Genomic DNA, 196931 nt, shown 5'->3' on the forward strand with positions numbered 1-196931 from the left:
TGTAATTTATGACTTCACTAGCTACATCATTTATACCAACGGTTCGTACTCTCATGGGGCCTGGACCTTCAGATGTTGACCCAAGAATACTGACGGCGCTATCTAGACCGACTATTGGGCATTTAGATCCGCAATTTATTGATCTAATGGATGAGATTAAATCTCTCCTACAATATGCATTTCAAACAAAGAATCAATTAACTATGCCAGTTTCAGCGCCAGGTTCTGCTGGTATGGAAGCCTGCTTTGCTAATTTAGTTGAGCCAGGTGACAAAGTGATCGTCTGCCAAAATGGGGTTTTTGGTGGGCGTATGAAAGAAAACGTGATTCGTTGTGGTGGTATCGCCGTAATGGTTGAAGACGAATGGGGTAAACCAACGGACATAAAAAAACTAGAACAAGCATTGGAAGAAAATAAAGACACTAAAATTGTCGCATTTGTACATGCTGAGACCTCAACAGGGGTTAAGAATGATGCCCAAGCGTTGTGTAAACTTGCGAAACAGTATAATTGTTTAACCTTAGTGGATGCCGTTACTTCCCTAGGTGGCTGTGAACTTAGAGTGGATGATTGGCAAATCGATGCGATTTATTCAGGTACACAAAAATGCTTGTCATGCGTGCCAGGCTTGTCTCCCGTTTCGTTCAGTCAGCTAGCGATCGACGCCATTAAAGCTAGAAAAACGCCGATTCAAAGCTGGTTCCTCGACATGGAGTTGGTTATGGGGTATTGGGGTAAAGGTGCTAAACGGGCCTACCACCATACTGCACCGGTAAACAGTTTATATGCATTGCATGAAGCGCTTTTGATATTGCAACAAGAGGGGCTAGAAGCCGCTTGGAAGCGTCATCAAGAAATGCACATTAAACTAAGAGATGGACTGCAAGCGTTAGGCTTAAAGTTCATTGTTGAAGAAAAGTATCGTTTACCGCAACTCAATACCGTGAGTATTCCCGATGGTGTTGATGACGCCAAAGTAAGAGAAACCTTACTTAACGAATACAACTTAGAAATTGGTGCAGGATTAGGCTCATTGGCTGGAAAAGTTTGGCGAATTGGTCTGATGGGATATGGTTCAAATATACAAAACGTGAACTATTGCATCGATAGTTTAAGAGCAGTTCTTAATGCTAGCGATTAATCGCTAAAAGACGCAACTCTCAGTCCCAAACTCAATAAAAAGTCCTGTTTATTAAAAACTAATAAACAGGATTTGCTCACAGCCTATTGATTCTATGGTAATTTACTTGGTATTACTAAATACGATACTTACTTATGTTACATAGAATTTGGCTAGCGTTCATTTTGTCAGCATTCATCGCCACACTCTGGCAAGTTATTTTTAATGATCACATTGGCAGTTTTAAAGACGTGATGGACGCCGTTTATTCGATGGCGAAATTGAGCGTTGATATTTCCATTGGGTTAATAGGTGTACTTGCTTTCTGGTTAGGGATTTTTCAAGTAGCCGAACGCTCTGGTTTAGTCACTAAGTTGTCGGTAGTGTTGGAGCCCTTGCTGTGCCGCTTAATGCCCGAAATCCCTAAAGGGCATCCTGCCATCGGCAGTATTACTATGAACATATCCGCTAACGTTTTGGGATTAGATAACGCTGCGACGCCTTTTGGTATAAAAGCAATGCAAGATATGCAAAGCCTTAATACTCAGCAATCACGTCTGACCAACGCGCAAATAATATTTTTAGTGATGAACACCTCTTCGGTGACGTTGTTTCCAATCGCTGTGTTTCTATACCGAGCAGAACAAGGAGCGCTTAACCCTACGGATGTATTTATCCCTATTTTATTGGCTACTTTTGCTTCCACATTGGTTGGCTTATTGGTCACATCTTGGGTACAAAAAATTAATTTATTTAACCGTGTAATCTTCTTTTATGGCGCTGCTATTATTTCCGTAATTGCGGCCGTAATTCTGTACTTCTCCTCTTTAGGTGCTCAGCAAATGGCTGCGCAATCTTCTATAGTTGCAAATGGATTGCTATTAACTTTTATTGTCATAGTACTAAGTGTTGGTGCGCATAAAAAGCTCAATTGCTATGAGTTGTTTGTCGAGGGGGCTAAAAAAGGATTTGAATTAGCTATTTCACTAATTCCTTATTTAATCGCTATGTTATTTGCGATAGGAATGCTCAGAGCGAGCGGCTTGTTAGACATCTTGATGGGAATAATTGCCAATGGTGTAAACTTCATCGGTATCGATAATCGTTTTGTTGATGCAATACCTAATGCATTGATGAAACCTTTAAGCGGTTCTGGTGCCAGAGCTTTAATGATTGAAACAATGCAACACCATGGAGCTGACTCTTTTGCGGGGCGACTTGCTTCGGTGTTGCAAGGTTCAACAGAAACCACGTTTTATATTCTAGCCGTGTATTTAGGGGCTGTAGGCATTAAGCATAGTCGCTATGCCGTTGCTTGCTGCCTTGCTGCTGATTTTGCAGGTATTGTTACTGCAATTTTGGTGGCCTATTGGTTTTTTGGTTAAACTAACGGTTAGGTATTAGACATTTTTATAGAAGGTAAAGGTATGTTACGTAAACTAATCATGTTTTCAATTGTCTGTGTTTTTTTGGCGGGTTGCTCAAAAGTCACATATGCAAATTACGATAGAGTTGAAATGGGCATGATAAAATCGGATGTAGAAATGATTTTAGGAAAAGCCGATAACTGTGAGGCTGTTATTGGCACACACTCATGTATATGGGGAAATGAAGAGGACAAATATATCAAGGTCAGCTTCATTATGGATAGAGCCGCTGTGATTACACAAAAAGGATTAAAATAAAATGCGTATATTTGTTGTTTGTTTTTTATTATTAACTAGTTTTGCCATATCCGCCCATGAGTCACGCAGTGACATTATTACAGTTAGAGGGCAGGGCAGCATATTTCAAGCTCCAGACATTCTAAAATTTACGATTGCGGTAGAGGAGAAAGGTGATAATTCTGCGGCTTTAAATGATTTAGTCAGTTCAAAAACGCAAAAGATATTGTCGGTGTTAACTAAACACAAAATTGCTGAACAAGATATCCAAGCAATGTCTTTGAGTCTATACCCTTGGTATGAGCGTGAGAGACAATCAAACATTCAAAAAGGCTATGTGTTCAATCGTAATATTAATGTTACGTTGCGAAATTTTAAAAACTACCCCGCAATTTTAGATGATCTATTTGCCTTGAAAGTTAGCAGAATTGATGGCTTTCGTTATGAAGTAGAAGATCAACAACAAGCTTATCTGAATGCGTTAGAAGCGGCGATCGCTGACGGTCACGAGCGCGCCAAACATTTAGCTAAGAATTTGCAGATCAGATTGGGCTCAGTGGTGAATGTTGAGGAAACATCGAGTTATCAACCTGCGCCACAACCATCTGCTCGTTCACTGTCAGTTTTTAATGAGGCGGCGCAATATTTACCAGGATTAAATGAAATAAATGCGAGTGTGACACTGTCATTTAGTATTGCCAAATAGCCTCCTTATCCCCACGTCATTTTAACTTACATTTATCGCCGCGCTTGTTGAGAGATTAAGCAAATTTATCTCTCAACAAGCCGCTATCTATGGTTTATAAATCACAAAGCTTAAAAAAATCGCTGAAATTCTGGTGATTGAAGGTTAAAATCCCTTTAAATAACGACTCGTTGTAAAAATAAGCCGATAGCCTGAAGGTAAAGATGTCAAAAGATATAGAAAAAACTGATTTTTATCAAAGCCTTGCAAAGCAAGCACAAGCCTTGATAGGTGATGAGCGTAACTTAATTGCAAATTTAGCAAATTTAAGTGCGCTATTATTTATGAGTTTAGAAGACATTAATTGGGCAGGATTCTATCTTTTTGAAGACGATGAATTAGTGTTAGGACCGTTTCAGGGCAAACCTGCTTGTATACGAATTCCTATGGGAGTCGGTGTCTGCGGAACGGCAGCTATGAATAGAACCACGCAAATCATTACCGATGTGCATCAGTTTGAAGGGCATATTGCCTGTGATGCAGCGAGTAATTCTGAAATAGTCATACCTATTTTATCAGGAAGGCGCTTAGTTGGTGTGTTAGATATAGATAGTCCCTCATTAGCTCGTTTCGATTCTGTAGATGGGCTAGGTTTACAACAGATCGTTGATATTTTACAAGAGACTATCATTTGAAAAGTCTTGTAGATGTTCATGTTGTGTTGGCTACGCCAGCGGATCTCGAAAACTGGGATGAAGACGCTGAAGAAGCAGCGGAACGATTAAATACGATTTTGCATTTGGCTTATGATCTTGCTGATGAAGACATAGACACGAGTCGCTTGGAAAAAATACTACATCATATATGGGTAAACTGGCACGAAGACAGTTATCTCTTGGAAATCGACGACGCGGATTTGCACGACTGGGTTGACCAACTGTTGGCAACTTGGGATGATGCAGAACACGATGAAGATTATGAACAAAATTATTAATTAGTAGATTGAATGGAAAACCAACAAAAATTTTCAAACAGCAAAGAAGTCATTACTTTTTTGGCACAAACTTTCCCAAAATGTTTTTCCTTAGAAGGTGAAGCGAAACCTTTAAAAATAGGTATTTTTCAAGAGCTTTCCGAGCGTTTGAAAGACGATGAAAGGGTTAGTAAAACATTATTACGCGCATCACTTAGACATTACACAAATAGCTGGCGTTATTTGCACAGTGTCAAAGAGGGGAGCTTTCGAATTGACTTAGATGGCAATCAAGGCGATGCAATTGAAAAAGAGCATGCTGATCATGCGATAAAACAATTAGCTGAAAGTAAGGCCAAGGTAGCGGAAAAACGCAAACTAAATAATCCGTCTAAGACTGCCGCTGATAAGAAAAATCACAAAGAAAAGCGTGAAAAATCAAATCAAACGCAATTTAAGGGAACTAAAGTTCCAAAAAATAAACCAATAAAGCAACCACCACCGGAAAAATTGACTGAATCAAATTTAGTGGTAGGGACCGAAGTTACCGTTAAGGTTGGAAAGAGTCCACTTCCTGCGACCATTACCGATATTTCAAAAGATGAAGTTCACGTCCAACTGCAAACAGGTATGATAGTGAAAGTGCAAGCAGATAATTTGCGCCTAGCTCGACCAAAGAGGTAGTAATATGAATAAATTTGTACGCGTTTCTGTATGTAGCGCATTGTTTTGTTTGAGTGCTGGTGCAATCGCGGTTAATTCTTCGAGTGAAGCGATCAATATTCCTAGTCTAGAGCAGGAATCTCAGCACTCAGCTTCAGCTAAACGAATAAGCTCCCACTTGTTACGCTCGCATTATAAGCCAATTAAAATTGATGATAGCTTGTCAGCGAAAACCTTTGATCGATACATCAGAACATTAGACTTCAATCGTAATTTCTTTTTGAAGTCGGATATTGAAGAGATGGAAAAGTATCGTTTAAATTTCGATGAAGCTATCGCCCAAGGCAATTTAAATGACGCGTACAAAGTATATTCGATAAATTTAAACCGCCGCTTAGAGCGTTTTAAATATGCGATCACGCTACTTGATAAGCCTTTCGACTTTGAGAAAAAGGGCGATTCATTAGAGTTCGATCGTGAAGACGCGCCTTGGGCTGCATCTACCGCAGAATTGAATGAGTTATGGCGTCAAAGAGTTAAATATGATGCTTTAAACTTAAAATTAGCAGGTAAAACAGCTGAAGAGATTAAAGATCTTTTAACCAAACGTTATGAACGTGCAATTAAACGTTTATCACAAACTAAAAGCGAAGATGTATTCCAAACTGTAATGCATTCTTTTGCTCGTAGTGTCGATGCACATACAAGTTATTTATCTCCGCAAAGTACAGATCGTTTTGATATGGAAATGAATCTATCTTTTGAAGGGATAGGTGCCGTGCTGCAAAGCGAAGACGATTACACTGTTATTCGCAGTGTTGTTCCTGGTGGTCCAGCTGAATTATCCAAAAAAATAAAGCCAGAAGATAAAATTGTCGGTGTAGCCCAAGACGAAGATGATTTTGTTGACATTATTGGCTGGCGTTTAGATGAAGTCGTGGAATTAATCAAAGGTCCAAAAGGAAGTGTGGTTAAGCTGCAAGTGTTAAAAGGTGCTTCTGAGTCTAATGTGCCAGAAGTGGTTAGTTTGACCCGTGATAAAATTAAGCTAGAAGATAGAGCTGCTAAATCAGAGGTTTATGTACCAGAAACAGGTAATCACGCTGGTGAAAAACTTGGCGTCATTACCATACCTTCGTTCTACAACAATCTGCATACCGACGTTAAGAAAGAGTTGGCAGATTTAAAAGAAAAAGGGGTACGAGGAATTGTTGTCGATTTACGCGGTAATGGTGGCGGTTCGTTAACTGAGGCAACCTTACTTTCTGGATTGTTTTTTGATCAAGGTCCAGTAGTTCAGATACATGATGCTTCAGGGCGCACAAGAACTGAGAAAGATACCGATGGGATTACCTATTATGAAGGTCCTTTAACCGTACTTGTCGATCGCTACAGTGCATCGGCTTCAGAAATATTTGCTGCAGCTATGCAAGATTACGGTCGTGCAGTCGTACTAGGCGAACAGACCTTTGGTAAAGGAACGGTGCAACGTCATCGTCCACTTGGTCGTATTTACGATTTGTACAGCAATCCATTGGGGAGTATTCAATACACAATTGCGAAGTTTTATCGGATAAACGGTGGCAGTACTCAAAACATGGGTGTTGTTCCAGATATCAAATTTCCGTCAGCAATTAATCCTGAAGATTGGGGCGAAAGCCAAGAAGAAAATGCGCTTCCTTGGGATAGTATTGAGCGGGTGAATTATTCCACCTTCGGTGACACTTCTAATGTACTCACGGTGATGGAACAGAATCATTTGAAGCGTATTCAAAATGATCCTGAATTTGCTTATATATTTGAAGACATTCAACGATATCAAAAAGAAAAAGATAAAAAGACGATTTCTTTGGTTGAATCTGAACGGATAAAAGAAAAAGACGAACAAGAAGCTATGCGTCTTAAAAGAGCGAATGAACGCTTGGTCAGAGCAGGCAAAGAAAAAGTTGAAAAACTTGATGATTTACCAGAAGACATGGATGAAATTGATCCATTCCTAGATGAAGCAGCTAATATCACATTCGATTTAGTATCATCTGGGATGTACGCTTCTCATTCAGCAAAAAAGTAATTTTTAGTTACTATTAAAGGGCTATTTTTAATAGCCCTTTTTTTATAACATCAATAAATTATTTTTCGATACGAAAAAATATTAGACCTTGCAAGCTGAACTTAAATTTATGCAAATCGTCACTCACGACATTTAATGCTATTTTTAAGTAGGATAATCAATTGCAAAATATGGGTATTTTGAGGTCATAGCGGTATAGTATAGTATTCCCAAAATGGCTAAAAAAGTTAGCTAAACACAATAATAATAAAAGGGTACGGAATGAACGCACGTGGAGAGTTTTCTTCTCGACTTGGATTTATACTCGCTGCAGCTGGTTCAGCTGTTGGATTAGGTAATATTTGGGGGTTTCCTACCCAAGTAGCCAGTAATGGGGGAGCCGCTTTTGTATTGGTTTACATAGTCTTAGCTTTCCTTTTGGCTTATCCGGTTTTAATGGCTGAATTAATCATCGGTCGTGCTACCAGAGCTAATATGGTAGATGCCCTTGGGCAAATATCTGGTAGTAAACTAGGTCGAGCTACTGGCGTCTGGGGGTTTATAACGGTTTCATTAATTCTGGCATTCTACGCCATTGTGGCCGGTTGGATGTTGGCTTTTTTCCTAGAAACAGTCACCCATTTCTTCGCTCTAGATACGTTATCGAATTGGTTGACGAGCCAATCCATTTTCCGAAATTTAGTCTTTTCTGGTGCATTTCTTATTCTCACCGCTGCTATTGTAACCGGAGGTGTTAGCAAAGGAATTGAACGTTGGTCAGTGAGACTTATGCCAACGCTAATGATTATTATTGTATTACTCATTGGTTACGTTTCATTGCAAGATGGTGCGATTGAGGGCTGGAAGGCTTATTTAGTTCCTGATTTCAGCCGAATTATGGATCCAGGGTTACTTATTAATGCGATGGGACAGGCGTTTTTCTCTATGTCTCTTGGTGTTGGTACTATGCTAGTTTACGGTTCATATGTGAGTAAAAATGAACGTTTACCGTCACTTGGCGCCTCAGTTGCGTTAGTCGACATTGGCGTGGCAGTACTTGCTGGGATGCTAATTATCCCTTCTATGTATGTCGCCTTGCATAACGGTGTACAAATATTTTCTGAAAACGGTGCGTTAATTGAAGGTGATAGCCTCATCTTTACCGTGTTGCCTGCACTATTTGATACTATGGGATCAGTGGGCATTTTTGTGGCTTTCGCATTTTTTGCATTGATGGTAATTGCCGCCTTAACCTCATCCATTTCAATGCTTGAAGTGCCCGTCGCCTATGTCGTGGAGAGTAAAGGCGTTAAGCGCACCAAAGCGGTTTGGTTGTTAGCGATATGCGTTTTTGTCGCAAGTTCGATTATCATCTTTAATTTTTCAAGTTTGTTTGGTCTGGTGATCAGCTTAACAACTAAATATAGCCAACCTCTATTAGGTCTCGCTTTATGTATATTTGCAGGTTGGGTATGGCGTCGGGATCATATATTAACTGAGCTTCGCAAAGGGGATGAAGAGGTCGAACATTCGTTATTTTGGAAAATTTGGCCTTGGTATGTGAAATTTATATGTCCTGTGGTCATTTTCATCATGTTTTATCGTTCAGTGACAGGATAAGGAAATCAATCCAATGGACAACAATAATAATAAAAAAGTCATAAAAGAAGCGACAATTCTCGATGCATTAATACCGATCGTAATCTTAATTTGTTTGTTATTTTCGTCGGTTTATTGGTACGGCAGTGATTCTTCTTTCGGTCCCAATCAAATCGCTTTGATATTCGCGATGTTCATTGCTTCCATGATAGGGATTAAAAATGGCTATACCTGGAAGGAAATAGAAAAGGGTATTGTCAGTGGAATTTCATTATCCCTTGGTGCGATCTTAATCTTATTGGCCGTGGGTGCTTTAATTGGTTCATGGATGTTATCTGGTACAGTTCCAACCTTAATCTACTATGGATTAGAACTACTCAACCCATCACTGTTCTATGCAGCAACATGTTTAATTTGTTCTGTTGTAGCCATGAGTATTGGCAGTAGTTGGACAACTGCCGCTACTGTTGGTGTTGCCTTGATGGGAGTCGCCAATGGCATGGGGATGTCGGAAGCTGTTACTGCTGGTGCTGTGGTATCTGGCGCTTATTTTGGCGATAAAATTTCTCCTTTGTCGGAAACCACTAACTTAGCGCCAGCAATTGCCGGGACAAATTTATTTGAACACATTCAATATATGCTGTGGACAGTTGTTCCAAGCATAATAATCACTTTAATAATATTTACGGTTTTAGGCTTTAACTCAAGTCAAGAGGCATCAGCACAAGGTATTGTGGATATGCAAAATCTGCTGGAGTCTGAATTTAACTTGGGATTACATTTACTTATCCCGTTAGCCGTGCTGCTTGTTTTAGCACTGAAAAAAGTGCCAGCTTTCCCTGCGGTATCTATTGGCGCCATTTTAGGGGGGATTTGGGCTGCTGCCTTTCAACCGGAAGTCGTTCAAAGCTTTGCTACAGATGAACGCGAAGGAATCGTTGCCAGTATCACTGTTGTTTGGACAGCGCTTTATGCAGGGGTTAATTTTAGTACCGATAGTGATGTGTTGAATGACTTGTTAAGTCGTGGCGGAATGTCTAGCATGCTCAATACTATATGGCTAATTATGTGCGCACTTACCTTTGGTGCTGTACTGGAGAAAGTCGGGCTATTAAAACGAATTGTCAGCGCTATCTTAAAAGGTGCTACATCGGCTGGTGACATGATCTCCAGAACTATATTGACCTGCTTTGCTACTAACGTGATTACGGCGGATCAGTATATGGCTATAGTGATGCCTGGGCGCATGTATAAGAATGAGTATGAAAAGCGTGGTTTGCATCAATTAAACCTATCTCGTAGTTTAGAAGATGGCGGAACCTTAACCTCGCCTCTAATACCTTGGAATACGTGTGGTGCCTACATGGGCGGTGTTTTAGGGGTCGGTGCGCTAGATTACGCTATTTATGCCTTTTTTAATCTGATTAATCCTATTTTAGCTATCGTGTATGCCTATTTAGGGATTAAAATTCTCAGAGTACCAATTCCTGCATACGCAGAGCCGGTTGCCAGTAAAAGTTAGCTTTTGCTGAGCGCAATTCGGTATTTTTATATTTTCAATTAGGTCAAAGTATGTCCGACAATAGTGTTATCAAAGCAAAACGCCGTTTAGATTATCAAGCTCCCCATTTTTTCATTAGCACGGTAGATTTATCGGTAAAACTTGAAGAGCCAAAAACTCAAGTTAAGAGTCAGTTGCGTATTAAGCGTAACGGTGAACATCAACATCCACTTGTTTTGGATGGTGAAGAGTTAGAACTGATCGATGTTAAATTAAATGGTAAAAGCGTTGAAAAGTATCAGCAAACATCAACGTCGTTAATAATTGAAAATGTCCCTGAAGACTTCTATTTAGAAATATTTACAGAACTTAATCCGGCTGCAAATAGTTCGTTAGAAGGGTTGTACAAAACTGCTAACGCCTATTGCACTCAGTGTGAAGCTGAAGGTTTCCGCAAAATAACCTATTTTATCGATAGACCTGACGTTTTGGCTGAATATACAGTTACTATCTATGCTGATCAGAAGAATTATCCATTCTTATTATCTAACGGTAATAAAGTTGACAGCGGTAAGCTTGAAGATGGCCGTCATTGGGTTAAATGGCATGACCCATTCAAGAAACCTTGCTATTTATTTGCTTTGGTTGCTGGAGACTTTGACCTCCTCGAGGATCACTATAAAACGGCTTCTGGTAGAAAAATTTTATTACAGCTTTTTGTTGATAAAGGTAAATCGAGTCGTGGTCATCATGCATTGGCTTCCCTTAAGAAAGCGATGGCATGGGATGAACAAGTTTTTGATTTAGAATACGATCTTGATATCTATATGATCGTTGCCGTGGACTTTTTCAACATGGGAGCGATGGAAAATAAAGGCTTAAATGTATTCAATAGTAAATATGTTTTAGCCGATAGTGCCTCGGCAACAGATGAAGATTTTTTCAATATTGAGTCTGTGATAGCCCACGAATACTTCCATAATTGGACAGGTAATCGTGTGACCTGTAGAGATTGGTTCCAACTCAGTTTAAAAGAAGGGTTAACGGTTTTTCGCGATCAACAGTTTAGTGCAGACATGAGTTCTCCAGTGGTGAATCGGATAAAAAATGTCAAAGTGATGAGAGAACATCAATTTGCCGAAGATGCCAGCGCCATGTCTCATCCTATTCGACCTGACGAAGTTATTGAAATGAATAATTTCTATACTGTCACTGTCTACGACAAAGGTGCTGAAGTAATCCGCATGATGCACACTTTGTTGGGTCAGGAAGGGTTTAAAAATGGCATTGACTTGTATTTTAAACGACATGATGGACAAGCTGTTACTTGCGATGATTTTGTGAGCGCAATGCAAGACGCTAATCAAGTTGATTTGTCACAATTCAAACGTTGGTACGGACAGTCAGGCACGCCTATTGTGAATGTTACTGAGAGTTTTGATGCTGAAAAAGGAGAGTATGCTCTTGAGTTCAAACAAATCAATAATCCAACCGCCGATCAAAAAGACAAACAAGATTTACACATACCTATCCGTTTAGAATTGATTACTAAAGGCGGGGAAACAACGGTTGAACTGTTCAATCTTAAACTCAATCAACAGTCACTAGTTAAGTCTGGGTTTGAACAAAAACCGACAGTTGCATTATTAGCTGATTTCTCCGCCCCAGTTAAACTCGAATTTAACTATTCAGTCGACGCTTTATTGCAAATCGCCTTATCTAGCCAAGATGGGTTTTCTCGTTGGGATGCTGCTCAAACCCTTTTTAGTGAATATTTACACGGCAAAACGCCAGCAAGTTCTAAATTGAGTGTTAATTATAAGGCCATCGATAAACTCGTCGATGGATTGCTGAAGGACATAAAAGCATCCTCTGACTTAGCGTTGATCGCTGAAATGTTAACCCTACCGAGTATCGAAACGTTAGCCCAGCAAGTCCCACGTTATTATGTGGTGGAGTTAAATCAGGCTAGAAAAGAACTGGAAATTTATATCGCCAAAACGTTTTCAGAGTATTTTGCAACTGTTTATCAAACGACCCAACAATCTGGTTATGACTATGAATCTGAACAAGTTAATAAGCGTAAGTTACGCAATTTGTGTTTATATTATTTAGCCAAAACTGAGCAAGGTAATAGCCTAGTAACTAAACAGTTTGAATCATCAGACAATATGACTGACACACTAGGCGCACTTAAAGCCGCTCAATCTGCAGTGCTTCCTTGTTTTGAAATTCTAATGGGTAAATTTGAACAAAAATGGTCTGATGACCCCTTAGTTCTGGATAAGTGGTTTGCGTTGCACGCAAGTTGTGAGGTTCCAGATATTTTAGCGCGTCTAGATTTATTATTGAGTCACAAACAGTTTAATCATGATAATCCAAACCGAGTTCGATCAGTTATCGGTACTTTTGCGTTCTACAACGCTACTGGTTTTCACGCGATTGACGGTTCAGGCTATAAATATATAACCGATTATTTACTTAAGTTAGATGCAAGAAATCCGCAGGTAGCCGCTAGAATTGTTACGCCTTTAACCCAATGGCGTAAAATGGATGATATACGGGCTGATTTAATGAAGTACCAATTAACGCGATTAATGGCGCTTCCCAATTTAAGTAAAGACGTATTTGAAAAAGTGAGCAAAAGCCTTAGCTATCAATGACACTATGCGAACATATTATTTTAATTTAAAAGCTTCTTACGAAATGTGTGAGAAGCTTTATCTATCATCTAATAATGCCGTTATTCTTTATTCTGAGAACGGCGAGAGTGTTCAACTTCCCACCTTTAATTTACGACCATTTGTAACCCGACTCGGGTTAAATGGGCGTTTTCGTCTTATAATTACTCCTGAAAATAAAGTCTTTTCATTTGAAAAAGTGAGCTAATTTACCCTTGTTAACGATTGATTGATTTTTAACCTATTGAAAATGGTAGATTTTTACAAATTGTTAACTGGTACGATTTCTTCTTGCTATCAGGTCGAAATGATGTAATGATTTTGTGAATAATTTGCTACTAAATAAACGTCGTCTGTATTTTCTGACGACTAGGGAGAACTAAAATATGAAGTGTGGACCTTTGAAGTTTAAAAAGTCACCGCTTGCACTTAGCATAGCCGCCGTTTCTGTTATGACTTCCGCAAATCTTTACGCCGCGTCATGGGAGAGTGGAGATTGGTCAGTAAACTTTGACTCAAACTTTTCGCTAGGAACGAGCATTCGAGTTGAAGAGCGGGACTTTTCTTTGATTGGTAACAGCAATCACCCTAATTTTGATTGGACAGGTTATAATGCGGCTACCAATGTTATTTATCCATCATCTGATGTGTGGGCAAGCGCTGATGGCTCTTATTCAACAAATGGTGACTTAGGAAATTTAAATTTTGATAAAGGTGAAGCCTTTTCGACGGTTTTCAAAGGCACCCATGAATTAGATATCCGTTATGACAATATGGGATTTTTTGCTCGCGGACTCTATTTTTACGATTTTGCTTTAAACGACAGCTCTAGAGATTGGGCGAATCCGATTACCGGTCAAACCCAAGATCCATGTGCTGCATCTCAAGCATCAGAAGAATTATGTTCAGATGTAAGATTGTTAGACGCATTTTTCTATGCGGACTTCGATATTGGTGACGTACCTGTCACCTTGCGTATTGGTAACCAGGTAGTTAGTTGGGGGGAAAGTACTTTCATCCAACACGGTATAAACACCACTAACCCTGTGGATGTGACTCGTGCACAAGCTCCAGGTGCAGAGCTAAAAGAAGTTTTCATTCCTGTCGGCATGGTTTTCGCCTCCTTCGGTTTAACCGAAAACTTAAGTATGTCGATGTATTATCAGTATGAGTGGGAGCGCAGTAGATTACCGCAAGCAGGTAGTTACTTTGCGACTAATGATTTTGCAGGTGAGGGCGGGCAGGCTCAAAATATTCAATTGGGCTTCAGCGGTAACCCAGATATTAATTTAGATTTCTTATTAGAGAGCCTAAATGGATTACGTTCGGCATTATTGGCCGGTGCTGATTCGACTCAAATTGCAGCTGCTTATTTGGCTTATCCTACTAAAGTAGCGGTAAGAGGATATAGTGACGCAGCTCATACCGACGCCGATGACCAAGGTCAATACGGTTTTAAAATGTCTTACTATTCTGCTGATTTAAATGATACGGAATTCAGTATTTATCATATAAATTACCATAGTCAGCGTCCGCTAATTTCCGGTACAACATCCGATTTTACTGCCGAAGGTATTGCACAAGATATTGCTTACTTAGCCGCTAATGAAATCACACGTGACAACATTACCTCGTTAGACGCCTTCACAGAAAGCCAATTTATGTATCCTGAAGATATTAAGTTGTATGGTTTCAGTTTTAACACCAACGTTGGTGAAACTGCTGTTGCTGGTGAAATCGCTTATCGTGTTGATGAACCATTACAAATTGATGATGTAGAACTACTTTACACCGCGATGCCTGAGCAGTTGGCAAATGCAGGTATACGCCCAGATTTTGCGGGTATCTCGCAGATGGGTAATATCGGTCGCTCGGTTGGTCCTGGCGAAACAGCAGAAGGTTTTGTGTTATCTGATACTATTCAGATGCAATTAACTACAACCCATGTATTTGGGCCAGCCTTTGGAACCGATAATTTAATATTACTTGGTGAAGTAGGCTATGTGAGCATTGAAGATATGCCTGATCCAAGCATTATACGATTAAATGGACCTGGCACATCAAGAACACCTTCGTTAGAGCCTTTACGGGATGAAAGTGGTAATATTATTTCCACCCGAGAAGGTCTACACATTGGATTGTCAAATGGTCCTGAAACAAATCCATTTCCAACGGATTATGCTTGGGGATATCGGATCTTAGCGGTAGCCGACTTCAATAACGTGTTTTCCGGAGTAAACCTCAGAACACGGGCGACATTCTCTCATGACGTAGAGGGTACAACACCTGATCCATTGTTCCTGTTCACCGAAGATGTGAAATCAGCTAATTTAACTTTCGAGTTTGATTATTTGAGTAAATTCTCAGCTGCGGTAGGGTACAGCAGTTTCTGGGGTGGAATCGGTAATTCGAACGCACTTTCAGATCGCGACTTTGTTTCAGTCAACTTTAAATACTCGATTTAAGAGAAAAACGAAATGATTAAGAATTTAGTAGTAACAACCTCTGCTTTGGCATTGGCACTAAGTGTTTCGTTTGCTCATGCGAAAGTATCTCAAGAGCAAGCAGCGAAACTTGGCACTGAACTCACGCCACTTGGCGGAGAAAAAGCGGGTAATGCTGATGGCAGCATTCCAGCTTGGGATGGTGGAATTACAACACCTCCTGCAGGTTATACACCGGGAGACTTTCATCCTGACCCTTTTCCAGGAGATAAGGTTTTATTTACCATTACAGGTAAAAATTACAAAGAATATGCTGACTTTTTGAGTGCTGGGCAAATCAAACTTTTTGAAACTTACCCAGAAACATACGAAATGCCCGTATATCAAACTCGTCGTACTGCCTCTAACCCTCAATATGTTTACGATGCTGCTAAAGCGAACGCATCACGGGCGGAGCTAGTGCAAGGCGGAAACGGAATAAAGAATGCCGCTATTGGTGTACCTTTTCCAATTCCACAAACGGGTGTAGAAGCAATTTGGAACCATATTTTACGTTTTCGTGGCGAAGGCATTGAACGAAATGGTGGGCAAGCAGCACCGACAGCTTCTGGTGATTACACGGTAATAGGATTCGATGAAATACTATTAGTTGAATATGCAAAACGTGATGCAACACCTGAAGCACTGTTAGAAAACAACATGTTAATGAAGTTCAAACAGTCGATTACTTCACCAGCTCGTTTAGCCGGAACAGCATTGTTAGTGCATGAAACCATGGATCAGGTGCGTGAGCCACGTCAAGCTTGGACGTACAATACAGGGCAACGTCGTGTTAGACGGGCACCTAATATTGCTTATGATGCGCCAGGAACTGCGTCAGATGGATTGCGTACAACCGACGATTTCGATATGTTTAACGGTGCACCTGACCGCTATAACTGGGAATTAAAAGGTAAAAAAGAAATGTACGTCGCGTATAATAGCTATGCGCTGCATAGTGATAAAGTGAAGTACGAAGAAATTTTAACACCTGGACATATCAATCCTGATTTAACTCGTTATGAAAAACACCGTGTATGGGTTGTTGAAGCTACTTTAAAAGAAGGTTTCCGTCACGTATATTCTAAACGAGTATTTTTCATTGACGAAGATAGTTGGCAAGTACAAGTCGTGGATATGTATGACAACCGTGGCGATTTGTACAAGGTAGCAGTTGCTCATGGATTAAATTACTACGATGTTCCCACACATTGGTCTACGCTAGATGTATATCATGATCTTAATTCAAGACGTTATTTGGCATTAGGACTTGATAATGAAGATAAAGTCTACGATTTCTCTGTTAGACCTAGTGAGAAAGAGTTTACCGCCCAAGCCCTTAGGCGAGAAGGGATACGCTAACTAGCAAAAAAAAACGGTTGGCTCTGCCAGCCGTTTTTGTAACTGAAGATGAAAAGAAGAAAATGAATCGAAGTAAAATTTTAACAATTTTGTTTGTGAGTTCTTTAAGTGCATTCTCAGCGTCTTCTGAAGAGTCTTATATGGCTCCTTTAGCAAAAGAATCGCTATTATTAGATGTCACTAAAACCGCGCAACGCATTGTCGCTGTTGGCGAGCGTGGCCATGTTCTGATTTCAGAGGATGGTGAAAAATGGCAACAGCAAGCAATTCCAACCTTATCTACTCTTACCGCGGTGACTGCCATTGAGAATAAATTATGGGCAGTGGGACATGATGCGGTCATTTTACATCAGTCGGAAAAAGGCCAACCTTGGGAAATTCAAATGTTTGCCCCGGAGTTGGAGAAACCACTTTTAGATGTAACATTTTTAGATGTTAAAGAAGGTTTAGCCATCGGTGCATACGGCACTTTCATGCGCACCGTTGATGGCGGAGTTACTTGGAAAAAAGAAGTTCACCAGGGTTTCCTCCATCCAGATGATATTGACTATTTAGAAGAAATTCGCTTAGAAGATGAAGAGTTTTATCAATCTGAATTGGTCTCTATTTTACCTCACCTAAATAAAATATTAGTGGTTGATGATGTCATTTATATTGCTGGGGAGTCTGGGTTATTGGCTAAAAGCGAAGACAAAGGACACACTTGGCAGCGTATGGACGTAAACTATTATGGTTCGTTCTTCGATATACAGCAGTTGAATAATGGCGATATTGTTGCAGTTGGTTTGCGTGGCAACATTTTCAGAATGACTGCTAATGATGGAAACTGGATGACCATCCACTCAGGGATAACTTCCTCATTAAATGTGATTATGCCTATTTCTCAATCCCAGTTTGTGGCGATGGGTAATAGCGGTAACGTTGTGTGTGTTGATGATACAAATGTTTCAAATGCACATTTTGATGATGGCAAAGCGATAAATGCTGCTGTTTCTTTTCAAAACCATATTCTTTTGGCCACAGCTGAAGGAATTAAAAGTGTTTTGTATAACGAAGGCGAGTCAGTTTGCGAAGGAATTAGTAAAGACCTATGACTAAATTGATAGATTTTTGTGTAAACACAATTTTTCGAAATCGGATTATTGTAATAATACTGTTTGCGTTAACCACTGCGTTTTTAGGTTACCAATCTTCGCAACTTAAATTAGACGCAGGCTTCACTAAAAATATACCGTTGAATCATGAATACATGGTCAACTATATGAAGCATGCTAAAGATTTTGGCGGTGCTAACAGTATATTGGTATCAGTATGTGATAAAGATAGTGATATTTTTAACACCGAATTCTTCGATACGCTGAAAAACGTACATGACCAGTTGTTTTTCATTAACGGCGTTGAACGTTCTTTAGTTAAATCATTATTTTCGTCCTCCACTCGTTTTACTGAAATTGTTGAAGGTGGGTTTTCTGGTGGTCCAGTGATCCCTGCAGACTTTGATTCAACAAACCCAGACGCGTTAGCCTTAGTTTCTCAAAACATCGATAAGGCCGGCATAGTTGGGCAATTGGTCTCAGATGATTTCAAATGTGCCATGGTTTCTGCGCAGTTGCTTAATATTGACCCAGCAACGGGCGAAAAATTAGATACCCTAGTACTGGCTGATCAATTAGAAGAGCAATTACGGGGTAAATTCGAAAACGAAAATACCACTATTCATATAATTGGTTTTGCCAAAATGATTGGCGATGTTGCCAATGGTGCCAAAGACGTACTGTTGTTTTTTGCCATTGCATTAGCAATTACTGCCGTAATGGTTTATTTCTTTTCCAAATCAATCATGCTCACCATATTGCCTTTACTGTGTTCAGTGATAGCCGTTGTCTGGCAATTAGGTTTGCTAACCATTCTAGGGTTTGGCTTAGATCCTATGTCGATTTTAGTACCATTCTTAGTCTTTGCCATAGGCGTAAGCCACGGTGTGCAAATGATTAATGCAGTAGGCAAACGTGTTGTTGAAGGCGGAACTGCGCTATTTGCAGCTGAAAGTGCGTTTAGAACTTTACTGATTCCTGGTGGTATTGCGTTGCTATCTGATACCGTCGGTTTTATGACCCTGTTAGTGATCGATATTGGTATCATCAGAGAGTTAGCAATAACCGCTAGTTTGGGTGTTGCAGTCATTATATTGACCAACCTGATCCTATTGCCGGTGCTGATGTCTTATGTAAAATTTAGTGATTCATATAAAAACAAATTTAAGAACAAAGAAAATCGTTCCGATAAATTTTGGAATACGATTGCTCATTGTTCGACTCCTAAAGTGGCATATTTAATCTTAATCGTGACCGCCGTTTTGTTTGTATTTGGTTGGCTTCAATCGTCAAAAATGAAAATTGGTGACTTGCATGCAGGTGCGCCTGCGCTGCACGAAAGTAGTCGCTACAATCAAGATACATTTTTGATAACCGATAAGTACGCCATCAGTGTCGATTACATCTCCATTTTAGTAGAAACAACGCCTGAGGCATGTACTTCCTATGAAGTAATGAATGCGATTGATGAATTGCAGTGGAAAATGGGCAACATTGAAGGAGTACAATCAACTGTTAGCCTCCCATCGGTGGCGAAATTAGTCAACGCAGGTTACAACGAAGGTAATCCTAAATGGCGTGTTATTCCGCGTAATCAGCAAACCTTGGTGCAGGCAATTGCACAAATCCCAACGTCTTCTGGTTTGCTCAATACTAATTGTTCAGTTATGCCGATCATCTTGTTTATGGAAGATCACAAAGCAGAAACCATTAAACGCGTGGTTGATGCGGTTAAAGTCTTCAGACAGGATTACGAAACAGATGAGCTTAAATTTAGTTTGGCATCTGGCCCTGTTGGCGTAATGGCGGCTAAAAACGAAGCTGTCGATGATGCTCAGAATCCAATGATGATGTATGTGTTTGGTGCAGTGATTATTTTATGTCTACTGAGCTTCCGTTCTTTACGGGCTACAATGTCAGTGGTTATTCCTCTGTATGTTGTTTCAGTATTAGCCCAGGCATTGATGACATTTTTAGAAATTGGACTTACTGTGTCTACATTACCGGTCATTGCTTTAGGTGTAGGTATTGGTGTGGATTACGGTATTTACATATTATCGACCATGAACATTAAGCTCAAATCAGGCATGCCGGTTAGACAGGCTTATTTTGAAGCATTGAAAGAAAGAGGTAGTGCCGTTCTCTTTACTGGTATTACGCTTGCGGTAGGTGTGAGTACTTGGGTATTCTCTTCTCTCAAGTTCCAAATGGATATGGGTATACTATTAACCTTCATGTTTGTCGTAAATATGTTGGGTGCTATCGTAGTTTTACCGGCTTTAGCCGCTGTTTTCTGGCGAAAACAAAAATAATTTTTGCATAATTATTTGCTTAAACTTCAATGAAAGGGCCATTCGGCCCTTTTTAATTAGATTCCTTGCATATTTATATTTATTGTAAATTTATAGTTAATTTAATCCTTTTAAAGGCTTCAATTTTTAGCGAAAATAGAGCAACTAAATTATCAAAAACTGTATATATCTCAGCATTTTGACTAATCTAAAAAGAACCTATTTATTGTGTTAAGAAAAATTAGCACTTTTATCATTACAAGGTAATAAAATGACGGTTGCCAATAGCCAACATTCAGTACTGCTAGAAAACGTATTTAAACTGATTAATAAAAAAATCGATAAATCCAATGCCGAATTAGTGGAGCAATTTTCTCGTTTACTATTTAAGAATATTTCGATAGACGACTTAGAAAATCGCAATGACAGCGATTTATATGGTGCGACATTAAGTCTGTGGAATGAGTTTGTTAAATATGACGGTCAACAGCCAAAAATTCGTGTGTTTAATCCAGAAATATCTAAACACGGTTGGCAATCCTCTCACACTATCGTTGAGATCATTGTTAGGGACATGCCGTTTTTAGTTGATTCTGTCAGGATGACTCTAAATCGCCTGAATATAACCTCACATTTATTGTTACATAGTCCTATTAGTCTAAAGCGAAATGATAAAGGTGAAGTAGATACATTTTTATCTAGCAAAAGCCGAGTTAAGCAAAAAATACGTGAAACTGTTTTTTTAATTGAAGTTGATAGGCAAGTCACTAGAGAAGCGCTGAATAAACTAACCAGTGAACTACTGTCTGTGGTCGGTGAAGTATCATTAGCGGTTTCAGATTGGGAGTCAATGCGCGACAAATTAAACAGCATAATTGATGAATTTCCTTCATCAAATTGCCCCGTCAGCAAAGACGAACAAACTCAGGCCATGGAGTTTTTAACTTGGTTAAATGATCATAACTTTACGTTAATGGGCTATCGCTACTATGACGTAAACGCTATCGAAGGTGATCATCGTTGGACGCCTAAAAACGAAACCAGTCTCGGTTTGATGAAAAATTCAATAAGCGACCGCGATAGAATTTTATCTAATATGCCACAATCGGCGCAAAAAGAAGCATTAAGTAAAAACCCGCTTATTTTAACTAAAACCAACAGCAGGGCGCGAGTAAGTCGTCCCGCGTATATGGACTATGTAGGTATTAAATGTTTCGACAAGGCCGGTAATGTAATTGGCGAACACCGCTTCTTAGGATTGTATGCAGCTTCATTCTACAATAGCAGCGCTACACAGTTGCCTGTTTTACAACGCAAAATTGAACGCATTTGTGGACATTCCGGTTTTGATAAAAACTCACACGCGTACAAAGCATTCGTCAATATTATCGAAACTTATCCTCGTGACGAGTTGCTACAAGGTGATGATGAAGAGTTAGGCAAGATAATATTGGGCATTTTTCAAATGCAGGAACGTGGAATATCTAAATTATTCGTACGTAAAGATGCATTTGGTCGTTTTATTAGTTGTATGGTTTATGTTCCGCGGGAACGCTACAACACGCAGTTACGTAAAGAGACCCAAGAATTATTACAAAAGTCTTTTAATAGTACAGAACAAGTAGAGTTTACTACTTATTTTTCTGAGTCTGTTTATGCGCGTACTCACTACATTGCACGAGTGAAAGATAACAATGCGGAATTTAATGTGAAGGAAATTGAAAAGAATATTATCGAGCTAACCAAAAGTTGGAATGACAGGTTGGCAGCTTCTATTAGCGCAACCTATGGTGAAGCAGCTGGTAAAGCCATAGAACAAATGTACGGTAATGCATTTTCTCGCAGTTATACAGAACAAAACTTACCAAGCGTTGCATTAGTCGATATCAGTAAGCTTGAACAACTTACCGAATCTCATACCCTGGATATGTTGTTTTATCGACCTCAAGAAGAAGGTCACGACTCTAAAGCGGTTAAACTAAAACTGTTTCACCGTAAGGAACCCATTCATTTGTCTGCTGTATTGCCAATGCTTGAACACTTTGGTTTGCGGGTAATTGATGAAAGTCCCTATAAAATAAAATGCCAAAATGGCGATGTGCATTGGATTATGGACTTTTCAATGCTGCACAGTAATAGTCAAAACTTAGACATGGAAGCAGCGCAAGCATTGTTTCAAGATGCGTTTGCCAAAGTATGGCACAACACCTTAGAAGACGACCCATTTAATAGGTTGGTTTTAGGTGCCGGTTTAACCGGACGGAACGTCACTATATTGCGGGCCTACGCAAAATATATGCGTCAAACCGGAAGTTCGTTTAGTTTGACTTACATGGCAAACACACTGGCTAATTACCCAAGTATTGCAAAAAAACTAATTGAATTATTTGCCAATAGATTCAATCCAAATAAAAAACGCAGTGAAAAGAAAAACGACAGTATTTTAAGTGATATTAAAGAGCGCCTAGACCAAGTATCTAATCTAGATGATGATCGAATTATTCGCCGTTATTTAGACATGATTTTGGCCACTTTGCGAACCAACTTCTATCAACCTGATGAAGATGGCAACGAAAAACCTTATATGTCATTTAAGTTGCTGCCTGAATTAATTCCAGACATGCCTCTTCCTTTGCCAAAATATGAAATATTTGTGTATTCCCCTCGAATTGAAGGTGTGCATTTACGCGGTGGCAAAGTAGCACGAGGCGGTTTGCGCTGGTCTGACAGAAGAGAAGACTTTAGAACCGAAGTACTTGGATTGGTTAAAGCCCAACAAGTTAAGAATACGGTAATAGTACCCGTGGGCGCTAAAGGTGGATTTGTTTGTAAAAACTTACCCATGGATCAAGGTAGAGACGCGATTCAAAAAGAAGGGCAGGCTTGCTATCGCATATTTATCCGCAGCCTATTAGATATCACTGACAACATTATTGATGGTGAAGTCGTACCGCCTAAAAATGTGGTTAGACTTGATGAAGATGACCCTTATTTGGTTGTGGCGGCAGATAAAGGAACGGCGACCTTCTCTGACATTGCGAACAGCATTTCCGATGAATACAATTTTTGGCTTGGTGACGCCTTTGCTTCAGGTGGCAGTATCGGTTACGACCACAAGAAGATGGGTATTACCGCTAGAGGTGCATGGGAATCAGTAAAACGTCACTTCCGTGAAATTGATATTGATTGTCAAACCACTGATTTTACCTGTGTTGCCATCGGCGATATGGCAGGTGACGTGTTTGGTAACGGAATGTTGTTATCAAAACACACACGTTTAATCTGTGCGTTTAACCACTTACACATATTCTTTGATCCTGATCCAAACACCGCAAACAGTTATGCAGAACGAAAACGTTTGTTTGAAAATCCATCTCTGACCTGGGATGACTACGATAAATCGCTAATCTCTAAAGGCGGCGGTATCTTTAGTCGCGCCTCGAAGTCGATCAAATTAACCAATGAAATGAAAAAATGGTTAGGTACGACTCAGGCAGCTATGACTCCTAATGAACTTATTCACAATGCATTAAAAATGCAGGTTGATTTGATTTGGAACGGCGGGATTGGAACATACGTCAAAGGTAGCAAAGAAACCCACAGTGAAGTTGGGGACCGCGCCAATGATGATACTCGCGTAAATGGTAAAGATGTCCGCGCCAAAATTATTGGTGAAGGGGGTAACTTAGGGTTAACCCAAATGGGCCGAATCGAATATGCATCTCAAGGCGGTAGGGTAAATACCGACTTTATCGATAACGTAGGTGGGGTTGATTGTTCAGATAACGAAGTGAACATAAAAATCTTACTGAATGCTTTGGTTCGCGCCGGTGATTTAACCAGTAAACAACGCAATGAGTTACTTTACTCTATGACCGATGATGTTGCCGAGTTAGTGATACAAGATTGCTATCGTCAAACTCAATCAATATCCATTACTGAATATGGCGGTCCTACGCTACTTAAAGAGCAACTGCGATTCATACATGGTTTAGAACGAGAAGGGGCGTTAAATCGAGAACTCGAATTTATTCCATCTGACGATGAATTATCGGATAGACAAGCTTTGGGTAAAGGCTTAACACGACCAGAACTATCGGTATTGATAGCTTACGGCAAAATGGTTTTAAAACAGAAGTTAAATATCGAACAGATCACTAACAATCCTTTCCATGAGCAATTACTGGTTAGTGCCTTCCCGCAGAAACTGCAAGACAGGTTTGTACCGCAGATGGAATTCCATCCGCTGCGAGCTGAGATTATCGCCACTAAATTAACCAACAATATGGTTAATGATATGGGGCTTAATTTTGTGTTTAGGATGCAAGAAGAAACCGGTGCTGCAGTGGAAGAAGTGGCGACGGCATACTCGGTTGTTAAAGCTGTATTTGGTATCGATGCATTGTGGCAAGAAATAGAAAGTTTAGACAACAAGGTTTCAGCAAAAACCCAATTGGGAATGCTCGATCTAATGCGTAGAACAATGCGCAGAGCATCACGTTGGTTCTTGCGCCACGGTGAAAAAAATCTGTCTATCACCGAGTCAGTTAACTTGTACGTTTCTACTTTTAGCGCGTTAAGTGAAAACTTAGAAAACTACTTAGTTGATACAGAATATAGCCAATTGGAAAAATCCACTTCAGATTATGTGGCGCAAGGTGTTCCTAAAAATATTGCCTACAAAGTCGCTAGTTTGAGCAATATGTTCTGCAGTTTAGATTTGGCCCAAATGACCCAATCAGAAAACCGAAAATTGGATGTGGCAGCAAGCTTATACTTCAATTTAGGTTCAAAATTGCAGTTACATTGGTTCCTTGATCAAATTAACAACCAAACAGTAAGCAACCATTGGCAAGCACTCGCCAGAGCCTCTTATCGTGAAGAGTTAGATTGGCAGCAACGATCGCTTACTACTGTATTGTTATCAGGTGCACCAGATAACAATGATCCTGAAGAAATTTTGAATAAATGGATGGAGAACAATACCATATTGTTGGAACGCTGGTATCATATGATGTCAGAATTCAAAACCAGTAATTCTCATGAATTTGCTAAATTCTCTGTGGCACTAAGAGAATTGATGTTGCTTAGCATAAACGCGAGCAGTTAATGGGGTATTGGTAAACTAATATCCAGTTGTTTTTAATAATAAAGCCCTGCTAATCAGGGCTTTTTGTTGAGGTCTTTTTATGTATCCACTTGTGCAAAAAGCACTATTTCAATGTGACCCAGAATGGAGTCATGACTTCACGTTAAACTATTTGAAACGTTCTCAACATAATTTATTAAAGCTAACCTATCAGCAGACGGTAGAAGACCATCCAGTTAAATGTTTAGGATTAACCTTCAAAAATCCATTAGGCCTTGCCGCAGGCTTAGATAAGAATGGCGAATGTATTGATGCATTTTCTGCCATGGGATTTGGCTTTATCGAAGTTGGCACCGTAACCCCTCTAGCACAGCCTGGTAACGAAAAACCACGCATGTTCAGATTGCCTGATGCGAAAGCTATCATTAATCGCATGGGATTTAACAATAAAGGTGTTGATTATCTAGTTGAGCAGGTGAAACAGTCCCAATATGATGGGGTTTTAGGTATTAATATTGGTAAAAATAAACAGACAGAAGAAAAGAACGCCCTAGATGATTATTTAATCTGTTTGAAAAAAGTTTACGCCTATGCAGATTATGTCACAGTTAATATTTCTTCTCCCAATACGCCAGGGTTAAGATCGTTGCAATATGGTGAAGCATTAGATCACTTACTGTTGGGCCTAAAAAATGAACAACAGCAATTATCCCAATTTCACGGTAAATATGTGCCACTTGTGGTCAAAATAGCGCCTGATTTAACCGATGAGGAAGTGCAGGGCATTGCTGCATCTTTAGTTAAAACCGGAATTGATGGGGTCATAGCCACCAATACCACGCTAGATCGTTCTGCTGTAGAAGGCTTGCGCTATGCAAAAGAAGCTGGCGGGTTAAGTGGAGAAGTGCTAACTGATAAGAGCCTGCATATAACTAAGAAACTAGCGCAATACTTAGATGGTGCAATGCCTATCATTGGCGTAGGTGGGATTCATTCTAGTGCTACTGCAAATGAGAGACTAAGTGCGGGAGCCAGTTTAGTGCAAATATATTCCAGCTTTATTTATCAGGGACCTCCACTGATAAAACAAATAGTGAAAGGATTAGTATAAGGCTGTAATTGTGATAAATTCACACTAGATAAAATAGCCTTTACTGAAGTTTATATTCTATGTTGTTGCCATCAGGTCATTGGAAATGGTTTATAGATAAACAGTCACATTTTTTGATGATTGAGTTAAATGCTGGATTATCGTTTCAAACTGCTTATTTGGATTCTCAGTTAAAGCTGATTCCAGAGAATTTGTACTTTGAAATTCAGCATTCTCAATGTTTCATTGAATCACTTGAAGCGGTAAATAACTCCAATGTACCCTTCGAAGATAGTGTGAAGACTCAAATTGCATTAAACGCAACTGCTGCGAAGTGCTTTCATAAACCGGTTTTAAACAAAAGCTGGTTATACCAAAAAAATAGTTGTTGTTTGCATAGTGAGGAGCAGCAACTGGCTTGGTTAAGCTGCAATGGTGAAAGTTACCTGATGCTTACTCTGCAACAACAGGGTAGTTCAGTATTGTGTTTAAATTTATCTGAAGAGTTTACAACCTCCGATAATAAAGTACATAGTCAGTTTTCGTTAATAAATGTGCTGTCCGATAGATTGTTGAGCTTAGAGCAACTTGAAGATGACAGCGACGAACAATCAGACAATTTTTCTTATTTTTAATCTTCATTTTTTATACAAATATAATCCGCTATTCAATAATAACCCTTATACCCTCTGCCTTTATCCCGTATAATCGCCGAGATTTTATTTTCTGGTACATACATGTTTGAAATTCTAGTTACAACCTCAAGGGGACTCGATGGGCTATTGCTTGACGAGTTAACGACTTTATTACCGAATAGCAGTTTAAAAATGCGACCTGGTCAGGTGTATTTTAGTGGTGAGCTAAAAGATGTATACCAAGTTTGTCTGTGGTCTCGGTTAGCGAATCGTGTTCTTGTGCAATTGGCCGAAGGCAAAATAGATACTGCCGAAGAGCTGTATGATATTGTTGCAACTGTGCCGTGGCAGGATCACTTTAGCGTTTCAAATACCTTTGTGGTTGATTTTGTGGGTACCAATAGAACGATTAATAACACCCAGTTTGGTGCTTTAAAGGTTAAAGACGCAATTGTTGATACCTTTAGCCATCATTTTGGCGAAAGACCGTCGATCAGTAAAGTTCAGCCAGATATAAGAATTCATGCTCGAGTACGCAGAGAAAATTTTGCGGTATACGTGGATATTTCGGGCCGCAGCTTACACCAACGTCACTATCGTCAGCAAACGGGACAAGCTCCTTTAAAAGAACATTTAGCCTGTGCGATGTTATTACGTAGTGGATGGAATAATGATCGCTCTAAGCCATTATTTGATCCAATGTGTGGTTCAGGAACCATTGCCATCGAAGCGGCATTGATGGCATGTAATATTGCTCCTGGCTTAGGTAGACAGCACTGGGGCTTCAGCAATTGGAAATTACATCAAGCTGAACTTTGGCAAGTATTAGTTGATGAGGCACTGGATGCTCAAGTACAGCCTGAGGCAAAAATATATGCTAATGATCTGGATAGAAGAGTTTTAAACACTGCAAAACAAAATGCCGATTCAGCCCGAATGCTTGAGCACATTACTTTTTTCAATTCTGATGCGACTAAATTACAAGTTGATTGCGAAGCCGGTTACATAGTGTCTAACCCACCTTACGGGGAAAGATTAAATGAGCTGACTGAACTATTACCAGTGTTCCAATCATGGGGCGAACATTTAAAACAACACTTTCAAGGTTGGCGAGTAAGTTTACTCACTGCTAATAGAGACCTGTTTAAACAGCTGAAATTGGTTGCCAATAAAGATTACAAATTAATGAACGGGGCTATTGAGTGTCAGTTGGTTAATTACGTTTTAGATGAAAAGAATGTCATTGTTAAAGAGTCGGTGAAGCCGCAATCAGATTTTGCCAACCGCTTAGCTAAAAATATTAAGTCCCTATCTCGTTGGCTCAACAAACAAAATACTAACTGTTATCGTTTGTATGATGCCGATTTGCCCGAATACAACGTAGCAATAGATCGTTACGCTGATTGGTTAGTTGTGCAAGAGTACGCTGCGCCAAAAGATATTCCAGAGCAAAAGACCCGTAAACGCTTGCATGACGTACTCTTGGCATTGCCCGAAGTGACTGGGGTGAATTCAACGCAAATTGTAGTGAAAACACGCCAAAAGCAAAAAGGCAGTGAACAGTATCAAAAGGTAGCTGAAAAGAAAGTTACTTTAGAGGTTTACGAAAATGGGGCTAAGTTTTTAGTTAACCTGTCTGATTACCTTGATACGGGACTGTTCTTAGATCATCGAATTACCCGCCAAATTGTGCAACAACGATCAAGCAATAAAGATGTGTTGAATCTTTTTGCCTATACCGGAAGTGTCTCTGTGCACGCTGGATTAGGTGGTGCAAAATCAGTGACCACAGTTGATATGTCGAAAACCTATATTAGCTGGGCGAAACAAAACGTTCAGTTGAACAACATCAATTGCGCAAATCAATTTATTCAAGCGGATTGTATTAATTGGCTAACCGACCATCAGCAAACTTATGACTTAATATTTATCGATCCTCCGTCATTTTCTAATTCTAAAAGAATGGATTCAACTTGGGATGTTCAGCGTGATTATATGCAACTGCTTGAACATGCCTACCAGCGCTTAAATCCAAAGGGTGAGATTATTTTTTCTAATAATCTACGCAGTTTTAAATTGGATGAAAGTGCCGTTAAGTCACTGGGGCTATCGGTGGAAAATATAAGTCAAAAAACATTGCCTGAAGACTTCAAACGTAATCCTAAAATTCACCACTGCTGGATATTTACCAAGCAAGACTAGATAAACGAGATAATTGATACATGCAGTTAAAATTCTATTCTGGAAAACAGTGCCATTTGTGTGACTTAGCTCATGCTTTGTTAGCAGAAGTAGCGACAAGTTATGACTTGGAAGTTACCACTGTTGACGTGAAATCAGACCATCAGTTATACCATTTATATGGCGCACGAATTCCGGTTATCCAACGCCAAGACAACCAGAAAGAATTAGGCTGGCCATTTGATTTAATGCAACTGAAGGAGTTTTTAGCTTGAGCTTATTACAATTAAAAAATGCTCAACTGTCGTTTGGACATCCTGCCATTTTAAACAAAGGCGAATTAGTGGTTCACCCTGGCGAACGTATTTGTTTAGTAGGCCGTAATGGTTGTGGTAAGTCCACGTTACTAAAAGTCTTAGAAGGTGACCAGCCATTAGATGATGGCCAACGAATTATTTCACCTAACGTTAAAATATCTCGTCTTCCGCAAGATCCGCCGGAAAGTGTTGAGTCAACACTATTTGATTATGTCGCTGAAGGTATGGCTGAAACAGGTGAGTTATTAAAGGCCTATTTCCACCAAATAAATTTAGTGACTACCGATCCATCTGATAAAAATCTACAAGTTTTAGAGCAGCTTCAACATAAGTTAGAGCATCAAGATGCTTGGCAATTTGAGCAACAAATTAGTCAGGTACTGACTTTATTGGATTTGGATGGTAATCAGCAATTATCTTCTTTATCTGGTGGTTGGCGTCGAAAAGCCGCGCTAGCTAGAGCCTTGGTGGGGAACCCAGACATATTATTGCTAGATGAGCCAACTAACCATTTAGACATTCACATGATTAAGTGGCTTGAAGGAATTGTTAAGGAATACAAAGGCGCGGTAGTTTTTGTCAGTCACGACCGAGCATTTATCCGCGCTGTGGCATCCAGAATTATCGATTTAGACCGCGGTAATCTCACCAGTTATCCTGGTAACTATCAAACCTATTTAGATAAAAAAGCCGAAGATCTTAAAAACGAAGAAAATGCTAACGCTGAGTTTGATAAAAAATTATCCCAAGAAGAGCAATGGATTAGACAAGGAATAAAAGCACGTCGTACTCGTAATGAAGGTCGGGTAAGAGCGCTTAAAGCACTGCGCCAAGAGCATTCGCAAAGGAATAAATTGCAAGGCAGAGCGAAAGCTACCGTTAGTGCCAGTAACTCTTCCGGCAAGATTGTGTTTGAAGCCGTCGACTTGCACTATGAAATTGACAATAAAGTTATTGTTAATAATTTAGAATTAAATGTATTTAGAGGCGATAAACTTGCCTTAATCGGCCCCAACGGCTGTGGTAAAAGTACCCTGATACGTTTGTTATTAGGTAGTTTGCAACCCCAGTCGGGTTCTGTAAAACAAGGAGCTAATCTAGAAGTTGCCTATTTTGACCAACACCGATTAGCCTTAGATTTAGATAAAAGTGTTATTGATGTAGTGGGTGACGGAAAGCGTGATTTGTTGGTTAATGGCCAATACAAGCATGTTATGAGTTATTTACAGGACTATTTGTTTACGCCAGATAGAGTTAACGCACCGGTTAGGTCACTTTCTGGCGGAGAAAAAAATAGATTATTGTTGGCTAAGCTATTGTTAAAGCCCTCAAATATACTAATTCTAGATGAACCAACAAATGATTTAGATGTGGAAACTTTGGAGTTACTTGAAGATTTAATTTCCGGTTACCAAGGTACTGTTATTTTAGTAAGTCATGATAGAGAATTTGTTGATAATGTCGTAACATCTAGCCTGTTTTTTGAGGGCAATGGTAAGCTTAAAGAGTTTGTTGGTGGTTATACTGATATCGAAACTTGGTATCAAACAGAAAAAAAACCCACAGAAGACGAAACTTCTGTAAAATCAGCGAGTCCTAAGTCTCAACCGGTAATAAAAAAGACAAAAAAGTTGTCTTATAAACATCAATTAGAGCTAGATTCTTTACCACTAGAAATAGAAAAGCTGGAAAATGAAGTCCAAGCTTTACAAAGTAAAATAAATGATCCGGAATTTTTTAAGCAGTCCCAAGATGAATTTAATACCGCAATCAATGAACTAGCAGATTGTGAAAGTTCGCTGGAAAAAGCGTATGCACGATGGGATGAGCTAGAAGGTATGTAGATACCCAAATGTATTTGCTATATCAAAATACCGAAATTAGCTAATTAAGTAGTAATTTACAGGATACGTAATGAAAATGAATCGGCTGGCCTCTGGGCTAACCCTTTGTGCGCTAACCATTTGTTCAGCGCAAGCAGCAAAATATACAGTTGTGGAATTACCTTTAAGAGATAAAGGGATTAACAGCTATGCTAGAGCAATTAATGATCGAGGTGAAGTCGCTGCATCAATTGCTAACCCTTTTAATCCGCCAATAGATGTTGATTTAATTAACTTTGAAAGCGAAGCATTAATTAATACGTTAACAGATGCAGATGGCGCATCTGTGGGCAATATTAATGATGATGACTTACTGATTTTATATAGTTTCATCACTTCCGACGCTACAACGACTAACATCTTTTACCCACAAAGTAATGATTCAACCAATCCCTTTCTACAACAAATTGCAACTGTGCAAAGTTATGTATTGGAAAATACTGAAGTAGAAGAAAAAATTGGCTTCGATGTCATCGAACAAGATCTTCAAGGTTTAACAAAAAGTGCTGATACTTTGGCCACCGGAATTAATAACTTTTCTGCTATCGTAGGTTTTGGAGAAGCTCCATTCCAAAAAATCAACTACCGAAATGAAAACGGCTTGAACCTAAAATACCACGTTCAAGATTTCCTCGTTCGTGGTTTTATGGATATCAACGGTGTCACAATCGAAGTTCCTCCCATTGAAGATCTGTTGGGAGGGATAAGTGTTGCAAATGATATCAATGATAGTTTTGAAGTCGCTGGATATGGATCTGTGGATGTTATCGACGGCTTTGATGACGTTGTGGATTTATGTGACGACAAAGAAGCTAGAGGCGACATTCCTCAAGAATACTGTTTAAGGCAACTCCGTGATGAATATCAAGGCAGAGTGCGGTCAAAACTCGCTAATTCCTTGGGTAATCGCGATCCAGTTGACGAAACATTTTTGCGTAGGGCGATCATTTGGGAGTTTAGTTCAAGCGGAGAACTTCTAAATAGTAGAGAGCTGGGCACAATATTAGAACCTGCACCTGGTGATACTAGGTTCTATGAAAGCCGCGCTAATGCCATCAATAATAATGGCATCGCAGTAGGCGTTTCTAATGACTTTTATCAGGATTCACAGACGGTAGTGATAAACAAAGCTGCTGTTTTTGATGGAGACGATGTGCATGGATTCATCAGTGATGAAGAATATTTAGAAAGTACCGCTTTAGATATAAATGATAATGACGTTGTCGTTGGTTATGCCAATAAAATTATCACCTCAGCGACTCGTAATAAATTTTTTGTTTATGATTATCGTGGTGACGTTCTTAGTTTCCCGGACGACTTCTTTGAAAGCTCGTCAAGTATTGCCAGAGGCATCAACAACAACGGTTTAGTTGTTGGGGAAGGTGAGGTAGACACAGATTTGATCGGTAGCCGTCGAAAAGAAGCTTTTCTTTACGATATCAATACTGAAGAGTTTACCAATATAAACGATTTATTAAGCTGTGATACCCCTTATACCATCGTGCAAGGCATTGATATTAACGATAACGATGAAATTACCGCAACAGCAGTGATATATCGCGAGCGCACCGCCATTAATGGCGAGTTAGCACTAGATGCTCGTGGTAATACGATTTTCCAGAATATGTCTGTGGCAGTTAAATTAGTGCCTATTCCAGGCGGTAGTATAGATGATTGTCATTTAGTTAAAGAGACTGTTGAGCGTAAAGGTGGCAGTTTATATTATCTATTGGGACTTGCTTTGTTCGTCTTCGGTGGTCGGTTAAGACAAAAATTTAAAGCCTAATCATCTTTTAGAGCTAAACAAAAATTAACTTTGAGCCCCGACATTTGTTTCGGGGCTTTTTTATGATTTTTGATTAACTTCAACCTAGACCGCGCATTTGTTGACGTCACAAAATTGTAATATTAATTTGGTATTAAAAAACCAAACTATATTCAAAATTGGTGTAAAGATAAAAACCTAAATTAATCATATATTTATTGATAAATAGGGAATTTTTATGCATCAACATATTGAACCCTTTTGTGTTTAAGATAGTCTCAGTATTGTGGTTCAGATAATCACATGTATTTGTTTCAACAAGAGGTCACTCAATGAAAAGACAAAAACGCGACAAACTTTCCCGTGCTCATTCAAAAGGCTATCAAGCAGGTATTTCAGGACGTTCTAAAGAAATCTGTCCATTTCAAACAACTGAATCTCGTTCCGAGTGGTTAGGAGGATGGCGAGAGGCTATCGAAGACCGTAATATTGGTTTAAACAGCCGTTAGGAAAATGAGCCCCGAAAGGGGCTTTTGTATTTTAGTGGGTTCTTAAAATACTTAGAAACTACTAGTGTCTTGAAATAAACCAACTTTTAGGTTTTCAGCAGCGTAGATTTCTCTGCCATCCACCTCAACAACACCGTCAGCCATTCCCATATACAATTTACGTTTTATTACTCGCTTCATATTAATTTTATAGGTAACTTTTTTGGCTGTAGGAAGAATTTGCCCAGTAAATTTGACTTCACCAACACCTAAGGCTCGTCCTTTACCTGGTCCGCCACACCATCCTAAGAAAAATCCAACTAACTGCCACATTGCATCGAGTCCTAAGCAACCAGGCATAACTGGATCACCAGGAAAGTGACAATCGAAAAACCAAAGATCAGGAGAAATATCTAACTCGGCTAAAATATACCCTTTATCGTATTTTCCGCCTGTTTCGCTTATCGTTACAATACGGTCCATCATAAGCATATTCGGAGCGGGTAATTGACTATTACCTGGCCCGAAAAGCTCCCCTTGACTACATGCTAAGAGATCTTCACGGCTAAAACTTGATTTAAAATTACTCATTTAGGCTTCTTCTAGTTTATAAAGTGTCTAATTTAGCGAACACTTGTAAGCTAAACAACTCTGAACAGTGAAATTTTCCAAACAAACTGTTATTTTGTAGCTATTCTAACGTTAAATTTTATTGATATTATATTAAATGCAAAAAAACCAGAAAAAAGTCGCAAACGCAGAAAAGCAAAAACGCTATCGACAACGACAAAAAGAGTTGGGTCATAAACAAGTTCGTGGTTACGTAACCAAAGATGCGATGAGCTGTTACAATGAAATCCGCGATAAAACCAAATGGACCGACAATGAGGTTTTGTCTAATGCACTGCGGATAACTTATGCTGCTTATAAATGCGGTCAAATTAAATTATTAAATGAATGGCTAAAAGATCATAAGCGTTAATCAGAAATAGCCATAAATTACTTAAAAATCTGTGCATAGTTAACGGATAATAAAATTTAAATTAGTCAAAGTAGTTTCGAGTACTAAGGATTTCGTTATTAAAAAGTTTCAATTGTTTTGTTTTATCCTGCTTAGCTGTTTAACGATGGCAACAAAGAGCACAGCGAAAGATATATTACACTCTTCCGTTTCGCCAGAATTTCCCAACGGATTGCATGCACAGTATTTACATTATATGGCGGATAAATTGAATGCCGATCTTGTCATAACACCATTATCTTTTGGTCGTCGATTAGTTGAACTCAGGAATGGTCATTTAGATTTAGTGGTTGGAGTCCACCATTATGCTGCGCCGGATCAGGGCTTCATTATTTTGCAACCGAGTTACGAATCAATTCAAAACACCTTATTCGTGAAGTTAGAAGATAAATATCGATTATCTTCTTTTGAGGAATTTAAACAATCCACTTTTGCGGTTACTATTCGCGGGAATTATTTTCCTGAACTGAGCTTAACTGAAAGGCCGCAAACAGTAAAAGTATCTACATTAAAACAAAAAATAGGTTTACTAGAAAAAGGGAGGGTAGACGGTTTTGTGCATTTTGCTCACAGTACCAATAAGTTATTGGAAACCGTAAAAAGTGAAGTAACTATTGTACCTGCACTCTATCAGCCAGAAGCTCAGCGCAATTACTTTTTTGGGCTAAGTAAATCTTCTAAATTTACCGATAGACAAGCAGAGATTGAACAAATAATTAGAACAGCTAAACAAAACGGAGATTTTAAAAGAATCAGAGAACAATATTACGCTGATTAACTTCAACTTATATACCCTTTGTGGAAAATGTAATTTTTACAATGGGTGAAAAATTTTTATACACTTTAAACACTCTTCCTTTCTATCTTCCCCTTCAAATGGCCATTGCCGAATTGGCTAACAAATTGCTTTGAATTACTCAAAGAACATAAACAAAGAATATTTTATTTAATGGAACGATTTTGATGGGAACCCGCTCTAAAAGCTATTAGATTTAATTCTCAGTCTTTCAAAGTACCATTTTTAAATGCACACAAAAGGAAGCACCATGGATTCATCTTCAAAGTATCAATCTACTCTTTCTGTTGACGGTAAAAATTACCTTTTTTACGACATTAATAAAGCTGGTTCAGCTGAACAACTTCAACGCCTTCCATTAACTGCAAAGTTGCTTCTGGAGAATCTACTCCGGCATAGTCATAACGATTTTGTACAAACAGAAGATATTGATGCCTTAATAAAATGGGATAATAACGCCGCCTCATCCACCGAGATTGCCTTTGTCCCTTCCCGAGTGATTTTACAAGACTTTACCGGTGTTCCAGCTGTTGTAGATTTAGCTGCAATGCGAGATGCTATGAATGATTTAGGAGGGGATCCTAAAAAAATCAATCCGTTAAAGCCGGTCGACTTGGTGATCGATCACTCAATTATGGTGGATGAGTACGGCAGTAAAGATGCGTTTAAACATAACACTGCAATTGAAGTAAAAAGAAACAAAGAGCGCTATCAATTTTTAAAATGGGGACAAAAAGCTTTTAACAATTTCAAAGTTGTGCCGCCAGGAAAAGGCATTGTTCACCAAGTCAATCTAGAATATTTGGCTCGTGTCACCTTTGCACAAGATAGTGAAAATCCCGATGATAGTAATAAAGTTCTGTTTCCAGACACTTTAGTTGGCACCGATTCACATACCACTATGATAAATGGACTTGGCGTCATGGGCTGGGGCGTAGGCGGCATAGAAGCAGAGGCTGCCATGTTAGGACAGCCAGTGACAATGCTAATTCCAGAAGTCGTTGCAATGGAATTGACCGGCAAGCTTGCACCTGGGGTCACCGCAACCGATATGGTCTTGGCGGTTACTCAGCAGTTGCGTGAGTTTGGGGTGGTAGGGAAGTTTGTAGAGTTTATCGGTGAAGGTATTCAACATTTGACGGTCGCAGACAGAGCAACTATTGCAAATATGTCGCCCGAATACGGAGCCACATGCGGTTTGTTTCCAATCGATGAACAAACGGTAACCTATTTAAGGTTAACCGGTCGCAGCGAAGAACAGATAGAGTACATTACGCAATATAACAAAGCGCAAAAAATGTGGGGCTCAGATAGCCTAAGTGAAGCCCAATACCATGATAAATTACAATTAGACTTATCCAGCATAGTTCCATCTATTGCTGGACCCAAAAGACCCCAAGATAGAATTGCCCTTAATGATGCTGCCAGTAGCTTTAAAAAATGGGTGTCGGATCAATCTGATCTGAAAATAGCGCCAAAGGATACCATCGAAGGCCGCTATGAAAATGAAGGCGGGCAGGGGCAAGAGCCCATTAGTAAAAAGGTCGAATGCCAATACAATGGTGAAAGCTTTGACATCGAAGATGGTGCTATCGTCATCGCAGCAATAACAAGCTGCACTAATACCTCGAATCCATCTGTGTTAGTCGCCGCAGGATTATTGGCTAAAAATGCCAATAAATTGGGCTTGCATGTTCATCCTTGGGTAAAAACCAGCTTTGCCCCAGGTTCACAAGTTGTGACAGAGTATTTAGATAAGGCTGAGTTAACTGAAGAGCTGAATCAACTAGGCTTTAACCTTGTGGGATATGGTTGCACAACCTGTATCGGCAATTCAGGTCCTCTTCCGGATCCTATATCGAAAGCGATCAATTCAGGGGATCTCACAGTCTCTTCGGTTCTTTCAGGCAACCGTAATTTTGAAGGTCGCATTCACCCAGAAGTCAAAACAAACTATCTAGCATCTCCACCTCTTGTTGTTGCTTATGCGCTTGCAGGTAACATGAATATAGATCTGACCTCAGAACCCCTAGGCACCAGCAAAGATGGAAAACCTATTTACTTAAGAGATATATGGCCGAGTAATGAGGAAATAGCCGAGATTGTCGAAAAAGTAGTGGATAAAAGCATGTTTACTGAAAAGTATGGCTCTATCTATGACGGTGGAGAGATTTGGAATGACCTCGAAGCGGTTGATTCCGATATTTATGATTGGCCAGAATCAACCTATGTAAAACGCCCGCCATTTTTTGAAAAAATGAAAGCGACGGCTACCGATATTGACCCCATTGAAGGTGCTAAGTGTCTTCTAAAATTAGGTGATAGTGTAACTACTGATCATATTTCACCAGCTGGCACTATTGGATTAGATACTCCAGCAGCAAAATATCTACAGCGACAAAACGTCAATAAAACGGATTTTAATTCCTATGGTTCACGACGTGGTAATCATGAGGTCATGATGCGAGGCACCTTTGCAAATGTGCGTTTAAAAAATCAACTTGCACCTGGAACCGAAGGTGGATGGACTCGTTTGCAGCCAGAGTCTGAGGAAATGACCGTATTTGAAGCCGCTGAAGTTTATAAAAGTCGTGGAACGCCAACTATCGTTATTGCAGGCAAGGAATATGGAACTGGAAGTTCTAGAGATTGGGCTGCAAAAGGACCTTTAATGCTAGGAATCAAAGCCGTTATTGCCCAAAGTTATGAGCGGATCCATAGATCAAATTTAATTGGAATGGGCATATTACCATTACAATTTAAATCAGGACAAAGTGCAGAAACTTACAAGCTAGATGGCACTGAAACCTACGACATTGATGCTATATCCAGTGATCAGAAGAGTGTCGTGGTCAATGTTCACCGCGCCAATAAACAACCCTTTAGTTTTGATGCTGACATTCGCATCGATACTCCCAACGAGTTTGAATATTTCAAACATGGCGGAATCCTGCAGTTCGTGATCAGAAAACTGTTGTAAAACCCAAAAAGAATAGGCCAAGCTTCTTAAATTAGGAGCTTGGCTTAAACGATTTTTGCTTCAACAAAGCTAGTAAAACCACTAAGAATATTACTAATTTTACTATCTTGTTTATTTTCTGAATTGCCCCCCTAGTCAAACTTTTCTTAAACGTTTAACATTACAAATAAGTAAATGATACGTAAATGCTTTGTAATCGTGCATTCGTCACGTCGAAGCAGTAAAAATTTACCTTCTAAGAAGCTACAGCTTAAAAGGACGAACTATGAAGACAAACGAATATGATGCAATAGTCGTGGGCTCCGGAATTAGTGGTGGTTGGGCGGCCAAAGAACTGTGTGAAAAAGGTTTAAAGGTTTTGATGTTAGAACGAGGTAAAAACGTAGAACACATCAAAGACTATAAAAACGCTCACAAAGAAGTATGGGACTTCCCCCATAGAGATTTAGCAACCCAAGACATGAAACAAGACTACCCGGTGCTTAGTCGTGATTATCCATTAAATGAGTCAACTTTTGGTATGTGGGCGAATGAGAAAGATGCCCCCTATACCGAAGATAAAAGGTTTGATTGGTTTCGTGGATACCATGTGGGAGGGCGTTCTTTATTGTGGGGACGTCAAAGTTATCGATTAAATGCAGAAGACTTCGAAGCCAATCAAAAAGAGGGCGTAGCAGTGGATTGGCCGATTCGTTATGAAGATCTCTCTGATTGGTATGACTATGTGGAAAGATTTGCAGGAATTAGCGGAAATCGTGACGGTTTAGATGTTTTACCTGACGGGATATATCAACCTGCCATGGCGTTAAATTGTGTTGAAAAAGAAGTCGCCAAGCGAATTAAAAAAGCTTTTAAAGGAACTCGTCATCTAATTCCCGGTAGAACGGCCAATATGACAGAAGCGAAACCCAGTGAAGGTAGGACAGCCTGCCAATATCGCAATAAATGTTGGTACGGGTGTCCATTTGGTGCCTATTTTAGTACTCAGTCTTCAACATTGCCGGCCGCCGTTAAAACCGGCAATTTAACTTTGCGCCCATTTTCCATTGTAAAAGAAATAATCTACGACAAAGATAAAAAACGTGCCACAGGCGTAATGATCATAGATGCCCAGACTAATCAAACAATCGAATACAACAGTAAAATCGTGTTTGTTAATGCATCTGCACTAAACTCTGCCTGGTTATTAATGAATTCTGCTACAGACATTTGGCAGGGAGGACTTGGCAGCAGTAGTGGTGAATTAGGTCACAATGTTATGGACCATCATTTTCGCGCAGGGGCCTCGGCTGAGGTTGAAGGTTTCGATGATAAATATTATTACGGACGCCGACCCAGTGGCTTTTATGTTCCTCGCTACCGAAATTGGGGGAGTGATAGCAGAGACTACTTAAGAGGCTTTGGTTATCAAGGCGGTGCTAGCCGTCAAGGCTGGGGGCGGGATGTTGCGGAAATGGGTATTGGAGCGAATTTAAAAGAACAAATCAGTGAACCTGGAGCTTGGCGGATCGGTATGACTGCGTTCGGAGAAATGTTACCTGACCATAAAAATCGGATCTATTTAAACCATAAAGTAACAGACAAATGGGGGTTACCGGTTTTAGCCATGGACGTTGAAATTAAGGAAAATGAGTATCGAATGCGCAAAGACATGCAACAAGATGCAATCGATTTTTTTGATGCTGCAAAGTTAAAGAATATTGAAGGCTTTGATGCAGGCTATTACCCAGGAATGGGAATTCATGAAATGGGAACTGCGCGTATGGGCAGAGATCCCAAAACCTCGGTGTTAAATGGAAATAATCAGGTTTGGGACGCACTAAACGTGTTTGTAACTGATGGAGCATGTATGACTTCTGCATCTTGCGTCAATCCGTCATTAACCTATATGGCATTAACCGCTAGAGCTGCGGCTTTTGCAGTGGAAGAGCTTAAAAAAGGGAATTTGTAATGCAAAGACGAGAATTACTAAAAATGATTGCTGCAGCCACCGGCACTGCATTTATTGGTGGTCAATCTCTGGCTTATGACTTACGGCCAAAGGTATCTTTAACTGATACGAGCTTTAATCAAGAAGACGTTATCTTGTTCAACCAATTGGGAGAAACCATTATTCCGCAAACTGATACTCCTGGCGCGAAGCAAGCCAATGTAGGTCTAACCATAGCCATAATAATTACAGATTGTTATACGGCCGAAGAACAACAGATATTTAAAAAAGGGCTTATAGAGATTGAAAAACAAGCTAGTGATGAATTTAATCAAGCCTTCCTTCTTCTTAGTGCAAATCAGCAAACGCAGTTACTCACTAAACTCGACACCGAAGCTAAACAATATATTCATCAAAACAAACAACAAATAGCGAATAAATCCGTTCCTATTCACTATTTTACGATGCTCAAACAATTAGTTTTGTTTAGTTTTTTTAGCTCTGAATTGGGAGCAACAAAAGTCTTACGCCATGTAGCGATCCCAGGATCTTATAACGGCGATTTGGATTATAAAAAAGGAGATAGAGCATGGGCCAGATAACCCCAAAAACAGAATATTTATTCATTTCCTGTTTTTCAAAAATCCCCCTAATGCTTGCGATAGGCTTTGCTCTTTCTGGGGGCCAAAGTATTGCTGGTGAAGCGCCTATTGAACCTTGGCAACAAGCTGAAAAAACCGAGGTTTGGAAGCCTGTCCCTAAGGTTATTTCGGCATCAGAGAATCGTCCACCTTCCGATGCAATTGTATTATTTGACGGGACTGATTTGTCTAGATGGCGATCTTTATCTAATGAAGATGCTAAATGGATAGTTGAAAATGGCAGCTTGACTGTTAATCCTGGAGCAGGAGACATTAAAACTGTAAAAGAATTTTGCGATATTCAATTGCATTTAGAGTGGAAAACGCCAACAGAAGTAGCGGGGCTTGAGGGACAACAACGCCACAACAGTGGTGTTTTTTTGCAGCAAAGATATGAAATTCAAATATTAGATTCATACAACAATCAAACTTATGTAAATGGACAAGCAGCTAGCGTCTATAAACAAAGTATACCATTGGTTAATGCAATGCGACCTGCAGGTCAATGGCAGGTGTATGACATCATTTATAAGGCCCCAAAATTTAATGGGGATAGATTAACTTCTCCTGCTTTTATTACGGTTTTACATAACGGAGTTGTTGTACAAAACCACACCGAAATAAAAGGTAAAACAGAATGGATTGGAGCACCAAGTTATGAGGCTCATGGCTGCGCACCAATTCAATTACAAGACCACGGAAATAAAGTCAGTTTCAGAAATATTTGGCTTAGAGAATTAAAAAATACACCTTAAAAAAAGCCTAATAAATTGTTCAAATATCAGGCTATACAGTGTGTTTTTTAACTAAATTAGACAGTCTTATTTTGATTTTGATGATAATGTGAAGTTACGCGTGGTTATGCGTAACTCTTGCAGGCCAACAGCAGCATAGATTAAATATTCTTTCCATGGAAATTTCTAACAATTCAAAGCGAAGTTGCTTCGACCTTAAGGATTATAGGTTTTCGAATTCAAATTGTTCAAAATCGTATTGTTAGTGTGTTTTATGGTGCTGTTTTTAACGAGTAGTTATAAATAAAAATGGGCCGTTTGTGTCAAGTAGACGTGCTTAAAAAGGGCATTATTTAAATGACTTTGATGCAAATTCGCCTTCAGAAAAACACTTTTTTGTTCTATTTACTGGCCGTTTTTGAGGATACAATTTAATTGAAATAGACAAGGTCAACTACAAATATAGTTGACCTTTATCTTATTAAAACCGTAAATATTTACACTAAAGCAAACGCTCTATTCTAGTTTTTAGTTGGTCGTTTTCTCTCTCTAATTGTTCTTTTTGACGCATTAACTCAATGACCATTGCAGTAGCAACCCAATCAATCTGAAATTGCTGATTAAGTCGAACGGCTTTTTTTATCCAGTGAGCGCTGTCTAAATCAAAAATCCATTCAGAAATAGTATTTCCTTCAATGGGTATGGCTATCCCGTATTCTACAACTGCGTAAATCGAGTCTTGGGTAATTTCGTCGTATTCACATAACTCATGAATTGAAAGGTGAAGTGTAATTTCTGACATCTTAATTGCTCCAATCTGCTCTAGGATCAAAATTAGCGGCTTCAGCTAATTGAGCCCACAATTTTTCTGTTTCAGGAGTTGTTTTGCTTGGAATATCTATTTTAATCACGGCAAAAAGATCACCTTGCTGCTGTTTATGCTTAAGCCCTTTACCTTTCACACGTAACTTTTGTCCTGAGCGGCTATTAGCTGGAATATTAAGACTAATTTTCCCGTACAACGTCGGCACCTCGAGTTTAGTACCAAGTGCAGCTTCCCAAGGAGCTAAGGGTAAGGTAAGTAATAGGTTATGGCCCTGAACATCAAATAAAGGGTGGGGTATTAAACGAATATGTAAATATAAATCGCCATTTAATTTGCTTTCACTTCCTGGTACTCCTTGACCTTTAACTCTAATTCGTTCGCCATCAGAGGTCCCTTCAGGAATCTTAACTTCAAGTGACTTCTTCAGCTGTTCGACTCTATTACCGGTTAAATTAGGAACCGTATATTCCACTCTTTTCACTATGCCTTTAACAGATTCTTCCAAAAACAGTGGTACTTCTAATTCAACATCTTGGCCCTTAAATAAGTCAGACTCTGTTTGACGTGATTGTCGATGTTGACGATTTGCACCACCAAAAATTGAATTAAAAAAGTCGGAAAAATCAGCACTTCCAGAACCGGGTGAATGTTCATAGTTTCCACTAGGCTGCCAATCGGGCGGGACATCAAACCCTTGTCCTCCTTGAGCACCGTAACGTTTTAATTGATCATACTCGGCTCGTTTGTTTTCATTTTTCAATACTTCGTAGGCTTCAGCCACTTCTCTGAACTTTTCTTCTGCGTTTGGAGCAGCATTCATATCGGGATGAAGTTTGAGTGCAAGTTTACGATAGGCCTTTTTAATCTCTTTTAAATCAGCGTCATCTTTGACACCTAAAACTTGATAGTAATCTTTAAAATCCATACATGTTCCTTACCCGATAGTTAGAGCGACATAATGTTTACATCGTTCGGCGTAATAATTCTTTGACCTCATACATATTTTGTATGTATCAGTCTGATTATAGTTCCTTCATGATCGCGATATAAATGGTATTACTAGTTTGTATCCCTAAGAAGCAAATGTTGTTGATGTAGATCAACATAAAACGTGGCTATTGCTTTAAATTAATATACATCTTCAAACAACAGCGAGGCCTTTCAGATGATTTCCACTTCGATATTCCCAGGTCGTTATGTTCAAGGTGACCAAGCACTAAGCATTCTGCCTGAAGAAGTAGCAAGACACGGCAAGAGAGCTTTTATCATAGCTGATAAATTTGTTACTGATAGTAATAATGGAATGTTTAAAGAGGCTTTGGGTCAATTAAATGATTCTAAACTACAGCTTTTTGGTGGTGAATGTTGCGACCAAGAAATAACCAAGCTATGTGAACGGTTTTCCGGTGACACCAGTGATGTGATTATTGGTATTGGCGGTGGTAAAACACTTGATACAGCTAAAGTTGTCGGCTACAAACAAAATTGTCCGATCATCTTAATTCCAACCATTGCCTCTACTGACGCACCATGTAGCGCGTTATCCGTAATATACAATTCCGATGGTTCATTTAATCGATATGAAGTACTGCCACATAACCCTGAGGTGGTTTTAGTCGACACTAATGTCATAACCCACGCTCCGGTAAGATTTTTAGTGGCAGGCATGGGAGATGCATTTGCCACTTGGTTTGAAGCTGAAGATTGCAGAGTAAAACGCGGCACAAACATGACCGGCAGAGTAGGGCCATTAAGTGCTTATGCCTTAGCTAAGTTATGTCATGAAATCTTGATTGAATATGGTCTATATGCAAAACGCGCTTGTGAAAGCAGCATAGTAACGCCCGCACTTGAACATGTGGTTGAGGCCAATACGTTATTAAGTGGATTAGGCTTTGAAAGTGGCGGTTTGGCAGCAGCACATGCAATCCACAACGGATTAACGACTATCGCAGCTACTCACAATTATTATCATGGTGAAAAAGTCGCAATTGGACTTCAAGCAATGATGTTTCTCACTGATAGGCCCAGTAAAACCATTGATTTAGTATTCGATTTTTGTCAATCAATCGGTTTACCTATTTGTCTTGAGGATATTGGAATGATTGATCCCACGGAAGATGATCTAATGAAAGTTGCTAAACGAGCATGTGCTGAGGGTGAAACTATCCATAATGAGCCTTATGAAGTAACCCATAGAAAAGTCATGCATTGCATTAAAGCCGCAGATGCCGAAGGTAGACGTAGAAAGAAATTATAAATCTAATGGAGTTAACCATTTGTCAAAGCCCTTGACTCTGACAAGTGGTTTGCACACCTTTCAATGTGTTGGGCGACATGGACTAACCAGCGAAAAGCATCCAGCATGTTAGTCGCATCTACTATGTTAAACTCATCGTTGGTTACTCTTGTAAGTATATTATGCCTAAATTCCCGATGTTCAGAATTGAGTTTTTTGTATAATTCAGTCACCTTTTTCATTGGTGTTGACCATTGGTTTTGCTCAATTCCGCTGACTAATGTTGTTATTGCCTCGTTTAGTTTAATAGACCAATCATTGAGTTCAGTGGGTAGGGAATTAGAAAACCTTTGACTGGGTAATTCTTCGCATCGTTCATGTAACCTTTGCATATGATCCAAAGTGTGGATCATATTTAATAGACGTTCTTGTTGCGCGCTGTTTTCAACCGGGATGGAATCTATAAATTCACGAGAAACATCAATATCGGTCTGTAGTTCAACCAGTTTAGTGGCCATTGAAGTGTCTTTTTGCAATATTTCTGACGTGGTTTTTAATAACGAAATCATTTGTTTTCTTAACGAATCCAGCGCTAAATCTAGTGCAATTGAAGGTTGATTAAGAATGCTGTCGTCTAACTGATCTGAATTTGTTTTTTGATTAGATCGAATTAAGCGTTCTATCACTTTTGCAAAAACGTTGCTAAAGGGTAAAACAATAATGATCCCGAGTAAGTTAAACGTCGAATGAAAAGTAATTAGCGCTATTTCTGCATGTTCAACGATAGGCTCTGCCGTAAGGTATTCCCATGCCACTACAAAAGGCGTAACAAACATTAAAGCGGTTACACCTGTAAATAGATTATAAATCACATGAGAATAGCCAGTACGTTTAGCGGCTATAGATGCCCCCGTTGTTGCCATTAGTGCGGTTACAGTAGTGCCAATGTCCATTCCTATCACCAGGGTTGCTGCTACTTCAAAATCAATTAAATCGGAATAAAGCGCAGTTAATGCAGCGGCGACACCGGCGCTTGATGATTGGATAACGAGGGTAAAAAGAATAGCAAAACCTAAAACCGTTAATTTTTGCAATAAGGTGGAAACCGACAAACCTTCGAATGAGAAAAAATCTCGCAGGCTAGACATACTTTGTTGGAGTTCAGTTATTCCTACAAAAATAAGTCCAAAACCCGCAATAGTTAGCCCTAATGCGGCTAAGTTCGTTTTAGCAAACAGACGAAGAAGAGCGCCACTAAAAATAAGCGGAAACGCAATTACACCGAGTTTAAGTTTAAACCCAAACAATAAAACCAACCATCCGGTAATGGTTGTTCCTATGTTAGCGCCAAATATAACGCCTAGCGAATGACTAAAAGTCATTAAACCAGCTCTTACAAAGCCGACCGTTGCCACAGTTACTGCACTAGAGGATTGTAAAATGGCTGTACTCAACGCGCCACAAAGTGCGCCAGAGTAGGGGCTGCGAGTGTATTCCATTAAACGAACTCTAATTAATTTACCTGCGAGATCTTTTAAACCGTCAGTCATAACTATCATGCCAAGCAAGAAAAGTCCGACGCCGCCTAAAATCTCTGCAAATAGTGTCCATTTATCTGTCATTCAATTTGCCCATAAGTTATCCATGCTACTGAGACACAATGTGTCCAGCTTGAAACTCTTCTAATCATGCAATTTTGTAACCCTGACACTGTAATATTTTCACAGATGCAGATATTAGATTAGTCTAGAAAACACAATTTTGAACCAATAAAAAAGATAGGTAAGAAAATAATTCTTTTAAATCAATGCATTTAGCCAATTTGAGCATACCAAACGAGTTGCCACGTCCACATGGTCCAGTCTTTGCTCCATACCTAGTGCAGTCAACAAACGTCTTATTTAACTTCAACACTAAACGGAGAATTTTATGAATGATGATCAAATTAAAGGCAACTGGAAAGAGTTAAAAGGTAAAGTACAGAAGAACTGGGGAAAGATTACCAATGATGACCTTGATAAAATGGAAGGTACTCGTAAAGAGTTAGTTGGTAAGGTCCAGCAGTCCTATGGAAAATCCAAAGAAGAAGCGGAAAAACAAGTCGATCAATTCCTTAATAGCTAATTTTTCGTTACTTTAAAAAAACTAGTGGTCGGTAAATACCGACCACTTTTTATACCGTACTAAGAAACGATCATTAACCATATTTCAAAAGCTTCATGTAATAACTTCCTGAATCATTCCTGAGTAAACCCTAAATCTCAATTCCCAAAATCTTAAAACTCTGAATCTTATAAGAGTATGTTCGAACCTCTAAACACTCAATTTAAACGGATGAGTGCTTATTAAGTTAAAGTGATGATCCAACAAAGATTAAATGGCCACAGAAAATAAATTCCTCTAAAACAAATCTTCTAATTGAATCTAGTTTGCTCAAAACAAAAATAAGAGTAACAGCACCGTACGTAAATTCTGACAACTTAGGTACGTTAAATTCAAAAAGCAGAAGCACACAGACTCGTTAAATAAGCCCATATTTTATCAAAAACGCCCGAGAAGCCCTCTCATCCACATTAATACTAATATTCGTATAATGTATATTATGTTAAATTAAATATAGTTTTATTAATAAGTGCTTACTCTCGCTGCCCGACACCACCAGAATTGACGTATTGAGGCTAAATGAGATTTTTTCACCCCTCTTTGAATTTAATAATTAAATTATTTTTGTAGGAACTCTTGCGTTTAATTTGATTGGAGTTGGTTTGTTGAATGGCAATTATTGAATACTATGATTTAATAGGTTCACTTCTTATAAAGCCCTAGATACTTTTAAACACTGATCGTTGAAATATGATCTGATTGAATGGTTTGCTTTTGTTTCTACAAACAGCTAGAAATTACTCTTTGGCTAATAATTGAAAGTGTTTTTCTTTCTCGGAAACTTACAAGCATCGACTGACGTTTCAATTATTGAACGCTACCAAGGCCCAGTTAGTAAATCTTACTAGTTAGTGGTTAATCGAGTCTTGTTTAAAAATTTCTCGATTACCTATTCTAGTTTATCTCTGTGATCTCAGTACTTTGTGATTAGCATTTCAAACATTAGTATTTTAAAAGAATAATTGAGTGTCATTTTATTGGTATTTGAAAATTGACAGCCTAGCAATAGCTAAAATGAAGTGATTGTTTAGAGTGTTACATGGGTTTAAATAGCTGCAAATAAATACTTTTTCTCAATGTGGTAAGTGAATCATGGTTATATTTTGCGAATTTATTAACCTTTAGCTAAATTATTTAGTTATTGTTAGCTATAGCTAAATAATTTAGATTTTTGTAGTGAAAAAGTATTTATGAAACAACGGTACCTCAGCTTATTGGTATTTTTAGGGTTTTGTGTTGAAGCGTCTGATTCAAAACCCGTTATAGCTATTTTTGATCGGAAAATTGAATTGCCCAGCAATTGTGTCCGAAATATAAAACAAAGTAATCAAACGCAAATATCTTATTATTGTTCAGCAAATAATATTAAGTCTGACATTTGTGAAGTGATTGTTACTGCTAATGATTTTAATCAAAGCATTATTTCAAACTTGGTAGCGGATTTAAGTTTAGACAGTAACTCGTATAGATTGAACCAGTTTAAAGTATCGGAGTTGTCTAAAAAGGACAGCAATACGGCATTTCGTATCTACACTTCAATATGTAACGCTGACGCATGTATTACTATTTTTGGAAACTATCAAACTGTTGTTTCTGATATAAAACAACAATTGAGGTAATTAAACAGATGATTGAGTATACAAAAGAAATGTGGGGGCTAGCCTCTGAAGGAGAAAAGCAAGGTGTACTCTTTTTTGTCGTCCTCTACCTGTTGATAGTGTGCTTATATTCTTTTATCAAACAAATTTTAATACGACAGTGGCCTGTAGCAAAAGGTACTTTATTAACAGCCTCTGTTGAACAATCGGGAGTACCGCAAATTCTTTTATCCGACCAAGAATATAAAGTGAACTCGTTATATGCGTATCAGGTCTCAGGTAAAGTGTATCAAGGAAAACGAGTGTCCCCATGGATTATAATTGCCTCGCACAATGCTAAATTCATCCTTAAAACCCAGTTAAATAAGATCAAAAAAAATGAAGATGGCAGCGTAAATGTAATTTATAACCCTAAAGCACCCGCTAAAAGCTATTTATTAAAACCAGGCGTTATTGGTATGGTTATCACTTTCGGTATCGCGGTTATCCCGCTGCTGTTATATTTTCAAGAATACTGTGCTTGAGGTCTTAAAAAGCACATAGGTATCGCCTCAGAACAGCACTTTAGTGGATTTTCATTTAGCGTTATGCAACAACCATAACCCTTCCCTATTTTTTATTTAATGCTGCTGTAGCCTGTTATACACACATAAACTCGCGTAAGCATCGTTGGATGCATAAAGTATTTGTTTTGTTGTTAACGTTATATTTGACCAATTACTTTTCTGTGCAGATTTCGAGAGTTTTTGATGCAGTATCATGGCAACCGCTAATCTCGCCCCAACCTTGTCCTTTAGATTAAGATGTTGCATCACTGAACTAGACAACTCTTCTGTATTGACCAATTCAACAGCAAATTTTTTACGCAACAACTTTCGATCAACGGTTAAGCCGAACCCTACTTTCTTAATCTCTGGATTTTGCAAAATAGGCAAAATTACAGTTAACGCGTCCAAAAAATGCGTTTGAAATAAATATGAATTATTAAGCGTGGATAACTGAATTAAATGAGGGCCATCAGAAACCTCCCCTTTAACAAATACAGGTTTAGATTCAGTATCAAAACCAAGTGCAACATGCTCTTCTAGTATTTGTAAAACTTGTTTTGCTCGTTTGTCAGTAGTCACAACTTCTACTTTATCTACAGGTAAGCCGACAAATATCGGTAATTGATTTATTTCATCCTTTGTTGGCCTATCCACTAGGTACCTCTATTTAGAAAGTTTTAGGAAGTACACCGTAAATCAAGTTCACCTGTTTGGGCAACTCATCTTCGACGATAAATAATGAATATCTTACCTACAAAGCGCCAATCTAGGAGATATAAAAAAACCTTAAGGAATTAATTATGTTGCGTAATGTCCATGTTAATATTCAATTATCTAAACTCAGTTTAAATTCGTATCTAAAGACTGAGCATAATGATTTAACACAATGACTTAACAAAGTGCATTAGAAATCAGGAAGATAACCTAAGTGACACAAAAGAAATCAACCATCAGTAAAGTAATACGAACTTTCGTCGTTTTGTGTTTGGTGCTTATTTTAGCGCTGCTGTTTTCGTTTGTGTTTAGAAACTCGTTGGTAAAATGGGTAAGTTCCTTTTGGCTAACAGAGGATGTTTCCATAGAATGTTTAGACTTCGACGTTGGTATGGATCCTTTATTAGTCATCAAAACATTATGTCTCAAGGCCGAAGGTATAGAGATTCAAATCAATAACGCAGAATATACTATTGCCTCAAGCGAGTTTTCTAAACGCAATTTTATTACTCAAGCCAATGTCAATATCGAACGCATAGATGTACTCCATCAACAAATCCCCTACTCATCAGACGCTGATCCTGAAGCAAGCCCTGTCGCATTTGAGCAAACAGTAGCTAACAATGAGTTATGGTCACTGCCAGAGCTTTTGCCGCTGATTAAAATTGACCAAATCAATATAGATTCTTATCTTTTTGAACACGTTTTAAGTATTAGCATTTTTCAACCCAGTCGCTCGGAACTGGCCATTAGAGGTGACATAGAGGCAAATCTGGTGATAGCTAAAGGCAATGTTAGCGGCGATTTTAATTGGTCTGGAAAGTTAATTTTATCGCAAAGCCAGCAACTTGAAATAATGAGTCAGCCTTATCAAGGATATATTAAAGATTGGCAAGGTTTGATGGAAATGCCAATTCAAAGCCATTTTCAATACTCAGGGTCAATGCTTCAAAGCCAACATGAGTTTAACCTCAGCAATGTTATTACATTTGATAATTGTGCGATCCCACTGCAAGTTGATGGGGTCATAGATACCCAGTTAATTTTGACATCGTTGCAACTGCAAATAGACCTCAGCTCTTTACATACTCAAGTAACAACGAGTCAATGTAGTTCGGCGACAGCGGTTACCACTGCAGTCAATCTAGATTCTTGGTTAATAGACATCCCTGCACTTAATACTGTATCTCAATCGGGTATTACGCTGCCAGAAATTAACCTCATGTCTAATGCAGTGGAAAATCCAGTAAAAATTAAGTTGAATGATATTCAAATAAGTAGTCAAAACGATGTGAAATTAAATTATCAGATGACACTAAATTCCAATGCAACCGCTATTTTAAGTGCTGATAGTGCTCAATCTATTGACGCAAAACTAAATATCACGGCCTCTGGGAGTATTTTAAAAGAGGCTGAAGAAACTCGAATTAGCGGTACTGAGAACCTTTTTCAGATTAGCGATGTAACAACCGATTTAGGCACAATTAAATCCGTTAATACTCGCTTCGATTTCGCTTTATTAAAAAGCGCTGATGGCCCTTGGAAAACAAGTGGTAATGGTCAGATTCAGGCTAACGAGTTAACAAATAAAGCATTAACTATTCGTTCTCTGGTCACTGATTTTAACATTGAGCAAGACACAATCGCTCTGTTAACCGTTAATCTTAAAACTAAGCTGCAAGGGATTCAAAATGATAAATTTGCGGTGAAAACGGTTAGTAACGATCTCAGCTTTAGTTTCGCTGAATTTCAACAAATCAGTGGCAACGGGAAATCAAAATTACAAGGCATTACTGCAAATACTGTCAATATAAGTAGTATCGATTTTAACCATCAAGTTAACGGCCAGATTCAACCCTACAAGTTAGCTGGGAACCATGAGTTTACTTTGCCTTCTGGTTTATTAGGGAATCTATTTCACGATGAGCAAAATATATCGGTTTTAGTGCCTGAACAGTCAGTAACCTATCTTAATTCCATTGTGAAACAGTTAGCACCAGAGCTGAATTTGTTAACCGGAAAACTAGCGGTGAGTTTAACAAAGGCAAATGACGAAAGTGACTTCAACGGTAAGGCTATGCTGAATAATTTGAGCGCCGAATACCAAGATTATCAGATAATAAATGCACAAATTGACGCTCCATTTATACTTGATTCATCTGGAATTCAGCTTAACAATGGCAAAATTAACGTAGAAGAGATTAATGTAGGCGTCCCCATGACGCAGATTGACGCAAGTTTAAGTATGCACGATAGTGTGCCTAAGTTAGATTTTGCCCAAGCCCACATTATTGGCGGACAAGTGACACTTTCTGACTTTTGGCTAGACAACCGAAAACAATTACTTATGCTGGATATTAATGATATTGATTTAAAGCAACTGGTAGATTTACAAAATCAAGAAGGTATCGAAGTTAGTGGTGAAGTATCTGGAGATCTACCCATTTATTGGGACTCTGGATTCAGCACAATTGACAAAGGTATATTATTAAACGATGGGCCTGGTAAGTTAAAAATAAGCAATAACGAAGCCTTTAACGCCATCAAACAACAGCAAGATCAATTGGCCTTTTTAGAAAATGTCGAATTTAGCAAGCTTTCAAGTGAAGTATCTCTGTCGGATGATGGCTGGTTAGATTTGAAAATCGGAATAAATGGAATTAACCCTGAAAAAAACCAAGAAATAAACTTTAATTACAGCCATAAAGAAAACATTTTCACGTTATTTAAGTCAATGCGAATAACTAACTCAGTTCAAAATTCCATTGAAAAACGCATTCAACAAAGATTATCAAATAAGGATAAGAATCTGTGAAAAAACTGCTCATATTGGTTCCTGCAATGTTTATCATTGCTTGTACGCACACAGTGCAAGTTGAAACCAAAGAACCGATTACAATTAATATTAACGTTAAAGTTGACCATGAAATTAGGGTTAAAGTTGACAAAGAATTAGATGATATCTTCAGTGATGACAGTGAATTATTTTAAGGAGTTATGATGAAATTTTTACGTATAACAATGTTAAGTACCCTACTCTTTTGTAGCGCTGTATTTGCTCTAGAGTTAGATGATGCTAAACAAAGTGGTTTAGTCGGCGAACAAGACAACGGCTATTTAGGCGCGGTAGTAAACCGCTCTGATGTGATGGAATTAGTTGGTGAGATCAATGTTAAACGCAAAGCGAAATACATTGAGTTGGCAAATAAAAATAATATATCTTTAGCACAAGTTGAAAAATTAGCCGCTAAAAAAGCCTTCGAAAAAACCGCTAAGGGCCACTACATCAAATATGATGGTGATTGGGTGAAAAAATAATGGTCAAGGGGTTTTTGACTATCTAAATATCATCATTTGATTGTCAAAAGCCTCAGCTTGCACGACCGCAATATGGTCAATGAGCAAACTGACAGAGATTTATGCATGGATGCATTAAAACGTCTCGAAGAAAAAAATAAACAACATCAGCAATTATTGAAAAAAGCAAAATAAACGGATCTTTCCAATATTTTTACTCGCTATTTTGGCTTTTCTGATTTATCTAGCTACTATTTGGTTCGTTGCGGATTTAAGCAGTTCAAGGGAGCCTGATCGACTACCAGAGATGACGCGGCACTTATGGTTACTGTGTATGATCTTTACTGTCGGCTTAGGGTCAATGTTGGTAATTAAGAGTTATACCTCGACTCTTTACGCGGAAACCGTTGCTCAAAGAGTAAATGCTAGATTAAACTATATGGTAGTAATCTCCAACGCCCTGTGGCTATTACTACCTGGCTTAGGGTTAATTTACCTTGGTATTTGGCTTGATGATTTGATCACGGCTAACCGTTATGCACTAGCAAAATTTTTGAGGTTCGGTTTTAATCATCCTCCATTTATATTAGAAATAATTGCGGTAGGAACAATCGTTCTCAGTGCAACGATTTTAGTTATTTCTATTTTTCTTAATTTTGTTTTACTCCCAAGATTCATTGCGCATCAAGTTAGAAAGCGAAAACGCAAAAAAACCTAACTATATAGACAACTCACTTCGACATTTAAGGTTCCGATCGAAACCACGAAAATAATACGTACTATTACCTATATCGACTGATTTTTCGAACCTTTATACTTCCCCATTCTGAAATTAACCCCATTAAATCACCTATCTAATTTTAAAAGCAAATTGCCTAAAAGCGATTTGTACTTAGAGTGTGGATGTTTGTAAAAGGAAAGGACGGTTAGAATGGAAAAAGTAAAAACCGCTGGGACTCAGTTGTTGTGGCATACTATTTCAGCACAAGAATCTATTGCTAAATTAAACTCAAACGAGTTAGGCGTAACCCAAAGCGACGCCATCGAAAGGCTTAAAAATCATGGACCTAACCGACTTCCGCAAACTTCAGGGCGAAATCCTTTACTACGGTTCTTTTCACACTTTCACAACATATTAATATATGTACTAATCGGCTCTGCAATCATTACTGCGTTGCTTGAGCATTGGATAGATAGCGGCGTAATATTAACGGTTGTGATTGCTAATGCCATTATTGGTTATATCCAAGAAGGCAAAGCCGAACAAGCAATGAATGCTATTCGTCACATGCTAGCACCTAAGGCGAATGTTATTCGCGACGGTGAACGAATTACCATTGATGGCGAAAATTTAGTGCCTGGTGATATCGTGCTTTTAGAGGCTGGAGATAAAGTCCCTGCCGATTTGAGATTATTCAGCGCGCATAACGCATATATCCAAGAAGCCATTTTAACCGGTGAATCGGTTCCTGTAGAAAAAAACATTCAACTGGTAGATGTAAATTCATCCTTAGGCGATCGTTCATGTATGGCGTTTTCAGGAACATTAGTTACTAGTGGACAATGCAAAGGCGTGGTCGTTGCTACTGGTCCGGATACTGAAATAGGACGCATCAGTGGGTTATTGAATAAAGTTGAAACGCTAACCACTCCCCTAGTTACGCAAATGGGAATATTTGCAAAATGGTTAACGGTGTTCATTTTGGTGATCGCAGCTTTATTAATTGTATTTGGTACTTTTGTCGCTAACTACGATTTTACTGAAATGTTTATGGCTGTAGTTGGCCTATCCGTTGCGGCAATTCCTGAAGGTTTACCAGCGGTACTAACGATTACACTTGCTATTGGCGTACAAGCTATGGCTCGTCGAAATGCCATCGTCCGACGACTACCAGCGATTGAAACATTGGGTTCTGTGTCTGTCATTTGTACCGATAAAACTGGAACTCTGACCCGCAATGAAATGATGGTTTCGTCTGTTCTTACCAACAAGCACTTATTTACCCTAACCGGAAACGGCTACGAGCCTACGGGCACACTAAAATTAGGCGACAATACAGTCACTCTGGATGAACATTCTATGCTCGAAGAAATAGCTCGAGCATCAACACTGTGTAACGATGCGGCGCTTCGCGAGGTTGGGGATAACTGGACGGTAGAAGGTGATCCTATGGAAGGCGCTTTATTAGCATTCGCTGGGAAAATGGATTTAGATATTCGCCAAGAAAAAGCCCTATGGACACGCACAGACGCTATTCCGTTTGACGCTAAACATCGATTTATGGCTACCCTAAACCATGATCACGAACAACACGCTTTTGCATTTATCAAAGGAGCGCCTGAACAAATATTAGCGATGTGTGAAAATCAACGAGGCGCGGATGGTTCAACAGAACCACTTGATAAAAACTACTGGAATCAACAATCAGAATCTATCGCAGCTTTAGGTCAGCGGGTTTTAGCTTTCGCGGTAAAATCAATGCCGCCAGAGCATTCCGTTCTGGAACATCAGGATATAACTGGCAGTATAACCTTATTAGGTTTAGTTGGCATGATCGATCCCCCTAGGCAAGAGGCAATTGAGGCAGTAGCTGAATGTCATCGCGCAGGTATACAAGTCAAAATGATAACGGGTGACCATACTAAAACTGCGGCGGCTATTGGCAAACAAATCGGTTTGCACAACCTTGAAAAGGTCCTTACTGGCGCAGATTTAGACCAACTGGATGATACTCAGTTACGCCAAATCGTCCTCGATTGTGATATTTTCGCGCGTACAAGTCCTGAACACAAACTAAGACTCGTTATGGCCCTACAATCCCATGGAATGACAGTTGCCATGACGGGGGATGGGGTGAATGATGCCCCTGCCCTTAAGCGCGCGGATGCCGGTATTGCGATGGGACAAAAAGGCAGCGAAGCAGCTAAAGAAGCAGCTGACCTAGTATTAGCTGATGACAACTTTTCTTCCATTGTCGCAGCTGTTGCGGAAGGACGGACCGTTTACGATAATTTGAAAAAGGTAATTAGCTGGACGTTACCCACTAATGCCGGTGAAGCCATGACAATCATTGTGGCTTTATTAATGGGAATGACATTACCTGTCACCCCAATACAAATTTTATGGATAAATTTAGTTACGGCAATCACACTCGGGGTGGTATTGGCCTTTGAACCAACAGAAGAAGATACTATGCAGCGACCGCCAAGAAGCCGCAATGAGCCGCTATTGAACGCTGGATTAATTTGGCATGTGGTGTTGGTCTCGCTGTTATTTTTATGCGGTGTATTCGGTATTTATCAATATGCAATTGAAAAAGGTTATTCAATTGAACTGGCTCGCACTATCGCGTTAAATACGCTGGTTGTTATGGAAATTTTTCACCTTTTCTTCATCCGTAATATTTATGGCACATCGTTAACCTGGAAGGCGATTCGCGGCACGAAATTTGTGTGGTCAGTAATTTTAGCCATTACACTGGCTCAATTTGCCATCACTTACTTAAAACCACTACAAGCTGTATTTGATACTGTGGCAATTCCTTTTTGGGATGGTCTGATAATTGTCGCTGTTGGGGTTGCACTATTTACCATTATTGAAATTGAAAAGCAGCTACGTTTAGCGTTTACAAAAGTAAAAAATAGCAACTAACTCAACGATTATCTAAACCACTGATTCAGCTAATCTCCTGCACTAATAAGAGCTATTTTTAGTAAAGGAGATTAGTAACAACAGCCACCATTTAAATAACCGTTTTAATGCTTACGAAACCGGAGATACAAAGCCTTTAGGTTTTATCGCTAACACTGAACTTTGTAATTGATAAAGAATAGTCTCAGCAGTATTTCCAATAACAAGCCCTGCAATACCTGTCCGTGCAACGGTTCCCATAACCACTAAATCGGCTTTAATGCTATCGGCTATTTTAGGCAATTCCTGACCGGGGTTGCCTTTACTTATGTGTGAGCGAAGGGATAAGAAATTGAAAGCCTCCTCTCCTATTTTTTGTTTTAACTCATCAAATATAGAATCCATCCTAAATTTTCTATTACGGTACTCCGACTCGTATAATTCTCTTTCAACTTTTTCTGGTTGTTCGACCCAAAGGCTAATAAATCCAGCATCAGGCACGTCATACGCATTTACTACGTGCAATGTGGCAAATTCAGACAAGGATATTGACCCTGCGAGTTCAATGATCATGTCATTTAATTCATCGTTACAGGTTTCATCATCTTCTGAATCAAAATCAACCGCCGCCATAACGTGTTTATATTCAGCCTGTTCATCTTTTTTCATTAACCACACTGGGCAAGGACAATTGCGTAGTAATTGCATATCATCACTGCCGATTAAGCGATCTAACCAGCTAACTTTATCAGCCTCTTTTACCACCAAATCATATTTTTGAGAAAGAACGGCTCGGATACTTTCTAAATACCTTTTACCTACTCTGACTTGAGCTTTTGCGTTTACCTCGTTATCCAAGGAAGCAATCAACTGTTGTAAATTTTCGAGTTCACTATTGAGGATATTTTCTTCGAGTTTGTGCTTATCAATACCTGTACTTTTTGGAAGAGAAAGTTTAGGAAGCACATAAAGCAAGGTTAAATCTGCTTGGTTGTTTTTAGCAAGGGAAACTGTTCGCATTAGTGCGGGTGAAGGTTCGTTCATGTGATTGCTCATTACGTATAGAAAGTTCTTAAACCTTTTCATATTGAGTATCTCCTATTACATTTTCATTTGATTGCACATAAAGTCCATCGAGTAAAACACTAGCTGCCCGATCTGCGGTATCTTGGAAGGGTTCTAAAATCAGTTCAACACCAAGTAAGGCTAACTCTTCGCTATCATCGCTACTATGTGAAACAGCGCCAAGCTTGCCAGTGAAACCAGCAACTTGAGTTAATTGAACTATGGTTCTTCGTGTGTCTTCTGCTGATAAGCCAGTTTGGTGATGCGGGATGGTTGATAACACCCATTTAGCGCGTTTGAGGGGTAATTCAAGAATAAATTCGGCATCAGTTGCGTCGCCATACTCGGTACTTAGACCCAGATAATTCCAACGTTTTATCGCAGCAGGATTAAAATCGACGCCTAACACTTTGATTCCTTTCTGTTTCAAACGCATGGCAATAGCGGTCCCCAAACGGCCTAGCCCAAAGATAATCACCGAGTAATCTTCACCGGAAAGGTGTTCAGTGGCTTTTTCTCGAGGTGCCCCAGGACGCTCAAACCAACTAATAAAGGGTTCAAAAAATCCATACAATTGATGGGAATAAGTGATCATATAAGTTGATGCTGCGATAGTGACAATGCCGACTAAAGTCACTAATCCTAAAATATCTGAGGGTACATGGCCTAAGCTGATACCCATAGCAATAAAAATCAATGAGAATTCGCTTATTTGTGCCACTGTCAAACCTGCTAGAAATCCGGTCCTTTTGCGATACCCCAACATCCCCATAATAATCATAACAATTAGAGGATTACCAATAAGCACAAACAATGAAAATAGGATTGCGCCTTGAAAATGAGAACCTAGTAGGGTCAGATCTAACGAAGCACCTAACGCAACAAAAAAGAACAATAATAAAAAATCACGTAAGGGCGCGAGTCTAGCCGCAATACTTTCACGATATGGCGTAGAGGCTAAAGAAACGCCTGCTAATAACCCCCCTACTTCCATGCCCAACCCCACTAGATCACCAATTGCAGCAAATAACGCTGCTTGTGCTATAGCATAAATAACCAATAATTCTGGGGCTTTTGCTAATATTTCAGTAAGGGGATTGGCAATATAGCGAACAAAAACGATCACAAAGCAAACCAAGCCAACTCCTGAAGCTGCTACCTGTAAGACAGATGAATCACCACCATGACCAGAACCAATACCGATGGCGGCCAAAACGATCATAGCTAACACTACGACCAAATCTTGTACTATCAAAAACCCTAACGCAATTTGACCGTGTAAGGAGTCGATTTCACGCTTATCTGACAGAAGTTTTACAATAATTATGGTGGATGAAAAAGTGAGTGAAACAGCTACATATACACTAGTAATCTGATCTAAACCTATGGCTAAACCAATGTAATATCCCACTAAAGAAGTAAAAGCAACTTGCCCAAGACCGGTTAAAACCGATACCCCGCCAATGGATTTAATCAATTTAACATCGAGTTTGATGCCTACTAGAAACAACAGTACCGCTATACCCAATTCAGATAAGAGTTTAATTTGTTCTTGAGAATGGACGATATCTAAAACCGATGGGCCAGCGACTAGACCTACAGCAATAAAACTGACAATAAGAGGTTGCCGCAAAAGCAGGCCGATAAAGCCTAGCAAAGCGGCTAACACTAAGAGCGCCGCAATTTCTGCGAAAGATGATCGAGAAATAATATCAAAAATGTTCACAACAGCATTCCTATTCCTTGTAGTCGTGTCGATTCATTATTTAATTGATAGTAACCTGACTTATCCATTTAATGTACAACGCACCACCGCTGCTCATTGAGAGTTTAATAAACCTAACCCCCCCTTTATCAAGTCTTCATCTGCAATTTATGCCAACCAGTAATAGCGCAGCTTTTAGCGGCAGAAACTGTCCAATTCAGTGAAACAACTTTAGTCAGTTAAGGTTTCATTAATAGCTTTTAATTATACCAGCTAACGCATTATTGAGAATTATTTTAACCGTCTCTTTTGTTTGTAAATTGATAATGGTTGAAGGCTTATTCATGTCAAATTTTGTCTTCAACCGCTTTTAACTTTAAACCTACAGATACAATATGATCGCCATTAACTTCTCGAACAATTAGCTTAACTTGACCTAGTTTTACATGATCTCCAACCACGGGCTTACCGTGAAAATGATTGATAAGGTAACGCTCTATAGTGACGCCTTCATTAGACGGGGCGACGTCGAACCCGTAGACGTGAGCTATATCGGTTAAGCGTGCCTCTGGATTCAAAACAAACTCCCCAAAGAAACGGTCAGATTCTAAGAAGGACGAATGCGCAGCAGAAGCGAAAAAACGGCCAAATGCAGGTCTTGCGCTACTGGTAGCCAAAATCATCACTTGATCATCCCCTAACAATTTTTCGTGCTCTTCAACATCGGCAAGAATACCTCTGCGAATAACCCCAACAATCTGACTTCCTTCAGCTGACGGCAATTGTTTAATAGTCGACTCAGCCGCGCGACTCCCGGCTAGAACAGGATATATAAGGAGTTCTTTATCCTGTTCATGTTTTATCTTTAACTGTAAATATTCAGGCTCTTTTGCCGTTGGCGGCAATTCAATTTGCAACCATCTCGCCATTGGAGCCATTGTCCAACCTTGTAACACTAAAGAAATTAAAACCACAAAGAAAACCAATTCAAAATAGGTCTGTGTGTGCTCTAATCCAGCCAATGATGGGAATAGCGCTAAGATAATTGGAACCGCACCACGTAACCCACACCAACTAATAAAGGTTTGTTCCCGCCATGGAAAGTGAAAAGGCAGTAACGAAATCAATACTGCCAATGGTCTGGCGATAAATATCAGTACAAAAGCAATTGCCATAGCCGGAATTATGATCGGGACCAGATTACTTGGCGTAACCAAAAGGCCTAGCATTAAAAACATACCAATTTGACTCAACCAAGCGATACCATCATGAAATCTATGGATATCATTGCTATAAGGAATTGAAGTATTACCAATCATTACCCCAGCAATAAAGATCGCGAGAAACCCACTTCCATCCCAAAGTGTGGTCAAACCGAACAGGCTAATACCGCCAGCTAACGCCAACAATGGATACAATGAAACAGGCAGGGGTACGCGTCTTAACAATTGTGACAGCACATAACCGCCTGCAAAACCTATGGCTAGACCCAGTCCCATTTGACGGAAAAGCTCATTAAATATTGTCCAACCCTGACTACCATCACCACTAAGTTGTATAATTTGTACTAAAGTAATGGTTAAAAATATGGCCATGGGATCATTTGATCCAGATTCAATTTCGAGGGTGGCTCCAGTACGCTCTTTCAGTTCTAATCCAGCATTCCTCAATAAGCCGAATACTGCTGCAGCATCAGTAGAACCAACAATTGCACCAATTAGTAAACCTTCTTGCCATGGTAATCCTAAAATCGCATGGGCGGCATAACCGGTGATGCCGGCGGTAATTAAAACGCCAACGGTAGCTAAAGATAACGCTGGCTTGAGGCTTACACGAAAAGTGTCTTTACGAGTACCTAAACCACCGTCAAAAATGATAATGGCTAATGCCACATTTCCAAATAGGAAAGCGAGGCTAAAATCATCAAATTTCACCCCCCCTAAACCTTGTTCTCCGGCAAGCATGCCTAACAGTAAAAAAACTAAAAGAATTGGAGCCCCGATGCGACGAGTGAGCACTGTCGCAATAACACAAAGTAAAGCGAGAATAGCCGCGCCAAATATATTTTGGTATATGAGATCTATTGTCATAATGTTCCTAATTAGCCCAAACTTCAGATAAGTATTGTTTCCTAACAACGCTATTTTATTAGGCTAAATTTACTAAAATTCGCTTTCACTTACATATTTTTTAATTATCTAGTGCTCCTTAATAATAAATGAAAAAGGTTAATTTTATAACCAAAAAGAATTAGTGCTCTGCGGCAATGCTTCTGCGAAATAATGCCAAGCTTGAAAAGAAGAAAACAGAACCCAGCCCAATCATATATAGCAGTTGTGGCCAAACAATGACTAGGTCAGCACCGCGAAAGACCACAGCTTGTGCGAACGCCATATAGTGTCGAGACGGTAAAAGCATAGTAAAAGGTTGAATGATATCCGGTTGGCTCTCTATGGGGGTTAATCCACCTGACAGTAACATCATCGGGATAATCACGATCATTAACAGTAATGCAAACTGAGCCATAGTACGCGCAATAGTACCAAGGAAAATACCAATGGCTGCTGCTGCAAATAAATAAACCGTAGTACCGGCAAGCAATAACCATCGGGAACCAGTAATTGGCACATCCAATAATGTACTTACAACCAACCACATAGATATAGAGAACGCGATCAGAATGATAAGACCATTTGCCCACACTTTAGACATCGCTATCTGAAAAGAGTTGAGAGGCATAACCAACAAATGTTCAATGGTTCCATGTTCCCGCTCTCTTAAAAGTGCTGCCCCTGTGAGTATGATAGTAAGCATCGTAATTTGATTCAGTAACGCATTAATTGCACCAAACCACATACCAGTTCCATTTGCGTTAAATGCACGTCGAGAGACTAACGTCACCGCATATGTTGTATCTTGGTCCGATCGATTTACGTAATGATTAACTTCTTTATTCACAATAGTCTGAATATAGCTATTTCCAAGGCTAGCTTGCGAAACTGCTGTTGCGTCAACATCGATTTGCACAGTCGGTTGTCGATGGCTGCGCACATCTTCTTCAAAGTTTGGTGGGATCGTAACGACAAAAATAAAACGATCATGATCCATGGCTTCATCAATCTCATCTGCACTAATCAATTCTGGTTGTTTAAAGTATGGTGGATAGAGTGCATTGGTAATTCTTCTCGACAGAGCTGAATTATCTTCATCGACAATTGCCACTGACGCGTTATTGACCGACTCACTGATGGCTGTTGATTGTAGGTATATATCGAGACTGAATGAATAGATGACCAGCCCCACTACGACAAAGTCTCGCATGACTGTGCGTAATTCTTTAGTACCGAGGTAGAAAATGTTCGACCACAATTTCATCGGTTACGCCTCTTGTTTCTTCAATATGACCGAGGCCATCAATACAAATAAGGGACCAAAAATAGCCAGAATAAAAAGATCTTGGGCTAAATCATTGAAGCTTAAACCTTTGGTAAAGGCCGCTACACTCATATGCATGTAATAAGTGGCAGGCCAAAGTGAACCAATAAATTGGCCTATCCCTTCTAAGGTCGAGGTTGGCTGTATTATTCCTGAATATTGGATAGTGGGCATTACCGATAGTACTGTGGTTGCAAAAATAGCAGCCACTTGTGATTTCGTCATTGATGAAATTAACAATCCAAAACCGGTTGAAGCACAAACATAAAATAACGCGCCTAAGCTCAAGCCCAGTAAACTTCCTTTTAGTGGCACTTGAAGTAGGAATACAACCATCAATGTCAGAATGAAAAAATTGATTAGCCCAATGCAAATGTAAGGTAATTGCTTGCCAATTAAAAATTCCAGTGTGCTGGTGGGCGTTACATAAAAATTAGTAATGGTACCTATTTCTTTCTCGCGGGAAATACTAACTGCCATCAGAATTGCCGGAAAAAGTAGCAATAACATTGCCGGCGTTTTGGGTCCTATAGAATAAATAGTCTCAAACGAAGGGTTATAGCGATATCGCGACTCTAACGTAACATTGTAATAAGCTGAGGCATCAATACCGGCCTCGGTGGCCAGCAACGTTAGGTATTTAATATGACCACCTGCAACATAGCCTTCAATGGTGCCTGCTCGTGTGGTATTCGCGCCATCTATCCACGCAGATACGCTAGGGGTTTCACCTTTTTTTAAGTCTCTACCAAAGCCTGGAGGAATAACGATGGCCAAGGTGATGTCATTGGATTTTAAGCGCAATTCCAATTCTTCTTGGGTGTGTAATTCGCCTTTTTCAATAAAATAGCGTGACCCCTGGAAATTACTAATATATTGACGACTTTGTGGGGTTTGATCGTGATCAAGGACCGCGAACGTTAAGTCTTCAACATCCAGCGAAATGCCATAGGCAATCACCACTAACAAGATCGCACTGCCTAAAAAAGCAAAAGCTAATCTTATCGGGTCACGTATGACCTGTTTGCTTTCTAAAAAACTATATGCAAATAGCCTAAATAAACTAAATTTCTTAGGAGGAACATGGGCTTCTTGCTCACTAGGCAAGTCGCTGGCGATATCCAGTTTCACGTCCATTTCTGAATTCTTATCGCTAGTCTGGCTCTCGCCTATTGCAGCTTGAATATACTCAATAAAAGCATCTTCCAACGAATCTGCGGCTTTTTCAGCAACCAAATTTTGTGGCGTATCGCAGACTAATACCTGGCCAGCATGCATCAAGGAGATACGATCACAGCGCATTGCTTCGTTCATAAAGTGAGTGGAAATAAAGATGGTAACTTTGTCACGTCGGGACAATTCGATTAACAATTCCCAGAAACCATCGCGAGCAACTGGATCTACTCCTGAGGTAGGTTCATCTAATATAAGAATCTCTGGTTCGTGAATAACAGCCACAGCAAGTGACAGCCTTTGTCGTATGCCTAGTGGCAATGATGACGCTTGTGAATCTCTAAACTCTTCCAATGCAAAACGTTTTAGCAACGAATCAATTCTGTTGCGCATTTTAGTACGAGGTAAGTGAAACAATTTAGCGTGTAGGATGAGGTTTTCTTCAATACTAAGTTCGCCATACAACGAAAACCCTTGAGACATAAAACCGACCCGTTTACGGGTTTCCAGATCAGACGCATCTACAGCTTGTCCAAAAAGAAAGGCTTTCCCCTCAGAAGCTGGCAATAAGCCAGTTAACATTTTCATTGTGGTGGTTTTGCCACAACCGTTTGAACCTAAAAAGCCAAATATCTCCCCTGCTTGAATATCAAAACTAACCTTATTAACCGCTGTAAAATCACCAAACTTGCGGGTTAAGCCCTCAGCGACGATAGCCGGCGTAGCATCTGATTGTTCAAATGGTGGAATAACTAATTCGATGTCTTTTTTCTGGATATCTTCTGGTAACAGTTTAACAAATGCGGCTTCAAGATTGTCAGTACCGGTTTTTGTTTTCAGTTCGTTTGGGGTGCCAGTTTCTAATATAACCCCATTATTCATCGCTACTAGCCAATCAAATCCTTCAGCTTCGTCCATATAGGCAGTCGACACAACCACTGTCATTGACGGGCGTTCTTGACGAATATTGGCAATTAGTTGCCAAAATTGACGTCGTGATAAGGGATCTACCCCTGTGGTGGGCTCATCCAAAATGAGTAGGTCTGGATTATGTATTAGTGAACAGCACAGACCTAACTTTTGCTTCATGCCGCCAGATAGTTTTCCTGCAGGTCTGTCTAAAAAAGAATTTAAACCAGTAGCAAGGGTTAATTTTTTAATTCGGCTTTTACGCTGAGCGGCACTTAAATCAAATAATTTACCGAAAAAATCTAAATTTTCTTCGATACTGAGTTCTGAATAGAGATTTTTACCCAATCCTTGAGGCATAAACGCTATCCGCGGACCAACTCTATTGCGATGGTCTTGCGACCCCATATCGCCACCGAGCACCTCAAGTTGTCCTTGTTGAAGCTTACGTGCTCCGGCAATTAAACTTAACAAGGTAGATTTACCCACCCCGTCAGGGCCTAATAGCCCTATCACTACACCTGATGGAATATCTAACTCTATACCATCTAAGGCCAGAGTATTTTTATATATATGTCTAACGTCCCGAATCTTAGCAACGGTAGACTGAGTGTCTGCCTTAGCGCTTTCCATTAGTTACCGCTTTTTTCAGATAAATTCAAAGCGGGTGGAAAGTTTTGTAAATACTCAGGCCATTCTGACGGAGACTCATTATCAGTGGGCGCAAGACGCACATAGGCAACCCCACGAACGCCAGTTTTAACTTGTTCAATATGGGATAACACTAATTCTTGAGGAATTCTTACTTTCACCCGAAACATCAGCTTATCTCGCTCACTTTGCGTTTCTACTTGTTTTGGCGTGAATTGAGACTCCGGAGATACAAAGCTAACGGTGGCTGGAATAGGATAATCGAGAATATCAAGCTTGACCCGCGCCTCTGCGCCAATAGCAATACGATGTACTTGACTAGAAGGCAAGAAAATCTCCATATACACGTCTGCTAAATTAATGATGGTCAATACTTTGCCGCCGCTGCCTAAAACTTCACCAGGCTCTGCAAGACGATAAAGCACTCGTCCAATACTTGGTGATACTAAAGTGGCATCTTCAATTTGCGTTTGAATTTCATGCACTCCAGCTTTAAGTGCATCCACATTTCTTTGGCGAGAAATAAGCATCGCATCAGCAGCCTCCACTGACGCATCAGCAACCGCTAAAGCACTTACCCGAGTGTCGTATGTTTCTTTGCTAATGGCCGATTTTTTAATTAAATCACTGGCCCGAGATAACTCTTGTTTAGCTAAAAGTTGTTGGGCTTTAGCTTGTGCGATGGAGGCTTTAGCGGAAGCTATTAGACTCTCACCTGCAGCCACATCGGCTTCGGCACGCAGTAATTGGGCTTGCAATTGATCGGTATTGATACGGGCTAACGCTTGTTGAGGTTGTACAAGGTCACCTTCAGATGCAATGACCTCTTGCACGCGGCCGGCAATCTTGGTTGAAATATCCACTTGTACAGCTTCAATACGACCGTTACCTGAAGCGAAATCCGAAGGTAAAGAAGGTTGTTGGATATAATCCCAAAGCAACCAAAACGCGACCGCTACGATTACCAATAATACTGCGCTAAAAGGTAATTTATTACCTTGCTTCATTGTTTGTCCTTAACGTTACTTTTTAAAATTTTTCTTAGACAAGCGGGAGCGCTAAAATAGATTGGTTACAAGGTGGTTTATGTTCTTCAATCACTTTGTCACCAATGCTCTACTCGTTTAAGTCATGGTTTTATCATTTTTTAAAATCAATAAAGTTGAGAGAAAATTGAGTGATTTCACACGCTTTTAATCGAAACGGTCTTGAGCATGTTTTAATGTGCATAGGCGAAATATAATTGTGGATACTACTCAAGATTGAAGCTGTAAACAAAGTTAAAGATCAACAACAATTTGTCTAATGTACGGAATTTTAATATTGAATGGCTCCTTTATAAATTAGCGATTCCTCTTACTAAAATGTGGAAACTACGTATAGAAGAGAACAAATTATGCAAACTTCACGTATTTACTTAGTTAACCATCAATTTACGCTCATAATTTATGCTAATAAGTGAAATTTTTAAGGGGTAATTGAGCAAAGTATTAAGTAGTAACCACAATATGTTTTGCATATTCCCTTATTGTTGCTGTTGAGGTCTATACTATACTAATCGATTAGGAGAGTGTTTTGTTACCAAAGAGTATCAATTATGACAGTAAGACTTACCACCGATCATTCCCATTTAAAAATTGGCAAACTAGATGTCACAATTCGCCCCATTTCGATTGATGATCAAAACATAGAAGCTGAATTCGTTAAAAATCTTTCTGCGCAAAGTAAACACAACCGTTTCATGGAAGGGATAAGAGAATTATCTCCATCAATGTTGAAAAAAATGTGTGATATCGACTATGTAAATAATATGGCCTACATTGCCACCATTGAAGAAGATGGGAATGAAACAGAAATTGGTGTGTGTCGCTATGTGAATGGTAAGCAAAAAAATGAACGGGAAATGGCGCTCGTTGTAGCCGATAAATACCAACACCTTGGTATAGGCGCTGAGTTATTTAATCATCTATATGTGCATGCTAGAGCAAATTGTATTAAAAGACTGTATTCCATTGATTTACGCAGTAATACCAAAATGCATGAGTTCGCACAAAGTGTGGGAATGAAAATGGAATTAGATCCAGAAGATGATGCGCTGGTTATATACAGTATAGAGCCCTGCTAAAACGGGGCTCTATGGATTTACAATATGCAAGCTAACCAGCACTCTGTTGTTTAAGCTCTTAACCTTTTGTGTTGGTTATTCTGTTCATATATTTCGACTTTATTAAGTTCGCTTAACATATCACTTGTTACCAACACAACTCCTCCCTGACTTATTCGAAATCCTCTGGCTTTGTCTAACTTAGTGTCAATGCCTATTTCAAAACCATCAGGTATCTCACAATCTGCGTCGATAACAGCTCGGTAAATTTTAACATTTTTACCAATTTTCACATGGGGAAGAATTACCGAATCTTCCACAAAGCTGTTATTTTCTATGTGCACATCAGAAAACAATAGAGATTGTTTGACAATAGCGCCCGATATTATGCATCCACCTGAAACATTGGAATTAACGGCATAACCACTTTGTTTTTCTTCATCGTAAATAAATTTAGCAGGGGGAGATTGTTTCTGATAAGTCCATATTGGCCAATCTTTATCGTATAAATCAATATCTGGCGTTGCTGTAACTAAATCCATATTTGCCTGCCAAAATGAATCTAAAGTGCCCACATCTCGCCAATAAGTTGCCTCATTTGGGTTTTCTGAGCGGAATACAAACGCTTCTACGTGATTATTTTTTATCACATTCGGTATAATATCATGACCAAAGTCGTGCTGAGACTCGTTATTTTTTGCATCTTCAATTAGCTTTTCAATCAAAAACTCAGTGCTAAATACGTAATTTCCCATAGAGGCTAAAGTTGAACCTGGTTTATTTTTCATAACCCAAGGATTAATTGGTTTTTCTTGAAACTCAGTAATTCTGCTATTTTGATCAACGGACATTACGCCGAATTTACCTGCGGCTTCTTCAATTGGCATTTCAATACAAGATATGGTCATATCTGCTCCACTTTGTGCGTGTTGAGCAAGCATGTCTCCGTAATCCATTTTGTAAATATGATCACCAGATAATACAACCACATATTTTGGGGCGTTTTCACGGATAAACCGAATATTTTGATAAAGTGCATCAGCGGTACCGGCATACCAACTTGATGAGTATTGTTGAGACGCAGGAAGTAATTCTACAAATTCCCCCAAATCTCTATTCAAATGTCCCCAACCTCTGGCCAGATGTCGTAATAAGCTATAGGCCTTATATTGTGTCATTACACCTATTTTTCTAATTCCTGAATTAACACAATTCGACAACGGGAAATCTATAATTCTAAACTTACCGCCAAAATGAACAGCCGGTTTTGCCTGATGTTGTGTCAATTCACATAAACGACTTCCCTTCCCTCCAGCTAAAACCAGAGCTAACGTATCCCGTGTTAAATGACTTACATACCGACTATTTGAAATTACCATCTGCCTTCCTTTATTTCTAAAAATATAGTTAACGCTCGGATTTTGAAAAATGTTGTTAACATCTGTAGAAGATATAGTGTTAATTTTTTAAGGGTGTGTCGTAACGCCAATAAAACTAAGTTTACGGTTCACATCAGGATTGGGTTATTGGAGATTTCTCGTAATTAATTGTGGGAAATACGTACTTTTGAATCATGTTTTTGTGGGGATTATTTTTTACCAACCGTTTTTTGTCAAAAAACGGCTTATTAAAGCCAAAACATCCGAAAATTAAAGACAATTTGCGCAATTGGGAATTTATCTAATGTAATCATGGAATTAAAAACGACAGCTAAATAGTTGATTTAGTTTTACGATATCTATTAGGGATTTCCACAGGTTAGTCTCGCGCATTTAGCGGTAACCCCCAATATTCTGATTAAGCGATAGTAGTTAAGCTATTCCTGTGTAGACATATACACAGCAACTACCTGAAACAAAGGTTTCAGTTCCTCTTTGGAGTTCATCACATCCAACCATAGATGGACTCCATTTTTTTATTTACTGTTCCGACAGTATTTTTATTCGCACTAGTTGCGCCAAGGTTTTTGCGCCAAGTTTTTCCATAACGTGGGAGCGATGAACCTCAACGGTTCGCTCACTGATATTTAACTCAGACGCAATCATTTTATTCATTGCCCCTTCGGTAACTAAATTGAATACTTCCTTTTCTCGATTAGACAGAAGACTGATTTTTCTGACTTCCTTCTGCTTATTATCAATACTGGCATTTTGTTTGGAGTTTAACGCTAGGGCTTCATTGATTCGGTCAATTAAATTTTGATCATTAAAGGGTTTTCGGATGAAGTCAATAGCACCGTTTCGCATAGCTTCAACTGCCATCGGTATATCACCATGGCCTGTGATAAAAATGATAGGTAACAAACTATTTAGTTCTTTAAGCTTTAATTGTAATTCTAAACCACTCATTTTCGGCATTCTAATATCGAGTACGATGCACCCTTTCATGTCGTCATTGAACTCTTTCAAAAACTCCTGGCCATTCACAAAGCTTTTAGCATTAAGTCCAATCGATGCAAGCAACATTTCCATTCCATCACGGATAGCTTCGTCATCGTCGATGATATATACCGTTTGCTGATCAGTCATGTGTTTTTCCTCCTGAAATGGGTAGCGTAAAATAAAAAACGGTCCCGTATGGTTTATTATCTTTGAACATTAAGTGTCCACCATGTTCTTCAATAATTGATTTGGAAATTGACAACCCAATCCCCATTCCATTCTTTTTGGTTGTGCTAAATGGCGTATAAAGTTCGTCTTTTAACTTTTGAGATAAACCACACCCTGTATCTTCTATCGAAATCTGAAACGTGTTTGCTTCGCTTTGAGACGCTCTAATTGTTAATACATTACCATTTTTAAAGTCAATTGCTTGCATTGATTCCATGGCGTTTCGCAATAAATTCAGTATCACTTGTTGGATCTGTACTCGGTCAACAAAGACAGCAACATGCTGGTCACCCGTTTCTACCTGAATCAATATTTCATGTAAGCGTGAAATAGGTTCAATTAATTTTATGACCTCTTCGATTAATATATTGCTATCAACCGCTTCTTTTTGACTATCGCCTTTTCTAGTCATTATTTGCACACGCTCCAAAACACTGCCAGCACGAAGTGATTGTTGAGTTAATTTATCTAATAACTCAGGGAGCATTTCGAAATTTTGTTTTTCGCACATATTTTTAGCAGTTGCTGAAAATAATGCTATTGCGGTCAGTGGTTGATTAATTTCATGGGCAACTGCAACGGCCATTTCCCCTAACGCATTTAAGCGATCAAAGTGAGCTAATTGTTCGGTTAATCGACGAGTTTTATCTTCTGAAGCTATTTGCTCGGTAATATCTCGAATTAAACCAACAAATACTCTGCCCTCGGGATTAACAATTTCACTGACCGATAAATGAATAGGAAACATTGAACCATCTTTGCGCTTGGCCGTTAACACACGTCCAGTTCCAATAATATGAGTTTCATTTGTTTCTAAGTACTTAGCTAAGTACTGATCATGTTGCTCACTTTGACGCTGAGGCATTAAAATTTTTACGTTTTTGTCTTTGATTTCTTTAAAAGAGTAGCCAAACATCTTGAGGGCAGCTTTATTGAAACTTTTTATATTGCCCTTTTGGTCGATGGTAATAACCGCCTCAACCACTGAATTAACAATTGCCTCAGAAAATGCGTGGCTATGTATCAAGTCAGCTTGTGCTTGTTTAATAGAAGTTATATCGGTTATGAACCCCTCCAATATAAAGTCTTCTGTTAAATGGGAACGTACCGGCTCTCCTCTTTCCCAAACATACTTAATTTCATTGTTTTTTGTCACTATCCGATATTCAAATTCAAAGCGTCGTTGTTGCTTTACTGCCTTGTCGACTAATTTCACAATCCGTTCATAGTCATCGGGATGAATGATTTGTCCCCAAATAATGCTATCTCTTGCGAATTCATCTTTAGAATATCCAGTTAATTCTTCACATTCCTCGTTTACCAATATTATTGGCCATCCTTTTTCGTTAAAGGATTGATATGCCATCCCTGGTAACATTTTTAAAAAATGTTCAGTTTTTTTACGATCATCCTTTATGTATTTTTCTTTTCTGCGTGACAGCAAAACAGCATAAAAAGCAAGTGCCACAAAAAAGCTGAGCAGTACACCGAGCAAGGTTAAAATTTTGATTATTCGATAATGTTTGTGGGCTAAAAACTCATTGGTAGGTGCAATATTGATTTGCCAATTTTGGCCTTCAAGTGTAAATGCTGCGTGTTTATTCCATCGAGTATCAATTAAATTACTAGTGAGTGTATTTGGATAGATACGTAGACCATCTACAGTCAACAGTATTTGATGGTCAGACAATAAATAAGAAGGCAGTACTTCTTTAAAATAGGTGTTAAAAAGAAACACGCTGCCGATAAAACCTTGTAATTGTTTTGTGCTGCCAAGACCTTTAAAAAACGGTGCGTATATTCCGAAACCGGATTTTCCATCCACTGAAGAAATAGGAATTGTGAATGCTGAATGAGTGCTATTTTGAGCTTTCACGGCTGCAGATAACGACGCTGAAACAGCATTTAAATCAATATTTAATGCTATTTCGTTCTGTTCAACGGGCAACACTTTTTTTACTTGAAAAGTACTGTCAACCCAGCTAATTGCTTGATAACCCTGTTGCGTATCATACAAAGTTTGTGCAATTAAATTCCAATCGGCATCGGATAAATTATTCGATATTTTGGATAGTTGAGCAAATTCTGTCAATGACACAATTCGTGTGTTTATATCTTCCTCTAACAATATTTTAATTTTGTTAGCGGTAGTTTGAGTTACATTGTCGATATAAGCACGTTCTTGCGTCTCAATGTACAAAATTAGAAAAGCGATTAGTGCCGAAGTAACTGCGCCAGCGATAACCGCATAAATAAGAATAGCGATCTGTGGAGAAAAACTAATACGCCATTTGTTGGTGTTTATTTTCTTTTCCATTTAAACATTGGCCTATAAATACACTTACGAGTAAAAATTTAAAAACTTGTTATTGCTCCTTGCATGAGACCAGTTAAAGGAATGCAAATTAGCGTTTAGATATATTGATTGTAATACCTTGTGTTGAATATTTTTCTTAGCCTTAAATGAGCGTAAAGCAAATTGTATTTTATCACTAATCCATTAAAGTGTGTTTTTTTACCGATTCAGAACTAGGCACTTTCAACCCAAGATTTTCTAAATAAGACAAGGCATCGTTAAGATCATCAAATCGTTGCGGGGTAAATGATACGTCTTCGAAAAAGGGCATCAACTCTTGTCCTTGGGTTGAAGATTTAGTAACCCAACTTTCACCGATTTGATTTCTTCGTTTCAAGGATATTTTACTTTTAAATGGAGATTCAAACACTTCTTGTGGCATCGTCCAATTAGTCATGTCGACGCATATCCCCCAATCACGGCCTTTTTTCTTTCCTGTTAATAGTGACAATTCACTAATATAAGAAAGATCAGCCTGAATGGTCCAAAGCCCTTTTAAAACAATAAAAAGAATATCTCCCATGGGAGTGATTTTAAAAGCGGCTGCATCATCACTCATATAATTACCTTAAAAGTCGTAAACCATTTGTGCAAATGTATATCTAAGCAGATGCTTAGTTTGAATACATTATAACGCTAATTAAGGTAAGTGATTGAAGTTTTTATAAAACTTTCTAATAAATGTAAGATTTCACCTTAATCAAATTTGTGCTCTAATATATTCAACTTAAATGACGTGCACCTAAAGATGCCAAACAATAGCAAATAGTTGGGCCCAACTGGTATAACGAGCTTTTCGCCCAAAAAAATAAACATTGGGATCACTACATTTATACAAAATCCATCTAAATAATGTATCCAATTTGATAGAGATAAAAATAGTTAAGGGTTAACACAAACATAACCCATCTGAACAATGTCTAAGTTATTACAATTAATTTATTTAATGCATCTTTATCTCTGAGTATATTATTTAATTAAATCTATCTATTACATATCTATTGTCGGAGTATTATGGAATTCGCTTTCATCCTAGTAGCATTTTTATGCGGTTTAATTATGAAAATCATAGGTTTACCGCCATTGATTGGATTTTTGGTTGCTGGATTTAGCTTAAATTTTATGGGTTATGAACCTGATGCATCTCTAGATACATTAGCAAGCCTTGGCATTACCCTAATGCTGTTTACTATAGGTCTTAAACTCAATATTAGAGATCTGATTAAATCAGAAGTATGGATGGGCAGCAGTTTACACATGATGCTTTGGGTACTCATCGTCGCTTCGAGTTTTGTTTTCCTCACCGCATTAGGAATTGGATATTTTGCGGATATAAATATTGTAACCGGTGCTCTCATTGCTTTTTCACTTAGTTTTAGCAGCACGGTTTGTATTGTAAAAATACTAGAAGAAAGTGGTGAAATTCGGACAAGGCATGGAAAAGTCGCGATTGGTATTTTGGTTATGCAGGATATTTTTGCGGTGATTTTCCTGGTAATTGCCACCGGTAAAATCCCTTCAATATGGGCGGTGTTATTGCTTCTATTATTATTAGCAAAACCAATTTGGTCATTGTTATTAGATAAAGCCGGTCACGGTGAGTTATTACCGTTAATGGGGTTTCTGATTGCAATTGGTGGTTATGAATTATTTGAATTAGTGGGACTTAAAGGCGATCTTGGTGCGCTTATTCTTGGTATGTTGTTAGCTAATCAAGCAAAAGCCTCTGAATTATCTAAATCACTAATGAGTTTCAAAGATCTTTTTCTTATCGGCTTTTTCTTGTCAATCGGTTTCACCGCGTTACCCACATTAGAAATGTTGCTTACTGCATTATTACTATGCTGCCTCATTCCACTTAAATTCGGACTATTCTTCAGTATATTTACTCGTTTACGTCTACGAGCAAGAACTTCGTATTTAGCGAGTTTGGTATTGGCCAATTACAGTGAATTTGGACTTATCGTTGTTGCCTTATTAGTAAATGAAAATTTAGTCGAAAAGCACTGGTTGGTTGTACTAGCTTTGGCGGTGTCTATCTCTTTCCTTTTCACCGGTTTTGGTTATCGTTCTTCGCATCAACAGTACAACAGAATCAAACACAAACTTAAAAATTATGAACATCCGCAACGCTTAAAAGAAGATATTTATAACTTACCAGATAATGCACGTGTGCTTATCATTGGAATGGGCCGAGTCGGTAAAGGTGCGTATAAGGCATTGGAAAGCGTTATGAAAGAACAAGTTTGGGGAATGGATGCTGATCCAAATCGAATACGCAAAATGCAAAAACAAGACATGCAAGTATTTGTTGGTGACGGTGAAGATGTAGATTTTTGGGAAAATTTCGATTTACGTCAAACCGATATCGTCATGTTGGCGGTCCCATCAGTAGAAGATATTAGTAATATCACTCAACAACTTAGGAACGCTGATTATCAAGGAACAGTGGCATCCATTGCGCGCTATGAAGATGAAATCGAATTACTCCAAAAAGCGGGGGCAGACAAAGTATTCAACTTCTTCACAGAGGCAGGTACGGGTTTCGCTGAAGAGAGCTTACAAATGTTATCCCTTTCCAGTAAGTAATAAGGGAATCAAAAATGATAATTGTTAGCATTGGGTATCCATTTGTTTTTTAAGGAAAATATTACATTTCATGGATTGTTGGTCTATACTTGCCACATACTGTTTTAGGAGAATTTTGAAATGAAAGGTCAAGCCAATATATTAGCAGCTCTGAATGAGGTGCTAACCACTGAGCTTACGTCTATCAACCAATATTTTTTGCATGCGAGGATGTATAAAAATTGGGGATTAGAAAAACTGAATTCAGTTTGTTATAAAAAGTCTATAAAAGACATGAAACAAGCCGACGAGTTAATTGAACGTATTTTGTTTCTAGAAGGTCTGCCTAACTTGCAAATGCTTGGAAAGCTATATATTGGTGAAGAAACCGTTGAAATGTTGCAGTGCGACAGTAAGTTTCAATTAGAACAAATTCCCAAGCTGAAAAATGTGATTGCTCTTTGCGAATCTGAACAAGATTACGTATCTCGCGATTTATTAGAAGAAATATTGGAATATGAAGAAGCGCATTTGGATTGGTTAGAAACACAAGAATACCAAATTTCAGCGTTAGGTTTGGAAAATTACTTGCAAACGCAAGTGGGCTCGGGAGATTAAGTTATGAAAGGTAATCAAATAATAATAGATTCATTAAATGGCTTGCTAGCCTATGAATTGGCAGCAATGGATCAATACTTCATCCATTCTCAAATGTATGACGATTGGGGATTAACTAAACTTCATGAGCGTATTGCCCATGAATTTGATGATGAAAAGGGTCACGCCACTAAGCTAATTGAACGTATGTTATTTTTAGAAGGCACTCCCGACATGACAGTGCGTTCAGGATTCAAAGTCGGTAAAGACGTGCTTGAAATGTTGGAAAGTGATTTGCGCGTTGAATACACGGTTACAGACGAACTAAAGAAAACAATCGCCCTGTGTGAAGCGGAAAAAGATTATGTGACCAGAGATATGCTAATGGTCTTATTAGAAGACACCGAAATGGATCATGCACATTGGTTAGAACAACAAATAGGCCTAATCAAACGTCTTGGCTTACCTAACTACTTGCAGTCACAAATGTAATTAGATCTCTACTTAAGCATGGGTTTGGAAGAATACTGAAACCGTTTTTAAATCACTGGTTTGTATATCTTCCAACTCTATGGTTAATTTCCATCTCATATTCGACTCACTACAAGCACCAATAAACAACTCTGCATCTAAGTTCACTTGATTATTTAACTTGTCTATTCGACTTGTTTTCAAAAACAATGGGGTTTTACCCATATACATATTAGTACCTTCAAGCCACCCTCGCCTAACCACGTAATGCGTATCGTAAATTATCGATAAATTAAGCATCTCTTCAATCTGAATAGGAAAGTCAGAAAAACTCACCTGCATTATTGAATCGTCTAATTCAATTCGACAGGACTGCGCTTCGAGATAACAAAGATTTTTAGTTAAAATTGAGTCTTTTTGATTATTTAATGAATAAACAACGGAAAGAATCAAAATCACAACTATAATAGGAAAGGTGCGTTTAATCAGAGTGTTGTGCCTATTAACTGTCTGTTTATGAGATTTATTGAAAGTCAGTTTGAATGATCACTACTATAAAAACAAGAAATGCTGAAAATCTATTGATTAAGATCAAGCTAATGGTGTTTATGCTATCTTTTTCAAAGCAAAAACTTTATGATCCCGTCTGCAAAATCTAAGTTCCGAAGTGAATTCAGGGACTTAGTTAATGAAATGTAAAAACCGTGACAATAGTGTCACATACACATAACAAAACAATACAAAAATAGTTAATTATTTTTGTCATAAATAATGATGTGGAAGATCCATTGATATGAGCGTAGCCAGCCAAGTACATCCGGAATACAACTATAAAGTCGTTAGGCAGTTTGCCATAATGACTGTCGTATGGGGAATTATTGGGATGGCAGTAGGTGTGTTTATCGCAGCACAACTCTACTGGCCAGCCTTAAATTTTGACATTCCTTACCTCACCTTTTCTCGATTGCGTCCTTTACACACTAATGCAGTTATATTTGCATTTGGTGGATGTGCGCTGTTTGCCACTTCTTATTATGTAGTGCAGCGAACATCACAAGCTAGGATATTCAGTGATAAGTTGGCCTCATTTACGTTTTGGGGATGGCAAGCGGTTATTGTTTCAGCGGCAATCACTCTTCCACTAGGTTTAACGACTACCAAAGAATACGCAGAATTAGAGTGGCCAATCGATATTTTAATCACTTTGGTTTGGGTGGCGTACATTATCAACTTCTTCGGTACTATAGTTATCCGAAAAGTTTCGCATATATATGTAGCTAACTGGTTCTTCGGCGCATTCATGTTAACCGTTGCGGTATTGCACATCGGTAACAGTATGGCTATACCAGTATCACTGTTTAAATCCTACTCGATTTACGCTGGTGCTGTAGATGCTATGATGCAGTGGTGGTATGGACATAACGCAGTAGGTTTCTTCTTAACCGCAGGTTTCTTGGGTATGATGTACTACTTCGTACCGAAACAAGCCGGCAGACCAGTATACTCTTATCGTCTGTCTGTTGTTCACTTCTGGGCACTTACCTCACTTTATATTTGGGCCGGTCCTCACCACTTACACTACACAGCATTGCCAGACTGGACACAGTCTCTTGGAATGGTAATGTCAATCATCCTATTTGTACCTTCTTGGGGTGGCATGATCAACGGTATTATGACGTTGTCAGGCGCTTGGCATAAGTTGCGTACCGACCCAATTTTACGCTTCTTAATTGTTTCCCTTTCATTCTACGGCATGTCGACTTTCGAAGGTCCGATGATGGCTATTAAAACAGTTAATGCCCTATCACATTATACGGATTGGACAATAGGACATGTTCACTCTGGTGCGTTAGGCTGGGTAGCAATGGTTTCAATCGGTTCGATTTATCACCTTATCCCTGTGTTGTTTAATAAACCTGCTATGTATAGCGTTAAATGGATTAACGTGCATTTTTGGTTAGCAACAATTGGCGTGGTGTTATACATAGTCGCTATGTGGATGTCAGGCGTATTGCAAGGTTTGATGTGGCGCGCGGTAAACCCAGACGGCACTCTAACTTACAGTTTTGTTGAATCTCTACAAGCATCTAAGCCTTTCTATTTTGTTCGCTTTATTGGTGGTGTGTTCGTAGTAGCCGGTATGTTATTGATGGCATACAACGTTTACAAAACCGTACGTACACCTAATGAAGAGTTTTCTAAAGATCCTGAAAACTCACCTCAACCTCAAGCAGCATAAGGAGATTTGAGATGAAGAACGTTCACGAGCTGGTTGAGAAGAATATTGGATTGATGGCGATATTTATTCTAATAGCGATTAGTTTTGGTGCCATGGTTGAAATTACACCACTAATGTTCCAACAACAAACAATGGAAAAAGTAGAAGGTCTTAAGCCTTACACTGCTTTGCAAATGGAAGGTCGAGATATTTATATTCGCGAGGGTTGTGTTGGTTGTCATAGCCAGATGATTCGTCCATTTAGAGCAGAAACAGAACGCTACGGACACTACTCTGTCGCAGGTGAATCAGTTTGGGAACACCCATTTTTATGGGGTTCAAAACGAACTGGTCCTGACTTGGCAAGAGTCGGCGGTCGTTACAGTGATGATTGGCACCGCGTTCACCTTCTTAATCCTAGAGACGTAGTACCTGAATCCAATATGCCTGGTTTCCCTTGGTTAGCTGAAAATACACTTGACGGCAAATTAATTGAGAAAAAACTTCGTGTATTTAAAGACTTTGGAGTGCCTTATAGCGAGGAAGAAATCGCTGGCGCAAAAGAAGCAGTACAAGGTAAAACAGAGATGGAGGCTTTAATTGCCTACCTACAATCTCTTGGAACGGCGCTGAAATAGTATGGATTACGGTGCAGCGGGTAGCATATTTACAGTTGTGGTTTTTGTTTGCTTTATCGGCATAGTGGTATGGGCTTTTAGCAGCCGCGCTAAAAAACGCTTTGATGAAGCAGAAAATTTGGTTTTTGATGATGAGCCAACCCAACAATCAGAAAAAAAAGAGCGGGAGTCTTCGATAAATGAGTAGCTTTTGGAGTATTTGGGTCTCAGTAATCTCATTGGGAACAATTCTAGGGTGTTACCTAATCTTACGCTGGTGTCTGTTGAATAAAACAGGCGTTGAAGAAGGTGACGATATGCATCATTCGTTTGATGGTATTATCGAAATCAATAACCCTCTACCTAAATGGTGGACAATCATGTTCTACATGACCATGATTTGGGGGATTTTGTATTTATTACTTTATCCGGGTTTAGGGAATTGGAAAGGTTTGTTAGGTTGGAAAAGTTCAAACCAAGATATTCAAACCCTGCAAGAATCGAAAGATGCAGTTTTAGCGTCTCGAGAAGAAGCGAAAAACGCCCTCTTCGGTTTAGGTGGTGTTGGTGTTGAATATGATCGTGAACTTGAAAAGGCCGAAGAAAAATTTGCGCCAATTTTCAACCAATACGCCGAACAGCCAATTGAAGTGTTAGTTAATAACGAAGAAGCCCTAAAAATTGGTCAGCGCTTGTTTATGCAGAACTGTTCTCAGTGTCACGGTTCTGATGCTCGTGGTCAACGAGGCTTCCCTAACCTGACTGACCATGACTGGTTATACGGTGGAACGCCAGAGAAGATTGTTGAAACCTTAACAAATGGTCGCCAAGCCAATATGGCCGCATGGTTACCTTCTTTTGGTGAGCAAGGTGTTAAAGAAGTCGTTGCTTATGCGTTAAGTTTAAGTGGTAGACAAGTTGACCCTGACTTAAAAGAAGCAGGTAAAGTACGCTTTGCAGTATGCTCTGCTTGTCACGGCGCAGATGGTAAAGGTAATCAAGCGCTAGGCGCTCCGAACTTAACAGATAATATTTGGTTATATGGTGGCAGCACCGACGTAGTCACTGAAACTGTTAACTACGGACGAGCTGGTGTTATGCCCTCTTTCAAAAACACTTTGGGAGAGAAGAAGATACACCTAGTGGCTACCTATGTTTATAGTTTATCTAAAGATAAATAAACATTGAGTTGTTACCTAACAAAGCCTCGTTTAACGAGGCTTTGTGTTCTTAAATAAGAAGTAAATATTAATGAATCGCTCAGATAAAACACCTTGGTACAAACAATTTTGGCCTTGGTTTTTAATCACCATACCCGTTGTTTCCATATGTCTTAGTGTCACCATGTTAAATCTTGCCTTAAATACTGAGGATAGTCTGGTCATAGATGACTATTACAAGGAAGGCAAAGGCATCAATTTAGAACTAACTAAAATTCAAGAAGCCAAAGCTCAAGGTATCACCACACTTTTGACAATTGATGGTAGTCGAGTACAACTTGAGTTTTTATCAGGCAAACCCACTTCTGGTGAAGCGTTAAAACTGCATTTTTATCATGCAACGCTCCAAGATAATGATTTTTCGTTATTGTTGACCCAAGATGCAAATGGCAATTACAAAGCTAATGCAGAGAAACCTATTACTGGTAAATGGAAGTTAACTCTTTCACCTTTGAATGAGCAATGGAAGATAATGCAGGATACAGGTTTACCACAAAAAGCCCCTTTCAACTTTAATCCTTAATGCAAAATAGTAACTCACAAAATTGCTATCATTGTGGGCTTCCAATAATAAATGGAGAAGTCTTCTGGGCAGACATCTTAGGTGAGCCTCGCAAAATGTGTTGCCCTGGCTGCCAAGCTGTGGCTGAAGCAATTGTCAGCAACGGACTAGAAGATTATTACCGCTTCAGAACCGAATTTGCCGACAAGGGAGATGAATTACTAACCGAAACACTCGATACCTTAAAAGCATACGATCATGAAGAGATTCAGCAAGAATTTGTGGTCGATGACGGCAGCCAAAAACAAATACAATTAACCATCGAAGGAATAAGCTGCGCTGCCTGTGGTTGGCTGATTGAAAAACAACTTTTAAAAACGCCCGGAATTAAACGAATTGCAGTCAACGTATCTGCACGTCGAGCAACGATTAATTGGATAGATTCAGAACTAAAACTTAGTGAAATCATCGGACAACTAGAATCTATCGGCTATCACGCACTTCCCTTCCAAGCAGACGAACATGAAGCCTCTTATCAGAAAGAATCCAAGAACTATTTAAAACGAATTGGATTGGCTGGCTTAATGAGCATGCAAGTTATGATGTTAGCCATTGGTCTTTATTTCGGCATTTTCGGTTCAATAGATGATGCGACCAAAGAGTTTCTTCATTGGGTTAGTTTCTTATTGACCACCCCGGTTGTGCTGTATTCTGGATTTACTTTTTATAAAAGTGCTTTTAGTTCTCTGCGGATGGGATCTGTAAATATGGATTTTTCGGTTTCAATCGCAATTATTGGCACTTTTGTGGCTAGTGCCTGGGCAACCATTTCCCATACGGGGGAAATCTATTTTGAATCCGTATGTATGTTTATCTTTTTATTACTGATTAGCCGATTTTTGGAACATCGTTCACGACATCAGGCCAGCCTAATATCGGCAAATATGTTTAAGTATATTCCATTAACGGCGATGCAAATTGATGACGATAATAAGCAAACTTCGGTATTAGCCAAACATCTTAAAAAAGGACAAAAAATAGTAGTCCGTCCTGGAGAAACTTTTCCAGTAGACGGGGTAATAATCAACGGAAATGGCAACGTGGATGAATCTATGTTGACCGGTGAATCAGAAAAAATCAGAAAAAGCACCGGCGCTCATGTCTATGGCGGAACCATTAATTTATCAGGTTCTTTTGAAATTGAAGTTGAAAACGAGCTTAAATTGTCCCTGGTGAACAAAATTTTACGCCTTCAAGAGTTAGCTCTTTCAGATAAACCCAAGGCAGCTGTATATGCAGATATTGCCTCCAAGTACTTTATTGTAATTGTTCTAGGTATCACCTTAATAAGTTACGTTGGCTGGCTGGCTTATCAACCAGAACGCGCTTTTTGGGTTGCCATATCAATCCTAGTTGCGACCTGCCCTTGCGCCCTTAGCTTGGCAACGCCGACGGCTTTAACCAGTGCAATAGCAAAATTAAATCAATATGGCTTATTAGTTAAAAGAGCAAATATTATCGATGTTATGCCTGATGTCGACACCGTGATTTTTGATAAAACAGGCACGCTAACCAATGGACATTTCAGTGTAAGTGACGTCGAGCTCTTTAACGCAGCAGATGAAACTTTTGTTTATAATTTAGCTGCCGGATTAGAACTCTATTCAAAACATCCGATATCTCACGCGTTTCAATCTCAGACCCCCTGCGCAGTTTCCCAAGTAGTTACTGTGGCGGGAAAAGGTTTACAAGGAACCTACCAATCTCAAGTCGTTAAGATAGGTAACATAAGTATTCTTGATAACAGTGATGGTTTACGACCCACTGAGGATGACTCTCGAGTTTATCTGCAATTGGGTAAGCAATTAATTGCTGCATTTAGCGTAAAAGATGTAGTTAAAAAAGACGCAAAACAACTCGTCGATGACTTACGCAGCAAACAATTGGTGATGTTAAGTGGTGACTCAGAAATAAACGCGTCTTTGGTCGCTGATTCTTTAGGTATCCCGAACGTTTATTTTAGACAAACGCCAATACAAAAACTGACATACATTCAAAACTTACAAGCCAAAGGACACAAAGTTTTGATGATTGGTGATGGCATCAATGACGCCCCAGTTTTGGCCGCTGCTGATGTATCAATTGCGGTAGGTGACGCCAGTGACATGGCGAAACGTTCTGCCGATATCATTTTATTAAATTCAAAATTAAGTAATGTTAAGTTTGCTGTTAGTATGGCGATTAAAGTGCGTACCAAAATCAAACAGAACATGGTTTGGGCCATTGGCTATAACGCGTTAATTCTTCCCCTAGCAGTAGCCGGATATTTAAGCCCGTGGATGGCCGTAATTGGCATGTCGTTAAGTTCAATTATTGTGGTCGCAAACTCTATTCGTTTACTACGTTAACCAGCGCTAATAGGAAATTAAAGTGAGTATCATTTATGTGCTAATCCCCATCGCTATTGTGCTAGTACTGTTAGCCATAGGGATCTTTTTTTGGGCGGTCAAATCCAATCAGTTTGAAGATTTAGAGCGTCAAGGATACAACATTCTATTCGATGATGACGTGGATAAAAAAGTACAAGTAAAAAAGCCAAAAACTAACGACAAATGAACGACTTAAGCTGGTTTTCTGCAATATTAATCGGACTTGCTGGAAGTGTGCATTGCGCTGGGATGTGCGGTGGAATTGTGACCTCATTTACCTTTGCATTACCAAAGAATAAGTCACAATGGCCGTATTTAATTGCCTATAATTCAGGCCGCATTTTATCTTATAGTTTCGCTGGCGCAATCGCTGGGCTGTTGGGTCAGATCGTCACCACAAAATCCTTTATCAATCCTCAAGCACTGACCCTTTTTGGCGGAGTATTTATGGTTCTGCTTGGATTATATGTGGGACAGTGGTCAAAACTACTGGTTAAAGTAGAAAAAGTTGGCGCTATTTTTTGGCGTAAAATTAGTCCCATATCAAAGCGTTTCATTCCCTTTAAACACCCAATCTATGCTGTACCCTATGGCCTAATCTGGGGCTGGTTGCCCTGTGGGTTGGTTTATTCGACGTTAACATGGAGTGTTTCCACCGGCAGTGTGGTACAAGGTGCTATCACCATGTTTTGCTTTGGCTTGGGCACTTTGCCCATCATGTTAGCAATGGGAGCCAGCGCCAGCCAAATAAGAGGATGGTTGACCCAACCAGTGGTAAAACGAAGCGTTGCAGTCTTATTATGCTTATTTGGCTTGATTTTATGTTACCAAGGGATTCATAATTGGTAACTAATGAATTAATTGGAATTAACTAATGTCAGATCCGAACAAGTTCAGTATTCGCTGCCAAAACTGCAGTTTTAATCACCTATGTATACCGGTGGCTCTGAATCAGACTGAAATGGAGAGTTTGGACGAAATCATAGAACGCAAGCGCCCTTTGCATAAAAATGATCAATTAACTATTCCTGGGCAAAAATTTACGTCGCTGTTTGCAGTAAGAACGGGCTCATTTAAATCTTACATAACCTCTCCCGATGGCGAACAACAAATTACAGGGTTTCATTTTCCCGGTGATATTGTCGGCTTTGATGGACTATTTTCTGAAAAATATCAAAGTTATAATCAAGCGATGGAAACCTCCATGGTTTGTGAGTTACCTTACGACAAGTTAGATATTATGAGCGCACAACTTCCTACACTGCGCAAAGAAATGCTTAAAATTATGAGCACAGAAATAAACCAAGATCACAGTCTCATGATGTTATTAAACAAGCGCACAGCAGAAGAACGTCTTGCCCACTTCCTAATTAATCTATCAGATCGTTTTCGCTCCCGCGGTTTTTCTGAATTAGAATTTAATTTAACCATGACCCGAAACGAAATTGGTAATCACCTTGGTTTAACTGTTGAAACCGTCAGTCGTTTACTCACCCGTTTTCAAAAAGAAAATATCATCAAAGTTGATGGGAAATTTATACAAATTCTCAATTTGGCGGTACTTAGAGAGAAACTTGGTGAACACGTTTTAAATAAACAAGCCTGCGGTTAAGTCTTTTAATTTAAATTGATTCAGGTCAAAACAATTAGTCTGTTAATTGGCAAACTAGCTAAAGTAGCCATACACTTAATATACGTAGTGTAAACGTTTGAAGGGAATTAATTTATGTCCGTATTTAACAAAATACTAGCTGTTGTAGACCCAACTACAGAAGATCAAAAAGCGTTTAAAAGAGCGCTTTTATTGGCAGAAAAGACCGGCGCCAGTATTACTGCGTTTCTGTCCATATATGATTTCTCTTATGAAATGACCACTATGCTCACCGTGGATGAAAGAGAAACGATGCGCCAAGCTGTGGTGGATGACAAAACCGATTGGCTTGCCAATATAGTTGAACCCCTAGCGGCTAACTCATCTATTTCAGTAGATATAAAAGTGGTCTGGCATAATCGGCCATATGAAAGTGTATTGTTCGAAGTGATTGATCACAGCTATGATTTAATCGTCAAAGGAACCCACGAGCATGACACCCTAAAGTCAGTGATATTCACCCCGACTGATTGGCATATCCTACGTAAATCACCGGTTCCAGTTTTACTTGTTAAAGAACATGATTGGCCTATTAATGGCAATATTTTAGCTGCGGTAGATGTGGGCAGTGAAGATGAAGAACATCATAGCTTAAACAAGTTAATCACTAAAACCGCTGGATTGATGGCTGATTTACTGGAAGGACATGTAAACTTGGTTAATTCTTACCCAGGTACACCGGTTAATATTGCCATCGAAATACCAGAGTTCGATCCGGTTGGCTATACAGAGTCAGTTAAACAACACCACGCCAAATGTATGCTTGAGCACGCTCAAGAATTCAATATCCCACAAGAAAATCAACATCTTAGTGAAGGTTTGCCTGAGGATGTCATTCCTTCAGTGGCAAAAGCTATCGACGCAGAGTTAGTGGTTATCGGTACTGTAGGTCGCACCGGTATTACAGCCGCCCTTATCGGTAACACGGCTGAACATACGATAGATTCACTCAATTGTGACGTTTTAGCAATTAAACCAGAAGGCTTTGAGTGTCCTCTTAAACATTAACCTTACATAACCTTGTGATACTTAGAAAATGACTGCAAACATTTAAATTTAGGGTGTTTATGTCCTTTATGAGGACAGGTATAATCCGCGCTGATAGCAATGTTTTTCTAGGAATAAGATGAGTAAGGTCGAGTCTCTGTCTGAGAGTAAAAAATACAGTTTTAATAAACTTCAAAAGCGCCTAAGACGAAATGTAGGCAAAGCAATTGCCGATTTTAATATGATCGAAGATGGCGATAAGGTAATGGTCTGCCTGTCTGGCGGAAAAGACAGTTACACCATGCTTGATATTTTAATGTTTCTGCAAAAGATTGCGCCAATTAAATTTGAAATTATTGCGGTTAATTTAGATCAGAAACAACCAGGCTTCCCCGCTGAGATACTGCCTAACTACTTACAAGAATTGCAAGTTCCATTTGAAATCGTCACGGAAGACACCTATTCGATTGTAAAAGATAAAATTCCAGAGGGAAAAACAACTTGTTCACTATGCTCTAGATTACGCAGAGGGATACTTTACAAGACGGCAACCCGACTAGGCGCAACTAAAATCGCGTTGGGGCACCACCGTGACGACATGTTAGAAACACTATTCTTAAACATGTTTTATGGCGGACGCTTAAAATCTATGCCTCCCAAGTTAGTCAGCGATGATGGCAAACAAATGGTCATTCGTCCCCTAGCCTACTGTGCTGAAAAAGAAATTACCCAATATTCTGATTTAATTGAGTTCCCGATTATTCCTTGTAATTTATGTGGCTCGCAAGAGAACCTACAACGCAAAGTTATTAAAAACATGCTAGTCGACTGGAACAAGCGTTTTCCGGGTAGGATTGAAAGTATGTTTAGGGCAATGCAGAATGTCGTGCCTTCGCATCTTGCCGATAGTGAACTTTTCGACTTTAAAACCTTAGAGACGCAACAAACACCGTTTGTTAACGGTGATATTGGATTTGATCAAGAAGATTTTTCTACACCTTCAACAAGTGCTGATGACACTGTCAAAATAATCAATATTAGTTAAGGATCATTATAGTAAATGAAAATTGGATTAGCACTAGGAAGCGGCGCTGCTCGAGGTTGGGCGCATATCGGTATAATACAGGCGTTAGAAGAACTAGGCATCAAGGTTGACGTGGTCGCTGGTTGTTCCATTGGTGCCTATGTAGGAGCCGCGTATGCAAGCAATAAACTGGATCCACTCGCAGAATGGGCAAGCTCTCTAACTGAGTGGCAAGTTTTAGGACTGTTAGGGGTTGGATTTCGTAAAGGTGGACTGGCTAGCGGAATTAAAGTGTTTAAAGCCCTTGAAGACAATTTTTGCGAACGAGACTTTGAACACTTATCCAAACCCTTAGGTGTTGTGGCGACCGATTTATATAGTGGTAAAGAGGTTTCATTTACTCAAGGTCCTATTGCGGATGCGGTTAGAGCATCCTGTGCAATACCTGCCCTGTTTCCACCCATTGCGCACAAAGGCCGTTGGCTAGTGGATGGTGCTGTGGTCAACCCAGTGCCGGTAAATCTTTGTCGGCAACTAGGTGCTGACTTTGTTTTTGCGGTTAATCTAAGTGCAGATTTTAGGCCTGAAGTTCAAGCTCAATATCAAATGGAACATGAAAATAATCAAAAACGAACCAATGATTTTTTTAATAAAAGTCAGTCGTTTATGCAGCGTCTTTTCAGTGGCAAGTTCAAAAAAGACAATGATATGGACGATGATGAGCTTGAATCTTTAGAAGATCTAGAAAACATGGCACTGGATTCTGACTTTGACGCCAATAGTGAAGAGCAAATAACCACCTCAGAAACTCAGGTAGAAACGCCGGAGCAAGTAACGGCGACGCAAAAATCATCAAATGTTAAATTAACTGACAATACCCCTAGTATGTTAGGTGTCATGTCCAGTTCGTTAGATATCCTTCAGGCAAGAGTCACCCGCTCGCGATTAGCTGGCGATCCCCCCGATATACTAATTGAACCCCAGTTACGCGACTTTGGCATTATGGAGTTTCATCGCGCGGCTGAGTTAATTGAAGAGGGGCGTCAAAGCGTCAACCGTGTTGCTGCGCAGATTAAATATCAATTGCGTCTCGACTAATTCACTCTACGGATATCGTTATTTGGTTATTGCTGTCACGCGATATGGGGCTTCAGAAAACTGGATCTGATTGCCCTGCTCTAGCCAGTCTCCGGTAATTACTGCATGATGTTCATCGAGATAAATTTCGGCAGGAATAGAGTCTCTGTCAACATTATCGAAATAAAACTGCAAGCCGGTAACTGACGGCATTAGGAACGACAAAAAGCTGCCCATATCATCAAAAAACACTGTGTATTGCTGATACAAATCTTGTAACTCTTGATGTGTATATTGCTGTTTTAAATAAGAAGGTTTAGTTTCCAACTGAACTGACATGTCACATTGATTATTATTTTCTAATAGTTCAAATTCGACAATTGCTTTAGCTTGGCTTAATGCTTTTTCGGTGGGTAACAAAAACCGGTTTTCAGGCGTTACTGTAACAGGTAGTGTGACTTTTTGAGTGACTATATTAGCGGTTTTAATTTCACATAAATCGCCATTTCTGACGTTTTTAAAACCAAATGCAAATTGCAATGCAGGTGTTTCTTCATTATCGATTTTTTTAAGGTGACTGTAAAAACTTGAGTATTCAACTGAAAGTGTATCAGCAAAAGCCAAACCACAAAAACTAAACAACACTAAGGTAAAACTTAAGATTTTCATACTGGTAAAAACTTCCTATTGAAACGTATCATATTGATTAACTCTTCGATATATTCATCACCCCGCTGGGAGTAACTTTTCAACCCTTTGGCTAGCTTTTCTGCTGTAATTTGTTTGTCGTTTTCACGCAAAGATAGACGAATCGCCCTTAACTCTTTATACGCATCATGTCGATTTAAATTGCGGAAATAGGTACTCACTGCGTGATCCAAACTTTTAAACTTAGCCACCTCATGAGCGGCATCTTCATTTCGCCGTTTTGGTACAAAACCGCACCCTTTTCGGAAACACCAAAGTCCAAAAAAATTATAACCTTTTTGAGCAAATCGAGAGGTTCCCCAAGCTGACTCGTTCGCTGCTTGCATAAGCACCAACTCAACAGGAATAATGTCTATTCGACGCATTAATCGGTCCACGATTGAATTCAAATCGTCGTCAGGGTCAACGCGATATTCTTTCACTAGTGAATCGAGTCTCTTTTGCTGCAAATAACTAAAAGGCAATTGTTGTTCAATTGCGTTTTTTATTTCATTCAGAAAATCCCGTTTTTGAATAATCACTTTATTGTGATGATGAATTGCAGGTAACAAATAGTCGAAAAATGCTTTTTTCCGTTCCGTAATTGATTGTATCTTAGCGAAGTTAGGCATTTTTTGTTCTACATAAGGAGCGATATTTTGCTCATCAAAAGGATCTAACTCCTTTGGTGGAAATAAAAATGGGTAACTTAACACTACAGCGCCAAACACCCAGATTATTCCCAAATAGAGAATCCGTCTAGGGCCTGGAAAGTCAACGTTATGCATCAAATGTAGTATCTCCATCAGACCCTTGTTGTTGGGTCTCATCGTTTAAATTGTTATTGTCTGTACTGTTACCGTAACCAAAAAGTTCACAATACAATAAACCATTAATATTATAGTAATAGGGTAAAAACAGTAGCAAACCAATCCCAAAAGAAACTATCGAAAGTAGCAACAACAATAAAAATACGACATATAAAATAGTGAACGGGAATAAATAACGGTTTACCATCTTAATAGAAAGTAATAATGCATCTATTGGTGTGAACTTTTTATCTGCTACCAATAATACTGCAAAACTCGTAGCGATCATTAAATATAAACCAGGCAAGATAAATAACGTCATCCCAGCTTTAGTTATTATGATTATAAATGCGGTTACCAAACATATAGGGATTGCTTGTGGAATGGTTGAGAATAAAAACTTAACAGAACCCACTCGCTTCAGATGAGACCGAGCTCCTTGTAACATCAATGCTGCAGTGACAGGCGCTAAAACCATTTGAATAATTAAATCCAATGTCATCAGATGACTTTGAGTTACTTGTTCCATGGTCTGTATATCATTAAATTTGAAAAATGCCGTTGCAATTAACAAACTTAGACCAAAAACCACCAGTAACATTTGCAAGAAAATTAAAATACTACCAGTAGTATTTTTAAATCCCTTGGCCAATATATTCTTCAAGTTAAAGTTATATTCACCATTTAAGTTCTGTTTAATAAGTTCTGAATAGTTTTTTTGTATGAGTTTAAACATCAATATTTCATTCGTTAAATTAAGTGGACAAAAGGAGGTTAATGGCTAATACAATTAGAATAACGCCCATGATTCGATCAAAAATATAACCATTTTTCAGTAATGAAGAGCGAATTTTAGAGCCACTCATTATGTACGACAAAAAACAAAACCATATGCCCGTCGCAAAAGCTAAATAAATGCCGTAGCTAAATTTTATTAGCATTGGAGTTTGTGGGGCTACAGCAACTGCAAATACGGTTAGAAAAAACAAAGTAGCTTTAGGGTTTAATCCATTTGTCATAAAGCCAATTAAGAAAGACTTTTTATCAGAAGTAACCTGTTTCTCAATTGGTTGTGCTTGTAATGATACATCATTTTCTAATCTATTTGGCACACTGCGGACAGCCCCCCAGCCCAAATACAGCAAGTAAGCTGCCGCCAAATAGGCAAATACTTGAAATAGCCATGGTGTGGTTTTAATTAAGATACCAATGCCCAATAAAGAGTAAGCAACATGGATCAAAATTCCCGCGCCGACACCCACACTGGTATACATAGCAGAGCGCCTTCCACTACTTATACTTTGTTTTAAAACCACAGCAAAATCAGGGCCAGGACTGGCAACCGCAAAAAAATGTAAGCTAGCAATAGCAGCGAACTCTAACCAATATGGGGATAAATCAGGAAAAATCATGGCTTTATTAGCGACTCTATATAATCAGGAATAACTTCTGTAGCAGGTCCATAGTGACTCTCTGAAAACGCACTAAAACCGTTACTTGGTTCTAAATTTAGCTCAACACAATGGGCACCATAAAGACTCGCCTGTTGAACAAACCCAGCAGCAGGATACACGTTTCCGGAAGTCCCTACAGATATAAAAAGATCGGCTTTTGCTAATGCTTCAGATATTTCGTCCATATACATTGGCATTTCACCAAACCACACAATATTCGGTCGAACCATATTCGGTTGATGGCAACAATCACATTGACTATTTTGATCGTAAGAATCAAAAGTTTCTGTTACTTTTTGACTTCCTAAACAGCGGTAACTTAATAAGTCGCCGTGCATATGTAAAAGTCGTTTTGAGCCTGCTCTTTCATGCAAATTATCAACATTCTGGGTAATTAAAAGAAAGTTGTCTGCTAAATACTCCTCTAATTCAGCCAATGCTAAATGACCTTTATTAGGGGCGATTTCTGGCGACTGTAATTGCGCTCTGCGCTGATTGTAAAAACGATAGACCAAGTCGGGATTACGTTCAAATGCTTCAGGAGTTGCAACATCTTCAACACGGTGCTTTTCCCATAAACCATCATTATCTCTAAACGTTTTCAAACCTGACTCGGCGGAAATGCCAGCGCCAGTTAACACCACCACCTTGGATGATTTTGTAAACCCTTTAAACATGATTTGTACTATATTCCTTGATTTTGAAGCGTTTAAACTTTGTAGATGACGCGCTTTTGGTTACACTAGATCTGGATTAACTCATTATCTTGGAAAATGGTTTGCCAAAATCAAAATTTGTAGCGCTTATCTCTCAATCTTACCAGCAGCTGTCACCAAATGGGCGTAAAATTGCTAATTATCTGCAACAAAACCCAACTGATGTTTTAAATTTATCTGTAGCTGAAATAGCCCAAATCACCCTCACCTCTAAAGCAACCGTAAGTCGTTTCTTTCGGCAGTTAGGTTATGACAACCTTCAACAAGTAAAAGATCAAATGCGCCAAGCTCGTAATGCTGGTATGCCGTTAGGCACGGTGCATAAGAACAACGATTATATCACTCAAGAATTAGATCGAATAAGACAAACTTGGGATAATGTAAAACCTGAAGATATTACTCAACTAGTAGAGTCTATAACACTTGCTTCTAGAATAACCTTAATTGGCTTTAGAAATAGCTACCCAGTGGCGATGCATTTTCGCCAACAGCTTCTGCAAGTACGAGGAAAAGTAAGGCTTTTACCCCTACCTGGTCAAACCCTTGGTGAAGAAATTGAAGATATCTCTAACGACGAATTAGTCATTATTATTGCCTTTCGTCGACGCCCCAAAATTGTTGAAAAATTGATAGATCTTATCCCTAAAAAACAACTTGTATTAATGGCCGACCCCTCGGCACAAATATACAAAGAAAAGGTAAACCAATTATTTATATGTCAACTAGGACAAGAATTACCCTTAGACAGCTACTCTGCTCCTATGAGTGTAATTTCAGTTATATGCAATCAAATTCTCAATTCCGATAGGTACGCTGAACAAAATCGTATTGATGCAATTTCCAATTTATTCAAACAATTAGACGAATTAGAGTAAAAACCACCATTTAATCAACTGTTTCTCTTGACTAATGGGTGAAACAGTTGTTTCATAAGCCTATGTTTAATTAAGTTTGGTTTCATGAAGTCTTCATTTCACTCGCCATTTGTACTGCCCGTTAACTTAGATATAAACAAAACTAGTCATCGTTCGAAATCACAGCCCTTAAAAGGTTGGACTTTGGCGGTTAAAGATTTGTTTGATATTGACGGCATTGTCACAACCGCCGGCAACCCAGATTGGGCAGCTACACATCCGGTTCCAACGCAAACGTCGGAGACTGTCGCCTGTTTATTAGAAGCCGGTGCCGAATTTGTGGGTAAAACTATCACTGACGAATTAGCTTACAGTCTTAACGGTCAGAATATACATTATCCTGAACTGGTTAATTGCTTGGACGAAGAACGTATTAGTGGTGGTTCATCAAGTGGCTCTGTTGTTGCTGTTGGGCGTAATCTAGCCCGAATTGGTTTAGGCACAGATACCGGTGGATCTATTCGTGTACCAGCGAGTTATAATAATTTAGTCGGCTTTAGACCTACCCACGGAGTAATATCATTAAAAGGGGTTGTGCCGCTCGCCCCCTCTTTCGATACCGCTGGTTTTATAACCAATACGATTCAAGATGCGTTAGCTATCGCTAAATGTCTGATACCAGATCAACAAGAAAACAGTAAATCTCTTAATACGCCGGTTGTACTCAGTGAACTTGTGGGACTTAGTCAGCAAAGGCAAGAAATTTTTAATTGGCTTGAAAGCAAATTTAATGGTTGCTGGGTAAAAGACAAAGAGATATCCGCGGAAACTGTAGAACAAGCCTCTAACGCATTTAGAGTTTTACAAGGAAGAGAAATCTGGCAAACTCATGGTGATTGGATAATAAACTCACGACCCAAGTTTGCCGAAGATATTCAACAACGCTTTGAATGGTGTGAAACGTTAACAAAAGAAGATGAATTGTCGGCAATTCAGCAACAGCAAAAATTGCAAACAGACATTTCTTCACTGTTAAAACAAGACCGGTATTTAATACTACCCACTACACCGGGTCCTGCGCCAAGATTAGATACCTCCGCATCAGAAATTGCAGAATATCGAAAAAAGCTAATGCAATTCACCTGTATAGCCGGTTTAACGGGTTGTCCACAATTACATATGCCGTTATTTAAAAATGATAATACAGCCTATGGTTTGTCGATTTTAGGTCCTAAAAATAGCGACTTAGCATTGCTAAGTTTAGGTCAGAAGCTTATGGAAACTGCTGAATGAAACATAAAATACAAAATCTGGAACATACATCGACCACAACAGGGTTTACTGCTCCGCATTATGCAGCAGCTCAGGCCGGTCAACATATTTTAGACACTGGTGGTACAGCCATTGAAGCCATGGTTGCAGCTGCAGCATCTATAGCAGTAGTTTACCCACATATGAACGGTTTAGGCGGAGACGGATTTTGGTTAATTAGCGAACCTGGTAAAGCGCCAATCGGCATTGACGCCAGCGGATGTGCTGCGGCCCTTGCGACTTCAGAGTTCTACCAAGATCTTAGCGAAATACCATCGAGAGGTGGAAAGGCTGCATTGACAATGGCTGGTGCGGTTTCGGGTTGGCAAAAAGCGCTTGAAATTAGCCAACAATGGCAAGCTAATAAACCTTTAGAAGAACTATTATCCACCGCAATTGGACAAGCTGAATGGGGCTTAGAAGTTACTCAAAGTTTAACGGATGCAAGTTTTAAGACCTTTGATGATTTGCATCAAAGCCCGCCTTTTGAGCAATTTTTAATTAAAGGAAAAGCCCTTAAAAAGGGAAAAATAGTAAAATTACCCAAATTGGCAAAAACCCTTTCTCAACTAGCTGAAAGAGGTTTGGACGATTTTTACCGTGGAGAAATTGGCCAAAAATTAGCAGCTGATTTAACGGCCTCAGGGTCACCACTTCGTGAACAAGACTTCATTGACTATCAAGCAAAGTTAGTTACCCCACTTAGTGTTGATGTTTCCCTTGGTAAACTCTACAACCTTGGCGCACCCACACAGGGCGTAGCCTCTTTATTAATTTTAGCTTTGTTTGACAAGGTTAAACATTTGGCCGCTGGAGAACACGAATATCCGCATCTATTAGTGGAATGCACCAAACAGGCATTCCTAATACGCAATCAATTTGTGACTGATGAGAGCCGATTAGAACGCCCATTATCGGACATGCTTGAACAATCTATTATTGATGAATTAGCAACCAAAATCAGCGCAACTAAAGCCTTAGATTGGCCAAACGAAGCCAAACTAGGTGACACGGTTTGGATGGGTGCATGTGATAGCTCTGGCAGAATGGTGAGCTACATTCAAAGTTTATACTGGGAATTTGGAAGTGGCGTTGTTTCCGATTCTACAGGGATTGTTTGGAACAACCGAGGTACATCATTTAGCTTAGATGTTAATTCGAACCAATATTTAAAACCTGGTTTAAAACCATTTCATACCCTTAACCCTGCATTTGCAGAATTACATGATGGTCGACGAATTAGCTACGGCACTATGGGTGGCGAAGGTCAACCGCAAACACAAGCTGCGATTTTTAGTCGTCATGTTTTTCAAAACTTGCCCATGGATAAAGCAATTGAATCCCCTCGTTGGCTACTAGGTCGAACTTGGGGGGATCAATCACACAATTTGAAAATTGAGGAAGACCTTGATCCCTTAGTGATCGAATCTTTGCAGGCGAAGGGCCATGATATAGCAATAGTACCTCCAAACAATGAAATGATGGGGCATGCTGGGATGATTGTGCATAATCCTGATGGCAAAGTGAGCGCAGCTACCGATCCACGTAGCGACGGTAAAGCATTTCCTTACTAAACAAGAGAAGTAAAAGTACATGGATTTAATAATCGAAAATTACCCTACTATACTGGCGTTGATGGCGACTGGTGTGTTCGCAGGTATATTAGCGGGTTTACTGGGTGTCGGTGGCGGAATCGTGATAGTGCCAGTGCTGTATTTCTTGTTTCAACATTTTGGTGTTGATCCCAGCTCTGCCATGTTAATTGCCACTGCGACGTCATTGGCCACTATTGTACCTACATCCGTTAGTTCGATTCGCTCCCATCGCAAAAAAGGCAATGTTGATTTCGAATTATTAAAATTTTGGTGGATGTTTGTGTTACTAGGTGTCCTAGTCGGTAGCTTCTTGGTGACCATTGTAAATGGTTATTGGTTAACGCTGATGTTTGCGATTATTGCCACCCTTGCGGCGTTAAACATGCTATTTAGAGCATCCAAACCTCCAATTTTTAACCAACTTCCTAACCGAGCGGGCCAAAGCCTAATTGCCAGTATCATTGGCATGCTGAGCTCCATGGTTGGTATCGGTGGCGGAACCCTATCCGTGCCAATTTTAACCAGTTTTAATTATCCGGCACACAAAGCGGTAGGAACGGCAGCAGCGATTGGATTATTAATCTCGTTGCCAGGTGCGCTAACTATGTTGATTTTTGGTCAAACACCGGTAGATGCCCCTATTTTTACCTATGGATTAGTCAATTTAGTCGGCTTTGTTTGCATCGTTCCTCTTACCGTACTTTTTGCTCCAGTGGGCGCATCACTTGGCGCTAAACTTGATGGCAATTTACTGAAAAGAGTGTTTGCTGTTGCACTATTAATTACGGGCGGTCGAATGCTTGCTCAAGTTCTACTTTAAGGAGAATCATGTCTTTACTTAGTCCTCCACCGCGCCTTTTAATGGGGCCTGGTCCAATAAATTGTTATCCACGAGTACTGAATGCCATGTCGACCCAGTTGGTAGGTCAATACGATCCCGTTATGACAGGCTATATGAACGAAGTTATGTCGTTATACCGTGGTGTTTTTAACACCGACAATGAAGCGACATTGTTAATCGACGGGACATCCAGAGCGGGTATAGAAGCTGTTTTGGTTTCATGCATTGAACCCGGCGACGATGTTTTAGTACCCGTATTTGGACGTTTTGGGCATTTATTAGCTGAAATTAGTGAACGTGCAGGTGCAAAGGTTCATATTATTGAAGCTCCTTGGGGGGAAGTTTTCAAGCCCGAACAAATTGAACAAGAAATCAAAAAGATACGCCCTAAAGTCTTGGCTTTAGTTCAAGGTGACACCTCTACAACCATGCTTCAGCCATTAGAAAATATTGGTGAAATTTGTGAAAAGTATGACGTGTTATTTTACAGCGATGCCACAGCATCTATTGGTGGTAATCCGTTTAAAACTGATGAATGGAAATTAGATGCCGTTTCAGTCGGGTTACAAAAATGTCTTGGCGGCCCGTCGGGCAGTGCACCTATAACCTTAAGTGAAAAATACGTGCAAAGGGTTAGACGCAGACAACACGTTGAAGCAGGAATTCGAAACGAACAACATGCTGATGGATTAGGTTTACGTATTCGTTCTAACTATTTCGATATTCCGATGATTTTGGATTATTGGGGAGAAGAACGCCTTAATCATCATACTGAAGCGACATCAATGTTATACGCAGCCAGAGAGTGCGCTCTCCAATTATTGGACGAAGGCATAGAAAACAGTATTAAGCGACACAAATTACATGGTGACGCTATGCTCGCCGGTGTTAAAGGTTTGAACTTAAAACCCTTTGGCGATTTAACTCATAAAATGAACAATGTTGTGGGAGTTTATATTCCAGACAATGTGAATGGCGAGCAAATTCGTGAACAACTTCTACACCAATATAACATTGAGATAGGTACTTCATTCGGCCCGTTACACGGCAAAATTTGGCGCATTGGAACCATGGGTTATAACGCCAGAAAAGACACGGTTTTACATACTTTACAAGCACTTGAAAACACCTTAAGGCGTGCTGGTCATCAATTGCAGTCTGGACTAGCCACTGATATGGCGTTTGATGTTTACACTAATGAGGAGAACTAAAGATGTTTACTTCCTATGTTCAAACTGTCCTCAAACGATGTGACGAATTGGCTTTGATTAGTCAAAGTCCTGAATACATAGATCGTCGCTATTTGACGAATGAACATAAACTCGCAAATCAATTAGTAGCAAGTTGGATGGAACAGGCCAACATGCAAACATGGCAAGATGAGGCCGGCAATCAATGGGGATGCTATAAAAGCCCTTACCCTGATGCCGAAACGTTAATAATAGGTAGTCATTTAGACACTGTACCTAACAGTGGTAAATACGATGGCATCCTTGGTGTACTTTTACCATTAGGATTGGTGCAATGGTTTGCTGATAATTCCATTACGTTACCCTTTAACTTAGAAATTGTTGGCTTTGCCGATGAAGAAGGCACCCGTTTCGGTACGACTTTATTAGGCAGCAGAGCTGTGGCTGGTACTTGGCAAGATAGATGGGCCAGTTTACTGGACAAAGACGGATTAACCGTAGCCACCGCACTGAGAGATTTTGGGCTGAATATTAACAATATTCACAATGCGAGCAGAGCGCAAAGTAATTTGTTGGGTTTTGTTGAAGTGCATATTGAGCAAGGCCCTGTACTTGAAAGTCAAAATCTACCGGTGGGAATTGTCAGCGGAATTGCTGGCGCAAAACGTTACAAAATAGAGATAGAGGGGCACGCAGGTCATGCGGGAACCGTGCCTATGGCCTTACGTCAAGACGCGATTGCAGGTGCTGCTGAAATGATTTTGGCAATAGAACAAGCCGCAATTGAGCATGAAGTTGTTGCCACTGTAGGACAGATTCAATCGCTAACAAATGCCGTTAACGTAATTAGTGGTAAAGTGGATATTAGCTTAGATGTACGAAGTTTAGATAATAGCAAACGTGACCTATGCATCGAACAGATCAAACAAAAAGTTGAGTATATAGCGCAAATAAGGGGCCTTACTGTAACCGAACATCTGACCCATGAAGCCGATGCGACACTCTGCCACCCAGACATCATGTCGCAGCTTGAATCAGCCTGCGCAATGAACAGAATAAAACCCTTTGTGTTGAGTTCGGGAGCTGGTCACGATGCCATGGCAATGGCCGAACTGTGTCCTACTGGTATGTTATTTGTGAGATGCGCGAAAGGGATTAGCCATAACCCTGCAGAATCAGTTAACTTCGAAGACGTTAATGATACTTTATTAGTGCTAAAGTCATATGTTGACCAATTAGCAAAGCAATATGGTGAAAGTAGCGAGCTTGTAGCCTAGAGCAAACTAATTTCACCATTAATTTCGATATTTATTCGATGGGACAAAGTGGATCAGCCCCCCACTCGCTCCAAGACCCATCATAGACACTCCAGTTTTCTATGCCTATTTGGTAAGCCGCTAGGGCGAGTATACAAGCGGTGACACCTGAACCACAGGAAAAGTGAAGCTGGACATTTGCAGCATTAGTAAAAGGTTTAAAAAGTCGCCTAATACTCGCTGTGTCAATGAACTTACCGTCATTAAGTAGTTGGGCATAATGCAAATTATGTGAATGTGGTATATGCCCACTTCTTACTCCTTTCCTAGGTTCAGCCTCTGTACCATTGAATCTAGCAGGACTTCGAGCATCAACAACCGTGAAATCAGGGTTATTCAAGTTGTCCATAATGTGTTGTTTATTCACCAACAAATCAGAGTTGAATTTTACTTGGTAATTGGTTTTTTGCGGATTTTGAAGGAGTGTTGGTTGCACTTTGAAACCGGCATCAATCCAAGCTTGAAGTCCTCCATCCAAAACAAATACTCGTTTATGCCCCATAATTTTTAACATCCACCATGCCCTTGGTGCACTAAAGCTGCCTTGGTCATCATAAATAACCAAAGTAGCATTATTACTAATACCAAGTTTAGACATCTGCTGTGCAAAGTATGTCGGCGGGGGTAGTGAATGAGGTAAACCACTGTCTTTATCTACAAAAACGGAATCAAAATCGAATAGTTTGGAGTCAGGTATATAACACTTTTCACTTTGTTTACTAACGTAATTCACCGGAAAGGCAACATCAGTAAACAGCATTTGTACCGTTTCAGTGTTTAATAACAACTGCAATTGTTCTGGGTTAATAAGCGCCCTATTTGTTTGACTCTGCTCAGAATTCATAATCTCTCTCTACTTTAGCTATTCTTACTGAATACGATCGGTACCATTTTTGTTTTCCCAATGCCTGGGCTGCCAGATGGTCTTGTTGCTTCTTCCAATTTTGAATAGATTTTAGATCACGCCAATAGGATACCGTAATGCCTAATTCTTCCCTCGCTGATTCCACCCCTAAATAACCATCAATTTGCTGCGCTAACCCAAGCATTTTGATTGACGTGGCAGCATAATCCTCGTCAACCTCAGTGCGCAACGACGTAAAAATAACCGCATAATATGGCGGTGAAGGTGTTTTAGCCAATTGCGTCATTCTTAAACTCCTTGATATAGTAAGTAACCTAATTAAACCGACTCAAAGCATATTAATGAAGTTACCCATATATTATCTCACTGCAAGTTTTTTAGCGTTATCCTTAGGTGCTTATGCACAACAAAGTCATCAGCAAGTCAATATGGCAGAACATAAGCAAAATCCAACAATTAAACAATTAGTCGAAAAATTAGCTCTGGAACCACATGTCGAAGGTGGCTACTTCAAACAAACATTTAAAGCAGACAGTCAACCTCTAGTCAACACGCCAAAGGGCTCTAGGGTGACGATGACGTCAATATATTACCTACTCACTGCGGATAGTCCCATAGGGCACTTTCATCGCAATACGTCAGACATCATGCATTATTTTCATGCCGGTGATCCAATCACTTATTATCTTATACACCCTGATGGGAGTTTAGAAACGAAAGTGTTGGGTCCTGACGTACTTGCCGGACATGAGTACCAGTTTGTTGTAAAAGGCGGTGTGTGGAAAGCCTCAACCATTTCGGTAACAGGTGAAAACGGATATGGATTGATTGGTGAGGCCGTAGCTCCTGGATTTGAGTATGAAGATATGCAATTAGCCGAAAGACAAACATTGATAAAAGATTTTCCACAGCATAAAACACTGATTAAACGCTTAACTCGCCAACACTAGTTTAGCGGTAGTGATGTTAAATTCGGGTTTGGATTAGTTTGTCTATTTCCTGCACCCATTGCTGTTTTTCTTGCGCTGAAAGGAAACTTCCTGTGAAGCCGTTTTTAACTAAGGTTATAAGTTGTTCTTGGTTTAAATTGAGCGCCTGGTGTAACGCTAGGTAGTTCTCATTTAAGTAGCCACCAAAATAACTAGGATCATCTGAATTCACAGTGACTAGAATATCTTTTTCTAATAGCTCGAGAATATTGTGCTCTGACATATCATCGAACACGCAAAGTTTAGTGTTTGATAAAGGACACACAGTTAACGGCATTTGCAACTCTGCCAGTGTTTGTATCAATTTAGGATCATCACTGCTTCTAACGCCGTGATCGATTCTATCTACTTTCAGTAAATTGAGGGCTTGCCAAATATAATCCGCCGGTCCTTCTTCTCCGGCATGGGCGACACACGGCAAACCAAGGGTTCTGGCTTGTTCGAATACCTGCGCAAATTTTTCAGGTGGATTACCTAATTCTGAACTATCCAATCCTACTGCATCGATATGTTCAAAATAAGGAATAGCGGATTGTAAAGTATCGATGGCTTCTTGCTCACTTAAATGCCGTAAAAATGACATTATCAACAAACTAGATTGACCCCATTGTTGCTTCGCATCCTCAATGGCGCGAATAAACCCAGACATAAACGTTTCGAAAGCAATCCCTCTTTGCGTATGGGTTTGAGGATCGAACATCATTTCAGTGTGAACAATATTTTGTTCTTTGCACTTCAGCAAATAACGCCACATCAACTGATAAAAATCATCTTCGTCAACCAACACAGATGCGCCTAAATAATACAGATCTAAAAAGCTTTGTAGATCTTCAAAATTGTACGCCTTATGAATTTCGTCGATGCTTTGATAAGGTAATTTAAGCTTGTGTTTTTTACTCAGCTCAAGTAATAAATCAGGCTCTAAAGTACCTTCGATATGAAGATGCAATTCCGTTTTTGGTAATAGTTGAATTAAGTTGTTCATATCTGCTCTTTATTATCGCTTTGATTGTTCCACGGGAAAGTGAGTTAGCCAATGCTGGGCTATTTGCTCTCTGGTACACATCCACACATCTTCAAAGCTCTGCACATATTCAATAAAACGACGCAGCGCTGCTATTCTTGCAGGACGACCTATAATTCGACAATGCAAACCAATCGACAACATTTTAGGGCTATGCTCCCCTTCCAAATATAAAGTATCAAATGCGTCTTTTAAATATTGATAGAACATCTCGCCATTATTAAACCCTTGGGGTGTAGCAAAACGCATGTCATTGGTATCAAGGGTATAAGGAACAATCAAAAGCGGTTTACTATAGTGATGGTCGTAATAAGGCAAATCATCGGCGTAGCTGTCTGCACAGTAAACAATATCATCTCGTTCTGCGATTAACTTAAGGGTGTTCGGACTGGTTCTGCCGGTATACCAGCCGCTAGGGTTAGTGCCGGTTATTTTCTCGTGTAAATGGATTGACGCATCAATCAACTTACGCTCCTTTTCAATTGGCATATTTTGATAGTCAATCCAACGCATGGCATGACTAGCAATTTCCCAATTCGACGCTAACATCGCCTCTACAGCTTCTGGATTTCGCTGCAACGCCATGGTGACACCAAAAACGGTTACCGGGACATTCAACTCGTTGAGTAAACGATAAATCCGCCAAAAACCGGCTCGACTACCATATTCATATAAGGTTTCCATGCTTTGGTGTCTATCTGCATAGGCTTTGGCACCTATGATTTCAGACAGGAATATTTCTGAGAATTCATCTCCATGTAATACGCAGTTTTCACCACCTTCTTCGTAATTCAACACAAACTGAATGGCAATTTTAGCTTTATTAGGCCATTTAGGCTTTGGTGGGAATTGCCCGTACCCTTTGAGATCACGAGGATAGGATTGCATATTTCTATTCCTTCTTATCGATATTGCTCAGGTATGTCTAAACTACAACCCTTCAAAATTAAACTTATAATCGACTTAGTCGCATTTTCAAATTCCGCTCTATCCATTTCTTTACCCTCAAGGTGAGTAATTTGTACTGCAAAATCTGCATAGTGCTGACAACACGCCCAGATGTGGTAAAGCAAATAATGGGCATTGGAAACTTGAATTTTACCTTCATCCATCCAATGCTTAATAACTTCAACTCTCCCCTTCATCCAAGCTGCATGTTGGTCTTTGTAAAAACCGTAAAGATTTGGAGCACCGTTGATGATCTCTAATGCGAATATCCGAGAAGCTTCTGGTCTAACTAATGAAAATTCCATTTTATCTTTTATGTATCTGGCTAACACTTCCGCTGGATCATCATCTTTAGTAGCTTCATCAAAAACCGAGTTCCATAATTCTAAGATTTGCTGTAAAACTGCAAGATATAGGTTTTCTTTACTCTTAAAATAATAAAGAACATTGGTTTTAGGTAATTGCGCTCTATCAGCAACTTGCTGAATGCGAGTGCCTTTAAATCCATGTTTTGCGAACTCATGTTCTGCTGCATTTAATATTAATTGTTTGTTTGCTGCGCCTATTCGGCCTTCTTTATTGATTTTATTATCAGTCATGGTCCATTATTTCTGTTATTGAAGGTTGAAGCCTTTTAAGGCATGCATCTATCTTCCTTTTGACAATGTATCATTAGTTCTTGGCATTTCTAAGTCGCCATGCAAACTATTTTAAATAAAATCATCAATTACATTCAATATAAGTTGACCAGCTGGTCAGGTTTTATATTATATGTATAAAGGTAATCAAGCAAAACAAAAATTCGCAATATTAGTTTGTTCAAATAATCTAGAACATTGATATATAAGATAATGGATAACCAATCGGTAGTCGGGAAAAACTATGGTTCAATTTTTACTTAACAATGTGAAGACTGATATTGACTCAGTGGAAACAGATTTAACGGTTTTAGACTACCTTCGTGAACATCAAGGGTTGTGTGGTACTAAAGAAGGATGTGCTTCAGGTGATTGCGGTGCTTGTACTGTAGTATTAGCGCAATTGAATGAGCAACAAGATGGTATTGAATACAAGTCAATCAATAGCTGCGTTACTTTTACCAGTGCTTTGCAGGGTAAACAACTTATCACTGTAGAACATTTGTCTGATGGCAAGCAATTGCACCCGGTGCAATCGGCAATGGTAGAACAGCATGGCTCTCAATGTGGTTTTTGCACACCTGGTTTTGTGATGTCGCTTTTTGCTTTATATCATCAAGACAAGCCAAACAGCCGACACAATGTGGAGTTGGCATTATCGGGCAACCTATGCCGTTGCACAGGATACCGCCCTATTATCGATGCAGCGCTAAATAGTTGCCAATCTAAAACCGCCGACAAATTTGATCAGGTTGAACAGCAAACAATAGAAAGTTTAAAGGCCATCAAAAATCAGAATGCGGGATTAGATGGGCTATATGTACCGACTACACGACAAGCATTAGCGGAGCTGGTCAAAACCTACCCTGAAGCTCGTTATGTTGCAGGCAGCACTGATCTGGCATTAGAGGTGACCCAACAATTAAACAATTTGGACTGTTTGATTGACCTTAAATCTGTTCCAGAACTAAACAAATTAACAGTCACAGACACCCATTTACAGATTGGGGCAGCACTACCATTTAACCAAATCGAACCCACACTACTGAGTCACTTCCCAAGCTTAGATGAATTATTGTGGCGATTTGCTTCTGTGCCTATTCGTAATCAAGCAACCCTTGGTGGAAATGTAGCTAACGCCTCTCCCATTGGTGATATGCCGCCGGTTCTGTTGGCATTAAATGCGCAAATATTGTTAGACAATGGCAATGCCACCAGACAAGTGCCCGCCAGATCGTTTTTTCTAGATTATCGTAAAACAGCGATGCAAAACGGGGAATGGATTGATTCTGTTCACCTTCCCCTGTTGCAAACAAACGCAGTTTTAAAAGCCTACAAGGTTTCAAAACGCATAGAGGATGACATTTCCGCTGTTTGCGCCGTTTTTCATGTTGTTATAAAAGACAATAAAATTGAAAATATAAGTACCGGATTTGGAGGTGTTGCTGCGACTCCTGTAACTGCGAACGAATTTGAACAAGCAATGCAAGGCGCAACATGGAACGCCTCTGAAACCCTAGAATTGGGTAAGCAGCTTTTGCAAAATGCATTTAAACCAATGGACGATGTGCGCGCTTCGGCCCAATATCGCACTGATTTAGTGGTGAATTTATGGCATCGATTCTGGTTAGAGAACACCCAACAAAATAATATAATTGAAACACGGGTGGTAAATCATGCGTAAATTAATTGATCTGGCAATCGACAAAACACCTAGTGGCAAGATTGGAACATCCAGTAAACATGATAGTGCTAATCGTCACGTAACAGGTAAAGCTATTTATGTTGATGATAAAAATTTACCAGCCAATACCTTATTCGCTGCTATCGGAACCAGCAAGATCGCTTGTGGGCAGATTCAAAAACTGGACTTATCAAAAGTCTGGGCTAGCCCTGGCGTAGTCGATGTAATTACAGTTGAGGATGTTCCAGGGCACGCAGACATTGGGCCTGTATTTAAAGGCGATCCCATACTCACCAGCGATCAAATTTCGTTTAATGGTCAGGCTATTTTCGCAGTTTTAGCCACATCTACTCGATTAGCTAGACAAGCTGTTCTAAACGCCGAGATTGAATATAGCCCATCATCGGCAACCTTGAGCACTGAAGAAGCTCATCAAAAACAGGAATTTGTGCGTCCTGCGCACAAAATGCAACAGACCCTCCCATCTCAAATTAAGAACAACAATATTGAGCAAATTGAATCCTGTTTAAAGGTAGGTGGCCAAGAACATTTATACCTCGAAGGTCAAGTTTCAGTTGCTATTCCCCAAGAAGAAGATCGAATGATGATCTATACATCTAGTCAACATCCAAGCGAAGTGCAAAAATTGGTTGCTGAAGTGCTAGATGTATCAATCAACAAAGTCACCGTTGATATGCGTCGCATGGGTGGCGGATTTGGTGGTAAAGAGACACAAGCAGCACAATGGGCATGCATAGCCGCGATTTTGGCCCATCGTCAATCAGTGCCAGTAAAAATACGCCTACCGAGAATGCAGGATATGCAGGTGACAGGGAAACGTCACCCATTTACTAACAAATATAAAGTGAACATTGATCAAAACGGACTCATTCAATCCAGTGAATTTGAAATTAATGGTGATTGCGGACACTCCCCTGATTTATCTGATGCAATAGTTGACCGTGCAATGTTTCACGTTGACAACGGCTACTACCTCGGTCAAACCGAAGTGGTTGGACATAGATGCAGAACCAATAAAGTATCTCATACCGCTTTCAGAGGATTTGGTGGCCCCCAAGGAATGATAGTTGCTGAAGACATGCTAGATAAGATTGCTCGGCATAGAAAAATAGACCCGCTCACTGCTAGAAAACGCAACTTGTACCAAAACGTTGGGGTAAATGAAACCCATTATGGAATGCCAATCGGGCAAAATGTTCTGCCTGATTTGCTCGAAAAATTGGAACACAGCAGTGATTATTGGAATCGCAGAAAACAAATCCAAGAATTCAATCAATCCAGCCCTATTATTAAAAAAGGTTTGGCATTAACTCCGGTAAAATTTGGTATTTCATTTACCGCTAAACACCTTAATCAAGCGGGTGCGCTGCTGCATGTTTACACTGACGGTAGTATTCAAGTAAACCATGGCGGCACCGAAATGGGTCAAGGGTTACATACTAAAGTGGCGCAAGTGGTAGCGAACGAGTTTGGCTTGCCAATTGAGAAAATAGAGGTAACAGCAACACGCACCGATAAAGTGCCCAATACCTCTCCCACCGCTGCATCTAGTGGTACAGATATGAATGGTAAAGCCGCGCAAAATGCGTGTATTGAAATTAAACAACGTTTAGCGCCATTAATGCTCGCGCTATTCGCAAGAGAATCGGCGCAACAACAAAATACAAACCAACAATCTGTAAGCGTCAATGATGTAGAGTTTGTCGATCAGCATGTTTGTATTCAGGATTTTAAAATCCCCTTTGCCGAATTGATCCAAGCAGCCTATTTTGAGCGCATATCACTTTCAACTACCGGCTTCTACCAAACCCCAAAAATTCATTACGATCGGGAAACAGGCAAAGGGCGTCCTTTTTTCTATTTTGCTTACGGCGCCTCGTGTAGCGAAGTGCTAATTGATACCCTAACCGGTGAAATGCGAGTAGAACGTGTGGATATTCTCCATGATGTCGGTAACAGCCTCAATCCAGCCATCGACATTGGCCAAATTGAAGGAGGATTTATACAAGGCATGGGTTGGTTGACCAGCGAAGAATTATTGTGGGATAAAACCGGTAAACTAATTAGTAATAATCCCGCAACTTATAAGATTCCAGCAATTGGTGATACCCCTAGGGAATTTAATGTCGAACTTTATCCCCACGCCAACACTGAAAATACCATATACAACTCTAAAGCGGTGGGCGAACCACCTTTGATGTTGGCGATATCCGTTTGGTGTGCAATTAAGGATGCAATTTCCAGTGTTTCTAACTATGCATTAGATCCACAATTAAATACCCCGGCCACCCCTGAGAAAATTCTAAAAGCTTGTCAAAACATCCGTACTTCGATGGACACTCCAGCATGATGAAGAACCAGTGGTTTGATGGTGTAATGCACTGCCAAAATAACGCAAAAGCTTATGTTGTGTTGACCGTAATGGGGTCTGTAGGATCAACGCCTCGAGCGCAAGGTACCAAAATGGTGGTAACCGAAGATCGGATTTTTGACACCATTGGCGGTGGTCAACTTGAACATTTATCGATTAAAAAAGCTCGCGAATTACTCACCCTAAAAAGCCAAAGTCAACATGTAGAGTATTTTCCTTTAGGTGCTAAATTAGCCCAATGCTGTGGCGGTGCGACTCATGTATTATTTGAAGTATTCTGCCAGCACGTTAATCAGTTAATGCTTTTCGGCGCAGGTCACGTCGCTCAGGCGCTAGTGCCGATAATATCGCAACTTCCTTTGAATATTGTCTGGGTTGATTCACGCCAAGAGATGTTTGATGAAGTAGATAAATCAGAACTTCAGTTACCCACCAATGTAAGCGCCTTAATTGCAGAAGATTGCACCGACGCTTTGGATGAATACCCAGTCAATTACGTATTGGTTATGACCCATGATCACCAATTGGATTTTGAACTGGTCCACAAAGCTTTAAATATCGATAGTGTCGAATATTTAGGTTTGATTGGTTCTGCAACAAAAGCCAAACGTTTTCGAACACGCTTAGCTAATCATGGGATTAGCGCCCCAATGCTAGAAAAATTAGTCTGTCCTGTTGGTATTACTGATATTCCAGGTAAACGCCCTATTGAAGTTGCCGTCTCTATTGCCGGTCAACTCATTGGCTTACTCAATAAACATGAATCAAATGAATCGCAAAATAGCCAAGCTGCTTGGTTACAAACCAAAGAAATAGCGAAATTATTATGACCTTAGATGAACTCAATAAATTACCAGACCACGAAGCTTACACATGGTTTAAAAGTTGCTGTGAATCCTCTGTTTGGTCTACATTCATGGTGCAGTCTCGACCTTTCACATCAATTGAACAAATTAACGAGGTCGCTAGTCATAAATGGCCTTCACTCACTGAGGAAGACTATTTAGAAGCCTTTAAAGCCCATCCAATGATCGGAGATATTGCAACCTTAGAAGCTAAGTTTGCTAATACTTCCGCTTTAGCGGAACAAGAACAAGCCAGTGCCATAGGCGCAGATCCAAAAGTGTTACAGGAACTTCACCGCTTAAATCAGCAGTACCTTGAAAAAAATCAGTTTATTTTCATTATTTGTGCCACCGGACAAAGCGCTGAGAACATGTTAGCTGCGATTCAGAAGCGCATTCATAACGATCGTAAAACTGAAATTGGGTTAGCAGCAGAGCAACAGCTAAAAATTGCACTATTAAGAATCAAAAAAGGCTTAACCGCCTAAACAGAGAAGAAATCTATGAATAGCTTATCTAGTCACGTACTTGATACGGCAGCGGGAAAACCTGTGCCAGATTTAGCCCTACAACTCACGACTCCTGATGGCAAAATTATTGACGCTCAAACGGATAATGATGGACGTTGTAATCAATGGAGCGACGTTAATTTTATTGCTGGTCAATATCAATTGCGCTTTTATGTAGAAACCTATTTAATCGAAAAACACGGTGAGAGTTTCTACCCATTCGTTGATGTCAGCTTTAATTTACCTGAAGACGGCGGCCATTATCATGTCCCTTTATTGATATCGCCGTACGGTTTCAGTAGTTACCGAGGCAGCTAATACTATATGAAATCAGATTTACAAATATTTCGCAGTAGTATTTTGCACTTCCCTTTGACAACAAGCTCTCCAGATGAGGGTTACGCGTTCTATAAGGACGGTTATTTGGTTACGCGTAACGGTAAAATCGAAGCAATTGGCCACTATTCAGCGTTGCCCGACGAGTATGTGTCTTTAGCGGTTGAAGACTACCGAGGTAAGTTGTTAGTTCCAGGCTTCATTGATAGCCATTTACATTTCCCACAGACCGAGATGATAGCTAGCTATGGTGAACAGTTACTGCAATGGTTACAAAACTTTACTTTCCCGACAGAAACTAAGTTTCAGAACCATGACTATGCCCATGCCATGGCTGAGTTATTTTTAAGCCAGTTATTTTGTAACGGAACCACTACTGCAATGGTGTATTCCAGCGTGCATAAGCAAGCTACGGATGCACTTTTTAGCGCCGCGACTGCACATCAAATGGCGCTGATTGCTGGTAAAGTCTGCATGGACCGAAACTGTCCTGAAGATTTACAAGACTGTCCAACGTCAGCGCAAAAAGACAGCGCTGAACTGATTGAAAAATGGCATAACAAAAATCGCACTAAATACGCATTAACACCAAGATTCGCACCAACAAGCACTGAAGCGCAGTTAGCGTCTTTAGGCGAATTAGCGCAACAATACCAAGATGTATATATTCAAACTCACCTATCTGAGAATATGCATGAAATTGCGTGGGTAAAAGAACTTTATCCACAACATCAACACTATTTAGATGTATATGATCATCATCACCTAGTCAGAAAAGGCAGTGTGTTTGGTCATTGTATTCATTTACAGCAAGCTGAATGGGATTTATTGGCGCAAACACAAGCAACTATTGCCTTTTGCCCCTCTTCTAATTTGTTCTTAGGCAGCGGCTTATTTAACCTAGACAAAGCAAGGCAATCATCTGTAAATGTCGCGTTGGCGACCGATGTTGGTGCCGGCACTTCGTTTAATATGCTAAGGACCATGGGGGATGCTTATAAAGTTTGCCAACTTAATCATTGTAAGCTGTCTGCATTAAGTGGTCTTTATATGATGACCCAAGGTACCGCAGCGTCATTAGATCTGGAACATAGTATTGGTAATTTAAATCCAGGTAGTCATGCAGATTTTGTCGTACTGGATCCTAAATTTAGTCAGCTTAGTGAAATAAGAACAGATTCTTTAATAACAGAAGGGACTGTCAACTTACCCTCTGATGTGTTATTTGCATTGAGCATGTTGGCAGATGAAAGAACCACTGAAGCCACTTACATCGCCGGAAAAGCGGTGTTTAAACAACCCACGAGGAGCAATTAAATGGTTTGGATGGACTGGGTATCGTTGTTTATTCGTTGGTTTCACGTTATCGCGGGTGTGGCTTGGATTGGCGCATCATTTTACTTTATTTGGTTAGATAACAACTTACAGCAACCACCGGAATGGAAAAAGAACAAAGGCATTAAAGGCGATTTGTGGGCGGTTCATGGAGGTGGCTTTTACGAAGTCGCTAAATATCAATACGGCCCTGAAAAAATCCCAGAAACCTTACATTGGTTTAAATGGGAAGCCTATACCACTTGGATAAGTGGATTTAGTTTACTTATTTTAGTTTATTACTTTGGAGCGTCTGCTTTTTTAATCGATCCTAATATTATGGAGTTAACCCAAAGCCAAGCTGTATTAATGGGTTTAGGGTTAATATTTGGCGGCATGTTGATGTATGAAGTAGCCTGCCGCAGTCCGTTAGCAAAAAGCCCATTGTTATTCGCGATCTTTCTATTAATACTGTTAACGGTTGCGGCTTGGTTGGCAACCCAATGGTTTAGCGGGCGTGGCGCTTACATACATATCGGAGCGCTGATTGGAACTATCATGGTGGCAAACGTCTTCTTGCAAATCATGCCGTCACAAAGAGCCATGGTTGATGCCGTAAAGAACAAACAAGAGGTCGACCCAAGCTGGGGAGAGAAAGCTAAGTTACGCTCAGTACACAACAACTACCTTACCCTACCTATTTTGTTCATCATGATTAGCAATCATTATCCCATGACTTATTTACACGAGCAGAACTGGCTAGTGTTGATAGCACTATGTGTGGTTTCGGCATGGATAAGACACTTTTTCAATTTAAAACATCTCGGTGTATTTAAACCGTCAATCTTAATTAGTGGTGCTGTGGCTATGCTGGCAATTGCAATTTGGGTTTCTGCTCCGAATATATTAACCACATCAGAGCCACAAACTAAGCAAGGCACGGAATTAGTCTCTCAAAGCCAAGTGAAACAAGTGTTAGATAGCCACTGCGTTTCTTGTCATTCAAAAACACCAACAGACCCCATGTTTCCGTCGCCTCCACTGGGCTTAGTTATGGATGATTGGAAAGATGTGGAAAACAAATTAAGCGTCATTTATCAACGGGTATTCGTGACTCGTGATATGCCCTTTTTAAATAAAACTCAAATGACAAATGAAGAGCGAAAACTAGTAGCAGATTGGTACCTGCAAAATTTAAATTAAACGCTATTGTCGATACTCACTGCTTTTGCATGAACTGATTCAAACAAAATACGAGCCGCTAACTTAGCGGTTCGAGAATCAATATCGAATACTGGATTCAGTTCTGCAATATCCATTAACCTCCATTTAAAATTCATTTGTGCTTGCTGGGTGGTCAACCATCGAATGATGGATATAACAAAAGGCAGCGAAATACCGAAAGAGCTTGGCGCGCTAACACCAGGAGCAAGGGACGCAGAAAAAGCGTCTAAACAAACAGTAACATAAAGTTCGTCAACCTCTTGCAGCATAGGTGTAAGCAACGCTTTCGCCGCATCTAACTGACAATCTTCATCTAATAAATAGCCTACCTTTAGTGTTTGCGCGCATTGAAACAATGCTTGCGTATTAGCCGGTTTAGCAACGCCCAAACAGGTATAATGAAATGCCTCAGTGTATTGTTTACAAGCTTGCGCTATTTGGTAAAAAGCGGTACCAGAACTTGCATTAGGCGACGGTATGCGCAGATCAAAATGCGCGTCGAAATTGATAATGCCTATTTTAGGTTTTGTTTTAGCCTGCACATTTTTGCGTAAGCCAGAGTAACTGGCCAAGGCAATTTCGTGTCCGCCGCCCAAACCAATTACAAACGCTGATGAATTTAACGCAGCATTAATTTGTTGAGAATAATTGTGTTGCGCTTCTTCCAGGTTATGCTGGGAGTCCACGTTTCCCAGATCTTTAATTGATTTGTCTAAATGCCAAGCCAAACTACACAGACTAGCGCGAATCGCGTTAGGACCGGCTTTCGCCCCTACTCGGCCTTTATTGACTGCCACACCAAGATCACAACTAAATCCCAATAAAGCGATATCCGTTTGCGACGTGGTTTGTTCCATGACTTGATGCCAGCGACGGCTGTTAATTCCGCCTTCATTGTCGACTCGTCCAGTCCAATGAAAATGAGAATTTTGACTAAACAAGCTTGCCTCCAAACCATTTACTAACGGGTTTGTATTGATTTACTGTATAAACGAGTTGCGCTGGATGGGAAATATCCCATAAACACAAATCGGCTCGGCACCCAGCTTTTATTTCTCCCCGGTCTTTTAAGCCTAACGCTTTGGCAGCGTTTACGGTAATGCCTCGCAATGCTTCTTCAGGGGTTAGTGCGAATAACACACAAGCCATGTTGGCACAGGTGAGAATTGATGCGATAGGAGAACTTCCGGGGTTTAAATCGGTGGCTATAGCCATTGGTACTTGTTGCTTTCGTAATGCTTCAATGGGCGGCTTCTGTGTTTCATTTAGGAAGTAAAACGCGCCAGGAAGCAAAACTGCAACAGTATCGGATAGCTTTAAATTAAATACATCAGATGCAGGCAGATATTCAATGTGATCAACGGATAAAGCATGATAATCACATGCTAACTTCGCACCTTTTAAATCACTAAGTTGTTCTACATGAGCTTTAATCGTTAGCCCAAACTGTTGAGCAGCTTTAAATACTCGCTCACATTGAGCTGGACTAAAACCGATACTTTCACAAAACACATCCACACTGTCAGCTAACTTTAATTCGCTTATTTTAGGCATGACCTCGTCACAAACGAAATCAATATAAGCATCCGCGTCCTGAGCGAATTCGGCTGGCAACGCATGGGCACCCAAGTAAGTTGCAAGAATCTTAACGGGTAATTCGTCACTTAATTTTTTCGCAACTTGTAGCATTTTTATTTCAGTGTCTAAGTCCAAACCGTAACCTGATTTGACTTCCAACGTTGTGACACCTTCATTGACTAACGCAGTAGCCCTTAATATTGCAGACGCTAATAACTCATCTGCTGTCGCTTTACGGGTTGCGTTTACGGTACTTTTTATGCCACCACCTTTAGCAGCAATACTTTGATAACTTTCACCGTTGAGTCGCCTTTCAAATTCATTGGCACGGTCACCGCCATACACTAGATGAGTATGACAATCGATAAAGCCGGGTAATATCCACTTTCCACCGCCATCAAATTTGCTTTTAGCATTTCCAGAAAAATTAGACAATTCACCAACATAAACGATGCGCTCGCCGTCTATTGTGATGCAGCCATTTTTTATTTCGCCATAGGGGGCAGAGCCAGTCAACATAGTAGCTATTTGAACGTTGTAAATAAGGTAATCGCAGGGATTCGACATAAGATCTCTATAGTACCGTTGCACGAGTAATCAGTGTACTTGCGGTAACTTGTATATACAAGTAAGATGCATTTTATTTACAATTAATTAACAGCTTAATGGCCTCACATTTTGTCAAAATAAAATCCCATCTATTGGCACAAATAGCCAATGGCACAATGCAGCATGGGGATAAGGTTCCTTCTGAAAATAAACTAGCTGAACAATTTGGTGTTAGCCGGATGACGGCACGAAGAGCGCTGACAGATTTAGTTAACGAAGGGATCTTATTACGTTCGCAAGGTTTAGGAACCTTTGTGAATGATCAGCGACCTATGAGTTCAATGTTAGAAATTAATAGTATTGATGACGAAGTTTTAAAACGGGGTCATAGTTATTCGAATCAGGTGATATGCCAACAAAAAATATTTGCCAATACACATCAAGCAAATTTGTTAGGGATGGCTGTCGGGTCTCTTGTTTACAATACTAAAATAATTCACCTAGAAAACGATACGCCTATTCAATTAGAAGACCGTTTAGTAAATCCTCATTATGCACAAGATTACATCGAGCAGGATTTTAACAATACAACGGCTAATCGCTATCTTAATCAGGTTGCCCCACTAACCGAAGCAGACCATGTAATAGAAGCTTTATTACCTACACCAGACATTGCAGCGGCACTATCTGTTGCTATAGAACAACCTTGTTTATTGATTTCACGTCGTACCTTTTCAGCTAAAGGCATAGTGAGTTTTGCCAGCCTTTACCATCCAGGCAATCGATATCGATTGGGTGGCCACCTAGACTTTCAGGCTCTTTAACAAGAGTCCTCTAATTGAGAGACATTCAAGCATGAACAAACGTTACTCCAAACGCATAGTAAAAGCGCCAACAGGCAGCAATATAACCGCTAAAAGTTGGTTAACTGAAGCACCAATGCGGATGTTAATGAACAACTTAGATCCTGAGGTCGCAGAACATCCTCATGAGTTAGTAGTATATGGCGGCATTGGTCGCGCAGCACGAAACTGGCCGTGTTTTGATAAAATCGTAGAAGTGCTAAAACGGCTTAACGATGACGAAACTCTATTGGTGCAAAGTGGTAAACCTGTAGGCGTATTTCCGACCCATAAAAATGCCCCTAGAGTACTCATCGCCAACTCAAATTTAGTACCTCACTGGGCGACTTGGGAACATTTCAATGAGTTAGATAAACAAGGTCTAATGATGTACGGGCAAATGACTGCTGGTTCTTGGATTTACATAGGTTCACAAGGCATAGTTCAAGGAACCTATGAAACATTTGTAAGTATCGCCAAGGCACACTTTAATGGACAAGCAGCAGGCAAATGGATTTTAACCGGTGGTTTAGGAGGAATGGGTGGAGCTCAACCTTTAGCGGCGACTATGGCAGGCTTTTCAATGTTAGCGGTAGACGTTGATGAAAGCCGCATAGATTTCCGCTTAAAAACCGGATACCTAGACAAAAAAGCCAAAAATTTGAATCATGGCTTAGCATTACTTCAGCAAGCGAAACAAAATGGTGAAGCCATCTCAATAGGATTATTGGGAAATGCCGCTGACGTATTTAGTGAAATTGCTGAATCAGACAATATTCCCGATGTAGTCACCGATCAAACCAGTGCCCATGATCCTCTAAACGGTTACCTTCCACAGGGCTGGACACTTGAACAAGCTGCTAAAATACGTAAAAAAGATGAAAATAGAGTAGTTCTAGCTGCTAAAAAGTCTATGGCGGTACAAGTCAACGCAATGTTACGCTTACAGGCTAAGGGAGCAGCAACGCTAGATTATGGTAACAATATTCGTCAAATGGCATTGGAAACGGGAGTTGATAATGCATTCGATTTCCCAGGTTTTGTGCCCGCTTATATTCGACCACTATTTTGCCAAGGTATAGGTCCATTTCGGTGGGTCGCACTCTCTGGTGATCCTGAGGATATTTATAAAACTGACACCAAAGTAAAAGAACTGATCAGTGATGATCCTCACCTACATAATTGGTTAGATATGGCCAAACAGCGAATTCAATTTCAAGGTCTGCCCGCTAGAATTTGTTGGGTAGGTTTAGGACAACGACAAAAACTTGGTCTAGCTTTTAATCAAATGGTTCGCTCAGGTGCACTTTCCGCTCCCATTGTAATTGGCCGAGATCATTTGGACTCTGGTTCTGTCGCATCCCCTAACCGTGAAACAGAAAGTATGTTAGACGGTTCAGACGCAGTATCAGATTGGCCCCTATTGAATGCAATGTTAAACACGGCTAGTGGCGCGACTTGGGTAAGTTTGCATCATGGCGGCGGCGTTGGTATGGGATTTAGCCAGCATTCTGGGGTAGTCATAGTCTGTGACGGAACATCCGAGGCAGATGAGCGCATAGCAAGAGTATTGCATAATGATCCAGCCACAGGAGTCATGCGCCATGCTGATGCCGGTTATGATATTGCAATTCAATGTGCAAAACAAAAAGGCTTAGATTTGCCTATGATAGAAGAGGCTAACCATGGCTAAAATCATCTTAAAACCAGGTCAGGTTAGTCTTGAACAATTAGCTAAGATTCATCGCAAGCATGTTCCATTGGAGTTACATGAGTCTGCCATTGAAGGCATTAATGCCGCTGAAGAAACAGTGTTAAATACCACCGAAAAAGGCAAAACAGTTTACGGTATTAATACTGGATTCGGCTTACTTGCAAACACCAAAATTCCGCAACATGAATTAGAGGCATTACAACGCAGTATTGTGTTATCCCATGCTGCTGGTACAGGTAACTTCATGCCTGATAATACCGTTCGGTTAATGATGTTTCTAAAAATTAACTCATTAGCAAGGGGATTTTCAGGTATTCGATTAAGTGTCATTAATGCCCTTATCACTCTATTTAATGCGCAAGTTTATCCAGCCATTCCAGAAAAAGGATCAGTTGGAGCGTCTGGCGATTTAGCACCATTAGCACATATGAGTGCAGTGCTGCTTGGTGAAGGTGAAGCCTTTTTTCAAGGTCAAAAATACCCAGCTAAAAAGGCATTAAAAATCGCCAAGTTATCGAAGATTGCATTGGCACCAAAAGAAGGGCTTGCGCTGTTAAACGGAACACAAGCGTCAACCGCTTTTGCCCTGCAAGGTTTGTTTTATGCCGAAAACGCATTAAACAGTGCCATTGCAATCGGCAGTTTAAGCGTGGAAGCCGCGTTGGGCTCGAGAGTGCCTTTTGACGAACGTATTCATGTTGTCCGTGGACATCAAGCGCAAACGGATATCGCAGCGGCTTATAGACAACTATTGGCATCTTCCACTATAGGCAATTCCCACCAAGGCTGTAACAAAGTACAAGACCCCTACTCTTTGCGCTGTCAGCCTCAAGTAATGGGTGCCTGTTTAGCGCAAATACGATTTGCCGCGCAAACCCTGCTTGTTGAAGCGAATGGCGTATCAGACAACCCACTGGTGTTTGCAGATAGCGGAGATATTTTATCTGGCGGCAATTTTCATGCTGAAACGGTTGCTATGACCGCTGATATGTTAGCCATTGCATTGTGTGAAATAGGATCTTTGGCAGAACGCAGAATGGCATTACTGATCGACAATAATCTTAGCGGTTTACCCCCATTTTTAGTTGAAAATGGCGGGGTCAATTCCGGCTTTATGATCGCCCAAGTCACCTGTGCAGCGCTAGCTAGCGAAAATAAAACCTATGCTCATCCGGCGTCTATAGATTCACTGCCAACCTCTGCAAATCAAGAAGATCATGTATCCATGGCTACTTTTGCTGCCCGTCGATTAAGAGATATCTATGATAATGTGGCGGGAATATTAGCCATTGAGTGGCTTGCAGCAAGCCAAGGCGTGGACTTTAGAGCGCCTTTGACATCCAGTACTCAACTCGAAAAAGTTAAGCGTTTACTGCGTTCAAAAGTACCTTTTTACGATAAAGATAGATATTTTTCACCTGATATTGAGAATGCAAAAACTCTCATTCGCAGTCACGCACTTTCAGATCTCGTCCAATTAAAACTGCTGTAAAAAGGCAACATTAATTTAGGCACATTGGGATGATATAAGCTTCAACTGCAAAAGTGAGATTACAGACAAAAAAAAGACCAAGTTAAACTTGGTCTCTTATATTCTCACAAATACACTTAGCTACGACGTCTCAACCGCATCATTAAACCTAGTCCACTGAGCAATAAAAAAACGCCTAGAGGTTCATCGACGTTGGTAGTCGGTGGATTATTCACTCCACCGTCGTTGTCAGTATAAATACCAGTTAAGTTACTTAAGAATACGCCACTGTCATAAACGCTGTCTGACGTATCAGCGATAGCAATTTTAAGGGTATGCTGAGTTAAACTTTCATCAACCAGACCGATTAAATTTAAGTTCTGACTAAATCCATCATACTCAATATCGAATAATCCTGTTGTATTATCCAAGAAGTTACTCGCATTAGCTCCTTCAACAAATGACACTAAACTTGAATCTGGAAAAAACGCATAGTTGGTTCCATCTACAAATACACCGAACACATCAGTGACTCCCTGATCTGGGAATTCATCACTACCGAATATGAAATCTAGAGATATAGCGTTAAAACCTGCGCCCAACATGAAATCAAATTCTATATAATTGACATCATTGGTTATTGATGATGGCGCACCCGCATCATTCAAAATTGCGGTTAAGTCTGCATCACCTCCGGTTCCTGGAATGAAAGGGTCAAAACTTGTTTCTGTGTTAACACTAGGTATGTTCGCTGTACCACTGGTTAATACTGCACCTTCTCCCATACTGACAGTAGAAGAGCCATCAGTAATATTAACACCGGAAAAAATACCAGACTGGGCAGAGTTACTGCTGAAACCATCACCAATTGCCCCTACAAAGGTTTCACTACCTGCAATTACACTTACACCACCACCGGAAACAACCAAAGAACTGGTAATGTCAGAGATAGCGTCATCGCCAGTTTCAATTAAATCCAGTCCTAACAATCCTGCGTTAGCACTAAAAGAGGAGACGAAGAATAGCGAAATGCCAAGGTTTTTTATTTTCATTAGATTAATCCTTATCAAATGTAAACATGTTTTATCTTAAAACCCAATAATACCTCTACTCCTTGAGTTTTGTTCATTTTATGAGCAAGCATAACATAGGCCAAAATATTTATCTTTGTAAAAACAAAAACATAAAAACAAGCAGGTTGCTTAAAGGAGTGAAAGTGTAAATTTATTTGACAGAAAATTGTGACAGAAAAAACTGAATAAGAGGTATAAGAAAAAGATAACAAGATAACAAGTTAACAATTTATGCCTGCCTTATTCGGCAGACATAAATATAAATAATGTAACGCTTAGCCCATGCGCTTCAAAGCACAGAGTTTATTTCCTGCTGGATCTTTCAAATAAGCTAAATACATGTCACCTGAAGGAGATTTGCGGATCCCAGGAGGATCTTCACAGTCAGTACCACCATTTGCCAAACCAGCAGCATGCCAAGCATTTCCTTGTTCTGGACTATCTACTGAAAAACCAATAGTACTGCCATTACCATGACTTGCAGGCTCACCATTAATTGGTTTAGTAATTGCGAAAATACCAGTATCAGTTATATAAAAACAGCGACCTTTAGGGTCAATGACACCAGGTTTGCAACCTAACTCAGCGAAAGTAGCATCATAAAACGCTTTCGACTCTTCTATGCTATTTGCACCTAACATAATGTGACTAAACATAACTTTACTCCGTTAAATCATTTTCTGAACGAATAGATTACCGTGAAAAACACCAATAATCTATTCGTAATCTCAGCTTTAATTTGCGCTATACGTTTTTATTTAAATTTAGTCATTGTTAAACTTATTTTACTCGTCTGCTTCAGAATTGACCTTCTTTTTGTCATCCTGTTGTGGTTCAAACTGTTCATTCGCACTAGAGCGAACCGTTAATAACATACTCAGAGCAGACACAATAAATGCTGTGGTTTTTTGTGGTGATAGAGTGTAAAAATAATCCCATGCCTGACTCTTATGATCGGTATAACTATCTACTCTATCGGGATATTTGTCGATATAAGCTAGTTTGACAGCGTGACCGATAGTAGCATCAACAATAATCGGCTCATCGATTTTCAAACTTGAATTTTGTTCAAAAAAGCTTGCCATTGCATTTAATGATTCAATGGTTAATTGGCGATATTCTGCGGCATGAATATTATTCAACAGGTGTTCGGTTATCAGCGCAAAGGCTGTTTCTCCAGGAGTCATATCACTCAATACAATACCGCTATCAATGCGATTCCTGCGGTCCATCTTATTACCAATCACTAGCCCTGGCGTATGGTGTAAAATTTGCCAAATCTGTTGATTGAAAGATGCAGAACGACGGTCAATAATCCCCTGATGTTGTCGCCACACTAACCAGCCATCTTTGGGCGTAGAAAGTTGTTCAAGCCCTAAGTTTTGCTGCCAGTTTAGTTTTTCGGAAATACCTTTAGCATGCAATTTTTCCATTTTTTGCGGTAAATCAGAGAGCGATTGATAATCTTCTAATACCGCTTCCAAGCGTTCCTGAATGACCGACGGTGCCATGGCCATCAAACTTTCGTACGCTTCATCGGTAGCTAACTTCTGTGAACGCGCAATTTGGCTGGTAAGCAATATAATTAGGTGACTGACACGGATCGTCATTAATTCTCTGAATAATTCGGGACGTGCTTTAATTAACAATCCAAGGCATAACAACACTTCTTGGGTTAAAATTTGGTCGCGCACATCATCACGGCAATAATGATGAATTTTTGCTAATAACTCGTCATCAGTTAAAGGCCTAGATATAAGCGATTCGTCGGTATAAGAACGCCCAACTTGAATGTTTTTCTGGGCAACCAGGATTGCGCTTACCACTAAGCCAAGATCACCATCTACTTTTTCTAATAAGCCTGCTGCATGGCGCAATACAGACCAAAGCCGTAAGCGCCCTGCTTCACTATAAACCTCTTCAAGCGCGTCTGTTAATCGATAACAGGTATCACTGTAGGTAATGGTTGAATCCAACCCTTGAAGTTTTACCAATACCGATAAAATTTCGACTTGTTCAAATAAATTATCTGAGGCGGCCAATCTATCTGCTAGCAATTGCGTATCAGTGATAAAGGAGATTTCAACTTCTTCACTTTGTGTTAAAGGTGCATTGGAGCCGCTAGAGATTAATGTAGTTCTAAATGGCGTAACACTAATGGATATTTCATTTGGTAACGCATAGCCATTCAAATCATCAAAACGCTCAATTGCCGCTGTAGGAGTGAGTTGCGCCATTTTGCCCATTTTCACAGGAATACCGTCTACGTAACCGGAATCAATCTTTTTTATCAGTTCGAAAAAGGAAGTTCTGTCAGCATCTAACATTTGACGAGTTAACATAACGGTCACGGTAGGTCTGCCTGTTTCCGTCCAATTTCGATGCAAATAACTCAACTCACTTTTGAAGCGTCGAACCATAAAATCGATGTCATAGCTTAAAAAGAACGCTTGTTGAATAAAAGATGGGGTTAAGCAAACAAAACGTGATTTGCCTAATACATACACTCGGCTTGTGGTTAAACTTTTGGGGATCCTAAAAGAGCGCCCAGTTAATCCTAACGACTGATTCGCACCGACTTGCGAATACATAGTTGCAATGTCTTCTGGTCGACAAACCTTAACCGGTGAAATATCGCTGATCGTTTCCGTCATTAGTCCACTGCCTGCCAATTCAGATTGCAGTGCTTCGTCTTCAGCCAAAAATACTAGTTGAACAACTGGTTGTTTGACAGGTTTAACATGTCGACGTCCGATCGGATCTAAGTCACCCGGACGTAACAGTCCATCTTCCAACATCGCGCCTAATAAGAATAAACTCTGAGCCCAAACAAGAGGAACGTTCTCGTTTGGCAAACGATCTTGCGAATGTGGAGTTTCTCGCTCTTTATCAATGGATTCTAAAGGTACATAATACAATTCGGGAAGCAGTAGATGACCTTCTTGCTCAACCATCACCGAGTCTAAACGACTTCGATAATGCTCCACTTGCTGTCTGTCATCTCTAAAAATGGCGTCTAAATACAAATAGGCATAAAACAAAGGCCACTCTGACTCAATGTTTTCAAATTGTTTTAGCTCTTGTTCTTCATAGTGAAGACGACCTTCATCTTCTAATACGGTTTGGTGGCCGTCACGTAGGAAACGTTTTAACCCATATCTACCTTCAAGTTTACCAATAATATCGTTCCGTACCTTATCCGAAAGCGTTTGATTTGGAACCGCAAACGCCGGAAAGCCGACAACACTCAACAAAGCTGCATCTATTTCTTTGGTAATGGACTCCCTTGGTAACATAGCACTTAGCGTAATATTGGCTTGAGCGATATTATCCGGTACAACGTGAATAACAGAATTTTGTGAGCCCTTAGCGCCAAATAAATTAAATCCTGATAATGCTTCCAACGCGGCTTTGGCCATGCCTAACGAACTTGCGTTTAGCTCAACATGTCCGCTGTTAGATTTAGCCCCACGCTCCCAAATACCAAAATCTGGTGTGCGATAAGCCCGTTCAATGTAGAACACCAAGTTCTGAATAAAATCAACTTCTTCATCGCTCCAAATTAACTCTAATCCAGATGCGATCATTTGCGTTAGTGTCAGCAAAAATACAGAGGTCGCATCAATTTGCAAATGTCCCCATTCATGATCTGCCACTACATTGTCGCCGGTCGCGGTATCATATTTTGCATGCAGGGAATCATCTGGACTACGGCTTTTTTTGAAGGCTTCGACTTTAGCTGACTGACTCATCATTGACCGTAACAAACCACGCATTAATTTTACCGTGCGCTGTTGAAGCTCAAATCCACGCCCTCCATCATCATCCAATTGGCGATATGCTAACGCTAGTCCCCAAACAGCTAAAATACTGTAAACATTATCCCGTACCCACGCATCTTGATAATTACCATGATTTGTTATCGCAGTACTAGCCGGCAATAACCCCGATATAGGGTGCTGTTTGTCAATTATGACCGCCTTAATTTGCTGATAATATTTATCTAGGCTGATTCTTAAGTTAATGTCTTGCATAGTCGTTCCTATCACTGTGGAAAAGAGATGCTGAAAATGTGCATCTTGAAAAAGTTAATCACATTATGCTTTTAGTACGATCGATAAATTACCACCGTGATTTCAAAAATGAGTTACGTCTTTAACTACTTGTTTTACTACTTAGGGCCATAACAGTACTTAGCTTAATATAAAGTTAGCGAGCAAGGTTCACGCCAATCATAGCTGCACAAGTTATTTAGCATCCAAGTTTCAATTCAATTAAGCGCAAAACTTCAAATAACCTAATTTGCCTACGCTTAAGTTAGTCATTTGCATGCTTAATTCAAACTAAATCGATTAAGTAAAGCATATAATAAGGCTCAGATAAACAGCTATCAATAGTTTAATGCACACATTGTGTGCATTAAACTTATACAACTCATTGCATCTTAAGATCTAAAAAGATGGTTTGATCCGTCTTGGGAACCGCTGTGAAAACACTATTTGAAGGCTTCGTTGTACATATGATTTTTAGGCGTTCTGTTTGTACCGCCTAATCCGACTGTCTGTGCCCTCTTATCCTGCGCTTACACGAAACAGAAAACCTACGACATTATTCGTTTATCGATTCGTACTGCAGTATTACGCGGCACTATAGATTTTCCTCTAGCCTCCAAATGAACACGGGTAAATGCAGCCCCGAATAGCAAGATTAGCGACGAATAATAAACCCAAAGTAAAATTATCACCACTGAACCAGCCGCACCATAGGCAGACGCGGTTGCGGTATAAGCCAGATAAGCTGCAATCCCATAACGGCCTAATGAAAACAATATCGCGGTGACCAGAGCACCCGCCATAACATCTTTCCAACTGAGTTTGACATCTGGCAGTACTTTAAAAATAGTCGCAAACAACAGTGCGATCATCGCCAATGAAACGATAAACTCAGCGCTTCCGAGTAACATTTCAACGAATGGTAGAAACTCAGCGGTGTAATTAAGCACGGCTCGCAAAGCTACACCAAGTAGCAAAGACACAAGCAATACAAAACCGATTGATAGCACCACCATTAATGAAAATAATCGTTTTTTGGCTAGCAAAAACAAACCGTTGCGATCAGGACTCGCGGTTACCCCCCATATTGAATTTAGAGAATACTGCATTTGACCAAATACCGTGGTTGCACCTAACATCAATGCTCCAACCCCAAGTAAAGTTGGTAATATTCCTGAAGCTTCTATTCGAGATTGGCTTACCGCACGTTCAACTACAGCAGCGGCCTCTTTGCCCATGATGTCAGCAAACTGAGCGACTATTTGCCCTTGAGCGGCGTCTTCCCCTAAAACTAGGCCAATCACAGTGACTGCAATAATGACAATAGGCGCTAACGAAAACAGTGTGTAAAAAGCTAGAGCCCCAGCATAACTGAAGGCATTTTCATCCAACCACAATTTACCTGTATCCCGTAAAATATTTTTCCAATAGTGCACAAAGTGCATCGTAATCCTACTCCATTAATGAGGTCGAACAGATAACAGGCTATTCAGTTATCGTTACGTCTGAAATAAAAGAAAGCAGAGTAAAACACATCCCTGATCTAATCAATTAACAATCGCGGGGCTAAAGCAACCGCATACAAAAACCGTAGCATGGCCTTCAGGCCATGGGCATCAATTAACAATCGCTAGGTTAACGCCTCCACCTACAAAAACCGTAGCATGGCCTTTAGGCCATGGACATCAATTAACAATCGCGGGGCTAAAGCCACCACCGACAAAACCAACTGATATGGCTAACTGTTGAACTGGAAATTTTAATACACACAGCGACTGTTAAAGTCCGCGCAAATTGAAGTATGAAGTATGAAATAAATGAAGAAGTATTGCTGAATTCTCTAAAAAGAGAATGGTGCCCGGGGCCGGACTTGAACCGGCACGATCTTACGATCGAGGGATTTTAAATCCCTTGTGTCTACCAATTTCACCACCCGGGCATCGGATGAACTCACATAACCTGTGAGAGGGTTTTCCAAGCCTCATACTAAATGAGGAGGCGTTATGGAGGCGGAACCCGGAGTCGAACCGAGATCCACGGATTTGCAATCCGCTGCATAGCCATTCTGCCATTCCGCCAATTTGGAGCGGGAAACGAGACTCGAACTCGCGACCCCGACCTTGGCAAGGTCGTGCTCTACCAACTGAGCTATTCCCGCATTTAACTGCTTTTAAATCTTTTCAGTTAATTACATTTGGCTCTCGCTAAATGATGGCGTGCATTTTACATTCAAAGAGATAACTGTCAACAACAAAAATGATGATTTTGTACTGTTTGCACGAAAAATGACTTAAACGCATCAATTTCGAGCAAACCGTGTTTATTTTATACTAGATTGCTCATTACTGGTTAAGCTTTTCCAAGCTGCGACTGTATAAGAAACCATCGACCAAGCCGACAACACCGCAGAAATATATAATAATACGTAACCCAGTTTCACCCAATAGATGGGGAATCCCATGAAATAATCCATTTCAGACAATAAACCGATCAACGCAAGCATTTGCGCCATGGTTTTTGCTTTACCAATAAATGAAACCGCAACGATGTCACTTTTACCATGTTGCCCCATCCATTCGCGCAGCGCTGAAATATACACTTCCCTCGACATTAACAAAATCGCAGGAATAGTGATCCACACAGTATTATAACTATGGGTAATCATTAACAATGCGGCAGCTACAATCAGTTTATCTGCCACTGGGTCTAAAAATGCCCCAAATGCAGAAGACTGCTTTAATTTCCGTGCTAAGTAACCATCAAACCAATCAGTTAACGCTGCAAACCAGAATATAAATGCTCCAGCTTGTCTGGCCCACTCCCAATCGAGATAGTACACCACCACAAATACAGGGATGAGTACGACTCTTAACATGGTAATAATATTTGGAATTGTCCACATACTTCTATCTAACCTTTGCTTAATTTTCCAGTATTTGAGTCTTGGTTAAGAATGCAGATGCTCATAAATAATATCAGCAAGCTCTTCACTAATTCCAGGCACTCGGGATATCTCGTCTCGGCTAGCTTGCAAGACGCCGTGGATTCCCCCCATGTACTTTAATAAACTTTGTCGCCGCTTAGCACCCACTCCGGGAACTGACTCTAATACGGAGGTGCGCTTAGCTTTTTGACGCTGTTGTCGGTGACCGGTGATAGCAAAACGATGGGATTCATCTCGAATATGTTGAATCAAATGTAGTGCTGGGGAATCGGCGGACAAGGGTATAGTATCATGATTCCCAGCAAGAATAAGCGTCTCTAACCCAGGTTTTCGACTCGTTCCTTTAGCCACACCAATTAACAATGGTTTTTTAGGGGCTTTCCAATTTTCAAAATGCGCTTCTGCTTGGGCTAATTGGCCTTTACCACCATCAATAAAAACGATATCTGGAATTTTAGATTCGTCAGTAGGTTGTTTATAGCGTCGGCTCAATGCCTGCGCCATAGCAGCGTAGTCATCCCCTGGGGTGATACCTTCAATATTATAGCGACGATAATCTGTTTTAAATGGTCCGTCACGATTAAACACAACACAAGAGGCAACAGTTTGCTGGCCAGATGTATGGCTGATATCGAAACATTCCATTCGTTGAATCGGTTGCTCGAACTCCAATACCTTTTCCAACTCCAAATAACGAGCAAACACAGATTTTTGTTGATTCTGTTTAGCTTCTAATGCGTTCTCAGCGTTGGTGATGGCCAGTTGTAAATAACGTTTTTTCTCGTCTCTGGCACCTTTGTAAAATTTAACCTTGTATCCAGCTTCAGCACTTAACAGTTTTGTAATCGCGTCTTCATCTTCTAACCCCATTGGCATAACAATTTGTTTGGGGATGGTTTTGTTGCCAGCTAAATAGAACTGTAAAACGAAAGATTGTAAGATTTCCATTTCTGTCGTTTGGCTAGGTACTTTTGGAAAAAAGCTTTTACTACCTAACAACTTATTGTCACGGATAAATAAGCCTTGAATACTGGCTATTCCGTTACGATAAACAAAACCTAACACATCCATCTCTTGTTCGTTGCCACTCACCCACTGTTGCTCTTGAACTTTATTCAAGGCACTAATTTGATCGCGATAGCGGCCGGCAGATTCAAAACGCAACTCTTTACTGGCTTGCTCCATTTTATTCACCAGACTTTCAATAACTTGCTGATTTTTGCCTTTCAAAAACATGGTCGCAAGATTAATTTGTTCAGTGTACTCCTCGTCCGTCACCAAACCTTCCACACAAGGACCTGCACAACGTTTTAATTGATACTGCAAACAAGGACGGCTTCTCGCTCGATAATAGCTGTCTTCACACTGCCTAATCGGAAAAAGCTTTTGCATAGTCCTAAGACTTTCTCGGACTGCCCAAGCACTTGGGTATGGTCCAAAATAAGAGCCTTTTAACTTTTTTGATCCGCGATGCAATGCTAAACGAGGATGTCTATGTTCGGAGAGGAAAATAAAGGGGTAAGACTTATCATCACGTAAAACAACGTTGTATCGAGGTTTATATTTCTTGATGAAGTTATTTTCAAGAATGAATGCTTCCGTTTCACTGTGTACAACAGTCACATCCATGTCTGCAATTTGCCTGACCAACGACTGTGTTTTGATACTGTCGACGTTGGTTCTAAAATAACTCGATACACGCTTTTTTAAATTTTTCGCTTTACCAACATATATAACGTCGTTTTTATCATTATACATCCGGTAGACACCGGGTTTTGAAGTGAGATTTTTTAGAAAGCCTTTGTGATCAAAAGGAACTGCTTTATCCATCATGCCAATTTTTTATAGTTGATTACTATCGATTAAATTATGACGCAGGGCTAAATGGGTTAATTCCACATCTGACCCAACTTTCAATTTTTCAAACATTCGATAGCGGTAAGTATTAACCGTTTTGGCACTAATATTTAATTTGTTTGCAATATCTGGCACTCGGCTCCCTTTGGTAAGCATAATAGTAATCTCCAGTTCCCTACGAGATAACTGATCAAAAGGGTTAGTATCATTAAGGTTTAATTGACCTATGGCAATTTGCTGGGCAATTTCAGGCGCGATATAACGTTGACCAGAAGAAACTTTACGGATAGCAATGACCATTTCCTGCGGTTCAGTACCTTTAGTGATGTAGCCGTATGCGCCTAATTGCATCACTCTTGCAGGAATCGGGTTTTCGGTATGCACAGAAACCACTATTACTTTTGAATCTTGGGCATAATGAATAATTTGCTTCGTTGCTTCTAACCCGCCAATACCTGGCATATTCATGTCCATAAGCACAATATCAGGTGGAGAGTTGCGGCAAAACTTAATCGCTTCCTCACCATTATTGACTTCGCCAACAACTTTAAAATCAGCAACATCTTCAAGAATGCGACGGATACCGGTTCTCACCAATTCGTGGTCATCTACTAAAAGTAGTTTTATCAAAGCTTACCCCAAAATCAATCTACAGCACTATATTCATCAGACTTTGTAATTAATATTTGTCTTCTTAGATACATAGTTCGACAAATATTAATTACAAACTTCTAGCTAAATCCTAAAATCCCTTTGAGGAAACATATAAAGAGCAATTATAGCGGGATTAAAAATAACCTGTATAGGGTTAATTTGAAACTTAAAAACGAAAATAAGTAGGAGATATGTTTTTGCTCGCTGTAGGCGGTGGCTTTAGCCCCGCGATTAGCAATTTAACACCCATGGCCTAAAGGCCATGCTACGGTTCGTTGTAGGCGCTGGCTTTAGCCCCGCGATTAGCAATTTAACATCCATGGCCTAAAGGCCATGCTACAGTGTGTTGTAGGCGGTGGCTTTAGCCCCGCGATTAGCAATTTAATACCCGTGGCCTAAAGGCCATGCTACGGTTCGTTGTAGGCGCTGGCTTTAGCCCCGCGATTGCCATTTTAACACCCATGGCCTAAAGGCCATGCTACGGTGTGTTGTAGGCGGAGGCTTTAGCCCCGTATTTCATTTCTGCGAGGACAAAAAAGCAAAAACCCGCAACAAGTGCGGGTTTTTTAATGTGGCGGATAGCGAGGGATTCGAACCCCCGGTACGTTTGACCGTACGTCTGATTTCAAGTCAGGTGCATTAAACCGAGCTCTGCCAGCTATCCGAATTTTGTACTTCTTTAGCGAATTGAACTATTTGCTTTAGAGCTAAATTGTTCTGCGCTTCCGAAGTGGGGCGAATATTAATGACCTTTTTGCAGCTTGTAAAGAGGATAACGCAAATTTTTATTCAAACGCTCTTTCTTTGTCCGATTTGTTCGCTATTTCGACAATATATGGCTTGTTACAAAGAGTTGATACGATAATACTTGAAAAAGTGAACCAAACACCATACAAATAGACTAATTAAACAATACTATAGCAATTTGCTAAGTCACTCACTTTTATATGCCTATTGGAGGTTTTTTATGGATCAAGATCGTTATGTTCATGTAGACAGGGTTGGTTCTCGCCCGTCAGTATTGGAAACCAATAAGGTTCTCCGCAATACTTACATGTTGTTAGCAATGACATTAGCGTTTAGTGCAGTTTGTGCAGGCGCAGCAATGGCCATGGGGCTTGGCCAAGGCGCAGCAATGATTATGAGTCTGGCAGCTTTGGTAATGATATTTTTCTTAAATAAAGTTGAAAACAGCTCAAGTGGAATTTTGTTTGTTTTTGCTTTTACTGGTTTATTAGGTGGCTCTTTAGGGCCAATGCTTAACTATTATTTAGCATTCCCTGGTGGCCCTGCACTAATAATGCAAGCTTTAGGTACTACTGCGTTAGTATTTTTTGGTTTATCAGCTTATGTATTAACTACCAAGAAAGATTTTTCCTTTATGGGTGGTTTTTTGATGGTAGGTTTAATCGTTGCTGTAGTAGCGAGTCTTGCTAACCTTTTCTTAGGTATACCAGTACTAAGTTTAGCCATTAGCGCAGCCATTGTGTTCATCATGTCTGGACTAATTTTATTTGATACAAGTAGAATTGTTAATGGTGGTGAAACGAATTACATTCGCGCGACTGTTTCAATGTACTTAAACATCTATAACTTATTCACGTCAATTTTGCACTTACTAGGTGCTTTTGGCGGCGACGATTAATATTTTTTGATATGCTAAAACACCTCAGCTTTGCTGGGGTGTTTTTTTATGTGGCAACTAATGTCACCGTTAATATGGGATCATTTATTTGGCTAGCTTCTGCATAATAGTTACTTCTTCCCCACTTGAATCTCAGGACTGCTACAGTGCCTATCGTTTTGTTCAAGCCGCGATCGAAGATGGGCATAGTATCTCTGGCGTTTTCTTTTACCAATCAGGTGTAGAGCTTGCCAATTCATTTCAAACAATGCTTTCTGATGAATTAGCAATTTACCCTAAATGGTGTGAATTAGCAGATAAACACGCTATTCCTTTGCAAGTGTGTGTAACAGCAGCCAATCGACGGGGAATTTTAAGTGAACAAGACTCGCTACAAAATGACACACCTGCTCTATTCAATCTTAATCCTCCTTTTCAATCCGTGGGTATTGGCGAGCTAGTTAGCATGCTGAATGAAAGTGACAGGAGTATTCAATTTTGAAGTCTCTGGCAATCATTAATCAAACCGGACCAATGAACAACAATGCTGGACAAGAGTCGGTGGATTTAGTTTTAGCATCAGCAAGTTTTGGCCAATTCGTCAGCGTATTCTTTATTGATGATGGCGTGTTTCAGTTACTTACAAATCAAAATCCAGGAGAGTTAGAGCATAAGCATTTTGCAAAAAGCTTCGGTGCTTTTGAGTTTTATGATGTTGAAAATATTTTTGTGTGTAAAGAAAGTTTAGAAAAACGGGGGCTTGATAAAGCTCAGTTAAATGTAAGTTGTCAGCTATTAACGCCTTCAGAGTTAAATGCCCAGCTTCAAAAATCCGATAACATAATTACTTTGTCATGATCCTACATAAATTTTCAGTAAGTCCATTTTCCAATACGAATCTAGAAAATGCACTGTCACGTATCGATGCTAATGACGGCATATTATTGATGCAAGACGCAGTCTATGCATTAAATTCAGCTCCTATCTGTGAGCAACTATCGCAGCGCACAAAAAATCTGTATGCCCTTGAACCTGACTGCATAGCTAGAGGTATCCAGTGTAACGAATTTCCAATTCTCATGATTGACTATAATGGTTTTGTCGCCTTAACACTTGATTACGATAACTTAATATCTTGGTAGTAGAATAAATGGAACATTACATCGAGTTTAACAATAAAAAAATTGCCACTGATAAAATGGGGTACCTATTATCTGTAGATGATTGGGAGCCTGAACTAGCCGAAGTCATTGCAGCTAAAGAGAATATCGAATTAGACGAAAATCGCTGGCAAGTAGTGACATTTGTGCGGAACTTTTATTTGGAATTTAACACCAGCCCTGCCATTCGCGCATTAGTAAAAGCCATGGCCAACGAATATGGTCCTGAAAAAGGCAATAGTCGCTACTTACAGCGTTTATTTCCTAAAGGTCCCGCTAAACAAGCTACCAAGATTGCTGGGCTGCCAAAACCAGCAAAGTGTTTGTAATCAAATTGGCTAAAAAGAGAATGCAGCATGAATCATACTGCATTCTGAACTATTAGCTAACGGTGATTACTTCAACGCCATTCATATAAGGAATTAACACTTTAGGAATGGTCACTGAGCCATCTTGCTGCTGATAATTCTCTAGAATCGCTACCAACGTTCGTCCTACGGCTAAACCAGAACCATTTAGGGTATGCAATAACTCTGGCTTATTAGTTTCAGGGTTACGATATCTGGCCTGCATTCTGCGCGCTTGGAAATCCAACATATTAGAACACGAAGAGATTTCACGATAGGTATTCTGTGCTGGTAACCACACTTCTAAATCATAGGTTTTACAAGAACCGAATCCCATATCGCCAGTACACAGCAACATTTTACGATAAGGCAACTCTAGCAATTGCAGCACTTTCTCAGCGTGACCTGTCAACTCTTCCAACGCATCAAATGAATCTTCCGCCTTGACTAACTGCACCATTTCAACTTTATCGAATTGGTGATTTCGAATTAACCCTTTGGTATCTCTACCATATGAACCCGCTTCACTTCGAAAACACGGAGTATGCGCTGTTAACTTTATAGGTAATTCATTGGCACTGAAGATTTCATCGCGAGCGGTGTTCGTTAAAGGCACCTCTGCGGTAGGAATTAGGGACAAGCCCTGCCCCTCTTCAGTGGCCGGCATAGTATGAAATGCATCTTCTTTAAACTTAGGAAATTGTCCGGTGCCGAACATACTTGCTTCGTTAACTAAGTATGGTACGTACATTTCAGTATAACCATGCTCAGTAGTGTGCAAATCTAACATAAACTGAGTTAACGCTCGGTTTAAGCGAGCTATTTGTCCACGCATCACAACAAAACGCGAACCAGAAAGTTTCACCCCAGTTTCAAAGTCTAAGCCCTTAGCCAGTTTTTCCGCCACATCTACGTGATCATTCACCTCAAAATCGAACTCTCGTGGTGTTCCCCAGCGACTGACTTCCACATTTTGGTCTTCATTGCTTCCGACAGGAACGGATTCATCAGGCAGGTTTGGAATCCCTTGAGACCAAGCGGCAATTTCTTCTAGCAATTCAGCTAACTCAGATTTTGCTGCATCAAGATCGTCGCCTAATTTTCCCACTTCAGCTAACAGCGGAGCGATATCTTGACCAGATGCTTTCGCTTTACCAATAGATTTGGAACGAACGTTACGCTCGTTTTGCAATTCTTGGGTATGCATTTGCAACGCTTTTCGACGTTCTTCCAATGCATTAAATGCTTCTACATCAAGGGTGAAACCACGACTTTTTAATTTTTCGGCGGTTGCGTTTATATCGTTACGTAAGTATTTTGGATCTAACATTTGTTAATTCTTAACCTTTAACCAATTGCGTACCTAACCATGCTGCCATCAAGCAACAGGTTATATTTAAAAAGATATTTAAGATCCCTTTCAACCAAAGCCCTTGCTGCATAAGCAACAAAGTATCCACAGAGAACGTTGAGAAGGTAGTAAAAGCACCGAGTAAACCGATACCAATTGCAGTTCGCCATAACACTATTTCTATTTGGCCGTGTTCAATTAACGCGTACACCAAACCAAGAAAAAACGAACCAACCACATTGACCAGCAGTGTACCAAAAGGAAAGCCTTTACCAAACCATTGCAGCATCATTTGTGAAAGAAAAAAGCGCATGCACGCACCAACTGCCCCACCTGCAGCGATATAACTATAAATAGCGATACTGTGCGTCATTAATTGCCCTTTTACTGTTTACCATCTAAATCTTTTAGGAAACGTAATTTAGCCTTAATTTTTGTCTCAAGTCCACGTTCAACTGGTTGATAATACTCAGTATCGGGCATTTCTTCAGGAAAATAATTTTCACCGGCAGCATATGCGTGGGGTTCATTGTGGGCATAACGATAATCTTTGCCGTACCCCAAATCAGCCATTATCTTAGTAGGAGCATTCCGTAAATGTGCCGGTACTGGATAATCAGGCTTGTCTTTTACATCAGCCATGGCCGCCTTGAATGCGGTGTAAACGGCGTTACTTTTTGCAGCACAAGCACAATAAATAGTGGCTTGCGCAATGGCTCTTTCGCCTTCCGCTGCACCCACCCTATGGTAGATATCCCATGCATTTAGGCAAACCTGCATGGCTCTGGGATCGGCATTGCCAATATCTTCAGTGGATATCGCTAAAAGTCGCCTTGCTACTGCTAATGCGTCGCCACCGGCGGTTAATATTCTGGCGTACCAATACAAAGCACCATCAGCAGAAGATCCTCGAACGGATTTATGAAACGCAGACAACATGTCATAAAATAGATCTCCTCCTTTATCAAATTGTGAGACTTTTTCTCCCACAGCTTGAGCGACGGTTTCAATATCAACAATGCCCTCTTGCGCAAAATCCACGCTTAGTTCTAAATAATTGAGCAATCGACGAGCGTCGCCGCCAGCCAATTCTATTAGGCGTTTTTGAGCAACTGCATCAATTTGAATCGTTTGATTGCCTAAACCATTCACTTTGTCTTTCAAAGCCTGTTCTATAACCTGTTGTAGGTCTTGATGACTTAATGCTTGTAGAACATAGACTCGGGCACGAGACAACAACGCATTATTTAGTTCAAAAGAAGGGTTTTCTGTGGTCGCACCAATAAATGTCACAGTGCCGTCTTCAATAAAAGGCAAAAACGCATCCTGCTGAGCTTTGTTGAAACGATGGACCTCGTCTACAAACAATATGGTACGTTTGCTTTTTACCGCGGCATGCTGCTTGGCGACTTCAATTGCACTGCGGATGTCTTTGACCCCTGAGGTAACCGCAGAAATGCGTTCAATGTGAGCGTCACAATGGCTAGCAATAATCTCGGCTAACGTTGTCTTACCGGTACCTGGTGGCCCCCACAGAATCATTGAATGACAATTGCCGTTCTCTAATGATTTTCGTAACGGTTTATTCGGACCGATAATGTGTTGTTGACCAACGTATTGGTCAACCGTTTTGGGCCGCATTTTGGCCGCTAAAGGTTCAAATGAGGGAGTATCGTTAAAATCCAATTCCATTTTTAGCGTTGATCGTCCAAATCAAAACCATCGGGAATGGTAAAAACGAATTGTTCATCACCGATATTAATATTCTGTTTTACATCTGAGAAAGTCAACTGGCTGGTTTGTTGTTGGCGATCGATAAAACTCAACTGACTCAGCTGATTATTTTCAAATTTTAATTTTAATTCGCTAATTTGCGATTCTGGCGATATTGCAATAATACTGTACACATCATTATCAGCGTAAGTAATAGTAAATTCTGACCACTGCTCATTGCTTGGATTGGTCAATAATACAATGGGGTTGTTGGACACAGAATCGGCTTGGTTAATCGCTGTTACTTGTTCAACAAAAGGGTCTGAATACCATAGTGTTGTGCCATCAGCGACCATCAGGTTTTCATCAGGAGAATTCACCTGCCAAATCATTAAGTTGGGTTGTTTCAATGTCATTTGACCGGAGGATTCTTGCACTAGTTCCCCCTGTCCATCAGTAACTTTTTGTTCGAATGCAGCAGTAAAGGTTTTTAACGATAGTAATTTCTGTTTTAAATTTTCACTGGCATCTGGACTATCGCCTTGGTTCCCATGAGCGACGCTGATACTCGAAAGCATCAAAATTCCGACAAATACGCAGTATGACTTGATTAATTTACTTCTCATTTTGATTAATCCTTTGGTGGCGGTGGTGCTAAAACTTCACGAGTACCATTGTGACCCGCAGCACTTACGACGCCACTTTGTTCCATTTGTTCAACTAATCTTGCTGCGCGATTGTAACCAATTCTGAATTTTCGCTGCACACTGGAAACAGATGCCCGTCTAGATTCAGTAATAAACGCCACGGCTTCATCGTAAAACGCATCAAATTCCTGATCGGCTCCCTCTGGTTGCTCTCCAGGCAGCAAAACTTCTGCACTGCTTTCACCATTGAGTATTTCATCAATATAATTAGGTTCGCCCCGTTTCTTCCAATCTGCAACCACGGCATGTACTTCGTGATCATCAACAAAGGCTCCGTGTACCCGTGTGGGTACGCCTGTGCCAGGAGGTAAATACAACATATCCCCCATTCCCAACAACGACTCTGCTCCTTGTTGATCTAAGATGGTACGAGAATCAATTTTCGACGACACCTGAAAGGCAATACGGGTGGGAATATTGGCTTTAATTAGTCCAGTAATAACATCCACTGAAGGACGTTGTGTGGCAAGCACTAAGTGAATTCCTGCTGCCCTCGCCTTTTGCGCGATTCGAGCAATCAGTTCTTCCACTTTTTTCCCAACAATCATCATCATGTCGGCAAATTCATCAACCACAACGACAATGGCTGGCAATTTTTCTAAATCGGGGGCAACGGTTTCCATACTTTCTTCGAATCGCCACAGTGGATCTTTGATAGGTTGTCCGTCTTCGATAGCTTGTTTAATTTTCGCGTTGTAGCCTTTAAGATTTCTAACTCCTAAAGCTGACATCAATCGATAACGACGTTCCATCTCGCCTACACACCATCTTAATGCATTCGCCGCTTCTTTCATGTCAGTTACCACTTCAGACAACAAATGCGGGATGCCTTCATAGACCGAGAGCTCTAGCATCTTAGGATCAATCATTATCATACGCACATCTTCTGGAGATGATTTGTACAACAAACTGAGGATCATCACGTTGACCCCTACCGACTTACCGGACCCTGTGGTACCTGCAACTAATAAATGTGGCATTTTAGCTAAGTCCACAATCACAGGTTTACCCGATATATCGGCACCTAACACCATAGTCAGTGGCGAATCGTTGCCTTGGAAAGCTTGGCATGCGATAACCTCACTTAAACGTACCATGTCTCTATTTTTGTTCGGCAACTCTAATCCAATAACTGATTTGCCGGGGATAACTTCAACCACCCGAACGGACATTGCCGACATAGCACGAGCTAAATCTTTAGATAAGGCGGTAATTCGACTGACTTTCACGCCAGGTGCAAGGTCCAACTCAAAGCGCGTAATAACCGGACCTGGAAAAACTCCCACTACTTTAGCTTCAATATTAAAATCTAATAATTTTTCTTCCACTAGGCGGGAAACTATATCCAATTCTTCTTGGGTAATGGGGTTTTTAACTTTGTCAGCACGTTCTAACAAGTCAAATGAAGGTAACGGGCCTAAAGAATCATCGACCTCCCCTACTGGTTTTGCATTGCCATTTAAATGAGGTGCTGTGGTGTTTTGTGTTTGTTTTTCAGCTTGAATATCAGCCGTGGGCTCTGCCTTAAACGGTTCTGGTTGCTCGGTGTTTTGTTTTTCTTTTTTACCGGTTATTTTCTTTTTAAGCTCAGACACCGACAAAATACTGGGTTTAGGCTCAGGTTTAGGTTGTTCAAATATTTCTTCAGGAATAGTAATCGTTGGCTCTACGGGAGTGGCTCGTTCAGCGGCCTTAAATGTAGTGATCTCTACGTCATTATCACTTGTTTCATTGCTAGCTGATTTAAAAGTTAACCTTGCAATAGGACTTTGTTGAATTAGTTTTGGAGTGCGATATAAAAACAATCCCGACAAAATAGTTACTTCACCTAACTTATCGACGACCGTCACTAAGGAAATGCCAGTGACCAAGGTTATCCCCGTCAACAAAAAGCACAGTAACAGTAATGTAGTACCAACTAAACTAAAGTAAGGAATTAACGAACTACTGATTACGTCTCCAATCATACCACCGGCAGAAAAATGGAAAATATCATCAAAGTTGATACTCAAAATACCTGAAATACCCACTAAAAATAATATTGAGCCAATAATACGTAAGCCAATCGTTAAATAATCAATTTGTTCAATGCGTTTAACTTGCTGAAATAAAAACCAGCCAGTAAAGGCTATTATAAACGGCAAAATATACGCGAAGCGGCCAAAACTAAAAAATAGCACATCGGCAAACCAAGCACCTATAGGCCCTACCCAATTATGGATATTTCCTTGAAATCCAGCCTGAGACCAACTCGGGTCAGCACTATTAAAAGATGCTAAAGCAAGCAGAATAAAAAATGCGAAGGCACATGATAAAATCATGCCCACTTCCATTATTCGTTGTATTCCAGATAGACGCGCCATAAAACTATAATTCAATTCTAGGTATTATTTTTCTACCCATACCTTACCAGTGACAGTGCCAAAATCCTAGTTAATGCTCTCCCATTGAGTGCTATTTACTTCAGATTGATTTTAATTTGAGCAGTATGCTTAACTTCTTCCATAACCACATAAGTTCGTGATTCGCTGACACCAGGTAAACGCAATAATGTATCCCCTAGTAATTTTCGATAACTAGACATATCCGCGACTCTAGCTTTAAGTAAAAAATCAAAGTTGCCAGAAACTAGATGGCATTCTTGAATATCATCATGTTTTCTCACCGCCGTAGAAAATTCTTCGAAAATATCCACACTGGTTTTGCTTAACGTAATTTCCACAAAAACTAACATTGCAGCGCCTAACTTTTGTGGATCAAGTTGTGCGTAATAACCTGTGATATACCCTTGTTGTTCTAAACGCTTAACCCTTTCTAGACAAGGGCTGGCGCTTAATCCAACGGATTTAGCCAAATCGACATTTGAAATTTTTCCATTTTTTTGTAATTCAATCAGGATGTTACGATCGATTCTGTCGAGGTGTTTTGGGGTTTTTACCAGCATTATTTAAAACCGCATATCATTAATTTATCAGTATAATATACTGCATAACGCATAAAAACAGAACAAAAGTTTTTTTAATGTCGCATATACTGCGTGCCTATTCTTGCAATTCAAAAGGTTGGGTTAAAAATGCTAATTGGAGTTCCTAAGGAAATTAAAAATCATGAGTACCGTGTTGGATTAACACCTGCTGCGACAAAAGAGTTTGTCACACATGGCCACGAAGTACTGATAGAAAACAATGCTGGCGCTTCAATAGGGTTTGATAATGATCAGTATATTGCTGCTGGTGCGGTAATTATTGACACAGCAGAAGAAATCTTTGCCCGTGCAGAAATGATTGTGAAAGTAAAAGAGCCACAACCTAACGAATGTAAAATGCTTCGTGAAGGCCAGACCCTTTATACTTACTTGCATCTAGCACCTGATCCAACCCAAACGGAGCTATTAGTTGCATCTGGCGCAACCTGTATCGCCTATGAAACGGTTACAGACAATAGAAACGGTTTACCTCTTCTGGCTCCGATGAGTGAAGTTGCCGGCAGAATGTCTGTACAAGCAGGCGCTCATTATCTTGAAAAAGCACAAGGTGGTAGCGGCACACTACTTGGTGGTGTTCCAGGCGTAGCTCCAGGTAAAGTACTAGTAATTGGTGGTGGTGTTGTGGGCACTAATGCTGCCAAAATGGCAATTGGCCTTGGTGCTGATGTCACAATTTTAGATCGTTCATTAACTCGTTTACGCGAATTAGACGATATTTTTGCTAACCAAGTGAAAACCGTCTATTCAACCATAGATGCAATAGATTACTATTCGTCAAAAGCCGATTTGGTCGTTGGAGCAGTCTTAATTCCAGGAGCGGCAGCACCTAAACTACTTAGCAAAGAACATATTGCTAACATGAAAGAGGGTTCAGTTGTGGTTGATGTGGCAATAGATCAAGGTGGCTGTTTTGCAACCTCAAAAGCTACAACTCATCAAGATCCTGTCTACATCGTTGATGGTGTTGTCCATTACTGCGTTGCTAATATGCCCGGTGGCGTAGCAAGAACATCAACTATGGCATTGAATAATGCAACACTACCTTTCGGTTTGGCATTAGCCAATAAAGGACCAAAACAAGCAATGCTTGATGATGTTCACTTGTTAAATGGATTGAATGTCCATAAAGGCAAAGTGACATATAAAGCAGTGGTTGACGCCTTAGGTAAAGAGTTAAATCTAGAATATATGGACGCACGTGCAGCACTAGAAATGTAATATTGACTATTACACGTCACACACAAAAAAGCTGCTTTTAAAGCAGCTTTTTTATTGTTTCTAATTTAAATACTCTAAGCAACTGATAGATTAATATCCAATAACGCTCTTAGAGGATCGGCAGCCTGAGTAATTGGTCGGCCAATAACCATGTAATTAACCCCTGCTAATATTGCTTCAGGAGGTGTCATCACTCGCTGTTGGTCACCTTTATCAGACCCTAAAGGTCGAATACCGGGAGTAACCAATAGAAAATCTTTATCTAAGGAGCTTCTCAGAATCGGGGCTTCTTGTGCGGAACACACTACCCCATCTAACCCACAATTTTTTGTCAGCTTAGCCAGTCTTAAAACCTGTTGCTCAGGAGAATCTTTTATTCCAATTGCATTAAGTTGACTCTGTTCCATACTGGTGAGCACTGTCACTGCTATCAGTTTAGGTTGGTCCGCCCCTAGTGTAGCTAGTTGAGTTTTGGCGTTTTCCATCATTTTAGGACCACCGGAAGCATGCACATTTAACATCCATACTCCCAAGTCGGCCGCTGCCAAACATGCTTTGCCGACAGTGTTTGGAATGTCATGGAATTTAAGATCTAGAAAAACATCAAACCCCCTGTTAACTAATTCCTTTACAAACTCAGGACCAAAATAGGTAAACATTTCTTTACCGATCTTTAATTTGCATAAATTACTATCAAGTTGGCTAACTAAATTTAATGCTTTGGCCCTGTTATCAAAATCTAATGCAACTATGACTCTTGTATCACTCATAAATCGACTATTCTCCGTCTAACCCTTTAATTGGTTTTACCACACCCCATTTCTTACATGATGGACACAACCAATGTATTTGACGTCCGGAAAAACCGCAACTCAAACAACGATACTTTGGCCGCATTTTAATTTGTTCTTCTACCAATCCTTTAACCATTGTCAGACTCTCACGGGTTTTATCGTCGACTTCGTCTTCAATAAAAAAGCCCATCAGGGTTTTAAAGCCTTTCATGGTTGGCGTTTTTTTCAATTGGTCGAACAATACCGTTTCCGCAGTCTCAGTATTCTCTTTTTTAGCTAACAATTTCACTTTTGCTAAATACGAAGTCGCACATTGCTGCCAATATAAATCTAAAACCGCTTCTAATTGAGCATCATTATTGAGCTTCTCAGCACATTGTTCTAGTTTAGGTACTGCTTCGCTAAACCAACTGATGTCGCGAACAGGCACTTCTTTTAAATAATCGAAGGCTTTTTGATAATCACCCTGTTGAATGGATAGATCGCCTAAAATCAACCAAGGCCTTACCCCGTGTTCATAAGCCGCAATTGCTTTTTGTAGCGATTTTTCAGCTGTTTCATATTTCTCTTGTTTGATCATTTTTAATGCTTGTTCACAATAAAAATGAGAAATACGTATACACAATACATCGCTATCACCGTGACAATCCATCATACGCTCACCAAGCTCTATCGCTCTATCCCACTCTTTTGTAGTTTGATAGATGCTAAATAGATGCTGTTGGGCGTCTAGGAAATGTTTATCACTGTCCAATAATTCTAAAAAGGCATTTTCGGCGCGCTCTAAAAAGCCCGCCATCATATAATCTTTACCAAGCTCTCGTAGCGCTTGTCTATTTTGTGATTCGGACAATTCTTGTTTACTAACCAAATTCTGGTGCACACGAATAGCACGATCTAACTCACCACGATGTCTGAAGAAATTTCCCATAGCTATATGAGTTTCAACGGTATCACTGTCTAAGCTCATCATTTTCATTAATGTATCAACCGCTTTATCTGGTTGATCAGACAATAAAAAGTTTAAACCTTTAAAGTAATGTCGAGAGAGAATACTGGATTGTTTGCGCTGTGCTTGACGGACGCTATTGCGTCCCATGACATAACCATAACCAGCAGCAACAGGAAGTAATAAAAAAAGTAATTCAAGCATCCAGATTAACTACTTGCAATGTCAGTTGTGCGATTACGTTTCTGTAACCGATTGATGCGCCATTTTAATTTAAGCCAAACAAGTGTGAAAACTAACGAGCTAAATATTACGCCGGCAGCAAAAAAAGACATTAATAAAATTGAGAGGCGCATTTCCATGGTACCCATTAAATAATCAAACATCACGGCTTGATCATTTTTTGCACCTAAAAGTGATGCTACCAGCATGATAATAATGAAAATGATAACGATCAGGAATATTTTCAATCTTAAACCTCAAATTGTTAAGGAAAAAACGCTTATTAAGCGGTATCAAAGCTTATAGTACAAAACTATGTACCTAGTTGTCACCCAAACAAAAACGGCACTCTAAAAAGAGTGCCGTTTTTTTAAAATAAAATAATCTTAATGTGCCAGACCTTCGTTAACACGTTCACGCAATTCCTTACCAGGTTTAAAGTGAGGAACGTATTTACCTTCCAGTTTAACCGTTTCACCTGTTTTAGGGTTACGGCCAACGCGAGGAGCACGAAAATGCAACGAGAAACTACCAAAGCCACGTATCTCTATGCGATCACCCTTTTGAAGGGTTTGCGCCATTTGCTCTAGCATCTCTTTAATTGCAGACTCAACATCCTTAGCAGGAACGTGACGAGCTTTATCGGCGAGCCTTTCAATAAGTTCTGATTTAGTCATTAGAAATCTCCGTTAATCAAAAATACTTTACCGATGAGACTGACAATCAGGCACTTTGGTTCAAGTGCCTGAGCATAAGTTTTATTCTTCGCCTTTAGCAGCTTTGAATGCTTCGGCCATCGCGTTAGCAAATCCAGCATCATCTGGCTGTTGATTTACTTTTTCGATAGCTTCTTTCTCGTCTGCTTGGTCTTTCGCTTTAACCGACAAGTTAACGATACGGTTCTTACGATCTACGCCCATAAATTTGGCTTCAAGATCATCACCTACATTAACAACTTCAGAAGCATCTTCTAAACGTTCAACTGTCAAATCACCAACACGAACGTAACCATCTACTTCTTCTGCCAAGTTAACCGTAACACCTTTAGCGTCTACAGCGGTAACCTTACCAGTAACGATAGCACCTTTCTTGTTATCTGTCAGATACTTATTGAACGGATCTTCTTCAATCTGTTTAACACCTAGTGAAATACGCTCGCGCTCTGGGTCGACTTGCAATACCACAGCTGAGATTTCATCACCTTTCTTGTATTCACGAACAGCGTCTTCGCCAGTCTTATTCCAAGAAATGTCAGACAAGTGAACTAGTCCGTCGATGCCGCCGTCAAGACCGATGAAGATACCGAAGTCAGTGATAGATTTGATCTTACCGCTAACCTTATCGTTCTTCTCGTGAGACTTAGCAAATTCTTCCCAAGGGTTAGCTTTACATTGCTTAAGACCTAGAGAAATACGACGACGTTCTTCGTCAATTTCAAGAACCATAACTTCAACAACATCACCTAGGTTAACAACCTTAGATGGGTGGATGTTTTTGTTAGTCCAATCCATTTCAGAAACGTGAACCAAACCTTCAACACCGTCTTCGATTTCAACAAAACAACCGTAGTCAGTAAGGTTAGTAACCGCACCTGATAATTTAGAACCTTCAGGGTAACGGTTAGCAATTTCTTGCCAAGGATCGCTGCCCATTTGTTTCATACCAAGAGAAACACGAGACTTCTCTTTGTCGAACTTCAATACTTTAACGTTAATTTCGTCACCAACGTTAACGATTTCACTTGGGTGCTTAACGCGTTTCCAAGCCATATCAGTAATGTGAAGTAGACCGTCTACACCGCCTAGGTCAACGAATGCACCGTAGTCAGTAAGGTTCTTAACGATACCTTTAACTTCATGGCCTTCTTCAAGGTTAGCAAGTATTTGATCACGTTCTGCGCTGCTTTCAGCTTCGATAACAGCACGACGAGAAACTACAACGTTGTTACGTTTAGCATCTAACTTGATAACTTTAAATTCTAATTCTTTACCTTCAAGGTGAGTTGTGTCGCGAACTGGGCGAACATCAACCAATGAACCAGGCAAGAATGCGCGCACTGTATTCACTTCAACAGTAAAGCCACCTTTGACTTTGCCATTGATAACACCAATGATGGTTTCTTTTTCTTCGTAAGCTTTTTCAAGTTCTACCCAAGCTTCATGACGCTTAGCTTTTTCTCTGGATAGAATAGTCTCACCAAAACCGTCTTCAACCGCGTCTAAAGCAACATCTACTGTGTCGCCAATGGCTACTTCAAGGACGCCTTCAGCGTTTTTGAATTGCTCTACGGGAATTGCGCTTTCAGATTTAAGACCTGCATCAACAAGAACAATGTCTTTATCAATTGATACGATAGTACCTTTAACGATGGCACCAGGACGTGTTTCAAGTTCTTTTAAACTTTCTTCAAATAAATCAGCAAAATTTTCAGTCATAGATTACTTTAATAGTTACTTTTAAGTGTATCCACGAAAAATCCGATTAACGTGGGGTTGTTGTTCATAACCAGATTAATCCGTTATCTGGCGGGTAGAGCAATTAAAGAGCGCATTGGACACTAAGTTTTGAACCAACAAATTCTTTAACCTTTTCAAGCACTTGCTCTACATTTAAGTGTGTAGAATCAAGCACTAATGCGTCATCAGCAGGTACCAACGGAGCAACACTTCGGTTAGCGTCTCGCTCGTCTCTTGCTTTGATATCGGTTAAAAGGCGCGCAATATTAACATCATGCCCCTTATCTTTCAACTGATTGTATCGTCTCTGGGCCCTTTCATCTGCACTAGCCGTTAGGAATATTTTGGCTTCTGCGTTAGGAAATACTACGGTTCCCATATCACGACCATCGGCAACTAAACCTGGCTCTTCTCGAAAAGCACGTTGACGTCTTAATAATGCTTCGCGAATACGCGGTAAAGAAGCTACTTTAGAAGCAATACTGCCTACCTCTTCAGTGCGAATTTCATGGGTTACATCTTCGCCTTCAAGGATGACTTTACTGTCTTTGTTAGTGGTATTGAAGTTAACATCTAGACTACTGGCTAGAGGAAGCAGAGCATCTTCATCGTCAGGTTCAATTTGATGATGGATCGCGGCAATCGCTAAAACACGATATATCGCGCCACTATCAAGGAAGTTCCAGCCTAGTGTTTTGGCCAATAACGCGCTCACTGTTCCCTTTCCTGCACCGCTAGGACCATCGATAGTGATGACTGGTGATACTTGCATGTGCTCTCCTGAGCTGAGTTAAAAATCGGGCGGAATTATACTCGTTAACGAAACATAAGCAATGCAAGCTATCTAATTAGCAATTAACACATTGATTTTAAACATAATTTTAACATTTCGTTTAATAATAAAGATAACCAAGAGATGACACTAGCCATCTCTGATTCTGGCAACTAGAAAATATTAGTCACTAATGCTGGCAAATCGTTCAAAGTAGTCTGGGAACGTTTTAGCCGTACAACCTGGATCATTTATCACCACAGCAGTATCGCTTAAAGCAACGAGTGAAAAGCACATAGCCACACGATGGTCATTGTAAGTATCAATTTCCGCTTCTTGTAATTTTGCCGGAGCAGTAACCTCAATAAAGTCATGACCTTCTTTTACTTCTGCACCTAATTTGCGCAGTTCAGTAGCCATTGCTGCTAAACGGTCAGTCTCTTTAACCCGCCAATTATAAATATTCGTCATTTTGGTGGTGCCAGTGGCAAACAATGCAGTAGTCGCGATTGTCATAGCGGCATCGGGAATATGATTCATGTCCATATCAATGGCAGTTAATGGTGCTCCTGTAACTTCGATAAAGTCATCACCCCAAGTCACTTTTGCGCCCATAGCGGAAAGCACATCCGCAAATTTAATATCACCTTGAATGCTTTTAGCGCCCACACCTGTCACTTTTACCGTGCCGCCCTTGATAGCACCGGCGGCTAAAAAGTAAGACGCTGATGAAGCATCACCTTCCACCAAGAATGTGCCTGGCGATTGATAAGTTTGATTACCTGTTATTTTAAAACTCTGATAGTTGTCATTTTCAACGGTAACCCCAAACTTGGCCATGGTATCTAGGGTAATATCAATATAAGGTTTAGAGACCAATTCGCCAATAATATCAATTTGACTGTCATCAGAAAATAACGGTGCAGCCATAAGTACTGCGGTTAAAAACTGACTAGACACACTGCCATCGACTTGGATTTTGCCACCTGAAAGAGCTTTCCCTTTAATATGTAACGGTGGATATCCATCACTTTTTAGGTAGCTTATTTCAGCGCCAGCCTGAGATAGCGCATCAACCAATGCACCAATTGGACGCTCCTCCATACGAGGTTCACCGGTAAGAACGTATTCGCCATTTGAGGCAGCTAGTGCTGCGCACAACGGACGCATAGCTGTGCCTGCATTACCTAAAAACATTTCTATCTTACTATCGGTATTGAAGACGCCATTATTACCTTGGACAATACACTGAGTTTTATCGTCACTAAGTTGATAAGCAACTCCCAACAGGCTCAATGCATCCAGCATATGCCGGATATCATCGCTATCGAGTAAATTAGTTAGCGTGGTTTCACCTTTTGCTAAAGCTGCCAATAAAAGAGCGCGATTAGATAAACTCTTTGAGCCTGGAACATTCACCGTACCTTGTACTTTGGAAATAGGCTCAAGTCTTAGTTGTTGCATGTTTTATCCGTTCCTTTTAGCAAAATCATTCATAAAGTCTATCAACGCTTTTACCCCTTCGATTGGCATCGCGTTGTATATACTGGCACGCATCCCACCAACAATTCGGTGACCTTTTAATGCTTTCAAACCAGCAGCTTCGGACTCTTCTAAGAATAAAGCATCTAATTTTGTATCGGCTAAATGAAACGGCACATTCATGCGCGAACGATTTTGTACAGCCACGCTGTTTGAATAAAAATCGTTGCTATCTATCGCGCTATACAACAGATCAGACTTTTGTTTATTACGCTTCTCAATCTCAGCAACACCGCCCATATCAAGCAACCACTCAAATACTAACCCAGCCAAATACCAAGCAAATGTTGGCGGCGTGTTGTACATAGAATCGTGTTTTGCGATCAAACCGTAATTAAGAATGGAAGGGGTTTCCACACGAGCTTTGTCTAACATGCTGTTATGCACAATGACCACAGACAATCCCGAAGGACCAATGTTCTTTTGCGCTCCACCGTATATAACTGCATAGTTATTGACGTCAATTTGTTTGGACAGAATATTCGACGACATATCAGCGACAATAGGTACCCCTTGAGTATCAGGCACTTCGTTTATTTCAATACCTTCGACTGTTTCATTAGGACAGTAATGAAAGTACGCCGCTTTATCGTTTAACTGCCAATTACTTTGGGATTGCACTTGCGTTATGCCGTCTACCACTTCTACGCCACCCACGACATCAGCAGTTAAATAGTTTTGCGCTTCATTAACCGCACCTTTAGACCAAGAGCCGGTGACCAAATGATCAGCATGGTCACCCACTGCAGATAGATTCAAGGGTACAGCTGAAAACTGCCCTCTTCCGCCGCCATGGGTAAATAGTATTTGATAATCATCAGGAACTGCCAGTAGCTTGCGCATATTATGAGTGGCACGCTCAGCAACCTCTATATAAGCTTTGCTGCGATGGCTCATTTCCATCACCGAGCACCCTTGATCTTGCCAATTAATAAACTCTTGTTGTGCTCGCAACATAACATCAGTAGGTAACATCGCAGGACCTGCACTGAAATTATAAGTAACTGCCATAATTTGATTTTCTCCCGAAAAAAAACGAGCGGAATAAGCCACTCGTTTTAAGTATGATTAAAAACTAGCGTTTAAGATTCTACTCAGTAGCGTCAGAGTCTGGTTGTCCAGCGTCATCGTCTGCAACTTCAGCTTGTTCAGCTTCTACTGCATCTTCGCCTTCTAATAGCTCTAAATCTTCTGCTTCAATCTCTTCTATCTTCTGTAAGCCCACTACATGTTCGTCTTTGCCAGTACGGATTAGTCTGACACCTTGAGTATTTCTGCCCACGGTAGAGACTTCATCAACACGTGTTCTAACCAAAGTACCTTGGTCACTGATCAACATAATTTCTTGACCTTCGAACACTTGCACTGCACCAACCACTGCACCATTACGCTCAGAAACCTTGATGGATACAACACCTTGTGTTGCACGGCTCTTAGCTGGGTAGTCAGCAATAGGAGTACGTTTCCCGAAACCATTCTCAGTTGCGGTTAAAATCGCGCCGTCACCTTTAGGTACAATCAGTGATACCACTTTTTGGCCTTCTTGCAATCGGATACCGCGAACACCTGTGGCCGTTCTGCCCATTGGACGCAGCGCTAACAACTCTTCACCTGTTTCAGGGTCACGTTTTACTTCACCGGTTTCAGAATCACGTTGTTTTTCGTTAAAACGAACTACTTTACCTGCATCTGAGAACAACATAATGTCGCTTTCACCGTCTGTAATATCAACGCCAATTAATTCATCACCTTCGTTTAAGTTGACCGCAATGATACCGTTTGAACGAGGACGTGAATATTGAGAAAGTGCGGTCTTTTTAACTGTACCGTTTGCAGTTGCCATTAATACAAATTTACCTTCTTCAAATTCTTGAATTGGTAAAATAGCAGTAATACGTTCACCTTCTTCTAGTGGAAGAATATTAACGATTGGACGTCCACGAGCGTTACGACTAGCGAATGGTAATTGATATACTTTCAACCAATATAAGCGGCCACGGGTTGAGAAGCACAAAATATGGTCGTGGGTATTAGCAACCAATAACTTTTCAATGAAGTCTTCGTTCTTCATTTTAGTCGCAGATTTACCTTTACCACCACGTCGCTGCGCTTCGTAATCAGAAAGTTTCTGATACTTCACGTAACCTTCACGAGAAAGTGTCACTACTACATCTTCACGTTCGATAAGATCTTCCATGTCGATGTCGTGTGTAGCGGCGGTAATTTCAGTGCGTCTTTCATCACCATATTCGTCACGAATTAACTCAAGCTCCTCTCTGATCACTTCCATCAAACGTTCTGAACTAGACAAAATGCGTAATAGTTCAGCGATAACGTCTAATAGATCTTTATATTCAGCTAAGATTTTGTCGTGTTCTAAACCTGTTAGTTTATGTAGACGTAAGTCCAAAATTGCCTGAGCTTGCTGCTCAGTTAAGAAATATTCGCCTTCGGAAATACCGAATTGAGGTTCAAGCCAATCAGGACGAGCCGCATCATCACCAGCGCGAGCTAGCATTTCAGCCACATCACCTAACGCCCAACCACGAGCGACCAAAGATGCTTTAGCGTCACTTGGACTTTGCGAGGCTTTAATTAACTCGATGATTTCATCGATATTAACCAGGGCAATCGCTAAACCTTCAAGGATATGGGCACGGTCACGGGCTTTTTTCAACTCATAAACCGTACGACGGGTAACCACTTCTCTGCGATGCAGAACAAAGGCTTCTAAAATGTCTTTTAGATTAAATACGCGAGGCTGGTTGTTATCCAAGGCTACCATATTAATACCAAATACAGTTTGTAACTGTGTTTGAGCATATAAATGGTTTAACAGTACTTCTGCTGATTCATTGCGTTTCACTTCAACAACAATACGCATACCGTCTTTATCAGACTCGTCACGTAAAGCAGATATACCTTCTATTTTCTTTTCTTTTACCAGTTCAGCAATTTTTTCAATTAACCTTGCCTTGTTAACTTGGTAAGGAATTTCGTGCACGATAATGGTTTCTTTACCGCTATCTTCAGTTTCAATCTCAGCGCGTGCGCGCATGTAGATTTTACCGCGACCTGTGCGATACGCATCATCAATGCCTTTACGACCACTGATTAATGCTGCAGTTGGGAAATCAGGACCTGGAATGTGCGTCATGATTTCTTCGATGGTCATATCGGGATTATCGATAAGTGCGATACAGCCATTCACAACTTCAGTTAAGTTATGCGGTGGAATATTAGTCGCCATACCTACCGCAATACCTGAAGAACCGTTAACTAATAAGTTAGGTACGCGGGTGGGTAGTACGTCTGGAATATGTTCTGTACCGTCATAGTTAGGTACAAAATCAACGGTTTCTTTTTCTAAATCGGCGAGAAGTTCATGGGCTATTTTAGCCATTCTCACTTCGGTATAACGCATCGCAGCTGCGGAGTCACCGTCAACAGAACCAAAGTTACCTTGGCCGTCAACTAGCATATATCGCAAGGAAAATGGCTGCGCCATACGAACAATAGTGTCGTAAACAGCAGTATCACCGTGAGGGTGATATTTACCAATCACGTCACCTACTACACGAGCGGATTTTTTGTACGGTTTATTATAATCGTTTTTCAACTCATTCATGGCGAACAATACGCGGCGGTGAACAGGTTTTAACCCGTCACGCACATCCGGTAGTGCACGTCCAACAATGACACTCATTGCATAGTCGAGGTAAGAATTTTTAAGTTCTTCCTCTATATTAATGGGGAGAATTTCGTTGGCATTGTCTGTCATATACAGCCTTGTCCCTAAATTATTATCTGAATCTACTGATGAAACTGGTCAAGTCAGTTTGAAAAGTTCGACTTCACTTATAGTTATAGTGGGTTCTAAATCGACTGTAGATTCTACCACCGAGAAAACAAAATAAATAGCCGTGATTAGCTTATATAGTGTGCAATCAAACAATTATTTAGCATATCTTCGGGTATAAAGGTCTGGTTATCTAAATTAATGACAGCTTATAATAGCAAACAGATGAAAAAGGAGTGAACAATGACCAATCAAAACGTAGACGCTGCAGAAATAGATAAGTTTTCGGCTTTAGCGTCTAGGTGGTGGGATTTAGAAGGTGAATTTAAGCCTTTGCATGAAATTAATCCGCTAAGAGCAGATTACATTCAGCAACGGACTAACGGGGTGTTCGACAAAAGCATTATTGATGTTGGATGCGGCGGCGGTATTTTATCAGAATATCTAGCTAAGCAAGGTGCACAAGTTTCCGGTATTGATATGGCTTCTGAATCCTTAGAAGTAGCGCGACTTCACGGTTTAGAATCCGGTGTAAAAGTAAGCTACCAACAAATCACTGCAGAACAAATGGCTGAGCAGCATGCCAATCAATTTGACATCGTGACTTGCCTTGAGATGTTAGAGCATGTGCCAGATCCGGCCTCAATTGTGCGAGCTTGCGCTACGTTAGTTAAGCCTGGCGGTGATGTGTTTTTCTCCACATTGAATCGAAACCTGAAATCCTATTTGATGGCTATTGTCGGCGCAGAAAAAGTGTTGAACCTGGTTCCTAAGGGCACCCATGAGTATGAGAAGTTTATCCAACCCTCTGAATTATTAAGTTGGGTCGATAGCACAGATTTAATCACTAAACACATGACAGGTTTGCATATGAACCCCTTTTCCAAACAATATTACCTTTCTGAACAAAACGTTGATGTAAATTACATAGTGCATTGCCAGAAAAGTGAAGTGTAAAGATGGTCTCGAAAAACAATTTATTTAATGACAAGTACGCTGGCATTTTATTTGATTTGGATGGCACCTTGTTAGACACCGCGGCTGATTTGGGTAATGCCCTTAATCATGTGCTTGCCCATTATGATCGCCCAGCCTGCCAGCCTCAGGAATACCGCTGTGTTGCATCAGACGGTGCCCTTGGTTTGTTAAAATTGGGGTTTGCAGATGATTTTGAAGCCCTGTCAAAGCAAGCGTTGCAGAAATGCAGACAAATGCTTCTTGACCATTACGAACAGAATGTTTGTGTTGATACAACCTGCTTTGAAGGGGTTGAGGATAGCTTAGAGTTTCTGAATCAAAATGCTATTCCTTGGGGGATTGTCACTAACAAGCCTGGATTTTTAACCACGCAATTACTGACCCACTTCCCAATTATGCAAAGTTGCGGGATTGTCATCAGTGGCGACACTTATATTAAACGTAAACCTCATCCTCTGCCGCTTTTAGAAGCCGCCAGAGTGCTTGAAGTGAATCCACAAAATACCTTATATGTTGGTGACGCGCTTAGAGATATTGAAGCCGCCCGTAACGCAAATATGGTTAGTGTCGCGGCGCTCTATGGTTACATTAAAGATCAACAAGAAGTGGTTAATTGGAAAGCAGACTTTGAGATAAGTCAGTTCAGTCAGTTACACGATCTAACTTAGGCACAAAATTCATCAAATTTATGTCACTCTCACATTTCATAAATGAACAGGGGGAAGCATAAAGAATACCAGATATAGTGACAGTTGAGATTTTAAACACTATATATCGTGATATTCTAAAAATAGATTTTGTCCTTCAAAAATAATTTAACTTTTTAATTTAATCTAAAATTTGCTTGCATTCGGCTTAACTCATTCGCTAATGCAGCTTCTAAGTTAGTCAATACTAACATATCAATTGGTTGAGTTTTTTTGGCGATAAAACCACCACATATTGGGTTGCAAATAGAGGTAAACACCTCTATCTTGTGCTCGTCACATTTTTTCTAACTATTCTAAAAAATAACCGGAAGTAAACGCTTTTCAATGCGATCAATTTACTCCATGAAGTGTGGCTAGAATTTAAAACGTTAATATACAAAAACAATGTGTTCGTTAAATTTTATTTTTCAGAGCATGGGGCGCTAATTATCTTATACGGCTATCAAATACATGAATAACTCTCTAAATGTCACGAAACGCGATGGTGAACGTGAAGTCTTAAATTTGGACAAAATTCACAAAGTCATAACTTGGGCGGCCAAAGGCCTAAAAAATGTTTCAGTTTCTCAAGTTGAAATCAAAGCTCACATTCAATTTTATGATGGTATCAAAACCGAAGACATTCATGAGACCTTGATCAAATCAGCAGCAGACTTAATTTCTACTGATACACCTGATTATCAATATCTTGCAGCTCGTTTAGCCGTTTTCCATCTGCGTAAAAAAGCCTATGGTCAGTTTGAACCACCTACTTTGCTTACTCACGTAAAAGAGATGGTTGCTAAGGGAAAATATGACCAACACATTTTAGAAGACTACTCAGAGCAAGAGCTGAATGAACTAGATCAATATATGGATCATTGGCGCGACATGAACTTCAGTTATGCAGCAGTTAAACAACTGGAAGGCAAATATTTAGTTCAGAATCGCGTGACCGGTGAAATCTACGAAAGTGCCCAATTTTTGTATATTTTAGTGGCAGCGTGTTTGTTCGCTAACTATCCAAAAGACACACGTTTAGATTATGTAAAACGTTTCTATGATGCCACATCATTATTTAAAATTTCTTTGCCTACGCCAATTATGTCGGGCGTTAGAACCCCTACCCGTCAATTTAGTTCTTGTGTATTGATAGAAGCTGGCGACAGCCTAGATTCGATCAACGCGACTGCCAGCGCGATCGTAAAATACGTTAGTCAACGAGCTGGTATCGGCGTAAATGCTGGGCGTATTCGTGCTCTAGGCAGTGAAATTCGCGGTGGTGAGGCTTACCACACCGGTTGTATCCCATTTTATAAATACTTCCAAACCGCTGTGAAAAGTTGCTCTCAAGGTGGTGTTCGAGGCGGCGCAGCAACCTTATTTTATCCGGTATGGCACTTAGAAGTAGAATCTTTATTGGTACTTAAAAATAACCGTGGTGTTGAAGAAAATCGAGTTAGACATCTCGATTACGGTGTTCAGTTTAATAAACTTATGTACACACGCATGATCAAGGATCAACATATCACGCTGTTCAGCCCCTCCGATGTACCAGGGCTTTATGAAGCCTTCTTTGCGGATCAAGATGAGTTCGAAGCTTTATATGTTAAGTACGAACAAGATGATTCTATTCGTAAAAAGAAAATCAGAGCAGTAGAGTTATTTAGTTTATTTATGCAAGAGCGTGCAAGTACAGGGCGTATTTATCTGCAAAATGTTGATCACTGTAATACTCACAGTCCATTTAATCCGAAACTTGCACCGGTTAGACAAAGCAACTTGTGTTTGGAGATTGCCCTTCCAACCAAACCTTTGCAGCACATTAACGACGAAAATGGCGAAATCGCACTTTGTACCTTATCTGCATTTAATCTCGGCGCAATTGAAAGCCTTGACGAATTCGAAGAAATGGCTGACTTAGCGGTACGCGCACTGGATAGCTTGTTAGACTATCAAGATTACCCAGTCCCTGCTGCATACCGTGCGTCAATTGATAGAAGAACCTTGGGTATAGGTGTCATTAACTTTGCTTACTACTTGGCTAAAAATGGCAAAAAATACTCAGATGGAAGTGGTAATGCGCTAATACACAGAACCTTTGAAGCCATGCAGTATTATCTTCTTAAAGCTTCAAATAACCTAGCTAAAGAAAAAGGTGCTTGTCCTAAGTTCAATGAAACCACCTATTCACAAGGTATATTGCCCATTGATACCTACAAAAAAGATTTAGATAAGGTATGTGACGAGCCACTTCATTACGACTGGGAATCCTTGCGTAAAGAAATTGTTGAACACGGGCTGCGAAACAGTACGTTATCAGCATTAATGCCGTCAGAAACGTCTTCACAGATATCCAATGCGACAAATGGTATAGAGCCACCTCGTGGGCATATTAGTATTAAATCCTCAAAAGATGGCGTACTCAAACAAGTGGTACCTGAATACGATAGATTGAAGGAGCAATACGAATTGCTTTGGGATATCAATTCCAACGATGGTTACCTGCAATTATGCGCCATCATGCAAAAATTTATCGATCAAACGATTTCTGCCAATACGAGTTACGATCCTGGTAAATACGAAGGTGGAAAAGTACCTATGAAATTGTTGTTAAAAGACTTATTAACCACTTATAAACTGGGTATTAAAACCTTGTATTACCACAATACACGAGATGGCGCTTCTGACACTTCACAACTTGAATTGAAAAAAGAAGTCGCTACACCTTTGGCTCAAGAAGTTGTCTTGGAAGAAGATGATGATTGTGCCGGTGGTGCATGTAAGATCTAAACCAAAAACCAAGTTTGGTGGCGTATTGCGCGCCACCCAGTGTTAAACCTCACAGAGTACTGACGGTAAATGAAATACACCACTTTTAATCAAAAACCAACGAATCCTTTATTGGAACCTATGTTTTTCGGCAATCCAGTGAATGTTGCTCGATACGACCAGCAAAAACACAGTATTTTTGAAAAATTAATTGAAAAACAAATTAGTTTTTTCTGGCGTCCAGAAGAAGTTGACGTCAGTAAAGACCGGGTTGATTTCCAGTCTTTAAGTGACTCTGAAAAACATATCTTTATTTCCAATTTAAAATATCAAACTTTGTTAGATTCGGTTCAAGGAAGAAGCCCAAATATTGCATTTCTTCCAATTATTTCGTTACCTGAATTAGAAACGTGGACAGAAACATGGTCATTTTTCGAAACCATACATTCACGTTCTTATACACACATTTTGCGCAATTTATTCACTGATCCCAGTGCAATTTTTGACGACATTGTAGTGAACGAACAAATCAAGCAAAGAGCAGGTGATATATCAAAATACTATGATGACTTGATTTTCTATACTCAACTTTGGCAAACCCAGGGTGAAGGTGTACACACAGTTGATGGAGTTGCTTACACCATCACTATGCGTGAATTAAAGAAAAAACTGTATCTTTGTATGAACTCTGTCAATGCTTTAGAAGCCATACGTTTCTATGTTTCCTTTGCTTGTACATTTGCATTTGCCGAGCGCGAGTTAATGGAAGGTAATTCGAAAATTATTCGTCTTATTGCACGAGATGAAAATCTACATTTAACCTCAACTCAGCATATTCTTAATCTTTGGCAAAAAGGCAAAGATGATCCTGAAATGGCAGAAATAGCGGAAGAGTTAAAAGACCAAGCTAGAGAAATATTTATGCAAGCTGTTGAACAAGAAAAACAATGGGCTGGATATTTATTTGCACAAGGCTCAATGATTGGCTTGAATGAAGAAATATTGTGTCAATATGTTGAATATATTGCCAATCATCGCATGTCGGCTATTGGCATGGGTCAACCTTTTGATATCACCAGCAATCCGTTACCTTGGATGAATAATTATCTCAACTCTGACAACGTACAAGTTGCCCCACAAGAATCAGAAATAAGCTCTTACTTGGTCGGTCAAATTGACGCTGAAGTAAATGCCAGTGACTTTGACGACTTCGATCTTTAATGTCCGAGAAAAAACAATACGTGATCACCATTGACGGTGATCACCCCCCTATCCTCACAGACCAATCAGACACTATTTTAGAAAGCTTGGAAAAGCGCAATATCGAAGTTCACTATCATTGTCGAGAGGGATTTTGCGGTGCTTGCAGAAGTAAACTAATAGATGGTGACATTGACTACACGACAGATCCTTTAGCCTACATTGATGATGACGAATTTCTACCCTGTTGTTCGGTAGCATTGGGAGACATAAAAATTAAACTTGTATAGTTTATCAGTTATTCGCCCCATTAAATCATCCTTCAATCTAATGCCTTATCTTCATTTCAATTAGCCGCTGAGCATCCAAAATCCAGCAGTTAACGCCTAAATTAATTCAAATACTTTCAATAAAAATATACCTAAAGTAGTGGTTAACATTGAGCCTATGCTGGTCACCGCAATGATGGCGGCAGCCAAGTAATGATTACCGTGCATAGCTTGTACCATTGGATAACTGGCCGCTGCTGTGGGGGACGCACACATAAGGTACAAGACACCAAGCTCCTCACCTCTAAACCCTATAAGAACGCCACCTAGTGTTATCACCAAAGGAAGCACTATTAACTTCATAGCGGATGACCAATAAAGTACCGAGGAAGAATGGAATTCCTTGATTCGAATAGACGCTCCGGCACATAACAAAGCCAATGGCAGCGTCATACCAGCGAAGTATTCACCTGTATGCAGCGCTATTTCAGGCACAGGCACATTCAACAGTGAAACAGCCACACCTAAAACAATAGAGATAATTAACGGGTTTTTACCAATATTGAGGAAAATAGAAGCGAACCCATTTGAGCCGTTTTGATGCATGTGTCGCGACAACGTCACCACTGACAAGACGTTGAACAATATGGTTATTACCGCCAAATAGATTGACGCAATAGCTAGCGTGTCTTCGCCATATGCGCTGACCACAAATGCTAAACTAATAATCCCCATGTTACTTCTAAACGCACCTTGCACAAATACGCCTTTATCCGCTCGTTCAGAAATAAATCGTGTGGCGAAAACGTCCAAAAACAGAAACAAAACTAGGGTCGCAATAAAGCCGTAAATCACCAATGCAGTGGGTAAACCTTGCGTAAAATCAGTCATTGATAGTTTTGTGAAAAGCAAACACGGCAAGGTGACTTTAAATACTAAAGCGGACCCCATTTTGGCAAAATCATCATTCAACCAACCAATGCGTTTGAACAAAAAGCCCAAGCCAATGATAAAGAATATAGGTGTGGTTATCTGCAACGAAAAATTTAAGTCAGAAAGCAATTTGAGTCCTAATTAATGAATATGTAGGTAAAACGGGAATATTAAAAACAAAGTAGAACTATATTCTATTTGATTTGCGCCCTGTGTACTTGTTCATTTGAATCTATTTCAATAACACATTGGTAAATTTCAAAATTAAACACACTGCTTAATACTATTAAATCTCCGCTTGTAGTTTGCTGCATTGTAAAGCTCGAAAGATTAACTGTTTTGAGTTGCCTCAAGACACTAGTTTTGCTCACTCCTTGGCTAAAATTAGCACACAGAAAAACCACCTCTTTACGGGCTTCATTCCAATAAAAAGCGAAGAGCAAGAGTCCTAAAATTGACAGTAAAAACAGTCCTATTTTCGCTCGTTTTTGCAGACTAGCCCAGATAACCATGTTCCTTCAAATTTACCATTGTTATGCAAGTTTACGGCTAAATCTAAAAGGCAGCAATAGAGGTAATTGTAAGCATTTGCGGCTTATAGCTCTGCAGCAAAGCTCAACACTTCTGGATCGTTTTTAGGTAAACAAACAACATGAGGTTGAAATTTATATGAAAAATAGCAAAGACATTTGCTAATAATTATACCAACACTCACTTCAATTGGATTCTTTGTTCGCCACATACAAAAAATCCGATAATTAAACTGATGAAAAGTGAGAGCTGACAAGCAAACTACAAACACATATTCAACGATTTAGTTATCGGATTCAAACCATACTAGCTCAGCCTGATTACACAGTGACCGCAGCTAATATGAGGGTACTTATTTAATGGAACCAAGCGTTATGCTTGGCTCCAATTAAATCTTTATTACTTTTCCAACTTAAGGAAGTAATCGAAGATTTCTGGAACGTTACCGTTACCCATGCCTTCATCGAATGCAGCTTGAAGGTTATGAGAAGTACCTTCAGCAATTTCAGCACGTGTACCAAGATCTTCAACCATCTTAAGGAAATAACCTAGATCTTTATTTGCATTAGCAATAGAAAAACCTAAATCACTTACACCATCAACAGCGTAATTCTTACAGAATTGCATAAATGGTGAATTAGATGGACCAGTAGACATGATGTCGAACAATTGTTGACGGTCAACACCTGCACGATCAGCTACAGCAAAAGCTTGTGACATAGTACAAACCGTTGTCATACCCATGAAGTTGTTAATTAGTTTAGTAGTATGACCGGCACCTAGTGCACCAAGATAAAAGACATTTTCGCCTTGTTGGTCAAGCACTGGTTTAACTTTGTCAAACGTAGCTTTATCTCCAGAAGCCATGATATTTAGAAGACCGTCTTTAGCGTGAGCTGGAGTACGACCTAAAGGAGCATCAACCATGCCCGCACCTTTCTTGGCAAGATCAGCACCAATCTTACGAGTAGAAGCCGGAATCGATGTTCCGAAATCAATCAATACAGCACCTTCTTTAATGCCTGCAAGGATACCGTCTTCGCCGTAAACAACTTTCTCGACAATTTCAGAGGTAGTAAGGGCAAGCATGATGATATCACTGGCTGCAGCTAATTCAGCTGCAGAAGTTGCGGCTTTTCCGCCTCGAGCAACAACTGCTGCAACAGCATCTTTATTCAGATCCATTACAATTGGCTCGTAGCCTTTTTTCTGCAAATTTTCTACCATATTGCCGCCCATCAGACCGAGGCCGATGAAACCGATTACTGGTTTTGTCATTTCTAACTCCTGGAGTTTTGGTATGTAAAGTTGAGTATAAAAGAATATACACCTGTTAAAATTTAAGCAAATGTAGAACAGCTATCAATATTGCTGTTCTTGAATGACTCAATCGGTGATTAAAAAATGGAATTTACTCAAATAGATGTTTGCTTATCTAACAATTACGAATAAATAAATAAATAAATACGTAAATTAAAGGTTAGCCTTTTGCAAAAATATCCTGACTAATTATAGCCAATTTTGAAACTCTACCATTCACACCAATTAGCAAATTTAAAAATCACATATGCAATGTCATTACCAAATGATCAAACCATTGTAGGAGATCTAAAACCATATGTCATTACCAAATTTAAAATAATAATAACAAATTGGTAATAATATACGGTTACCGACTGACTTTTAGACACAACAGCATAATTTTAATTATGTAAACTGATTAACTCATTCTGCCGCAAACCTACAGTTAAACGTCTAACCTGTTTTCTTGCGTTCTATAAAGCGTAGACTAAATAATCACAAAGATTATTTTTCTTAAACTTTCTAGTATTAACAATGAAATCGAATTGCTGATAAGTCATCGCGTAAGCGCATGCCCATTGTGGCGTAATTGGTCTACCTTCGGCACAAAAATTAACAGTGTTATCTAATTTACAGACGTTTCGGGAAAGTTGAACATCAGCCGCAGCAAAGCCAAGATATAAGCCGCGATGTAGCCAATGTTCATTCTTTTTTGGCTACAGATACGTTACAAGGCGCTCGTCACTAGTGCCTAATGCGGATTAGGGTTAATCAAAATTAATTCTCTATTATTGCTCAAGCGCTTTGTGAAACGCCTCAATAAAGGCTGGGTAATCTTCAAAATGTGGCATGTGCCCTAACCCTTCTAACTCAAACAAAACCGAATCCTTGATTATGCTGTGAGCCTGTTTACCAAGTTTAGTATATTCACCTAATTTTCTAGTGACTCCAGATTTTAGCCAACCTCGACCAGGCCCCGTCTTATCGCGTGTGCCGATAATCAAAAAGGTCTTATTTTGGATTTGAGGAAACTTAGCGACAATATTTTCAGAAAATATGGGCCCATAGGTCAATGCATTGTTCCAAGCAACAATTTGCCAATCGTCACCGGCTAACATTCCTGCTAAGGGAACAAGTAACTTTTCATATTCAGTTGACCATTTGCCGTCATAGTAATTATTTTTTTGATAATTTATTGCCCCAGCCAAGGTCGTTTTGAGCTCTCTTGCATAAAAGAAATTTATATCTTTAAATTCTACGTATTCACTGTAATTTTCAAGTCCAATAGGGTTAATTAGGATGAGTTTGTTCACTGAATCAGTGTAATTTACAGCAAAGGTCACTGCTAACATTCCGCCCATAGAATGACCGACAATGTCATACTTTCCAATCATCAAACTATCCAACAACGATTTAGTATTTAAACCCAGTTGAGCAAAACTATACTGATAATAATTGGGTTTAGATGACTTACCAAAACCAATCTGATCGGGAATAATTACTCGGTAATCTTGCTTCACCAGATCGTTCGCCACTTTCTCCCAGTAGTAACCGGAGAAGTTTTTACCATGTAACAGCACTATGACCTTTTCTGCGTCTTTGTTGCCCACATCCATATAGCGCATTTTCAGTTCTTGATTTTGCGAATTGAAAATAAAAGTATGTACGTCAAATGGATATTCAAACCCATCTAACTCTTTATTAAATTTGACGGTACTGTCAGCGAAAACTGGCAACGCAAAGCTTAAACAAGCAATTACGACTAACCCTCCAAAATATCTTTTCATGTCCTTCAATCCCTAATAATAATTTGATCTATCACGCATGATTAACTGCAAACTATCTCTATCACCCTAGGTGTTAGCTTCTGCGTACGTATTAAATTTGCAAAGCCTAGCATAAGTTGTAAAAACGTTACTCAACCGATGGCTTAGCTCCTACTCTAATCATAGATATTAGGCTGCCAAATTTGCATAATTATGTCGGGGTTTTTTAGGCTTTGAAACCCAAATTGAGAATACAGACCATGAGCATCACTTGTTGCTAACATAAAACGACGTAAACCTTGCAAGTCTGGATGTGACACAACAGCTTGCATAAGTAATTTGCTGATCCCCAAACCACGATATAATTCTGCTACGAACACATCTCCAAGATACGCAAATGTTGCTTTATCGGTAATAACACGAGCAAACCCCACCTGCTCGCCCAACTGGTTATATGCGCCAAATACTAACGAATTCGTAATCGACTTTTTAAAGGTTTCAAGGGGAATATTTTTAGCCCACGAAGTTTTAGACATAAAAGAGTGAACCACCTCTATATCTAAATCGTTGGGATTCGATGAAATTTTAAATTCATTCAATTTAATTATCCTACAACAGCTATGGCTTCAACTGAAAACCCAAATCGTTGACCTGATTATGTTTCTACAGATATATAATCACCAATTTTAAACGCTTGATCACTTCTTACTTGCAGCTTTTTTGTTATAAACCTCAAACCTTTTTAGCAATAATTTCAACGGGAGCAACGAGCCCATTAGTAATATTTTCAATCATATTTTTCATTTTAAGTGCCGTGTTCTCCTGCATCAAAATATGTAGTCCTAACGGTGAAGTATCGCTACTAGACTGTGTTTTTGCTCGTAGCTGCCTAAAAAAGTCAAGGGCAAAATCGACCCGATTATTTACACTTGAAACCGCAAAGCCAGCACCACTTAAGGCCTTTTCGTATTGGCTTGGAGTGGCTAATTTACTGTTACTACTTTCAGTCGCCCACGGAACTGGATAGATCAGTTCACCATCGTTTTGACGCATAACGTCATACACCCCAAAAGCTGAGCCTGGTTTCAACACACGATATATTTCACAGAATAACGATGTTTTATTCTCTATATTCATTCCAACATGCAGCATATAACCGCCATCAAACATATTATCTTGAAACGGCATTGATAAAGCACTTCCGTGATAAAGCCTAATATATTCGTCAAGATTCAACCAGCCACTCAAGGCATTTCCTGTTTCGACATATTCCGATGTTAAATCTATACCGGTAACGCGGCTTTCATGTTTAGAAGCTAGATGTCGTGCAGCGCCCCCTAAACCACAACCAACATCTAACAAGTGACTTCGCTTAGAAAACTTAAGTTGGTCAATGAGATGATCTGTTGCTAAACGTCCACCGATATGGAACTCATCGACTGGAGCTAGATCGTCTAAGGTTAGATTTTCGGAGGTTTTACCCAGGGCACAAAGCGCTGCTTCGATGGCACTTAGCAAATCGCCATGTAAATAATGTTCAGAGACTCGTTCATCATGGGACACAACACTCATCCTGTCGATTCTTCAATAAAATCAAGCAGCACTAACACTGCAATAGTAAGCACAATGGAATGCAGTTTACTTTAATACACTATGGTACAAATATTCCCATGCTAACTGCACACTGTGCATAGGCGGGTAGGAATAATCTTCCACTTCGGCAACCATGTATTTTGGCGGGTTAAAGTCAGCATGATGAAATAACGCCATCCAATCAATCTCGCCACTTGCCCCCAATTCCTTATAATCTTTGATGTGCCAACTTAAAAATCGATCTGAATATTTTTTAAAATAATCGATGGGTTCAACACCAGCTACTTGCATCCAATAGATGTCAGCTTGAAAATAAACATATTCGGGATCGGTATGTTCCAAAAAGTAATCATAAATGCGGGTGCCTTCAACAGTTTTAAATTCATCAGCGTGATTGTGGAAAGCGAAAGTGATCCCCTTTTCACGGCATAATTTCCCTATCGCATTGTAATAATCGCTATAGCGTTTTAGTTCACCTTTGTTTTTTATGGATGAAAGTTGATTGTTGGACGTTGTTAAATACTTTACTCCTGCTGCCACGTGATCATCTATGGTTTTTGACCACCATTCCAACGCGTCTTCCCAATCATCAGCAGCAGGGAGATCATGAAACGTCATCGAACCCCAAAACAGCATGCCGTTGCCTTCGACTAAATCCCGAAACTCTGTTGCTGGCATGCCATAAAAAGTACCATTTTCATAAACAAATGTTTCCACATAGCTATAACCCATTCTAGCCAACTCTCGCAGTGTTTTTTCGGGATCTTTCAACATTTGCTGATGGACAGAAACCAATTGAATACCAATATTTTTATCCTTTGGATTTGATTTAATATAGCGGGTTTTCCAAAGACTTTTACCGGATTCATCATAACCTTCTAGTAACACATTGGTTGGACTTTGAAAGTCAAATTCGACTCGCAAATAAAAGTTACCCAACATATCCAGATCTTGCATTTCCCATTTGGTTTCAGATGTAAAACGCCCCATTCCTTTGAAAATAGCGCCATGCTGATTTTGTCCTAACGCAATAATTTTCTTGCTCTTAGCATCATAACCAATCAGCTCAGTCAGTATGGGAAGATATTTCCCATCTTGATATTGCAGCACTTCTACTTGCATCGACAGCTTATTCATAGTCGAAGTATTGTGCATTCTAATGGCTGGAAATGTGGCGATACTTTCTGTACCGGCATGCTCGCTACTTACCCAATGCCCAACATATTGATGTAAGCGGTCAACTTGAGAGTCGATGGAATTTTGTGCCAAGCTATTTTGAGTGAAAACAAAAATCAACGTTAACGCAGTTAAAATTCTCATACTTGTAACCTGTTGTTTGTTTATTTGAGAACCGAAAGGTTGTCAATTATCAAGGCAAAAGTTAATTATTAACTTTAGCTGCTATATTCTGATTTTTAGCAATCCACTTTAAATAGCCATGATCGTCATTAATGCACTCAATACATCTCACAAGGCCTGAATACTGGTGATTGATTATACTGTGGGTTTACTTAATTTACGGGCAATGTAATAGCGATAAAACCCCACTGCACTGCTGCCAACAAAAACGATTTCAACTAATATACCTACAGGAGACCATAAAATAATATTATGTATTAGCCATAATGATCCTCCCAATATCATCATAATCCGCAAAAACTTATCGTTATGACTAAATGAGCCTGTGGTAACAAAAACCGTCGCAGCAAACCCTAAAATACTCAAAAAACCAATATACGTATAAACGGTAATAAATAAACTAACGACAAGTGACACGGCTGCCATCCATTGAAATTTCCATTTGATCGAAAGTAAAAACCGAAAACTAGAAAACAGGAAAATATAACCTGCAGTCGGTTGATCAAGTAACAGATAATGAAAACCATTAAATAAACAGCTAACGGATAAAAGCGCTAAAAGACGATTTTTATCCTTAAGTTGCATAGCAAAGCACTCTATCGTAAGAGTGAATGTAACTAGCACTTGAGAAAGTAAAAAATCTGGCATGTATTTCCTAAACAATGATCATTGATATACGCAGCTACAGCTAAAGACCACATATCCGCCATACTCGGCTGCTGCATCGATGTTCAAGCAATGACTTAATCATTTTTCTTAAATTGACAATTTAATCAAGCTTTCTTGTTCCCCTTGGTACAGGTAAACCGGAACAAGTTCGGCGTTTCCTTCCACAGTTCTTAACTGAAAGTAATTTTCTGTGCACTCATAGGAATATGAATCATTTTCTCGTGGGATAAGCTTTCGTTTATTCTCGCCTTGATATTGGGAATAAAGTGTCCCCTTTTCGAATGAAATCGTTAAAATTTTCGAATCTGGAGCCCGATAATTGCCGACCAAAGACGTTGCTAAATCATCGACTTCTTGTTCCCCACCAATTGGCTTAGGTGAAAGCTTTAATTGAAGCCCTATCATGTCTAACAACGCTGGACCAGGATGCTTGCTATCTATATTAGTAAAAGCAGTAGCGGTTAAATCTTCACTTGGAAAATAGACATGCCAAGCAAAAAATCCCGGAACCATACCTTGATGACTAACACTCTGTAATCCACTTATCGAGAATACATCTAGTCCATAACCGTAATTCACAGGCTGATTATTTTCCAATCGCGCGTTACTGGTCATTAATTGATAACTTTGTTCGGAAATAACCAGTCCCGATTTTAATCCGTTTTGCCAAAGGCTCATGTCTTTGAGTGTCGAGGCAATAGCACCAGCAGAATAAATCCAACTGCGATCTACTTTCCATGCTCTGTCTGTCACTTCTTCTGGAATAAGATAGTGTTCGGGTTGGTTACGGCTACTGGTGTAACCTTTCACTTTTCCGGCAGATGTTCCGCTAGTAATAACAAAAGTATCGTCCATTTTTAATGGTTTAAAGAAGGTTTTAAGCATGAACTGGTCATAAGGCATGCCGGAGGTGACTTCAATCACTTTGCCCAATAAAACATAGCCTAAATTGGAATAGCGATATTTCAGACCGGACTTTGCGCTAAGGGGTTGCTTACTAATGCTTTGAATAACCTGATCAATAGCAGCGTAATGGTCATAAAGCATAGCTACCGAAGGGTCAGCTAAATAATCAGGTAAGCCAGAAGTATGGCTTAAAACGCGATCAATGGTTAAATCCTTATATTCTGGATTAATATCTTCAATAAAACGGCCTAATGTGTCTTGTAGAGATAGCTTTTTCTGTTCTGATAATTTTAAAATCGCGGCAGCAGTAAATGTTTTAGTCACCGAGCCTATCTGAAATATATCGTCTATTTGCAGCGCTTCCATTGTTTCGATATTTGCGATCCCCGCCGCGCCACTGTAAATATGTTTACCAGACTGCTCTAACCTAACAGCCATTCCTGGTGTGTCAGCATGGGTATTACATTGTAAAACCGCATCAAAATCACTTTGTTTTGCTGTCGCATTAATTGCGTACATGCCAATATAAAAACTAACTAATAACTTTTTGTACACCTAAAAGGCTCCCTATTATTTAAAACCACACCCCCATAATTAACACGTTTTGATAACCCAATTCCCATTCCTAAGGTGATAAGAACAGCTAAGTGATCTTGTGAGGTGCATGCAACAGAATTTTGCTTTACTGCGACCACTCGTCTTTGCTGGATTCAAAACGCGTCGATTAAATCACGCCTGACTCAACCTTTTGTCAACTGATTGGCATAGGTGTCGCCCCAATCTTTTCTGTGCTCACCTACATTTTCGCTGGTTACATCCCTTAATTGTTGTAACAAGGATGTGGACTTGCCAGAATCTAAACCTACATATCGGAATAAAGCATAAGCTATCATGCCGGTGCGATGAATTCCTGCAGAACAATGGATATATATTTGAGCGCCATTTTGTAGCGCCTTTACACAAAGGTTAAAAATATCATCTATTTCTTCAAATCTACTCGGCTCAGGCGGCTCCGCCGACTCTAGTGACAACCACAACCAGCTTAAACCGTTTTTTACAGTTGCACGCCCTATATCTTTAGCACCCTCTTTTGCAGAAAGTAAGCTGAATATGTGAGTAGCCCCACAAGCCTTCATATTCTCAAGCATCTTCACTTTTGGACGATGCCCAATAGCAATACAACCATTCAACAGTGCGACCCAATTTAAATTTAAATCAGGGTTCTGCTTCGGCATAGACTTTAATTTTCCAACCAAAGGACCAAGTTTAACTCTGGACTCTGGATTCGTATTCATAAACGCTTTAGCTTCGTCGATCAACGCCTGATTCGCAGGTGAATCATGACTCCCAGCGCTCAATAAGCTTTCAAATTTTTTTAATAGTTCGTTAAGTTGCAACATATTTTTCTTAATTTAGGTTAAACATTTAAGCCGCAAATCCCCACCATGAATCAGCCCAACCTTTAAGTTCGTTAGGTTTACATTAGATCCCGCTTAAAATCATCATACAGTTTTTGCACAATAGGTTCTGAAGCTGCATTAAAAAACTTCATCATTGATTCTTTCGATGAAAATAACGTTTTTAACTTTATTGAATATCCAGGTGCAACGGGAGAAATCGGAATAGCATTATACGACCAGATAATGTTACCCGCGCTATCAAATAACTGTGCAGCGATATTGAAACGAGAATTAAACTCGTCAGAAAAACCATGAACCATTCCTAACACCACCACATTGAGTGTAATAACCAACTTATTTTGCGAGTTACTATCAAATCGAATCTTCAAGTTATCTGCGTTTACTTTTTCAATAAATTGGTTCTGCACAATCTCATTAAGACTTATTTGGTGTTCATCCATAAATTGTAACGTAAGCTCTCTTACTCCTAGACCATCACTAGCAATTCCAAAATGATGATAACTGACACCTGTCCATTGAACCTCGACGGTGCTTATCGCGGATAGCATCGAATTGTCATTTGGACTAGCTTCGAGTTTTACAGTCTGTAATTGCTCGAAATTTTCTTTTTTTAGTTTTACATTCGGGACAGATGAACAACCACTCACAAAGATAATAAAAAACAGTCCTAAACAGTATAACTTCATCACTACTCTCCTTGGTAATTAACATTTAACTTAGCTGAGCAGTCTTTCATTACAGGCCACGACCATTACAGTCACGACTTAAAGGTCTATTTTCATATACACCTTTATGTGGTTGTAGATTAAATCTGCTGATGGGGTTTTCTTACCAGCTTTTAACCCATAATAGCTGATAAAAAAGCGGATAATTATTGGCTAAAATAAGTCACAAAGATACAGATACTTAATTTTTTTTGGGTGTTTTAAATGAGCTCATTTAACTTTCCAATTAAAGAAGCGAATGCTGCGATTTACAGTCGCAATGTAGGGGAAGATATAGATAAATTGCCACCTAAATCTGTTGAAAAACAAGCTGCAGATTGATTGAATTTCGTTACATGCAAAGGAGTAAAATAACCAAAGGCTTCACTAAAAATCAAAACCCAATATAAGAGGAAGACCGTAAACTAAAAACCAGGTATGACCGTTAAATGATAAAGACGCTTAGAACGGCATACTAACTTTTAAATGGATACTATATTTAACTTTTAGCGTTGTTTGTATTGAGTAGGACAATAACCTCGCGAGACATCTGAACTTCGACGCTTAAGATGCTTTGTTGAGCGTCCAGCAACCCGTGAACGCCAAAGCTTAAAACTCCCCAATTTTAATTGATTGCGCATGAATGAAATCACTTCAGACTCATTTAAACCAAATTGTAGCTCTATCGCCTCAAAGGTAGTTCTATCTTCCCACGCCATCTCAATAATTCGTGATTCACTTTCTTTGGATAATCTCATTAGGTAATCTTTGTCTAAAAATATACTTCGTTTACGCTCACACAACTTTTTTAGATCATCCAGTGCTGATTTTAAACTTCACTCGACTAACGTCTCAAATATAACTAATTAATATGCATTTCTGGCTCACTTTCACAACATAAGTCATTAATACTATCAGTAAATTAGCCGGTTAAAATCCATGTGTATGAAAGCGCCACCATGTTATTAGCGCTTAGGGTATTTAAAACATTTAGCGCGTACGCTTAAGCTGATTCCGTATTCATTACAACATAGGCTCTGCCACCTTTCTGTAGCCTAATTCTAATAGCAATTGTTGTTAATGAACTGTGGATCATTAAGCCTTCGCCACCACATTGAAGTTGTGAGCCGCTCTTTCCTTTGCCGAATAAATATGTAACGTATTTGGCACCATCCTATACCTAGAAGGCGGTGTTAAGTGCAAAGTTCCTGTAAGTTTTTAATTTGCCGACAGGTTAAATTAGACGGCATTGGCTGATTAGAATCATTAAGCCAAATCGCCTCTAGTCCTGCTTCTATGGCAGGAATAATATCCCTTTCTAGACTATCACCAACCATCACCATATTGGATGTTTGCTGCTTTATATTGCCTGCTATTTTCACATAGAACTCACTGCTGCCTTTTGCTACGCCTAGGTTGAAGCGACCAAAATAGCCAGCGATAAACTTTGCAAGTCCCACTTTTGCGAACGCGGCTGCAATGTCTAAAGCAGTTGATTCTGCCGCATTGGTTGCTACATAAATAGTAGAATTGGCTGCGATCGACTGTAATGTTTCATATGCCCCTGCCACAGCTTCCACCTTTGACCAGTTGCACATTTTTCCTTGCTGATCTGGAAAGTCGACCATCAATGTATCGCCCCAGTCAAAAAGATAAGTTTTGTTCAATTTTTGCACCTTATGCACAATACCCAGGTTTCAATCGGAAACAAACACATGCTTGAATTCCTAAAAGTCTTCAGGCGGATGCAGACTATAGTTAGGTAGCAACTACCTGAATAAATATCTTTTTATTGATGAAAGCCTATCTAATCTCAATGCTATTACGCCCCCACCCCCAATTATATAAACCGTTAATTTAAGGGTTAGCTAGCTATGCTTTTACTAATTTTCAATAGCACGAATATGCTTGATATAGGGTCTTAATTCCGGCTTATTTATACGCGCCTCATCTAAATGATCCGCCCATTTGGGTAAAACATCAAATATGAGAGGATTCACGCTTAACTGTACATCTATTAAACGTGTCAAAATATCAGGGGAAAAAGCTTCCATGCTCCAATACCGAGAATTTTTATAATAGTAATGACTCATTTGACGAGCAAGATTACACATATTTTTATACATGTATTTCCCCGTTTCGGGCTTTGGTTCATCATCTGGTAATAGCACAGCAAAGTTAACTAATGGAGGAGCTTTCAATGAATTCCAATCTTCGAGGTAGGATAACGTTTCATCCTTTAACTTGGTGTTCAACAGAAGTCCAGAAACAGGACTAGGAACATAAACAGAATGAACTTTAGAAGCAATTAACCTAGACAATACGTTATTATTGTAACTTCCATTAATTTTGAATTCTGCGATTGGATCCCCTCTGTTTATCCAACAGTAATTCTGTTTATTCAAAAGATCAATCACACTTCCACTATGTGTAAATCCCGAGGCGTAACCGGGAATTACTGCCACTTTCGAGCCTATTGTAATGCCATTTGGTATGTCCATATCCCCCCCTAATTTTGATGATTAATTGATCCACAGAATGATTTCACAAGAACCTCTATAAAAAGGGCCAGCCTCCTCGACCAGAACCAGAGTTAGCTTGCTAAAGACTAAATCATTTAGAGGCTAGCATGAACAAACATAGCATAATTTTTTTAGCGCTCAATTAACAATTGAAAATAGTTGATTAAAATTATTACAGAATGAGCGAGCCAATGAATATGCGCCCCAATAAACGATGGGAATAGACATTATGTGTTTGTTAACAGCGCAAAAAAGACTGACATTTCATTCGTCGACCTTAGCGAACTCATGAAAGCTTTTTTAGACAGTTATGATCCTTCTATGACTGAAAATGTTGTAGTCGCCAAAACTGCCGAATTCAAAGAGCGAGTTTTGCAGATCGAGAACGTGATTACCTTCCTTGCTGCCGCATTAGAAAAGGTAAGAAGCGGACTGGATGAAACTTTAAGTAGATGAGGTCTGTTGCAGTATCACAAAAATTAGGGTGATCACTGAGGTTTTTGCAAACAGTGGAAGGTTCGGCGTATTACTAATCAACTACAAAAATAACAATTGGAAGAAAATCCAATGACATTGCTTTTGCTGAGATAAGTGCATTTTGTCGTACTTTAAAGCGATACACTAACGAATCGGCTTGAGATTATAGAGCTAATACAAATCAAAAATCATTAGGTTAATTTCGCTTACTCGCAAAACTTCGTCAGTGGCGATAGAAAACAAAGCTTGATGTTTGTGCTGTAACTTATGTTTTACTAGTACTAATTACCGCCCTTAAAGTACATAAAAATAAACACAATCATTAAATGCCCTAAAGAAACGGATAAACCCAATAAACCATTTTTAATCTTTGCTTTGCGATAGCCTTCCAAAGACATAATAAAGCCAATAGATACGGTAATTGGATATGTAAGTATGAACAGCGTAAGGAAAACAGCAATACCCATATCACTAGCGGTCAAGCCTTTAACCCATGCAAAATGAGTATCACCATCATTTGCCAGATAAGAAATGACAAGCAAGCCAATCCAGAAAATATTAATAAGATAAATGAAATTCGCCTAGCGTTCAAAATGACTCCTTGTACTTTTAATCCCGTGATAGGTTACCCGACCTATAGCAAAAAAACAGTGCTCATATTACGCAAGGCAAAATTGAAATTACCTAAAAACACCGGAACCAGTAAGGTGTTAAAGTTAAGAAGAACAGCTGTAGTGAGACACGCCACCCGCATCAAAATAAACATGTGGCTTTAAGCTGTAGTACTTTTTCTCAATTTCAATCGGCTGCTGAGCATAGGGTTGTGTTAATACCTGTTGCAATTCATGAACAAGATTGAAATTCCCGACACTTGCTTGCTGATATGCTGGCACGATTAGCCATTCTCGCCATGTGTATTTAGGATTAACTTGCAGCATTATTTGCGCTGTTTTTTGCAAACCATCCTCAGCATTATCAATTAAACTTCGCCAGCTATGCAGCCATTTTTCCCATTGTGCTGTTAATGCGCCCGATGGAGCATTGTAGAAACTTTTACTTAAGCTAGAAATATCGTCAGGGATAGTTGAAAGCTCCCGAAAAAAGATAGTGTAGTCAACAGAGGTTTGTACCATCAGCGAGATCAGTTGATTGAATAATTCAGGGTCAAAAGACGACAAGCCAAGTTTAGACGCCCACATCGTATTGGTTTTTTCTTGCATGACTGAAGCGAACTCAAGATTTACCTGATTCAATGAAGCCATTGCCGAAGGCGATGATGCGAGCAAAGGCTGCAAGGCTTTGCAAAACATATTGAAATTGGTCTGTGCTGCGGCCCCCTGATTGAAAAAGGAAAAATGTTGTCCGCCCCCCGTCCAGGGTTGGTAATAAGGTTCAAACCTCTCAACAAAGCCAAAAGGACCATAATCGAGTGTATAACCACCGCAAGCACAATTATCACTATTAAAATTTCCTTGGCAGTAGCCAACGCGCAACCAGTGACAAATCAGCGAAGTTAATCGCTCGCGAAATGCTACGGCTAATTGCACAATTTGATCTGCAATTGCTAATTCACGATTGACCTCATCTGCATATTCTCGCTCAATCAAATGCACCGCAATCATCTCTAACTCTTTAAGTGCGTCTGGATATTGATTAACCCGCGCTCGACGAGCAAAGAGTTCAAGTTGGCCAACACGTAAAAACGAAGGAGCTACCCGGGTTGAAATCGCCACAGGGTTAGAGACTGTCATATCTGGGTTGGTGGAATACGAACCTTGCGAATACCAAGGGCGACTTACCTGCTCTGATTGCGAAACGAACAGGCATAAAGATCGAGACGTAGGCACACCCAAGGCATGCATATGTTCTTGCGCTAAAAATTCCCTAACACTTGAACGCAAAACGGCACGGCCATCACCACCGCGGCAATAAGGCGTGCGTCCCCCACCTTTTAACTGCATCTCCCAACGTTTACCACTAATAACAGCTTCAAGAACAGAAACCGCACGGCCATCACCATAACCGTTACCCGTTTGAAAAGGACATTGCTGAATGTATTCAGTACCGTAAATTGACAATGCGTAGCCCGTGGCCCAGCCAACTGGACGCATTGGCGAAGGTACAGCGGATATGTCGCCAGAAAATAATCGAGTAAACGCCTCTGTGTGCGCTAGGCTGTCATCAAAACCTAATTCAGCGAAGAATGCTTCACTGTGGGCAACATATAGAGGATCATCAATGGGTGTGGGCTTTACAGGAACATAATGCCCAGAAAACACTTGTCTAGGCTGATAATCATCGCCTGTTTGAGTGGCATCAGGGTCGCAATTAAGATTATCAACTAAGGAGTAGTCGCTTAACTTAGCCAAATCTTCTAGAGTCTTTACACTTACTGGAACATCCGTAATTGGTCGCTTAGCCATGGAATTCAAGCACCCTTTTTCAAATCAAATTCATAAAAGACAGTATATTGCATTTAGATTCGTCATTCTTATGATTTTAATTCGTCTACACCTCATACCTAAAAGAACTCACTGTGACCTCCATTTTAGAAAGTTACCTAAGCAATTGAACTTGGCTAGAGGCTGGCTTCTTTAGTTTACTTTTCTTAGCTGTTGAAGAAAAGTAAATCGGGCCTCATGGATGAGGCTTGAAAAACGTCATGGATGACGGTGAGCGACGCGAATTAAAAATAATCCCAGCGCATGCTTTTGATCTTACGTCTCTTACAGCGACTCCAAGTTCACCGAGCAACGAAGACAAATAAAGGATAAATGACATGGATGTCATTTGAGCAATGTCTTGTCGGGAACAAATCATTGCGGCCTTTAATTGGCGAGTCGCGCAGGTATCAGAACTTGGCGGGAGCGCGGCTTCTTTTGTTTACTTTTCTTAGCTGTTGAAGAAAAGTAAATTGAGCCTCATGGGTGAGGCTTGAAAAACGTCATGGATGACGGTGAGCGACGCGAATTAAAAATAATCCCAGCGCATAACCCCCCCCATTCACCTACGCTTTCTACCCATTTTAATACCCAGGGCTTTGTTTCTGGCTTGTTGTTTTTGTTTACCTTTACTGCTTCGATGCTCTTTTAGGTTTTGTATTGTTAAATCAGGTTCAAATCCTGGTAGCCACTGTGACAACAAAACAGTGTTCAGTACTTTTTCAACCGCCTCTAATAAATATTGTTCGTTTGGACTCATCAGCGATATGGCTAGACCGCTATTCCCTGCTCGACCTGTACGACCAATGCGGTGAATGTAATCTTCAGCAACAAAAGGTAATTCGTAGTTGATTACGTATTTCAAATCGATAATATCAATGCCCCGCGCCGCCACGTCGGTTGCCACTAGAGCGCGCACTTTTCCTTGCTTAAACTCAGATAATGCGCGCTCTCTAGCGCCCTGTGATTTATCCCCGTGAATAGATTCGGTTTTAATGCCGTCTTTACACATTTCTTTAGCTAAAGCATCTGCTGTTTGTTTAGTGCGCGTAAAAATAAGCACTTGTTGCCAATTTTTTGAACCAATCAAAAAAGAGGTGAGTTCGCGTTTACGATTTTTATCAACTGTGTAAACTAACTGTTCAACTTGGGTGGCAGCGGCGTTACGCTCACTCACTTCGATCAATTCAGGGTTGTTAAGTAAGGTTTTACTTAATTTGAATAGTGCATCGTCAAAAGTAGCTGAAAATAGTAAGGTTTGCCGTTGTTCTGGAATTCGCTTTAAAATTCGATTGATTTCGTCTTTAAACCCCAAATCTAACATTCGATCTGCTTCATCAAAGACAATGAACTGAAGTTGGCTCACGTCAACACTACCTTTGGCAATATGGTCTAGTAATCGCCCGGGAGTGGCCACTAAAACGTCAACTCCTTGTTCAATCGTCGCGACTTGGGGGTTAATACTGACCCCGCCGTAAGCAACTGCTACCCTCAGTTGGGTATTCAATGCATAGCTAGCGACACTTTCAAATACTTGCTGGGCGAGTTCGCGAGTTGGAGTTAGTATCAAAGCGCGGATAAGCCTAGGTTCATCACTTTGTTGCATCAACTGTTGTAAAATAGGTAACGCAAAAGCGGCGGTTTTACCGGTCCCAGTCTGCGCACCGGCCATAACATCTTTGCCGGCCAAAATTACCGGGATCGCTTGTGCTTGAATCGGTGTTGGGCTCTCGTATCCTAATGCAGTAAGCGCATTAGTAAGAGATTTATCTAAATCTAATGAAGAAAAAAGCATTTGTTATTAACAATGTTTGATTATTTGTTTTCTTTATACCATCCCTACCCTATATGCCAAACTTTTCGACCAAATATTAATAGCACTTCCTGTAATTCAATATAGTTTTAGGCAATCGTTACTCTATTCATATCCGAAAAAAAACATAATCGTCAATATAAATGCCCTTCGTACATTAAAATCACTAATATCTTCTGTAACTCATTGTTTTATTTTAGTATGTTAACAATATGATTTAATAAGGTAGTCTCGTTGAATCAATTGGCAGAGTGGTTCAAACAGGTGTTATTGTTAATTAAAGTAACCGCCCTTTCATTTTACATATTAAAATCTGCAGCTAATGAACTAGCCTAAAAGCATGATATGTAAACAAAAAAACTAAGTACAGGAAGGTATCAACTTTGCATTTATGGATTAGCCTAGCTCTTTTTTTTGGGATAGTAGCAAATGCCTATTCTTCGAGCGCCAAGGAAGCGTTGCTATCTAAACGTACTTTAAGTACCCAAGATGGCTTATCACAAATAACCGTATACGATATTGAGCAAGATTTAGATGGCTATATTTGGCTGGCGACTCAAAAAGGAATAGACAGATTTGACGGTTATTCTTTCGTCAACTTTGCTCAAACGGCAACGACGAAAAATGGCTTACTTTCTACTCGTATTAACGATCTTGAACTTAATCACGAGAATGGCAATTTATGGTTGGCTACCACCAGTGGATTGCATCGCTTCAATAATGCATTAGGAAAAATGGAAGATATTCTCCTCTCATCCAATCCAGGAGAGGACTATCAACGAGTCACAGCTTTACATTTTGACCAAAATAACGATTTATGGCTCGAAGCGGACTCGAAGCTATTTACTAAAGCAAATTTATCCGAAAGCTTCAGTGAAGTTAATATGCCCAACTCACCGGCGATGTTAACCATATATGAAATTGTATCTGATCAGCAAAATATACTGTATTTCGCTACTAATGCTGGTGTATTTAGGCTAGATACCCGATCGCAAAAATGGCTACCCACTCTACTGAGTGATGTTTTGGTATGGTCAGTATTTATCGACTCAAACCAAAACCTTTGGGTTGGCACAAATGGTAAAGGTCTTTTTCATTATACCTTTGACGCTAATTATGAGCCGGTTACAAAGCAACACTTTTCCAAAGAGCAAGGTCTTTCACATAATATCGTTAACGATATCGAACAAACAAAATCAGGTGAAGTATGGGTAGCCACTAACTCTGGCCTAAATATTTTTTCAGATGTGAAAAATGGACAAGCACTTACTCCAATCCAAACTTCAAACGCTGATTCAGACAGTAAATCGAAAATTAACAGCTTGTTCATAGATGCCTCTGATCAAGTTCTATATGGCACTTTAGTTAGCGGATTTAGTGTGGTTTCACCCCAATCTTTACTCTTTCAAAGAGTCGCTATAGACAACAATAAAGTTATCTTTGCAGCAGAAGTAGATAATCAAGGAACACTCTGGGCGACCTCCCCTGAAGGTCTTTGGAAGATCGAAGCAAACTTAAGTTCCAGTACGTTGGTCAATTTTGAAAAAGATGACATTAATGAAGGTACGAGCAATATTTTATTAGGAACCCATTATTCAGCTGCAAATGACATGTTATGGATAGGCACACGAGTAGGATTAGCACGTCTTAACGACAGTAAAAATGGTGTATCGAGTATTGGTTTAAATGGCATCCCTATTTACTCAATAGAAAACGACGAACAAGGAAATCTTTATTTAGGTACGGTATCTAATGGCATGTATCACTATAACCCTAATACCTTTGAAATTATTCATCACTACGAAGCCGACAGAGTTTTAGGTATTCATGTTAGTGGACCGGATAAAGTTTGGTTAGCAACGCCGAAAGGATTAATAAAAGTCAATCCACTTGAAAAAACCCAACTGAATTATAAACATGATAATAACAACCCTAATTCTTTACCTAGCGACTCTTTACCTGGAAATTATATTTCGTGGATATCTAGCAAATCTAACAACCAGTATTTAGTGGCAGTGAATTCTAAAGGTTTGTTTAATATGACCGAAGATGAAACAACAGGTAAATTGCACTTTACTGAGCTGTTTCCAACCAGTTCGTTAAAAGATGCTTCAATAGCCGCTATTGTAAAAGATCAGCAGAAAAATTTTTGGGTTAGCAGTATCAAAGGGATAGCTAAAATAGCAGCAGACTATTCTAGTTTAGAATTTTACGACAGTACTGATGGAACTGCTAAAGGCGGCTATTTTATTGGTGGTAAATCGATTAACTCAAACGGTCGTATCTTTTTTGCTGGTTCAGACGGTTTAACCCATTTTCACCCAGACGAAATTGTCAGGCCTAAAGTAAACCCAAGGTTAAATCTTACACATATCGATATCTTAAATGAACATTTAGGTAGCCGCAAAATTAATACAACTAACGATCCCTTATCAACGCTCAAAGATTTGTCTTTGGCGTTAGAGGATAGTGACATAGTCGTCACATTTGAATTTGCTGCAACTGAATTGGTCGCCCCAGAGAAAATAAAATATGCCCATAGATTAATAGGTTTTAATTCTCTATGGCAGGAGCTAAAAAGCAACAAACGCTCAATAACCTATACATCACTAGCTGCTGGTCATTATGTACTTGAAATAAAAGCCACGAATAGATACGGAGAATGGTTAGCAGATCATGTATCCATGGACATAGAGGTTTCACCACCTTGGTATTTGTCAAATGTGGCTTTGATACTTTGGATAATATTGGCACTTCTGAGTATCTATTTATATGCCCGCTGGCGCTCTTACAGCCTTTATTTGCGTTCACAGCATTTAGCCAATGAAGTCACCAATAAAACACGGGATTTAGCCCTGGCTAACGACAAATTGCGTAAGTTATCTGATTTAGACCCACTGACTAATATATTTAATCGCAGAGGCTTTACCCACGCAGCCAAAAAGCAACTGGCTGAATATAATGAAAGTAGCAATAACAGTAAAAATAACGCTAACAAAGTTTTCAGTATCGTTTTATTCGATATTGATTTTTTCAAAAATATAAATGATACATATGGCCATGACGTAGGAGATGAAGTGTTGATTGCGATATCTCAAAAAATTCAAAACTCGTTAGGTGTTGATGACAAACTAGGCCGCTGGGGAGGCGAAGAATTTATTGCATTGATTCACACTGACAACATTGAAATTGCCTTTAAAATAGCAGAGAGAGTAAGAAGTCAGGTCGCCGATTTCACCCTCAACGGCACAGCTGAAAAAATTCAAATAACACTTTCTGGTGGTTTAGCTGTCGTGCAAGCCGACAACGATTTAACTCGCAGCATTAAGGAAGCCGACACCTTGCTTTTTCAAGCAAAAGAAAATGGTAGAAATCAAATTGCCTATAAACATACAAGCTAGTTTTGTAAGCGCTATAGGACGAATGTGCCTGAAATCGATGATTTTTACATTAATTAAAAGCGACTATTGACCTAAACGGCAACCTCATTAACATAGCGTAACTAGTGTATAAAATAATGCAGCCAAGTAACGTACAAAATAGGGTTTTGCTTGTGGATGAATCTGTTTTTGTTCGTGAAATTAAAAACCAAAGCATAAGTGAATACATCATTATCTCACCTACCCCTTTAAAAAATAAAAACTGACTTGATGTACTACTCGTCCAGAATTGGACAGGCATATCTTTGAGAAACAAGGTCCAAAGCAATTGATAGACAATCGCCAGCGGAATAAAACAAATACACATCGTTTTCCAAAAACTAAATAGCCTCATACTTGCTCTTTGATACCATTTAGTTAATGTGCTTTGCGAAGCGCTCCTCAAACTGGATAATAAAACGACTCAGCGCCACTCCTTTAGAAGTGGCGCTGGTTACTGCATTCCTCATGCTTACTTTGCACTTATGTTAACTATTTCTCGACGTTATTCTTCTAAAATAACTTCGAAGCCGCCATATATTAAACGCTTGCCATCAAAAGGCATTGGGTTTTGCTCTGGGTCCATCCTAGGGTCGTTCATAATTGCTTCCCAACCGGCATCACGAACTTCCTTTGTTGGCCATACAACAGATGAAAACACGACAGTTTCATCTTTGCTACACTTCACTGCAATTGGGAAGGATGTAATATCACCATCAGGAACGTTATCTCCCCAACTTTCAGTAATTTTCAATGCTCCGTGATCTTTGAAAACGAGCGCAGATAACTTCGCATGTTCAATATATTTTTCTTTATTTACAGTTGGTACAGCGGCAACAAACCCATCGACATAAGACATATATTATTCCTTGTATACTTTATAGGTTGAAAATTTACATAACGAGCCTGTAGAAAAAAGGTAATTTTGTTTGTGCATTTCCTACTTCTCTGTTTATTTTTTAACTTTATCTACTTTGCCTTGAACATCTAGATTTTTCAATTCTATAAATATGAATTGGGGTTAATTTTACACTCACCTGCTTTATCATTTTTAGGGATTGATTTTAGCCAGCTTGCGCAGGGCTATTGGAGCGCATAAGCATTGCCACACCTAACCAAGAGAACCATAATATTTGGCTCAAACCAAATATTTCTGTCAGTACTTCTGCAGGATAAATAGTGAGAATACCAACAGTACCAATAAATAAACCAAAGCAATTTAATAATTTAGGTAGATCACCAGTTTTTAAACCTGCAATACTCAATAACAGAACCCATAATCCTCCTACGACTTCGTTACCTCCCCCTAACCCTTCAACTACGGTATTAATAACAACCCAAAGCGTCATTGCTTGCTCTGGGTTTTTGACGGACAAATCAATTACAGCCCCTAATCCTACGTTTGCAATCATTCCACTTGCTATGACAAGGCCAACCCAAATAATACCGAAAGCTGTGGCTATTTGTGATAAAACAGGGACTTTAGTGTGCATCCGTTGATGGATTGCTAAAACTAATACAGCCAGAAAAACACCAAAGACAACATACATAGCTAAATTCACTACCGATAAAACCACTTGATTATTCGTTAGAAAGATAAACTTCAGTGTATCATCTGAACTGACTGGGTAATCCCAAAACCCGCCATAAAAAATAAAAGCTGATATGTAAATAGCAGCCTCAAAAAGTGCTGCAACGCCCGCCAATTTTTGTAATTTATTCACGACTCTATCCTTGATTAGAAAAATTTGAATTTACCTAAAAGAATAATTATTAACGAATTTAATATGTAACAAAAGCTAACTTTTTAAACGGGGAAAACCCGAACGTTTTTCCACAGATTTGTCCTTTCGGCCATACTTACATATGCAACTTTGTCTTAGCAAATGACGTAACAAACAGCCTTACCGAAATACACGTAGAGGGCACAGCTGCTTTATCTTGACGCTAGATAGGTGGGTACTCATTTCCTGAAGAAAAAGGAAAACGCAATGAGTGTTCAGAAATTTAAAGTAATGCGAATCTCATCGTATGACTAATGCACCAATAAACTGAGGAAAAAAGCGCTAGTCAGTGATTTAATTTGTTTGTTATAACCACAGGTTAAATAGCCTTACGCATTCTATCTATTAATTCAAAACATGCCTGATACAGTAAGATTTCCATGTCTTCCTTATGGTAAAGGGGGCTCCAACGAAATAGACCTTTAAGACTAAACTGTTTAGCTATAAATTCACCCCATGTAACGGATTTAGAAACGCTGAACATTTTAATTGTCTTATTTTGCTTAAGATTATAAAGCCGCGACACTAACTTAATTTTGGGACGCCAAAATATAGGTAGACCAACGGTTCCAAAATTTATGGAAAATGCATCACCGCCATGTAAACTAACTATAACAACATCCAAACCAACATCTGATTTTTTAGGTTCTTGGATAGATGAAATACGCTCAAGACAAAAAATCTCTTCGAGCTTTTGGTGAATATGATCTTGTAGTGAATTGCCCGTTATGGAAAAAAATGACTCTATTTTGGAAAGATTGCTATCATTTACCACTGCTATCGAGCCTAGGTATACATTTGGCTTTTCAGAGCTAAACCAATCGAAGAGCATTCTAAAACTCCTTTTTGCATAAACGCCGCCATAAACGGTTACCGGCCCGCTTTTAATGGCCTTATTAAGCTTTATTTCTGAAATAACAAATTGCTAAAATGATAGAAACAAACACATGTGGAATAGTCGCTAAAGTAAATATAATGTCTGGATAAAACAACACCAATTCAATTTTATTGAGATACTGGAACATATAGCCGACTGCAACAATACCTAATACCAAAGACAATATAGTAGTTAATAAATACACTCTAGTATTTTGTTAAGGTCTATTATTGGCGATTAAACTACAAAGCTTAAATTGATAAAGATAAATATATGCTATTGCAACTGAGACGAGTAAACACGGAACAATCATTAGCGGTGTAATTAAAACAAACCAACCCTATAGAACAAATGATTCCAGCTAGTATCGCCGGAAAAATTAATCGTATCCTCAAAATGTGCGCAAATTTATCCACAAAGCCTCCCCCCTCAAATAAGCGGCTGACACGCCTTTTGCGAAAGACCGAGTTGATTGGTTTATTATAATGCAGATTACTCGTCATCTTTTAAGATTGGTGCAATTATTAAGTAGAGTATGAAGCTTGCCCAACTCACAAAAAAAGTAGCAAATAACCAGAGTAGCTTTTCTTTTTTCCCCACTTTATTCGACTTTCCTATTACAAATAAAGGGATCAACCAAACAACGATAATAACTAACAATAGCGGAAACCAACTAATCAAAATTGCTGAAATATTTGACTGACTCTCATACATTTACGAAATCTCCTTGTGTCATAACGATAATAGCTGAACTTTTGAACGCAGTAACTGCTAACACTTTTTTGTTAGGCTTTAGCTACCACGCAGAGAGAATAAACAAACAACCATAGAATCTGAAAGCCGTAGCTGAGCCTTTGATGGAGCCCAGGAACAGTTTTTATTTTAAATGCTTTAGCTAATCTATAGGAAAAATAAAAACAACCCAAAACACACACAACCGAAAAAACTCGAAGTGGCAACGGATAATAGCTGGAAAAGGCAACGATTAGCGGAGCAATGATGAATGAAACGAGCATTATTAGCCCTGACCATGAGTGAATTTTACAGCTTTTAGAAGGATACTGTGTATATGCGTCGGCATCCATCGGAAAAAAACCACATACCCAAGTACAAATGCCATGAACAATAACCATTACACCTATTGCTACAGTTGGTAGATGCGCCTGAAATGCAATGATTAAGTAATATCCAAAAACAACGAGCAACGCCCCTAATGGATAGTTATTAATTGCAGGAGACAGTTTTTGAGTAGGACTATCAAAAGCGCCTAGTTCGCTACAAAATTGCTTTAAATGGCTATAGTTTGGATAAAACCGAGAAGCAATATAAATACCTATAACTATCCATACTGAAGCAATAATCCCTGCGTAAGAAAAAATAACGTCCAAATCCAATTCCTCCTTGAAAAACTAACGTAAACTGTCTGACTGACTCGTATTGTTATAATTATGGTAACGCAGCAACTATCTCAACTTCTAGCAAGTGAGATTTGCTCCAGAGTCCTTTAACCTCAACCCAAGTTGAAGATGGATATTTACCGTTAAAGTGAGCCTTTCGCGTTGCAATAGCAGCCCTCAACCCTTCAATATCTGTAGTGAAGATAACCTCTTTTACAATTGCATCCATACCAACACCATAGTCAGCCAACATTTTCTTGATGTTAGTATAAATGTCATCTATTTGCCCATCAAAAGTAGTCTTTTCGCTAGTGATACCTGAGACATATAAAGTGTTGCCATGTTTCACCACTTGCGAGTAGCCAGTTTCATTTTCCCAAGGGAAATAACTTTTTCTTTCGATGGATTTGTTTGTATTGACGCACCCTAAAAGAAAGAGCGAACTAGATAAACACACTATTATTCTGGTTAAATTTAGCAATTGAACTCCTATAATATGCAGTAAATATGACGTCCGGCTAAGCTGCCGAACGGGACTGATAGTTTTTTTCGAGTGTAGCGGAAAAGCACAAACTAGCAATGTAGTGGAGGTCGGTTTGAGCCGATTGTTATCGATTTATTCATGACGCCCTTCATGATCCCAAAGTATAAAGGTTTGATTCTCTGTAGATGACATTGATTTTATGAGCCGTTCATTATTAAAAGTTGGAATATCTTGAAGGCGCCTCAGAAATTCACCGGCTCCAGTGGCCTCGCTAGGATAAGTTATAACTCCGTCTTTGGTTGCCAAATGCCACCACACATCCTCAACAAATGGACCTTCATCAGTTGTTTCCACCGCTACGCCAATAAGTTCATTCCAAGCAATAGACTGTGGTTCCTTTTCTGGCCAATGTACCCACACATTTTTTTCGTCAAAACAAACCTTTATAGCGGCATAGGGGCTCTTTACACCTTGATTTTCGTCTTCTTTATTACTAAAGAGCGACGATATCCATTTAATCATTCGGAATTTCCTTATAGCCATAACAGTTAAATGATGCGGTTACTATTAGCCGCATATTCATTTTCACCCCTTTGCAGAAAAAGATTCATGATAAGTAACAACTCCTTGAGATGCATCTCCTTGAAGCAACAAGGCTTGAAAATACTCCGGTGGTACATCAGGTAGCACCAAGCCCTCTGTAGGCTTGAAGCCAAAACGATGATAGTAACTTGGGTCTCCGAGCACAACACAACCTTTAGCTTTTATATTCTTTAGCACTTGAATAGCTGCATTCATGAGTTTCGAGCCAATACCTTTACACTGATTATTGGGAAGAACTGAGATTGGGCCCAAACCATACCAACTGTTGGCACCATCAGTAATAGTTACAGGAGAAAGCGCCACATGGCCTACGATATTGCCTTCATCTTCAGCAACAAGGGAAACCGATAACACACCAGATTCACGAAGTGCGTTAACAATAAACTGCTCCGTGTGATCGGTATGTGCTACATCAAGAAACGCTGCAACAGTAACATCATGGATACTTTGAACATCGCTTGATTGTTCTTTTCGGATACGAATACTCAATCGGACATCTCCCAGAAGATTAACGCTTCACATATGGAGCGCAAGCTTGTCGGCAAAAATTGGCGAAGATTGAGCCCCAGCCAACGAATATGCGTCCGCCGATGAAGGAACTCACTTGATTAACTTTGTTATGTTCCTGCAAACCTTATAAGTCTCCACAACTTTGATACACTAAAAGAAAACACACTCAGCGTAAGGCCAAATATTAGGCTCACAATTCCTTGCCAAAAATAAAAAAGCTCAGGTTCCGATAAAGATTTGAACACTAAATAATACTGCCCAAGAGATACAATACCGTTAAAGATGAAATATAGCCCTAGTAAAAAAGTTCCTGCTGATAAAAGCTCAGTAGCGCTGGAATCAAATTGTGAATATGGACGTTGCAAAATCAGGAATAGAGGAAGCAATCAACCACTCTACAAATACAGCCTAGATTTAGCCTTCAAACTATGACGAATTATGCTAAAAATAGCTCCCGCCCACTTTTTCATGCTAATTCTTTTGAGCTATTCTAATAAATCACCAAACACAACAAAAATAGTTCGTCATATCCGGCAGCAATATTACAGCTTGAAATAGGCAAGATGCAGTGTGAATTCATATTTCTTCATGTAAAATGCGGCCACTTCATTTTATTAATTTTTCGGGAATATCTCGATGCAAATCAATCGTGTACTTCTCACTGCCATAGGCTGTGTTTTGTTGGCAATGGTGACTATTCAGTCTGGAGCGTCTTTAGCCAAACAGCTTTTCCCGATAGTTGGCCCCGAAGGCACTACTGCACTACGATTAGGATTCGCAGCTGCCATACTTTGGTTAGTATTTCGTCCGTGGCGCACTCTTCCTCATGGCAGTGATTGGCGCAGCATTGTTATCTACGGTCTATGTTTAGGCGGTATGAATATCCTGTTCTATTTGGCAATAGAACGTATTCCGTTAGGTATAGCCGTCGCCCTTGAATTCACGGGTCCTTTAGCTGTGGCATTGTTTTCCTCTAAACAAAAAAGTGACCTCGTTTGGGTTGCCTGTGCCATAGCTGGGATCGTACTGCTAATGCCTGATTTGACTAGTACAGAAGGTTTAGACTTAGCTGGTGCGTTAATGGCGCTGGGTGCTGGCGGTTGCTGGGCAGGTTATATTTTGTTTGGCACTCGCTCAGGCAAGCAAGTATCAGGTGGCGTGACAGTGGCCTTAGGTATGACGGTAGCGGCCATCATGCTTTTTCCTGTTGGCGTAGTGACCCAAGGATTAGCATTATTTAGCTGGGAAGTTTTACCACTAGGATTATTGGTTGGCGTGCTATCCAGTGCCTTGCCCTACTCTTTGGAAATGGTCGCCCTTAGAAACATGCCTACACAGGCATTTAGCGTACTCATGAGTTTAGAGCCAGCCATTGCAGCGCTTGCAGGCTTGGCCATTCTTAGCGAATACTTAAGTTTGCTACAATGGGCAGCCATTGCTCTGGTTATTGTCGCTTCTATCGGCAGTAGTTTTACCCCGAAAAAAGCCGTTGATATGAGTGTCTAGCTGTTTTATTTGCGCTCGAGCCTGCTCTGTCCGTCAATTGTTCATTTATAACGACTACAAGCCAATCATCAACATGAGGTTGGCGTCGATATTTAAGATTGTTAAAGAACTTATTTGCCGTACCAGGAGCGTCTCTTATTTAATGCAATCTGCGTTAAATCTTCACATTTTCTACCCCCTTACTTCAAACAATATGGCTATAAATTAGTAGTAGATTTAAGCTTCACTTAGAAATTATCGTATTTGAATAGCGGCATTAATTACCTTTTTTCTATTGGGTTAGCGTCCATAAATCTATAGTTTGAGACTCTTTTAATTCAGCAAAGGTGATGATAGAAATAGCTGCTAATGCTTTACAAAATTTTTTTCTAAATGCTCTGATCAGTATATAAATATGATTTGAAATGCCGCTTTTTTAAGTCGACCGCATTGCACTTCTTCGCTAATTACAATACGCCCTACTTTGTACGATTGATTTATTTGATGACAGTGTTCGTAAAAATCAATTGGCTTTTAAACCCATTAATGATAATAATTCTCATTATCAGATTTAAATTCTAATTGAGTAAAATATTATGAAAAAGACAATTACCTTCGCTTGTTTGCACTTTTCAGTGGCATTTACAGTAACTTATTTATTAACTGGCAGTGCCGTTATAGGTGGTGCAGTAGCCCTTGTAGAGCCTGCGGTTAATACCGTTGTATTCTATTTTCACGAACGTGTATGGAAAAGATTTGAAAGCCAGTCTGCTCGGAATGGAAATGGCAATGCAAAGCAGGCTTTTCCACAAAACGACATGACATTGCTATCTTAGTGACCAATAAAATACAAAAAGTACTTTATTGCCCTGACCCTTAGAATAAAACGTCCAAATATTTGGGTGTAGCCCGACGGCAAAAATGGCCAAGCCAACTACCTAATGCGTTTCAAAGAGCGCAACGAATGAACCTTATCTTGGTTAATTTCACAATGCATATATAAATACCAACCAATATGTATACAACAACGTTAGCCAACCAATAATGAAGGCTAGATCTTCGTGTATGTTTACATGTCGGAACACCTCATAGTCATTAAGAATTTCACTAGCAGGCTTACAGAAAACGATTAGTGAGATTGCGACCCCAACATTAATAAAATAAACAAGCCAATCCTCTAGCTCATACACGAATTCAATAACACCAACACTAAAAACATAAAAAGCGTAGAATCCGACACTTAAAACTGCTACCAGTTTACCTGTTTTCCAATTTTCAAGGTTGTCACTTATAGACATCCCGTATTCATAGTTCGAATACCAGATAGCAAAAATGACAGGCGAAATTAAAAAAAGTAACCCTAAAAAAGTTTCCATACTCTCCTTAACAAATCATATCTACGCCTTGCTCATTGGAAATATAGCGGCATAGCGAATAATTTTCATAAGTGTAATAACTTGTAATAAAACAAAGTGCACAACTATAAAGCCAAAGCTCCCACTTGAGGGTAACAATCAACAAATAGGTTTATTTGGTATACACCAAATTCAAGTACATTGAAAATCACTTATTCTTGCTAATGCACTTAACACCGCAAAGATAGAAGCTGTTGTGCTATTAGTATGAATACCTACACCAAAATACGAGTCGGATAAATTTGTAATGCCAGCCCCTTTCATGAGCTCGAGGTTGTGAAGCTAGATAATGACAGAAAATTGCTTCCTTTCGAGTTAGCAAAAAATCAATCTGAGTGATTAAGATTAGTAGTCTAAACCTTTTGTTAGAATCCAGTTTTTAGTTAGCTCCATCTTACGTCCCAAGCAGCGGAAAACACGAACGCTTTGGCGCAGCCAGTGAGTGGTTTTCCGATGAATTGGTTTGTTAGGTTACAAACGGTTCATTGTTAACTCCCAAATAAATAAAAGGACAAAATTACAATACATGGAACTATTAAAGGCATTAAACACATTACAATGAAACCAGAAATATTGCTGTTTTTTTTCGCTTCTATACCGTCCTTTATCGAGAGTAAAACAATAATTATTAATGCTGTTCCAATATAAGTATTCGGATGTGAAAAATTCCCAAAAGTTGATAAGACGAAAAGAGGTCCTAACACTGAACCAATTCAAGTGATAGATACTGCTGCTGCATTCATATATGTTATGTAAGGATCTCTATTAAAACTCATCTGTCACCAGCACATATTGTTATGTTTCACTTTTCCAGCAGCGCCCGAAGCATTTCAATACTGACCCACGGGCGAGTTCGATGTAGCATACGATGGCAGTTCGCACATACGAGGGCCAAATCCTCAACCCGCGTATCGCATACCTCATCGGTTTCAAGTTCACTTAACGGACGTGTGTGATGCGCTTCAATGTAGCCGTTTCCGAGGCCGTCATAACGCTCCGCAAAATCAAACCGACAAACCTCACAAGGTAATGAACCTTCATTCTTTTGAGCATGCAATATCTTTGCGTTCGGTACTACCTGTGAATTTCTTTCCCTGGATTTGTGCATGCGTTCGATTCGCCTGCCTTCAGGGAAACCTTCTCGGACAAAAGCAATGGGCGGCACAACAAGTCCATCAGCGGCCAAGCGAAACGCCGCGAGCGCAAAAAGATCGGTTAAGAAATCCTCAAGCGTGACCGAAGCACTAGGAAGCGAAACCACAAACTTGGAATCACCTACAGCACTCTGAAAAGCTTGCTTACGTTCCTCATTGCGCCCATCACGCTTTTTGGGGCTGTAGCTCCAAACAAGATCAATGGAATCTTGCGCTTCCCTCGCATCATGCAGCTCGGCTAGCGGAGCAAGATTGTTGTTCTCTGGGTAGACGACCACATAGAAGTTACCATCCGCACGCCAATCAATTACCAACAACCAGAGTGTTCCTCCGGCAATGCGATGAACCTTGAATGCACCGATACATGGCTTTCCATTAGCAAAGGCATGAAAGCCATTCAAAGGTAACTTCTGGATTCGGTCGGTTAGCCCGAACTCGCCACTATCGCCGATATCGGCGGATAGCGCGCGTACCAAGTGTTGTGCAGTGGTCTTATTCATCGCCCCAACGCCTCCTGTGAAACATAACGCCGCCATAATTTATCGCTCAAAGCGTTCAAATTGAAGCCCTTGTTAAAGCTTAGTGGCGATTGTATAAACATGTTTTTCAGGATACTGATCTAGCTCAAGATGTAAAATAGAAAGTCCATTATTCATAAGTAATTTCATATTTTCGTTAATACCAATAGAGCTGTAGTAAAAAGTATCATTGTGCCACTGATCAGTATGCTCTCCCTCGTCATTGCCAAATGTATATATTAATACCCCCCCTTTGGCTAAAAACTGGCATAACTTCGCAACAACAGGCTTTTGCATAACAAGCGGTAAGTGAAAAATACTATCCCACGCAACGATGAAATCAAACTTTTCTTCTGTATCCCATGAGCAAATATCCTGGTGTAAAAAATAGTGTTCTGGGTGGTTACTGCTAGCCAGCTTTACCATTTCTTTGGAAACATCAAGTCCAGTAACCGAAAAGCCGCGATGTTGCAATATATTCACAAACCTTCCCCCGACACCACAACCTACATCAAGTGCTTTTCCACCATTCGAGGCATATCCAATGGCTCGTTCAAATTGACTGACACCATAAAAGGACTCTATATGTTGGTCATGCCACCACTGAGCAATTTTGTCGTATTTTTTACCGAGTGCAGATGGTTCCATTTGAGAGCCTTAACCTCCGTATTAAAAGTGCTAACTTGCTGGCTATACTTGGCGAGGCACGAGCAGCAGCAATTGGGTTTGGGTCAGCAATATTTGTTTATTAATGCGCCCCCACTTCACTATCGCGGTTTTGCCGCCACAAGCAATTAGCACAACAACCTTGATTAAAATAATTACCCTAGACTAAAGCAAACCGCCAGAAAACTACAACTATCGATGGTGGTACATTGAACTGGTATTGAGAAAACCATTTTAGCTGGAAATATTTGAAATAAAAAATCGGTTGGTCGATAGCGGAAAAAAGCACTAGTTAAGTCAGAGAAATACAGAAGAAACCAGCCTTTTCGCTATACAGAAAATTAAAAGGCTTACGTGCTGTAACGCTTAACATATGGGGATTTTAGGAGCCCATTGGCCGAAAGCCTGCGAGTAAGATTCCCGGTGAATTTACGAACATCATAATTCATTTTTTAGCTGCACGTTTGTTGAAGATGACAGGTAAGCGCCATGAAAGAAGTAACGCTACAGCAAAAATTACTAATATTTTAATAAAGATAGGCTTGCTAGCTGTATCAAGTATATTTTGTAGAGAGTGATTAAACAAAAAGACGCCAATAGCTGCAATCGAAAGCTGCTTAAAATTGAATTGGAAGTTGGTAATTTTGCAACCTACAGCAAAACCGATACTGGCGACGAAAGCAAAAATAAGGCTATTGAGAACGTTATTTATCAACGAAACCTGAATATCTGCATACCACGCTGCATAGAATGGAAAAAGTAGTGTAATGAATGCCAAGCTAATTCCAAAAAGACCAATTTGCTTAAACATATGATTCCTTTCCAAGTGCTACCAGCGGCCCAGCGAAGTGGAGCCATTTTAGTGGTATAACGGAGCGTAGCAACATCACAAATGATTGGCAACGTCGCTGGCTCCGCGAGCATTGACTTGTTATGCTATCTTTCACTTTGGCGCCCATTAAGATACTCAAATACGCCAAGTAAAGCTTCTGAGGCTGAGCGAGGTTCGTATCCCAGTTCGTTACGTGCTTTCGCTATCTCATACTCTTGCCTTACGCCGTAGAATAAGGCCACTTGGCTTCTAATAAGCTCAGCTGGTTTACCTGTCATCTTAGCTCCTAGCTCTGAGCATAAGGCAATAAAATACATCAACCATTTTGGTAAGCGTGCTGGAACCTTAAGGTTAATTCCTGCCGATTGGGCTGCTTTGTATATCTCAGGAAGTGACGAAGCTCTGTTATTTGCCAATATGTAGCGGCTACCAGAATTACCTTTCGTAGTAGCAGCCACTATGCCTTTTGCCACATCGCGAACATCAACGAAATTAAAGAAAAAATGAGGATCTACTAAAAGCTTATTGGTTCTAATTGTTTCAATAAACTGCATAGTGTCTGTCAGTCGATTGGCATGGGGACCAATCATTGCTGAGGGTAGAACGGAAACCATCCAAAGTTGGTACTTTTTTGCCAGCTCCCATGCTTTTTGCTCTGATTTTATTTTAGAGTTGTAATAGGCATTGTCAGATAAAGCGTTCCAACTATTTTCATCAAGATAAGTCCCATCATGCCCGACAGCCGCAACCGAGCTAACATAAACAACTTTTTTAACATTGGCTTGTGCCGCAGCCTTAAGGACAATTTCAGTCCCTTTCACATTCGGCTCGACGATTTCATTAATAGGATCTTTAGCCCAATGCTTAAATACAGCTGCAACATGATATAAAATATCAACACCTTCCAGGGCTTTTTTCATTGATTCTATATCCTGCATTTCGGTATAAACGACTTGGCAATTCAAGTGAAAAAAATCATCCACATTTTGAATATCACGCATACCTGCTCTTACCGTTTCTCCTTGCGCTATGAGCTCTCTAACTAAATTCCCCCCTAAATGACCGTTTGCCCCAGTTACTAAACACACATTAGACATCTTATATTCACCTATCAGATTATTAAGTGACAAGACTATAAACTCTTCCCCTAGGGGAATAGTCAAGCGTTTTTAATTGTCTGCGTGGTCAAACGAAAATTGATCAATCAGTTCTTTTTTTAATGACCCTAACTCAACATCTAACTGTTTGGCTTGTTCGATCGCGATTTTAATTTGCTTCTGCTTTTGCTCTATTGCATCTATAGCAATCTCGACCGGAAAGCGATTCTCTTTCGATTTAACCTTCATCATCGGCAGCATTTCTGAAAGTTTAAAGCCCAGAGATTGCGCCCGCTTTATCATTGAGATTATAACTACATGATGCTTATCATAAATGCGGTACTTTCCTAATCTAGACACCTCCGACAACAGCCCTAGCTCCTCGTAGTGATGGATCGCTTTTTTTGACGCGCCGGTTAGCTTCGAAACTTCTCCTATATACATGTTTTCACTCAATTCTAAGTCGGGTGTAACACCACAATAAGCGGCGGTGAAACCGTCCGTTTACTTTTCTTGTTGGGCCCTTTTGGGCAAGCTTTTTTAGCATAAAACATGTACCCCATCTATCCTTAAGACTGCTCCTCCACCAAACCAGACCTGACAATTTTCAATATCAGTTTCTGTTGAAAAAATCTGCACGTAATTCGGGGAGTCTCGGAAACTATTTTGCTCTATTTTTATCATCTCGCCATCCCACTTTCCGTGCTTTAAGAGATAATAACCTAAAGCTGAATTGCCTGAACCTGTTGCTGGATCTTCAAGGTAACCAAATGTTGGTGCGAAAACTCTCGTCCGATATTTACACTCTTGAGCAACAGTTTCTGACGAATACAAGATAATAATATCCACTCCAATTTGTATGCAAAATTTGTTGAGAGTTTGAAGGTCTGGCGTCACAGAAAGTATGGACTCTAGTCCAGCTATAGGGACAATAAGAGTCGCAAGCCCTCCGTTCACAATTTGGATTGGTTGTAATTGGTCAATGTCATTAATGTGACAATTAAATGCTGAGACAATATCAGGTATGCTAATATTTTTTGAGGAGAACCGAGCTGGTGGTGCCGATATATAAACGCTTTTCTCACTTTTGTAACGGTTTTCAACCATTAAACGATCAGTCATTGTCGAGATAGACAATATTGACTTTTCTTGCATTGCCTTACTATTGGCGACGATGTCGTTTAGGATAGCTATTGTTGCATGTCCGCAGAAGGCGACCTCTCTTTCAGAAGAAAAATATCGAAGGTGGTAATCAGTATCAGTCCCTGGACTGACATAACCAACCTCACTGACAAACCCTTTCAGTTCTTTTGCTAGTTGTAACATTTCCGCACTGGAAAGCTTTTCTACTGAGTCAAGATATACTACAGCTGCTGGATTCCCTGTTGAATATTGGGAGGCAAAAGCATCTATCTTTTTGAGTCTTAATGTATGCATGAATTTCCCTTGCGCCTAACGCCGTAATAACCGAGCGTAGCATTGCGTGGTAAAGTGAGCCAAACGAACCACGCAATGCGGAGTAAGGTTGCTTACTTTGTTAACTACTGAGCTTGGATGCACTTTTAACCTCCAAGGTAAATGAATTTGCAGTTATAAACCATTCGTACCATGCTTCTGTTTGTTTAAACCCTTCGAATAAAAACACTCCATCCATAAAATATGCATGCATGATTTCATCCAGGGGAAATTTTGGCTCGGGATGATCCTTTGCCGCCTTGTCATCATCCCAATAGGTGGCTCTCTCTTCAGCTACACCGAGAATTTCTAATGTAGCTTCTTCGACCTTCCAGTCTTGGCCTCCTGACCCAGGGTGTTCTTTTGAAATAAATGCACCTTTTATATCCAAAATAACAGATTCAGACTGACGCTCAATTTTTTCAATTGAAGCGTCATGAAATCCTAGTTTGTCAAAGTCGGTGGTCAATTTCATAGGCAGTTAACAATATTCTTATGTGACATTACCTCACGCACTTTTTTATAAAATGACCACAAACCGCAGCCAGCCCAAAGAATAGGAGAGAAAAAGCGATCATCCCGACTAAAGGACCAATGATTGCATCTTTACCCTCCTTGTCGCTAAAAACTACTTCTGATACGCCATAAAGAACGCCCCCCTGCGACTGAGAAAAAGAAAAAGCCAATAAGCATTGAGAAAAACACCAATGGTTTTTGCAATCGGTCAAATTGCAAACCAATCAATATAGATTCAATTAACCCCACTTCAATTTCCTTGGCACATAACTTTTCAATAACCGGCGCAGGCACGCAGGGCATAATGGCGAAGCCGCCCTGCGTGTATGCGTCCCAGCGAACGAAGTGAGCGAGTTTAATGAGTTGTTATATTTCAATTTTTAAACATCCTTGAAAACATCATAGATAACAACCACAACGTTAATGACTGTTAATATCATGATGAAAATAGTCATGTTACGCATTTGAGAAGTCATGGACTGAATTTTAGAGTTAAATTCCTCATTTTAACGGCGAGCAATTTCTTCGCGGTAAAAACTAAGCCCAAGACTTGTTGTATTAGCTATTTGGTCATAGCTTTTTTTGAGAGAGTCGATATCTCTTTTTTTTCAATTCTTCAAATGAACTCATTAATCTTCCTTGAAATATAACAATATTCTTGTGTGGCTTACTGCGTAACCATATAAGTCTGTGCGGATAAGAACCAACCCTTTTTGTACATACACTCTACAATAAATGCATATTGGATATCACGACTTGGTACTTGTGCTTCAATTAGATGTTCTTTTATCTCGCTCTTGCAGTGTGCAAAATCCTTTTTAGCGCCGACTAAGTTGTTACCTGTAGGGGGAATGTCTGGATTTTTAACCCAATGAGTAACATACCCAAAGTAGTCGTAGTTATCCTGATAAGAGGAATTTTACTCTACTTCTTTGGGCTTGGTCGAAGTGCAACCGCACAGAAGGACGATAAGTAAAACGCTAATAAATCGGTTCATTCTCAACTGCCACATAGACACAATTACTCCCTTTGATAATGCTAGCCTCCGCATTTTCGTGGGTTAGCTAAAAGCCACCAGAGCGCTGGCCGGAACCATAATTAGTTCGCTAAAGACTAATTCATTTGGAGGCTAGCATGAACAAACATAGCATAATTTTTTTAGCATTGGATACTCACAAAGAATTTAACGAAGTGGCTTATTGCGAAGAACAACGAGGGGCACAGCCTGTGCATTATGGCAGAATACCGTCGTCTAAAGTCAGCATGAAAAAACTCATAAGGCAGTTCGAGTCTAAATATCCAGGTGCAACATTACATGTTGTCTATGAAGCAGGACCTTGTGGCTATTGGATTTATCGTTTGATCACCAGCCTAGGCCACTGTTGTTATGTGGTCGCACCGTCCCTTATTCCTAAAAAGCCGGGTGAACGGATTAAAACGGACAGACGTGATGCACTCAAACTAGTCAAATTACTCAAATCAGAAGATCTCACGCCTATCTATGTACCCGAGCCAGAAGATGAAGCGGTGCGGGATTTATCTCGCGCACGTGAAGCGGCGATGAAAGATTTAAAAGAAGCTAAGTACCAACTCAAAGCGTTGTTGCTACGTAATAATATTCGTTATGCAGGCTCCGCCAATTGGTCAAAGAAACACTTGCGCTGGTTAACCGAATTGATACTGCCCCACCCAGCTCAGCACATCGTGTTGCAAGAACAACTGCAAACCATTGATGAGCGCATACGGCGGTTCGAAAGGTTGGACAACGAACTTACGTATCACGTTCATCAATGGCGTTATTATCCTGTCGTAAAAACACTTCAAGCAATGTGAGGTGTCCGGGTGTTAGTTGCAGTCGGTGTGGTGGCAGAGTTTGGTGACTTGCATCGTTTCTCCCCAGAAAACTCATGGCTAATATGTGTTAGGCAAAAAAATGCCCCAATTTATACGAGGTTTCAATAAGGTTTAAATGTAAGTAATTAAACTATTTTCTTTTTTCTTGAAAAGGCAATACCAGCCAAACCAAGCCCTAGTAAAGCCATTGAAGCAGGCTCAGGCACGCTTGTAGCTGTCACAAAACTAACATTGTCCATACCAAATACATCATTGTTTAATGTTATATTTTGAAAAACCAAATAGTCAGCCATTTCATTAGAATCGAAGGAAAAACCATAAAAACCAACAGTGGAATTATTTGGGGAAGAACTATTTAGCATTCCTAGAAGGTTACTATTAGAATCATAAGCGCTGATAACAGTGTTTAACGTACCGTTTGATATGCCAGAAAATGTAGCACCCCAAGCGGATACGGAGCTATCAAAATCGACACGTAAAGTTTGTGAGCCTGTTAAATCACCGAGTAAGTATGAAGTACCGTCAATAGCATAACCCCCGCTAAATACGAAACTTTGAGCATCTACAATGTTGGTCGCGTCTCCATTAGCGCCTGGAACCCCCGTAATTTGCATATTATTAGCAGAGACGGTAGCGTTTCGAAATGTTGTATCTGTAGAAAATGAATTGAAATTTTCAGTGCCTGATACTGATCCAACAGCACTATTCCACAAAGCCTCATCCGTGTATGAGATAAGACCAGCTTGCGCGGGCAACCCAATTACAAAACTAGCGAGAACCGCTGCAATTTTAATAACTTTAGTCATTTTTATATTCATCTTACAATTACTCCTTAAATGTATTGTAGTTTTTACTTTTAGCACATTAACGCATAGAACATGCCACATTATATTTCCCGTTATTTCAACATGTTAGTTGATTTCTATTATTCAATATGTAAAACAATTCGACACTATAATTATAGCCTGACGCTTCACATATGGGGCGCAGGCTTGCTGGCTATATTTGCGAAGAATGAGCTGAACCAGCGACTATGCGTCCCAATGAGCGCAGCGAATGAGCATGACGTGTTAGTTATATGCCAACCATGCTTTTAAATGCGCATTACTATGCGTATACTGATTAAAAATTAAGTTGGAGCATAGCAATGGCAGACCTTTACGATTTAGCCGCACCTAAAAAGGCAACAAATTTAAGCCTCAATAGTGATTTGTTAGAAAAGGCCAGAAGCTTAAAAATTAACTTGTCTGCAACCCTAGAGCAAGCATTAAGCAATAAACTTAAATTTATAGAAGCTGAAAAATGGAAACAAGAAAACAAGGCTGCGGTAGAGGCCTACAATGAATTTGTCGCCGAGAACGGTAGTTTAAGCGATGAGTACAGGGATTTTTAATGCCGCAATTTGATGTATACAAAAATCCAAGTAAGAAAACGAGAGAGGCTTATCCTTATCTAGTCGACGTCCAAAATTCGGTAATCGATCAATTGGCCACTCGCTTAGTTGTGCCATTGACAAATGTAAACGCTAAACCCAGCATGTTAATGAAAAAATTAACGCCTGAAATAGAGTTTGATAGCAGCACTTACTTATTTATGGCCCAGCAGCTTACCTCTATACCCGAAGATGTGCTTAAAAACCCTGTTGGTACATTAGAAGCGTCAAGAGCGTTGTTGATAGATGCGATAGACTTCGCCATCACTGGCATATAACGCTTTGCATATGGGGATTTTAGGAGCGCTTTACCAGCAGTAAAATTCCAACCATGAAGTTTTTGTTAGCCGTATTTAGCTGCGTAAAATAAACTTTCTCAGATCACGCTCTTGCCGCATAACATGAAGTATATAAACTAGATCATTATCTATTTTATAAAAAATACGACATGGATTAACAACAACTTCTCTAGAGTTTAAGTTTTTTAATTCACGCGGGATTTTCCCCGATTCAGGATGTCTCTCTAGTCTAGTAACTTTATCAAACACCTTTTGTGCTAAATTTTTGGCTGCAGGTAAATTACTTAACGCAATATATTCAACTATTTCGTTTAAGTCATTTAAAGCAGGAGCAGTCCATTTTACTTCAGCCATTTACTCATTTTTTCTTTTGCATCTTCATTAGAGAATGTATCGCCATTTCTAATAGCTTGCTCGCCTCGAGCAACACCTTCGAGTATCTGCATTCGTTGTTGCATGAACTCATAGTCATCTACATCAACTAAATATGCAGACGGTTGTCCATGCTCTGTTATTAACACTGGTTCTTTTGACGAATGTAGCTCAGCCAATATCTTGGTTGCTTGTCGCTTTAATGTTGTTACTAGCTCTACTCTCATGATGAATCCAATTATAAAATGCGCAAATGTATCACTATAGTATCACACGCGTTTGCCGTTTCAAATTTACGGCTAACGCTTCATTCAGAGGCAAATAATTGTTGGCTAAAATAGCGACGCAGGAGCAAAAGCCAACTGTTATTTGTCCTGCTGAAATGACTTGATACTCATTGA

At 39.8% G+C, this 196931-nt stretch carries 176 protein-coding genes, 4 tRNA genes and 2 pseudogenes; 90 read left to right on the plus strand and 92 right to left on the minus strand.

Annotation, left to right across the window (positions count from 1 at the left end):
• Positions 1-8 precede the first annotated feature (8 nt).
• The 24 genes from KO530_RS01300 (at position 9) to rmf (ending at position 33636) form a co-directional block, all read left to right on the plus strand.
• Positions 9-1142: a pyridoxal-phosphate-dependent aminotransferase family protein gene (locus KO530_RS01300; RefSeq protein WP_216046577.1), complete on the plus strand. Its 1134-nt coding sequence runs from the start codon at positions 9-11 to the stop codon at positions 1140-1142.
• 134 nt (positions 1143-1276) lie between these two features.
• Entirely contained in the window at positions 1277-2506 is a 1230-nt protein-coding gene (locus KO530_RS01305) for a nucleoside recognition domain-containing protein (RefSeq protein ID WP_216046578.1), read from the plus strand.
• Between the two features lie 42 nt (positions 2507-2548).
• Complete coding sequence (locus tag KO530_RS01310) at positions 2549-2806, plus strand: DUF3862 domain-containing protein (protein WP_216046579.1); 258 nt, start codon at positions 2549-2551, stop codon at positions 2804-2806.
• A 1-nt stretch (position 2807) separates the two neighbouring features.
• On the plus strand, positions 2808-3491 hold the full coding sequence (locus KO530_RS01315; RefSeq protein ID WP_216046580.1) for an SIMPL domain-containing protein: 684 nt from the start codon (positions 2808-2810) through the stop codon (positions 3489-3491).
• A 203-nt stretch (positions 3492-3694) separates the two neighbouring features.
• On the plus strand, positions 3695-4165 hold the full coding sequence (locus KO530_RS01320) for a GAF domain-containing protein (RefSeq protein ID WP_252728702.1): 471 nt from the start codon (positions 3695-3697) through the stop codon (positions 4163-4165).
• The gene (locus tag KO530_RS01325; protein ID WP_216046581.1) at positions 4162-4464 is read left to right on the plus strand and encodes a hypothetical protein; all 303 of its coding nucleotides are present in this window, start codon (positions 4162-4164) and stop codon (positions 4462-4464) included. Before KO530_RS01320 ends, KO530_RS01325 begins: the two co-directional genes overlap by 4 nt.
• A 12-nt stretch (positions 4465-4476) precedes the next feature.
• The gene (proQ, locus tag KO530_RS01330) at positions 4477-5127 is read left to right on the plus strand and encodes an RNA chaperone ProQ (RefSeq protein WP_216046582.1); all 651 of its coding nucleotides are present in this window, start codon (positions 4477-4479) and stop codon (positions 5125-5127) included.
• A 4-nt stretch (positions 5128-5131) separates the two neighbouring features.
• On the plus strand, positions 5132-7177 hold the full coding sequence (gene prc / locus KO530_RS01335) for a carboxy terminal-processing peptidase (RefSeq protein WP_216046583.1): 2046 nt from the start codon (positions 5132-5134) through the stop codon (positions 7175-7177).
• Positions 7178-7438: 261 nt separating this feature from the next.
• Positions 7439-8776, plus strand: coding sequence for a sodium-dependent transporter (locus KO530_RS01340; RefSeq protein ID WP_216046584.1), 1338 nt, complete (start codon positions 7439-7441; stop codon positions 8774-8776).
• A gap of 13 nt (positions 8777-8789) precedes the next feature.
• On the plus strand, positions 8790-10277 hold the full coding sequence (gene nhaC / locus KO530_RS01345; RefSeq protein WP_216046585.1) for a Na+/H+ antiporter NhaC: 1488 nt from the start codon (positions 8790-8792) through the stop codon (positions 10275-10277).
• A 50-nt stretch (positions 10278-10327) separates the two neighbouring features.
• Complete coding sequence (gene pepN, locus KO530_RS01350) at positions 10328-12919, plus strand: aminopeptidase N (RefSeq protein ID WP_216046586.1); 2592 nt, start codon at positions 10328-10330, stop codon at positions 12917-12919.
• Positions 12920-12923: 4 nt separating this feature from the next.
• The gene (locus tag KO530_RS01355; RefSeq protein ID WP_216046587.1) at positions 12924-13145 is read left to right on the plus strand and encodes a DUF2835 family protein; all 222 of its coding nucleotides are present in this window, start codon (positions 12924-12926) and stop codon (positions 13143-13145) included.
• A gap of 178 nt (positions 13146-13323) precedes the next feature.
• Positions 13324-15402: a DUF1302 domain-containing protein gene (locus KO530_RS01360; protein WP_216046588.1), complete on the plus strand. Its 2079-nt coding sequence runs from the start codon at positions 13324-13326 to the stop codon at positions 15400-15402.
• Between the two features lie 12 nt (positions 15403-15414).
• Positions 15415-16782, plus strand: coding sequence for a DUF1329 domain-containing protein (locus KO530_RS01365; RefSeq protein WP_216046589.1), 1368 nt, complete (start codon positions 15415-15417; stop codon positions 16780-16782).
• A gap of 62 nt (positions 16783-16844) precedes the next feature.
• A complete protein-coding gene (locus KO530_RS01370; RefSeq protein ID WP_216046590.1) occupies positions 16845-17876 on the plus strand; it encodes a YCF48-related protein in 1032 nt (343 codons plus the stop codon).
• Complete coding sequence (locus KO530_RS01375) at positions 17873-20188, plus strand: efflux RND transporter permease subunit (RefSeq protein ID WP_216046591.1); 2316 nt, start codon at positions 17873-17875, stop codon at positions 20186-20188. The genes KO530_RS01370 and KO530_RS01375 overlap by 4 nt, the downstream gene beginning before the upstream one ends.
• 250 nt (positions 20189-20438) lie before the next feature.
• Positions 20439-25277 carry an NAD-glutamate dehydrogenase gene (locus KO530_RS01380; RefSeq protein ID WP_216046592.1) on the plus strand — a complete coding sequence of 1613 codons (4839 nt, stop codon included), beginning with the start codon at positions 20439-20441 and terminating at the stop codon, positions 25275-25277.
• A gap of 79 nt (positions 25278-25356) precedes the next feature.
• A complete protein-coding gene (gene pyrD / locus KO530_RS01385; protein WP_216046593.1) occupies positions 25357-26367 on the plus strand; it encodes a quinone-dependent dihydroorotate dehydrogenase in 1011 nt (336 codons plus the stop codon).
• A 59-nt stretch (positions 26368-26426) separates the two neighbouring features.
• A complete protein-coding gene (locus KO530_RS01390) occupies positions 26427-26981 on the plus strand; it encodes a cell division protein ZapC domain-containing protein (protein WP_216046594.1) in 555 nt (184 codons plus the stop codon).
• A 102-nt stretch (positions 26982-27083) separates the two neighbouring features.
• Positions 27084-29183: a bifunctional 23S rRNA (guanine(2069)-N(7))-methyltransferase RlmK/23S rRNA (guanine(2445)-N(2))-methyltransferase RlmL gene (gene rlmKL, locus KO530_RS01395; protein WP_216046595.1), complete on the plus strand. Its 2100-nt coding sequence runs from the start codon at positions 27084-27086 to the stop codon at positions 29181-29183.
• 20 nt (positions 29184-29203) lie between these two features.
• Positions 29204-29437: a glutaredoxin family protein gene (locus KO530_RS01400; protein ID WP_216046596.1), complete on the plus strand. Its 234-nt coding sequence runs from the start codon at positions 29204-29206 to the stop codon at positions 29435-29437.
• The gene (uup, locus tag KO530_RS01405; protein WP_216046597.1) at positions 29434-31323 is read left to right on the plus strand and encodes an ATP-binding cassette ATPase Uup; all 1890 of its coding nucleotides are present in this window, start codon (positions 29434-29436) and stop codon (positions 31321-31323) included. The genes KO530_RS01400 and uup overlap by 4 nt, the downstream gene beginning before the upstream one ends.
• Positions 31324-31393: 70 nt before the next feature.
• A complete protein-coding gene (locus KO530_RS01410) occupies positions 31394-33148 on the plus strand; it encodes a DUF3466 family protein (RefSeq protein WP_216046598.1) in 1755 nt (584 codons plus the stop codon).
• A gap of 311 nt (positions 33149-33459) precedes the next feature.
• Positions 33460-33636 carry a ribosome modulation factor gene (rmf, locus tag KO530_RS01415; RefSeq protein ID WP_216046599.1) on the plus strand — a complete coding sequence of 59 codons (177 nt, stop codon included), beginning with the start codon at positions 33460-33462 and terminating at the stop codon, positions 33634-33636.
• A gap of 51 nt (positions 33637-33687) precedes the next feature.
• On the opposite strand, the gene fabA is transcribed toward rmf, so the two are convergent.
• Positions 33688-34206 (minus strand): 3-hydroxyacyl-[acyl-carrier-protein] dehydratase FabA, encoded by a 519-nt coding sequence (fabA, locus tag KO530_RS01420; protein WP_216046600.1) that lies wholly within the window; start codon positions 34204-34206, stop codon positions 33688-33690.
• A gap of 136 nt (positions 34207-34342) precedes the next feature.
• Between fabA and KO530_RS01425 the strand changes: the two genes are divergently transcribed.
• The 6 genes from KO530_RS01425 (at position 34343) to KO530_RS01450 (ending at position 41738) form a co-directional block, all read left to right on the plus strand.
• Positions 34343-34597: a hypothetical protein gene (locus tag KO530_RS01425; protein ID WP_216046601.1), complete on the plus strand. Its 255-nt coding sequence runs from the start codon at positions 34343-34345 to the stop codon at positions 34595-34597.
• A gap of 145 nt (positions 34598-34742) precedes the next feature.
• Entirely contained in the window at positions 34743-35414 is a 672-nt protein-coding gene (locus tag KO530_RS01430) for a substrate-binding periplasmic protein (RefSeq protein WP_216046602.1), read from the plus strand.
• Between the two features lie 268 nt (positions 35415-35682).
• Positions 35683-38412 carry an aconitate hydratase AcnA gene (acnA, locus tag KO530_RS01435; protein WP_216046603.1) on the plus strand — a complete coding sequence of 910 codons (2730 nt, stop codon included), beginning with the start codon at positions 35683-35685 and terminating at the stop codon, positions 38410-38412.
• 265 nt (positions 38413-38677) lie between these two features.
• The gene (locus KO530_RS01440) at positions 38678-40363 is read left to right on the plus strand and encodes a GMC oxidoreductase (RefSeq protein WP_216046604.1); all 1686 of its coding nucleotides are present in this window, start codon (positions 38678-38680) and stop codon (positions 40361-40363) included.
• Positions 40363-40944 carry a gluconate 2-dehydrogenase subunit 3 family protein gene (locus tag KO530_RS01445; protein ID WP_216046605.1) on the plus strand — a complete coding sequence of 194 codons (582 nt, stop codon included), beginning with the start codon at positions 40363-40365 and terminating at the stop codon, positions 40942-40944. Before KO530_RS01440 ends, KO530_RS01445 begins: the two co-directional genes overlap by 1 nt.
• Before the next feature lie 50 nt (positions 40945-40994).
• Positions 40995-41738 carry a 3-keto-disaccharide hydrolase gene (locus KO530_RS01450; protein WP_216046756.1) on the plus strand — a complete coding sequence of 248 codons (744 nt, stop codon included), beginning with the start codon at positions 40995-40997 and terminating at the stop codon, positions 41736-41738.
• 481 nt (positions 41739-42219) lie between these two features.
• Here the strand turns inward: KO530_RS01450 and KO530_RS01455 are convergent, their stop codons facing one another.
• Positions 42220-42519: a chaperone modulator CbpM gene (locus tag KO530_RS01455; protein ID WP_216046606.1), complete on the minus strand. Its 300-nt coding sequence runs from the start codon at positions 42517-42519 to the stop codon at positions 42220-42222.
• A 1-nt stretch (position 42520) separates the two neighbouring features.
• The gene (locus KO530_RS01460; protein WP_216046607.1) at positions 42521-43468 is read right to left on the minus strand and encodes a DnaJ C-terminal domain-containing protein; all 948 of its coding nucleotides are present in this window, start codon (positions 43466-43468) and stop codon (positions 42521-42523) included.
• A 240-nt stretch (positions 43469-43708) separates the two neighbouring features.
• On the opposite strand from KO530_RS01460, the gene KO530_RS01465 reads away from it, so the two are divergent.
• Complete coding sequence (locus KO530_RS01465) at positions 43709-44803, plus strand: glycerol dehydrogenase (protein ID WP_216046608.1); 1095 nt, start codon at positions 43709-43711, stop codon at positions 44801-44803.
• Positions 44804-44814: 11 nt separating this feature from the next.
• Here the strand turns inward: KO530_RS01465 and KO530_RS01470 are convergent, their stop codons facing one another.
• Positions 44815-46404 carry a Na/Pi cotransporter family protein gene (locus tag KO530_RS01470; RefSeq protein ID WP_216046609.1) on the minus strand — a complete coding sequence of 530 codons (1590 nt, stop codon included), beginning with the start codon at positions 46402-46404 and terminating at the stop codon, positions 44815-44817.
• Positions 46405-46711: 307 nt separating this feature from the next.
• Between KO530_RS01470 and KO530_RS01475 the strand changes: the two genes are divergently transcribed.
• The 3 genes from KO530_RS01475 (at position 46712) to KO530_RS01485 (ending at position 49067) form a co-directional block, all read left to right on the plus strand.
• Positions 46712-46906 (plus strand): CsbD family protein, encoded by a 195-nt coding sequence (locus tag KO530_RS01475; RefSeq protein WP_216046610.1) that lies wholly within the window; start codon positions 46712-46714, stop codon positions 46904-46906.
• A gap of 1229 nt (positions 46907-48135) precedes the next feature.
• Positions 48136-48564: a hypothetical protein gene (locus KO530_RS01480; protein WP_216046611.1), complete on the plus strand. Its 429-nt coding sequence runs from the start codon at positions 48136-48138 to the stop codon at positions 48562-48564.
• A gap of 8 nt (positions 48565-48572) precedes the next feature.
• On the plus strand, positions 48573-49067 hold the full coding sequence (locus tag KO530_RS01485; protein ID WP_216046612.1) for a DUF3592 domain-containing protein: 495 nt from the start codon (positions 48573-48575) through the stop codon (positions 49065-49067).
• Between the two features lie 96 nt (positions 49068-49163).
• Here KO530_RS01485 and KO530_RS01490 read toward each other — a convergent pair whose 3' ends face one another.
• Positions 49164-49745 carry a 3'-5' exonuclease gene (locus KO530_RS01490; protein ID WP_216046613.1) on the minus strand — a complete coding sequence of 194 codons (582 nt, stop codon included), beginning with the start codon at positions 49743-49745 and terminating at the stop codon, positions 49164-49166.
• A 274-nt stretch (positions 49746-50019) separates the two neighbouring features.
• Here KO530_RS01490 and KO530_RS22175 point away from each other — a divergent pair, with 274 nt between their 5' ends.
• The 5 genes from KO530_RS22175 (at position 50020) to KO530_RS01515 (ending at position 56754) form a co-directional block, all read left to right on the plus strand.
• Positions 50020-52620 (plus strand): YdbH domain-containing protein, encoded by a 2601-nt coding sequence (locus KO530_RS22175; RefSeq protein WP_216046614.1) that lies wholly within the window; start codon positions 50020-50022, stop codon positions 52618-52620.
• 26 nt (positions 52621-52646) lie between these two features.
• Positions 52647-52796: a YnbE family lipoprotein gene (locus tag KO530_RS01500; protein ID WP_216046757.1), complete on the plus strand. Its 150-nt coding sequence runs from the start codon at positions 52647-52649 to the stop codon at positions 52794-52796.
• A 6-nt stretch (positions 52797-52802) separates the two neighbouring features.
• Entirely contained in the window at positions 52803-53123 is a 321-nt protein-coding gene (locus KO530_RS01505; protein ID WP_216046615.1) for a YdbL family protein, read from the plus strand.
• Positions 53124-53463: 340 nt separating this feature from the next.
• Entirely contained in the window at positions 53464-53820 is a 357-nt protein-coding gene (locus KO530_RS01510) for a hypothetical protein (protein WP_216046616.1), read from the plus strand.
• 213 nt (positions 53821-54033) lie between these two features.
• Positions 54034-56754, plus strand: a complete 2721-nt coding sequence (locus KO530_RS01515) for a cation-transporting P-type ATPase (protein ID WP_216046617.1) — start codon at positions 54034-54036, stop codon at positions 56752-56754.
• A 111-nt stretch (positions 56755-56865) separates the two neighbouring features.
• On the opposite strand, the gene KO530_RS01520 is transcribed toward KO530_RS01515, so the two are convergent.
• From KO530_RS01520 to KO530_RS01545, 6 genes are all read right to left on the minus strand, one after another.
• The gene (locus KO530_RS01520; RefSeq protein ID WP_216046618.1) at positions 56866-57819 is read right to left on the minus strand and encodes a universal stress protein; all 954 of its coding nucleotides are present in this window, start codon (positions 57817-57819) and stop codon (positions 56866-56868) included.
• Positions 57806-59524 carry a cation:proton antiporter gene (locus tag KO530_RS01525; protein WP_354667855.1) on the minus strand — a complete coding sequence of 573 codons (1719 nt, stop codon included), beginning with the start codon at positions 59522-59524 and terminating at the stop codon, positions 57806-57808. The genes KO530_RS01520 and KO530_RS01525 overlap by 14 nt, the downstream gene beginning before the upstream one ends.
• 326 nt (positions 59525-59850) lie before the next feature.
• Entirely contained in the window at positions 59851-61593 is a 1743-nt protein-coding gene (locus KO530_RS01530; protein ID WP_216046619.1) for a potassium/proton antiporter, read from the minus strand.
• Positions 61594-61753: 160 nt separating this feature from the next.
• Complete coding sequence (locus KO530_RS01535) at positions 61754-62878, minus strand: ABC transporter permease (protein ID WP_216046620.1); 1125 nt, start codon at positions 62876-62878, stop codon at positions 61754-61756.
• A gap of 3 nt (positions 62879-62881) precedes the next feature.
• On the minus strand, positions 62882-65653 hold the full coding sequence (gene rbbA / locus KO530_RS01540; protein WP_216046621.1) for a ribosome-associated ATPase/putative transporter RbbA: 2772 nt from the start codon (positions 65651-65653) through the stop codon (positions 62882-62884).
• Entirely contained in the window at positions 65653-66678 is a 1026-nt protein-coding gene (locus tag KO530_RS01545; RefSeq protein ID WP_216046622.1) for an HlyD family secretion protein, read from the minus strand. The genes rbbA and KO530_RS01545 overlap by 1 nt, the downstream gene beginning before the upstream one ends.
• Before the next feature lie 590 nt (positions 66679-67268).
• Here KO530_RS01545 and KO530_RS01550 point away from each other — a divergent pair.
• A complete protein-coding gene (locus tag KO530_RS01550) occupies positions 67269-67796 on the plus strand; it encodes a GNAT family N-acetyltransferase (RefSeq protein WP_216046623.1) in 528 nt (175 codons plus the stop codon).
• Between the two features lie 50 nt (positions 67797-67846).
• Here the strand turns inward: KO530_RS01550 and glgC are convergent, their stop codons facing one another.
• The 4 genes from glgC to KO530_RS01570 all read right to left on the minus strand — a co-directional run bounded on the left by glgC (position 67847) and on the right by KO530_RS01570 (position 73299).
• Positions 67847-69154 (minus strand): glucose-1-phosphate adenylyltransferase, encoded by a 1308-nt coding sequence (gene glgC / locus KO530_RS01555; protein ID WP_216046624.1) that lies wholly within the window; start codon positions 69152-69154, stop codon positions 67847-67849.
• Positions 69155-69694: 540 nt separating this feature from the next.
• On the minus strand, positions 69695-70303 hold the full coding sequence (locus KO530_RS01560) for a response regulator transcription factor (RefSeq protein WP_216046625.1): 609 nt from the start codon (positions 70301-70303) through the stop codon (positions 69695-69697).
• On the minus strand, positions 70296-72701 hold the full coding sequence (locus KO530_RS01565) for a PAS domain S-box protein (protein ID WP_216046626.1): 2406 nt from the start codon (positions 72699-72701) through the stop codon (positions 70296-70298). The genes KO530_RS01560 and KO530_RS01565 overlap by 8 nt, the downstream gene beginning before the upstream one ends.
• A 175-nt stretch (positions 72702-72876) precedes the next feature.
• On the minus strand, positions 72877-73299 hold the full coding sequence (locus KO530_RS01570; RefSeq protein WP_216046627.1) for a hypothetical protein: 423 nt from the start codon (positions 73297-73299) through the stop codon (positions 72877-72879).
• A gap of 455 nt (positions 73300-73754) precedes the next feature.
• Between KO530_RS01570 and KO530_RS01575 the strand changes: the two genes are divergently transcribed.
• From KO530_RS01575 to bfr (KO530_RS01585), 3 genes are all read left to right on the plus strand, one after another.
• A complete protein-coding gene (locus tag KO530_RS01575; protein WP_216046628.1) occupies positions 73755-75329 on the plus strand; it encodes a cation:proton antiporter family protein in 1575 nt (524 codons plus the stop codon).
• A 120-nt stretch (positions 75330-75449) separates the two neighbouring features.
• A complete protein-coding gene (bfr, locus tag KO530_RS01580) occupies positions 75450-75926 on the plus strand; it encodes a bacterioferritin (RefSeq protein WP_216046629.1) in 477 nt (158 codons plus the stop codon).
• Positions 75927-75929: 3 nt separating this feature from the next.
• Positions 75930-76397, plus strand: coding sequence for a bacterioferritin (bfr, locus tag KO530_RS01585; RefSeq protein ID WP_216046630.1), 468 nt, complete (start codon positions 75930-75932; stop codon positions 76395-76397).
• 12 nt (positions 76398-76409) lie between these two features.
• On the opposite strand, the gene KO530_RS01590 is transcribed toward bfr (KO530_RS01585), so the two are convergent.
• The gene (locus KO530_RS01590; protein ID WP_216046631.1) at positions 76410-76718 is read right to left on the minus strand and encodes a hypothetical protein; all 309 of its coding nucleotides are present in this window, start codon (positions 76716-76718) and stop codon (positions 76410-76412) included.
• A 451-nt stretch (positions 76719-77169) separates the two neighbouring features.
• On the opposite strand from KO530_RS01590, the gene ccoN reads away from it, so the two are divergent.
• The 12 genes from ccoN (at position 77170) to KO530_RS01650 (ending at position 88122) form a co-directional block, all read left to right on the plus strand.
• Positions 77170-78615 (plus strand): cytochrome-c oxidase, cbb3-type subunit I, encoded by a 1446-nt coding sequence (ccoN, locus tag KO530_RS01595; RefSeq protein WP_216046632.1) that lies wholly within the window; start codon positions 77170-77172, stop codon positions 78613-78615.
• An 11-nt stretch (positions 78616-78626) separates the two neighbouring features.
• Complete coding sequence (gene ccoO / locus KO530_RS01600) at positions 78627-79232, plus strand: cytochrome-c oxidase, cbb3-type subunit II (RefSeq protein ID WP_216046633.1); 606 nt, start codon at positions 78627-78629, stop codon at positions 79230-79232.
• A gap of 1 nt (position 79233) precedes the next feature.
• The gene (locus tag KO530_RS01605; RefSeq protein ID WP_216046634.1) at positions 79234-79419 is read left to right on the plus strand and encodes a cbb3-type cytochrome oxidase subunit 3; all 186 of its coding nucleotides are present in this window, start codon (positions 79234-79236) and stop codon (positions 79417-79419) included.
• Positions 79412-80392 (plus strand): cytochrome-c oxidase, cbb3-type subunit III, encoded by a 981-nt coding sequence (ccoP, locus tag KO530_RS01610; RefSeq protein ID WP_216046635.1) that lies wholly within the window; start codon positions 79412-79414, stop codon positions 80390-80392. The genes KO530_RS01605 and ccoP overlap by 8 nt, the downstream gene beginning before the upstream one ends.
• Before the next feature lie 70 nt (positions 80393-80462).
• Positions 80463-80954, plus strand: coding sequence for a FixH family protein (locus KO530_RS01615; RefSeq protein WP_216046636.1), 492 nt, complete (start codon positions 80463-80465; stop codon positions 80952-80954).
• Entirely contained in the window at positions 80954-83341 is a 2388-nt protein-coding gene (locus KO530_RS01620) for a heavy metal translocating P-type ATPase (RefSeq protein WP_216046637.1), read from the plus strand. The genes KO530_RS01615 and KO530_RS01620 overlap by 1 nt, the downstream gene beginning before the upstream one ends.
• Before the next feature lie 22 nt (positions 83342-83363).
• Complete coding sequence (gene ccoS / locus KO530_RS01625) at positions 83364-83549, plus strand: cbb3-type cytochrome oxidase assembly protein CcoS (protein WP_216046638.1); 186 nt, start codon at positions 83364-83366, stop codon at positions 83547-83549.
• Positions 83546-84211: a sulfite exporter TauE/SafE family protein gene (locus KO530_RS01630; RefSeq protein WP_216046639.1), complete on the plus strand. Its 666-nt coding sequence runs from the start codon at positions 83546-83548 to the stop codon at positions 84209-84211. Before ccoS ends, KO530_RS01630 begins: the two co-directional genes overlap by 4 nt.
• Before the next feature lie 25 nt (positions 84212-84236).
• Positions 84237-84974: a fumarate/nitrate reduction transcriptional regulator Fnr gene (fnr, locus tag KO530_RS01635; protein WP_216046640.1), complete on the plus strand. Its 738-nt coding sequence runs from the start codon at positions 84237-84239 to the stop codon at positions 84972-84974.
• Positions 84975-85088: 114 nt separating this feature from the next.
• Positions 85089-86021: a universal stress protein UspE gene (uspE, locus tag KO530_RS01640; RefSeq protein WP_216046641.1), complete on the plus strand. Its 933-nt coding sequence runs from the start codon at positions 85089-85091 to the stop codon at positions 86019-86021.
• Positions 86022-86157: 136 nt separating this feature from the next.
• Positions 86158-87045, plus strand: coding sequence for a tRNA 2-thiocytidine(32) synthetase TtcA (gene ttcA / locus KO530_RS01645; RefSeq protein WP_216046759.1), 888 nt, complete (start codon positions 86158-86160; stop codon positions 87043-87045).
• Between the two features lie 15 nt (positions 87046-87060).
• A complete protein-coding gene (locus KO530_RS01650; protein ID WP_216046642.1) occupies positions 87061-88122 on the plus strand; it encodes a patatin-like phospholipase family protein in 1062 nt (353 codons plus the stop codon).
• Positions 88123-88140: 18 nt separating this feature from the next.
• On the opposite strand, the gene KO530_RS01655 is transcribed toward KO530_RS01650, so the two are convergent.
• From KO530_RS01655 to cobB, 5 genes are read right to left on the minus strand one after another with little or no spacing between them, the layout of a single operon-like run.
• Entirely contained in the window at positions 88141-88770 is a 630-nt protein-coding gene (locus KO530_RS01655; protein WP_216046643.1) for a DUF2987 domain-containing protein, read from the minus strand.
• Positions 88767-89576, minus strand: a complete 810-nt coding sequence (locus tag KO530_RS01660) for a glucosaminidase domain-containing protein (RefSeq protein WP_216046760.1) — start codon at positions 89574-89576, stop codon at positions 88767-88769. Before KO530_RS01660 ends, KO530_RS01655 begins: the two co-directional genes overlap by 4 nt.
• Positions 89569-90333: a hypothetical protein gene (locus tag KO530_RS01665; protein ID WP_216046644.1), complete on the minus strand. Its 765-nt coding sequence runs from the start codon at positions 90331-90333 to the stop codon at positions 89569-89571. The genes KO530_RS01660 and KO530_RS01665 overlap by 8 nt, the downstream gene beginning before the upstream one ends.
• Positions 90334-90352: 19 nt before the next feature.
• A complete protein-coding gene (locus KO530_RS01670; protein ID WP_216046645.1) occupies positions 90353-91009 on the minus strand; it encodes a LysE family translocator in 657 nt (218 codons plus the stop codon).
• The gene (gene cobB / locus KO530_RS01675) at positions 91006-91728 is read right to left on the minus strand and encodes a Sir2 family NAD+-dependent deacetylase (RefSeq protein WP_216046646.1); all 723 of its coding nucleotides are present in this window, start codon (positions 91726-91728) and stop codon (positions 91006-91008) included. The genes KO530_RS01670 and cobB overlap by 4 nt, the downstream gene beginning before the upstream one ends.
• Positions 91729-91829: 101 nt before the next feature.
• Between cobB and KO530_RS01680 the strand changes: the two genes are divergently transcribed.
• From KO530_RS01680 to KO530_RS01705, 6 genes are all read left to right on the plus strand, one after another.
• Positions 91830-92642 (plus strand): MurR/RpiR family transcriptional regulator, encoded by an 813-nt coding sequence (locus tag KO530_RS01680; RefSeq protein WP_216046647.1) that lies wholly within the window; start codon positions 91830-91832, stop codon positions 92640-92642.
• 84 nt (positions 92643-92726) lie between these two features.
• Positions 92727-93914: an amidase gene (locus tag KO530_RS01685; RefSeq protein WP_216046648.1), complete on the plus strand. Its 1188-nt coding sequence runs from the start codon at positions 92727-92729 to the stop codon at positions 93912-93914.
• Positions 93911-95506 (plus strand): gamma-glutamyltransferase family protein, encoded by a 1596-nt coding sequence (locus tag KO530_RS01690; protein ID WP_216046649.1) that lies wholly within the window; start codon positions 93911-93913, stop codon positions 95504-95506. Before KO530_RS01685 ends, KO530_RS01690 begins: the two co-directional genes overlap by 4 nt.
• Positions 95507-95525: 19 nt before the next feature.
• On the plus strand, positions 95526-96347 hold the full coding sequence (locus KO530_RS01695; protein ID WP_216046650.1) for a sulfite exporter TauE/SafE family protein: 822 nt from the start codon (positions 95526-95528) through the stop codon (positions 96345-96347).
• Positions 96348-96355: 8 nt separating this feature from the next.
• Positions 96356-97579: a pyridoxal-phosphate-dependent aminotransferase family protein gene (locus KO530_RS01700; RefSeq protein ID WP_216046651.1), complete on the plus strand. Its 1224-nt coding sequence runs from the start codon at positions 96356-96358 to the stop codon at positions 97577-97579.
• A gap of 2 nt (positions 97580-97581) precedes the next feature.
• Positions 97582-98835, plus strand: a complete 1254-nt coding sequence (locus tag KO530_RS01705; protein WP_216046652.1) for an allantoate amidohydrolase — start codon at positions 97582-97584, stop codon at positions 98833-98835.
• Between the two features lie 31 nt (positions 98836-98866).
• Here the strand turns inward: KO530_RS01705 and KO530_RS01710 are convergent, their stop codons facing one another.
• Both KO530_RS01710 and KO530_RS01715 read right to left on the minus strand, forming a co-directional pair.
• The gene (locus KO530_RS01710) at positions 98867-99718 is read right to left on the minus strand and encodes a sulfurtransferase (protein WP_216046653.1); all 852 of its coding nucleotides are present in this window, start codon (positions 99716-99718) and stop codon (positions 98867-98869) included.
• On the minus strand, positions 99708-100025 hold the full coding sequence (locus KO530_RS01715; RefSeq protein WP_216046654.1) for an antibiotic biosynthesis monooxygenase family protein: 318 nt from the start codon (positions 100023-100025) through the stop codon (positions 99708-99710). The genes KO530_RS01710 and KO530_RS01715 overlap by 11 nt, the downstream gene beginning before the upstream one ends.
• Before the next feature lie 55 nt (positions 100026-100080).
• Here KO530_RS01715 and KO530_RS01720 point away from each other — a divergent pair, with 55 nt between their 5' ends.
• A complete protein-coding gene (locus tag KO530_RS01720) occupies positions 100081-100689 on the plus strand; it encodes a cupin domain-containing protein (protein ID WP_216046655.1) in 609 nt (202 codons plus the stop codon).
• Between the two features lie 16 nt (positions 100690-100705).
• Here the strand turns inward: KO530_RS01720 and KO530_RS01725 are convergent, their stop codons facing one another.
• Genes KO530_RS01725 through KO530_RS01735 form a run of 3 tightly spaced genes read right to left on the minus strand, consistent with a single transcriptional unit; the run spans position 100706 to position 103299 of the window.
• Positions 100706-101713, minus strand: a complete 1008-nt coding sequence (locus KO530_RS01725) for an adenosine deaminase (protein ID WP_216046656.1) — start codon at positions 101711-101713, stop codon at positions 100706-100708.
• 12 nt (positions 101714-101725) lie between these two features.
• A complete protein-coding gene (puuE, locus tag KO530_RS01730; protein ID WP_216046657.1) occupies positions 101726-102640 on the minus strand; it encodes an allantoinase PuuE in 915 nt (304 codons plus the stop codon).
• Between the two features lie 14 nt (positions 102641-102654).
• The gene (locus tag KO530_RS01735) at positions 102655-103299 is read right to left on the minus strand and encodes a TetR family transcriptional regulator C-terminal domain-containing protein (RefSeq protein WP_216046658.1); all 645 of its coding nucleotides are present in this window, start codon (positions 103297-103299) and stop codon (positions 102655-102657) included.
• A 283-nt stretch (positions 103300-103582) separates the two neighbouring features.
• Between KO530_RS01735 and xdhA the strand changes: the two genes are divergently transcribed.
• From xdhA to KO530_RS01770, 7 genes are read left to right on the plus strand one after another with little or no spacing between them, the layout of a single operon-like run.
• Positions 103583-105022 carry a xanthine dehydrogenase small subunit gene (xdhA, locus tag KO530_RS01740; RefSeq protein WP_216046659.1) on the plus strand — a complete coding sequence of 480 codons (1440 nt, stop codon included), beginning with the start codon at positions 103583-103585 and terminating at the stop codon, positions 105020-105022.
• The gene (xdhB, locus tag KO530_RS01745; protein WP_216046660.1) at positions 105015-107393 is read left to right on the plus strand and encodes a xanthine dehydrogenase molybdopterin binding subunit; all 2379 of its coding nucleotides are present in this window, start codon (positions 105015-105017) and stop codon (positions 107391-107393) included. The genes xdhA and xdhB overlap by 8 nt, the downstream gene beginning before the upstream one ends.
• Positions 107390-108244 (plus strand): xanthine dehydrogenase accessory protein XdhC, encoded by an 855-nt coding sequence (xdhC, locus tag KO530_RS01750; protein WP_216046661.1) that lies wholly within the window; start codon positions 107390-107392, stop codon positions 108242-108244. The genes xdhB and xdhC overlap by 4 nt, the downstream gene beginning before the upstream one ends.
• Positions 108241-108747 (plus strand): 2-oxo-4-hydroxy-4-carboxy-5-ureidoimidazoline decarboxylase, encoded by a 507-nt coding sequence (gene uraD / locus KO530_RS01755; protein ID WP_216046662.1) that lies wholly within the window; start codon positions 108241-108243, stop codon positions 108745-108747. The genes xdhC and uraD overlap by 4 nt, the downstream gene beginning before the upstream one ends.
• A 15-nt stretch (positions 108748-108762) precedes the next feature.
• Positions 108763-109086: a hydroxyisourate hydrolase gene (uraH, locus tag KO530_RS01760; protein WP_216046663.1), complete on the plus strand. Its 324-nt coding sequence runs from the start codon at positions 108763-108765 to the stop codon at positions 109084-109086.
• Positions 109087-109092: 6 nt separating this feature from the next.
• A complete protein-coding gene (guaD, locus tag KO530_RS01765) occupies positions 109093-110421 on the plus strand; it encodes a guanine deaminase (RefSeq protein WP_216046664.1) in 1329 nt (442 codons plus the stop codon).
• Positions 110422-111621, plus strand: coding sequence for a urate hydroxylase PuuD (locus KO530_RS01770; protein ID WP_216046665.1), 1200 nt, complete (start codon positions 110422-110424; stop codon positions 111619-111621).
• Here the strand turns inward: KO530_RS01770 and hutG are convergent.
• Positions 111618-112583: a formimidoylglutamase gene (gene hutG, locus KO530_RS01775; RefSeq protein WP_216046666.1), complete on the minus strand. Its 966-nt coding sequence runs from the start codon at positions 112581-112583 to the stop codon at positions 111618-111620. The genes KO530_RS01770 and hutG overlap by 4 nt on opposite strands.
• A complete protein-coding gene (hutI, locus tag KO530_RS01780; protein WP_216046667.1) occupies positions 112576-113787 on the minus strand; it encodes an imidazolonepropionase in 1212 nt (403 codons plus the stop codon). The genes hutG and hutI overlap by 8 nt, the downstream gene beginning before the upstream one ends.
• A 98-nt stretch (positions 113788-113885) precedes the next feature.
• Between hutI and hutC the strand changes: the two genes are divergently transcribed.
• Genes hutC through hutH form a run of 3 tightly spaced genes read left to right on the plus strand, consistent with a single transcriptional unit; the run spans position 113886 to position 117817 of the window.
• Entirely contained in the window at positions 113886-114593 is a 708-nt protein-coding gene (gene hutC, locus KO530_RS01785) for a histidine utilization repressor (protein ID WP_216046668.1), read from the plus strand.
• Positions 114594-114624: 31 nt separating this feature from the next.
• Positions 114625-116304: a urocanate hydratase gene (hutU, locus tag KO530_RS01790; RefSeq protein WP_216046669.1), complete on the plus strand. Its 1680-nt coding sequence runs from the start codon at positions 114625-114627 to the stop codon at positions 116302-116304.
• Entirely contained in the window at positions 116297-117817 is a 1521-nt protein-coding gene (gene hutH / locus KO530_RS01795) for a histidine ammonia-lyase (protein WP_216046670.1), read from the plus strand. Before hutU ends, hutH begins: the two co-directional genes overlap by 8 nt.
• Positions 117818-117933: 116 nt before the next feature.
• Here the strand turns inward: hutH and KO530_RS01800 are convergent, their stop codons facing one another.
• The 11 genes from KO530_RS01800 to KO530_RS01850 all read right to left on the minus strand — a co-directional run bounded on the left by KO530_RS01800 (position 117934) and on the right by KO530_RS01850 (position 129040).
• On the minus strand, positions 117934-118848 hold the full coding sequence (locus tag KO530_RS01800) for a choice-of-anchor L domain-containing protein (RefSeq protein ID WP_216046671.1): 915 nt from the start codon (positions 118846-118848) through the stop codon (positions 117934-117936).
• Positions 118849-119144: 296 nt separating this feature from the next.
• Positions 119145-119525, minus strand: a complete 381-nt coding sequence (locus KO530_RS01805) for a VOC family protein (protein WP_216046672.1) — start codon at positions 119523-119525, stop codon at positions 119145-119147.
• A gap of 129 nt (positions 119526-119654) precedes the next feature.
• Positions 119655-122903, minus strand: coding sequence for a glycoside hydrolase family 15 protein (locus tag KO530_RS01810; RefSeq protein WP_216046673.1), 3249 nt, complete (start codon positions 122901-122903; stop codon positions 119655-119657).
• A gap of 566 nt (positions 122904-123469) precedes the next feature.
• Positions 123470-124366, minus strand: coding sequence for a YihY/virulence factor BrkB family protein (locus tag KO530_RS01815; RefSeq protein WP_216046674.1), 897 nt, complete (start codon positions 124364-124366; stop codon positions 123470-123472).
• Between the two features lie 407 nt (positions 124367-124773).
• Positions 124774-124860: transfer RNA gene (locus tag KO530_RS01820), tRNA-Leu, on the minus strand.
• A 65-nt stretch (positions 124861-124925) separates the two neighbouring features.
• Positions 124926-124999: transfer RNA gene (locus KO530_RS01825), tRNA-Cys, on the minus strand.
• 4 nt (positions 125000-125003) lie between these two features.
• Positions 125004-125079, minus strand: a tRNA-Gly gene (locus KO530_RS01830).
• A 162-nt stretch (positions 125080-125241) separates the two neighbouring features.
• Positions 125242-125823 (minus strand): CDP-diacylglycerol--glycerol-3-phosphate 3-phosphatidyltransferase, encoded by a 582-nt coding sequence (gene pgsA / locus KO530_RS01835; protein ID WP_216046675.1) that lies wholly within the window; start codon positions 125821-125823, stop codon positions 125242-125244.
• A 45-nt stretch (positions 125824-125868) separates the two neighbouring features.
• Positions 125869-127695 (minus strand): excinuclease ABC subunit UvrC, encoded by a 1827-nt coding sequence (uvrC, locus tag KO530_RS01840; RefSeq protein ID WP_216046761.1) that lies wholly within the window; start codon positions 127693-127695, stop codon positions 125869-125871.
• Between the two features lie 12 nt (positions 127696-127707).
• Complete coding sequence (gene uvrY / locus KO530_RS01845; protein WP_216046676.1) at positions 127708-128352, minus strand: UvrY/SirA/GacA family response regulator transcription factor; 645 nt, start codon at positions 128350-128352, stop codon at positions 127708-127710.
• A 596-nt stretch (positions 128353-128948) separates the two neighbouring features.
• Positions 128949-129040 (minus strand) — tRNA-Ser (locus tag KO530_RS01850).
• Positions 129041-129343: 303 nt separating this feature from the next.
• On the opposite strand from KO530_RS01850, the gene KO530_RS01855 reads away from it, so the two are divergent.
• The 5 genes from KO530_RS01855 to KO530_RS01875 all read left to right on the plus strand — a co-directional run bounded on the left by KO530_RS01855 (position 129344) and on the right by KO530_RS01875 (position 131489).
• Positions 129344-130021 (plus strand): Bax inhibitor-1/YccA family protein, encoded by a 678-nt coding sequence (locus tag KO530_RS01855; protein ID WP_216046677.1) that lies wholly within the window; start codon positions 129344-129346, stop codon positions 130019-130021.
• Between the two features lie 88 nt (positions 130022-130109).
• Entirely contained in the window at positions 130110-130502 is a 393-nt protein-coding gene (gene tusD, locus KO530_RS01860) for a sulfurtransferase complex subunit TusD (RefSeq protein WP_216046678.1), read from the plus strand.
• Positions 130499-130858, plus strand: coding sequence for a sulfurtransferase complex subunit TusC (gene tusC, locus KO530_RS01865; RefSeq protein WP_216046679.1), 360 nt, complete (start codon positions 130499-130501; stop codon positions 130856-130858). The genes tusD and tusC overlap by 4 nt, the downstream gene beginning before the upstream one ends.
• A complete protein-coding gene (tusB, locus tag KO530_RS01870) occupies positions 130855-131142 on the plus strand; it encodes a sulfurtransferase complex subunit TusB (RefSeq protein ID WP_216046680.1) in 288 nt (95 codons plus the stop codon). The genes tusC and tusB overlap by 4 nt, the downstream gene beginning before the upstream one ends.
• Positions 131143-131150: 8 nt before the next feature.
• The gene (locus tag KO530_RS01875; RefSeq protein ID WP_216046681.1) at positions 131151-131489 is read left to right on the plus strand and encodes a TusE/DsrC/DsvC family sulfur relay protein; all 339 of its coding nucleotides are present in this window, start codon (positions 131151-131153) and stop codon (positions 131487-131489) included.
• A 52-nt stretch (positions 131490-131541) separates the two neighbouring features.
• On the opposite strand, the gene serS is transcribed toward KO530_RS01875, so the two are convergent.
• The 7 genes and pseudogenes from serS to lrp form a co-directional block, all read right to left on the minus strand.
• Positions 131542-132837 (minus strand): serine--tRNA ligase, encoded by a 1296-nt coding sequence (gene serS / locus KO530_RS01880; RefSeq protein ID WP_216046682.1) that lies wholly within the window; start codon positions 132835-132837, stop codon positions 131542-131544.
• Between the two features lie 10 nt (positions 132838-132847).
• The gene (gene crcB / locus KO530_RS01885) at positions 132848-133231 is read right to left on the minus strand and encodes a fluoride efflux transporter CrcB (protein ID WP_216046683.1); all 384 of its coding nucleotides are present in this window, start codon (positions 133229-133231) and stop codon (positions 132848-132850) included.
• A gap of 11 nt (positions 133232-133242) precedes the next feature.
• Positions 133243-134550 (minus strand): replication-associated recombination protein A, encoded by a 1308-nt coding sequence (locus KO530_RS01890; RefSeq protein WP_216046684.1) that lies wholly within the window; start codon positions 134548-134550, stop codon positions 133243-133245.
• 2 nt (positions 134551-134552) lie between these two features.
• The gene (lolA, locus tag KO530_RS01895) at positions 134553-135197 is read right to left on the minus strand and encodes an outer membrane lipoprotein chaperone LolA (RefSeq protein WP_252728704.1); all 645 of its coding nucleotides are present in this window, start codon (positions 135195-135197) and stop codon (positions 134553-134555) included.
• 5 nt (positions 135198-135202) lie between these two features.
• Positions 135203-135442: a DNA translocase FtsK gene (locus tag KO530_RS22275; protein WP_436792290.1), complete on the minus strand. Its 240-nt coding sequence runs from the start codon at positions 135440-135442 to the stop codon at positions 135203-135205.
• A gap of 26 nt (positions 135443-135468) precedes the next feature.
• Positions 135469-137641: pseudogene (locus KO530_RS01900) on the minus strand (DNA translocase FtsK 4TM domain-containing protein); the annotation flags it as partial.
• 95 nt (positions 137642-137736) lie between these two features.
• Positions 137737-138222 (minus strand): leucine-responsive transcriptional regulator Lrp, encoded by a 486-nt coding sequence (gene lrp / locus KO530_RS01905; RefSeq protein WP_216046686.1) that lies wholly within the window; start codon positions 138220-138222, stop codon positions 137737-137739.
• A gap of 129 nt (positions 138223-138351) precedes the next feature.
• Here lrp and ald point away from each other — a divergent pair, with 129 nt between their 5' ends.
• On the plus strand, positions 138352-139482 hold the full coding sequence (gene ald, locus KO530_RS01910; protein ID WP_216046687.1) for an alanine dehydrogenase: 1131 nt from the start codon (positions 138352-138354) through the stop codon (positions 139480-139482).
• A gap of 74 nt (positions 139483-139556) precedes the next feature.
• On the opposite strand, the gene pyrF is transcribed toward ald, so the two are convergent.
• From pyrF to gyrA, 9 genes are all read right to left on the minus strand, one after another.
• The gene (gene pyrF / locus KO530_RS01915; RefSeq protein WP_216046688.1) at positions 139557-140252 is read right to left on the minus strand and encodes an orotidine-5'-phosphate decarboxylase; all 696 of its coding nucleotides are present in this window, start codon (positions 140250-140252) and stop codon (positions 139557-139559) included.
• Positions 140253-140259: 7 nt separating this feature from the next.
• Positions 140260-141429, minus strand: a complete 1170-nt coding sequence (gene lapB, locus KO530_RS01920; protein WP_216046689.1) for a lipopolysaccharide assembly protein LapB — start codon at positions 141427-141429, stop codon at positions 140260-140262.
• Between the two features lie 5 nt (positions 141430-141434).
• Entirely contained in the window at positions 141435-141695 is a 261-nt protein-coding gene (locus tag KO530_RS01925) for a lipopolysaccharide assembly protein LapA domain-containing protein (protein WP_216046690.1), read from the minus strand.
• 138 nt (positions 141696-141833) lie between these two features.
• On the minus strand, positions 141834-142124 hold the full coding sequence (gene ihfB, locus KO530_RS01930) for an integration host factor subunit beta (RefSeq protein ID WP_216046691.1): 291 nt from the start codon (positions 142122-142124) through the stop codon (positions 141834-141836).
• Between the two features lie 81 nt (positions 142125-142205).
• The gene (gene rpsA, locus KO530_RS01935) at positions 142206-143882 is read right to left on the minus strand and encodes a 30S ribosomal protein S1 (protein ID WP_216046692.1); all 1677 of its coding nucleotides are present in this window, start codon (positions 143880-143882) and stop codon (positions 142206-142208) included.
• A gap of 103 nt (positions 143883-143985) precedes the next feature.
• A complete protein-coding gene (gene cmk / locus KO530_RS01940; RefSeq protein WP_216046693.1) occupies positions 143986-144675 on the minus strand; it encodes a (d)CMP kinase in 690 nt (229 codons plus the stop codon).
• Positions 144676-144858: 183 nt separating this feature from the next.
• Positions 144859-146139: a 3-phosphoshikimate 1-carboxyvinyltransferase gene (gene aroA / locus KO530_RS01945; RefSeq protein WP_216046694.1), complete on the minus strand. Its 1281-nt coding sequence runs from the start codon at positions 146137-146139 to the stop codon at positions 144859-144861.
• A 3-nt stretch (positions 146140-146142) separates the two neighbouring features.
• Positions 146143-147228: a 3-phosphoserine/phosphohydroxythreonine transaminase gene (serC, locus tag KO530_RS01950; RefSeq protein WP_216046695.1), complete on the minus strand. Its 1086-nt coding sequence runs from the start codon at positions 147226-147228 to the stop codon at positions 146143-146145.
• Positions 147229-147307: 79 nt separating this feature from the next.
• Positions 147308-149998 carry a DNA topoisomerase (ATP-hydrolyzing) subunit A gene (gene gyrA, locus KO530_RS01955; protein WP_216046696.1) on the minus strand — a complete coding sequence of 897 codons (2691 nt, stop codon included), beginning with the start codon at positions 149996-149998 and terminating at the stop codon, positions 147308-147310.
• A gap of 261 nt (positions 149999-150259) precedes the next feature.
• Between gyrA and ubiG the strand changes: the two genes are divergently transcribed.
• The 5 genes from ubiG to yfaE all read left to right on the plus strand — a co-directional run bounded on the left by ubiG (position 150260) and on the right by yfaE (position 155945).
• Positions 150260-150973, plus strand: a complete 714-nt coding sequence (gene ubiG / locus KO530_RS01960; protein WP_216046697.1) for a bifunctional 2-polyprenyl-6-hydroxyphenol methylase/3-demethylubiquinol 3-O-methyltransferase UbiG — start codon at positions 150260-150262, stop codon at positions 150971-150973.
• 2 nt (positions 150974-150975) lie between these two features.
• Positions 150976-151662 carry an HAD family hydrolase gene (locus tag KO530_RS01965; RefSeq protein ID WP_216046698.1) on the plus strand — a complete coding sequence of 229 codons (687 nt, stop codon included), beginning with the start codon at positions 150976-150978 and terminating at the stop codon, positions 151660-151662.
• Between the two features lie 492 nt (positions 151663-152154).
• Positions 152155-154476: a class 1a ribonucleoside-diphosphate reductase subunit alpha gene (nrdA, locus tag KO530_RS01970; RefSeq protein WP_216046699.1), complete on the plus strand. Its 2322-nt coding sequence runs from the start codon at positions 152155-152157 to the stop codon at positions 154474-154476.
• Between the two features lie 69 nt (positions 154477-154545).
• Complete coding sequence (gene nrdB, locus KO530_RS01975) at positions 154546-155676, plus strand: class Ia ribonucleoside-diphosphate reductase subunit beta (protein ID WP_216046700.1); 1131 nt, start codon at positions 154546-154548, stop codon at positions 155674-155676.
• Positions 155676-155945, plus strand: a complete 270-nt coding sequence (gene yfaE / locus KO530_RS01980; protein WP_216046701.1) for a class I ribonucleotide reductase maintenance protein YfaE — start codon at positions 155676-155678, stop codon at positions 155943-155945. The genes nrdB and yfaE overlap by 1 nt, the downstream gene beginning before the upstream one ends.
• Before the next feature lie 96 nt (positions 155946-156041).
• Here yfaE and KO530_RS01985 read toward each other — a convergent pair whose 3' ends face one another.
• From KO530_RS01985 to KO530_RS02050, 14 genes are all read right to left on the minus strand, one after another.
• A complete protein-coding gene (locus KO530_RS01985) occupies positions 156042-156986 on the minus strand; it encodes an AEC family transporter (RefSeq protein ID WP_216046702.1) in 945 nt (314 codons plus the stop codon).
• A 65-nt stretch (positions 156987-157051) separates the two neighbouring features.
• The gene (locus tag KO530_RS01990; protein ID WP_216046703.1) at positions 157052-157369 is read right to left on the minus strand and encodes a hypothetical protein; all 318 of its coding nucleotides are present in this window, start codon (positions 157367-157369) and stop codon (positions 157052-157054) included.
• Positions 157370-157787: 418 nt separating this feature from the next.
• Positions 157788-158666, minus strand: a complete 879-nt coding sequence (locus tag KO530_RS01995) for an NAD(P)-dependent oxidoreductase (RefSeq protein ID WP_216046704.1) — start codon at positions 158664-158666, stop codon at positions 157788-157790.
• Positions 158667-159478: 812 nt separating this feature from the next.
• The gene (locus KO530_RS02000; protein ID WP_216046705.1) at positions 159479-160477 is read right to left on the minus strand and encodes an alpha/beta fold hydrolase; all 999 of its coding nucleotides are present in this window, start codon (positions 160475-160477) and stop codon (positions 159479-159481) included.
• Positions 160478-160632: 155 nt separating this feature from the next.
• Positions 160633-161055: a GNAT family N-acetyltransferase gene (locus KO530_RS02005; protein WP_252728705.1), complete on the minus strand. Its 423-nt coding sequence runs from the start codon at positions 161053-161055 to the stop codon at positions 160633-160635.
• Positions 161056-161188: 133 nt separating this feature from the next.
• Positions 161189-162028, minus strand: coding sequence for a class I SAM-dependent methyltransferase (locus KO530_RS02010; protein WP_216046706.1), 840 nt, complete (start codon positions 162026-162028; stop codon positions 161189-161191).
• A gap of 66 nt (positions 162029-162094) precedes the next feature.
• Complete coding sequence (locus tag KO530_RS02015; protein WP_216046707.1) at positions 162095-163369, minus strand: sugar phosphate isomerase/epimerase family protein; 1275 nt, start codon at positions 163367-163369, stop codon at positions 162095-162097.
• A 174-nt stretch (positions 163370-163543) separates the two neighbouring features.
• Positions 163544-164056, minus strand: a complete 513-nt coding sequence (locus KO530_RS02020; protein ID WP_216046708.1) for a YgjV family protein — start codon at positions 164054-164056, stop codon at positions 163544-163546.
• A 108-nt stretch (positions 164057-164164) separates the two neighbouring features.
• Complete coding sequence (locus KO530_RS02025; RefSeq protein WP_354667856.1) at positions 164165-165538, minus strand: serine hydrolase domain-containing protein; 1374 nt, start codon at positions 165536-165538, stop codon at positions 164165-164167.
• A gap of 185 nt (positions 165539-165723) precedes the next feature.
• The gene (locus KO530_RS02030) at positions 165724-166383 is read right to left on the minus strand and encodes a protein-tyrosine phosphatase family protein (protein WP_216046709.1); all 660 of its coding nucleotides are present in this window, start codon (positions 166381-166383) and stop codon (positions 165724-165726) included.
• Positions 166384-166460: 77 nt separating this feature from the next.
• Positions 166461-167090: a hypothetical protein gene (locus KO530_RS02035; RefSeq protein WP_216046710.1), complete on the minus strand. Its 630-nt coding sequence runs from the start codon at positions 167088-167090 to the stop codon at positions 166461-166463.
• Positions 167091-167614: 524 nt separating this feature from the next.
• On the minus strand, positions 167615-167866 hold the full coding sequence (locus KO530_RS02040; RefSeq protein WP_216046711.1) for a TIGR03643 family protein: 252 nt from the start codon (positions 167864-167866) through the stop codon (positions 167615-167617).
• 435 nt (positions 167867-168301) lie between these two features.
• A complete protein-coding gene (locus tag KO530_RS02045; RefSeq protein ID WP_216046712.1) occupies positions 168302-168775 on the minus strand; it encodes an HAD family hydrolase in 474 nt (157 codons plus the stop codon).
• Between the two features lie 216 nt (positions 168776-168991).
• Positions 168992-169609, minus strand: coding sequence for a hypothetical protein (locus KO530_RS02050; protein ID WP_216046713.1), 618 nt, complete (start codon positions 169607-169609; stop codon positions 168992-168994).
• Between the two features lie 309 nt (positions 169610-169918).
• Here KO530_RS02050 and KO530_RS02055 point away from each other — a divergent pair, with 309 nt between their 5' ends.
• Positions 169919-170086 (plus strand): hypothetical protein, encoded by a 168-nt coding sequence (locus KO530_RS02055; RefSeq protein WP_216046714.1) that lies wholly within the window; start codon positions 169919-169921, stop codon positions 170084-170086.
• 302 nt (positions 170087-170388) lie between these two features.
• On the opposite strand, the gene KO530_RS02060 is transcribed toward KO530_RS02055, so the two are convergent.
• The 3 genes from KO530_RS02060 to KO530_RS02070 all read right to left on the minus strand — a co-directional run bounded on the left by KO530_RS02060 (position 170389) and on the right by KO530_RS02070 (position 174343).
• Positions 170389-170649 carry a hypothetical protein gene (locus tag KO530_RS02060; protein WP_216046715.1) on the minus strand — a complete coding sequence of 87 codons (261 nt, stop codon included), beginning with the start codon at positions 170647-170649 and terminating at the stop codon, positions 170389-170391.
• Between the two features lie 174 nt (positions 170650-170823).
• Positions 170824-172530 (minus strand): protein adenylyltransferase SelO, encoded by a 1707-nt coding sequence (locus KO530_RS02065; protein ID WP_216046716.1) that lies wholly within the window; start codon positions 172528-172530, stop codon positions 170824-170826.
• Between the two features lie 580 nt (positions 172531-173110).
• Positions 173111-174343, minus strand: coding sequence for a DEAD/DEAH box helicase (locus tag KO530_RS02070; protein ID WP_216046717.1), 1233 nt, complete (start codon positions 174341-174343; stop codon positions 173111-173113).
• Positions 174344-174744: 401 nt separating this feature from the next.
• Between KO530_RS02070 and KO530_RS02075 the strand changes: the two genes are divergently transcribed.
• Positions 174745-177762: a ligand-binding sensor domain-containing diguanylate cyclase gene (locus tag KO530_RS02075; protein ID WP_216046718.1), complete on the plus strand. Its 3018-nt coding sequence runs from the start codon at positions 174745-174747 to the stop codon at positions 177760-177762.
• A 523-nt stretch (positions 177763-178285) separates the two neighbouring features.
• On the opposite strand, the gene KO530_RS02080 is transcribed toward KO530_RS02075, so the two are convergent.
• From KO530_RS02080 to KO530_RS02115, 8 genes are all read right to left on the minus strand, one after another.
• The gene (locus KO530_RS02080; RefSeq protein ID WP_216046719.1) at positions 178286-178639 is read right to left on the minus strand and encodes a DUF1428 domain-containing protein; all 354 of its coding nucleotides are present in this window, start codon (positions 178637-178639) and stop codon (positions 178286-178288) included.
• Between the two features lie 205 nt (positions 178640-178844).
• Entirely contained in the window at positions 178845-179504 is a 660-nt protein-coding gene (locus tag KO530_RS02085) for a DUF4386 family protein (RefSeq protein WP_216046720.1), read from the minus strand.
• Between the two features lie 379 nt (positions 179505-179883).
• Entirely contained in the window at positions 179884-180396 is a 513-nt protein-coding gene (locus tag KO530_RS02090; RefSeq protein WP_216046721.1) for a hypothetical protein, read from the minus strand.
• A gap of 537 nt (positions 180397-180933) precedes the next feature.
• A complete protein-coding gene (locus tag KO530_RS02095; protein ID WP_216046722.1) occupies positions 180934-181155 on the minus strand; it encodes a hypothetical protein in 222 nt (73 codons plus the stop codon).
• A 71-nt stretch (positions 181156-181226) separates the two neighbouring features.
• Positions 181227-181829, minus strand: coding sequence for a DUF998 domain-containing protein (locus KO530_RS02100; RefSeq protein WP_216046723.1), 603 nt, complete (start codon positions 181827-181829; stop codon positions 181227-181229).
• 58 nt (positions 181830-181887) lie between these two features.
• Positions 181888-182319 carry a RidA family protein gene (locus KO530_RS02105; RefSeq protein WP_216046724.1) on the minus strand — a complete coding sequence of 144 codons (432 nt, stop codon included), beginning with the start codon at positions 182317-182319 and terminating at the stop codon, positions 181888-181890.
• Positions 182320-182454: 135 nt separating this feature from the next.
• Positions 182455-182844: a hypothetical protein gene (locus tag KO530_RS02110; protein WP_216046725.1), complete on the minus strand. Its 390-nt coding sequence runs from the start codon at positions 182842-182844 to the stop codon at positions 182455-182457.
• Between the two features lie 63 nt (positions 182845-182907).
• A complete protein-coding gene (locus KO530_RS02115) occupies positions 182908-183414 on the minus strand; it encodes a GNAT family N-acetyltransferase (RefSeq protein ID WP_216046726.1) in 507 nt (168 codons plus the stop codon).
• A 657-nt stretch (positions 183415-184071) separates the two neighbouring features.
• On the opposite strand from KO530_RS02115, the gene KO530_RS02120 reads away from it, so the two are divergent.
• Positions 184072-184941 (plus strand): EamA family transporter, encoded by an 870-nt coding sequence (locus tag KO530_RS02120; protein WP_216046727.1) that lies wholly within the window; start codon positions 184072-184074, stop codon positions 184939-184941.
• 575 nt (positions 184942-185516) lie between these two features.
• Positions 185517-185756, plus strand: coding sequence for a DUF2061 domain-containing protein (locus tag KO530_RS02125; RefSeq protein ID WP_216046728.1), 240 nt, complete (start codon positions 185517-185519; stop codon positions 185754-185756).
• A 150-nt stretch (positions 185757-185906) separates the two neighbouring features.
• On the opposite strand, the gene KO530_RS02130 is transcribed toward KO530_RS02125, so the two are convergent.
• The 9 genes from KO530_RS02130 to KO530_RS02170 all read right to left on the minus strand — a co-directional run bounded on the left by KO530_RS02130 (position 185907) and on the right by KO530_RS02170 (position 192876).
• On the minus strand, positions 185907-186218 hold the full coding sequence (locus tag KO530_RS02130; protein ID WP_216046729.1) for a hypothetical protein: 312 nt from the start codon (positions 186216-186218) through the stop codon (positions 185907-185909).
• Between the two features lie 919 nt (positions 186219-187137).
• Positions 187138-187989 carry an HNH endonuclease gene (locus KO530_RS02135; RefSeq protein WP_216046730.1) on the minus strand — a complete coding sequence of 284 codons (852 nt, stop codon included), beginning with the start codon at positions 187987-187989 and terminating at the stop codon, positions 187138-187140.
• Between the two features lie 72 nt (positions 187990-188061).
• A complete protein-coding gene (locus KO530_RS02140) occupies positions 188062-188655 on the minus strand; it encodes a class I SAM-dependent methyltransferase (RefSeq protein WP_216046731.1) in 594 nt (197 codons plus the stop codon).
• 463 nt (positions 188656-189118) lie between these two features.
• Positions 189119-189484, minus strand: coding sequence for a hypothetical protein (locus tag KO530_RS02145; RefSeq protein ID WP_216046732.1), 366 nt, complete (start codon positions 189482-189484; stop codon positions 189119-189121).
• Between the two features lie 125 nt (positions 189485-189609).
• On the minus strand, positions 189610-190602 hold the full coding sequence (locus KO530_RS02150; protein ID WP_216046733.1) for an NAD-dependent epimerase/dehydratase family protein: 993 nt from the start codon (positions 190600-190602) through the stop codon (positions 189610-189612).
• A 72-nt stretch (positions 190603-190674) separates the two neighbouring features.
• Positions 190675-191046: a MerR family transcriptional regulator gene (locus tag KO530_RS02155; RefSeq protein ID WP_216046734.1), complete on the minus strand. Its 372-nt coding sequence runs from the start codon at positions 191044-191046 to the stop codon at positions 190675-190677.
• Positions 191047-191142: 96 nt separating this feature from the next.
• Complete coding sequence (locus KO530_RS02160; protein WP_216046735.1) at positions 191143-192039, minus strand: PhzF family phenazine biosynthesis protein; 897 nt, start codon at positions 192037-192039, stop codon at positions 191143-191145.
• Positions 192040-192139: 100 nt separating this feature from the next.
• The gene (locus KO530_RS02165; RefSeq protein WP_216046736.1) at positions 192140-192532 is read right to left on the minus strand and encodes a hypothetical protein; all 393 of its coding nucleotides are present in this window, start codon (positions 192530-192532) and stop codon (positions 192140-192142) included.
• A 146-nt stretch (positions 192533-192678) separates the two neighbouring features.
• A complete protein-coding gene (locus KO530_RS02170; RefSeq protein WP_216046737.1) occupies positions 192679-192876 on the minus strand; it encodes a hypothetical protein in 198 nt (65 codons plus the stop codon).
• A gap of 831 nt (positions 192877-193707) precedes the next feature.
• Here KO530_RS02170 and KO530_RS02175 point away from each other — a divergent pair.
• A pseudogene (locus tag KO530_RS02175) lies at positions 193708-194466 on the plus strand (IS110 family transposase); the annotation flags it as partial.
• Between the two features lie 86 nt (positions 194467-194552).
• Here KO530_RS02175 and KO530_RS02180 read toward each other — a convergent pair.
• The gene (locus KO530_RS02180; RefSeq protein ID WP_252728706.1) at positions 194553-195245 is read right to left on the minus strand and encodes a PEP-CTERM sorting domain-containing protein; all 693 of its coding nucleotides are present in this window, start codon (positions 195243-195245) and stop codon (positions 194553-194555) included.
• 329 nt (positions 195246-195574) lie between these two features.
• On the opposite strand from KO530_RS02180, the gene KO530_RS02185 reads away from it, so the two are divergent.
• The gene (locus KO530_RS02185; RefSeq protein ID WP_216046738.1) at positions 195575-195820 is read left to right on the plus strand and encodes a type II toxin-antitoxin system CcdA family antitoxin; all 246 of its coding nucleotides are present in this window, start codon (positions 195575-195577) and stop codon (positions 195818-195820) included.
• A complete protein-coding gene (locus KO530_RS02190) occupies positions 195820-196137 on the plus strand; it encodes a CcdB family protein (protein WP_216046739.1) in 318 nt (105 codons plus the stop codon). Before KO530_RS02185 ends, KO530_RS02190 begins: the two co-directional genes overlap by 1 nt.
• A gap of 75 nt (positions 196138-196212) precedes the next feature.
• Here the strand turns inward: KO530_RS02190 and KO530_RS02195 are convergent, their stop codons facing one another.
• Both KO530_RS02195 and KO530_RS02200 read right to left on the minus strand, forming a co-directional pair.
• Positions 196213-196512, minus strand: coding sequence for a type II toxin-antitoxin system RelE/ParE family toxin (locus KO530_RS02195; protein ID WP_216046740.1), 300 nt, complete (start codon positions 196510-196512; stop codon positions 196213-196215).
• Entirely contained in the window at positions 196500-196757 is a 258-nt protein-coding gene (locus tag KO530_RS02200) for a type II toxin-antitoxin system Phd/YefM family antitoxin (protein ID WP_216046741.1), read from the minus strand. The genes KO530_RS02195 and KO530_RS02200 overlap by 13 nt, the downstream gene beginning before the upstream one ends.
• Positions 196758-196931 lie beyond the last annotated feature (174 nt).

This window comes from Aliiglaciecola lipolytica, from assembly GCF_018860635.1.
Lineage (GTDB): Bacteria > Pseudomonadota > Gammaproteobacteria > Enterobacterales > Alteromonadaceae > Aliiglaciecola > Aliiglaciecola lipolytica_A.

What these genes read in the sequence shown, in the direction of transcription:
- bfr (WP_216046630.1), top strand. Translation starts at nt 75,930, where the DNA reads ATGAAAGGTAATCAAATAATAATAGATTCATTAAATGGCTTGCTAGCC.
- KO530_RS02130 (WP_216046729.1), bottom strand. Translation starts at nt 186,218, where the DNA reads ATGTCTATAAGTGACAACCTTGAAAATTGGAAAACAGGTAAACTGGTA.
- KO530_RS01550 (WP_216046623.1), top strand. Translation starts at nt 67,269, where the DNA reads ATGACAGTAAGACTTACCACCGATCATTCCCATTTAAAAATTGGCAAA.
- KO530_RS01315 (WP_216046580.1), top strand. Translation starts at nt 2,808, where the DNA reads ATGCGTATATTTGTTGTTTGTTTTTTATTATTAACTAGTTTTGCCATA.
- KO530_RS01770 (WP_216046665.1), top strand. Translation starts at nt 110,422, where the DNA reads ATGGTTTGGATGGACTGGGTATCGTTGTTTATTCGTTGGTTTCACGTT.
- KO530_RS02055 (WP_216046714.1), top strand. Translation starts at nt 169,919, where the DNA reads ATGAAAGCTTTTTTAGACAGTTATGATCCTTCTATGACTGAAAATGTT.
- KO530_RS01715 (WP_216046654.1), bottom strand. Translation starts at nt 100,025, where the DNA reads ATGACGCAATTGGCTAAAACACCTTCACCGCCATATTATGCGGTTATT.
- KO530_RS01390 (WP_216046594.1), top strand. Translation starts at nt 26,427, where the DNA reads ATGTTGTTGCCATCAGGTCATTGGAAATGGTTTATAGATAAACAGTCA.
- KO530_RS01690 (WP_216046649.1), top strand. Translation starts at nt 93,911, where the DNA reads ATGAAACATAAAATACAAAATCTGGAACATACATCGACCACAACAGGG.
- KO530_RS01380 (WP_216046592.1), top strand. Translation starts at nt 20,439, where the DNA reads ATGACGGTTGCCAATAGCCAACATTCAGTACTGCTAGAAAACGTATTT.
- KO530_RS01995 (WP_216046704.1), bottom strand. Translation starts at nt 158,666, where the DNA reads ATGACAAAACCAGTAATCGGTTTCATCGGCCTCGGTCTGATGGGCGGC.
- KO530_RS01695 (WP_216046650.1), top strand. Translation starts at nt 95,526, where the DNA reads ATGGATTTAATAATCGAAAATTACCCTACTATACTGGCGTTGATGGCG.
- KO530_RS01360 (WP_216046588.1), top strand. Translation starts at nt 13,324, where the DNA reads ATGAAGTGTGGACCTTTGAAGTTTAAAAAGTCACCGCTTGCACTTAGC.
- hutC (WP_216046668.1), top strand. Translation starts at nt 113,886, where the DNA reads ATGGCCTCACATTTTGTCAAAATAAAATCCCATCTATTGGCACAAATA.
- pepN (WP_216046586.1), top strand. Translation starts at nt 10,328, where the DNA reads ATGTCCGACAATAGTGTTATCAAAGCAAAACGCCGTTTAGATTATCAA.
- KO530_RS01560 (WP_216046625.1), bottom strand. Translation starts at nt 70,303, where the DNA reads ATGACTGATCAGCAAACGGTATATATCATCGACGATGACGAAGCTATC.
- KO530_RS01630 (WP_216046639.1), top strand. Translation starts at nt 83,546, where the DNA reads ATGAACGACTTAAGCTGGTTTTCTGCAATATTAATCGGACTTGCTGGA.
- xdhC (WP_216046661.1), top strand. Translation starts at nt 107,390, where the DNA reads ATGATGAAGAACCAGTGGTTTGATGGTGTAATGCACTGCCAAAATAAC.
- KO530_RS02010 (WP_216046706.1), bottom strand. Translation starts at nt 162,028, where the DNA reads ATGAGTGTTGTGTCCCATGATGAACGAGTCTCTGAACATTATTTACAT.
- KO530_RS02150 (WP_216046733.1), bottom strand. Translation starts at nt 190,602, where the DNA reads ATGTCTAATGTGTGTTTAGTAACTGGGGCAAACGGTCATTTAGGGGGG.
- nrdB (WP_216046700.1), top strand. Translation starts at nt 154,546, where the DNA reads ATGAAATACACCACTTTTAATCAAAAACCAACGAATCCTTTATTGGAA.
- nhaC (WP_216046585.1), top strand. Translation starts at nt 8,790, where the DNA reads ATGGACAACAATAATAATAAAAAAGTCATAAAAGAAGCGACAATTCTC.
- pgsA (WP_216046675.1), bottom strand. Translation starts at nt 125,823, where the DNA reads ATGTGGACAATTCCAAATATTATTACCATGTTAAGAGTCGTACTCATC.
- KO530_RS01815 (WP_216046674.1), bottom strand. Translation starts at nt 124,366, where the DNA reads ATGCACTTTGTGCACTATTGGAAAAATATTTTACGGGATACAGGTAAA.
- rlmKL (WP_216046595.1), top strand. Translation starts at nt 27,084, where the DNA reads ATGTTTGAAATTCTAGTTACAACCTCAAGGGGACTCGATGGGCTATTG.
- KO530_RS02050 (WP_216046713.1), bottom strand. Translation starts at nt 169,609, where the DNA reads ATGGACATACCAAATGGCATTACAATAGGCTCGAAAGTGGCAGTAATT.
- KO530_RS02090 (WP_216046721.1), bottom strand. Translation starts at nt 180,396, where the DNA reads ATGCTCTTCGATTGGTTTAGCTCTGAAAAGCCAAATGTATACCTAGGC.
- KO530_RS02080 (WP_216046719.1), bottom strand. Translation starts at nt 178,639, where the DNA reads ATGTCTTATGTCGATGGGTTTGTTGCCGCTGTACCAACTGTAAATAAA.
- KO530_RS01500 (WP_216046757.1), top strand. Translation starts at nt 52,647, where the DNA reads ATGTTTATCATTGCTTGTACGCACACAGTGCAAGTTGAAACCAAAGAA.
- KO530_RS02065 (WP_216046716.1), bottom strand. Translation starts at nt 172,530, where the DNA reads ATGGCTAAGCGACCAATTACGGATGTTCCAGTAAGTGTAAAGACTCTA.
- KO530_RS01725 (WP_216046656.1), bottom strand. Translation starts at nt 101,713, where the DNA reads ATGAACAACTTAATTCAACTATTACCAAAAACGGAATTGCATCTTCAT.
- rmf (WP_216046599.1), top strand. Translation starts at nt 33,460, where the DNA reads ATGAAAAGACAAAAACGCGACAAACTTTCCCGTGCTCATTCAAAAGGC.
- KO530_RS01660 (WP_216046760.1), bottom strand. Translation starts at nt 89,576, where the DNA reads ATGCATAACGTTGACTTTCCAGGCCCTAGACGGATTCTCTATTTGGGA.
- ccoO (WP_216046633.1), top strand. Translation starts at nt 78,627, where the DNA reads ATGAAGAACGTTCACGAGCTGGTTGAGAAGAATATTGGATTGATGGCG.
- KO530_RS02000 (WP_216046705.1), bottom strand. Translation starts at nt 160,477, where the DNA reads ATGAAAAGATATTTTGGAGGGTTAGTCGTAATTGCTTGTTTAAGCTTT.
- hutI (WP_216046667.1), bottom strand. Translation starts at nt 113,787, where the DNA reads ATGTCGAATCCCTGCGATTACCTTATTTACAACGTTCAAATAGCTACT.
- KO530_RS01310 (WP_216046579.1), top strand. Translation starts at nt 2,549, where the DNA reads ATGTTACGTAAACTAATCATGTTTTCAATTGTCTGTGTTTTTTTGGCG.
- KO530_RS01445 (WP_216046605.1), top strand. Translation starts at nt 40,363, where the DNA reads ATGCAAAGACGAGAATTACTAAAAATGATTGCTGCAGCCACCGGCACT.
- prc (WP_216046583.1), top strand. Translation starts at nt 5,132, where the DNA reads ATGAATAAATTTGTACGCGTTTCTGTATGTAGCGCATTGTTTTGTTTG.
- KO530_RS02125 (WP_216046728.1), top strand. Translation starts at nt 185,517, where the DNA reads ATGAAAAAGACAATTACCTTCGCTTGTTTGCACTTTTCAGTGGCATTT.
- KO530_RS01805 (WP_216046672.1), bottom strand. Translation starts at nt 119,525, where the DNA reads ATGTTTAGTCACATTATGTTAGGTGCAAATAGCATAGAAGAGTCGAAA.
- KO530_RS01455 (WP_216046606.1), bottom strand. Translation starts at nt 42,519, where the DNA reads ATGTCAGAAATTACACTTCACCTTTCAATTCATGAGTTATGTGAATAC.
- KO530_RS01685 (WP_216046648.1), top strand. Translation starts at nt 92,727, where the DNA reads ATGAAGTCTTCATTTCACTCGCCATTTGTACTGCCCGTTAACTTAGAT.
- KO530_RS01410 (WP_216046598.1), top strand. Translation starts at nt 31,394, where the DNA reads ATGAAAATGAATCGGCTGGCCTCTGGGCTAACCCTTTGTGCGCTAACC.
- KO530_RS02155 (WP_216046734.1), bottom strand. Translation starts at nt 191,046, where the DNA reads ATGTATATAGGAGAAGTTTCGAAGCTAACCGGCGCGTCAAAAAAAGCG.
- serS (WP_216046682.1), bottom strand. Translation starts at nt 132,837, where the DNA reads ATGTTAGATCCAAAATACTTACGTAACGATATAAACGCAACCGCCGAA.
- KO530_RS01665 (WP_216046644.1), bottom strand. Translation starts at nt 90,333, where the DNA reads ATGTTTAAACTCATACAAAAAAACTATTCAGAACTTATTAAACAGAAC.
- KO530_RS01355 (WP_216046587.1), top strand. Translation starts at nt 12,924, where the DNA reads ATGCGAACATATTATTTTAATTTAAAAGCTTCTTACGAAATGTGTGAG.
- KO530_RS01565 (WP_216046626.1), bottom strand. Translation starts at nt 72,701, where the DNA reads ATGGAAAAGAAAATAAACACCAACAAATGGCGTATTAGTTTTTCTCCA.
- KO530_RS01425 (WP_216046601.1), top strand. Translation starts at nt 34,343, where the DNA reads ATGCAAAAAAACCAGAAAAAAGTCGCAAACGCAGAAAAGCAAAAACGC.
- KO530_RS01505 (WP_216046615.1), top strand. Translation starts at nt 52,803, where the DNA reads ATGATGAAATTTTTACGTATAACAATGTTAAGTACCCTACTCTTTTGT.
- yfaE (WP_216046701.1), top strand. Translation starts at nt 155,676, where the DNA reads ATGTCCGAGAAAAAACAATACGTGATCACCATTGACGGTGATCACCCC.
- KO530_RS02030 (WP_216046709.1), bottom strand. Translation starts at nt 166,383, where the DNA reads ATGTTGCAACTTAACGAACTATTAAAAAAATTTGAAAGCTTATTGAGC.
- lrp (WP_216046686.1), bottom strand. Translation starts at nt 138,222, where the DNA reads ATGCTGGTAAAAACCCCAAAACACCTCGACAGAATCGATCGTAACATC.
- KO530_RS02110 (WP_216046725.1), bottom strand. Translation starts at nt 182,844, where the DNA reads ATGATTAAATGGATATCGTCGCTCTTTAGTAATAAAGAAGACGAAAAT.
- KO530_RS01875 (WP_216046681.1), top strand. Translation starts at nt 131,151, where the DNA reads ATGGAACATTACATCGAGTTTAACAATAAAAAAATTGCCACTGATAAA.
- KO530_RS01545 (WP_216046622.1), bottom strand. Translation starts at nt 66,678, where the DNA reads ATGAAGCAAGGTAATAAATTACCTTTTAGCGCAGTATTATTGGTAATC.
- puuE (WP_216046657.1), bottom strand. Translation starts at nt 102,640, where the DNA reads ATGCAATCCTATCCTCGTGATCTCAAAGGGTACGGGCAATTCCCACCA.
- KO530_RS01655 (WP_216046643.1), bottom strand. Translation starts at nt 88,770, where the DNA reads ATGAAAATCTTAAGTTTTACCTTAGTGTTGTTTAGTTTTTGTGGTTTG.
- proQ (WP_216046582.1), top strand. Translation starts at nt 4,477, where the DNA reads ATGGAAAACCAACAAAAATTTTCAAACAGCAAAGAAGTCATTACTTTT.
- KO530_RS02095 (WP_216046722.1), bottom strand. Translation starts at nt 181,155, where the DNA reads ATGTATGAGAGTCAGTCAAATATTTCAGCAATTTTGATTAGTTGGTTT.
- cmk (WP_216046693.1), bottom strand. Translation starts at nt 144,675, where the DNA reads ATGCAAGTATCACCAGTCATCACTATCGATGGTCCTAGCGGTGCAGGA.
- KO530_RS01460 (WP_216046607.1), bottom strand. Translation starts at nt 43,468, where the DNA reads ATGGATTTTAAAGATTACTATCAAGTTTTAGGTGTCAAAGATGACGCT.
- xdhB (WP_216046660.1), top strand. Translation starts at nt 105,015, where the DNA reads ATGCGTAAATTAATTGATCTGGCAATCGACAAAACACCTAGTGGCAAG.
- KO530_RS02195 (WP_216046740.1), bottom strand. Translation starts at nt 196,512, where the DNA reads ATGGCTGAAGTAAAATGGACTGCTCCTGCTTTAAATGACTTAAACGAA.
- KO530_RS02035 (WP_216046710.1), bottom strand. Translation starts at nt 167,090, where the DNA reads ATGAAGTTATACTGTTTAGGACTGTTTTTTATTATCTTTGTGAGTGGT.
- KO530_RS02145 (WP_216046732.1), bottom strand. Translation starts at nt 189,484, where the DNA reads ATGTTTAAGCAAATTGGTCTTTTTGGAATTAGCTTGGCATTCATTACA.
- KO530_RS01340 (WP_216046584.1), top strand. Translation starts at nt 7,439, where the DNA reads ATGAACGCACGTGGAGAGTTTTCTTCTCGACTTGGATTTATACTCGCT.
- pyrD (WP_216046593.1), top strand. Translation starts at nt 25,357, where the DNA reads ATGTATCCACTTGTGCAAAAAGCACTATTTCAATGTGACCCAGAATGG.
- hutH (WP_216046670.1), top strand. Translation starts at nt 116,297, where the DNA reads ATGGCTAAAATCATCTTAAAACCAGGTCAGGTTAGTCTTGAACAATTA.
- KO530_RS02200 (WP_216046741.1), bottom strand. Translation starts at nt 196,757, where the DNA reads ATGAGAGTAGAGCTAGTAACAACATTAAAGCGACAAGCAACCAAGATA.
- fnr (WP_216046640.1), top strand. Translation starts at nt 84,237, where the DNA reads ATGTCAGATCCGAACAAGTTCAGTATTCGCTGCCAAAACTGCAGTTTT.
- serC (WP_216046695.1), bottom strand. Translation starts at nt 147,228, where the DNA reads ATGGCAGTTACTTATAATTTCAGTGCAGGTCCTGCGATGTTACCTACT.
- cobB (WP_216046646.1), bottom strand. Translation starts at nt 91,728, where the DNA reads ATGTTTAAAGGGTTTACAAAATCATCCAAGGTGGTGGTGTTAACTGGC.
- uspE (WP_216046641.1), top strand. Translation starts at nt 85,089, where the DNA reads ATGTCCGTATTTAACAAAATACTAGCTGTTGTAGACCCAACTACAGAA.
- xdhA (WP_216046659.1), top strand. Translation starts at nt 103,583, where the DNA reads ATGGTTCAATTTTTACTTAACAATGTGAAGACTGATATTGACTCAGTG.
- nrdA (WP_216046699.1), top strand. Translation starts at nt 152,155, where the DNA reads ATGAATAACTCTCTAAATGTCACGAAACGCGATGGTGAACGTGAAGTC.
- KO530_RS01800 (WP_216046671.1), bottom strand. Translation starts at nt 118,848, where the DNA reads ATGAAAATAAAAAACCTTGGCATTTCGCTATTCTTCGTCTCCTCTTTT.
- KO530_RS01300 (WP_216046577.1), top strand. Translation starts at nt 9, where the DNA reads ATGACTTCACTAGCTACATCATTTATACCAACGGTTCGTACTCTCATG.
- tusB (WP_216046680.1), top strand. Translation starts at nt 130,855, where the DNA reads ATGATCCTACATAAATTTTCAGTAAGTCCATTTTCCAATACGAATCTA.
- uvrC (WP_216046761.1), bottom strand. Translation starts at nt 127,695, where the DNA reads ATGGATAAAGCAGTTCCTTTTGATCACAAAGGCTTTCTAAAAAATCTC.
- KO530_RS02020 (WP_216046708.1), bottom strand. Translation starts at nt 164,056, where the DNA reads ATGCCAGATTTTTTACTTTCTCAAGTGCTAGTTACATTCACTCTTACG.
- KO530_RS01520 (WP_216046618.1), bottom strand. Translation starts at nt 57,819, where the DNA reads ATGAAAAGGTTTAAGAACTTTCTATACGTAATGAGCAATCACATGAAC.
- KO530_RS01465 (WP_216046608.1), top strand. Translation starts at nt 43,709, where the DNA reads ATGATTTCCACTTCGATATTCCCAGGTCGTTATGTTCAAGGTGACCAA.
- uraD (WP_216046662.1), top strand. Translation starts at nt 108,241, where the DNA reads ATGACCTTAGATGAACTCAATAAATTACCAGACCACGAAGCTTACACA.
- ccoP (WP_216046635.1), top strand. Translation starts at nt 79,412, where the DNA reads ATGAGTAGCTTTTGGAGTATTTGGGTCTCAGTAATCTCATTGGGAACA.
- glgC (WP_216046624.1), bottom strand. Translation starts at nt 69,154, where the DNA reads ATGGTAATTTCAAATAGTCGGTATGTAAGTCATTTAACACGGGATACG.
- gyrA (WP_216046696.1), bottom strand. Translation starts at nt 149,998, where the DNA reads ATGACAGACAATGCCAACGAAATTCTCCCCATTAATATAGAGGAAGAA.
- KO530_RS01575 (WP_216046628.1), top strand. Translation starts at nt 73,755, where the DNA reads ATGGAATTCGCTTTCATCCTAGTAGCATTTTTATGCGGTTTAATTATG.
- lapB (WP_216046689.1), bottom strand. Translation starts at nt 141,429, where the DNA reads ATGCTTGAATTACTTTTTTTATTACTTCCTGTTGCTGCTGGTTATGGT.
- KO530_RS01530 (WP_216046619.1), bottom strand. Translation starts at nt 61,593, where the DNA reads ATGACAATAGATCTCATATACCAAAATATATTTGGCGCGGCTATTCTC.
- KO530_RS01570 (WP_216046627.1), bottom strand. Translation starts at nt 73,299, where the DNA reads ATGAGTGATGATGCAGCCGCTTTTAAAATCACTCCCATGGGAGATATT.
- KO530_RS02160 (WP_216046735.1), bottom strand. Translation starts at nt 192,039, where the DNA reads ATGCATACATTAAGACTCAAAAAGATAGATGCTTTTGCCTCCCAATAT.
- KO530_RS01620 (WP_216046637.1), top strand. Translation starts at nt 80,954, where the DNA reads ATGCAAAATAGTAACTCACAAAATTGCTATCATTGTGGGCTTCCAATA.
- KO530_RS01320 (WP_252728702.1), top strand. Translation starts at nt 3,695, where the DNA reads ATGTCAAAAGATATAGAAAAAACTGATTTTTATCAAAGCCTTGCAAAG.
- acnA (WP_216046603.1), top strand. Translation starts at nt 35,683, where the DNA reads ATGGATTCATCTTCAAAGTATCAATCTACTCTTTCTGTTGACGGTAAA.
- KO530_RS01305 (WP_216046578.1), top strand. Translation starts at nt 1,277, where the DNA reads ATGTTACATAGAATTTGGCTAGCGTTCATTTTGTCAGCATTCATCGCC.
- crcB (WP_216046683.1), bottom strand. Translation starts at nt 133,231, where the DNA reads ATGACGCACAGTATCGCTATTTATAGTTATATCGCTGCAGGTGGGGCA.
- ald (WP_216046687.1), top strand. Translation starts at nt 138,352, where the DNA reads ATGCTAATTGGAGTTCCTAAGGAAATTAAAAATCATGAGTACCGTGTT.
- KO530_RS01700 (WP_216046651.1), top strand. Translation starts at nt 96,356, where the DNA reads ATGTCTTTACTTAGTCCTCCACCGCGCCTTTTAATGGGGCCTGGTCCA.
- KO530_RS01510 (WP_216046616.1), top strand. Translation starts at nt 53,464, where the DNA reads ATGTTGGTAATTAAGAGTTATACCTCGACTCTTTACGCGGAAACCGTT.
- ccoN (WP_216046632.1), top strand. Translation starts at nt 77,170, where the DNA reads ATGAGCGTAGCCAGCCAAGTACATCCGGAATACAACTATAAAGTCGTT.
- KO530_RS02015 (WP_216046707.1), bottom strand. Translation starts at nt 163,369, where the DNA reads ATGAGAATTTTAACTGCGTTAACGTTGATTTTTGTTTTCACTCAAAAT.
- KO530_RS01475 (WP_216046610.1), top strand. Translation starts at nt 46,712, where the DNA reads ATGAATGATGATCAAATTAAAGGCAACTGGAAAGAGTTAAAAGGTAAA.
- KO530_RS02040 (WP_216046711.1), bottom strand. Translation starts at nt 167,866, where the DNA reads ATGAGATTATCCAAAGAAAGTGAATCACGAATTATTGAGATGGCGTGG.
- uraH (WP_216046663.1), top strand. Translation starts at nt 108,763, where the DNA reads ATGAATAGCTTATCTAGTCACGTACTTGATACGGCAGCGGGAAAACCT.
- KO530_RS01370 (WP_216046590.1), top strand. Translation starts at nt 16,845, where the DNA reads ATGAATCGAAGTAAAATTTTAACAATTTTGTTTGTGAGTTCTTTAAGT.
- KO530_RS01535 (WP_216046620.1), bottom strand. Translation starts at nt 62,878, where the DNA reads ATGAAATTGTGGTCGAACATTTTCTACCTCGGTACTAAAGAATTACGC.
- KO530_RS01470 (WP_216046609.1), bottom strand. Translation starts at nt 46,404, where the DNA reads ATGACAGATAAATGGACACTATTTGCAGAGATTTTAGGCGGCGTCGGA.
- KO530_RS01965 (WP_216046698.1), top strand. Translation starts at nt 150,976, where the DNA reads ATGGTCTCGAAAAACAATTTATTTAATGACAAGTACGCTGGCATTTTA.
- pyrF (WP_216046688.1), bottom strand. Translation starts at nt 140,252, where the DNA reads ATGAGTGATACAAGAGTCATAGTTGCATTAGATTTTGATAACAGGGCC.
- rpsA (WP_216046692.1), bottom strand. Translation starts at nt 143,882, where the DNA reads ATGACTGAAAATTTTGCTGATTTATTTGAAGAAAGTTTAAAAGAACTT.
- KO530_RS01705 (WP_216046652.1), top strand. Translation starts at nt 97,582, where the DNA reads ATGTTTACTTCCTATGTTCAAACTGTCCTCAAACGATGTGACGAATTG.
- KO530_RS01375 (WP_216046591.1), top strand. Translation starts at nt 17,873, where the DNA reads ATGACTAAATTGATAGATTTTTGTGTAAACACAATTTTTCGAAATCGG.
- KO530_RS02185 (WP_216046738.1), top strand. Translation starts at nt 195,575, where the DNA reads ATGGCAGACCTTTACGATTTAGCCGCACCTAAAAAGGCAACAAATTTA.
- KO530_RS01440 (WP_216046604.1), top strand. Translation starts at nt 38,678, where the DNA reads ATGAAGACAAACGAATATGATGCAATAGTCGTGGGCTCCGGAATTAGT.
- KO530_RS02165 (WP_216046736.1), bottom strand. Translation starts at nt 192,532, where the DNA reads ATGAAATTGACCACCGACTTTGACAAACTAGGATTTCATGACGCTTCA.
- KO530_RS01720 (WP_216046655.1), top strand. Translation starts at nt 100,081, where the DNA reads ATGAAGTTACCCATATATTATCTCACTGCAAGTTTTTTAGCGTTATCC.
- KO530_RS01430 (WP_216046602.1), top strand. Translation starts at nt 34,743, where the DNA reads ATGGCAACAAAGAGCACAGCGAAAGATATATTACACTCTTCCGTTTCG.
- KO530_RS01670 (WP_216046645.1), bottom strand. Translation starts at nt 91,009, where the DNA reads ATGATTTTTCCTGATTTATCCCCATATTGGTTAGAGTTCGCTGCTATT.
- lolA (WP_252728704.1), bottom strand. Translation starts at nt 135,197, where the DNA reads ATGAGAAGTAAATTAATCAAGTCATACTGCGTATTTGTCGGAATTTTG.
- KO530_RS01890 (WP_216046684.1), bottom strand. Translation starts at nt 134,550, where the DNA reads ATGGAATTGGATTTTAACGATACTCCCTCATTTGAACCTTTAGCGGCC.
- KO530_RS01735 (WP_216046658.1), bottom strand. Translation starts at nt 103,299, where the DNA reads ATGACTGATAATAAAATCAATAAAGAAGGCCGAATAGGCGCAGCAAAC.
- KO530_RS01855 (WP_216046677.1), top strand. Translation starts at nt 129,344, where the DNA reads ATGGATCAAGATCGTTATGTTCATGTAGACAGGGTTGGTTCTCGCCCG.
- KO530_RS02190 (WP_216046739.1), top strand. Translation starts at nt 195,820, where the DNA reads ATGCCGCAATTTGATGTATACAAAAATCCAAGTAAGAAAACGAGAGAG.
- KO530_RS01480 (WP_216046611.1), top strand. Translation starts at nt 48,136, where the DNA reads ATGAAACAACGGTACCTCAGCTTATTGGTATTTTTAGGGTTTTGTGTT.
- guaD (WP_216046664.1), top strand. Translation starts at nt 109,093, where the DNA reads ATGAAATCAGATTTACAAATATTTCGCAGTAGTATTTTGCACTTCCCT.
- ubiG (WP_216046697.1), top strand. Translation starts at nt 150,260, where the DNA reads ATGACCAATCAAAACGTAGACGCTGCAGAAATAGATAAGTTTTCGGCT.
- KO530_RS01615 (WP_216046636.1), top strand. Translation starts at nt 80,463, where the DNA reads ATGAATCGCTCAGATAAAACACCTTGGTACAAACAATTTTGGCCTTGG.
- KO530_RS02180 (WP_252728706.1), bottom strand. Translation starts at nt 195,245, where the DNA reads ATGAATATAAAAATGACTAAAGTTATTAAAATTGCAGCGGTTCTCGCT.
- KO530_RS01710 (WP_216046653.1), bottom strand. Translation starts at nt 99,718, where the DNA reads ATGAATTCTGAGCAGAGTCAAACAAATAGGGCGCTTATTAACCCAGAA.
- KO530_RS02140 (WP_216046731.1), bottom strand. Translation starts at nt 188,655, where the DNA reads ATGGAACCATCTGCACTCGGTAAAAAATACGACAAAATTGCTCAGTGG.
- KO530_RS02170 (WP_216046737.1), bottom strand. Translation starts at nt 192,876, where the DNA reads ATGCCCTGCGTGCCTGCGCCGGTTATTGAAAAGTTATGTGCCAAGGAA.
- hutU (WP_216046669.1), top strand. Translation starts at nt 114,625, where the DNA reads ATGAACAAACGTTACTCCAAACGCATAGTAAAAGCGCCAACAGGCAGC.
- bfr (WP_216046629.1), top strand. Translation starts at nt 75,450, where the DNA reads ATGAAAGGTCAAGCCAATATATTAGCAGCTCTGAATGAGGTGCTAACC.
- rbbA (WP_216046621.1), bottom strand. Translation starts at nt 65,653, where the DNA reads ATGGAAAGCGCTAAGGCAGACACTCAGTCTACCGTTGCTAAGATTCGG.
- KO530_RS01990 (WP_216046703.1), bottom strand. Translation starts at nt 157,369, where the DNA reads ATGGTTATCTGGGCTAGTCTGCAAAAACGAGCGAAAATAGGACTGTTT.
- KO530_RS01365 (WP_216046589.1), top strand. Translation starts at nt 15,415, where the DNA reads ATGATTAAGAATTTAGTAGTAACAACCTCTGCTTTGGCATTGGCACTA.
- aroA (WP_216046694.1), bottom strand. Translation starts at nt 146,139, where the DNA reads ATGCAACAACTAAGACTTGAGCCTATTTCCAAAGTACAAGGTACGGTG.
- KO530_RS01485 (WP_216046612.1), top strand. Translation starts at nt 48,573, where the DNA reads ATGATTGAGTATACAAAAGAAATGTGGGGGCTAGCCTCTGAAGGAGAA.
- KO530_RS01590 (WP_216046631.1), bottom strand. Translation starts at nt 76,718, where the DNA reads ATGCAGGTGAGTTTTTCTGACTTTCCTATTCAGATTGAAGAGATGCTT.
- KO530_RS01515 (WP_216046617.1), top strand. Translation starts at nt 54,034, where the DNA reads ATGGAAAAAGTAAAAACCGCTGGGACTCAGTTGTTGTGGCATACTATT.
- KO530_RS02070 (WP_216046717.1), bottom strand. Translation starts at nt 174,343, where the DNA reads ATGCTTTTTTCTTCATTAGATTTAGATAAATCTCTTACTAATGCGCTT.
- KO530_RS01450 (WP_216046756.1), top strand. Translation starts at nt 40,995, where the DNA reads ATGCTTGCGATAGGCTTTGCTCTTTCTGGGGGCCAAAGTATTGCTGGT.
- KO530_RS02120 (WP_216046727.1), top strand. Translation starts at nt 184,072, where the DNA reads ATGCAAATCAATCGTGTACTTCTCACTGCCATAGGCTGTGTTTTGTTG.
- KO530_RS02135 (WP_216046730.1), bottom strand. Translation starts at nt 187,989, where the DNA reads ATGAATAAGACCACTGCACAACACTTGGTACGCGCGCTATCCGCCGAT.
- fabA (WP_216046600.1), bottom strand. Translation starts at nt 34,206, where the DNA reads ATGAGTAATTTTAAATCAAGTTTTAGCCGTGAAGATCTCTTAGCATGT.
- KO530_RS01650 (WP_216046642.1), top strand. Translation starts at nt 87,061, where the DNA reads ATGAAAATTGGATTAGCACTAGGAAGCGGCGCTGCTCGAGGTTGGGCG.
- KO530_RS01810 (WP_216046673.1), bottom strand. Translation starts at nt 122,903, where the DNA reads ATGCAAGACATTAACTTAAGAATCAGCCTAGATAAATATTATCAGCAA.
- KO530_RS01400 (WP_216046596.1), top strand. Translation starts at nt 29,204, where the DNA reads ATGCAGTTAAAATTCTATTCTGGAAAACAGTGCCATTTGTGTGACTTA.
- KO530_RS01605 (WP_216046634.1), top strand. Translation starts at nt 79,234, where the DNA reads ATGGATTACGGTGCAGCGGGTAGCATATTTACAGTTGTGGTTTTTGTT.
- ihfB (WP_216046691.1), bottom strand. Translation starts at nt 142,124, where the DNA reads ATGACTAAATCAGAACTTATTGAAAGGCTCGCCGATAAAGCTCGTCAC.